The organism is Streptomyces sp. NPDC057002, from assembly GCF_042673825.1.
In the GTDB taxonomy this organism is placed as follows: Bacteria; Actinomycetota; Actinomycetes; order Streptomycetales; family Streptomycetaceae; genus Streptomyces.
The window spans coordinates 57,672-287,230 of record NZ_JBHURZ010000008.1; the positions used below are offsets into that span (position 1 = coordinate 57,672).

Sequence of the window (229,559 nt, forward strand, 5' to 3'; positions counted from 1 at the left end):
GTTCCCAAACTTCCTCCCCGGTATGAAAGGAGACTTTCCGCATGCACTGCTTGAAGGGACAGAGCTGATCCCTTGACACCCGACCCGTCGCCGACCCAGCATCGAAGCGCTTCGAAAGTGCCCCGCCGATCCATCGCAAGGGGATCCCCACGTGACCGCACACACGCCGCCCACGCCGCCGTTCCGCGATCCGCGCCTGCCGTTCGCGAAGCGGATCGACGACCTCCTGTCGCGGCTCACACGGGAGGAGAAGACCGCCTTCCCGCACCAGTTCGCGCCCGCCGTCGAGCGGCTCGGCATCGCCGCCTTCCGCACCGGCCAGGAGGCCCTGCACGGTGTGGCGTGGATGGGCCCGGCGACGGTGTTCCCGCAGGCGGTCGGCCTCGGCGCCACCTGGAACCCGGAGCTGGTGCGGCGGGTCGGCGACGCGGTGTCCAAGGAGGTCCGCGCGATGCGCGCCAAGGACGACCGGGTCGGGCTCAACGTCTGGGCCCCGACGGTCAACCTGCTGCGCCACCCCCTGTGGGGCCGCAACGAGGAGGGCTACTCGGAGGACCCGAAGCTCACCTCGGCGATCGCCACCGCCTACACGCACGGTCTGCGGGGCGACCACCCCACCTACTGGCGCACCGCGCCCGTGCTGAAGCACTGGCTCGCCCACAACAACGAGACGGACCGGTCGACGACATCGAGTTCGGTGCGCCCGCGCGTGCTGCGCGAGTACGACCTGCGGGCCTTCCGCGAGACCGTCGAGGCGGGTGCGGTGGCCGGGGTGATGCCCGCGTACAACCTGGTCAACGGCCGCCCCAACCACGTCTCCCCGTACCTGGCCGAGCACCTGCGGGCCTGGACCGACGAGGAGCTGCTGGTCTGCTCGGACGCGGGCGCGCCGAGCAACCTGGTCGACTCCGAGCACTACTTCGACACCCACGAGGAGGCCACCGCCGCCTCCCTCGTGGCGGGCGTCGACAGCTTCACCGACCACGGCACGGACTCCTCGCAGATGACCGGGCGGCTGCGCGGCGCCCTGGAGCGCGGTCTGCTGACCGAGGCCGACCTCGACACGGCCGTCCGCCGCCAGCTCTCGGTCCGCTTCCGCCTCGGCGAGTTCGACCCGGAGTACGACCCGCACGACGCGACCAGCGAGTTCGACTCCCCGGGGCATCGCGCCCTCGCCCAGGAGGCGGCCGAGCAGGCCGTCGTGCTGCTGAAGAACGACGGGGTGCTCCCGCTCGCCCCGGACAGTCGTATCGTCGTGGTCGGTCTGCTCGCCGACGAGTGCAAGCTCGACTGGTACAGCGGCACGCTCATTCACCGCTCCACCCCGCTGGAGGGCCTGTACGAGAGGTTCGGCGCGGAGCGGGTGGAGTTCGCGGAGGGTGTGGACCGGGTCCGGCTGAAGACCTCCGCGGGCGCGTTCCTGCACGTGCCGGCGGTGGCGGACGCCGCCGACGAGGTGCGCGGCGCCGAGGGAGCGCTCGACCCGGCGCTGCTCGCGGGCCGCACCGACCTGCCCGCGCTGACCACCGACGCGACCGGCACCGAACTGGCGCTGGCCGACTGGGGCGAGGGCGTGCTGACGCTGCGCGCGCCCGACGGCCGCTACCTCTCGGTCGCCGAGGACGGTCATGTCCGCGCCTCCGCCGACCAGCCGGGCGGCTGGGTCGTCCAGGAGACGTTCCGCCTGGAACCGCATGAGAAGGGGCACCTCCTGAAGCACCTGGGGTCGGGTCGCCACGTGTGTGTCTCCGCCGACGGCGTGAAGGTTGCCGCGGAAGATCCCGAGGTGTTCGAGCTGGTCTTCGCCGAGCGCGGCGAGGACGCGGTGGCGCGGGCCGCCGCGGAGGCCGACGTGGTCGTGGTGGTCGCGGGCAACGACCCGCACATCAACGGCCGCGAGACGGAGGACCGTACGACCCTGCGTCTGCCGGAGCACCAGGAACGGCTGCTGCGGGCCGCCCGCGCGGCGAACCCGGCGACCGTGCTGGCGCTGGTCTCCGCCTACCCGTACGCCGTCGACCCCGCCTCCCTCCCGGCCGTGCTGTGGACGGCACACGGCGGCCAGGCGGCCGGCACCGCCCTGGCCCGCGTCCTGGCCGGCGACGTCTCCCCCGCAGGCCGCTTGCCGCAGACCTGGTACGCCGACGACGCCGATCTGCCCGGCCTCCTCGACTACGACGTGATCGGCGCCCGCCAGACGTATCTGTACTTCGAGGGCACGCCCCTGTTCCCGTTCGGACACGGCCTGTCGTACACGTCGTTCGCCTACGACGGCCTGACGACGCGGGTCGAGGAGGGCGCGCTGCACGTCTCGTTCAGGGTCACGAACACCGGTGACGTCACGGCCGACGAGGTCGCCCAGCTCTACACGCGCGCCGTCGACCCGTCCGTGCCGCGTCCGCGCCGCGAGCTGCTGGACCACCGTCGCGTCGCTCTCGCCCCCGGCGCCACGGCGGAGCTGAGCTTCGAGGTTCCGCTGACCGCCTTCGCGTTCTGGGACGTCGCCCAGGACCGGTGGCGCGTGGAGCCGGGCGCGTACGAGCTGCTGGCCGGGGCCTCCAGCGAGGACGTCCGGCTGCGGACGACCGTCACGCTGGACGGCGAGCCCACCCTGCCGCGCACGGTCCTGGCGGGCGGTCTGGCCGCGGCCGGTTTCGACGAGCAGAGCGGCATCGAGATCGTCGACCGTACGAAGGTGTCGGGTGACGCGGTGACGCCGGTGGACGGGGCCACGGGTGAACTGCTCTACCGCGACTGCGACTTCGGCCGCGGCATCACCGAGGTGACGGTGGAGGTGGCAGGCGAGGGCACGGTCGAGGTGTCCCTCGGCGGCGGCCCGGCCCTCGCGGCGCTGTCGACCGCCGGACCGACATCGGGCCCCTACGACTACGTCTCGCTCGGCGCGTCCGTCGCCGCCGCGGGCGTGCACGACGTCCGTCTCAGGCTGCGCGGCCCGTTGCGGCTCGCGCACGTCGGCTTCTCCGGTTGAGGGTCCGGAGCAGGCCGGCACACAGAAGGGGCCCGGCACCGGAAGGCATCGGTGCCGGGCCTCTTCGCCAAGCCTATATGAAAATGGTTCCCATGAGCTAGAGGTCGATTCCGGTCAGGACCAGCACGCGCTCGTAGGTGTAGTCCTCCATGGCGAACCGCACGCCCTCGCGGCCCACGCCGGACTGCTTGACGCCGCCGTACGGCATCTGGTCGGCGCGGTAGGACGGCACGTCGCCGACGACGACACCGCCGACCTCCAGGGCCCGGTGGGCACGGAAGGCCGTCTGGAGGTCGTGTGTGAAGACGCCCGCCTGGAGGCCGTACTTGGAGTCGTTGACGGCGGCGAAGGCCTCGGCCTCGCCGTTCACCTTCTGCACGGTGAGGACCGGCCCGAAGACCTCCTCGCAGGAGATCGTGACATCGGCCGGTACGTCGGCCAGGACGGTCGGCGCGTAGGAGGCCCCGTCCCGCTTGCCGCCGGTGAGCAGCGCGGCACCGGCGTCCACGGCTTCCTGGACCCACGTCTCGACGCGCTGGGCGGCGTCCTCGCTGACCAGCGGGCCGACGTCGGTCGCGTCGTCGCCCGGGTCACCGGTGACCTGGGCCTCGACGGCGGCGACGACGCGCGGCAGCAGCCGGTCGTAGACCGAGGCGTCGGCGATGACCCGCTGGACGGAGATGCAGGACTGGCCGCCCTGGTAGTTGGAGAAGGTGGCGATGCGCTGCGCCGCCCGGTCCAGGTCCTCGTCGCTCGCCCAGTCGGCGAGGACGACGGCCGCGCCGTTGCCGCCCAGCTCCAGGGTGCAGTGCTTGCGCGGCACCGAGTCCATGATCGCGTAGCCGACCTTCTCGGAGCCGGTGAAGGAGATGACGGGCAGGCGCTCGTCCTGCACCAGGGCCGGCATCTTGTCGTTGGCGACGGGCAGGACGCTCCAGGAGCCGGCCGGCAGCTCGGTCTCGGCCAGCAGCTCGCCGATGATCAGGCCGGACAGCGGGGTGGCCGGGGCCGGCTTCAGGATGATCGGCGCGCCGGCGGCGATGGCCGGGGCGATCTTGTGGGCGCAGAGGTTGAGCGGGAAGTTGAAGGGCGCGATGCCGAGCACGACGCCCTTCGGGAAGCGGCGGGTGAGGGCGAGCCGGCCCTGGCCGCCCAGGTCGGTGTCGAGGCGCTGGGCCTCGCCGCCGTTGAAGCGCCGGGCCTCCTCGGCGGCGAACCGGAAGACGGACACGGCCCGTCCGACCTCGCCGCGCGCCCACTTCAGCGGCTTGCCGTTCTCGGCGGAGATCAGCTGCGCGATCTCCTCGGTGCGCTCGACGAGGCGCTTGCTGACGTGGTCGAGGGCGGCGGCCCGCACATGGGCCGGGGTGGCGGCGAACTCGTCCCGCACGGCGTACGCGGCGGCCACGGCCTCTTCGACCTGCGCGTCCGTCGGCACGCTCACCCGGCCGACGAGCCGCCCGTCCCACGGGGAGCTGACGTCGAAGGTGTCCTCGCCGGTGGCCTGGCGGCCGGCGAGCCAGAAGGCGTGGGTGGCTGCCACATTGTTCTTCGGCATAGCGGGGTTCCGGCCCTTCGGCGTCGGGGGTGGTCCAGTGCTGCGGGTTCCCACGGTAGGGGCGGAATGGCCGAGAGGCGTTTGTCCGGGGTGTAGCAGTACCGGACGCGAACACTACGGTTTGGCGGACGGGGCCGGTTCCGTGGTCGTCGCCTTGAGGGCCAGCCAGAGCTCCATCCGCGCGTCCGGGTCGTCCAGGGAGCGGCCGAGGATCTCCTCGACGCGGCGCATGCGGTAGCGCAGGGTGTGCCGGTGGACGCCGAGGTCGGCCGCCGCCGCGTCCCACTGGCCGTGCCGGGAGAGCCAGGCGCGCAGGGAGGCGACGAGGTCGCCGCGGCCCGTGGCGTCGTGCTCGTACAGCGGCCGCAGCATCCCGTCGGCGAAGGCCCGCACCGCGTCGTCCGCCAGCAGCGGCAGCACGGATCCGGCCGCCATCTGCTCGTGCTCCACCAGGACGCGTCCCCGCCGCCGCGCCACCGACAGGGCCTGCTCGGCCTGCTTGTACGCGGAGGAGGCGGCGATGGGCCCGGCCGGTGCCGACAGGCCCACGACCAGCTCGGCCTCCTCGCCGCCCGGCGCCTTCTCGCGTGTGCCGGCCCGGGCCGTCTCCAAGGCGGCCGCGTACTCCCCGCAGGCCGCGGCGGCTGCGCCGCGGTCCGCGGCCAGCACCACCAGCCGCTCCCCCTCGGGCACCACCAGGACGGCCTCGCCGGCCCGGGCCGCGGCGGACTCCATGACGTCGGCCAGGGCCGCGAGGGGGTCGCCGCCGGTGTCGGCGGCGGCGAGCGCGGCGGCGGACGGCCGCTCCACGGCCGGGGCGCCCGCCCGAGCCTCGGCACGGGCCAGCGCGGCCGACGCCGACACCGGCACCCGCTCCGCGACCAGCATCCGGAACGGCGCGTCCAGCAGCCCGCCGTACAGGCTCCCGGCGACCGTTCGCGCATGGTCCGGCTCCCCGGCCAGCAGCATGCGCAGCACCGCCGCGCCGACCCGCTGTTCGGCTGCCTGGAGGGACCGGGAGCGTTCCGTGGTCAGGGTCAGCAGCGCTATGGCCGAGTGGACGGCGTAGCGCTCGGCGGTGCCGAGGGCGGCGGCCGTGCCGACCGCCAGGGCCGCGCGAGGGCGGCGGCCCGTGCCGATGGTGTGGAGCTCGACCCGGTCCTCGTTCTCCGGCCCGCCGACCACCGAGGAGGCGGGCGCCGGCCGCTCCCGCAGCCGCTCGACGTCTCCGGTGAGCCGGGCGGCCCGCCGTCCGGCCCACTCCGGTGCCGTGGCGACGACGGCGCCCGAGGCGTCGTACAGCGCCGCCCACCCGTCGACCTGCGAGGCCAGCGCGGACAGCAGCCCCTCCGGCCCGCCGGTCTGGGCCTGCCGGGTCAGCTCGCGCTGGGCGGCGAACCCGGCCGTGACGGCCCGGTACTGGTCGGCGGCGATCGCGGCGGACACGGCCTTGCTGATGGCGAGGAAGGGGGTGCGGCGCGGCACCTCCAGCAGCGGCAGGCCCTCTTCCCCGGCCGCGTCGACGAGCGCCTTGGGCGTCTCCTCGTAGTTGACCCCTATGGCGAAGCCGAGCCCGACCACTCCGGCCCCGGCCAGCCGCCGCACATAACGGCGCATGGCCTCCGGGTCCTCGGCGTCCAGCTTGAGCGCGGTCATCAGCAGCAGTTCCCCGCCCTCCATGTAGGGCACGGGGTCGGCCAGCTCGCTGACATGTGCCCAGCGCACCGGCACGTCGAGGCGGTCTTCGCCCGCCCGCACGGTCAGTTTCAGCGCGGAGTGATGGACGAGCGAGGCGAGCGTCGGGGGCATGAGGCCTTCAGGTCTGCGTCAGGGCTGTGTGATCTTTGTGCTCTTTTGGCCGTCGCGTATGAACGACCTGTGACGATTCTGCCTCACCGTACGGTCCCCGCGTACCGCACCAGCCCGTAGAGGTCAGCCCCGAAGATCCACCAGCAGCGGCGGCGCGTGCTCGCCCTTCACATCGGTCAGCGACAGCACCGCGTGCCCCGCCGGTACGCCGTGCGCCAGCTCGGACGCGGACCAGCGCTCCCGCTCGACCTGCCGCACGGTCACCGCCCGCGCGGTCGGCGCCTTGCCGGTGATCACCCGGCGCAGCATGTGCACGGCCTTGCCCGCCGGGGTCTCGGCGATGATCTGCCGGTCGGTCACGTCCCGGGCCTCGGTCCACTCCTTGCCCCACACCTCGGCGAAGTCCTGCCCGTCCCAGGGCGTGACCCCCGACAGCGCCATCCGGCAGCCGGTGGCCCCGAGCAGTGGTCCGCGCAGCGGACGGGCCACGTCGTCCAGCGTCCGCAGGGTGAGCACGACTCCGGCGTTGCCGGACCGCAGCCGCTGGATGCCGCGCACGCCCTCCGGCGTCACCACGCCGGTCGCGTCGTCCAGCACCAGACAGGCGAACAGCGACCGGTCCTCGCGCACCGCGACGCTCGCCGAGAACTGTGCGAGCACCAGCCGCGCCAGCATCCGGGACGCGTCGGCGTGCCCGCGCTCGGGCAGATCGATCCGCACCCGCACGGGGTGGTCGAGGGCCTTGAGGGTGAAGGGCCGGGTGGCCCCGGACGTGTCGAAGAACGAGGCGAAGGCGGGACGGTCCAGCAGCGCGACCCGGTCCGCGAGCACCCCGCCGACGTCTCCCGGCTGCCCCATCTGCCGCTCCCGGGCGTCCAGCTCCCGCAGCAGCGACTCCTGCCCGGCGTCCTGCAGCCCCTGCCGCAGCGCGGCGAACGGCCCGGGCGCCCCGTCCAGGAGCTGCCGCAGCTCCGGTACGGAGGGGAAACGCCCGTGTACGGCCCGGAACGGTCCGAGGAGCTGGGCGAGGACGGTCGTGGAGCGCCGGGTGTCACTGCCCGGGTGCGGATCGGCGAGGTCCCCGACGAGCGCCTCGGCGAGCACGGCGGCGGCCTCGTCCGGGTCGGCGGTCCCGCCGTACAGGTCGAGGTCGTACTCGGAGTCCTGGTTCCCGATCCGCACGACGACGTCGTACGCGTCGGCCGGCCCGAGCCCCGCGCCCGCCCCTCCGACCACGACCACGGCGGCCCGTCCGGCCAGCGCGTGCAGACACAGCGACTCGGCGAGCGGCCGGACGACGGTTCCGGTCTTGCCGGACCCGGCGGGGCCGACGGCCACGAGCGAGGTGCCGAGCAGATCGGGCCCCAGACCGAGCCCCGCGCCCCGGTAGGCGTACGGGTTACGGCTGTCGTCGACGGTGGTTCCCAGCCGCACCTGGCCGGTGACGAGGTCGTGCCGGGCGAGGCGCGCCGGCAGGTCGCGCTCTCCGGAGGGGTGGAGGCAGGCGGTGGCGCCGTCCCGCAGGACGGTGGAGGTGAAGGTGGCGAGGCTGTGACGTCCGGTGCGCACGCCCTGCCAGGCACGGAGGATCCGGGCGTGGTCGACGTCCTTCATGAGCCCGGAGCGGGCCTCGGCGGCGAGCCGCTCGGCCGCGTCGACGGCTCCGGCGGCGCGGAGCTCGTTCCACTGGGCCGGGTCGTCCTGGGGGTCCCGATGCGCCGTCTGGGGCTCCGGCCGGCGGAAGCGCGGCACGACGAAGCGGCGCCACACCTCGCCCCAGCGGCCCAGCCGGGCCACCCCGACCATGATCGCCAGGGCGACGAGCAGCTCGTATCCCTGGTACACGATGAACGTGCCGGTCTCGCCGAGATCGCTGTCGCCGCCGCGCCAGGCATCGGGAATGATCAGGTCGAACGGCACCCACCACCAGTTGCCGAGGTACCCGTTCTGCAGCAGCGACCAGATCAGCCATCCCACGAGGAAGGCGATCAGCGCCCCGCTCAGCAACTGCCGGGTGGGGATCTCCTCGGGCTCCTCCGCGGGCCGCGGTCGGTGCCCGAACCGCCAGACGCCGGGCGCCGCGTCGGGCCGGGGCGTGCGCAGCCACGTCACGAAGGACGAGCCGTCGGGCACCGGCGGCGCCCCGGGCGCCCGCGTGGGCCGGGGCGGCACGGCCGGCCCGTCCGGGGGCGCGCTCCGGCCGCCCGGTGGCTCGCCGGGGCCGTTCGGTGGCGCCGAGGGCACCTCCGGCGCCCCCGCCGGACGCGGTACGGGGCTCGCATGTGTACCCCGCGCCTCCTGCGTCCCGTCGCTGTCCATCGCCCTTTCCCCCTGACCAGCCGCTCCGTCCACCATCAGCGAGCCAATCTAACGCCCTCCCCTGGGGAGTTCACCGCTTACACGGCCGGGTCGTGGGCAGCAGCCCACCAGAGCGCCATGTCCACCCCGGACAAGCCGCCCCGCCGACAACGCCCACATGGAGCATGCCCACCCCCCTTTCCCGGCCCTAGCCTGCGAGAAAAGAAGCCAAGCGTCCGCAGAAACCCCTTCGCACCACCCAGGAGCCCCGCATGACCTCACTTCCGCAGGAGCGCCGCGTCGTCACCGCCATCCCCGGACCGAAGTCGCAGGAGCTGCAGGCCCGCCGCACCGCCGCGGTCGCGCAGGGCGTGGGCTCCGTACTGCCCGTGTTCACGGCGCGCGCGGGCGGCGGGATCATCGAGGACGTCGACGGCAACCGGCTCATCGACTTCGGCTCGGGCATCGCCGTGACGTCCGTCGGCGCCTCCGCCGAGGCCGTCGTCCGCCGGGCCTCCGCCCAGCTGGCCGACTTCACCCACACCTGTTTCATGGTCACGCCGTACGAGGGGTACGTCGAGGTCGCCGAGGCGCTCGCCGAGCTGACCCCGGGTGACCACGCCAAGAAGAGCGCTCTGTTCAACTCCGGCGCCGAGGCCGTCGAGAACGCCGTCAAGATCGCGCGTGCGCACACCAAGCGGCAGGCCGTGGTGGTGTTCGACCACGGGTACCACGGCCGGACCAACCTGACGATGGCGCTGACCTCGAAGAACATGCCGTACAAGCACGGCTTCGGGCCGTTCGCGCCCGAGGTCTACCGGGTGCCGGTGGCGTACGGCTACCGCTGGCCCACCGGCGCGGAGAACGCGGGCCCGGAGGCCGCCGCGCAGGCCATCGACCAGATCAGCAAGCAGGTCGGCGCCGAGAACGTGGCCGCCGTCATCATCGAGCCGGTGCTCGGCGAGGGCGGTTTCATCGAGCCGGCCAAGGGCTTCCTGCCGGCGATCCGCCAGTTCGCCTCGGACAACGGCATCGTCTTCGTCGCCGACGAGATCCAGTCCGGCTTCTGCCGCACGGGTCAGTGGTTCGCGTGCGAGGACGAGGGCATCGTCCCCGACCTGATCACGACCGCCAAGGGCATCGCCGGTGGTCTCCCGCTGGCCGCCGTGACCGGTCGCGCCGAGATCATGGACGCCGCGCACGCGGGCGGCCTGGGCGGCACCTACGGCGGCAACCCGGTCGCGTGCGCCGGTGCGCTCGGCTCCATCGAGACGATGAAGGAGCTCGACCTCAACACCCGGGCGAAGCACATCGAGGCGGTCATGAAGGCCCGCCTGACCTCGATGGCCGAGAAGTTCGACATCATCGGCGACATCCGCGGGCGCGGCGCCATGATCGCCATCGAGCTGGTCAAGGACCGCGCCACCAAGGAGCCGAACCCGGAGGCGACCGCCGCGCTCGCCAAGGCCTGCCACGCGGAGGGCCTGCTGGTCCTGACCTGTGGCACCTACGGCAACGTGCTCCGCTTCCTGCCCCCGCTGGTGATCGGCGAGGACCTGCTGAACGAGGGCCTCGACATCATCGAGCAGGCCTTCGCCCGTAGCTGACACGGCAGTTACGCATCTGAGCCGCCGTCGGGGCAGGTGAGCCGTCATGGTTCCGCTCTCGGGGGCTGCGAGCGGCAGAGCGTGTGAAGAAGGTGTGCGAGGTGGATGACAGGCGGCCCTGTGGCCTGTCCTCCGCCCAGCCCCTGTCGTAGGTTCTACCCAGATGAGAGATACACCCCCGCCCACAGGGGACTGTGGGTGACATCAGGCCGGGGCCTCCCCAGCTTCGACCTGGTCGTGCCCTCGCGCACATAACCGGAGCCTGAGGCTCTGGATCTCCTCACCGATCGGACAGTCGCCCGCCCCAAACCCCCCGGGGCGCGCGACGTTCCGGTCCGGACGGCCGCCTCGGAACTCCCCCCCTGTTCCGGGGCGGCCGACCTCCCTCTTCTTCTCTCTCCTTTTCGCCGCGTCTCGCGAGCCGGATCAGCTGTCATCGGCCTCCCGTGCGACCCGCTCCAGCCGGCGTCGGTGGTTCTCCCACCAGTCCTGATCGCCTTCGGTCATGTTGTCGGTGCTCTTCATCAGCCCGACGCTGCCGTCGATGAGTTCGCGCACGATGTCGGCGTGCCCGGCGTGCCGCTGTGTGTCGGCGATCACCCGGACCAGGATGTGGTGCAGCGTCACCTCCCGGCGCTCCTCGGGCCACCACGGGACGTGTCCGGTCGCCTCCAGTGCCAGCGTCTCGATCGTGCGGTTCGAGTGCTCCCAGGCGGTGCGATAGAGCCCGGTGATCTGCTCACGTGACTCGTCCGCGGCGGCCCACATGTCCGCGTTGGGTTCGGCGTCCTGCGTGTACCACCAGGGCGGGGGCGGTTCCTCGACGAAGTACGGCCGCCCGAAGGTGTCGCCGAAATAGCCCAGCTCCACTCCGGCGACGTGCTTGACCAGGCCCAGCAGGTTGGTTCCCGTCGGCGTGAGCGGGCGGCGGACGTCGTACTCGGAGAGCCCTTCGAGCTTCCAGAGCAGGGCTTCGCGGGCGTCCTGGAGGTAGCGGAGCAGGTCGGCTTTCGGGTCGGGTTCGGTCATGCCGGGAGTCTGGCACCCGGCACTGACAATCAGCCGGGCAGAGCGGGCTCCGGGCGGTGGATGCCACGCGGCCGGTAGCCCAGGGCGTCGGCGACCCCGGCGACATCCGCGAGCAGCCAGATGATCGCGAGCCACATCTCCGTGCCCTGGAGGCCGGGGTCGCGGCCCGGGCCGGTGCCGTCGGGGGCCGGGCCGAAGGCGAAGCCCCGGCCGGGATGCCAGCGGCGCAGGGCGGCGGTGAGCTGGGTCGCCGCCCAGGAGCGGGCCTCCTCACAGCGGTGGGTGGTCTGCCGGGCGCAGAGCCACAGGGGGTGGATCACGTCCAGGACGTTGCAGGCGTTCTCGCGGCCGGGGGCGAAGTGGCGGGGGTCGCGGGCGTGGTCGAGGACCGTGTCGATCACGCGCTCGGCGTACGGCACGGGCAGGCCGAACTGGGCGAAGGAGCCGCGGGTGAGCCGGTAGTAGCCGTTGACCATCTGGAGGTGTCCGTCCCGCGGCGTGGGCGAACCCCACATGCCGGTACGGCGGTCGACCCGGGTGTGCAGCCGGCCGAACAGCGCCTCCAGCGCCCCGGGCGCGGCCGCTTCCGCACCGAGGCGCAGATTCCAGTACGCGGCGGTGGCCCAGGAGTCGACCCACGCACCGGCGTGCCAGGCACGGTCGTCCCAGGGCAGTTGGGCCAGGTGGGTGACCAGCCGGTCGGCGGTGGTGCGGCGGACCGCGTGGACGGGGTGGGCGAAGGAACTGCCGAGCAGGTCGAGCGCGTACCCCACGCACAGCACGTGATAGGCCGCAGCCCCGTCGTCCGGCACTCCGGCCGGGCCGGGAACCGGCGGTGGTGCGCCGTACTCGGGTATGAGGCCGGTGGCCGGGTCCTGGAGGTCGCGCAGCAGTGCCACGTGCTCGGCGGCGGACAGCCGGGGCGGCGCCTCCCCGAGGAGGAGGTCGGCGATCTCGACGGCGTCGCAGTGCGCCCGCACGGTGGGCTCGGTGCCGGGCCGGTCGACGTACCGGCCGGTGGCCGGTTGCCGGCAGCGGTCCAGCACATCGACGGCCTGTGCACGGGCGGCCCCGGCGAACGCCGAGAGCGCCTCGACGAGGGCGGGGGTGTCGGCGGGGCGGGGCGCGGTACCGGCCGGTGCCGTACTCGCCCCCGCCCCGCTGCCGGGCCCCGATTCGCGCGGATCGCGGCGATCGCGGATGCGGCGGGCCGGGTTGCCGGCCGCCATCGTCCAGGCGGGCAGGTCCTTGGTGACGACCGCGCCCGCGCCGATGACGCAGTGGTCGCCGATGGTGACGCCGTCCAGGACGACCACGTGCGAGCCGATCCACACGTCGTCGCCGATCGTGATCCCGCGGCTGGTGACCGGCTGCCGGTGGACCGGCAGGCCGGGCTCGGTCCCGTGGTTGAAGCCGAGCAGCGAGCTGTGGGCACCGACGCGGACCCCGTCCCCGAGGGTGACGGTGCCGCGCACCACGGTGAAGGGGTTGACCGTGCAGTCGGCGCCGGTGCGTATGTCGCCGGTGACATACGCGTGGGCCGCGATGTAGGAGCGGTCGCCCAGGTCCAGGTGGTCCGGGTACACGGCGGCCGTCTCCGCGACGAAACAGCCCTCACCCAGCCGCACCGCCCCGGCCCCCGCGAGGAGCCGTTTCCGGCGCTGTTCCTGTGCCGCGCGCTGCGCCTGAGACGCCTGCTCGGGGTAGAGCCACGGGCAGTGGTCGAAGAGGCCTTCGTCGCTCTCCGGCTGGTTCACGTGCTCCTCCACTGGGGTCGCGCGGGCGGACAGGGGACAGCGGTTGGACAGGGGGTATCCGTGCCCGTGCCAAGCTGTGTCCCATGCCGATCTCCGGGAACCAGGTTCGCGACGAGCCCACCGCGACATACTCGCGCTTCGTGGCCCTCCTGCTCAGCCTCCCGGCCCTGCTCTTCGTCCTGATCACCTGGCAGGTCGTCGCCGACGGCCCGCTCATCCGCCTCGACGAGCGCGCCAGCCGCGAACTCGTCCACCCGGACCGCTACTCCGAGCTCCTCGCCGACCTCGGCAACGTCCAGGTCGCCGTCCCGGTCCTCACCGTCGCCCTCGGGTACGTCGCCGTACGGACCCGCCGTACGCGACGCTGGTGGCTGCCGGTCGCCGCCGCGGCCCTCCTGATGGCGCTGGTCCCGGCGCTGATCATCCCGCTCAAGGACCTCACGGACCGCCCGGGCACCCCGGCCGTCCCGCCGGGCACCGGCTACTACCCCTCCGGTCACACGGCCACGGCCGCCATCGCCTACGGCTGCGCCACCCTGCTCCTGCTCCCCCGGCTCCGCACGCCCCTCGCCCGCGGCGCCCTGGTCACCGTCTGCGTCGCCCTCGTACTCGGCGCGAGCTACGGCCTGGTCCGCCGTGGCTACCACTGGCCACTGGACGTGGCGGCCAGCTGGTGTCTGTGCGCGGTGCTGCTCGCTTCGCTGTGGCTGTTCCTGAGGCGGGGGACGGCCGAGCGGCCTCGGTGAGTCCCGGCCACCCGCCCTAGTCGTCCCTCTCCGTGGCCAGCCGCGCCGCCGCCTCGTGCATCGCCAGTTCCAGCAGCGTCGGGTCCGTCAGCATGCCCGAGCCGTCCGGTGGAATCAGCCAGCGGACGCCGCCGGGTGAGGAACGGCCCGGGTACGGCACGACGATCCAGGTGCCGGCGCCCGCCGTCCTGATGCCCGTGCCGAGCCAGCGTGCCGCGGTGCCCGGCGGCACGAAGAACCCGATGCGCTCGTCGCCGAAGTCGACGAGCACGGGCCCCGGCCGGTCGAGCACGCGAGTGAGCACGTCGAGCGTGGCGTAGCCGAGGTCGGCGGGCAGGATCAGCACGTCCCAGACGCCGCCGGCCGGCAGCAGCGCGACCCCGAGCGGGTTGCGCTCCCACTCCCAGCGGCAGGCCTCGGGGTCGGGTGCGGCGGATGCGAGCCACTCGACCGCCGTCTTCGCACCGGTCATGAGGAAGACCCCCTGTTCTCTCGTGAAGCTCGTGATCTCGCGAACGCGGCGCGTCCCGAGGGCGTCACAAGGGAGAAGGGGGTCTCCGTACGGTCATTACGCGGGTTTCGGCTCCTCGTTGGAGTGAACCGGCTCACACCCGCTCGGTCAGCTGTCGAAGCCCAGCCCCAGCCGGTCCATCGTGCGCAGCCACAGGTTGCGGCGGCCGGCGTGGGCGTCCGCGCGGGCCAGGGACCACTTGGTCAGGGCGATGCCCGTCCAGGCGAAGGGCTCCGGGGGGAACGGCAGGGGCTTCTTGCGGACCATTTCCAGTTCCGTGCGTTCCGTCGGCTCACCGGACAGCAGGTCCAGCATCACCTCGGCGCCGAAGCGGGTGGAGCCGACGCCCAGCCCCGTGTAGCCCGCCGCGTAGGCGACCTTCTTCTGGTGGGCGGTGCCGAAGAACGCCGAGAAGCGGGAGCAGGTGTCGATCGCGCCGCCCCAGGCGTGGCTGAAGCGGACGCCCTCCAGCTGCGGGAAGCAGGTGAAGAAGTGCCCGGCGAGCTTGGCGTAGGTCTCCGGGCGGTCGTCGTACTCGGCGCGGACGCGGCCGCCGTAGGGGTAGATCGCGTCGTAGCCGCCCCACAGGATCCGGTTGTCGGCGGAGAGGCGGAAGTAGTGGAACTGGTTGGCGCTGTCGCCGAGTCCCTGGCGGTTCTTCCAGCCGATCGACGCCAGCTGGCCCTCGGTGAGGGGCTCGGTCATCAGGGCGTAGTCGTAGACCGGGACGGTGTACGAGCGGACGCGTCTGACCAGGTTGGGGAAGATGTTCGTGCCGAGGGCGACCTGACGGGCGCGGATCCGGCCGTAGGGGGTGCGTACGGCCATGCCGGGGCCGTAGGGCTTCAGGGTCAGCGCCGGGGTGTGCTCGTGGACGCGGACGCCGAGCCGGAGGCACGCCTGCTTGAGGCCCCAGGCGAGCTTCGCCGGGTGCAGCATGGCCACGCCCCTGCGGTCCCACAGGCCCGCCTGGAAGGTGGGTGAGTCCACCTGCTCCCGTACGGCCTCCGCCTCCAGGAACTCGACGCCCTCGGCGAGGCCCCGGCGGGACGTCTCCTCGTGCCAGTCGCGCAGTTCGGCCGCCTGGTACGGCTCGGTGGCGACGTCGATCTCGCCGGTGCGTTCGAAGTCGCAGTCGATGGAGTGCCGGGAGACGGCCTCCTCGATCGCGTCGAGGTTGCGGATGCCGAGCTCCTGGAGCCTGTGGATCTCGTCGGGCCAGCGGGCGAGGCCGTTGGGCAGGCCGTGGGTGAGGGAGGCGGCGCAGAAGCCGCCGTTGCGGCCGGAGGCGGCCCAGCCCACCTCGCGGCCCTCCACCAGCACCACGTCACGTGCCGGGTCGCGTTCCTTGGCGATCAGCGCCGTCCACAGTCCGCTGTAGCCGCCGCCGACGACCAGCAGGTCGCAGGTCTCGGAGGTGGTGAGAGCGGGTTCCGGACGGGGCCGGCCGGGGTCGTCCAGCCAGTACGGGACCGGCTGGACGTCGGAAAGCGAATGAGTCCACTGATTCATGGCGCTCGGGGCCATGATTTCAACTCCCTACGGTTATACCTTTATGCCTTTTGCCTGTTGCGGCGGTTACCGGCGACCATGGAAGCCAGAACGAACAGTACGGCGACGACGAACATGGCCGTGCCGATGACATTGATCTGAACGGGCGTTCCGCGCTGCGCCGATCCCCAGACGAACATGGGGAAGGTGACGGTCGAGCCGGCGTTGAAATTGGTGATGATGAAGTCGTCGAAGGAGAGGGCGAAGGCGAGCAGGGCGCCCGCCGCGATTCCCGGGGCGGCTATCGGCAGGGTGACCCGCACAAAGGTCTGGATCGGGCCCGCGTACAGGTCCCGTGCCGCCTCCTCCAGCTTCGGGTCCATCGACATCACGCGCGCCTTGACGGCCGTGACCACGAAACTCAGGCAGAACATGATGTGCGCGATGAGGATCGTCCAGAAGCCCAGCTGGGCGCCCATGTTGAGGAACAGGGTGAGCAGCGAGGCGGCCATGACGACCTCGGGCATCGCCATCGGCAGGAAGATCAGCGAGTTCACGGCGGAGCGGGCCCGGAACCGGTAGCGGACCAGCGCGAAGGCGATCAGGGTGCCGAGGAGGGTGGCACCGAGCGTCGCCCAGACGGCGATCTGGAGGCTGAGCGACAGTGAGCCGCACAGGTCGGAGACCCCGCACGGGTCCTTCCAGGCGTCCAGGGAGAACCGCTGCCATTCGTAGTTGAAGCGCCCCTTCGGTTTGTTGAAGGAGAACACCGTCACGATGATGTTCGGCAGCAGGAGATAGCCGAGTGTCAGCAGTCCCGCGATGACGACGAGATTTCTCTTGAGCCAGTTGACGAAGGGCATTTAGACCAGATCCTCCGTCCCGGACCTGCGGATGTAGAGGGTGACCATGAGCAGAATCGCGGCCATGAGAATGAAGGAGAGTGCGGCGGCCGTCGGATAGTCCAGCACTCTCAGGAACTGCGTCTGGATGACGTTCCCGACCATGCGGGTGTCCGTGGAGCCGAGGAGGTCGGCGTTGACGTAGTCGCCGGTCGCCGGGATGAAGGTGAGCAGCGTGCCGGAGACGACTCCCGGCATCGACAGCGGGAACGTGACCTTGCGGAAGGTCGTCAGGGGCCGGGCGTACAGATCGCCCGCGGCCTCGTGCAGCCGGCCGTCGATGCGCTCCAGCGAGGTGTAGAGCGGCAGGATCATGAAGGGCAGGAAGTTGTACGTCAGACCGCAGACCACGGCGAGCGGCGTGGCCAGGACGCGGTCGCCGGCGGTCCAGCCGAGCCAGTTGGTGACGTCCAGGACGTGCAGCGTGTCCAGCGCGCCGACCAGCGGGCCGCCGTCCGCGAGGATCGTCTTCCAGGCCAGGGTGCGGATCAGGAAGCTGGTGAAGAACGGCGCGATCACCAGGATCATGATCAGGTTCCGCCAGCGGCCCGCGCGGAAGGCGATCAGATACGCGAGCGGGTAGCCGAGCAGCAGGCACAGGATCGTGGCGGTGCCCGCGTAGAGCACCGACCGGACGAACTGCGGCCAGTACGCGGACAGCGCGTCCCAGTACGTGGCGAAGTGCCAGGTGACCTTGTAGCCCTCCTCCAGGGAGCCCGTCTGCACGGACGTGGAGGCCTGGTAGATCATCGGCAGCGCGAAGAAGACCAGCAGCCAGAGGATGCCGGGCAGCAGCAGCCAGTACGGCGTCCAGCGGCCTCTGCGCTTCGGGGGCTTCGGCTGGGGTGCTTCCGGTGCGAGGGGCGGTGGCGCCTCGGTGAGTGTGGACATCAGGCCGCCTCTTCCACTCCGGCGTCGGCGTCCTGCTCCGCGTCCAGGCCGAAGGTGTGGGCCGGGTTCCAGTGCAGGACGACCTCGGCGCCGGGCACCAGGCGGGGGTCGCGGTCGATGTTCTGGGCGTAGACCTCGAACTCGGAACAGACCGGGCTGTCGACGACGTACTGCGTCGAGACGCCGATGAAGCTGGAGTCGGCGATCCGGCCCGTGATGCGGTTGCGGCCCTCCGGTATCTCGCCGGCGTCGTCCGCGTGGGTGAGGGATATCTTCTCCGGGCGGACCCCGACCAGGACCTTGCCGCCGGTCGTCGTGGGCGCGCCGCACCGCGACTCGGGCAGGACGAGCTTGCCGCCGCCCGCCTTCAGCACGATCTCCTCACCGCTCCTGGAGTCGACCTCGGCCTCGATGAAGTTCGAGGTGCCGAGGAAGTTGGCGACGAACGTGGTGCGCGGGTTCTCGTAGAGGTCGGTGGGGGCGCCCAGTTGCTCGACGCGGCCCGCGTTCATCACGGCGACCGTGTCGGCCATGGTCATGGCCTCCTCCTGGTCGTGCGTGACGTGGACGAAGGTGATGCCGACCTCGGTCTGGATGCGCTTGAGCTCCAGCTGCATCTGGCGGCGCAGCTTGAGGTCGAGGGCGCCGAGCGGCTCGTCGAGCAGGAGCACCTTGGGGTGGTTGATCAGCGCGCGGGCCACGGCGACGCGCTGCTGCTGGCCGCCGGAGAGCTGGTGCGGCTTCTTGCGGGCCTGCTCGCCGAGCTGCACGAGGTCGAGCATCTCCCCGACCTGCTTCTTCACCGACTTGATGCCGCGCCGGCGCAGACCGAAGGCGACGTTCTCGAAGATGTCGAGGTGCGGGAAGAGGGCGTACGACTGGAAGACCGTGTTCACCGGCCGCTTGTACGGCGGGAGGGCCGTCACGTCCTGGTCGCCCAGCGACACGGTCCCGGAGGAAGGTTCCTCCAGGCCCGCGATCATGCGCAGGGTGGTGGTCTTGCCGCAGCCGGACGCGCCGAGCAGGGCGAAGAAGGAGCCCTGCGGCACGGTCAGGTCGAGCGGGTGCACGGCGGTGAAGGCACCGTAGGTCTTGCCGATGCCCTTGAGGCGGACGTCGCCCGTGGCGTCTGTCTTGTTCGTCATGGTGGTCACGCCCCCGTCAGCTTCGCGAACTTCGCTTCGAACTCGGTCTCTTCCTTCGAGCTCAGCGAGCGGAAGGCGTGGGACTTCGCGGCCATGGCCTTGTCGGGGATGATCAGCGGGTTGTTCGCCGCGTCCTTGTCGATCTTCTCCAGCTCGGCCTTCACCCCGTCTACGGGGCACACATAGTTGATGTACGCGGCGAGTTCGGCGGCCGGCTTCGGCTCGTAGTAGAAGTCGATGAGCCGCTCGGCGTTCGTCTTGTGACGCGCCTTGTTGGGGATCAGCAGGTTGTCGGTCGACGTCATGTACCCGCTGTCCGGGACGAGGAAGTCGATGTCCGGGCTGTCCGCCTTGAGCTGGACGATGTCACCGGCCCAGGCGACGCAGGCCGCGAAGTCGCCGCTGGTCAGGTCCGAGGTGTAGTCGTTGCCGGTGAAGCGGCGGATCTGCCCCTTGTCGACGGCCTTCTGGAGCCGGGCGATGGCCGCGTCGTAGTCGTCGGCGGTGAAGTCCGCCGGGTCCTTGCCCATGTCGAGCAGCGTCATGCCGACGCTGTCGCGCATCTCCGACAAGAAGCCCACACGCCCCTTGAGCTTGGGGTTGTCGAGCAGGTCGGAGAGCGACTTCACCTCGACGCCGTCGAGGGCCTTCTTGTTGTACGCGATGACGGTGGAGATGCCCTGCCAGACGTACGAGTAGGCGCGGCCCGGGTCCCAGTCGGGGCTGCGGAACTGGGGCGACAGGTTGGCGTAGGCGTGCGGCAGGTTGCTCGGGTCGAGCTTCTGCGCCCAGCCCAGGCGGATGAGCCGTCCGGCCAGCCAGTCGGTGAGGACGATCAGGTCGCGGCCGGTGTCCTGGCCCGCGGCGAGCTGCGGCTTGATCTTGCCGAAGAACTCGTTGTTGTCGTTGATGTCCTCGGTGTACTTGACCTTGATGCCGGTGCGCTTGGTGAACTGCTCCAGCGTCGGGTGGCGCTTGCCGCTGTCGTCGACGTCCATGTACTCGGTCCAGTTGGAGAAGGCGACCGTCTTCTCCTTGGCCGAGTGGTCCTCCGCCGATACGCCGCCCTGCGACGTGCCTGCCGCCGGGATGCCGCAGGCGCTCAGCGTCCCGAGTCCGCCGGCCGCGAGCGCCCCGCCCGCGGAGGCGCGCAACAGCGACCGCCGGGTGAGGGCGGCCCTGCCGTTCCTGAAACTGCGCCGTATCGCGGCCACCTGGGCCGGGGAGAGGCGGTCGGGCTCGTACTGCTCCATGCGCGTGGTGCCCTTTCGGAGGGTGGACGGCCGGTGGTCAAGCGGCCCGATTGCGGCTATCGGTCCCCGAAGACGGTGCGGTGCCAGTCCTTCGCGGCGACCGCGGTGTTGTCGAACATGACGTGCTTGATCTGGGTGTACTCCTCGAACGAGTACGCGGACATGTCCTTGCCGTAGCCGGAGGACTTGTGGCCGCCGTGCGGCATCTCGCTGATGATCGGGATGTGGTCGTTGACCCACACACAGCCCGCTTTGATCTCGCGCGTGGCACGGTTCGCCCGGTACACGTCCCGGCTCCAGGCGGAGGCCGCCAGCCCGTACGGCGTGTCGTTGGCGAGCGCGATGCCCTCGTCGTCGGTGTCGAAGGGCAGCACGACCAGCACCGGCCCGAAGATCTCCGACTGGACGACCTCGCTGTCCTGGGCGGCGTCGGCGATGAGGGTGGGCCGGTAGTAGGCGCCCTTGGCCAGCTCGCCCTCAGGTGCCTCTCCGCCGGTCACCACGCGCGCGTAGGCACGCGCCCGGTCGACGAAACCGGCGACCCGGTCCCGCTGGACGTGCGAGATCAGCGGCCCGAGGTCGGTGCCGGCGGCGAAGGGATCGCCGAGCCGGACGCTCTCCATGAGCGCGGCGGTCCGCTCCACGAACGCCTCGTACAGCGGCCGCTGCACATACGCGCGCGTGGCGGCCGTGCAGTCCTGCCCGGTGTTGATGAGCGCACCCGCGACCGCGCCGTGGGCGGCGGCCTCCGGGTCGGCGTCGTCGAAGACCACGAAGGGCGCCTTGCCGCCGAGCTCCAGGTGGAGGCGCTTGACGGTGGCGGTGGCGATCTCCGCGACGCGCTTGCCGACGGCGGTGGAGCCGGTGAAGGAGGTCATGGCCACGTCGGGGTGGCCGACGAGATGCTCACCGGCCTCCCTGCCGGTGCCCGTGACGATGTTGATCACACCGTCCGGGATCCCCGCGTCCGTCGCCGCCTGGGCGAAGAGCAGCGAGGTCAGCGGGGTGAGCTCGGCGGGCTTCAGGACGATGGTGTTGCCCGCCGCGATCGCCGGGAGGACCTTCCAGGCGGCCATCTGCAGGGGGTAGTTCCAGGGCGCGATCGACCCGACCACGCCGATGGGCTCACGCCGGACGTACGACGTGTGGTCGCCGGAGTACTCACCGGCGGACTGCCCCTGGAGATGCCGTGCGGCACCGGCGAAGAAGGCGGTGTTGTCGATGGTCCCCGGGACGTCGAACTCGCGGGACAGCTTCAGCGGCTTGCCGCACTGCAGCGACTCGGCGCGGGCGAAGTCCTCGGCCCGGTCGGCCAGGACGGCGGCGAACCGGTGCAGGGCGTCGGAACGCTCGCCGGGCGTGGCCCCCGCCCAGCCGGGGAAGGCCTCGCGGGCGGCGGCGACGGCCCGGTCGACGTCGGCCGTCCCGGCCAGTTCGTAGCGGAGGACCTCCTCGCCCGACGCCGGGTCGACGACCGCGTGGGTACGGCCGGAGGTTCCCCTGGTCAGGCGGCCCGCGATGAACTGAGCACCCTCCTCGAAGCGCTCTGCGGCCGGAAATCGGTCCGGGGTGGCGTTGCCCGGGTTGTGCATGTGGCTCTCCTCCGTGTCCCCTGGTGGGGCCGGCGTGGCTCAGGCTCGATTTGAGTGCCGATCCTGGCAGAGCAATGACGCACCAACAAGGGATTCCGTTGTTGATTTTTGGTTACGCGACGGAATCTGTCGACCAGGTGTCGAGTCCACCGCGAAAAGGCAGGACGGTGTGTCAGTGGTGCGTGCCAGACTCGGGTGCATGGAGAAGATCACGGGGGCGGCCTTTTCCCGGGAGGCCCTGATCAGGGCGTCCCGGGAAGGGGCGAGGATCAAGTATCTGCACTTCTGGGGGCACCGGCCACGGCCGGACGGCCGGATCGGACCGAGCTGTCTGAGCCAGTGGTGGCCTGCGCCTTTCACGGTGGCCGGCGTGGAGTACGCGACGGCCGAGCACTGGATGATGGCGGGCAAGGCCCGGCTGTTCGAGGACGCGGCCGCGGAGCGTGCCGTGCTGGCCGCCGGGCATCCCGCCGAGGCGAAGAAGGCCGGGCGGCTGGTGCGCGGTTTCGACGAGGCGATATGGGAGCGGGAGCGGTTCCGGATCGTCGTGGACGGCAGCGTCCACAAGTTCGCCGCGCATCCCGGGCTGCGGGAGTTCCTGCTGAACACGGGCGAGAGGGTGCTGGTCGAGGCCAGCCCCGTGGACCGGGTGTGGGGCATCGGGCTGGCCGCGGACGACGAGGCGGCGTCGGATCCGGAGCGGTGGCGGGGGCCGAACCTGCTGGGGTTCGCGCTGATGGCTGCGCGGGAGCGGCTGCGCGGGTCTTGAGCGAGGTCATCGCCGAGGACATCACTGAGGGCATGAGCCAGTGCATGCCCGAGGCTATGACTGAAGGCATGAGTGAGGGGCCGGCCCATGAGACCGGCCCCCTCTGAGCGGCGGCTTCAGCTCGCCGCGCCGAGCCCGCCCATGATGCTGGCGAAGAGCAGGAACCCCAGCAGCGGCAGGATCACGGTCGCGATGATGCCGCAGACCAGGCCGGCGGTCGCCGCGCCCTTGTTGGTGGCCTCACCGCGGGTTGCCCTGCCTCGGCCGATGGCGCCGAAGATGATGCCCAGGATGCCCAGGATCACGCCGAAGAACCACAGGAAGAAGGTCAGGCTGCACACCACGCCGATGATGCCCAGCACCAGTCCGGTGGTTCCCATGCCGTTGCTCGGCTGCGCGGGCATCGCGTAGCCGGGCGCCTGCGGGTAGCCGACGGGCGGCGCGGCCGGGTAGCCGGGGCTGCCCTGGGGGTAGCCGTAGCCCGGGCCGGACTGCTGCGGATAGCCGTAGCCGGGGGCCGGCTGCTGCGGGGGCTGCGGCGGCTGGGACGGCGGACCGAACCCACCGGGGGTGGGGTTGGTGTTGGACATGGACAGTCTCCCCTCGTTGTCAGACCAAGGCATCGTAGTGGCCAAGTCCGCCGAGGAGGACGGGTGTTTCAGTGGTGGGACGGGGCGGTGGCCACGGGGCCGCGGGCGCCGTAGTACGGGTCGTCGTCGGACGAGGTGTCGCTGTTGATCGCGGCCGTGATGCCGACGGCGATCAGGACGATCACCGTGATGCCGAGGATGATCCCGATGATGCCCATGATCAGACCCGCCTGGGCCTGGCCGTGGTTGGTGGCGACTCCCGCCTCGGCGCGCTTGCGGCCCTTGATGCCGAAGACGACGGCGAGGATGCCGGTGACGAGGGAGACCACGCCGTACAGGCAGAACAGCGTGCAGGAGACGATGCCGAGCACCATCGCCGCGATGCCCATGCCGTTCTGGGGGGCCATCGGCATGCCGGGCCAGCCGTAGCCGCCGCTTTGGGGGTAACCGGAGCCCGCCTGGGGGTAGCCGGGGTAGCCGTAGCCGCCGGGCGCCGCCGGCGGGGGCGGGACCGTGGGGCCGGAGCCGGTGCTGTCGTACTGGGGCGTGCCGGTGGGCGGGGTGAAGGCGGCGTTGGGCATGGAGGTGACCGTGGCCTGGTCGTGCACGGAGGGCGGCCCCGCGGTGGGCGGCTGGTCCTTCTCGAGTGACGGCCGGTTCTCCGGGGGCGCCCACGGGTCGTGGCCGCCTCCGCCGGGTTGCGTCGCGTCCGACATGTTGTATCCCCCCTGGGTCGATCGTGCCGTCATGCTACGGGGCCGTCTGCTTCGCGCCACAGTGCGGGTGCGTTGGGGCTGGTCGCGCAGTTCCCCGCGCCCCTAAAGGGCGCGCTGCAGCCACGGCATACGATGAATCCTGAGTCACCGATCAGCCGATCACCCGCGCCCCGCCCGCCCCGCGCCGGCAGGGGCGCCGTTCCGGGGAGGAACTCTTGACCCAGCACCTCGTAGACCCCCACGCCCCGCGCGACCTCGCGGCGTTCATCGCGGAACTGCCCAAGGCCGAACTGCATGTGCATCACGTGGGCTCCGCCTCCCCCCGGATCGTGTCCGAGCTGGCCGCCCGGCATCCCGACTCCAAGGTGCCGGCCGATCCCGCCGCCCTGGTCGACTACTTCACCTTCACCGACTTCGCCCACTTCATCGAGGTGTATCTGTCGGTCGTCGATCTGATCCGCACCCCGGAGGACGTCCGGCTGCTCACCTACGAGGTGGCCCGTGACCTGGCCCGGCAGCAGGTGCGGTACGCCGAGCTGACGATCACGCCGTTCTCCTCGACCCGGCGCGGCATCGACGAGCGTGCGTTCATGGACGCGATCGAGGACGCCCGCAAGGCCGCCGAGGCCGAGTTCGGGACCGTGCTGCGCTGGTGCTTCGACATCCCGGGCGAGGCCGGTCTGGAGGCCGCCGAGGAGACGACCCGGCTCGCCATCGACGACCGGCTGCGCCCGGAGGGCCTGGTCTCCTTCGGCCTGGGCGGGCCCGAAGTCGGCGTGCCGCGTCCGCAGTTCAAGCCGTACTTCGACCGGGCCATCGCGGCCGGGCTGCACTCCGTACCGCACGCGGGCGAGACCACCGGCCCGGAGACGGTGTGGGACGCCCTCACGCATCTGCGGGCCGAGCGCATCGGCCACGGCACCAGCTCCGCGCAGGACCCGAAGCTCCTCGCGCACCTCGCCGAGCACCGGATCGCGCTGGAGGTGTGCCCGACCTCCAACATAGCCACGCGCGCGGTCCGCACCCTGGACGAGCACCCGATAAAGGAGTTCGTCGACGCCGGGGTCGTCGTCACGATCAACTCCGACGACCCCCCAATGTTCGGCACCGACCTCGACAACGAGTACGCGGTGGCCGCCCGGCTGCTCGGCCTCGACGAGCGGGGCCTGGCCGAGCTGGCGAAGAACGCCGTCGAGGTGTCCTTCCTGGACTCGGCCGGCAAGGCCCGGATCAAGGGCGAGATCGACACGTACACCGCGGGGTGGCTCGACCGGTGACGTCCGTTCCCCTCGCCGTCGGCCACCGCGGCGACCCCTACCGGCACCGCGAGAACACCGTCGCCTCGCTGTGTTCCGCGCTGCGACGAGGCGCGGACGCGGTGGAGATCGACGTACGCCTGACCCGGGACGGCGTGCCGGTGCTGCTGCACGACGACACGCTGAAGCGGCTCTGGGAGCACGAGCGGCCGGTGCGCGCGCTGTCCTGGGAGGAGGTGCGCGGGCTGACCGGCGGCGGGGTGCCGTCCCTCGCGGAGGCGCTGGCCGCGACCGACGGGCACCGGGTGATGATCGACCTGCCCGGCTCGCCCGGTGTGCGGTCGGTGCGCCGGGTCATGGACGCCGTACGGGAGGCCGGGGCGGCGGACCGCGTGTACTACTGCGCGGGCGCCGACGCCATGCTCGCCGTGCGCGCGGCGGACCAGGACGCGGAGATCGCCCTCACCTGGACGACCCTGGCCCCGCCCCGGCCGGTCCTGCTGGAGGCGGTCCGACCGCGCTGGCTCAACTACCGTTTCTCCCTGGTGGACCGGCCCCTCGCCGAGCGGGTGCGCCGCGACGGGTATCTGCTGTCCGTGTGGACGCCCGACACCCGCCGCTCCATGCGACGGCTCCTGGACGCCGGGGTGGACTCGATCACGACCAACCGCGTCGACGTACTGTGCGCTACACGCGCGAGCGCTGCGGCACCGCCGCCGGATCGGCCGGGGTCGAGCGGGTGACGTACTGCGGCACCGGCGCGCTGTCCGTGCCGGTGTCGCGGACGAGGCCGTAGCGGATGGCGCCCCGGTCGGGACCCGCGTTGATGTCTTCCTCCACGGCCTGCCGGTTCGACGGGAAGACGGTCAGGCCGTAGTCGCAGCCCCGTTCGTTCTGGGTGAGGGTGACGGTGCCGTCGACGTAGAAGTACTCGTTCTGCCACATCTGCTGGGTGCCTGAGGGCAGTTCGGCGTATCCGATGGCGGGCCCGCCCATGCCGGTGGCGTAGCCGTTCGGGGCGCCGGGCAGCGGATCGTCCATCCGGCGCCAGCCGCCGGACGCCACGTGGAAGAGCTTGCCCTTCAGGCCGGTCCAGGAGGGCATGACCAGCGCGCCGGGCCGGGACTTGGGCGAGATCTGCCAGCGGACCAGGACATAGCCCCGGCCGCTCAGCGTCACGCTGTCGCCCCGGTGCTGCATGACGGCCTTCGGACCACCGGTGCTGGTGATGCCGGGCTCGGGTCGGCGCGGCAGGGCGGCGGGCCGGGCGTTCGGGTCGGGGGCGCGGTCGACGGCGTCGACGACCGTGCCGTAGAGGTCGGCCTTCTTCGTCGGCGAGGGCTTCGGGGCGGGCGGTGCGGAGGACGGCGGCGGCTCGGGTCCGGAGGTGGTGGCCGTCGCCGTGGGGGTGACCGCGGCCGGGGGCGGCGGGGTGTCCGGCGGCTGGGTGACGACGTAGGCGCCGCCCGCGACGATGGTCGCGCCGGCGGTCATCGCGACGGCCGGCTTGGTGAGGGCGCCGAGCAGTTTCGCCGACCAGCCGACCGAGCCGGCGGCCACGGCCGTCTTGCCTCCGAAGGCGAGCGACAGGGTGAACCCGACGGGCAGCGGGACGAGCGCGATGCCGACCAGGAGGCGTTCCGCCGGTACGACGGACTCGCAGGTGTCGCCGCAGTAGCCGCAGCCGCGGATGTGCCGGGCCAGCCGTTTGCGCCACACCGAGTCCGGCCGGCCGTTCCAGCGGCCGGTCAGCTCGCGCAGGTCGGCGCAGGCGCCGTCCAGGGCACGGACGATGCCGCGCGAGGTCTCCAGGCGCTCCTTCATCCGCTGGACGCGCACGGCGGCGTGCTGCCGGGTGATGCCGACGGCTGCGGCCAGTTCGCGCCGGGTCAGTTCGCCCGCGACCTCCAGCCACCACAGCGACAGGAGTTGCCGGTCCTCGTCGTCGAGCCAGCGCGCCGCCTCGGCGACCTCGCGCCGCTGGCCCTCCAACTGGAGCCGCAGCACGGTCAGTTCGGCGAAGTCGGAGGACTCCGTCTCCTCCAGCCGGTCCGGGGTCCTGCGGCGCGCGCGGTCCCGTATCTGCCGCATGGCGATGGCCACCAGCCAGGACCGGAAGCTGTCCGGGTCGCGCAGGGAGCCGAGGTTGCCGACCGCGCGCAGCATGGTCTCCTGGACGACGTCGTCGACGTCGGCGTGGCCGTTCAGGGCCCGGCCCACGATGTTGTAGACCAGCGGCAGCCAGCCGGCGACCAGCTCGTCCAGCGCCCGCCGGTCGCCGTCCTGCGCCGCCGTGACGGTGGCGCGCCAGTGCTGACTGTCCACGGTGGCCTCTCGACGCCTGGGATCGCTGATGTCCGGATCGCTGATGTCCGGATCACTGATGTTCCGCACGCACCCTCTCAGGCGCTCCCGGGGTCCTCGCTATGTCGGGGATCACAAGGTGGAGACGGCGTGAAGCGCCGGCGATAACACTTTTTTCAGTTCCCGTTCAGCGCCCGCCCCAGCTCGCCCCGCCGCCGTATGCCCAACTTCTTGTAGGTGCTGGTCAGATGGGTCTCCACGGTGCGCCGGGCGAGGTGGAGGAGACCGGCGATCTCGGCGTTCGTCCGGCCGCCGGCCGCCAGCCGGGCGATGCGCAGCTCGCTTCCGGTGAGGGCGCCGGAGCCGGTGCGGGCGGTGGCGGCCCGGCGGGCCCCGCCTTCGCGCAGGGCCTTCTCCGCCAGGGTCCGCAGCCGCACCGCGCCCAGACGTTCGGCGCGCTCCGCGGCGCTCCGCAGACAGTCCCGGGCGCGGGCGCGTTCGCCGGCGGCGGTCAGCTGCCGGCCCTGTGTGAGGAGCGCGGCCACCAGCTCCCTCTCCGTGGCGGCCGGCGCGTCCGCGAGGAGGGCCACGGCCTCCTCGGCCAGGCGCAGGCCCCGGCGGCCGCCGGTGACCGTGCCGAGCACCCTGAGGGCGCGGCCGACGATGCGGGGCGTGCCCCACACCCGGGCCAGGCGCAACTCCTCCTCGGCCAGGGCGAGCGCCTCCTGGGGGCTGCCGAGGGCCAGCCGGCATTCGGCGGCGGCGGAGCGCCACGGGGTGACGACCGGGCTGACCACGTCCCGGGCGGTCTGGCGGCGGCCGCACTCCAGGAAGTCGTGCAGGGCCCCGGCCGTGTCGCCCGCGTCGGCGCGCTGCACGCCCCGCGCGTACAGGAAGCGGTTCAGCTCCCAGTTGTCGGGCGCCTCGCGCAGGTCGAAGCCGTCCGCGAGCCGCCGGGCCTCGGCGGTGCGGCCGGTCTCCACGAGTGCGATCAGGGTGGTGGCGTGCACGTTGGAGGGGCCCTGGCCGTGGGTGGGGGGCTCGGCGGGCAGCAGGGTGTACTCGCCGCGCGCGGCGGCGATGTCGGCCCGCGTGTTGAGCAGCGCCGCGTGCATGGGGTGCAGCAGGTCGGGGCGCTGTCCGGCCAGGCCTCGGTCCACCAGGCGGTCGGCCTCGTCGAGTTCGTCGGCCCACTGGGCGACGGCGGCGGACGTGCCCAGCAGGAAGGGCTCGGTGAGCGGGTGGGCCGGCTCGGCGAGCAGCGCGCGCACCTGGCGCATCGCGTCGCCCGCCGAGGCCAGTGCGGCACTGGCGGCGTACCGGACGAGCAGCGCCCGGGTCGCCGGGCCCACGAGTTCCGGTGAGCGCTCGGCGGTCTCGGACAGGCGGCGGTACACATCGCTGCGGACCGTCTGGTCCTGGTCGGACAGCAGGGCGGACGCGGTCTGGAGGGCGCTGCCCAGGTCGGGGTGTCCGGTGAGCTGGCCGTCCACCGTGCGCAGTACCTCCACGGCGGCGCGGGCCCGGCCGCGTCCGGCCAGCGCGGTGCCGAGGGCCACGGCGGCCCGCACCCGGTCCTGCGGTGTGCCGTGCAGCCCCAGTGCCTCGGTGAGCCGGGGGATGCCGGCCGAGGAGTCCCGGCCCGCGCACTCCAGGGAGCCCAGCTCGGTCAGCACCCGCTGCCGGTGGTCGTCGGGCAGCGGCTCCCGCAGGGCTCTGCGCAGGAACGCGACGGCGTCGTCGGAGCGGCCGTCGCGCAGCGCGAGGGAGGCGGCGTCCCGCAGCACGGCCGGGGCCCACGGGGCGTCCACGGGGCCGCACCGCAGCAGGTGCCGTGCCACCGCCTCGGTGGGGGCCCCGCGTTGCAGCAGCGCCTCGGCGGCGGTCCGCTGCACCGCGTGCCGCCGGGCCGCGGGGACGCCGGAGAGTACGGCGTCCCTCAGCAGCGGATGGGCGTAGCGGGGCAGGCCGTCCGGGCCGGGGCGCAGCGGGCCGAGCCCGGTCATCGCGGTGAGCCAGCCCGCCACCCGGGCCGGATCGGCACCGGCCAGCTCCCCGAGCAGACCGGCCGCATCTTCGCCCCCGCCCGCTCCCCCCTCCGCCCGTTCCCATCCCTCCTCGAGCACGGCGAGAGCCCGGGCCACCTCCGCCGTGCCGTTCCCGGCGCTGTCCAGCCACCACTGCACGGCGGCCACGTAGGAGCCCTGGTACAGGGCGGCGGAGGTCTCGGGAAGGGCGGGGTACGGGAGCGGGGCGTCGGCCGTGTACCCGCCGGAGGCGCCGAGGTCGTCCAGGAGGGCCCTCAGCAGCAGGGGGCTGCCCGCACCGGCCCGGACGCAGCTGTCGACCCAGGACGTGGGGGCGTCCGGGTGCTCCGCGCGCACCAGGCCGGTCGCCGAGTCCGGGGTGAGCGGGGACAGGGTGTGGGTGTCGACGAGGGCGGGCGAGAGGGTGTGGGTGAAGCCCGGGGCAGGCGGATCGATGTCGTACTGGCTGCGCTCGGTGACGGCAAGCAGGATCGGCAGAGGTAATCGGTCCACGTGCCGGGCGGCCTCCACCAGCCAGCGGTACGAGGGGCCGTCCGCGAGGTGGACGTCGTCCACGGCGAGCAGCAGCGGGGACTCGCCGGCGTACGAGCGCAGCGCGTGCCGGAGCAGGGCGGCCTGCTCGCGTTCGTCGCCGGCCGGGTCGGTCCGCTCCGAGCCCGGTACGGGTCCGAGGAGCTGGAGCACGGCGGCGAAGGGCGCGGCCGCCCAGTCCGGGGAGCAGCGGGCGCGCAGCACCCGCACGCCCTGTGCGGCGGCGGCCTCGGCGGCCGCCTCCAGGACACTGGTCCGGCCGGTGCCGGTGGCTCCGCGCAGCAGCACGAGGCCGCCCGTCCCGGACCGGGCGCGTGCCAGGCCGGCCGCCAGCAGGGCGGCGGCTTCCCGGTGTTCGGCCGGCTGCGTACGCCGCGACTGCTCGAGCTGAGGATCGGGCATTCCTGCCTCCCTGGTCGGACGTGGCGTCTTCCCCCGTCGAGGACGGCCTGCGCCCGGGGCGGGTGCCGTGACAAGTGCCACGGCGGCGAGTTCCGGCCCCGGCGGAACCGGACGGGCCGTCACCTGACGGCTGCCGTGCGGCCGTCTGCGATCTCCTTCTCGGTGCGGGGGCCGATCTCGTGGTCGGCGCGGGGCCGATCTCGTGGTGCGTCTCGTGGTGATCCACGATTGCGACCGGACCGTCCGCCCCAGAAGGGTGAGGAGTGCACATCCGCCACCGACTCCACAGAGGTGGCGCGTACGTGGACATAGGGGAAACGGTTGCTCAGCTCATCGCGGACCACACGCCCCGGCACGGCCGATTCCGCGTCCCGGATCCCCGTGGCGGTGCACGCCACGGACCCGATCACGCGCGAGGGGGCGCTCAGCCAGCTGCGGCGGTTCCCGGAGATCGACCTGCGGGAGGAGACCGAGTCCGGCCCCGGCACGGTGGCCCTGCTCATCGACGACGTCCTCGACGACACGGGCCTGACCCGGCTGCGCCGGCTGGTGCGCAGCGAGGGCGCGCGGGCGGTGCTCGTGGTGTCCGCGCTGCGGGAGGCGGAGCTGCTCGACGTGATCGAGTGCGGGGTCGGTGCCATCGTGTGGCGCCGGGAGGCCACCGCGACCCGGCTGGTGCAGGCCGTGCTCGCGGCCGCCCGCGGGGACGGCGACCTGCCCGCCGATCTGCTCGGCCGGCTGTTCAACCAGGTGGGCACCCTGCATCGCAGCGCCGCAGGCCGTACCGGCGCTCCGGCCTCGGGGATGACACCCCGTGAGGTGGACGTACTGCGGCTGGTGTCCGAGGGACTCGACACCGGTGAGATCGCCAGCAAGCTGTCCTACTCCGAACGCACCGTCAAGAACGTGATGCACGGGCTGACCACCCGACTGCACCTGCGTAACCGGGCACACGCCGTGGCCCATGCCCTGCGGGAAGGCTACATCTGACCGAACGGGCATCCGAAGTCGCCCCCACGGGCAGCGCTTTCTGCCCCGCCGCCGTCCCCGGCGACCCTGCGGGCCGTGGCGGGGCGGAGGGCAGGATCGGATACGGCGGCGCAGAGCACGGCAGTGTGGGAACGGGAGCACATCGGTGATCCACGAGGTGGACGAGGTTCTCAAGAACCTGCTCAGCGGCGGCGCACTGGCCGGTTCCGGCATCGACGTCGCCCTCGACGCGCCGACCCGTGACTGGGCCGCCCGCCGCAACGCGCCCACGATCAACGCCTATCTGTACGACATCCGGGAGGACGTCGCCCGCCGGCAGCGGGGCCATGTCCCGATCCACGACGACCGGGACTTCGTCGTCAAGCACCGGCAGCCGCCCCGCTGGTTCCGGCTGTCGTACCTGGTGACGGCGTGGACGAAGCAGCCCCAGGACGAACACCGGCTGCTGTCCGCGGTGCTGGCCACGCTGATCCCGCGCGAGCTGATCGCCGCCTCCGAACTTCCGGGTTCCCTCGGCGCGTTGGGCATGACGATCCCGATGTCCGTGGCCGGCACCCAGACCGAGTCGCGTTCCCTCGCGGAGATCTGGTCCGCGCTCGGCGGCGAACTCAAGCCGTCCCTCGACCTCGTGATCACCGCTCCCTTCCCGGCCTACCCCGAGTACGACGCGGGTCCGCCCGTCACCGAGGGCGTGGCGGTCCGGGTCCGCACCGTGGACGACACGCAGCCGCGGTCGGAGGAACGCGCGCACAGCGCACGGCAGGTGGCGGCGGCCGAAGAGGCCCGGGAGGCCCGCAGAACGGCGCGCCGGGGCCGGGGGCCGGACCGCACGCCATGACCACGCGGACGTCCGATACCGACACCCCCGCCACCGCGCTCCGCTCCCGCCTCGCCGAGCTGCGGGACCGGGTCGCCCTGCTGGTGGAGCACCGGTCCGCCGGCGACCCCACGGCAGGTGACCCACTGCGCGGCCTGTACCTGTCGGAGGAGGCCGTACGGCATCTGCTGCGCCCGGCCGAGCCGTCGCCGCTCACCGGCCCCGGCGGGCAGCCCGGACCCGACGCAGGCCTCGACCGTCTGGCCGACCTCTCCGCCCGGCTCCGCCTGACCGAGCTCGACACCGCGCTGCTCCTCATTGCCCTCGCCCCCGACCTGGACCGCGCCTTCGAGCCGCTGTACGGCTACCTCAACGACGACGTCAGCCGCCGGCGGGCCACCGTCGCGCTCGCCCTGGACCTGTGCGGGATCCCCGTCCACCTGGCCGAGGGACGGTCCCGGCTGCATCCCACGGCCCCGCTGTCCGCGCTCGGACTGCTCACCGTGGAGGACCCCGAACGCCCCTTCCTCAGCCGTGCGCTCCGCGTACCGGACCGCCTCGTCTCCCACCTCCTCGGCGACGACACCCCTGACGCGTCACTCGCGGGGCATCTGCAGACACTGCCCGCACCGGAGGACGGTACGTACCTCCCCGCCCCGGACGACGAGGCCGCCCGGATCGCCCACCGGCTGGCCGCCCTGCTGGCCTCCGGCCCTCCGGTCACCGTGTATCTGCGCGAGCGCCGCGAGGGCGACGGGCTTCCCTGTGTCGTCGCCGCCCTGCGCGCCGCGGGCATCGCGGCGGTGCGTTTCACGGGGCCCGAGGACCGTGTCCCGGAGCTGCTGCGGGAGGCCCGGCTGAGTGACCGTGCGGTCGTCGTCACGGGGCTGCCGGAGCAACCGGCGGCGTTGTTCCGGGAGTTGGCCGCGGCGGTCGACGTCCCGGTGCTGGTGACCGGGTCCCGCCCGTACGACCCCCAGTGGTGCGACCAGGATCCCCTCGTCCTGGAGGCACCCGCAGAGCGCGCGGGCGCGGTGGACGCCTGGTCGGCCGCCCTCGGCGGGGAACCCGGCTTCGACCTGGCCGCCACCGTCGCCCCGTATCACCTCGCCGGTGACCACATCACCCGGGCTGCCCGTGCGGCCCGGGGCCTCGCCGAGTTCGACGGGACCCCGCTCTCCCCCGCCCATCTGCGCCTCGCCGCCCGGCAGCAGTCCGCCTCCGGGCTGGAGCGGCATGCCCGCCGGATCCGGCCCGACGTGGACTGGCGGGACCTCGTGCTGCCCGACGGTCCCCTGACCCAGCTGCGGGAACTCGCCCTGCGCGCCCGCCACCGCGACCGGGTGCTCGGCGACTGGCGGCTCAGCGCGGGCGGCGGCCGGGGCCGGGGCGTCCTCGGCCTGTTCGCGGGCGAGTCCGGCACCGGCAAGACACTCTCCGCGGAGGTCGTCGCGGCCGACCTCGGACTCGACCTCTACGTCGTCCAGCTGTCGTCCATCGTCGACAAGTACGTCGGCGAGACCGAGAAGAACCTGGAACGCATCTTCACCGAGGCCGACCGCACGGACGCGGTGCTCCTCTTCGACGAGGCCGACGCCGTCTTCGGCAAGCGGTCCGAGGTGAAGGACGCGCACGACCGGTACGCCAACCTGGAGAGCGCCTACCTGCTCCAGAGGCTGGAGTCCTTCGACGGCATCGCCCTGCTCACCACCAACCTGCGCGCCAACATCGACGAGGCGTTCACCCGGCGCCTGGACCTGATCGTCGACTTCCCGTTCCCGGACGCCGGGCAGCGCGTCGCGCTGTGGCGGCACAGCCTGTCGCACGTGCCCTGCGCGGACGGCATCGCACTCGACGCGGTGGCCTCCGGCTTCGAGCTGGCGGGCGGCTCCATCCGCAGCGCGGTGGTGACCGCCGCGTACCTGGCCGCGGGGCGCGGGGACAACGTCACGGCGGACGACCTCCTGGAGGGCGCCCGCCGTGAGTACCGCAAGGCCGGCCGCCTGGTGCCGGGGGAAGGCACCTGGTAGCGGCCTCGCGCTCAGTCCTCCGACGGCTTGACGATTTCCCATTCCTGGTCGTCGGTGTTGGAGCAGTCGAAGAGGGTCAGGTTGGTGCCGTCGACGCCGGTGCTGTAACCGGCCACGTCCAGGCACTTGTTGTTGCTGGCGAAGTTACGGATCCAGTAGGCGCCGCTCGGCTGCTTGTCGATCCACCACAGCTGGTTGTCGCGGGTCGTGCCGTCACAGGTGTACTTGGTGATCGGGGACCGCACGGCAGCCGCCCCGTAGTAGGGCAGGTCCACGCAGAGCTGCTCCTTGACGTTGCGGATCAGGAAGAGCGCGTGGCCTCCCGGCCCCTTGTCCGGTTCCGTCACCTCGAGGTTCCACCGCTGGGTGCCCTGCGGGGACTCGTTGCACGTGTACTGATGCGGGCGGCCGTCGTCCTTACCGGTGCCCGGAAGGCCGACGCACATCTTGGTGGTGGTGTTGCGCAGCAGGATGTTCTCCGCCGGCACCACGGGCTTGGGGGGCTTCTTGGTCTGCTTGGGCGCGCCTCCGCCTCCTCCGCCGCCCTGGCCGTCGCCGCCCTCCGGCTTCTGCGGGGTGGGCGACGGGGGCGGCGCCGAGGTCAAGGACGGGGTGGGGGTCGGGGACGGCTCGAGGGTGCTGCCGGCGGCGGCCGGCGACGCGTCGGCCTTGGTGATGACCGGGGGCTTGTAGGCGAGCCACAGCATGAGGAAGGTGAACGCGAGGGCGAACAGGATCCCGAAGAGGGTCGCCAGCCAGCCCGGCAGGAATCCGCGCTGCACGAACGTCCCCTCCACGGGCATCGCCGTGGCGCCGGACCGCTGCACGGCCAGGGTGTACGGCCGCTGCTCCTTCGACCCGAACCAGATGATGTTCTTGGGCTTCAGCGTGGTCTTGACGAACGCCGCCCGGCCCGGCTCGATCTGCACATTGGCCGGGTGGATGTCGTACGACAGCTCGTCGCCGTTGTCGCTGCCGCTCAGGGACGCGGTCAGCTTGGTGTTGCCCACGTTGTCGACGGCGAGCCGGGGCCGCCCCCGGAACCGCCCCTTGACCGTGGGCGGCACCAGCTCCGCCCGCACCTCGGTGAACGGCGTGATGGTCAGGTTGCCCTCGGGGACGGTCGTCGCCTCGGGATGCTCGGTCGGCGTGATCCGCACCGCGTACGGGTTCGGGCCCGCCGTGGCGTCGGGCGTACGCGGTGGCGCGAACGTCAGCTCCACCGTGCCGGTCGTGCCCGGGTAGAGGCGCAGGGACGCCGGCTCGACCGTCGTCCAGGGGGCGACGGGGCCGACCGGTTCGAAGCGGTACTCGTCGACGACGTCACCGGTGTTGCGCAGGCGCAGGCGCACGCGCGTGCTGCTGCCCGGGTCGACGGTCGCGGAGGCGGGTTCCAGAGATGTCCACAGGCTCACGTAGCGACGCTAGCCGGGGTGTCCACGGCGCGTCAGGAAGCTAAAGGGCACGATGGGATGGCCGAACGGGCCACGCTGCGGGCCCTCAGGTCCCGGGCACCGGTGCGCCGGCCGCCGTCAGGACGAGCCGGGCGCGGGAGCCGGCGTGGGGCGCCTCCGGAACTGCCCTTGCGGGCAACCGGATTGCCCCCGCTTCGGCACCGGAGGCCGTTCCCGCACGGGTCCGGCGCGCGCGAGGGTGAGGGCTGTTCGTGTCTCGTACCCCGAGGAGAGCAGAGCATGCCGTCCTACCTGTCGCCCGGCGTCTACGTCGAGGAGGTGGCCAGCGGCTCGCGCCCGATCGAGGGGGTGGGGACGTCGGTGGCGGCCTTCGTCGGACTCGCGCCGACCGGACCGCTGAACGAGCCGACACTGGTCACCAACTGGACGCAGTACGTGGCCGCCTTCGGTGAGTTCACCGACGGGTACTACCTCGCGCACTCCGTCTACGGCTTCTTCAACAACGGCGGTTCCGCCGCCTACGTCGTCCGCGTGGGAGGCTCCTCCGAGGGCGCTCCCGCCGAGGCCGGCCAGGGCCCCGCCGCCGTCACCGGCCGTTCCGCCAGCACCCCGGCCGCGCTGCCCGCGGGCGAGCCGAAGCAGCTCGGCACCTTCGCCGTCACCGCCGTGGCGCAGGGCGATCTGAGCGTCGAGGTCGCGGACCCCGAGGGCGAGGGCCCCGCCGAGCGGTTCAAGCTGATCGTCAAGGACGGCGACAAGCCGGTCGAGACGTTCGACGTGACCGCCAAGAAGGGCGGCCGCAACTACGTCGTCACGCAGGTCAAGGAGCGCTCCAAGCTCATCACCGTCACCGAGGCCGCGCCGGCCGCGCAGCTGGCCCGCCCGGACAACCAGACGGTGGCCCTCGCGGCCCCGGCGCCCGCGCCCGCCGCCCCCGCCGCACCCACCGGGAACGCGGACGCCTCGCATCCGGGCCCGGCCCAGTACCTCGGCGACTCCGCCGACCGCACCGGCTTCGGCGGTCTGGAGGCCGTGGACGAGGTCTCCATGGTGGCCGTCCCCGACCTGATGGCCGCCTACCAGCGCGGCGCGATCGACCTGGAGGCCGTCAAGGCGGTCCAGCTCGGGCTGATCGCGCACTGCGAGCTGATGGGCGACCGGGTCGCCGTGATCGACCCGCCGCCGGGCATGAACGCCCGCCAGATCCGGGTCTGGCGCCAGGAGACCGCCGGCTACGACTCCAAGTACGCCGCCCTGTACTACCCCTGGATCAAGACCTTCGACCCGGCCACCGGCCACTCCCGGCTGGTGCCGCCGAGCGGCCATGTCGCCGGCATCTGGGCCCGCAACGACTCCGAGCGCGGCGTCCACAAGGCCCCCGCCAACGAGGTCGTCCGCGGCGCCGTCGACCTGGAACTGCAGATCACCCGCGGCGAGCAGGACCTGCTCAACCCGATCGGCGTCAACTGCATCCGCGCCTTCCCCGGCCGCGGCATCCGCGTCTGGGGCGCCCGCACCCTCTCCTCCGACCCGGCCTGGCGCTACCTCAACATCCGCCGGTACTTCAACTACCTGGAGGAGTCGATCCTGATCGGCACCCAGTGGGTGGTGTTCGAGCCGAACGACCACAATCTGTGGGCGCGGATCCGGCGCAACATCTCGGCGTTCCTGGTCAACGAGTGGCGCGACGGCGCCCTGTTCGGCCAGCGCCCCGAAGAGGCGTACTACGTGAAGTGCGACGAGGAGACCAACCCGCCGGAGTCGGTCGACGTCGGCCGGGTGGTCTGCGAGATCGGCATCGCCCCGGTGAAGCCCGCCGAGTTCGTGATCTTCAGGCTGGCCCAGTTCTCCAGCGGCGGCGGGGAGCTGGAGGAGTAGCCCCGGCCGCACACCCGCCATCCACCAAGACCCCCTAGAAGGACTGCGAACAGCACATGAGCCTTTCGCCGGGTGACTCCCTCACCTCACACAATTTCGGGCTGCAGATCGACGGCGTCATGGTCGAGTACCTCGCCGAGGTCAGCGGCCTGTCCATGGAGCAGGACGTCATCACGTACCAGCAGAACACCCAGAACGGCCAGAACAAGGTCGTGAACCTGCCGGGCGTGAAGAAGAACGGGACCTGCACGGTCGTCCGCGGTATGACCCAGTCGGCCGCGTTCACCGAGTGGATCAACCAGTCGATCACCGGCCAGATGAGCACGGCCCGCAAGAACGCGTCCATCATCATGATGGATTACCAGAGCAACCCGGTGAAGCGCTACAACATGCGCAACGCGTGGTGCAGCAAGATCGACACGAGCACCGTGAAGGCCGGCGAGGCGTCGGCGCTCACCGAGACCGTGACCATCGTGTTCGAAGAACTGGACATCGAGTAATGCGGCGTACGGCCGCCAGGGCCGGCGGCGCGGTCATGCACGCGGGCGCCGACGCGGCGGGGCCGGCGGGGCCGGGGCCGACGCAGGCCCCGCCCGCCGCTCCGGTCCCGGAGCAGGCCGCGCCGCAGCAACAGTACGAACTGCGCACCGAGTTCCCCTTCCAGCTGCCGCGCGGGTACGTCGACGAGTCGGGCACCGTCCACCGCGACGGTGTGATGCGCCTGTCGACGGCCCGGGACGAACTCGTGCCGCTGCGGGACGTACGGGTGCAGGAGAACCCGGCGTTCCTGTCGGTGGTGCTGCTGGGCCGGGTGATCACCCGGCTCGGCACGCTGCCGAATGTGCACGACGGGACCGTGGAGAACATGTTCGCCTCGGACCTCGCCTTCCTCCAGGACTTCTACCGCCAGATCAACGCGGAGGGCCACACCCGCGCGGCCGTGGAGTGCCCGCACTGCGCGGAGCCCTTCGAGGTGGAACTCGGCGGGAGCCGCCTGGGGGAATCGTGACGTACGCGACCGACCGGCTGCACGAGGAGATCGCGTACGTCGCCTACCACTTCCACTGGAGCATGGACGAGATCCTGGACCTGGAACACCGCGACCGCCGCCGCTACACGGCCGAGATCGCGTCCCTGGTCACGCGGGCCGGGGCGGAGGACTGAGGCATGGGGTTCCTGGACCGGTTGCGGGGACGGCGGGGCGGCGGGCTTGAGGGTGGCGACGGGGTCGCTGCCGCTGAGGCGGTACCGGTGGGCGGTGTTGCCGCGAGTACGGGTGCGGGTGCCGGTACGGACACCAGTGGGGCGGCCTCCGGTACGAGTGCGGGTGCCGGTACGGGTGCGGGTGCCGGTACGGGTGCGGGTGCCGGTACGAGTGCGGGTGCCGGTACGAGTGCGGGTGCCGGTACGAGTGCGGGTGCCGGTACGGGTGCCGGTCCCGTGGTGAGCGCCGCCTGGTCGAGGCTGCCGGCGATCCAGCGGGCCCTGGCCTCCGGGCGGGAGGCCGGGGTCGCGGACGCGGGGTTCGGCGGGCGCCTGCCGACGTGGCAGAACCCGTCCTTCGCGGGCACGGCGTCGCCCGCGGTCCTCAACGGGCAGTCGCGCACACTGCTCGGCGACCTCTCGCACCCGACGTCGGGCCGACCGGTATTCGGCCTCGAACGCCCCACGGGAACCCTGCCGTTGACCGGCCCGGAGCCGGTGGTACAGCGGACACCTGCGGTGCCGTTGCGGGAGATTCCGGCGAGGGCGGTTGGGTCGAACGGGGCCCGGGCTGGTGCCGGGGTCAGTGCTGATGCTGGTGCTGGTACCGGTCCCGCCAGGTCAGGGGGTGCTGTTGGAGTTTCGGGGGGCTCGGGGGTGCCTTCGGGGTCGGAGGGCTCCGGGGGTTCGACGGTTTCCGGGGGCTCAAGGATTCTCAGGGCCTCTGGGACTCCCGGGGCTTTGAAGGGCGCCGGGGGTCTGAAGGTTCACCGGACTTCGAAGCCTCCCGAGGCCTCGAAGAGTGCCGGAGACTCGACGGCTCCCGGGGCACTGGAGGGTGCTGCCGGAGGCTCGAAGGTTCCCGGGGCCATGGAGGGTGCCGGAAGCTCGAAGGCTCCCGGAGCCTCGGGTACTCCCGGGGCTTTGAAGGGTGCCCGGGGCTCGGAGGTTCCCGGAGCCTCGGGGATTCCCGGGGCGTCGAAGGCCGGCGAGGCCTCCGAGGCTCCTGGGTCGTCGAAGGGTGCCCGGGGCTCGGAAGCTCCCGGCGCATCGGGAACTCCCGCAGCCTCGAAGAGTGCCGGGAACTCGAAGGCTCCCCGGGCTTGGAGGATTCCCGGGGCATCGAAGGCCGGCGAGGCCTCCGGGGCTCCTGGGACGTCGAAGGGTGCCCGGGGCTCGGAAGCTCCCGGCGCATCGGGAACTCCCGCAGCCTCGAAGAATGCCGGAAACCCGAAGACTCCCCAGACTTCGAGGATTCCCGAGGCATCCAAGGCCGACGAGGCCTCCGGGGCTCCTGGGACATCGAAGAGTGCCGGAGGCTCAGAGGCTCCCGGCGCATCGGGAACTCCCGCAGCCTCAAACCGTGCCGGGGCTTCGAAAGCTGGCGAGGGCTCGAAGACTGCCCGGACCTCGGGACTCCCCGAGGCGTCGCAGGGTGCCGGAGCCTCGAAGGCTCCCCAGACTTCGAGGATTCCCGGGGCATCGAAGGCCGGCGAGGCCTCCGGGGCTCCTGGGACGTCGAAGGGTGCCCGGGGCTCGGAAGCTCCCGGCGCATCGGGAACTCCCGCAGCCTCAAACCGTGCCGGGGCTTCGAAAGCTGCCGAGGGCTCGAAGACTGCCCGGACCTCGGGACTCCCCGAGGCGTCGCAGGGTGCCGGAGCCTCGAAGGCTCCCCAGACTTCGAGGATTCCCGGGGCATCCAAGGCTGGCGAGGCCTCCGGGGCTCCTGGGACATCGAAGAGTGCCGGAGGCTCGGAGGCTCCCGGCGCATCGGGAACTCCCGCAGCCTCAAACCGTGCCGGGGCTTCGAAAGCTGCCGAAGGCTCGAAGACTCCCCCGGCCTCGGGGCTTCCCGAGGCGTCGCAGGGTGCCGGAGCCTCGAAGAGTGTCGGGGCCTCAGACGCCCCTGGGGGCCCGGAGCGTGCCGGCGTCGGGGCGGAAGCCCGCATGACCCCCGGGCCCGCCGCGAGTGCGGAGGCCGGCGGAGTCGCAAGGGCTGCCGGTGGGCACGCACTCGTGGTCCAGCGGCTGGGTAGAGGCAGCGGCTCCGCACCTTCGGGTGGCGGGTCGCGGCCGGCCCCGGCAGTCGCACGTGCTGCGACCGCCCGTTCGACCACTCCCGTCACTTCGGCTGCCCAGGCAGTTCCGGTGGTGTCTCCGATACCGCCGCCCGTCAGGGAGGAGCTCGCCGCACCGCTCCCCGTTCCCGGCCTCCACGTGACACCCGTTCCGGCAAGCCGGCCTTCCCGGCCCGACTCCTTGACGAGGACGCAGGCGGGAGCGGCACCAGTACAGCGACGGACGCTCCCGGCAACGCGGCGAACGCCGGGAGTTGACGCACCCCCGCCCCGCCGAGCAGCCCCGGCCCCTGTGCAGCGCGCGGTCACCGGCCACGGCAACGCCCCGGACACCACCGAACGAGGCCACGCTCTCCCCTCGGGCCCGGCCCCCACGAGCCGTACGACGAACAGCCCGGCTGCGGAGACAGTACTCACGCCGCCGAAGGGGTCCGTGCCCCGGCCGGGTGCGGTGACGCCGCCGTCAGGACCGGCCGGGGCGCAAGGGCCCACCCTGTCCACCCCGTCCACCCAGTCCACCCAGTCCGGCAGTACGGACACTCCGTCGACGCCGGGCAAGTCCCCACACCCACACCCGCACCCACACAGCACGACCGACGCCGCAGCCGCACCGATCCGGTCCGTCCAACGCCAACAGACCACCCCCACCCGGCCGCAGCCGTCATCCACCAGCCCGGGCACCGGACCGGCGCACAACGCCGCCACGACGTCACCCACCGGCAACACCGCACCGGCACCCCTCCGGGACAGCCACCCGAAACCCACCAGCGGCCCCACACCACCGTCAGGCCATCCCTCCCCAACGGTCCAACGCCAGCAGGCCACCACCCCTGCCCGACCGCCCCACCCCCAGCCCGGCAACGGCGCCACACCACCCACCCTCAACTCCGCACCGACACCCGACCAGGCCACCACGCCCACATCGCCATCGCCGGGCACCCCCACCCCAGCCCGCCCACCTGCCGACACGCCTACCCCGGCACCCACCGGCATCGCGCCCGCACCCCGCACTGCCAAAGCACCCGTCGCTCCACCGTCAGTGCGCACCGTTCAGCGAGCGGCACTCCCTCCCACCACCTCCTCGACCGGCCGCCGCACGGCAACCGACCCCGCACAGCCCGCCGCCCCACGTCACACCCACCCCCACATCCCCCACCTCGGCCTCGGCGCACCGATCACCCCACAGCCCACCGCCTCACCCCAGCAGCCGGCCCCGGCCCCACTCCCCACCACGCCCCGCCACTCCCCCCTGGGCGCTCCCATGAGCCCAGCACCGACGCCCCCGACCACCAACACCCCCACCTCCCCCCTCCCCGTAGTCCAACGCTTCTGGAAGAAGCCGAAGACCACCACCAAGAACGCCCCGAAGAACACCACCGGCGCCCTCGCGGCAGCCGCGGCCGCCACCATCGCCGACACCCTCACCGCCCAGACCGCACCACCCCCGTACACACCCCCCTCACCACACCAAAGCCCCAACCCTCCACCCCCGTACTCGGAATCCGCACCCGCACCCGCATCCACATCCGCGTCCGCGAACCAACCACCCCCGCCCGCCTACACAGAGATCCCGAACGGCGGCTTCGACCCCCGTGAGCTCACCGACTTCCAGCTCGACGAACTGGTCCACCGCCTCATCGGCCGCATCACCCGGCTGATCCGCACGGAACTCCGCATGGACCGCGAGCGGATCGGCAGACTCCGCGACCCCCGCCACTGATACAGAAAGGCCCTCGATGTCCCGCCAGGACCCGGGCTCCACCATCTGGTTCACCCTCAGCATCGACGGTGAGAGCCTCGGCTACTTCAACGGATGCGAAGGGCTGTCGTCCCAGGTGGAGGTCGAGCAGCGCCAGGAGGGCGGCAACAACGGGTTCGTCTGGCAGCTGCCCACCCGTGTCACCTTCTCCACCATCCGGCTGACCCGCCCCCTCACCCCGGACACCACGAAAGTGGCCAAGTGGATCTCGTCCGTGCAGACCGGGATCAAGCGGCCCACCGCCCAGATCGCGGCGCTGCGCGCGGACGGTTCGGAGGTGGCCCGCTGGGGGCTGATCGACGTACTGCCGGTGAGCTGGAGCGGTCCCAGCCTGGACCCCGCCAACCCGGCCGTGGCGACCGAGGTCCTGGAGATCGCCCACCACGGGTTCACGGACTGAAGGGGCGGCACAGAGACATGGCACGAGCCAGCAGCAAGGGCGCCGGAAAGAGCCTCGTAAGGGCAACGCTCGCGATCCACGAACCTCCCGTCGGCAAGAGCACCACGCCCGGCGGGATCATCAAGACCTTCGGCTTCGACTTCAATCCATCGCAGCTGTCCCTGACCCGCCGCGCCCAGTGGAAGTCGACGCCCGCGCAGATCGAACGGGACGGCTCCCTGCCGGAGTTCATGGGCGCCGAGGCGCGGGAGATGAGCGTGGAGATCTTCCTCGACTCCTCCGCCAAGCCGACCGGCAACACCGTGCTGAAGAAGGTGGAGTCGCTGCTCGCCTGCTGCGAGGTGACCAACGCCAGCATCGCCGCGAAGCAGCCGTCGCCGCCCTGGGTGGTGTTCCAGTGGGGGTCGTTCTCCACCGCCCGGTTCACGGCGTATGTGAGCTCGGTGGAGGCGACGTACTCCCTCTTCGGCACGACGGGCGTGCCCATCCGCGCCACCTGCCGGCTCCAGCTGCACGAGATCCCCAGCAAGACCAAGAGGCAGAACCCGACGTCGGGCGCGCTCACCGCGCAGCGCGTGCACCGGGTCGTGGCGGGCGACTCGCTGCAGTCGCTGGCCTGGCGGGAGTACGGCAACGCCGCCGCCTGGCGCTCGATCGCCGAGGCCAACGGCATCGACGACCCGTCCCGGCTGCCGGCCGGTGCGGAACTGGTGCTGCCCGCCGCCGAGGAGGTACGTCCGTAATGGTGCAGTCCGCGTTCTCCAACGTCGTCGAGGTGAAGCTCGGGGGCGCCAAGCTGCCGCCCGACTTCGCCCGGGCGCTGGTCGACAGCTACGTCGACCAGGGCGCCGGGGTGCCCGCCGCGTTCCGGCTCACGTTCCGGGACCCGTACCGGATCCTCCTGCGCGATCTGAAGGTCACCTTCGGCACGCCGGTGGTCATCACGCCGGTGTCCGACGGCCAGGGCGCCGCCGACCCGCTGCTGACCGGCGAGGTCACGGGTCTTGAGGCCGACTACGACGGCACCGGCACCTTCACCGTGATCCGCGGCTACGACCTGGGGCACCGTCTGCTGCGGCGCCGCCGGGTGGCCGCCTACCGCAACCAGAGCGCGTCGGACATCGCGCGCAAGCTCGCCGCGCAGGGCGGGGTGCCCATGGGGCGGGTGCAGTCGACGAAGACGGTGTACGAATTCATCAGCCAGTCGAACGTCACCGACTGGGACTTCCTCGCGCGGCTCGCCGACGAGAACGAGATGGTGATGTCCGTCGACGCGGACGGCAAGTTCCAGTTCGTGAAGCCGAAGCCGTCGTCCGGGGCGCCCTCGCCGAAGACCGACGGCGACCGGAGCCCGTTCGTGCTCCAGGCCGGGCACGACATCCTGCGGCTGCGGTCCGCCGTCACCGCCGCCGACCAGATCGGCAAGGTCGAGGCGCGGGGCTGGGACGTCACGACGAAGAAGAAGCTGACGGCGACCGCGCCCGCCACCGACAACCCGGGCATCGGCATCGGCACGACGCCCGGCGCGGCGGCCGGCAAGTTCAAGCCGGCCAAACTGGTCGAGACGGGCACGCCGTACGACCGGCAGAACGAGGTGAAGTTCGCCGCCGACGCCCTCGCCGACGACCTCACCTCCTCGTTCGCCGAGATGGAGGTCGTCGCGCGCGGAAATCCCAAGCTGCGCCCGGGAGTTCCGGTCACGCTCTCGGACGTCGGGCAGCCCTTCGAGGGCAAGTACACGGCCACGTCCGTACGTCATGTCTTCGGCGACGGCAGGCACTACGAGGCGTGGGTGACGGTCAGCGGGCGGCAGTGGCGTTCGCTGTACGGGCTCGCCTCCGGCGGCGCCGAGAGCGCGCCGCGGCTGCCGAGCGTGGCCAACGCCCTGGTCACCGATGTGAACGACCCGCTCAAGCAGGGGCGGGTCCGGTTGCAGTTCCCCTGGCTGGACGACAGCTATGTCAGCGACTGGACGCGAACCGTGCAGTGGGGCGGCCTCGGCGGCGGCGGCATCTTCCCGCTGGACGTCAACGACGAGGTGCTCGTCGGGTTCGACCGGGGAGCCCTCGACCATCCCTTCGTCATCGGCGGGCTCTACAACGGCAAGGACAAGCCGACGCCCGTGAACGACGTGCCGCTGCACGACACCGTGCGCAAGAAGGCGAGCCGGCACACCGTCTCGGACCGGGACGGCAACCGGCTGGACCTGCTCAGCCAGAAGACCGGTCTGCGCAAGCAGGGTGTCCGGCTGGCCTCCGGCGACAAGCAGCTGGTCATCAACCTGGACCGGACGAAGACCGAGATCATCGTGGACAGCAAGGGTTCGGTCACCATCAAGGGCAGCCGGTCCGTGTCGGTGGAGGCCGGCGCCGACCTCCTGCTGAGCGCCCGGCGCAGCCTGACCCTCAAGAGCGGCGGGCCGCTCACCATCCAGGGCGGCGGAGTGGTCAACATGCGGGCCGCCGGAGCGATCAGCGTGAACGCGCTGGGCGCCCTGAACCTGGACGCGAAGGGCGTCGCGAACCTCACCGGCGTCGGCACCGTGCAGATCAACTCGCTCGCCAACACGACGATCAAGTCCCCGACCACCCTCATCGGTTCGAAGGTGTTCGGCGTCACCACCATTCCCGTGCCGATGCCGATCCCATGACCGATTCCGGAAAAGGCCGCCGGAAAAGACGTTCTCCAAAAGACAGGGTGTGGTTCTGATGGCCGAGCAGTTCGTCGGCTCCGGCTGGTCGTTCCCGCTGCGCATCGGGCCGACCGGCGGGATCGCCCTGGTCAGCGGGGAGCGGGAGATCGAGGAGGCGATCCGGCTGGTCCTGTCGACCGCTCCGGGCGAGCGGCCGATGCGGCCGGACTTCGGCTGCGCGATCCACGACCTGGTGTTCGCGCCGGTCAACGAGCAGACGGCGGGCCGTATCCAGCACGAGGTGTACGCCAGCCTGGACCGCTGGGAGCCGCGCATCGAGGTCGACGACGTCGAGGTCTCCGCCGGCACCGACCAGAGCGTCCTCTACATCGACGTCCGGTACTCGATCCGCGGCACCAACAACCCGCGCAGCCTGGTCTTCCCCTTCTACGTCATTCCGTCCCACGACGAGCCCGACGCCCCCGAAAGCGACCGCTGATGGCACTGCCCTCCCCCAACCTCGACGACCGCCGCTTCCAGCAGTTCGTCGACGACGCCAAGCGCTACATCCAGCAGCGCGCCCCGGAGTGGACGGACCACAACGTCTCCGACCCCGGCGTCACCCTCGTCGAGACGGTCGCCCACATGGCCGACCAGATCGTCTACCGGCTCAACCGGGTGCCGGAGAAGAACCACTTGGCGTTCCTGGACCTGGTCGGGATCACCCTGTTCCCGCCGTCCGCGGCCCGCACCGAGGTGAGTTTCTGGCTGTCGGCTCCGCAGGAGGAGGCGGTGTGGGTGCCGGTGGGGACGGAGGTCGCCACGCTGCGCACCGAGAGCGAGGAGGCGGTGGTCTTCGCCACCGAGCGCGAACTGACGGTGGTGCCCTGCGCGTTGCGTCATCTGCTGGTGCAGCACCGGGGTGAGCCGATGGCCGACCGGACCTCCGACCTCGCCGAGGAGGACAAGGACCTGCTGTGCTTCGCCGAGTCGCCCGGCCCCGGAGACGCCGTGCTGTTCGGCCTGACCGCCGCGGTCCCGCACTGCGCGGTCGCCCTGGACCTGGACAGCCGGGTGGACGGCGTCGGCGTGGACCCGCGCCAGCCGCCGCTGGTGTGGGAGGCGTGGACCGCGGACGGCTGGCAGCCCTGTGAGGTCGACCGGGACGGCACGGGCGGCCTGAACCGGCCCGGCGAGGTGGTCCTGCACATCCCCGGCGGGCATGTGCTGTCCCGCAACGCCGGCCAGGAGGCCGGCTGGCTGCGCTGCCGGGTCACCGAACCCCGGCCGAACCAGCCCTTCTACACCACCTCGCCCACCGTGCGGGCCGCCGAGGCCTTCACGATCGGCGGCACGACCGCCGCCGTGCACGCCGAGACGGTGTACGACGAGGCGCTCGGCGAGTCCACCGGGCTGCCGGGGCAGCGGCTGCGCCTGGTGCACGCGCCCGTGGTCGGCGACGACCCGCCGGTGCTGCTGCAGACCGCGGAGCACGACGGCTGGACGGACTGGCGGGTCGTCCCGAACTTCGCGGGCTCCGGGCCGTACGACCGGCACATCACCCTCGACGCCACGACCGGCGAGATCGCCTTCGGCCCGGCCGTGCGCGAACCCGACGGGTCCCTGCGGCAGTACGGGATGGTCGCCCCCAAGGGAGCACCCGTCCGGGCCCGCCGCTACCGCACGGGCGGCGGCCGCGCGGGCAATGTCGCGCGCGGTGCCGTACAGGTCCTGCGCACCTCCATCCCGTACGTCTCCGAGGTCGTCAACCGCGAGGCCGCGCGCGGCGGTGTGGACGGGGAGACGGTGGAGGAGGCGAAAATCCGGGCCCCGATCACCCTGCGCGCCCAGGAGCGTGCCGTGACGCTGCGCGACTACGAGGAGCTGGCCCGCCGCGCCGCCCCGGAGACGGCTCGCATCACCTGCCTGGAGGGCGAGGAGGGCGAGCACGGGGCCTACGCGGTACGGGTGCTGGTCGTGCCGCAGGCCGTGCCCGACCCCGGCGGCCGGCTGCGCTTCGAACAACTCGTGCCCGGTGACGCGCTGCTGGACCGCATCACCCGGCATCTGGACGAACGGCGCCTGATCGGGACCCGGTTGGCGGTGGGCCCGCCGTACTACCAGGGCGTCACCGTGGTGGCCACGGTGCATGCGTTCCGGGGTGTCGACACCGACCGGGTGCGCCGGGAGGCGCACGACGCCCTCTACCGGCACCTCGATCCGCTGACCGGCGGCACGGACGGCACCGGCTGGCCGTTCGGGCGGCCGGTCCAGGCCGGGGAGGTGTTCGCGGTGCTGCAACGCGTACCGGGGGTGGAGCTGGTCGACGAGGTGGTCCTGCACCCCGCGGACCCGCTCACCGGCAAGCGCGGCGAGCCGACGAACCGGATCGATCTGTCCGCGCCGTCGCTGGTGTTCTCGTTCGACCACCGCGTCCGGGTGATCGGAGACGGTTCGTGAAGGGGGATCTGATGGGGGGCGGCGTATGAGGGGCTCGATCGACGGCCTCGGGTCCTCCGCGCCGATCGGCACGATGCTGCCGGCCGTCTTCGCCGACGACGACCTGGCCCAGCGGTTCGTCGCCGGGCTCGACGACGTGATCGCCCCGATCCTGAGCGTGCTGGACTGTCTCGACACCTACTTCCGCCCGTCCCTCACCCCGCTGGACTTCACCCAGTGGCTGGGGAGCTGGGTGGGCGCGGAGACCGCGGGCGACGAACCCGAGGCCCGTCTGCGGGCGGCCGTGGCCGCCGCCGCGTATCTGCACCGCATCCGCGGCACCCGCCGCGGGCTGTCGGAGGCGGTCCGGCTCGCGTTCGGTGTGGAGCCCGAGATCACCGAGAGCGGTGGCGCCGCGTGGAACGCCCGGCCGCTCGGCCCGTTCCCCGGGGCGCCCCGCCCCCGTCTGCACGTCCATCTACGACTTCCCGCCCCGACCCCCGCGGACCGCTACCGCCTGGAGACCCTCGTGTCCGCCGCCCGCCCCGCTCATATGCCGTACACGGTCCAGGTGACCGCCGGTGCCCCCGCCGAAAGGACCCGGGAGACATGACAACCCCCCAGAACTGCGCCGACTGCGGCACCCGCGCGGAGCCGGGCCAGTCCTTCTGCGACGCCTGCGGGGCGGTACTGAGCTGGACGGACCGCCCGGCAGGCAGCACCGGCCCCCGCGCCGGGGCGTCCGGGCCGCCCGCTCCGGGCCGGGCCGCTGAGCGTTCCGGCCCCTCCCGGACCTCGGAGAGTGCCGGCGAGCCCGGGTCCACCGGGCCGGCCAGGGCGTCCGAGCCCGCCGGAGGCTCCGGGACCACCGGACCCGCCGGAGGTTCCAGGGCTTCGGCGCCCGCCGGGCACGCGAGGCCCGACGGTGAGCCGGGCGGTGCCTCCTCCCCCTCGCCCGAGCCCGGCTGGGACGCCTTCGCCCGGCCGGACGGCGGTACGGGCCTGGCCCGCACACCCCGCGAGCGGCTCGGCACCGGCACGGCGACGCACCAGGGCGCCACCCGCACCGCCGCCACGACCCCCCGCGCATCCGACCCTGCCCCCGACGAGGGCGCGGCCTCCTCCCGGCACGGCGACCACCCCGGTACACCCGGCACCACCGTGCCGAGCCCCGGCACCCACGCCCGCCCCGACACCACAGCCACCACCCCGCCCCCGGACGAAACCGCCCCCACCGAACCCATCCCCCCGGCCACCCGGACCCCGCACCACCCCGCCGACGCCGACACCGGCTCCGGCCCCGACACGCACGGCATGACCGACCGCGCCCGCCGCCTCCTCATCCCGGTCGGCGAACCCGAACCCCAGCCCGACCCGCACCCCTACGTCGCCCCGGTCCTGCCCGGCCGCCCCGAACCGCAGCGCCCGCAGGCCGTACGCGCCCCCGGTCAGGAACACGGCATGGACGGCGGCGCCCCCTGCCCGTGGTGTGCCACCCGCAACCGGCCCGAGCGGCACTTCTGCGCCCGGTGCGCGATGCCCATGGCCGGCGACGGCCCGGCCGGCCCGATCCGGCTCCCCTGGTGGCGACGGCTCGGTCCCTTCGGCAGCCAGGAGGCACCGTGGGCGGGCGACCGCCCCCGGCTGCGCCGTGCCTTCGACCGGGTCCTGTCCTGGCTGGGCATCGTGATCGTGCTGTCCCTGCTGGTCGTTCTGGTGATCAACATCCCCCAGGGCATCCAGGCCACCCGCGACCACTTCACCAAGCGCGCCGAGGTGTCCCCGGACCGCTACGCCGCGTCCCGCTACTTCCCGGGCCACAAGCCGGACCTGGCCTTCGACAAGCTCAACGACACCTGGTGGGGCCCGGGCGTCTCCGAGTCGGGCAAGGGCCAGTGGGTGGAGGCCCGTTTCGACCGGCCGACCCGGCTCCTGGACCTGATCATCACGCCGGGCGTCTCCATCCGCCCCGACAAGCTCCGTGAGTCGGCGCTCCCGCATCGTCTGGAGGCCACGATCACGGGGGCCGACGGCAAGAAGACGACACGTCAGATCACCCTCGACCAGGGCGCGGGCCCCCAGCGGCGCGCCTTCCGCGTGGGCGAGGTCACCGCCGTCCGCTTCACCATCGAGTCCGCCCACGGCATATCGGCGAAGAAGCAGGTCGCCATCGCGGAGATCGAGTTCTTCGGCCCGTCGAGCGCGAACAGCGCCTGAGCGCGCGGCGGCCCCGGACGGAAAGCAACCGTCCGGGGCCGTCGAGCCTTACCGGGTGACTACGCGTCCAGCGACGTCATCACGTGCTTGATCCGCGTGTAGTCGTCGAAGCCGTACGACGAGAGGTCCTTGCCGTAGCCGGACTTCTTGAAGCCGCCGTGCGGCATCTCGGCGACCAGCGGGATGTGGGTGTTGATCCACACACAGCCGAAGTCGAGCTTCTTGGACATGCGCATCGCGCGGCCGTGGTCCTTGGTCCACACGGAGGAGGCCAGCGCGTACTCGACGCCGTTGGCCCACGTCACGGCCTGCTCCTCGTCGGAGAAGGACTGGACGGTGATGACCGGGCCGAAGACCTCGTTCTGGATGATCTCGTCGTCCTGCTTCAGGCCCGAGACGACGGTCGGCGCGTAGAAGTAGCCCCTGTCGCCGACCCGCTTGCCGCCGGCCTCCACGCGCGCGTGCGCCGGCAGCCGGTCGATGAAGCCCTCGACCTGCTTGAGCTGGTTGGGGTTGTTGAGCGGGCCGAACAGCACGTCCTCGTCGTCCGGCTGCCCCGTCTTCGTCTCGGACGCGGCCTTCGCCAGCGCGGAGACGAACTCGTCGTGGATGGACTCGTGGACGAGCACGCGCGTGGCGGCCGTACAGTCCTGGCCCGCGTTGAAGTAGCCCGCGACCGAGATGTCCTCGACGGCCTTGGCGATGTCGGTGTCCTCGAAGACCACGACGGGCGCCTTGCCGCCCAGCTCCAGATGGACGCGCTTGACGTCCTTGGAGGCGGACTCGGCGACCTGGATGCCGGCGCGCACCGAGCCGGTGATGGAGGCCATCGCCGGGGTGTCGTGCTCGACCATCATGCGGCCGGTGTCACGGTCGCCGCAGATCACGTTGAAGACGCCCTTGGGGACGACCGAGCCGATGATCTCGGCCATGAGGGCCGTCGAGGCCGGGGTGGTGTCCGACGGCTTCAGGACGACGGTGTTGCCCGCCGCGAGCGCCGGGGCGAACTTCCACACGGCCATCATCATCGGGTAGTTCCACGGCGCGACCTGCGCGCAGACGCCGACCGGCTCACGGCGGACGATGGAGGTCAGGCCCTCCATGTACTCGCCGGCCGAGCGGCCCTCCAGCATCCGCGCCGCACCCGCGAAGAAGCGGATCTGGTCGACCATCGGCGGGATCTCCTCGGAGCGGGTCAGCCCGATGGGCTTGCCCGTGTTCTCCACCTCGGCCGCGATCAGTTCCTCGGCGCGCTCCTCGAAGGCGTCCGCGATCTTCAGCAGTGCCTTCTGACGCTCGGCGGGCGTGGTGTCGCGCCAGCCGGGAAAGGCCTCGGCGGCCGCCGCCATCGCGGCGTCCACGTCCGCCTGCCCGGACAGCGGAGCGGTCGCGTACGCCTCACCCGTCGCGGGATTGACCACCTCGGTGGTCCGTCCGTCGGCGGCGTCCCGGAACTCACCGGCGATGTAATTGCGTAGCTTGCGCAGCCGTCGAAGCTCGGTGCTCACTGCCGACCCTCCAGTTCGGATGTCCAGTACTTGAGACACCCACCCTAGTCGCCAGGTCCACGTTTTCAACACCCCCACTCCCTTGATTCGTGCGGAATCCGCAGGCTTCGGCAATCAAAACAACGGATTTCATCGATCACGCCTTGCGGAAGTGACGAGACCTCGTGCACAGTGAGCTCGTGGCCAGTCGAAGCGCAGACCAGAAGGGGCCGCGGGAACTCCGCGAGTCCTCCCGCGAGTCCAGGAACGGCAGCGCGCCCCAGCTGGACGCCGTCTCCCTCGCCATCATCGAACAGCTCCAGGAGGACGGCCGCCGGCCGTACGCCGCCATCGGCAAGGCCGTCGGCCTCTCCGAGGCGGCCGTGCGCCAGCGCGTCCAGAAGCTGCTCGACCAGGGCGTGATGCAGATCGTCGCCGTCACGGACCCGCTCACCGTGGGCTTCCGCAGACAGGCGATGGTCGGCGTCAACGTCGAGGGCGACGTGGAGTCGGTGGCGGACGCGCTGACGGCCATGCCCGAATGCGAGTACGTGGTGATGACCGCGGGCTCCTTCGACCTGATGGTGGAGATCGTCTGCGAGGACGACGACCACCTCCTCGAGGTCATCAACAAACGCATACGGGCCGTGCCCGGTGTGCGCTCGACGGAGAGCTTCGTCTACCTGAAGCTCAAGAAGCAGACCTACATGTGGGGAACCCGATAATCGTGAGGACCCGATAGCCGTGAGCAAGGACCTCTCCCAGTCCGCGTACGACCACCTGTGGATGCACTTCACGCGCATGTCGTCGTACGAGAAGGCCCCCGTACCCACGATCGTCCGTGGCGAGGGCACCTACATCTACGACGACCAGGGCAAGCGCTACCTGGACGGCCTCGCCGGCCTGTTCGTGGTGCAGGCAGGGCACGGCCGTGTCGAGCTCGCCGAGACCGCCTTCAAGCAGGCGCAGGAGCTGGCGTTCTTCCCGGTGTGGTCCTACGCCCACCCCAAGGCCGTCGAGCTGGCCGAGCGCCTCGCGCACCACGCCCCGGGCGACCTGAACAAGGTCTTCTTCACCACCGGCGGCGGCGAGGCCGTCGAGACCGCCTGGAAGCTGGCCAAGCAGTACTTCAAGCTGACCGGCAAGCCCACCAAGCACAAGGTCATCTCCCGCGCGGTCGCCTACCACGGCACCCCGCAGGGCGCACTGTCCATCACCGGCCTGCCGGCTCTGAAGGCCCCGTTCGAGCCGCTGGTCCCGGGCGCGCACAAGGTCCCGAACACCAACATCTACCGCGCCCCGCTCTTCGGCGACGACCCGGAGGCCTTCGGCCGCTGGGCCGCGGACCAGATCGAGCAGCAGATCCTCTTCGAGGGCCCGGACACGGTCGCCGCGGTCTTCCTGGAGCCGGTGCAGAACGCGGGCGGCTGCTTCCCGCCCCCGCCCGGCTACTTCCAGCGCGTCCGCGAGATCTGCGACCGGCACGACGTACTGCTCGTGTCCGACGAGGTCATCTGCGCCTTCGGCCGGCTGGGCACGATCTTCGCCTGCGACAAGTTCGACTACGTCCCGGACATGATCACCTGCGCCAAGGGCATGACCTCGGGCTACTCCCCGATCGGCGCCTGCATCATCTCGGACCGCCTGGCCGAGCCGTTCTACAAGGGCGACAACACCTTCCTGCACGGGTACACCTTCGGCGGCCACCCGGTCTCCGCGGCCGTGGGCCTCGCCAACCTCGACCTCTTCGAGCGCGAGAACCTCACCCAGCACGTCCTCGACAACGAGGGCGCGTTCCGCTCCACCCTGGAGAAGCTCCACGACCTGCCGATCGTCGGCGACGTCCGCGGCAACGGCTTCTTCTACGGCATCGAGCTGGTCAAGGACAAGAACACCAAGGAGTCCTTCAACGACGAGGAGACGGAGCGCGTCCTGTACGGCTTCCTCTCCAAGGCGCTGTACGACAACGGCCTGTACTGCCGTGCCGACGACCGCGGCGACCCGGTCGTCCAGCTCGCCCCGCCGCTGATCTCCGACCAGTCGACGTTCGACGAGATCGAGCAGATCCTGCGGGCCACCCTCTCGGAGGCCTGGACGAAGCTCTGACCGTCATCGCTCCGATCGTCTGACCGGACGATCAACGCCAGCCCCGGAGCCGCCCGTTCGAGTGAGAAACGGCGGCCCGGGGCCGCGTGCTGTCCGGCGTCCCGCCGCCTTCTGCCTAGCGTGCCCAGTGACTGATCGGCCCCGCCTTCGTTCCCCCGCACGGGGGATGGCACGGGAACTACGGATCTGAACCGAGGTGTACGCCCATGGAGGCCCCGCCGGACAACGACGTGCTCTGGGCACGCGCCCTGCACTTCCAGCACCACGACGGCTCACCCGCGCTCTGCGGCGTCTCCCTCGGCGTCCGGGAGAGCGAGATCCTCGCCGTCAGCGGCCCGCGCGGCAGCGGCAAGACGACCCTGCTGCGGTGCCTGTCCGGCCTGGCGCCCGTGCGGCGCGGCGAGGTCTGGTTCAACAGCGTGCCCGTGCACACCATGGGCGCCCTCACCCGCGAGCGGCTGCGCCGCGACCGCTTCGGCTGGATCGACCCGGTCCCCTCGCTGGTCCCGGAACTCAACGCCTGGGAGAACGCCGCCCTGCCGCTGATGCTGCGCGGCACCAGCCGGCGCCGCGCCAAGCGGGCGGCCCTGGAATGGCTGGAGCGGCTGGACATCGGCGACGGCGCCCGCAAGCGCCCGCACCAGCTGAAGCAGGCCGAGCGCCAGCGGGTGTGCATCGCCCGCGCCCTCGCCCCGGCGCCCTCGGTCCTGTTCGCCGACGAGCCGACGGCGCCCCTGCACCGCGCCGACCGCGCCCACGCGCTGCGCACCCTCACCACGGCGGCCCGCTCGCACGGGATCACGGTCGTCCTGGCCACCCACGACCCGGACACCGCGGCCCTCGCCGACCGCACGGTCTTCCTGCTGGACGGGCGGCGCGTGCAGACGGTGCACCTGCCTCCGGTCGCGGAGACCACCGAGCCGGAAGGCCGGGCGGCGTGCTCGCTCTCCGTCTGACCCGCGCCGCCAACCCCGCCGTCCAGCTGCGCCGCCTGCTGGTCGCGGCGGCCTCGGCGGGCACGGGTTTCCTGCTGCTCTGCGCCCTGGGCTACGCGCTGGGCCACCCCGGCGACCCCGGCACCGCCCTGCTGCGCCTGGCCTGGTGCGCGGCGCCCCTCGCCGCCACGGTGTACTTCGCCCTGGCGGTGGCCCGCACCGATCCCGGCACCAAGCCCCGCCCCGGCCTCTCCGCGATCGGCCTCGGCCCGCTGCGCCTGATGGCCGTCGCGGCGACGACGACCGCCCTGTCCTGCGTCCTGGGCTCGATGCTGGCCCTGCTGTTCTTCCTGCATCTGCGGGGCGACCTTACGGGCCTGCCCTTCGACGGCGCGGCCGCCGAGGCCCTCGCCGCGGACCGGCCGCTGCCGCTGCCGGGGGCCCTGACGCTGCTGGCGCTCGTGCCCGCGGGCGCGTCCCTCGCGGTGGTGCTGGCGCTGCGGCCCAGGGAGCAGCGGGCGGCCGCGGCGGCCAGGGTGGTGTACGGCCGCTTCGGCGCGTACCGGCGCGTGGGCACCCTCGAGACCTTCGGGGCGTACGGCCGTTTCGGCCGGCAGATCACCCGGCCCGGGGACGCTCCCGCCGGGCAGCAGAGCGGGCCCCCGCCGGCGCGGACCGGCGAACCGGCATCGGCGGTGACCGTCACGGACACCGGGAGCGCGGTCGGCACGCTCGAGGACCCCGCTCAGCAGTCCGCCCGGCACACCGCGGCACCGGACACCGCCGACGCCCCCACGGCCTCCGAGGCGGCGCTGCCGGACGCCGTCACGGCCGACGGCGTCCCCACCGCCGCCCCTTCCGGCCTCCCCTGGGGCATCACCGTCCTGGCCGCGGGGCTCGCCGTGGAGACCTACGCGAGCCGTACCGCCCCCAAGGCGCCCGACCTCACCTTCTCCGGCGCCTCCCCCGGCGTCATGGCGGGCTGGATCCTGGCCACCGTCGGACTGGCCCTGGTCGGTCCCGGTCTGACCCACCTGTGCGGCCGGCTGCTCCAGTCGGCCCGCCCCGGCGCCCTGCGGCTGCTGGCCGGCCGCATCCTCATGACCGAGGCCACCCGCATCGGCCGCCCCCTGGGCGTTGTCTGCGCGGTGCTGTCGGCCACCTACGCGATGACGCTGCTGCACGCCCCGGACGGACTGTCGCTCGGTCCGCTCACCCTCCTCGGCGTGCTCCTCGTGACCGGCTGCACCGTGGCGACGCTCCTCACGGCCGCCGTCGAGGCCCGGCAGGCCCGCGCCGACACCACCTCCGCGCTGCTGCGGCTGGGCGCCCCGGCGACCATGCTGCGCAGTGCCGCGGCCCTGCGCGCGGGGGCGCTGCTCGCCCTGTTCGCCCCGCTCACCCTGACGGTCGCGGAGCTGGCGGCGCTGCCGCTGGCGCGCTGAGAGCCCGTCTGAGAACTCGTACGAAGAAAATCTCCGGACCGCGATGAGTTCCGCGCGGACCCCCGGTCTATCCCCGCGTAACGACACGGACTTGATAGCACCCCCCCGATGGGAGAGACCGCACATGTACCAGCAGATGATCTTCGTGAACCTGTGTGTCAGCGACGTCGCCGCCTCGAAGAAGTTCTTCTCGGAGCTCGGCTACACGATCAACGAGCAGTTCAGTGACGACACCACCGCCTCGGTCGTGATCAGCGAGACCATCGTCGTGATGGTGCACAACGGGGAGAAGTACTCCCAGTTCACGAAGAAGAAGATCGCCGACTCGAAGACCACCAGCGAGGTGCTGATCGCGCTGAGCTCGGAGAGCCGCGAGAAGGTCGACGAGCTCGTGGAGAAGGCGGTCGCGGCCGGCGGCTCCGTCTCCGGCGAGACCCAGGACCACGGTTTCATGTACGGCCGCGCCTTCGACGACCCGGACGGCCACACCTTCGAGGTCGTGTGGATGGACCCGGCGGCCGTCCAGGGCTGAGACCCGCTGTGCCAGCATGGGCGGGTGCAGACGATGCCCGCCCATGCGGCCCACCATGACGACCGTGAGATCGAGACGCTCGAGGAGTTCGACGCGACCGTCTCGGCGCGCGGCACACTCGCCGGTCACCGCGTCCAGGCCGTCGACCTGACGGACCGTACGCGCGAACTGCTCACCACGGACACCGCGGGCGCGATATTCCTCGGCTGCGCGATGCGCGAGGACGCTGCCGCGAAGATACGCGGCGACGGCGCCCTGGTCTTCCCGCCCGTCCCGGATCTGCCCTTCGATCCCTACCGCGGCCTGGTCTACTCGCCGGACGAGCTCTTCGCCTCCCTGCCGGACGGCTACGAGGCCACGCCCGACGCCCGTGCCTACGCCTGGTTCCAGCGCACGAAGGCCGACGGCGACATCTACGCGTCCATGCTGCGCGCGGTCCACGACGACTCCGTCTCGGACGCGCTCGACGAACTCCTGTCCGGCGCCCGGGTGGTGGGCGTGATGGGCGGCCACGCGATGGCCCGGGGCACCGACGAGTACGCGGGGGCGGCGCGGCTCGGCCGCGAACTGGCCCGCGCCGGTTTCACGGTCGCCACCGGCGGCGGCCCCGGCGCCATGGAGGCGGCCAACCTCGGCGCGTACGCCGCCCCGTTCGACGACGAGATGCTCACCGAGTCGCTCGAACTGCTCGGCAAGGCACCGCGCTTCACCCCGTCGATCACCCAGTGGGCGGCGGCCGCCTTCGAGATACGCACCCGCTGGCCGCAGGGCGGACGTTCCGTCGGCATCCCGACCTGGTTCTACGGCCATGAGCCGCCGAACGCCTTCGCCTCGCACATCGCCAAGTACTTCGCCAACGCCACCCGCGAGGACGGCCTGCTGGCCCGGTCCACCGCGGGTGTGGTGTTCCTGCCGGGCGCCGCCGGCACCGTACAGGAGATCTTCGACAACGCGACGCCGAACTACTATGAGTCGCGTGGCGAGCCGACGCCCATGGTGCTCGTGAACCGCGCGCACTGGACGGAGAAGCTGCCGACGTGGCCGCTGCTCCAGTCGCTGGCCAGGGGGCGTTCGATGGAGGCGCGGATCGCGCTGGTCGAGCGGATCGAGGAGGCGCCGGAGGCGTTGAAACGTCTCGGCGGTTAATAAGCAGGCAAAGCAAGTGCTTGCAAGCGGCATATGCGTTGACACTACTTATGCGGCGCTTATAAACCTGTGAGTCTCCCGGTAGTGCTGATGTCCCGTCACCACTGCCTCAGCCCCCCGCATTACGCATCCTGTAAAGGACAAACGTGGCAGTTCTGTCCGTATCCCGCCGCGCACGTGCCGTGCGCATCCTCGGTGTCGTCTCGGCTTCGGCCGCGCTCGCGCTCGGTGCCTCCGGCAACGCGCTCGCCTGCAACATCAACGAGTTCTCCGCCGAGGCGAAGTGTGACGGCGACAAGGGCGTCATCACCGTCACCGACGTGGACCCCGCCGGCATCAAGGCGACGGTCACCGTGTACCTGCAGAACAACGGCGCCGACGCCAAGAAGGTCGGCGAGCAGGAGGTCAAGGGCTCGCGCGAAGGCACCACCATCACCTTCGCCGAGAACTGGAAGCCCAACGCGGAGTACCGCATCCACGTGAAGGCCACTCCGTACGTCGACGAGGACATCAAGCCGAACCTCGTCACCCCGGCCACCGCCTGCAAGAAGGAGGAGGAGCCGCCGCCGGCGACTCCCCCGGCCACGCCGACCCCGTCGGCCTCCCCCTCGAAGCCCGCCGAGGAGACCGGCACCCCGGCTCCGACGCCGTCCGAGAGCGAGAGCACCACGCCGGCGGGCAACGCGCCCGGCCCGGCCGGTGACTCCAACCTCGCCGAGACCGGCGCCGACTCCAACACCGGCATCATCGCCGGGATCGCGGCGGCCCTGGTCGTCGTCGGTGGTGGCGCGGTGTTCTTCGGCATGCGCCGTCGTGGGGCGAACAGCGACAGCTGACGCCTGCGCGCACTCTGATGTGGCCCGTCCCGTGACACGGGGCGGGCCACGTCCGTCTCACCCGAACGTCGCCCGTTCCAGCCAGAACTCCAGCAACTCCCGCTCCCCCAGCACCTCCAGTTCCGGAGCGTCCAGCGGCAGCCGCCGGTAGAACGCGAGCAGGACGGAGGTCAGCGGCCCGCGCAGGGCGACCGTGGCCTTCTCATGGCCCCGGCGCCAGGTGACACCGTCCTCGGTGAGCGCGATGAGCCACTCGGCGTTCACCTCGGGCCCGGTGTCGGTGGCGTGCAGGTGGATACTGCGGCCCGGGCCGCGCAGTTCCCTCGCCGCGATGTCGTCCGGGTCCGTCCGCTGCACGTACTCCACGATCTGCAGCCACTCGTCGATCGCGTCGGCGGCGATGTCGGGCGCGACCTCGTAGGGCAGTCCGGCGGCGAGCGTGGCGTCCGCTCGGTGCACGGTGACCTCGTGCGCCATCCGGCGGGCCCAGAACCCGGCGTTGAGGATCCCCGCCCAGCCCCACACCTTCGCGTCCGGCCCGGCCTCCCGCAGCGCGGCGACGACCTGCTGGCCCGCCTCCCCCAGCCACGCGTCCAGCGCGGGGGCGTCACCCCCAGCCTCGGGCCCTTCGACGCCCGGCACCTCCTCCTCGGGCACCTCCTCCCGCGCCCGGGTCCGCACCATGAGCTCCACCCAGCGCAGGGCGCCGCCCGTGTGCCGGACCAGCTCCTCCAGCGACCAGTCGGGGCAGGTCGGCACGGTGGCGGACAGCTCGGCGCCCGAGGTCACGACCGACCTCAACAAGCCGACCTGGTGGGCGATTTCGTCGCAGTAGCGGTCGTGCGCGAGGAGTGTCATGACCCGCACCCTAGGGCGACCAGGATCAGTCGAGCACGACGATTTCGGCCGCGTCGAACTCCACTCCGGCCTCGTCCCCGACCTCCGGCGCCGCCCGCAGCGCGCACGCCGCCTCCAGGTGCGGGGCGTCCTCCGGCTGGAGGCGGACGGCGACATGGGTGCCCTTGAAGGTGCGGGCGGTCACCGTGCAGCGCAAGCCCGCGTGGGCGGGCACCAGGCGCACGCCGGCGGGACGCACCAGGAGGGTCCGGGTGCCCTGCGGGGCGCCCTCCGGCACCGGCACCTTGCCCCACGGTGTGTCCGCGGCCTCCGCACCCACCGTCGCCTCGACGACGTTCTCGAAGCCGAGGAAGCGGGCCACGAACGCGTCGGCCGGCCGCTGCCAGACCTGAAGCGGCGTACCGGACTGGGCGATCCGTCCGTCCCGCATCACCACGACCCGGTCGGCCAGTGCGAAGGCCTCCCCCTGGTCGTGCGTCACGGCGAGGACGGTCGTGCCCAACCGGCCGAACAACTCCCGCAGTTCGACGACCAGGCGTTCCCTCAGCGACCGGTCGAGCTGGCCCAGCGGCTCGTCCAGCATCAGCAGCCGGGGGCTCGGCGCCAGGGCCCGGGCCAGCGCCACTCGCTGCTGTTCCCCACCGGACAGCGCGGCGACGGCCCGGCGAGCCGCGCCGGGCAGCCCGACGAGGTCGAGCAACTCCCGCACCTGATCGGCCTGCTGCCGCTTGGACGCCCCGTGCATGCGCAGCCCGAAGGCGACGTTGCCGCCCACGTCCCGCTGCGGGAACAGCTGGTGGTCCTGGAACATCAGCCCGACCCCGCGCCGGTGCGCGGGCACGCCGGCCTGGTCGCGCCCGTCGAGCGCCACCCGCCCGGAGTCGAGCGGCTGGAGCCCGGCCACGGCCCGCAGCAGGGTCGACTTACCGCTGCCGCTGGGCCCGAGCACGCACACGATCTCATGCTCGGCGACCTCCAGATCGACGGCGTCCAGCACGGCCCGCCCGCCGAAACGGACCGTCGCGCCCTCCAGCGCCAGCAGCATCAGAACTCCCCTGTCCGGTCGGCGGTCCTGAGCCTCTCCAGCACCAGCAGGGCCACCGCGCACACCACCATCAGAATCGTCGAAAGGGCCATCGCCTGGCCGTAGTTGAGCTCCCCGGGCCGCCCCAGCAGCCGCGCCACGGCCACCGGCAGCGTCGGACTGTCGGGCCGCGCGATGAACACCGTCGCCCCGAACTCCCCGAGCGACACCGCGAAGGCGAACCCGGCGGCGATCAGCAGCGCCCGCCGCACCATCGGCAGGTCCACCTCCCGCCACACCCGCCAGGGCGAGGCCCCCAGCACCGAGGCCGCCTCGCGCAGCCGTACGTCCACCGCCCGCAGCACGGGCAGCATGGTCCGCACGACGAACGGCACCCCGACCAGCGCCTGCGCGAGCGGCACCAGGATCCACGAGGACCTCAGATCCAGCGGCGGCTCGTCGAGGGCGATCAGGAACCCGAAACCGACGGTCACCGCGGAGACCCCGAGCGGCAGCATCAGCAGCGCGTCGAAGCCGCGCACGAACCGCCCGGCGTCCCTGCGGGTGAGCGCGACGGCGGCGAGGCCGCCGATCACCACGGCGATGACGGTGGCGGCGACGGCGTACTCCAGGGAGTTGCCGATCGCCTCGATCGGCGGCACCAGGAACACCCCGCCGTCGGCCCTGGTCAGCGCGCGGTAGTAGCCGAAGCCGGGCGCGTCCAGGGACCGCTGGACCAGCACCGCGAGCGGCAGCAGAAGCAGCACGACGATCGTCAGCAGCACCCCGCCCAGCAGCGCCCACTGCCCGGCGCCGCGCGGCCGGCGCGCGGTCACCGACGCGTCCACCAGCCGCAGCGCGGTCTCCCGCCGCCGTACGGTCCAGGCGTGCAGGGCGAGGATGGCGCCCACGGCGACGAACTGGATCAGCGTCAGCACGGCCGCCGTGGACAGGTCGAAGATCTCCGACGTCTGCCGGTAGATCTCCACCTCCAGGGTCGAGAAGGTGGGCCCGCCGAGGATCTGGACGACACCGAAGGAGGTGAAGGTGAACAGGAAGACCATGAGCGCTGCGGCGGCCACCGCGGGCCCCAGCGCCGGCAGCGTGACCTGCCGCCAGGCCCTCCAGGGTGACGCCCCGAGCATCCGCGCGGCCTCCTCCTGCCGCGGGTCCAGCTGCGCCCAGAGCCCGCCGACGGTCCGTACGACGACCGCGTAGTTGAAGAAGACGTGCGCGAGCAGGATCGCCCACACAGTGGTGTCGAGCCGTACGCCCCACAGCTCGTCGAGCAGCCCGCCCCGCCCGACCAGCGCCAGGAACGCCGTACCGACGACGACCGTCGGCAGCACGAACGGGACGGTCACGGCCGCCCGCAGCACCTGCTTGCCCCGGAAGTCGAAGCGCGCGAAGACATACGCGCCGGGGAGTGCGATCAGCAGGGTGAGCGCGGTGGAGACCAGCGCCTGCCAGGTGGTGAACCACAGGACGTGCCGGACGTCGGACTGCGCCAGCACCTCCCCGATCCGCCCGAGCCGCCAGGCCCCGTCGACCTTCAGGCCACGCGCGACGATCGCGGCGACGGGGTAGGCGAAGAACGCGGCGAAGAACGCGACGGGCAGGGCGATGAGCCCGAACCGCGCCGCGCTCCCGCGCCGGTCCTTGCGGACGGCTACTTCAGTACGAGTGAGGTCCACGACTTGACCCACTGGTCACGGTTGTCGGCGATCTTCGCCGGGTCCATGGTCTCGGGATCCTCGGCCTGCGGCCCGAACTTCACGAACTCCGGCGGCACCTGGGCGCCCTCGCGCACCGGGTACACGAACATGTTGAGCGGCATGTCCTCCTGGAACCGCTGGGAGACCAGGAAGTCGAGGAACGCCTTGCCCCCCTCGCTGTTCTTCGCGTTGCTCAGCAGCCCGGCGTACTCGACCTGCCGGAAGCAGGTGCCCTGCGCGACCCCGGTCGGTGCCGTGCTCGGCTTGGGGTCGGCGTAGACGACCTCGACGGGCGGCGAGGAGGCGTACGACACGACGAGCGGCCGGTCGCCCTTGGCCTTCTTGCCGCCGGCCGAGCCGGAGAACTCCTCGTTGTAGGCCTGCTCCCAGCCGTCGACGACCTTCACGCCATTGGCCTTGAGCTTCTTCCAGTAGCCCTCCCAGCCCCCGTCGCCGTACTTCGCGGCGGTACCGAGCAGGAACCCGAGGCCGGGCGAGGAAGCGGAGGCGTTCTCGGTCACGAGCAGGTTCTTGTACTGGGGCTTGACCAGGTCGTCGAAGCTCTTCGGCGGCTCCAGCTCGTGGTCGGCGAAGTACTTCTTGTCGTAGTTGACGCAGATGTCGCCGGTGTCGACGGGCGTGACCCGGTGCTTGCCCTGGTCGGCGCGGTACTCGGCCTTGATCCGGTCGGATCCCTTCGCCTCGTACGGCTGGAACAGCCCATTGTCGAGCGCCCGCGAGAGCAGCGTGTTGTCGACGCCGAAGAAGACGTCGCCCTGCGGGTTGTCCTTGGTCAGGATCGCCTTGTTCACGGCCTGCCCGGCGTCGCCGTCCTCCAGGACGTTGACCTTGTAGCCGGACTGCTTCTCGAAGGCGGCGATGACGCCCTTGGACGCGGCCCACGAATCATGGCTGACGAGGGTCACGGTCTCGGAGTCGCCGGACCCCTGGCCGCCGCCGGAGGACCCGCACGCGGCGAGCGTGCCGGCCATACCGAGCCCGACGACCACAGCCGTCAGCCGCTTTCTCTTGATGCTCACTGGATTCCTCCTGGATGACCAGGAGAAGACGCGGCCCCGCCCGGGAACTCAGGGGTCCCGGGCAGGGCGCAACAGCTCGAGTGATGACCGATCTCCCTACCCAGAATGACCTGGGCCAGGTTCGGAGGGTCTGCGGCCGTGTGCCGCACTCTCAGCGCTGTGGCGCTCCCCTGTCGGAATATGAAGGTGTATGTACGACGGTCAGACTACCGTTCGGTGGCCGCGAGCTGACCACACGCCCCGTCGATCTCCTGTCCACGGGTGTCCCGGACCGTCACCGGCACACCATGGGCGGCGATGGCCTCCACGAACGCCTTCTCGTCCTCGGGCCGCGAGGCGGTCCACTTCGACCCCGGCGTCGGGTTCAGCGGAATGAGATTGACATGCACGGGCTTGCCCTTGAGCAGCCGCCCGAGCCGGTCGCCCCGCCAGGCCTGGTCGTTGATGTCCCGGATCAGCGCGTACTCGATGGACAGCCGCCGCCCGGACTTGGCGCTGTACTCGAACCCGGCGTCCAGGACCTCCCGGACCTTCCACCGCGTGTTCACGGGGACGAGGGTGTCGCGCAGCTCGTCGTCGGGCGCGTGCAGCGAGATGGCGAGCCGGCACTTGAAGCCCTCGTCGGCGAACCGGTGGATCGCCGGCACGAGACCGACCGTCGAGACGGTGATCCCGCGCTGCGAGAGCCCCACCCCGTCGGGCTCGGGGTCGGTGAGCCGCCGGATGGACCCGATGACCCGGTTGTAGTTCGCGAGCGGCTCGCCCATGCCCATGAACACGATGTTGCTGAGCCGCGCGGGACCGCCGGGAACCTCCCCGTCCCGCAGCGCCCGCATGCCGTCGACGATCTGATGCACGATCTCGGCGGTGGACAGATTCCGGTCCAGGCCCGCCTGCCCGGTCGCGCAGAACGGGCAGTTCATCCCGCACCCCGCCTGCGAGCTGATGCACATGGTCACCCGGTCCGGGTAGCGCATCAGCACGGACTCGACGAGCGTCCCGTCGAACAGCCGCCACAGCGTCTTGCGCGTGGTGCCCTGGTCGGTCGACAGATGCCGCACGACGCTCATCAGCTCGGGCAGCAACGCCTCCCGCAGCTTCCCCCGGGCACCGGCCGGAATGTCGGTCCACTGCTCCGGCTCGTGCGCGTACCGCGCGAAGTAGTGCTGCGAGAGCTGCTTGGCACGAAACGGCTTCTCCCCGACAGCCGCAACGGCCTCCTTGCGCTCGGCAGGAGTGAGATCAGCGAGATGCCGCGGCGGCTTCTTGGCTCCGCGGGGGGCGACGAAAGTGAGTTCTCCGGGCTTAGGCATGGCTCAACCAGTGTCGCAGATCGTCAGCGGTGGCCCGTGCCCCGCCCGCGACACCCGGAGAGAGGCGTTCTAGTCGCCCGTGTGCTCCAGCCGGTTCTTGAGGAGTTGCTCGTTGCGCGGGAGTTCCTTGCGGACCTGGGGGCGGACGACGAGCGGTACGAGGACCTTGCCGACGCCGTGGCCCTCGATGTCGATGTCGATCGTCACGTGGGAGCGCTGTCCCTCGTCGAACGACTCGACCTCGCCGTGCACCCGTGGCCGGACGGGTCCGTCGACGCCGCGCATGCCCCAGCTGTGCGGTGGGTCGTACTCCGTGACCTCCATGGTCATCGGCATCACACGGCGGCCGATGTGCCGGGTGACCCGGACCCGGGAGCCGATGCCGAAGGGCCCCTCGTCGAGGCGTTCCGCGGACACGGCGCTCAGCTGCCACTCCGGCATGCGCGGGGTGTCCATGACGTAGTCGTAGACCTCCTCGGGACGTCGGTCCACATCGATGGTCTGTCGAATGATGGCCATGATGACCCCCTTTGCGATGTACACCTGAATCGTCCCACTCGGCGCCCCTCGGTGCCTCCCCGGAACGACAGCGAGCTCCCGCCCACAAGGACGGGAGCTCGCTGGACGAGGTCCGCTCAGCCGGATCCGACGAAGAGCACGAGCAGCAGCCACACCACCGGAGCCGTGGGCAGCAGCGAATCCAGCCGGTCCATGATGCCGCCGTGACCGGGCAGCAGCGTGCCCATGTCCTTGATGCCGAGGTCCCGCTTGATCATGGACTCGCCGAGGTCGCCGAGCGTGGCGGTGACCGCGACCGCGAGGCCGAGCACCAGGCCCTGCCACCAGGCACCGTCGTCGATGAGGAACTCCATGCACAGCGCCCCCGCGACCATGGCGAAGGAGACCGCGCCGAGCAGGCCCTCGCGGGTCTTGCCGGGGCTGATGCGCGGGGCGAGCTTGTTCCGGCCGAAGCGCCAGCCGACGGCGTAGGCACCGGTGTCGCTGACGACCGTGAGCAGCAGGAAGGTGAGCACCCGCTGCGGCCCGTCGTCGGCGGTCAGCATCATCGCGACGAAGGTCGCCAGGAACGGCACGTAGAACGCCGCGAAGACGCCCGCCGTGACGTCCCTGAGGTAGCCCTCGGGCGGTTCCGTCATGCGCCAGACGAGCACGGCCAGCGTCGTGAGCGCCATGGCGACCCAGGCGCCCTCGGCGCCCCGGACGTACCCGGAGACGACCATCGCGGCACCGCCGAGCGCGAGCGGAACGAGCGGCGCCCGGATGCCCTTGCGTTCGTCCAGCCGCTTGGTCAGCTCCCAGAGGCCCACCACGACGGCGACCGCGACGACACCGACGAACACGGCCTTGACGACGAACAGCGACGCGACGATCACCGCGCCGAGCCCGACCCCGACCCCTATCGCGGCACTCAGGTCGCGGCCCGCGCTCTTCTTCGGCGGCTTGGGTGCCGGCTGCGAGGCGTCGGGCATGGGTTCCGGATTCGTCTCGTTTCGGACCGGGGGGCCGCTCAGCCGAGCAGCCCTCCGGCCGTCATCCTGGTTTTCGCCGTGGTCGGCTACGTCAGGCACGATGGGCATGGGGCGAGTCTGAGGCGCTTCATACGCATCGTATGCGGGACCCGCCGGAGCGGCTCCCTGGACGTGCCCATGGCCAGGGCTCTGGACGTGGCCCGGGCTCTGGACGTGCCCATGGCCATGCCCTTGGTCGGTGGGCCCCCAGTACCCGGCCTGTGGCGGCGCCCCCCAGGAAGAGTCGTTCATCAGACCTCGAGCAGCTCCGCTTCCTTGTGCTTCAGGAGCTCGTCCACCTGCGTGACGTACTTCGCGGTGGTGTCGTCGAGCTCCTTCTCCGCACGGCGGCCCTCGTCCTCGCCGACCTCGCCGTCCTTGATCAGCTTGTCGATGGCTTCCTTGGCCTTGCGGCGCACGGAGCGAATGGAGATCTTCGCGTCCTCGCCCTTGCCCTTGGCGACCTTGATGTACTCGCGGCGGCGCTCCTCGGTCAGCTCGGGGAACACCACTCGGATGATGTTGCCGTCGTTGCTCGGGTTGACGCCCAGGTCGGAGTCACGGATCGCCTGCTCGATGTTGCGCAGGGCCGTCTTGTCGAATGGGGTCACTACCGCCATGCGCGGCTCCGGCACGGAGAACGAAGCCAGCTGGTTGATCGGCGTCGGCGCGCCGTAGTAGTCGGCCACGATCTTGTTGAACATCGCCGGGTGCGCACGGCCGGTGCGGATCGCGGCGAAGTCCTCCTTGGCGACCACGACGGCCTTCTCCATCTTCTCCTCGGCCTCGAGGAGGGTCTCTTCGATCACCACTTGCTCCTGCGTGTCTTGAGTAGGCCCGGCTGCGGTTCCATGTGGGGCGGCGGCCGGCTGCGTCGCGTCTTCTTCCTGCACGGTTCCCGACCGGCAGGACATTGTCCATCCCCCGGCCCGGCTCCGTCCCGTCCGTCCCCCGGACGGGGTGGTGCGGGTCGGTCCTCAGTCCCGGCCGGCCGCTTCCCCGACGAGCGTGCCGATCTTCTCACCCTTGACTGCGCGCCCGATGTTGCCCTCCGCCAGCAGCTCGAAGACCACGATCGGGAGCTTGTTGTCGCGGCACAGCGTGACGGCCGTGGCGTCGGCGACCTTCAGGTCGCGCGTGATGACCTCGCCGTAGCCGAGGTGGTCGAACTTGACCGCGTCCGGGTTGGTCTTCGGGTCGGAGTCGTAGACCCCGTCCACGCCGTTCTTGCCCATCAGCAGCGCCTCGGCGTCGATCTCCAGAGCGCGCTGTGCGGCGGTGGTGTCGGTGGAGAAGTACGGCATGCCCATACCGGCGCCGAAGATCACCACACGGCCCTTCTCCAGGTGCCGTACGGCGCGCAGCGGGATGTACGGCTCGGCGACCTGCCCCATGGTGATCGCGGTCTGCACACGGCAGTCCACGCCCACCTTCTCCAGGAAGTCCTGGAGGGCCAGGCAGTTCATGACGGTGCCGAGCATGCCCATGTAGTCGGAGCGGGCCCGGTCCATGCCGCGCTGCTGGAGTTCGGCACCGCGGAAGAAGTTGCCGCCGCCGATGACGACCGCGACCTGCGCGCCGTCACGCACGACGGCCGCGATCTCGCGGGCGATCTTGTGCACCACGTCGGGGTCGACGCCCAGGCCCCCGCCACCGGAGAAGGCCTCTCCGGACAGCTTCAGCAGAAACCGGCCGCGCACTTTGCCGTCGTCGCTCTTCTGGGGCTTGGTGGTCATGGGGGATTCCGCCTCTTTCACGTGTTGCACATACCAAGAAGGCCATTGCCGGTGGGGCGTGTTTCGCATCCCATACGGCAATGGCCTCCTTGTCAGATCTGCTGTCGTCCGCCACCCATGTGACGGCGTACACGGACGACTGCTGCCGACCTTATCGGGGTCGGGCGTCGATCGCGTACGGACTCAGATGCCGACCTTGATGCGCGAGAAGCGCTTCAGGGTGACACCGGCCTCGTCCAGGACCTTCTGGACTGACTTCTTGTTGTCCAGCGCGTAGGGCTGGCCGAGCAGCGTGGCGTCCTTGAAGAAGCCGTTGAGGCGACCCTCGACGATCTTCGGCAGGGCGGCCTCGGGCTTGCCCTCGGCGCGGGTGGTCTCCTCGGCGACGCGGCGCTCGGACTCGACGACCTCGGCCGGCACGTCCTCCTTGGAGAGGTACTTCGGCGCGAAGGCGGCGATGTGCTGGGCGACGCCCTTGGCGATCTCGGCGTTCGGCTTGTCCAGCTCGACGAGAACACCGATCTGCGGGGGCAGGTCGGGCATCGTGCGGTGCATGTACGCCGTCACGTAGCCGTCACCGAACTGCGCGAAGCGGTCCAAGACGATCTTCTCGCCCAGGTTGGCGTTGGCCTCGTCCACGAACGCCTGGACGGTCTTGCCGGCCTCGATCTCGGAGGCGAGCAGGGCCTCGAGGTCGGCCGGGGAGGTCTTGGCGACGTGCTGGGCGATGGTGGTGGCCGCGGCCTGGAACTTGTCACCCTTGGCGACGAAGTCCGTCTCGCACTTCAGCTCGACGATGACACCGGAGGAGTTGTCGTCGGCGATGATCGAGACCACGGCACCGTTCTCGGCGGAACGGCCCTCGCGCTTGGCGACGCCCTTCTGGCCCTTGATGCGGAGCGCCTCGACGGCCTTCTCGACGTTGCCCTCGGCCTCGTCCAGCGCCTTCTTGCAGTCCATCATGCCGGCGCCCGTGAGCTCACGGAGCTTCTTGACGTCGGCGGCGGTGTAGTTCGCCATGAGTCTGTGAATCTTTCTCGAAGTCTGGAAGATCGAAGATCTGCGGATACGCCCCCCATGGAGCCGGAGGGCGCTGTCCTTCCGCTGACCTACGGGTGAACGGCGGGAGCGGACTTCACCGCGCCCGAGGGCGCTTGGGATGGAGTGCCGCTCCCGCCGTCACCTCGGACTGACGGGTCAGGCCTGCTCGGCCTCGGCGGCCTTCTCGCCCTCGGCCGGCTTCTCGGCCTCGGCGGCGGGGGCAGCCTCGGCGGCCGGAGCGGCGTCGGCGGCCGGAGCAGCCTCAGCCTCGGCGGCCGGAGCGGCCTCAGCCTCGGCGGCCGGAGCAGCCTCAGCGGCGGGGGCAGCCTCGTCGGCCTTCTTCTCGCCCTCGAGCAGGTCGCGCTCCCACTCGGCCAGCGGCTCGCCCGCGGCCTTCTCGCCCTTGTCGCCGGTGGCGACGCCGGAGCGGGCGATGAGGCCCTCGGCGACGGCGTCGGCGATGACGCGGGTGAGCAGGGTGACGGAGCGGATCGCGTCGTCGTTGCCCGGGATCTTGTAGTCGACCTCGTCGGGGTCGCAGTTGGTGTCGAGGATCGCGACGACCGGAATGTTCAGCTTCCGGGCCTCACCAACGGCGATGTGCTCCTTCTTGGTGTCCACGATCCAGACGGCGCTGGGCACCTTCTGCATCTCGCGGATACCACCGAGGGTCTTCTCCAGCTTGGCCTTCTCGCGCGAGAGCACGAGAAGCTCCTTCTTGGTCAGACCGGACGCGGCGACGTCCTCGAAGTCGATCTGCTCGAGCTCCTTGAGGCGCTGCAGACGCTTGTAGACGGTCGAGAAGTTGGTGAGCATGCCGCCCAGCCAGCGCTGGTTGACGAAGGGCATGCCGACGCGGGTGGCCTGCTCGGCGATGGCCTCCTGCGCCTGCTTCTTCGTACCGACGAACATGACCGTGCCGCCGTGGGCGACGGTCTCCTTGACGAACTCGAAGGCGCGGTCGATGTACGACAGCGACTGGAGCAGGTCGATGATGTAGATGCCGTTGCGCTCCGTGAAGATGAAGCGCTTCATCTTCGGGTTCCAACGACGGGTCTGGTGACCGAAGTGGACGCCGCTCTCCAGCAGCTCCCGCATCGTGACGACGGCCATGGCCGTATCTCCTTGAATTTCTCGGTTGTGCCGCGGATGCCGGACGGCTTCCGCGCCTGACGCCCACTGCGCGCCGTTCCACGAGGGACCGAGGGGCGCTGATACAGCCCGTTGCCGGGGTGCGTATCGGGGCGTGCGAAGTCGACCCGGTGACCCGGGTCGCCACCAGAAGTGTACGGGACCCGCGGGGTACCGGGTGACGCCGTTGTCCACAACCGAACAACGGTCCACAGCCACGCACGGTGACCGGCGGTGGTACGGGACTCTCTGCGCATGCGAGCGAAGCGATGTGTGCGTGTGTGTACGCGGCTGATCCTGCTGCTGGTTCTGACGACGGCCGTCCTGCTGTCCCCGCCGCCGCGGCTGTTCGCGGCGGCGCCCGCCCCGGACCCCACCGTCCCGGCGGTGGGACGCGCGTGGCCCGTCGGGTTACGCCCGCAGGTCCTCCGCGGCTGGGAACCCCCGGCGACGACGTACGGCCGGGGACACCGGGGCGTGGACCTGGCGGCAGCACCCGGAACGACCGTACGGGCGGTGGCCGGGGGCCGGGTGTCCTTCGCGGGCCGGGTGGCCGGCAAGGGGGTCGTCTCGGTGGAACTCACAGGGACCGGCGAACCACCCTTGCGCACGACACACGAACCGGTGACGGCGACGGTGGAGGAGGGCCAGGAGGTGGAACCGGGCGAGGTGATCGGCACGGTGGAGTCGGCGGGCTCGCACTGCACGGCGACGTGCGTGCACTGGGGCCTGCGCAGAGGCGAGACGTATCTGAACCCGCTGTCGCTCCTGCCCCCATGGCTCCTGCACAGGGGCCCGTCGAGGCTGTTGCCGGTGTACTGAGCCGCTGAGCCTGCGGGCAGTCGTGCCGCTGGGGCGGCACGGGTGGGCGCAGGCGGCACCCCGCTGCGCCGGGCTGCACACCCACCCGACCTCAGCCCTCACGCACCTCAGCCCCGCACACCCCGCAACGCCATGGAGACAGCCGCATCCGTGATCGCCCCGGGCTCCTCCGCGGCCCCCAGCTCGATCCTCCGAACGGCCGCGTCCACAACTCCCTGCAACAGCATCGCCGCCAGCCGAGGCTGCGCATGCCCCATCTCGGCCAGCGCCTCGACGATCATCGCGACCAGCCCACCGTGCGCCGCACGGATCTTCTCCCGGGCCCCCGCATCGAGCTCGCTCGCGGAGATCGCGACCACGGCCCGGTGCCGCCGGTCCCCGACCAGCTCCAGCTGCCGGCGCACATACGCCTCGACCTTGGCCTCGGGCGTCTCCGCCCGCTCCATCGCCGCCGACACGTCCGCCGCCCAGACGGGGAAGTCGACCTCGCACAGCTCCTCGACCACGGCCGCCCGTGACCGGAAGTACTCGTAGACGGACGATCGCGCGAGGCCCGTCCGCTCGGCGAGGGCCGGGAAGGTCAGCGCCTCCGTACCGCCCTCGGACAACAAGGAACGAGCCGCGTCCAGCAGGGCGGCTCGCTGCATCGACCGGTGCTCGGCCACGGAGGCCGCTCGAATCCTTGGCACGTCAACACTCTACGGACGCGTCGCGCCCGACGGGAGTGGCTCACCTCAACCCATCGACATCCGCCCAGGTCAGCGGCCGAAGCTCGCCAGTTTCGCTCTGAGCTGCAGCACGGACTTGGTGTGGATCTGGCTGACCCGGCTCTCGGTCACGCCCAGCACATTCCCGATCTCCGCCAGGGTGAGCCCCTCGTAGTAGTACAGCGTGACCACGGTCTTCTCCCGCTCGGGCAGCGTGTTGATCGCCCGCGCCAGGAACCTCCGCAGCTCCCGGTCCTCGGCGACCTCCACGGGGTTGTCGGCGGCGGTGTCCTCCAGCGTGTCCATCACGCTCAGGCCGTCACCGCCCTCTCCCCCACCGTGCAGCAGCTCCTCCAGGGCCACCACGTTGGCCAGCGACAACTGGCTGAACACCGCGTGGAGTTCCTCCACCGCGATGCCCAGCTCGCCGGCCACCTCGCCCTCCGTCGGAGTCCGCCGCAGCCGCGCCTCCAGGGTGGCGTAGGCCCGCTCCACGTTGCGTGCCTTCTGCCGCACCGAGCGGGGGATCCAGTCGAGCGCCCGCAGCTCGTCGATCATCGCGCCCCGGATCCGGGTGATCGCGTACGTCTCGAACTTGATCTCCCGGTCGATGTCGAACTTCTCGATCGCGTCGATCAGCCCGAACACCCCGGACGAGACGAAGTCCGCCTGCTCCACGTTGGACGGCAGGCCCACGCTGACGCGTCCCGCGACGTACTTCACGAGCGGCGAGTAGTGCAGGATCAGCTGCTCCCGCAGCCGCTCGTCCCCCGTCGCCTTGTACGACCGCCACAGCTCGTCGAGCGTCGAGGGAGCGGGCGGCCGTACGCTGCCACCGTCACGGGCGGCTGGGGGGATCGCCGCCCGGTCGGACCCGGAGGTGTGCTGGGGCATTCGTCGCCTTGTGCCGTTCTGCTGCGGAGTGGTGCTGCCGGGGTGAGCTGTCTGTCTGATGTCGAGTTGCCTGTCCGTGTCGGGATCCTCGTGAGCGTAGCGTGACTGCGGTGTCGCGGTGTGCGAAGAACGGAGGCCAAGGCGGACGCGGATACGTTCCCGAGGTGTCCCGGCGGAGCACCGCGGTCGCTCAGCGTGATCACCGGAGGCGCCCAACTGGGCGCATTTCCAAGGGGTGTCGAGGTTCCCCCGGACGGCCGAACACGTGCGGTCAGCATGGTCCGGGACCGCCGCGGACCGACATCACCGCCTGGCGTGTCAACTTCCAGCCATCGCCGTGTCGTTCGACGTAACCGAGTGCCCGCAGTTCGTACAGTCTCGCGATCGCGTCCTCCTGTGTGGTCTGCGCGCGGCGCGCGATCTCTTCCGGCCGGGCCGCCCGGCCCCCCGGCAGGCCGTCGAGCACCTGCCGGGCGGCGGGTTCGAGCAGATCCCGGGGCAGGACGGGGCCGCGCCGGTCCGGAGCCAGTTGTCCGATGTCGCCGACCAGCTCGACGACGTCCGCGGCGTCGGTGACCAGGGCCGCCTCGCCGCGCAGCAGTTCGTGCACTCCGGCGGAGAGTCCGCTGGTGGCCGGGCCCGGTACTCCCATCGTGTGACGGCCGAGGCGCTGTGCCGCCCGTGCCGTGACCAGGGAGCCGCTGCGGTGGGCGGCTTCCACGACCACGGTGCCGCGGGTCAGCGCCGCGATCACCCGGTTGCGCAGGATGAAGCGGCTCGGTGTCGGGTGATCGCCGGGCGGCAACTCGCCGATGACCAGGCCCTGTTCGGCGATTCGGCCGATGAGCTGGGTGTGTCCGCGCGGATAGGGGCGGTCGACGCCGCAGGCGAGGACGGCGACGGTGGCGCCGCCCGCGCCGAGGGCGCCGCGGTGGGCAGCGCCGTCGACTCCGTAGGCGCCGCCGGACACCACGACCCAGCCCTGCTCGGCGAGGCCGGCGGCGAGGGTGGCCGCCATGTGCGCCCCGTACTCGGTGCAGGCCCGGGCGCCGACGACGGCCACGGACTTCAGCGCCCACATCCGCAGACCGGCCCGCCCCCGCACCCACAGCCCGAGGGGCCGGGCATCCCCGAGATCGTCGAGCTGTCCCGGCCACTCCGGGTGCCCGGGGCACACGAACCGCACCCCGGACTTCCGGGCGACGGCGAGGTCCTCACGGGGCCGTGCCGTGTCGGCTCTGGCCAGCAGCCCCTGCCACCGCTTGCCGCTGACCCCGGGCAGGATCTGCCCGCCCTCCGCCAGCCTCCGAACCACCTCCCCGACCCCGAACTCCCGCACCCACCGCCCACCGACCTCGTCCCCGGGCTCGAGGACCCGGGTGAGGAACACCCGGGCGAGCAGTTCGTCGTCCGGTTCGCCGACGACGCTCACGTCAGCGCTCCGATGGCCATCGGGACGCCACGCGGCACACCGGTGCGCAGCTGGAGCGCGAGGGCGACGTCCGTCGCGTCGGGCCGGTCGTGGCCGACGAGATCGGCGACGGTCCAGGCCACCCGCAGGACGCGGTCCAGTCCGCGGGCGGTCAGGACACCCCGCTCCAGGTTCCGCTCGGCCTCGTCCATCGCGCCTGGCACCGCGTACCAGCGGCTGCGCAGCTCGCGGCCGGGTACCTCGCTGTTGGTGCGCCAGGGGGTACCGGCGAGGCGCTCCGTGGCCCGTTCCCGGGCCGCCCGTACCCGGTCGGCAACCGTCGCCGTGGACTCGCCCCGCGCGCCGATGGCGGTCAGCTCGGTGCGGGTGACGCGGTCCACCTCGACGCGCAGGTCGACCCGGTCGAGCAGCGGTCCGGAGAGCCTCGCCTGGTAGCGGCGGATCGCCGAGGGCGGGCATTCGCACAGGTCGTCACGCTGCGAGAACCGGCCGCACGGGCAGGGGTTGGCCGCGAGCACCATGAGGAACTTCGCCGGGAACCGCACGACTCCCGCGCTGCGCGCGATCACGACATGCCCCGCCTCCAGCGGCTGGCGCAGGGCGTCCAGGGCCTGGCTGTTGAACTCGGGGGTCTCGTCCAGGAAGAGGACCCCCCGATGGGACATCGACACCGCGCCGGGCCGCGCGATGCCCGGGCCACCGCCGACGAGTGCCTGCATCGTGGCCGAGTGATGCGGGGCGCAGTAGGGGGCGACGTCGATCAACGGCTTGCCCGGGGGCAGCAGGCCCGCCACCGAGTGCACCGCTGTGACCTCCAGCGACTCCTGTCGGCCGAGCAGGGGCAGGATGGTCGGCAGCCGCTCCGCGAGCATCGTCTTGCCCGCGCCGGGAGGCCCTTCGAGGAACAGGTGGTGCCCGCCCGCCGCGGCCACCTCCACCGCCGTGCGCGCCGAGGTCTGCCCGACGACGTCCGCGAGGTCGTGGCCGTGGTCGTGCTGGGCCGCTCCGACGCTGTGCATGCCCGTGGCCGCGCCCGTACCGGGCACACGCAGGCCGGCGAGGAGCGGGTCCGGGCGTCCCTGTTCGTCCGGCTCCTCGTCGGGCACGGGTTCGTCGGCCAGGATGGCGATCAGCTGCCGCAGGCTCCGGACGCCCAGCACCGACAGCCCGGGCACCAGGGACGCCTCGGCGGCGGCGCACTCCGGCACCACCACCTGCTCATACCCCGCGTCCGCCGCCGCCAGCACCGCCGGCAGCACCCCGCGGACCGGCCGGACCCGCCCGTCAAGCCCCAGTTCCCCGATCATCACGATGTCGGCGAGGACCCGGGGGTCGATGCGCTCCGCCGCGCCGAGGACCGCCGCGGCGACGGCCAGGTCGAAGCCGCTGCCGGACTTCGGGACGGAGGCCGGGCTCAGGCCCACCGTGAGTTTCTTCTGCGGCCAGGCCACGCCCGAGTTGACGACCGCGGCACGCACCCGGTCCTTGCTCTCCGTCAGGCTCTTGTCCGGCAGCCCCACCAGCGTGAACGCCGCGACACCCGGTTCGAGATCGGCCTGGACCTCGACGACCACACCCTCGACGCCCACCAGCGCCACCGAACACGTACGGGCGAATCCCATCAGGCCACCCCCCGCACATGCTCGACCACGGCCGCGCCGCGGTACGGCAGCAGCACGCCGACCACGTCGATGCGGACCCCGCCCGGCGGTGCGCCCCCGTGGCTCTGGATCCACCGCTCGGCGAGATCCCGCAGCCGCTCCGCCTTCTGCGGGGTCACGGCCGCCATCGGATGCTCGAAGGGACCCTCCCTGCGGGTCTTCACCTCGCAGACGACCAGGACGTCACCGTCCCTGGCCACGATGTCGATCTCACCCGTCCGGCCGGAGCGCCAGTTGCGCTCCACGACCGTCAGACCGGCCTCGGCCAGCCGCCGCGCGGCCAGGCTCTCGCCGTACTTGCCCATGGCGCTGCGCGCTCGATGTGCGTTCATGTCGGCACCACCTCCGGCGCCAACGATCACGCACCCGCCTCCACGAAGTGGATCTTGGTGGACGGCTCAGCGGTTGTGGAAAACTTCCTCACCCACCTGGGTGAACGTCACCGAACGTCACCCACTCGGCAGCTCGAGGTCGCTCTTGTTCAGCTCCTCGATGTTCACGTCCTTGAACGTGAGAACCCGAACCTGCTTCACGAACCGCGCCGGCCGGTACATGTCCCACACCCAGGCATCCGCCATGGACACCTCGAAGAACACCTCACCCTGGACCGAGTGCACCTGCATCTCGTAGTCGTTGGTCAGGTAGAAACGCCGCTCGGTCTCGATCACGTATTTGAACAGACCGACGACATCGCGGTACTCCCGGTAGAGCTTCAGCTCCATCTCGGTCTCGTACTTCTCGAGGTCCTCGGCGCTCATGGCATGTTCCCCTTCAGCCGTGCGATCCCACCATTGTGCGCCAGTCCTGTGAGCCTCTAGACGATTTCCGGGTCAAGGATCACGGGCCTGGCCGGGGGACCTTCGTCGAGCAGCGTACGCAGCAGCCCGGCGAGTCTGGTCGGATACACCGTCTCATGTGCCCGGGTCAGTTCCGGACACGTCCACCAGCGCGCTCCGGCGACACTGCGCCGCTCCAGCTCGGTCAGTCCGGCGGCGGCGATCTCCGTACGGTCCGTACGAGCCAGGTAGTACCACTCGTCCTGGTCCCAGCGGCGGCCCGCGAACGGGAACGAGCACTTCCGCCGCCACAGCACCGGGCCGAGCTCGACCTCGGTGATGCCCGTCTCCTCGGCGAGTTCCCGCAGGGCGGCCTGTTCACGGGTCTCGTCGCCCTCCACTCCGCCGCCGGGGGTGAACCACCAGTCGTCGGCCGGATCGTCCGGCTCGTGCCCGTGCAGCAGCAGGATGCGGTCCTGCGGGTCGAGCAGCACCACCCGGGCGACCTTGCGCAGCCCGCCCTCGTAGGAGTCCTGGCCCGCCCCCACGGCCTCAGCGGACACCCGCGGGCTCCGCACTGCCCCGCCGGGTACGGGCAGCTCCCGCGCGCTTGGCGATCGGGCCGTAGGCGCCCCCGCCCAGGACGAGCACGGCGCCGGCGATCACCGCGGCGGTTAGGGTCCGCAGCGGTCCGGGCGAGGAGAGGCCGCCGAGCGCCTCGAAGCCGGTCGGGCGCTCCAGCATGCCCTTCATGGGGTACACGACGGAGTCGACGCGGGCGTCGACGGCGGAGCGCGCCACCGTGCCACTGGCGGCGTCGGTCAGATGGGCGGTGGAGTCCACGGAGCTGCCGCGCTCGTCGCCGAGCAGGAACAGCCGCCCCTTGGGGACGGTCACGGTCGGGAAGTTGCTGATCTCGGCCGGCGAGCCCTTGGGCAGGTAGGGCTCGTCGATCTCCTTGCCGTTGACCTCGAGCCTGCCGTCCTGACAGCAGGAGACCGTGTCGCCGCCGATGGCGACCACGCGCTTGACCATCGGCGCGTTGGCCCAGGTCGCGTCCTTGAAGACGACGACATCGCCGCGGCGCACCTGATCGCCGTCGACACGCTGCGCGAGGATCCGGTCGCCCGCGTCGATCGTCGGCGTCATCGAACTGGTCGGCACGGTGTACGGCCGGTAGACCACCGCTCCCCAGGCGAACCCCCCGAGGAAAAGCACGAGGCCCAGCGCGACGGCCAGCCCGGACAACCGCTGTCCGGTCCGGCTGCCCACCGGGCCCGTACCTGTGCCACCGCTACGCGGGGCCGTGTGCGTCATGCTCTCGCCACCCATGGGTCCGCACCCTACCCGGGGGTACCAGCCGGGGTCAGCCCGCCGTCGGAATCATCGCTTCCGGCGCCACCACAGCACCACGGGCACCGCACCGGCGAGCGCCAGCCCTTGCGGCGCCACGGTCCAGCCGGCCGCGGCCGGCTGGGCGTTCAGACCGGACTGGTCGAAGGTGTCCGGCACCGGCAGGTTGTCCCAGCGGTTGATCGGCCAGGCGATGACGACGGCCCGTCCGACGACCTCCTTCACCGGGACCATGCCCTTGTGCCGGTCCGCCTGGTTGTAGCGGGAGTCCCGGGAGTTCTGCCGGTGGTCGCCCATGACCCAGATGGAGCCCTCGGGGACCTTCACCTTGAACTGGCCGCCCTGGTCGTCGACGCTGCACGGCGTGTTGCCCGGGTAGACGTAGGACCGCTCGTCCAGTGCCTTGCCGTTGACCGTCAGCGGGCCCGTGCCCTTGCACTCGATCGTGTCGCCGCCGACGCCGACGACCCGCTTGATGAGGTCCTTCTCCTCCGCGGACGGCATGAGGCCGATCCAGCTGAGGAACGTCTGCAGGGCGTTCGGATCCGTGGTCGGCTCGCCCGCCAGCCAGTTGTCGGGGTCGTGGAAGACGACGACCTCGCCGCGCTCGGGCTCGGAGCCGAACCAGGGGGTGAGCTTGTCGACCAGGACGCGGTCGCCCTGCTGGAGCGTGTTCTGCATCGAGTCGGACGGGATGGAGAACGCCTGCACCAGGAAGGTCTTGATCAGCAGCGCCAGCACCAGCGCGATGCCGATCAGGATGGGCAGCTCCTTCCAGAAGGAGCGTGCCTTCTTCGGCGTCCGGTTCGTACCGCCCGGCCCTTGGCCATCCGTTGTGCTGTGCGTGCCTGTCACCCTGTCGTCCTCGGCTGCCCCGGAGTCATTCCCGGAGGTCACGGCGCTGTCCGCGGCCGGGACGGCGGATTCCGCGGGGCGTCCGCGATGCTCCTCGCCGTCGTGTCCGGACCGTGCGCCGACCGCCACATCCCCCACGCCAACTCCTCACTCTGTGCCGCCGCCTGCCCCATACACGGCGCAGGCCCACCACTCCCATAACGAGCGGGAGTTCCGCAGGGGTCGGGAGCTGGATCGTTCCGTTCGAATCGTCGGAGGCAACCCTATGCGACAGCGGGGCGGCAGCGGTCGACCCGGTGGCCGAGTCGGACACGGAGGCGTAGGTATTCGGTTCCTCCAGCATGTTCCAGTGACCGAAGGGCCAGGCGATGACCATGGCGCGGCCCACGACCTCGTCCTCCGAGACCGTGCCCCCGTAGTCGGTGTCCTGGTGGGCGCGGGAGTCCGCGGAGTTGTTCCGGTGGTCGCCCATCACCCAGTACCGCCCCTGGGGGACCGTGATCTCGAACGGCGTGTCGGACGGGGCGTTGCCGGGGTACAGGTAGTCCTCGTTCAGCGGGATGCCGTTGACGGTCACGCGCCCTTGGGTGTCGCAGCACTTGACCTTGTCGCCGCCGACACCGACGACCCGCTTGATGAGGTCCTTCTCGTCCTCGGACGGCAGCAGGCCGATGAAGGTGAGCCCTTCCTTGACCTGCTTGATGACGACGGGGTCTTCCTTCGGCGTGGCGGTCTGGTCGTCCTGGAGCCAGCCGCCGGGGTCCTTGAAGACGACGACGTCCCCGCGCTGCGGCTCGGAGCCGAACCACGGGGTGAGCTTGTCGACCAGGACGCGGTCGCCGATCTGGATCGTCTGCTCCATGGAGCCCGACGGGATGACGAAGGCCTGGACGAGGAACGTCTTCAGCACGAGGGCTATGAGGACGGCGACGCCGACGAGGAGCGGTATCTCCTTGACGGCACCGCGCCTGCGGCGCCGCTTGACCTTGCGCTGGAGCTTGCGCCGCTCGGCGCGGGTACGTCCGCCGGACGGGCTGGCGGCGCGCCGGGCGCCGGTGGGCAGCAGGTTTTCCGCGGCGCTCGTGGCGACACCGCGCGGCTTGCCGCGGTTACCCATGGGCGCCCGCCCTACCGGCGGCGGGAGCGGGCACGCGCGCGTAGGCGTCCGGGCGCTGCAGCCGGGTGGCGTGGCCGAAGGGCCAGACGATCCAGTCGGCGCGGCCGATCACTTCGCCGACCGGGACCATGCCGCCGCCCGGGGAGCCGAGGTGGTCGCGGGAGTCGCTGGAGTCGCCGCGGTGGTCGCCGAGCACGAACAGGGCGCCGTCGGGCACCACGACGTCGAAGGGAACCGCGGAGGGGCTGTCCCCGGGGTACAGGAAGCCCGACTCGTCGACCGGCCGGCCGTTCACCTGGATCCTCCCCTTCTTGTCGCAGCAGACCACGCGGTCCGCCCCCACACCGACAACGCGCTTGATGTAGTCCGCGTGCCCGAAGTACCCCGTCCCGTCGAACACGACGATGTCTCCCCGCTGCGGCTGGGCACCGAAACGGTACGCCAACTTATTTACGAGAACCCGGTCCCCGATCCTCAATCCCCGCTCCATGGATCCGCTGGGGATCTGGAACGGCCGCAGCACGAACGTACTGAGCAGCAGCGAGAAAATCAGGCAGGCCAACAAGGTCAGAGTGATCCGGCCGCCCGGAACCCATGCACTGACACGCGACACCAACGCGAAACGCGACCGTTCCTCCGGCCCTCCTGGATCCGAGGTCTCCTCGGAGTCGGAAGGGCGGGAGGAGCGGTCGCGCTCCGTCTGCTGTGCTTCGGTGTCCATCGGAGCCAGATGTTATCCGGCCCCGACGTGAACCCCGGAGAGCGCTCAGTTCTCGCGCTTCTCCTTGATCTTCGCGGCCTTGCCGCGCAGCTCGCGCAGGTAGTACAGCTTGGCGCGGCGGACGTCACCCTTGGTGACGAGCTCGATCTTCTCGACGATCGGGGTGTGCACCGGGAAGGTGCGCTCGACGCCGACGGAGAAGGAGACCTTGCGGACCGTGAAGGTCTCGCGCACGCCGGAACCCTGGCGGCGGATCACAACGCCCTTGAACTGCTGCACACGGGAGCGGTTGCCCTCGATGACGCGGACGTGAACGTTGACGGTGTCACCCGGGCGGAAGGCGGGGACATCGCTGCGCAGCGACGCGGAGTCGACGGTGTCGAGCAGGTGAGACATTTCGTCTGCTTTCCTCGCTGATGCCACAGGTCATCAACGGAATCTAGGTGTTTCGGATCAGGGCTGTACGCGTCGGAACGGGCGTCATCTCCCCCTGTGGCAGGGGCGCACGCCGGACGGACGCACAACAGCGACCTATTGTTCCATGCCCTCGGTCCTGCGCCAAAATCGGCCGTACGGCTCCCCCGCGGGGTCCGGTGACCAGCCCAGGATGGACAGCATCTCGCGGTCCTTCTTGTCGAAGGCCTTGGGATCGCACCGCTCGATGAGGTCGGGCCGGTGGGCGGTCGTACGCTTCAGCGCCTCGTCCCGGCGCCAGCGCGCGATCTTGCCGTGGTGACCGCTGAGCAGCACCTCGGGGATGTCCCGGCCGCGCCACTCGGGCGGCTTGGTGTAGACGGGCCCCTCCAGCAGGTTCGCCATGGCACCGGGTGCGAAGGAGTCGTCCCGGTGGGACTCGGCGTTGCCCAGGACGCCCGGCAGCAGCCGCGCCACGGCCTCCGTGACGACCAGGACGGCCGCCTCGCCACCGGCGAGGACGTAGTCGCCGATTGACACCTCGTACACCGGCATCCGGGTCGCGTACTCGTCGACGACCCGCCGGTCGATGCCCTCGTAGCGGGCCGGCGTGAAGATCAGCCAGGGGCGCTCGGAGAGCTGGACGGCGAGTTCCTGGGTGAAGGGGCGCCCGCTGGGCGTGGGCACGATGAGGGCGGGCTCGCGGGAGCCGGTCTCGTAGCCGTCGGCCAGCACGGTGTCGAGCGCGTCCCCCCAGGGGTCGGTCTTCATCACCATGCCCGGGCCGCCGCCGTAGGGCGTGTCGTCGACGGTGTTGTGACGGTCGTAGGTCCAGGAACGCAGGTCGTGCACATGGACGTCGAGCCGGCCACGCGCGCGTGCCTTGCCGACGAGGGAGACGTTCAGCGGTTCCAGGTACTCGGGGAAGATCGTGACGACGTCGAGGCGCATTACGACTCGTCCCGGCTGGACGCGATCTCGGCGCGGTCGTCGATCAGGCCCGGCGGCGGGGTGATGACGGCCTTCTGCTCCTCGAGGTCGATCTCGGCGACGATCTCCTCGACGAAGGGGATCAGCACCTCGCTGCCGTCGGGGCGCTCCACGATGAACAGGTCCTGGGAGGGCAGGTGCGAGATCTCCGTGATCCGGCCGACCTCCGTACCGTCCGCGGTGACCACGTCGAGGTCGATGAGCTGGTGGTCGTAGTACTCGTCCTCGCCCTCGGGCAGTTCCTCCGGGTCGATCTCGGCGATCAGGAGGGTGTTGCGCAGGGCCTCGGCGCCGGTGCGGTCGCTGACGCCCTCGAAGCGCAGGAGGAGGCGGCCGCTGTGGACGCGGCCCGTCTCGATGGTGAGCGGTCCCGTGGTGGCGGGATCGGTGGCGAGTACGGCGCCGGGCGCGAGCCTGAGCTCCGGCTCGTCGGTACGGACCTCGACGGTGACCTCGCCCTTGATGCCATGGGCACGGCCGATCCGTGCGACTACCAGCTGCACGTGTCCAACTCTCCTGTCATACGACTGCGGGCCGGGGACGGCCCTCAGGCCCTCCCCGGCCCGAGCCGGTTGCGATAAGCGTCAGCGGACGTGGTCCACGTCGACGAGGTCGACGCGGACACCGCGACCGCCGATGGCGCCCACGACGGTACGCAGGGCGCGTGCGGTGCGGCCGTTGCGGCCGATCACCTTGCCGAGGTCGTCCGGGTGCACCCGGACCTCGAGCACTTGCCCGCGGCGCAGGTTGCGCGAGGCGACCTGCACATCGTCAGGGTTGTCGACGATGCCCTTCACGAGGTGCTCGAGAGCCTCCTCGAGCATGCTCAGGCCTCGGTCGACGCGGACTCGGCGGCCGCCTCGTCCTTCTTCTCAGCCTTCTTCTTCTGGGTGATCGCCTCACCCTTGCCCTCGTCGTCGCCACCGAGGGCCTCGAACGACGGGCGGGCCGACTTCTCGGCGGCCTGCAGCAGCGGAGCCGGGGCGGGCTCGCCCTTGTACTTCTGCCAGTCGCCGGTCTTCTTGAGGATGGCGAGCACGGGCTCGGTCGGCTGCGCGCCGACACCCAGCCAGTACGCCACACGCTCGGCGTCGACCTCGATCACCGACGGGTTGTACGTCGGGTGGTACTTGCCGATCTCCTCGATGGCCCGGCCGTCACGGCGGGTACGGGAGTCGGCGACGACGATGCGGTAGTGAGGCGAACGGATCTTGCCCAGACGCTTCAGCTTGATCTTGACTGCCACGGGAGTGGATTCTCCTGGATTTGACGTGGTTGGGCACGGCGAGAAGGCCGCGTGGGGTTGCGGTACCCGAGTGCCCGATGGACGCGTCAGCCGGAGGAGAGAGGGGTCCTGTGCGACTGTCGAGTACAGCTAGCCATTGTGCCACACCCCGCCGGGCGGCTTTGCCGGGGGTGCGCCGCTGCCCGGGCATGCCGGGCCGGCACCCGGCGCGGAGGTGAGGTACGTCGGGTGCACACCCCGGCAGCGCGTCTGGACCGGCAGCCACGAGATGCCGGTGCCGACGTCAGCCCGCCACCGCTCCCACGACGTCCGGGATACGGAACGGCTTGCCGCAGCCGCCGCAGACGATCGGCGCCTGGGCGAGTACGGACGGCACCACGCGTACGTTGCGACCGCAGTCGCAGACCGCCTTGACGCGTACGCCGCCGCCGGAGGAGCCATGGCGTGCGGCCGGGCCCCGGAAGGTGCGGGAGGTGTCGGAGGAGGTCGCGGCCGTGTGGGCCTTCAGGGCGCGCTGGAGGCGTTCCATCGTCGGGCGGTAGCGGCGCTTCGCCTCGGGGGTGAGCGTGACCAGGGAGAAACCGCTGCTGGGATGCGGTTCCTCGGGGTGGTCCAGGCCCAGCTCCTCGGCGATCGCGAGGAATCTGCGGTTGTGGTAGCGGCCGGCACGGGAGGTGTCGCGGACGCCGCGCGAGGCGGCGATGCCATGGACTGCCTCATGGAGCAGTCGCTCGAAGGAGAGCTCGTGACCGCACGCGGACGACGACTCCCCGATCAGGGACTCTGGCGCGGCAAGGTCGGGCAACTCGGGGTGGTACCGCTGAATATCGGCCCACGCCTGTGCCAGCTCTGCGGCGAGAACAGGTGGTGTCTGTGTCGTGCTCACGTAATGACAACGAGCCGGGGTGCCACAGTGTTCCGATTCCGGGCCATCCCAAATAATTTGCACGTACCCGTCAGTTGCCTCTGATGCGTCCTGACGAGGGCGCGTGCGCTGATCTGTGGAGAAGCCTCGCAGCTCACCACAAGGTGGTGCGTAGTTCCGCGTACGCACCGGCGCGTAGATCAGGTCCACGCGCCGGGGAGGCAGGGGTTCGCGCGTACGCAAGAGGCGTTTCGGCCGCCTTGCGTCCCGCTCAGTAAGCGCGTGCGACGACGGCGACGTTACCGGGTGCGTCGTCGGCGTCCGGCACCGCCCCGTCCTCGGTGACCAGACACCGTACGGTCGCCGCGTGATCGGCGAGCTTGGACTCGCCCTCCTCGCCGAGTACGGCCCAGGGGATGCGCGCCCAGCCGCCGGCGGTCGCCGCCTCTACGGCCTCCTCGAACGTGGAGACCTCGGTCGTACGGGACTCGCGGCGCTCGCGGGACTGCTTCAGCAGCAGGGCCTGGTCCTCCTCCAGGATCTTGGGCAGCAGCGACACCAGGGAGTCCAGGGAGACCGGCTCCTTGCCTCCCGGGATGCGGCGCGCCAGCATCGCCGTGCCGTTCTCCAGGTCACGCGGGCCGACCTCGATGCGCACCGGGACGCCCTTGAGCTCCCAGTCGACGGCGCGGCGGCCGAAGGGGGTGTCGGTGCGGTCGTCGACCTGGACGCGGACACCCGCCGCCTTCAGCCGGTCACCGAGCTCGCGGACCTTGGCCAGAACCGCGTCGTCGCCCTTGATCGCGAGCACCACGGCCTGGATCTGCGCGAGCCGCGGCGGGACGCGCAGGCCGTTGTCGTCGCCGTGCATCATCACCAGGGCACCGATCATGCGGGTGGTGGAACCCCAGGAGGTCTGCCAGACCAGCTCCTGCCGGCCGTCCTTGGACAGGTACCGGGTGTTGAAGGCCTTCGCGAAGTTCTGGCCCAGTTCATGGCTCGTGGCCATCTGGAGGGCCTTGCCGTCGCCCATCATGCCTTCGAGCGTGAGGGTGTTGACGGCGCCGGCGAACCGCTCCTTGACGGTCTTGCGGCCCGGGACGACGTCCATCGCGAGCACGTTCACCATGAAGTCCTCGTAGACCCGCCGGTGAATGTGGGCGGCGAAATCGCGCGCCTCCTCGTACGTGGCGTGCGCGGTGTGGCCCTCCTGCCAGAGGAACTCGGACGTGCGCAGGAACAGGCGGGGCCTGAGCTCCCAGCGCACGACGTTCGCCCACTGGTTGATGAGCAGCGGCAGGTCGCGGTAGCTCTGCACCCACTTCGAGAAGGAGGCGTTGATGATCATCTCGGAGGTGGGCCGGACCACGGCGGGCTCTTCGAGTTCCTTGCCGCCGCCGTGGGTGACCACGGCCAGTTCGGGCGCGAAGCCCTCGACGTGGTCCGCCTCCCTGGTCAGGTACGACTCGGGGATCAGCAGCGGGAAGTACGCGTTCTGGGTGCCCGTCTCCTTGATGCGGGCGTCCATCTCGGACTGCATCCGCTCCCACAACCCGTACCCGTACGGTCGGATGACCATGGTGCCGCGCACCGGACCGTTGTCGGCGAGTTCCGCCTTGGTGATCAAGTCCTGGTACCAGCGCGGGAAATCGTCCGCCTGGGAGGTGAGAACGGGTGCCTTGGCCATGGCGAGATCGTACGGGCCCAAGTTGCCGGAATGTGAAATCTCGCCATAGGCACATGACAACTCACATGCCCGGGCGCATTCCACTGGACGACAGGTCGAGGGGGGAGTTTCCTGGCATACGGGGGTAGTGCGAGCGCACTGTCACGGGGGCCATGGAATCGGGCAAGAGGCAACTCTCGGCGGATTGGGGCGCTTACTTATGACACCTACGCTCGTGCGGCAGCACCTGCCTCACGCGGGGGCCGTACCCCGCGTGGACCTGCGTGCACGCGCGCGTGACTGGTCCGAGATCCAGGAGCGGATGCTCGTTCCGCTCTACGAGGCCGTACACGAGCGACTGGACGTGGGTCCCGCCACGCGGCTGCTCGGCCTCGGCTGCGGTTCCGGGCTCGCCCTGCTGATGGCCGCCGCCCGGGGAGCGGCGGTCACCGGTGTCGACTCCTCCCCCGAAAGAATGACCTTCGCGCGGGAGCGGCTGCGGCCCGAGACGTGGGGCACGCGCGCGCGTGCGGAGGCCCGGCTGGTCGAGGGCTCGCCCCGGGACGCGGCGGTGCCGGGTGCTCCCGCGTACACCCTGGTGACCGCTTTCGAACCGATCGGGTGCCTGGCGGGCGACTCGGAGGGGATGAGCGGGCTGCTCGCCGATGCGACGCCGCTCGCCGAGCGCGGTGCGGCCGTGGTGCTGGCCGGCTGGGGCCCGCCGGAGCGGTGCGCCACGACGTCCGTGCTGCGGGTGGCCACGAAGCTGGCGGAGCCGCTGCGCAACACCGGCAGCTGGCGTCCCGCCCTCCGCGACGACCTGGAGGACGTCGCCCAGCGGGCAGGGCTCAAACCGGACGGGTCCGGGCGGGTGGCGTGCCCCTTCGGCTACGCGGACGTGGACAGCGCGGTACGCGGGCTCAAGTCGACAGGGCTGTTCGACGCGGCGATGACCGCGACCGACCAGGTGCAGGTCGACAAGGAGCTGACCGAGGCACTGCATCCCCACCAGCGACAGGACGGGACCGTGTGGATGCCCAATGTTTTCCGGTATCTGATCGCTCGGGTCCCATAAAGATCGGACTTTGTCCGGTGCAGGTGTGAATGGCGTGAAGAAAGCATGGTGCGGTGCTTCTGCCGCCATCAAGTGGATCATGACCGCTTAATCTGATCCACCACTCGGGGGATCTACACATCTGCATACAGGAGCTGCTTTGCCGCACCACAAGACCGCGCTGCGTCTCGTCGCGCCCGTCGCCGTCCTCGCTCTGACGCTCACCGCCTGCGGTGGCGGCGACGACAACGCCGACGCGAAGAGCCCGGCCACCGAGAAGGCCAAGGTCTACCCTTCGCCGGAGCCGACGTCCGGCGGCGAGATGGAGAGCGGCGAGAGCGCCACGGGCACGGTCGAGGAGGACCCGGGCAAGGTCACCTACGAGATCCTGGCGCAGAAGGTTGACGTGGGCACCGAGGCCGAGGCCGCCAAGGCCGTCTCGGAGCCGGACAAGGTCAAGGGCAAGGTGCTGGCCACCGCGTACCTGAAGTACACGCACAAGAGCGGCCCCGCCCTCACCGACGGTTCCGACGTGCACGACAGCACCACGGTCTCCGCCGACGGGCAGCGCGGCACCGTCCTCATCGGCGCCTCCGAGGACGCCGCCGGCTGCGAGGACCCGTACGACGTCGACAGCTGGAAGCAGGGCGAGAGCCACGTCTTCTGCGAGACCTACGTGATCCCGGCCGATGCCAAGAGCATCGAGGTCAACTGGTCCGAGGAGGACGGCGAGCCCTACGTCTGGAAGTTCCCCAGCGCCTGACCCGCGGCCCGCTGACAGAGCACTGAGGGCGCCCCCTTCGGAAAGAAAGGGGGCGCCCTCGGTGTCGTGCGAAATGGGGTCGTCAGCCCATGAACTTCTTGAACTCGTCGGGGAGTTCGAAGTCCTTGGCGCCCTGCTGCGGCAGTCCGAAGGCGCTGCCGCCCTCGGCGGCGGCCCGGCGGGCGGCCTCCTCCTGCTCCTGCTGCTTGCGCTTCATCGGGTTGCCGGAGCGCTGCTTGCCCTTGGCCTGCTTCTGCTTCTTCTTCGTCCGGCCGGGGCCGCCGCCCATGCCCGGCATGCCGGGCATCCCGGGCATGCCGCCGCCCTGGGCCATGCGGGACATCATCTTGCGGGCCTCGAAGAACCGCTCGACCAGGTTCTTCACCGCGCTGACGTCGACACCGGAACCACGCGCGATACGGGCACGGCGCGAGCCGTTGATGATCGTCGGCTCCTGGCGCTCGGCCGGGGTCATCGACTTGATGATGGCGGCCGTACGGTCGACGTCCCGCTCGTCCAGGTTCTGGATCTGGTCCTTCATCTGGCCCATGCCCGGGAGCATGCCGAGCAGCTTGGAGATGGAGCCCATCTTCCTGACCTGCTCCATCTGGGCCAGGAAGTCGTCCAGGGTGAAGTCCTGGCCCTTCTTGGACGCCAGCTTGGAGGCCATTTTCTCGGCCTCTTCCTGGCTGAACGTCTTCTCCGCCTGCTCGATCAGGGTGAGCAGGTCACCCATGTCGAGGATGCGGGAGGCCATCCGGTCAGGGTGGAAGGCGTCGAAGTCGTCGAGCTTCTCGCCGTTCGACGCGAACATGATCGGCTTGCCGGTGATCTGCCGGATCGACAGGGCCGCACCACCACGGGCGTCACCGTCGAGCTTGGAGAGGACCACACCGTCGAAGCCGACGCCGTCGCGGAAGGCCTCGGCGGTGTTGACCGCGTCCTGGCCGATCATCGCGTCGACGACGAACAGGATCTCGTCGGGGCTGACCGCGTCCCTGATGTCAGCGGCCTGCTGCATCATCTCCTGGTCGATGCCGAGGCGGCCGGCGGTGTCCACGATCACGATGTCGTGGACCTTGGACTTGGCGTGCTCGACGGAGTCCTTGGCGACCTTGACCGGGTCGCCGACGCCGTTGCCCGGCTCCGGCGCGTAGATGCCGACGCCCGCGCGCTCGGCGACGACGCTGAGCTGGTTCACGGCGTTCGGGCGCTGGAGGTCACAGGCGACCAGCAGCGGCGAGTGGCCCTGCTCCTTCAGCCAGCGGCCGAGCTTGCCCGCGAGGGTGGTCTTACCGGCACCCTGCAGACCCGCCAGCATGATCACGGTGGGCGGCTGCTTGGCGAAGCGCAGGCGCCGGGTCTCGCCTCCGAGGATGGTGACGAGTTCCTCGTTGACGATCTTGAGGACCTGCTGGGCGGGGTTCAGCGCCTTGCTGACCTCGGCACCGAGGGCGCGCTCCTTGACGTTCTTGATGAACGTCCGGACGACCGGCAGCGCCACGTCCGCCTCGAGGAGCGCGATCCGGATGTCCCGGGCCGTGGCGTCGATGTCCGCTTCGCTGAGACGCCCCTTGCCGCGCAGGTTCTTGAAGGTCGCTGAGAGGCGATCGGAAAGAGTATCGAACACGGCGCTCGCGGTCCTCAGGGTTGGTGGCTACAGGGAATCGCCCTCCAGGGTATCCCGGCGTGACAAGTCGCCGGGTCGGCCTCACCCACGCAGAGTCTCCTCCAGCTTCCGAGCCACCGACACCGCCTCGTCCCCGGGCAGGGGCGCGCCCTCCGGGCCGGTCACGTAGAAGGCGTCCACGGCGTTGGCGCCGAGCGTCGAGACATGCGCGCTGCGCACCCGTACGCTCGCGTCCTCCAGGGCGCGGCCGATGCGGAACAGCAGGCCCGGGGCGTCCTGGGAGCGTACCTCGATCACCGTGGCCAGCCGGGAGGCGGCCGGGTGGACGGAGACCCGGGGCGGCGGGGCGATCACGCCCCGGCGGCGCGGATAGGCCGCGTCCCGTTCGGCGAGGCGGCCGGCGATGTCCAGGGAGCCGTCCAGGGCACGGACGAGGTCAGCGCGCAGCCGGGCGGCCTGCGGCAGCGAGCCGTACTCGGCGGCGACCCGCCAGTCCAGCAGCAGCACGGAGCCGTCGACGCCGTCCGGGAGGGTCAGGGAGCGCAGTTCCGCCGTGCGCACGGTCAGCCGGTGCATGGCGAGGACACCGGCCACGGCGGGCAGAACGCCCGGCTGGTCGGGGACGGCGATGAGAAGTTCCACACCCAGCGGCTCGGGGTCGCCGGACGGCTCCTGCCCGGCGGGCGGCTCGGTCTGTGCCCGCAGGGCGAGGACCGGACTGCCGGTCGCGGCCGCCTCGAGGGCGAGCCGCTCCTGCTCGGCCGTCGGCGCGCCCTCCTCGGGGTCGTCCGGGGCGTCCCCGGCGAGCACCGCCGAGACCCGCTTGACGAGGTCGGCGACGAGCGAGCCGCGCCAGGACGACCAGGCGGCCGGTCCGGTGGCCAGGGCATCGGCCTCGGTGAGCGCGTGCAGCAGTTCCAGGGTGCCCTGGGAGCCGACGGCCTCGGCGACGGAGCGCACGGTGGCCGGGTCCTCCAGGTCACGCCGGGTGGCCGTCTCGACCAGGAGCAGATGGTGCCGTACGAGGGTGGCGACGACCGTCACGTCGTGGCGGTCGAAGCCGATGCGGGCGGCCACGTCCTTGGCGATGATCTCGCCGGCCACCGAGTGGTCGCCGGGCCAGCCCTTGCCGATGTCGTGCAGCAGCGCGGCGACCAGCAGCAGGTCGGGGCGGCTGACCCGGCGGGTGAACTCGGAGGCCTGTACGGCGGTCTCGATGAGGTGCCGGTCGACGGTCCACAGGTGCACGGCGTTGCGCTGCGGGCGACAGCGCACCCGCTCCCAGTCGGGCAGCAGCCGGGTGATCAGCCCCTCGGCCTCCAGCGCCTCCCAGACCTCGACGGTCGGGCGGCCGGAGCCGAGCAGGGTCACGAGCTGTTCGCGTGCCTCGGCGGGCCAGGGCGTGGGAACCGGGCGCCCGGCGGCGGCCATGCGCCGTACGGCGTGCAGGGAGAGCGGGAGTCCGGCCTGCGCGGCGGCCGCAGCGGCGCGCAGCGGCAGCACCGGGTCGCGCTCGGGGCGTGCGGCACGGGCGAGCACCACCTCGCCGTCCTGCTCCACCACCCCCTCGGCCAGCGGAGACCGCTCCGCCACGGGCTTCCCACCGCCCAGCATGGCGCGCAGCCGGGGCCGCACGGCGCGTGACCGCAGCACGCGCCCCACCTCGCGCCAGGTGACATCACTGGCGTACGAGACGAGCCGTGCCGCCTCGTACACCTGCCGCAGCAGCGTGTCGGCGTCGAGCAGGCCGAGCTCGGCGGCCACCTGATCCTGCTCCTGGAGGGCGAGCCGGTCGGTCGCACGCCCGGTGGCCAGGTGCAGGGCGTCCCGGACATCGAGGAGCCGGCGCCGGGCGTCGGCGAGGCCCTCGCGCGGGGCGTCGGCGAGCCAGGAGGCGGCGACGGCGCGCAGGGCGGTGGCGTCGCGCAGCCCGCCCCGGGCCTCCTTCAGATCGGGTTCCAGCAGGTACTGCAGCTCGCCTTGGCGCTCGGCGCGCTCGGCGCACAGTTCCTGGAGTTCGGGGAGGCGTTTCGGCGCCTGGTTGCGCCAGTCGGCCAGCACGGCCGTGCGCAGTCCGGCGGTGAGGCCCAGGTCGCCGGCGATGTGCCGGGCGTCCAGGAGGCCGAGCTGCACCTTGAGGTCCTCGCCGGCCGTCTTGCGTGCCTCGGCGGGCGTGCGGACGGAGTGGTCGAGGTCAAGGCCCAGGTCCCACACGGGGTACCAGAGCCGGTCGGCGAGGGCGGCGACCGCCTTGGTGTCGCTGCCGTCGTGCAGCAGGAGCAGGTCGAGGTCGCTGCGCGGGGACAGCTCGCCGCGTCCGTAGCCGCCGACGGCGACCAGGGAGGCCCCGCGCAGTCCCTCCGCGCCCGCGGCGAACAGGCCGGTGAGCCAGTCGTCCGTCAGTTCGGCCAGGGCCGCACGGCGCGGCGGCCCGGACCGCGTCTCCTCGGTGAGGAGACGCAGCCGGGCCGCCGCGTAGCCGCTGGGTCCCGAGTCCTCTGCTTCTTTGTGCACGTCCGTACCCGTCACCCAGCGACTCCTGTTCTGTTCGCCTGCCTCAGAGCGCGTCGGGGCCGCGCTCGCCGGTCCGGACCCGTACGGCCGTCTCGACCGGGATGGACCAGACCTTGCCGTCACCGATCTTGCCGGTGCGGGCGGCCTTGACCACGACATCGATCAGCTGCTCGGCGTCGTCGTCCTCGACCAGGACCTCGATGCGGATCTTGGGGACCAGGTCGACGGTGTACTCGGCACCGCGGTAGACCTCGGTGTGGCCCCGCTGACGACCGTAGCCGCTGGCCTCGGTGACCGTCAGACCGTGTACTCCGAAGGCCTGCAGGGCTTCCTTGATCTCGTCGAGCCGGTGCGGCTTCACGACGGCGGTGATGAGCTTCATGCGTCCACCTTCTTGCTCGCGGCTGCGGCGACCGGGGCCGTGACGGCCGTCTTGGCGGAACCGCCACCGGCGCCGCTGAAGTCGTATGCGGTCTCGGCGTGCTCGGCCTGGTCGATGCCGGCGACTTCCTCGTCCTCGGAGACCCGCATACCGATGGTCTTGTGGAGGACGAAGGCGAGGATCGCGGAGACGATCAGGGAGTAGGCGAGCACACCGCCGACACCGGCGAGCTGCTTCCACAGCTGGTCGAACTTGTGGTCGCCGTACAGCACGCCCGTGGCGTCGGACTGGCCCTTACCGCTGGCGAAGAAGCCGATCAGGATGGAGCCGACCACACCACCGACGAGGTGGACACCCACGACGTCGAGCGAGTCGTCGTAGCCGAACTTGTACTTCAGGCCCACCGCCATGGCGCACAGGACACCGGCGATGGCACCGACGGCGATCGCGCCCATCGGAGTGACCGCACCACCGGCGGGGGTGATGGCGACCAGACCCGCGACCGCGCCGGAGGCGGCGCCCAGCGTGGTGAACGCGCCGTGGCGGATCTTCTCGTAGGCGAGCCAGGCCAGCATGGCGGCGGCGGTGGCGACCTGCGTGTTGACGAACATCAGGGAGCCGACGCCGTCGTCGTTGCCGAGCCACGAGCCGGCGTTGAAGCCGAACCAGCCGAACCACAGCAGACCGGCGCCGAGCATGACCAGCGGGAGGCTGTGCGGACGCATCGGGTCCCTCTTGAACCCGGAGCGCTTGCCGATGACGAGGATCACGCCGAGCGCCGCGGCACCCGCGTTGATGTGGACCGCCGTACCACCGGCGAAGTCGATCACGCCCATGTCGAAGGCCCAGCCGCCCTCACCCCAGACCCAGTGGGCGACGGGGAAGTAGACGATCGTGGCCCACAGCGCGATGAACAGCGCCCAGGCGGAGAACTTCACGCGGTCCGCGAGAGCACCGCTGATCAGGGCGGGCGTGATGATCGCGAACATCAGCTGGAAGACCATGAAGGCCAGGAGCGGGATGTTGTACGTGCCCCACAGCTCGCCCTTGTCGACCCCGGTGAGGCCGACCCAGTCCGAGTTCCAGCCGATGAGGCTCCCGGAGTCGGTGCCGAACGCCATGGAGAAGCCGTACAGCACCCACAGGATGGTGACGATCCCGAGGCTGATGAAACTCATCATCAGCATGTTCAGGGTGCTCTTGACGCGGACCATGCCTCCGTAGAAGAAGGCCAGACCCGGGGTCATGAGCATCACCAGGGCGGAACAGATGAGCATGAACCCTGTGTTGGCGGCAGACAGCTTGGGTGCCTCTGCGGCAAGGGTGATGGCTGGTGCCATCGGCGTCTCCTCGTCGTTGGTACGGCCCCGTGCGGGCGAAGCCTCGAGCGGATCGAGGGGTGGGCCGGTTATGCGCCACGACATTGGCGCAGCGCGGTTTCGGTGGAAGCCCCTCGTTGTTTCGCGGCCGTGACGAAGGCGCGTTCTGTGTTACGCGTCGATGAACTGCCGGATTGCGGTCGCGCCGATCGTTATCGTGGCGCAACCTTCGGTCCCCGCTGTCCTCAGGACACAGGCCGGCCGCGGCCGGCCTTCCGATGACCTGGCATGGGGGAGCCGAGTCGGGCAGTTCGGGAGGGCCGGCCGCGGCCGGGGTTCAGGGGTCTCGGAGGGTGGCGGTCAGACCGCCTCCGCGGTCTCGGGCAGCTCGGCGGCGAGCCGCTCGGTGAGGTCGACCACCTCGCCGAGGTCGCCGAAGTCCCGGGCGGCCGTGTCGACCGTCTTTCGGATACGAGTGTTGACCCGCTCGGAGCGGACCTTCTTGGCGACCTGCATGGCCTGGGTGGCGAAGACCGTGCTCTGCTCGGCCTCGCGCTGGAGGAGGTGCACGGTGGCCATGCCGATCAGGTTGAGCGCGTACGACCGCTGGTGCTCGCCGTCCTCGGCGAACAGCTGCACGGCCCGCTCCATCAGGGGCTCGGCCAGCGAGGCGTAGGTCGGGCTGCGGCCGGCGACATAGGCCAGGTCGCGGTACGAGTGGGAGTTCTCGCCGTACAGCTCGGCCTCGGAGAAGAAGCGGATCCAGTCGGGGTCCGGCTCGTCCCACTCGCCGGCGTCGGCGAAGGTGTCCTCGGCCATCCGGACCGCCCGCTTGCACTTGCCGGGCTGTCCCATGTTGGCGTAGGCGCGGGCCTCCATCGCATACAGCATCGACTGGGTGCGCGGGCTCGCGCAGTCGCGGCTGCCGTACTGCGCGAGATGGATCAGCTCCAGCGCGTCGTCGGGCCGTCCGAGGTGGATCATCTGCCGGCTCATGCTGGACAGCACATAGGAGCCGAGGGGCCGGTCACCGGCCTCCTTCGCGGCGTGCAGCGCGAGGACGAAGTACTTCTGCGCGGTCGGCTGCAGCCCGATGTCGTACGACATCCAGCCGGCCAGCTCGGCGAGTTCGGCGGCGACCTTGAACAGCCGCCGGGTGGTGGCCTCGGGCTGGGGCTCCTGGAGCAGGTCCGTCACCTCGTGCAGCTGGCCGACGACCGCCTTACGGCGCAGGCCGCCGCCGCACTGGGCGTCCCACTGCCGGAACATCACGGTCGTGGACTCCAGGAGGTCCAGCTCCGGCTTGGAGAGCCGGCCCCGGGCGCGCCCGGCGGAGCCGGGCTCGGGCTCCGGCCGCTGGGCCGGGGGCGAGGGGACGAGCCAGCGCTGCATGGGCTCGATGAGGGCCGGGCCCGCAGACAGAGCCAGCGAGCTCCCGAGGAAGCCGCGCCGCGCCAGCATCAGGTCGCTGCGCGAGAACTCGCTGAGCAGGGCCACGGTCTGCGGGCCCGTCCAGGGCAGGTCGACGCCGGTCGCGGACGGTGACTGGCGCGCGGTGCGCAGCCCCAGGTCCTCGGCGGAGACGACGACACCGAAACGCTCCGAGAACAGCTCGGACAGGATCCTGGGGATCGGCTCGCGGGGGTTCTCGCCGTCGAGCCAGCGGCGGACGCGCGAGGTGTCCGTGGAGATGTGGTTGGCGCCCAGCTGGCGTGCCCGGCGGTTGACCTGGCGGGCGAGCTCGCCCTTGGACCAGCCGCTGCGCACGAACCAGGAGGTGAGCAGCTCGTTCGGGCGCTTGTCAGCATGCGTCGCGTTCGTTCCGCTTCCGCCGTTGCCGCTCACTGGAACGCCCCCATCCCTGAGACCACTTGTCGCCGAGTGCGCCAAGCCCTATCAGCATGCCGCTTCGTACGGCCGTCCGTCCGGTCCTTGTCACCCATCGAACGGAATACCGACTTGCCTCCGGCATACCCACGAGCGCATGTGCCCCCAGGACTCGTGCACACAAAGTAATCCTACGATCACCCGTCCAGCCACGGCTCACACGGAAACGCCACCATTCGCCACCCCTTCGAATGAACTCACGCACGCCTCCTCGCGATTCACTTGACACAGCACAACCAGGAGCGGGTGCAGCGATGCACTGAGGGGCGCGTGTCGTCGAGCACACCACCCTTGACACTCCCGGGCGCTGAGTGAACGGACCGCCACTCGGGAAGGCGGAAACAGAGAGTCACGCAGAGCGACCGCTGCGTAACCACCGGTGCGTCGGACCCGTTGGAGGGGGCATGGGCTTCACGATCGGCATCAGCCGGGGCATGCGCGACATCCGGTCGGGCTCGCGCCGCCGCGGCCGCACGTCGGACGGCACGGCCGTGGCCGAGTACACCGGACTGTGGGGCTGGGACGTGGTGCCGGGCGCCCGGGCCTCGGCGGGCGCCTGCTCCTGCGGCCGCAGCGACTGCCCGGCGCCGGGCGCGCATCCGCTGGACTTCGCGCCGGTGATCCCCGCCGGGGCGACACTGGGCGACGTGACCGAGTCCTGGGGCGAGTTCCCCGGCGCCTCGGTGATGCTGCCGGTCGGCCGGGCGTTCGACGTCATCGAGGTGGCCGAACCCGCCGGCTGCCGTGCGCTGGCCCGGCTGGAGCGCATGGGGCTGCCCGTCGGCCCGGTCGCGGCGACCCCGGACGGCCGCGCCCACTTCTTCGTCGCCCCCGGCGCCGCCACCGATCTGCCCGGTCTGCTCTACCGCATGGGCTGGGACGACCCGGCCTCCCTCGACCTGCGCGGCCTCGGACCCGGTACGCACATCACGGCGCCGCCCTCCGACCGCGGCGGTCTCGGCCCGGTGCGCTGGCTGCGCTCCCCCGCCCTGGACTCGGCGTCCAGGGCACCGGAGGCCCGCCTGGTGCTGGGCACGCTGGCGTATGTGGCCCATAGGTCACGGGCCTGACCCCGGACACGGCGAAGCGCCCGACCCGACGTGTCTCGGGACGGGCGCTTCGCCGTGTCCATCCGGTTCTCCGGAGGTGCTCCACTCGGCTGGTCCGGAGCTCACTCCCCGATAAGGGCGTCAACGAACGCCTCCGGCTCGAACGGCGCCAGATCGTCCGCGCCCTCGCCGAGCCCGACGAGCTTGACCGGAACGCCCAGCTCGCGCTGGACCGCGACCACGATGCCGCCCTTGGCCGTGCCGTCCAGCTTGGTGAGCACGATGCCGGTGATGTCGACGACCTCGGCGAAGACCCGCGCCTGGACCAGGCCGTTCTGGCCGGTGGTGGCGTCGAGCACGAGCAGCACCTCGTCGACCGGAGCGTGCTTCTCCACGACCCGCTTGACCTTGCCGAGCTCGTCCATGAGGCCGGTCTTGGTGTGCAGGCGGCCGGCGGTGTCGATGAGCACGACGTTCGCGCCCATCTCCTTGCCCTCCTTGACCGCGTCGAAGGCGACGGAGGCCGGGTCGCCCTCCTCCGGTCCGCGCACGGTGTGGGCGCCGACGCGCTCACCCCAGGTCTGGAGCTGGTCGGCGGCGGCGGCCCGGAAGGTGTCGGCGGCGCCCAGGACCACGCTCTGGCCGTCCGCGACCAGGACGCGGGCCAGCTTGCCCGTGGTGGTGGTCTTGCCGGTGCCGTTGACCCCTACGACCAGCACGATGCCCGGCTTGCGGTCCTCCGGCTCGGTCTTGACCACGCGGTCCATGTCGCGGCCGACCAGCGTGAGCAGTTCCTCGCGCAGCAGGGTGCGCAGTTCGACGGGGGTGCGGGTGCCGAGCACCTTGACCCGCTCGCGCAGGCGCTCGACCAGTTCCTGGGTGGGCTGCACGCCGACATCGGCGGTGAGCAGCGTGTCCTCGATCTCCTCCCAGGTGTCCTCGTCGAGGTGCTCGCGCGACAGCAGCGTGAGCAGCCCCTGACCGAGGGCGTTCTGCGAGCGGGAGAGACGGGCCCGTAGCCGGACCAGGCGACCCGCAGTGGGCTCCGGGATCTCGATCTCCGGAGCTTCGACGGGCGGCTCCTCGACGGTGACGGGAGCCGATCCGTCCGGAAGATCCACCTCCTCTATCGTGCGCCGCGGTTCCTCCCGCGGCGTCTCGGCCTCGTCGCCGACATGCGGCTCGGCCGGTGGGGCGGTGATGTCGGGCGCTGCGGGCGGGGGCGGGGGCAGCTTCTTCTTGCGCCGGCTGCCGACGATGAGCCCGCCGAGCGCGCCGAGCACGACCACGGCGATGACTACAGCAAGGATGACGATGTCCATAACGCGTCCAGTATCAGCCATGGGCCCCCGGGTCACCCCGCTCGCGCCGCCCTGCGGGGCCGAGGGCCGCCGGATCTCCACACCCCTGGATGTCTGACGCCCCGTCAGCTAACGTCCCCCCGGACACCCGCCCGGTGAAGGGAGCCGTCCCCATGCCCGTCACGGTCGCACGCTTCAACCTCGTCGCTCCCGGGGCCGGACCCGCGGAGCTCGGCGCCCGCTACCGGGCGGCCCTGGAGATGGCCTCGTACGCCGACGACCGGGGCGTCACGACGGTGCAGACGGAGGAGCACCACGGAGCCGACAACAACTGGCTGCCGTCGCCGTTCGCCTTCGCGGGGGCGGTCTTCGGCGCGACCCGGCGTGTCGCGGTCACCGTCTCGGCGATCATCGGCCCGCTGCACGACCCGCTGCGGCTGGCCGAGGAGATCGCCGTACTGGACCTGCTGAGCGGGGGCCGGCTGGTGACGGTCGCGGGGATCGGGTACCGGCCCGAGGAGTACGACCTGTTCGGCGTGGACTTCGCCCGGCGCGGCCGGCTCCAGGACGAGCTGCTGGAGACGCTGCTGAAGGCGTGGACGGGCGAGCCCTTCGCCTACCGGGGCCGCACGGTCCGCATCACCCCGCGCCCGTACACCGACCCGCACCCGCTGCTCCTGGTCGGCGGCTCCTCCAAGGCCGCCGCCCGCCGGGCCGCCCGGCTCGGCCTGCCCTTCTTCCCCAGCGCGCATCTGCCGGAGCTGGAGGCGTACTACAAGGACCGGCTCGCCGAGTACGGCACCGAGGGCTGGGTCATGATGCCCGCGGCCGAGACACCGCTGCTGCACGTGGCCGACGACCCGGACCGTGCCTGGGCGGAGTACGGAGAGCACTTCCTGCACGAGGCGCGGACCTACGCCTCCTGGCAGTCGGGCGGGGTGCGCTCGGCGGTGAAGTCGACCGCGACGACCGTCGGGGAACTGCGCGCCGAGGGCGTGTACCGCATCCTCACGCCCGAGGCGTGCGCGGAGCTGGGCCTGGACTCCTATGTACTGCATCCGCTGGCGGGCGGAATGCCGGTGGAGGAGGGGTGGCGGAGCCTGCAGCTCTTCTGCGAGCGGGTGCTGCCGGGGCTGACGGCCTGACGCCCCCGCCGGACGGTGTGGGGCTCCGAGATGGTGCGCTCAGTGGCTGCCTTCCGGTCCTGGGCGGGAGCAACCTGCTCGTCGAAGTGGACGAGGTGCCCGGCTTCCTGCGGGGGGGGTGGCGCTGCCGCGGGGGACCTCGATCCGATCGCTGCCACAACCGAACGGCGGCGCGGCATCACGGAGCGCCGGGACCGGCTCGGGTCACGGCTGCGGAACACCGAGGCGACCGCCCTGCGCCCCGGGCAGCTGCGCCGGCGTCCTGATCCAGTGAGACGACAGACCGCCGCCCCGGCTCGGGCAGTGGCCGAACCGGGGCGGCGGCGGGTTACGGGGAGAGGGGCAGCGGGGACTTTGGCCCTTCTCCCCGAGTGCGGGGCGGGCTCAGCCCATCTCCTCCAGGGCCTTGCCCTTCGTCTCGCTGACGAACTTCAGGATGAAGGGGATGGAGAGCGCGGCGAAGGCCGTGTAGATCACGTACGTCATGGAGAGGTTCCACTCGGCCAGCGACGGGAAGCTCGCGGTGATGGCCCAGTTGGCGATCCACTGCGCGGCGGCGGCCACGCCCAGGGCGGCGGCGCGGATCCGGTTGGGGAACATCTCGCCGAGCATGACCCAGACGACCACACCCCAGGACAGGGCGAAGAAGAGGACGAAGACATGCGCGGCGATCAGGGCGATCCAGCCCTGCGCGGCCGGCAGCGTGCCGTCGACCAGGGGGTGCGAGAACGCCCAGGCCTCCAGCGCCAGGCCGACGACCATGCCGACCGAGCCGATGATCGCGAGCGGCTTGCGGCCGATGCGGTCGACGAAGATCATCGCGATCACGGTGCCGACGATGTTGATGATCGACGTGGTGAAGGAGTAGAAGAACGAGTCCGCCGGGTCGACGCCGACCGACTGCCACAGCGTCGAGGAGTAGTAGAACGCGACGTTGATGCCGACGAACTGCTGGAAGACCGACAGGCCGATACCGATCCAGACGATCGGCTTGAAGAAGAAGCTTCCGCCGAGCAGGTCCTTGAAGCTGGACTTGTGCTCGCTGGTCATGGCGTGCTCGATCTCGGCGACGCGGGCGTCCAGGTCGATGTCCTTGCCCTCGACCTGGGTGAGGATCTCCCGGGCGCGCTCGTGCTTGCCGACGGAGATGAGGAAGCGCGGGGACTCGGGGATCCGGAAGGAGAGCAGGCCGTACAGGACGGCCGGGACGACCATGACGCCGAGCATGACCTGCCAGGCCTCCAGGCCCATCAGCTCGCCGCGCTGGTCACCGTCGGCGGCGTTCAGCAGACCCCAGTTGACCAGCTGCGACACGGCGATGCCGATGACGATCGCGGCCTGCTGGAAGGAGCCGAGCCGGCCGCGGTAGGCGGGCGGGGCGACCTCGGCGATGTACGCCGGGCCGATCACGGAGGCCATGCCGATGGCGAAGCCGCCGACGACGCGCCAGAAGGCGAGGTCCCACAGGGCGAAGGGGAGCGCGGAGCCGACGGCGCTGACCGTGAAGAGGACCGCGGCGATCTGCATGCACCGGATACGGCCGATGCGGTCGGCTATCCGGCCGGCGGTCGCGGCGCCGATGGCGCAGCCGATGAGCGCGACGGCGATGACCTGTGCGAGGGCTGCGGAGCCGATGTCGTAGCGGCCGCGGATGGCCTCGACGGCTCCGTTGATCACGGAACTGTCGTAGCCGAAGAGGAAACCGCCCATCGCGGCCGCCGCCGCGATGAAGATGACGTGCCCGAGATGTTCGGGGTGAGCCGTCCTGGCTCCGGACTTGGGTGCCTGCGCTGTGCTGGTCACGTGTACTCCTCAGGCCACCGGCAACGCTGCCGGAGGGGATCAGCCCTTCGAGGTCCACCTGAAGGTACCTGAAGGTAAAAGGAACGTTGCCGAGACTATGCCTTCAAGTTTCGAAGTCAATAGGTCGGGAGACGTGAATCTGCGACAGGAGTGTGGCGAGGATGTGTTCAAGAATTGAAGCCACTGAGCGTCGCAGGTGAGACCGGTGTAGACCGCATCCATCTAGCGAAGGCGCTGGCTGATGACCTTCGACACACCGTCGCCCTGCATGGAGACGCCGTACAGCGCGTCGGCGACCTCCATCGTGCGCTTCTGATGGGTGATCACGATCAGCTGCGAGGCCTCCTGCAGCTCCTGCATGATCCGGATGAGCCGCTGGAGGTTGGTGTCGTCGAGGGCGGCCTCGACCTCGTCCATGACGTAGAACGGGCTGGGCCGCGCCTTGAAGATCGACACGAGCAGCGCCACGGCGGTCAGCGACCGCTCCCCGCCCGAGAGCAGCGACAGCCGCTTGACCTTCTTGCCCGGCGGCCGGGCCTCGACGTCCACGCCCGTGGTGAGCATGTTGTCGGGGTCGGTCAGGATCAGCCGCCCGTCGCCGCCCGGGAACAGGCGCGAGAACACGCCTTCGAACTCCCGGGCCGTGTCCCGGTAGGCCTCGGTGAAGACCTGCTCGACCCGCTCGTCGACCTCCTTCACCACCTGGAGGAGGTCCGCCCGCGTCTTCTTCAGGTCCTCCAGCTGCTCGCTGAGGAACTGGTGGCGTTCCTCCAGTGCCGCGAACTCCTCGAGGGCGAGCGGGTTCACCTTGCCGAGCTGCTGGTAGGCACGCTCGGCCGACTTCAGTCGCTTCTCCTGCTCGGACCGGAGATACGGCTTCGGCCGGTTACGCGGGTGCTCCGGGTCCTCCGGCAGCTCCTCGCCCTCGGCGGGGGGCGAGGGCGGCACGAGCTGGTGCGGTCCGTACTCCGCCACCAGTCCGGCCGGTTCGACACCCAGCTCCTCCAGCGCCTTGGTCTCCAGCTGCTCGATCCGCAGCCGCTTCTCGGCGCCGAGTACCTCGCCTCGGTGGACCGAATCCGTCAACTTGTCGAGTTCGGCCTTGAGATCGCGTCCCTCGGTCCGGGCGCGGGCGAGTTCCTGCTCGCGGCGGGCCTTGGCGGCCTCGGCGGCGGTGCGCTCCTCGTCGGCCCGGGCCAGGGAGACCTCGACGTGCGCGAGCAGCTGCCGTGCGCCCGTGCCGACGGCCTCGGCGACGGCGGCCTCGTGACGCAGCCGGGCCCGCCGCTGCTCCGCACGCGCGCGTGCCTCGCGTTCCGCGCGGGCGGCCCGGTCCAGCGAGTCGGCCCGTCCGGCCAGGCCCTTGACCCGTTCCTCGTGTGTACGGGCCTGGAGGCGGGCCTCCATCTCAGTCTGGCGGGCGTTGGCACCGTCGGCGGCGAGCCGGTCCCGTACGGAGGTGTCGGGCTCCTCCTCGATCGGCATCTCCTCGGCGACGGCGAGTCGCTCGGCGAGCTCCTCGACCTCGGCGAGGGCCTTGTCGAGGGCTTCCTGCGCCCGGGCGGCGGCGGCCGTGGACCGCTCGGCCTCCCCCGCCGCGCCCCGGGCCTGCCCGGCGAGCCGGCCGAGCTGCTGGGCGACGGAGGACTTCTCCCGGTCGGCGGCCCGGCGGCGCTCCCCCACGTCCTCGACGAGCGCGGCGCACTCCTTGCGCCGTTCGACGGCCTCGTGCTGGGCCTCGGTCAGCTCCTCGCAGCGCACCGCCAGCTCTTCCAGCTCTGCGGCGGCCTCGTCGACGGAGGCCTGTACTTCGAGGAGGCTGGGGGCGCCGGCGGACCCGCCGTGGGCGAAGTGCGCGCCGAGGAGGTCGCCTTCGGCGGTGACGGCGGTGAGGTCGGGGTGGGTGTAGACGAGGTCTTCGGCGTCTTCGAGGGTGTCGACTACGACGATTCCTCGCAGGAGGCGGCGTACGGCGGGCATCAGCTCGGCGGGGCCCCGGACCAGGTCGGCAGCGAAGTCCCGTCGTTCGTCCGCGGGCTCGTCGGGGCTGGTCGCGCAGTTCCCCGCGCCCCCGGGGGCGGTAGCTCCTGCCAAGAGCAGAGTGGCCCTGCCTCCGTCCTGTTTGCGGAGGAGTCTGATGGCGTCGGCCGCTGATGCCGGGGTCGTGACCGCGATGGCGTCCGCAGCCGCTCCGAAGGCAGCCGCGAGGGCGACCTCGTGTCCGGGGGTCACCGTCAGGAGTTCCGCTGCCGGACCGAGCAGGCCGGAGAGGCGGTCCTTCGCCGCGAGCAGTATTCCGGTGCCGTCCTTGCGGCGCAGGCCAAGCGCCAGGGCCTCGTGGCGGGCCTGGGTCGCGGCGCGCTTCCGTTCCGCCGCCGTGGCCGCCTCGCGGGCTGCCGTCAGGGCGGCCTCGGCGTCGGCGAGCCGCTGCTTCGCGGCCTCGTGCTGTTCGGCGAGTTCGACGTCGCCCGCGTCGAGGCCGTCGACCTCGGCCTTGAGGGCCTCGTACTCCTCCTGGGCGGCGACCGCCCGCTCCTGGGCCTCGTCGCGGGCGGCGGCCAGGCGTTCGATCTCGGCCTGGGCGGAGGACGCGCGCGAGCGGGCCGCGTTGACCTGGCCGCTGAGCCGGGCCAGTCCCTCGCGGCGGTCGGCGATGGCACGGGCGGCGTCCTTCAGGCGCCGTTCCTCCTGGGTGAGCGCGCGCTCCAGCTCGGCGCGGTGGGAGACCGTGTCCTCCAGGGCGCGTTCGGCCGCCTCCAGGGCCGCCTCCAGCTCTGCCTCCTGCTCGCGGATACGGGCGGCCTCACGCTCCATGTCCTCGGGGTCGCGGCCACGCCGTTCCTCGGGGGGCGCGGAGGTGGCGCTCTTCACGCGGGCGTCGGCCAGCGAGATCGTGCCGCGCACCCGCTCGGCGAGCTGGGAGAGCTCGTACCAGGTCTGCTGGGCGCGCTGGAGGCGCGGTGTGAGCTGCCGTACCTCGTCCTCCAGGAGTGCCTCGCGCTGGAGGGCCTTCTTCAGCTCCTGCTCGGCGCCTTCCTTGCGCTCCTTCAGCGCGGCCTCGTCGGCGACCTCGGCGTTGAGGGCTTCCTTCAGCCGTACGAGGTCGTCGGCCAGCAGCCGCAGGCGGGCGTCGCGCAGGTCGGCCTGGATGACGGCGGCCCTGCGGGCGACGGCGGCCTGGCGGCCGAGGGGCTTGAGCTGACGCCGGAGTTCGTCGGTGAGGTCCTGCACGCGCGCGAGGTTGGCCTGCATGGCGTCCAGCTTGCGCAGCGCCTTTTCCTTGCGCTTGCGGTGCTTGAGGACGCCGGCGGCCTCCTCGATGAAGGCCCGACGGCCCATGGGATCGGCGTGCAGCACGGAGTCGAGCTGGCCCTGTCCGACGATGACGTGCATCTCGCGGCCGATGCCGGAGTCGGAGAGGAGTTCCTGGATGTCGAGGAGGCGGCAGGTGTCGCCGTTGATCTGGTACTCGCTGCCGCCGTTGCGGAACATGATCCGCGTGATGGTGACCTCGGCGTACTCGATGGGCAGGGCCCCGTCGGAGTTGTCGATGGTCAGGGACACCTCGGCGCGGCCCAGCGGGGGGCGGCCGGTGGTGCCGGCGAAGATGACGTCTTCCATCTTGCCGCCGCGCAGCGATTTGGCGCCCTGCTCGCCCATGACCCAGCTGAGCGCGTCCACGACGTTGGACTTGCCCGAGCCGTTCGGTCCTACGACGCACGTGATCCCCGGTTCGAACCGGAGTGTGGTCGCCGAGGCGAACGACTTGAACCCGCGGAGGGTCAGGGCCTTGAGGTGCACGCCGCCGGACTCTACCGCCCGGGTTCGTCTCACTCCATGAACCCACGGTTTCGCCGCTGAACGCGCAGGGCACACCACACGTTAAAGACGGTGAAAGGATGCGGGGGAAAGAAAGAAGGGACGCCGATGGCGTCCCTTGCACTTCTGACAACTTAGCGGTTATGACGGGCGGCCCAACCACTGCTGTGCTGTTGTGGAGCGGTGCAGTGATCAGGTGAGCGCAGGCTCCGCCTGGTGTGCGTCAACGCTCTCCATGATCCTGTCGTGAGAAGCGGCAGCCGTCAGCGCCTCGTTCTCAGCCTGGATCCGTCCGAGCTCGGATTCCAGGTCCTGGACGCGCTGCTGGAGCCGTCGCATCTCGGCGAGGAGTCGAGGGTCGGAGCCGCCGACGTAACCGAGAAGCGCCTTTGCCATGATGGATGGTCCTCCACAATGCGTGACCGACCGATGCGGTGTGGGTCGTGAGGGATTCGCACCCGCGATGCTTGGCAGGGCCTGGAGTTGTACCGCCGTTCAGCCATGCCAAACAGCTAAGGTGCGCGGGGCTTTCAGCGTCTCACCAAAAAGTTTGACGGTCAACACGATCACGCCCCGTATTGGGGGCCGACCGGGCGCGCGCGGCCTGATACGGCGGCACTGCGGCTTCTGCGGGGCCCTCGGGGCGTGGCGATCATCCTTGCGTGCGGAGCCTGCCAAGGCAAGCGATTCTTGGCAATCACCAGCCGGTTTCCGTCCGGGGCGGCCCTCGGCGGCCTGTTCGCGGGCGCCTCTGAGGGCCGCCCGCCGGTGTGGGATCAGCGGATGGCGAAGCCGTCGTAACCGCCGCGAGGTGTGTCCCAGATCTCGGTGACACCGTCGACACGGCCGGGCGTGTCGTCACCCTCGAGCCACTCCAGCAAGCCTTCACAGCCTTCTCGCGCGCCCTCCGCGACCACTTGGACGCGGCCGTCGCCCAAATTGAGAGCAAAACCACTCAGGCCGCCGATCTCCAAGGCCTTGGCCCGCGTGAACCAGCGGAAACCCACACCTTGGACGCGTCCGCGCACCCAGGCGACCAGTCGCACATCCTCGCTCATGACTGCAACCTAACCGCCCAAACTCCCTCGGGCGCACTTCCTTCACTTGCGCCATGCGGTACCGTCCCCACCCAACGAATCTCATATGAAACTCACACCATCGAGTGAGTTTGGTGTTGATCTCGAGGACGAGTCGACCGCCAGGACGAGGAAGGCCAGAACATGGGACGCCACCGTCGCTCCGACGCCGGCCGCGCCGACACGGGCAGCGCCACGGGGATCATGCAGGCCGACGGCACCGCGGAGGGCCACGATCCGCTGTACGGCGGGGAAGACGCCCCGACCATGGGCATCGCGCCCTATCTGAACCCGGAGGCGTACGCCGACACCTACGCGCGGAGCGAGGCCTACCTGTTCGAGACGGAGGCCCCCGCGGCGGGTGACGGGTACACCATTCCCCGCCAGCGGACCGCCGAGACGGCCGTCTTCGCGAGCGACGGCTTCACCCCCGAGAGCGGCCCCCGGCGGGCGGGCTCGCACCGCCGCCGGAAGAAGGCCGCACGGCCGATGCGCACGGGCCTGCTCGGCGTGTCCGCCGCGGTCGCCATAGGCACCGTCGCGGTGGCCACGGGCGCGGTCCCCGGCCTCGAGAACTACAAGCTCGGCGGCGACGGCGGCGCCGACAAGGTGCAGGCCGCGGACACGCCGACCAACACCCCGACCGAGCAGGGCGGCACCTCCGGCAGCGCCGACGACCGGGGCGGCACGCCCACGAGCCGGGACGCCGAGCGCTCCCTGTCGCCGTCGCCGTCCGCCTCGACGTCGTCGGCCGCGCCGACGAAGACGCCCGAGAAGCCGGAGAGGACGCAGGAGAAGACGCCGGAGAAGAAGAAGCCGGCGGCGACCCCCAGCAAGAAGCCGGAGAGCACGCCCTCGCGCACGGCCACGAAGGCGCCCGAGAAGCCCAGCGCCCCCGCCGCCCTCTCCGAGGAGTCCGCCGCCGCGGCCCAGGTGCTCAAGCTGGTGAACGAGGAGCGGGCCAAGGTGGGCTGCAGCGCGCTCGCCGCGAACAGCGCGCTGACCGATCTGGCGCAGAGCTACAGCGAGGACATGCGCGCCCGGGGCTTCTTCGACCACACCGACCCCGACGGCAAGACGCCGTGGGACCGGGCCGAGAAGGCCGGGATATCCAACCTCGGCGGGGAGAACATAGCCCGCGGCCAGGCGGACGCCGCGGCCGTGATGGATGCCTGGATGAACAGCCCCGGCCACCGCGCCAACATCCTGAACTGCGACTTCAAGACGCTGGGCGTCGGTGTCGAGCTCGGGTCGGGCGGCCCCTGGTGGACGCAGAACTTCGGCTACTAGACGCTCCTCGGTGCACTAAGGCGCGCTAACCAGAAGTTAGCGCAACCTGTTGGCGAGCGCTGTGCTGGCGTATTCTTGGGGGATGACCACCACCCAGGAGCTCACGGAGGGGCTGGACGATCTCCCGTACAGCGTGTTCGCCAAGGCCTGCCCTTCTCGTGGCACGCTCGAGCACGCCACGGGCCGCTGGGGCGGCCTCGCGCTGAGCGCTCTGTACGAGGGGTCGCTGCGCTTCAACGAGCTGCGCCGCCGGGTCGACGGTGTGAGCGAGAAGATGCTGTCCCAGACGCTGCACGCGCTGGAGCGCGACGGTCTGGTCCACCGCGAGGCCCAGCCGACCAACCCGCCCCGCGTGGACTACGAACTGACGCCGCTGGGACGCGGAGTGGCCGAGCGGCTGCTCGCCCTGATCCACTTCGTGGAGGGCAGCATGGACGACGTCCTGGCCGCGCGCGAGCGGTACGACTCCGCTAGGGCGTGATCCGAGGCGGCCGCTGGCACTTCGGGCAGTAGTAGCTCGACCGGTTCATCCAGGACCGCCGGCGCATCGGCGTGCCGCAGCGCCGGCAGGGCAGACCCTCGCGGCCGTACGCGTCGAGGGACCGGTCGAAGTAGCCCGACTCGCCGTTGACGTTGACGTAGAGGCTGTCGAAGCTGGTGCCGCCCACCGCGAGGGCGGAGTTCATCACGTCCCGTACATGGCCCAGGAGCAGCAGTGTGCGCGGACGGGTGAAGGTCGCGGTCGGGCGTTCGTAGTGGATACGGGCGCGCCACAGGGCCTCGTCCGCGTAGATGTTGCCGACGCCGCTGATCAGCGACTGGTCGAGCAGGGCCCGTTTGATCGTGGACCGCTTGCGGCGCAGCGCCCGGTGGAAGGCCTCCTCGTCGAAGAGCTCGTCGAGCGGGTCGCGGGCGATGTGCGCGATGACGTCGGGCAGGCCCTCGGGGGTGTTGTCGTGCAGCGACAGACCTCCGAAGGTGCGCTGGTCGACGAAGCGGAGCTCGGTGTCGAGGGCGTCCGTGAAGCGGGCGCGGATGCGCAGGTGCTTCTCGTCGGGAGCCGCGTGCGGCTGCACCAGCAGCTGGCCGCTCATGCCGAGGTGGGCCAGGATCGACTGGTCCGTGTCCTCCAGGGGCAGCCACAGGTACTTGCCCCGGCGGCTGGGCGTGCCGATGCGATGGCCCTTCAGCCGGTCCGCGAAGTCGGCGCCGCCCGCGAGGTGGCGGCGCACCGCGCGCGGGTGCAGCACCTCGACCTCGGCGACGGTCCGGTGGGCGACCCACCGCTCCAGGCCGCGCCGTACGACCTCGACCTCGGGCAACTCGGGCATGGGCTCCCCCGGTGTACGAGCCGAGCGCCCGCCCCCGGGCAGGGGCGGGCGCTCGGGTGCGCTGTTTCTGTTCGGTCAGGCGGATGCCGGCTCGGGGCCGGCGCTCTCGTCGGCGGCCTTCTGGGCGGCCGCCTCCTTGGCGCGCTCGTCCGCCGCGGCCCGGATGGACCTCCAGGCGGACTCGGCGGCCTGCTGCTCCGCCTCCTTCTTGCTGCGGCCGGTGCCGGTGCCGTACGAGACGCCTCCGACGCGGGCGGCAGCAGTGAAGGTCTTCTCGTGGTCGGGGCCGGTCTCCGTGACCAGGTACTCGGGCACACCGAGCCCCTCGGTCGCGGTGAGCTCCTGGAGACTGGTCTTCCAGTCCAGGCCGGCTCCGAGGTTCGAGGACTTCTCGATCAGGGGGTCGAACAGACGGTGCACGAGCTCCGCCGCGGACTCCAGTCCCTGGTCGAGATAGACCGCACCGATCACCGCTTCGAGGGTGTCGGCGAGGATGGACGCCTTGTCCCGGCCGCCCGTGCCCTCTTCACCGCGGCCGAGCCGGATGAAGGAGCCCAGTTCGAGCCCACGGCCCACCTCCGCCAGCGCACGCGAGTTGACCACCGCGGCCCGCAACTTGGCCAGCTGGCCTTCGGGCAGGTCGGGGTGGGTTCGGTACAGCGTGTCCGTGACCACGAGACCCAGGACGGAGTCCCCGAGGAACTCCAGGCGCTCGTTGGTCGGCAGACCGCCGTTCTCGTACGCGTAGGAACGGTGGGTCAGCGCACGCACCAGAAGGGCGGACTCGAGCTTGTACCCGAGCCGCCCTTCCAACAGCGTGTGGGACGAGGCCTGGTTGTCCGCAGAGTTTTTCTTCGGCGTGGACACAGTGCCTCTCACCAGCCGCTCAGACCTCGAGGACCTGGCGCTTGTTGTAGGTGCCGCAAGACGGGCACGCGATGTGCTGCTGCTTGGGCTCGTGGCAGCGCTCGCACGCAACCAGGGTGGGGACCGCAGCCTTCCACTGCGACCGGCGGTGGCGCGTGTTGCTGCGCGACATCTTCCGCTTCGGAACAGCCACGGCTACTTCTCCTGCTTCTCGTCGACGCCAGGTTCGGCGCCGCTCATCTCGTCCTTCTCGCCGTCCTTCATGGTGCCGGCGAGTCCCTGCAAAGCCGCCCAACGGATGTCGACGGCGTCGTGGTGGTGGTCCGGGTCGTCCGCCAGTCGCGCGCCGCACTCGGCACACAGACCAGGGCAGTCTTCCTGGCACACCGGCTGCATCGGCAGTGCGAGCACCACCGCATCACGCAGCACGGACTCGAGGTCGAACAGGCCGTCCTCGAGGAAGAGCCTGTCCTCGTCGTCCTCGGCGTCGTCGCCCGGTTCCGCGATCACGCGGCCCCGGTCGTCGGCGTCAGGGTACGAGAACATCTCCTGGAATTCCGCTTCGACGTCGAGCTGAAGCGGCTCCAGACACCTTACGCACTCCCCCTCGGCCCCGGCACGGGCGGTGCCTGTGACAAGCACCCCTTCCAAGACCGACTCCAGACGGAGTTCGAGCTCCACCGGGGCGCCTTCCGGCACTCCGATGACTCCCTTGATACCGAAATCCTTGGGAGCGTCGACCGTGCGGGTCAGGCGCTGCAGCGCACCGGGCCGCCGGCCCAGCTCGTGCGTGTCGAACACGAGGGGGTTGCGGTGGTCGAGGCGGGCGTTCAGAGCCATTCCTGCTTTCGATCTTGCGAGCTGAGAGGGTTGCCGCCCTTCGGTGTTCCGGGCAGCGTGGATCGCGGACGTACGCGCGACCGAAGAGCCAGGATACTGGACCTTTCGCTGTCGGCCCAATCCGGTGCTCAGCCGTTGCCGCGACCCTGCTCGTAGGCCCTCAATTGCTCGGCGCTGATCATGCCGGTGTCGAAGAGGCTGGTCTCGTCGAGGGCGTATCCCTGCTGGCCCTGGTGCCCCTGCTGGACCTGCTGGACCTGGTTCGGGTCGTAGGCGGCCTGCTGGGCGTCGTAGCCCTGGAAGGGGGCACCTCCCGCCGGAGCGTAGCCGGAGGTGGGGGCATAGGGATCGGCGTGCTGGTAGCCGTACGGGTCCTGCTGGGCGGCGTAGGCCTGCTGCTGGTAGCCGCCGTAGGGGTCGGGCTGCTGCGGGACGGGGGCACCGCCCGCCGGAGCGTAGCCGGAGGCGTAGGCCGGCTGCGGCTGTCCGTAGTCCTGCTGCTGCGCGGGCTGCCCGGCCGGGGGCTTCTGCTCCCCCAGGGCGGCCAGGTCGGCGAGGTAGTCGGCGTCGCTGGAGTGCTGGACCGTGCTGAGATCGTCGGCGAGGGCGCCGAGGTCGTCGCTGGCGATACGGCCGTGCAGCTTCTGCCGGCCTCGGCCGACGGCCTCCAGGGTCTTGGCGAGGACCGCCTCGAAGGAGCCGAGCTTGGCGTGGACGTACTCGTCGGCGGTACGGCGCAGGGTCTCCGGGTCGTGGCTGCGCTCGGGGGCGTCCTCGTCCTCGTAGCCCTGCTCGTCGACGCCGGGGCCGGTACCGAGGAGCTTCTCGCGGCCGCGGCCGACGGAGCCGAGGGTCTTGGTGAGGACGACCTCGAAGTTGGCGAGCTTGGAGTCGACGTAGTCGTCGGCCTCGGCGCGGACCTCCTCGGCCTCCTGGCGGGCCTCGGCGAGGATCCGGTCGGCCTCGGCCTGGGAACGGCGGGCGACCTCGGTGTCGGAGATCAGGGAGCCGCGCTCGGCGTGCGCCTGCCCGATGATGCGCTCGGCCTCCTGGCGGGCGTGCTCGACCATCTGCTCGCGGCCGCCGATCAGCTCCTGGGCCTGGGCGAGCGAGTCGGGCAGCGCCGCGCGCACCTCTTCCAGCAGCGAGAGCAGTTCGGCGCGGTTGACCACGCACGAGGCCGACATGGGCATGGACCGGGCGCCGGAGACCGCGGAGACGATCTCGTCGAGCTTCTTCTGCACGTCCACGGTGTGCTCGCCACTCTCTACGGATGCGTTGGAGACGGACGGGACGACTGTAGTCCCATCAGTCCTTGCGCAGGCGCTCGTTGAGGACCTCGAGGACCTCCGCCGGGACCAGGTGCGAGACGTCCCCGCCCCAGGTCGCGACCTCCTTGACCAGTGAGGACGACAGGAAGCTGTAGGTGGGGTTGGTGGGGATGAAGAGGGTCTCCACACCCGAGAGGCCGTTGTTCATCTGGGCCATCTGGAGCTCGTAGTCGAAGTCGCTGACCGCGCGCAGGCCCTTGACGATGGCGGGGATGTCGCGCTGCTTGCAGAAGTCGACGAGCAGGCCGTGGAAGGCCTCGACGCGGACGTTCCCGTACTCGGCGGTGACCCGGCGGATCAGGTCGATCCGCTCCTCGATCTCGAACAGGCCCTTCTTGGCCTGGTTGATCATCACCGCGACATAGACCTCGTCGTACAGCCTGGAGGCGCGGGAGATGATGTCGAGGTGTCCGTTGGTGATCGGGTCGAACGACCCGGGACAGACGGCGCGGCGCACTTGTGTTCCCTCGCTCTCCGGTCCGGTCATCGTGCGTCTTCGCACGTAGAGGCGGCGCGACCGTACCAAAACGTTCCCTCGCCGTAGCGACGGGCCCGGAGGGCTTCGAAACCCTCGGGCCACCGGAATTCACCGCCTCTGGTGCTGCGCTCCACGGTGACGAGGGCCTCCGGCGCGAGCCAGCCCCCTGAGCGGAGTGTGAGGAGAATCTCGCGAAGATCGTGATCTGTGACTCGGTACGGCGGGTCCAGGAAAACGAGGTCGTACCGCTCGGGCGGCGCCGGGGTCTGGATGATCTGTTCGGCTTTGCCCGACCTCACCTCGGCACCGGGGAGGCCGAGGTTCTTGACGTTCTCGCGGATCGTGCGGGCGGCTCTTGCGTCCGCCTCGACCAGGAGGGTGTGGGCGGCGCCGCGGGAGAGGGCCTCCAGCCCCACGGCACCTGAACCTGCGTACAGGTCCAGGACCCTCTCCCCCTCCAGGGGGCCGCCGAGGAGGGATTGCCAGGTGGAGAAGAGGCCTTCGCGTGCGCGGTCGGAGGTGGGGCGGGTGCCGGTGCCTGGGGGTACGGCCAGGCGACGTCCGCCGGCTGCGCCGGCGATCACGCGGGTCATCTTCGGTCCTTGGTTGTGGGCGGGTTCTGGTTCATTGTGGCTGGTCGCGCAGTTCCCCGCGCCCCTAGAGGGCGACAACCATCAGCCCTTTTCCAGGTACTGCTCCCTTTCCTCGTCCAGGAGGGCGTCCAGAGCCGTCCGTAGTGCGGGCAGGTGGGTCAGGTCCGGGTCGGCCGCCACCACCGCTGTCGCCTCCTGTCTGGCCTCCGCGATGATCTCCTCGTCTTCGATGACGGCGAGCATCCGGAGGCTGGTGCGGGCGCCCGACTGGGCCTGGCCGAGGACGTCGCCCTCGCGGCGTTGTTCCAGGTCGATGCGGGAGAGTTCGAAGCCGTCGAGGGTGGCGGCGACGGCGTTCAGGCGCTGGCGGGCCGCGCTCGCCTCGGGCATCTCGCTGACCAGGAGGCACAGGCCGGGCGCCGAGCCACGGCCGACGCGGCCGCGCAACTGGTGGAGCTGGGAGACGCCGAAGCGGTCGGCGTCCATGATCACCATGACGGTGGCGTTCGGGACGTTGACGCCGACCTCGATGACCGTCGTGGCGACCAGGACGTCGGTCTCCCCCGCGGCGAAGCGGCGCATGACCGCGTCCTTGTCGTCGGGCTGCATACGGCCGTGCAGGACCTCCACCTTGAGGCCGCTCAGCGGGCCCTTGGAGAGCTGGTCGGCCACATCCAGGACGGCGAGGGGCGGGCGCTTCTCGGCGGCGTCCTCCGGGGACTCGGGAGACTTCTTCCTGCCGGACTTCTTGGGGTCGTCCTCCTCGTCGCCGATGCGCGGGCAGACGACGTACGCCTGATGGCCGTTGCCCACTTCCTCGCGGACCCGTTCCCACGCCCGGGCCAGGAAGTGGGGTTTGTCGGCGGCCGGGACGACATGGCTGGCGATCGGCGAGCGGCCGGCCGGGAGCTGGTCGAGGACGGAGGTCTCCAGGTCGCCGAAGACCGTCATGGCCACCGTGCGCGGGATGGGCGTGGCGGTCATGACCAGGAGGTGCGGGGGCTGTTTGCCCTTGCCGCGCAGGGCGTCGCGCTGTTCGACGCCGAAGCGGTGCTGTTCGTCGACCACGACCAGGCCCAGGTCGTGGAAGCGCACCTTGTCCTCGATCAGCGCGTGCGTGCCGATGACGACGCCGGCCTCGCCGGTGGTGAGGTCGAGCAGGGCGTGACGGCGGGCGGCCGCGCCCATGGACCCGGTGAGCAGCACCACCTTGGTGGCCTGCTCGGCCCCGCCCAGCATGCCGCCCTCAGCCAGCTCGCCCATCATCTCGACGACGGACCTGTGGTGCTGCTGGGCGAGCACTTCGGTGGGCGCGAGCATGGCGGCCTGCCCGCCGGCGTCGACCACGGCGAGCATGGCGCGCAGGGCGACCATCGTGTTGTGGGTGACGGTGAAGTTGTCGGTGATGTAGGCATGGCTCGGGTGGGCAACACTGATGCACTGGACGGGCTTCCGTCCCACGTACTCGACCGCCCGGATGCCGCGCCGGAACGTGTGGTACTTCGGCCTTGCGCGCACGCGTTCGGCCTTGCGGGTGAGCCGGAACGGGGCGTACTCGTCCGGCAGGGCCACGGACACGTTGTACGCGGCCTTCTTCGGCAGTACCCGCGCCCGGCCGCCCAGAGACCGCACGAGCCAGGCAACGTCCTCCGCGAGTCGGCGCGAAGCCGAGCAGAAGGAGACGCTCAGGCCGTCGGCCTGGATGGTGCCGTCCGTGTCCAGAAGCCCTTGCAGCAGGGCGAGACGGTTCTTGACAGGCGTGTTCTTGAAGTCGTCCGGGACGAACTTGCCGTGGGATGTGACTCCCCAGAGGCCCCACTCCCGCAAGGCCTGGATCACGGGATTGCGCACGTCTCCCGCACGCCGCGCGAGCTGGATCGTGTAGTCACAGTGCGATCCCTTCACCGGTACCAGCCGGCATTCGGGGGTCATTGCCGTGGCCACCGCTTCGCGGATCTCGTCGTCGGTGGTGGAGAGGCGCAGATTGTGCCGGAACGAGCCGTCTCCCAGCAGCAGACCGAACAGGTACGGGTCGAGGGGCAGCCCGGAGTCGCCGCCGAGATCGACCGGCTTCGCCGCTGGGATGTACCACTTCGACGACCCGTTGGCCTTGAAAGTGTCGAGACGGATCTCCCGGGTCGTCATGACCTTGGGCGCTTGACCGCGGTGCCACCCGCAACTCGTACCGACGATCCAGAGGTGCTCGTCGTCGCACTCGACGGAACTCCCGTCGGACAGAACCAGGCGCCACACATCACGCTCTCCCTGCGGGAAGACGCCGTCGATCAGCGCGATGTCCCCGTCCGGCACCACCACCTCGTCGCCCACCCGTAGGTCTTCCATGGCAGAGAAGCCCGTGGGTGTGAGCACCAGCGCGTCGAGCGGTTGGGCCTTTCCCGAACCGACCTCCCCCTGGAGCAGCCGGTGCATCGGATGGTCGGTGGCCAGGTCGTCGAAGATCTCCCTGGAGACGCGCTGCTGGCCGTCGGTGAGAGTGAAGGGGAGGCGGGCGTCGAAGGAGGCGAGAAGGCCTTCGGGGGTGGGCCTGCGGGGAACCGCCGGGAGTTGGGCGTCCGCGTGGCGGCGGCGGGCCAGGGCGACCTGGAGGACGAAGGCCTCGTCCCACTTGAGGCGGGCGCGGGCGTCCTCGATGTCCGCCTTGGTGTGCGGGCGGTGGATCTTCAGCAGGGCTTCGGGGAGGGGGACCAGGCCGCGGCCCTGGCGCAGGGAGTCCGGCAGCGGGTCGACGGCCTCCTGGGCCGTGGGCAGGACCGTCTGGAGCGCCTTGCCGATCTTCCAGGACTCCAGCTTGGCGGTGGCGGGGTAGATCGGGATCAGTGCGCCGGCCCAGGTCTCGACGGACTCTTCGGGGTCGTCGGGGTTGCCGCGCAGCAATTCGTAGGCCGGGTGGGCGAGTTGGAGGCGGCGGTTGAAGACGGAGACCTTGCCCGCGAACATCGCGCGTGTGCCCGGCAGGAGTTCCTTGTGGGGCTTGTGAACGCCGTTGCCGAAGAAGACCAGTTGGAGGCGGCCGCTGCCGTCCGTGATGGTGACCTCCAGGCGCTGGCCCTTGCCGCGCGGGGCCTTGGCGGAGGCGAAGGTGTGCAGGCGGGCGTCGGCGACCTGGGCGACCACCGTGACGTGCTCGTCCATGGGGAGCTCGGCGAGGTGGGTGAGCTGGCCGCGCTCCTCGTATCTGCGCGGGTAGTGGTGGAGGAGGTCTCCGACGGTGAGCAGGCCGAGGTGCTCGGCCATCACCTTCGCGGTGGCGGGGCCGAGCACCGACTTCAGCGGTTGTTGCAGCGGTTCTTCCAGTGCGGGCACGAGATCCATTGCACACCACACCACTGACATTGCCGTAGAGGCCGCGGCGGACGTTGCCGTATACGTCCCGGAAATCCCTGGTCAGACGGCTGGTTCGGGCCTTAGGATGGCGCGCTCCCGGCCCTTCTTCGCGGTCACCGCCCCACCGGGACCGCCCGACCCCGCGCCGTCGCGAGTCCCCCCATCGGCGCCGTGATGATGGATTCCGAGACCTCACAGGCTTTCCAGGCACCCCGTTCGCCCCAGTCACCTCATACGTTCCAGGTCGACCTGCGTGGTCTGGTGGACCTGCTCTCCCACCATCTCTACTCCAGTCCCAAGGTGTATCTGCGCGAGCTGCTGCAGAACGCGGTGGACGCCATCACCGCCAGACGCGCGGTTGAGCCCGACGCCCCGGCCCGGGTGCGGTTGACCGCGCGGGACGGCACCCTGCGGGTGGAGGACACCGGCGTAGGGCTCACCGAGGCGGACGTGCACAGCCTGCTCGCCACGATCGGGCGCAGTTCCAAGCGGGCCGAGGGTCTTCAGGAGGCCCGCTCCGACTTCCTCGGGCAGTTCGGCATCGGACTGCTGGCCTGTTTCGTCGTGGCCGAGCGGATCCGGGTGGTCAGCCGCAGCGCCCGTACGCCCGGGGCGCCGCCCGTGGAGTGGACGGCCCGGGACGACGGTTCGTACACCGTGCGGACGCTGCCGGACGCCGAGCGGCCCGAACCCGGCACGACCGTGCATCTGGTGGCCCGGGCGGGGGCCGCGGAGTGGCTCACGCCCGAGCGGGTCGCGGCCCTGGCAAAGGACTTCGGATCGCTGCTGCCGTACGACGTCAGGGTGGGCGACGAGGCCGTCACCGACCTGCCGGCGCCCTGGGACCGTTCGTATCCGAGCCCGGCCACCCGCCGTGTCGCCCTCGCCCGGCACTGCCACGACCTGTTCGGCTTCACCCCGTTGGACACGATCGACCTGGCCGTGCCGCTGGCCGGCATCCGCGGGGTGGCGTATGTGCTGCCGTCGGCGGTCAGCCCGGCCCAGCGCGCCGGGCATCGCGTGCATCTCAAGGGCATGCTGCTCACCGAGCGGGCCGAGCAGCTGCTGCCCGACTGGGCGTTCTTCGTGCGCTGCGTGCTCGACACGGACAGCCTGCGGCCGACGGCCTCGCGCGAGTCGCTGTACGAGGACGAGACGCTGGCCGCCGTACGGGAGGCGCTGGGCGAGCGGATCCGCGGGTGGCTGACGGGCCTGGCGGCCGGTGATCCGGAACGGCTGGCCGCGTTCCTTTCGGTGCACCACCTGGGTGTGAAGTCGCTGGCCCGGCACGACCGCGAGATGCTGCGCACGATGCTGCCGTGGCTGCCCTTCGAGACGACCGACGGGCGGCTGTCCCTGGAGGAGTTCGCGCAGCGGCACCCGGTGGTGCACTTCACGCGGACCGTCGAGGAGTACCGGCAGGTCGCGCCGATCGCGTCCGCGCAGGGCATCGGCGTGATCAACGGCGGTTACACGTACGACAGCGAGCTGGTGGAGGCCTTGCCGTCGGTGCGGCCGGGGACCGTGGTCGCCGAGCTGGACGCGGACACGGTGACCGCCCATCTGGACGACGTCGACCCGGCCGAGGAGCTGGCCCTCTCGGACTTCCTGGCGGCGGCGCGGGCCCGGCTCGACCGGCTGGGCTGCGATGTGGTGCTGCGGGCCTTCCACCCGCTCTCGGTGCCCGCGCTGCACCTCGACGACCGGGACGCCCGGCACGAACAGGCCCGGGCCGACGCCGAGGCGCAGGCCGACGACCTGTGGGCGGGCATCCTCGGCTCCCTGCGCGGCAGTGCTCCACGCGCGCGCCTGGTGCTCAACCACCTCAATCCGCTGGTCCGGCGGATCAGCGCGCTGCACGACCCGGAGCTGATCGGCACGGCGACGGAGTCGCTGTACGGTCAGGCGTTGCTGATGGCGCAGCGGCCGCTCAGGCCCGCCGACTCGGCGCTGCTCAACCGCGCGTTCATCGGTCTCCTGGAGTGGGCCACGCACAGCGAGGACGGTCAGGCATGAGTGAGATCACCGACTTCGACGCACTGCGCCGGGCGATGGCGGAGAACTCCGACGAGCCGGAGGGGCCCGCCCGCAACGCGCGCGCGGAGGAGCTGCTGACGGCGGCCGAGAAGCTGAACATCCCGCTCGCCGTGATCGAGGCCCTCGGGCACCAGCTGAAGGTCTACAACTACAGCTCCGAGAAGGGGAAGATGTTCGTCCCCTTCGCTCGTCTGCTGCGCCTGTGGGACGAACACCCCGAGGACTTCGACGAGTACGAGACCCACTCGCTGCACTGGGTCTTCAAGTGGGTGTCGTCCGGCATGCTCGACCAGCCGCACATCCCGCTCGCGTCGATCGAGAAGTGGCTCGGCGAGATGGAACACCGCTACCGGCTCGCCGGGCACTCCGAGCGGGCCGTGCGCAGCGCCGAGCACAGCGTGGCCGCCCATGTCGGGGACATCGCGCGGGCCGAGCGGGCGTACGCCGCGTGGCTGGCGGCCGACCGGGACAGCATGGCCGACTGCCACGCGTGCGAGCTGCACGGGCAGGGCTGGTGGCAGGCGGAACAGGGCCGGGACGCGGAGGCCCTGGAGCTGTGGCGGCCGGTGCTGGAGGGCGAGTACGCCTGCGCCCACGAGCCGCACACGGCCCTCGCCTCCTCCCTGGTGCCGCTGCTGCGGCTGGGCCGCCCGGACGAGGCACGCGCGCACCATCTGCGGGGCTTCCGGCTCGTACGGCCCATGGAGAGCATGCGGGGCGCGTACGCGGAGCACGTGGAGTTCTGCGCGCTGACCGGCAACGAGGCGCGCGGTCTCGAGCTGCTCGCGGAGCGGCCCGCGTACTTCACGGACGACGGGCAGCCGCAGAGCAAGCTGGACTTCATGAGCGTGGTGGCCCTGCTCATGGACCGCCTGACCGGACTGGGACTGGGCGACCGGCAGGTGCCTGGCCCGGCCGGCCGGGAGTGGACCGCCCGGGAACTGGCCACGCACGCGCGTGCGGAGGCCCTCGCCCTGGCGGCGCGCTTCGACGAGCGCAACGGCACGGCCCACGTCAGTGAGCGGGCACGCGCGCGTATGGCGCGGCAACCCCTGGTGGAGCGGCTGCCGCTGGGGGTGCGGTCGGTGCGGACGGTCCCTCCGCCCGCTCCCCCGGCCGTGCCGGCCGCTGTCACCGGGCAGCCCGGTCTGCCCGCCCTGCTGGCCGAGGCACGGCGGCTGTCGGACACCCTGCGGCCGGGCGCCGTGGAGGCGTGGGCGGCGGTCGCCGGGGCCGCGGCGGACGACGAGCTGGACCCGCGCGACCGGGCCGAGATCGCGGACCACGAGGCCATGGGCCTCGGCCCCGGGGGTGCCGCGCTCTTCGAGCGGGCCGCCGGGCTGTACGCGGAGGCGGGCGATCCGGGCGAGGCCCTGGCGGCACGCGCGCGTGCGGCGTACGTACGCGCTCTCGGGGGCGAGGTGGCAGACGCGGTCACAGCCGTGGCCGGCCCGTACGACGAGATCCTCGCGCTGCACGCCGCCGGCGGCACGGGCCTGCGGCAGACGGCGTCCGTCCTGATGGGCCGGGCCCGGATCCTGATGCGCCGGGCGCACGCGGCCGAGGGTCCCGGGACGGAGGCGGTGCTCGCCGAGGCCGAAGCCGCCGTCCGCGAGGTCCTGGCGCTCGTCGACGGGCGGACCGGGGAGGACGTACGGCTGGCCGCGCGGGCCGCCGAGGCGCAGGTGATGCTCGGCGAGCTGGCGGGACTGGCCGGGGATCTGAGGTCGGCCGCGGAGCTGTTCGCGCGGGGCGCGGCGGCGTTCGTCGCGGCGGGGCTGCCCTGGTTCGCGGTGGAGTACGAGGCCCGGCTGGCCTCCCTGGCGCACCACCTCGACGACATGGCGGAGGCGGAACGGGCGCTGCGGGCGGCCCTGGAGCACGGCGGGCCGCAGCTGGAGGCGCCCGGCCGGGCGCAGCTGCACCTCCAGCTCGCCGAGGTGGTCGGCGGCCGGGGCGAGGCCGTGGAGGCCGCGGAGCACGCCCTGCAGGCCGCGCACTGGGCCGATGAGGCGGGCGAGAGCGCGACGCTGGGTGCCTGGGCACGGCAGCAGCTCGGCGGGTTCCTGCTGCGGCAGGAGCGGTGGGCCGAGGCGGCCGAGGTGCTGGAGTCGGCGCTGCCCGATCTGACCGCCGAGACTCACGGCGACGGGGCGGTCGTGCAGACGCAGTGGTGGCTCGGCGACTGCCTGAGCGAACTCGGCGAGCACCGCGCGGCGGCCGAACGGCGCCTGCAAGCGGCCGAGATCGCCCGGCACTGGCCCGAGCAGGGCGACCACGCCACCCTCGCCCATCTGGCCGGTGAGTCGCTCGGGCAGGCCGGGCTGGCCGCCGAGGCGGACCGGGCCTACACGCGCGCGGGTGACCTGTGGCGCGAACTCGGCAACACCCACGGGCTGGTCCGCTCCCTGCGCGCCCGCGCCTGGCTGGCGTTGCACGAGCGGGACGGGCAGGAGGAGGCACGCGGCCTGATGGCGGGCGCTGTGCGGGATTGCGAGGCGGCGCGGGACACGGCCGCCGACGAGGAGTCCCGGCTCCGGCTCACGGCCGAACTCGGACACACCCACCGGCAGTTCGGCGACCTGCTGGCCCGCTCCGTCTCCGAGGAGGTCGAAGACGCCTCGACCCGGGCCGTGCTGGAGGAGGCCCTGTCCCAAGTGGTCCGGTCGGCAGAGGTGTTCGCCTCGCTCGGGGACGGCGCCCTGCACAGCCGCACCGGTGCCGAGCTGGCCGCGGGCTGGCTGGAGGCCGACCTGGGCCGCTCGGCCGAGGCCGGGGCACGCGCGCGTGCGGTGCTGGCGGCGTACGAGGGGCACGGCGGCTCCGACGGCACGGGAGCCGTCGAGGACCAGGAGGTGCGGGCCCGGCGGGCGGAGGCCGGGCACATGCTCCAGGCCGTGGCGGAGCGGCAGGGCTGAGGTCCGGTCCTACTCCACGCCGATGAGGAGCAGGGCCCCTTGCCGTCCGCCCCGGTACACGACCGTGTCGACGGCGAGATACCCCTCGCGGACCCGGCCCTCCAACTGCTCGGCGATCGCCTCGGGGGCGTCGTCGCCGAGCACCAGGGTGACCATCTCGCCCCCGGCCGCGAGCATCCGGTCCAGGACGGTCCCGGCGGTGGCCGCGACGTCCGTGCCGATCACGGCCACGTCGCCGTCGATCAGGCCGAGGACGTCGCCGGCCTGGCAGATGCCGGCCATCGTCCAGGACTGGCGCTCGGCGACGGTGACCTCGGCGTAGCGGGTCGCGCCGGCCGCCGAGGTCATCGACACCACGTCCTCGTCGAAACGGCGCTCCGGCTCGTGCACGGCCAGTGCCGCGATGCCCTGGACCGCCGAGCGGGTCGGGATGAGGGCCACGCGGATGCCCTCAGTACGGGCCTGCTCGGCCGCCGCCGCGGCGGTGTGACGCAGTTCGGCATCGTTGGGCAGCAGCACGACCTCGCGCGCGTGGGCCCGCCGTACGGCCTGCACGAGCTCGCCGCTCGCGGGCGGCTCCCCGGGGCGTGCGAGCACGGTGGTCGCGCCGGCCTCGGTGTACAGCCCGGCCAGGCCCTCGCCGGGCACGACGGCCACGACGGCGCGCTGGGCGCGCTCCCGGGGCGGCCGCTCGGCGCCGGTGGTGTGCACATCGCCGGCGCCGAAGTGCGTGATGCGGATCCGGTAGGGCCGCCCCGCCTCGATGCCGGCCTCGACGGCGGCGCCCGCGTCGTCGACATGGACATGGACGTTCCACAGCCCGTCACCGCCGACCACGACGAGGGAGTCCCCGAGGGCGTCGAGCCGCTCCCGCAATCGCGCCACGGCCGCGTCCTCGGCCTCCAGGAGGTAGATCACCTCGAAGGCGGGCCCGTCCCGGCCCGGAACGGCGGCACTGTCGGCGCACTCGTGGAGATCCTCGTCCGGGCCGGGGTGCGCCCCGACCGGGCCCTCGGCCACCTCTTCCCCGGACGCCCTGGCCCCTGGCACGCTCGCCGCACCAGCCGCACCAGCCGCACCAGCCGCACCACCGGCACCCGAAGCCGCGGCCGCAGCCACATCCTCAGCCGCGCCCTCCACCCCCGCACGCACCCGCACCGCACCCGCCGCCATCGCCCGCGGCGTCTCCCCCGTGAACGTCTCCACCAGCGCCCCGAGCACCGCCACCAGCCCTCGCCCACCGGCGTCGACCACCCCGGCGCGTTCCAGGACGGGCAGCTGGCCGGGGGTCGCGGCGAGGGCCGTGCGCGCTCCCTCGTAGGCCGCCCGGGCCACCTTCCCGCAGTCGCCCTCGGCACCGTCCGCGGCGTCGGCGGCGGCCGAGGCGACCGTGAGGACGGTGCCCTCGACGGGGTGGGCCACGGCCTGGCGGGCGGAGTCGGCCGCGTGCCGCAGGGCGAGCCGCAGGTTCTGGCCGTCGGCGTGGGCGGCCTCGTCGTGGGCCAGCACCTGGGCCATGCCGCGCAGCAGCTGGGCAAGGATGGTCCCGGAGTTCCCGCGGGCACCGATGAGCGCCCCGTGCGCCATCGCCCGGGCGGCATCGGCGAAGGTCGGCCCCTCCGGACCCGCCCCCGCCGCATGGCCCGCGAACACCGCCTCGACTGCCGCGACCGCGGACTCCACGGTCAGATACAGGTTCGTGCCGGTGTCCCCGTCCGCCACGGGGTAGACGTTGATCGCGTCGATCTCCTCACGCGCCCGCCCCAGCGTCTCGAGAGCGAGACCACACCAGGTGCGCACCGCGAGAGCATCGAAGAATGTCTGCGGCACCTGCGCCACTGCGCCTCCCTCAGCTGCTGGACGTGGCACGCAGCGTAGTCTCCGGGGCGGTCCGGACCGGAAGCGGGCCGGAGCCGGACCCCGAGCCACCATGGTAGTTTCGTTGCACTGGGGCAGTCGTTGTATGCTGCTCCGGTTGCCCGATCTCATCGGGCCGTTCCCCTGGCAACGCCACTCAGATCCTCGATCCTGATCCCGGCATGCCGGGATTATCCGTAAGTGCATCTGAAGTCTTTGGAGTGACCCGTGGCTGCCAACTGCGACGTCTGCGGCAAGGGGCCGGGCTTCGGCAACAACATCTCGCACTCGCACCGCCGTACGTCCCGCCGCTGGAACCCGAACATCCAGCGTGTGCGTACCGTGGTGGGCGGGACGCCGAAGCGCGTGAACGCTTGCACCTCGTGCATCAAGGCCGGCAAGGTCTCGCGCTGACGCTCAGCTAGCGCGCAACCACTGCTGGTTCGCTTACAGAGCCGGTCCACCTCAGGTGGACCGGCTCTTCGGCGTGTCCGGATATCCGGGAAAGGCCGGACGAGGAAAGGCCGGACGCTCAGGACCCGGCCCGGAACCGCCAGCCGTGATCGACCGGCCCGATGCCCCCGCCGAGCGCGAAGCCGGCCGCGACGGCCCCCGTGACGTACTCCTTGGCCGCCGTCACCGCCTCCGGCACCGACCGCCCCTTCGCCAGCTGTGAGGCGATCGCGGAGGCCAGGGTGCAGCCCGTGCCGTGCGTGTGCCGGTTGTCATGGCGCGGCGCCCGCAGCCAGTGCTCCTCGGAGCCGTCGGTGAGCAGATCGACGGCGTCCCCGGGCAGATGCCCGCCCTTGATCAGCACCCAGCGCGGCCCGTACCCGAGCACGGCGGCCGCGGCCTCACGCAACTGCTCCTCCGACTCGACCCGCACCCCGGTCAGCTGGGCCACCTCGTCGAGGTTAGGGGTGGCGACCGTCGCCACCGGCAGCAGCTTCGTACGGACGGAGTCCAGCGCCGAGGCGGCGAGCAGGGAGTCGCCGTGCTTCGAGACGCCCACCGGGTCGACGACCGCCGGGGCGTCCGTCCCCGCGAGCAACCCGGCCACCGCCTCCACGAGTTCCGCGGAGGCCAGCATCCCGGTCTTGACCGCCTGGACGCCGATGTCGTCGACGACACTGCGGTACTGGGCCCGCACGGCCTCCACGGGCAGCTCCCAAGCCCCCTGCACGCCGAGGGAGTTCTGCGCCGTCACCGCCGTGACGACGCTCATGCCGTGCACGCCGAGCGCGAGCATCGTCTTCAGGTCGGCCTGGATGCCCGCGCCTCCGCCGGAGTCGGAGCCTGCCACGGTGAGGACGTTGGGGATCATGACTCTATGTCTCCGAAGTGGTCCCAGCCGCCCTTGCTGGTCCACGGCGCCCCGTCGACCGTGACCTGGGGCAGCGCCGAGGGGTTGAGGACCTCGCCGATGACCTTCCAGCGGGCGGGCAGCTTCACGTCCGACGGGAACGTCGCCACGATCGCGTGGTCCTCTCCCCCGGTCAGCACCCACTGCATGGGGTCGACGCCGACGGCCTGCCCGATGTCGTTCATCTGGGTCGGGATGTCGATCGCCCCGGAGCGGATGTCGATCCGCACCTTGCTGGCCTCGGCGATGTGCCCGAGATCGGCGATCAGCCCGTCGCTCACATCGCACATCGCGGTCGCCCCGAGCCCGGCGGCGGCCGGACCCGCGTGATACGGCGGCTCGGGGCGCCGATGGGCCTCCACGAACGCGCGCGGCGAGCGGAACCCCCGCGACAGCACCGCGTACCCGGCCGCCGACCACCCGAGCCAGCCGGTCACCGCGACGAGGTCGCCGGGCTGCGCGCCCGCCCGCGTCACCGGCTCCTGGTTGCGCAGATCGCCGAGCGCCGTGATCGACACCATGATCGAGTCCCCGCGTACGACGTCACCGCCGACCACGGCGGCGCCCGCCACCTGGCACTCGTCGCGCAGGCCGTCCATCAGCTCGCTCGGCCATGTCACCGGCAGGTCGGCCGGGACGACCAGACCGAGCAGCAGCGCGGTCGGTACGGCGCCCATGGCGGCGATGTCGGCGAGGTTCTGCGCGGCCGCCTTGCGGCCCACGTCGTAGGCCGTCGACCAGTCCCGGCGGAAGTGCCGGCCCTCCACCAGGATGTCCGTACTGGCCACGACCCGGCGGTCGGGCGCGGCCACCACGGCGGCGTCGTCGCCGGGGCCGACCCGGACCGCCGGGGTGGTGGTCAGACGGGAGGTGAGCTCCCTGATGAGCCCGAACTCACCGAGCTCACCAACAGTGCCCTTCATTGCCCTTTCTCCCCTTCTGTCCCTGTCCATGCCCGGTAGCGAGGCATCTCGGGCCTCGCTACGGTCGAAGTGACCGTCAAGTTCTGCCGGACCCGGGCCCCGGCGCGCAAGACCCGGTCCCCACGGGTCTCCCCGTGGTGAGCGGCGACGCGATACCGTGGCGTTCCTTTTCCCCACATGATCCTCGTGGCCGCCCTGGAGGTTCCGTGGTACAGGCGTACATCCTGATCCAGACGGAGGTCGGCAAGGCGTCGACCGTCGCCGAGACGATCAGCAAGATCCCTGGGGTCGTCCAGGCCGAGGACGTGACAGGACCGTACGACGTCATCGTGCGGGCCCAGGCCGACACCGTCGACGATCTCGGTCGTCTGGTGGTCGCCAGGGTCCAGCAGGTGGACGGCATCACCCGCACCCTGACCTGCCCGGTCGTCCATATCTAGCCCCCGTCTACCCTGTGCCGGTGAACTCTTTCCGTCACCGGCACCGTTCTGTCTTCCGCATGGTCCGCCTGCCCGCTCTCGCGCTGTTGATCACTGTCGCGGGCTGCTCCTCAGCAGACGACAGCGCGTCGGCGGCGGTTCCCAGTCCGGGCGCCAAGGCCGTGGAACTGTGCCGGAACCTGGACAAGGTACTGCCCGCGAAGGTGGACGGTGAGCGCCGCGAGGATCCCGAGCCCGCGTCGGCGCTGACGGCGGGCTGGGGCAGCCCGGCGATCATACTGCGCTGCGGTGTTCCGCAGCCGCCCAAGATGATCGATCCGAAGGTGGCGGACGGACGTGATCCGGACGCGGTCGCCGGGGGTGTGAACGGGGTGGACTGGCTGATGGAGGAGCGGGACGACGGGGGGCACGTCTTCACCACCGCCAACCGGGAGGCGTACGTGGAAGTGCGCGTGCCCGAGGGGCCGGACAGCTCCGGGGTGCTGATCGATCTGGCTGCCGCTGTGAAAAAGGCGATCCCCGAGGGGATCGCCTCCTGACACCTCCCGCGACGCGCGGTCGATTCAGCGCAGGCCCGTCGAACGGCCAAGTGCCGCCTGCACCAGGCGGTCCACCAGCTCCGGGTAGGACACCCCGCTCGCCTGCCACATCTGCGGGTACATCGAGATGGGCGTGAAGCCGGGCATCGTGTTGATCTCGTTGATCACGAACTCGCCGTCCTCGGTGAGGAAGAAGTCCGCGCGGACCAGGCCCTCACAGGACGCCGCCTCGAAGGCGTCGACCGCCAGGCGCTGGACCTCGGCCGTCTCCTCCGGCGTCAGCGGCGCGGGCACGATCCCCGGCGTCGAGTCGATGTACTTGGCCTCGAAGTCGTAGTACGCGTGGGCCTCGGGAGTGGGGATCTCCGCGGGGGCGGAGGCGCGGGGGCCGTCCTCGAACTCCAGGACGCCGCACTCGATCTCGCGGCCGCGCAGCGCGGCCTCCACGAGGATCTTCGGGTCGTGCCGCTGGGCCTCGGCGATCGCCTCGTCGAGTCCGGAGAGGTCGTCGACCTTGGTGATGCCGATCGACGAACCGGCGCGGGCGGGCTTCACGAACAGCGGCCAGCCGTGCTCGCCGGCGAAGTCCACGATCTTCTTGCGGGCGGCGGTCTCGTCCCTCTCCCACTCGCGCGGGCGGACCACCACGTACGGGCCCACCTTGAGCCCGAAGGAGGTGAACACCCGCTTCATGTACTCCTTGTCCTGGCCGACGGCCGAGGCGAGCACACCCGAACCCACGTACGGGACTCCGGAGAGCTCCAGGAGGCCCTGGAGGGTGCCGTCCTCGCCGTACGGGCCGTGCAGCACCGGGAAGACCACGTCGACCTCGCCGAGCGCCTTGGGAACCGATCCCGGCTCGCTGTAGACGACTTCGCGGTTGGCCGGGTCGACCGGGAGGATCACTCCGCCCTCGTCCGACTCGGCGAGCGCGTCGACACTCGGCGGGCGCCGGTCGACGATCGCCATCCGCTCCGGTTCGTCCGCCGTGAGCGCCCAACGGCCGTCCTGGGTGATGCCGATCGGCAGGACGTCGTACTTGGTCCGGTCGATGGCCTTGAGGACGGCGCCGGCGGTGACCACGGAGATCCCGTGTTCGGAGCTGCGCCCGCCGAACACGACGGCCACACGCGGCTTGCGAGGCGGCTGCTCTGGGCTCTGGGGGAGGTTCTCGGTGCTCATATCGGGTTGAGAGTACCCGTTGGTAGGGCCCGGAGACAGCGCCCCCGACGTCGCGTCGCTCAGCGTCGTTCGGGCTTCGCGCTGCGCGACATCAGCTCCTTGAGGGCCACCACCGGAGGCTTGCCCTCGTGCACGATTTCGACGACCGTCTCGGTGATCGGCATGTCGACTCCGTGCCGGCGGGCCAGATCCAGCACCGACTCGCAGGACTTGACGCCCTCGGCGGTCTGCTTGGTGACCGCGATGGTCTCCTGCAGGGTCATGCCCTTGCCGAGGTTGGTGCCGAAGGTGTGGTTGCGGGACAGCGGCGAGGAACAGGTGGCCACCAGGTCGCCCAGGCCCGCGAGTCCGGAGAAGGTCAGCGGGTCGGCGCCCAGGGCCATGCCGAGCCGGGTCGTCTCGGCGAGACCGCGGGTGATGAGCGAGCCCTTGGCGTTGTCGCCGAGGCCCATGCCGTCCGCGATGCCGACGGCCAGCCCGATGACGTTCTTCACCGCGCCGCCGAGTTCACAGCCGACGACGTCGGTGTTGGTGTACGGGCGGAAGTACGGCGTGTGGCAGGCGGCCTGGAGCCGCTGCGCGACGGCCTCGTCGGTGCAGGCGACCACGGCGGCGGCCGGCATCCGCGCGGCGATCTCCCGGGCCAGGTTGGGTCCGGTGACCACGGCGATGCGGTCCGGGCCGACCTTGGCGACATCGTCGATGACCTCGCTCATCCGCATCGCGGAGCCGAGTTCGACGCCCTTCATCAGCGACACAAGGACCGTGTGCGGGGCGAGCAGCGGGCTCCACTCGGCGAGGTTGCCGCGCAGGGTCTGCGAGGGGACCGAGAGGACCGTGAAGTCGGCGTCCGCGGCGGCTTCCGCAGGATCCGTGGTGGCCCGTACGTTCTCCGGCAGCGCGACGCCCGGGAAGTAGTCGGGATTGGTCCGGGTGGAGTTGATCGCCTCCACGACCTCCGGGCGGCGCCCCCACAGGGTGACCTCGCACCCCGCGTCGGCGAGCACCATGCCGAACGCCGTACCCCACGAACCGGCGCTCAGCACCGCCGCCTTGACCGGCTTGCTCACTTGCCCAGCCCCTCTTCCTGCGCCGACTGCACCGACTGCACCGATTCCTGCCCGCCCCGCTGTGTCTGCGCCTGGGTGCGGCGCCGCTGCTCGATCCGCTCCCGGCGCGGGTCGTAGGGCGTGGCGGGTGCCTTCTCCCCGCGGATCTCCTCCAGCTGACAGGTCACGGCGGCCATGATGACCTCGGTGGCCTCCTTCAGGAGATCCGCGGTCATCTCCTGGTCGTAGAACCGCGCGAGGTCCACGGGCGGCCCGGCCAGCACGCGGTGCGTCTTGCGCGGCAGGAGGTGCGGCTTCTTCGCGTACGGCGGCAGCAGCTCGTTGCAGCCCCACTGGGCGACGGGAATCACCGGGCATTTGGTCTCCAGGGCGACGCGCGCCGCCCCGGTCTTGCCGGTCATGGGCCAGCCTTCCGGGTCGCGGGTGAGCGTGCCCTCGGGATAGAAGGCGACGCATTCACCGCGGTTCACGGCGTCGATCGCGGCCCGGAATGCGCTGAGCGCGTCCGTGCTCTCGCGGTAGACGGGGATCTGCCCGGTGCCCCGCATCGCGGCTCCGACGAATCCGCTCTTGAAAAGGCCGCTCTTCGCGAGGAATCGCGGGACGCGCCCGGTGTTGTACTGAAAGTGCGCGTAAGCGAAGGGATCAATGTGCGAATTGTGGTTCACCGCGGTGATAAATCCACCATCAACCGGAATGTGCTCGATTCCGCGCCAGTCCCGCCTGAGCAGAACCACCAGCGGCGGTTTGCAGATCACCGCAGCGAAGCGGTACCAGAAGCCGATTCTGCGGCGGGGCACGCGGACACCTTCCTCTAGGGCCTGAAGCGGGGGCCACCGGGGGGCCGCACAAGTGTCGCCCCAGGCCGCCGGTCTGTCGAGAACACCGTACGCCCCGACCCGCCCGCCGCCCGATGCCCCGGGTGACAATGACCGCGACAAGAGAGGGACGGAACACCTGTGCAGTGGACGTTGGTCGTACCCCTGAAACCCCTGGCCCAGGCCAAGAGCAGGCTTGCGGACACCGCGGACGACGGGCTGCGGCCGGGCCTGGCGCTCGCCTTCGCCCAGGACACCGTGACGGCCGCGCTGGCCTGTCCCGCGGTACGGGATGTGGCAGTCGTCACGGACGACGCCCGGGCGGGCCGTGAGCTGGCCGTACTCGGCGCCGCGATCATCCCCGACGAGCCGGGAAGCGGCCTCAACGCCGCTCTCGCACACGGGGCGGGGATCATACGGTCCACTCGCCCCGGAAGTCCGGTGGCCGCACTCAACGCCGATCTTCCGGCACTGCGCCCACCGGAATTGACTCGGGTACTCGACGCGGCCTCTGAATTCCCGCGCGCATTTCTCCCGGACGCGGCCGCAATCGGAACGACCTTGCTGGCCGCCGCCCCGGGCCGTGAATTGCTCCCGGCCTTCGGCACCGATTCCCGGGCCCGGCACCGCGCGTCCGGTGCCGTGGAACTGGGCCTCGCCGACGTGGATTCCGTACGCCAGGACGTGGACACCGGCGACGACCTGCGCAACGCGCTGGCCCTGGGGGTGGGTCCTCATACGGCCGCGGCCGCCGCGCGGTTGCTGATCCCCGGGCAGTAGGCTGCGGACATGCAGGCGACCGCTTATACGTACGACCCCGAAAGCCGCAGCGGGCAGGTGCTCCTGGACGACGGCACCCCGGTGCCCTTCGACGCGCCGGCGTTCGACGCGGGGGGTCTCAGGCTGCTGCGCCCGGGACAGCGCGTGCGTATCGAGGTGGAAGGCGCGAAGGACGACCTCAGGATCACTCTGGTGACACTGCAGACCCTCTGACCTCTGCTTGAACACGCCGCGGGCCGGACTCCATGCGGGAGTCCGGCCCGTCGCGTGAGTACCCGGCGCCCTTACTTCTTGCGGGCGGTGGTCTTCTTGGCGGTGGTCTTGCGCGCCGTCGACTTCTTGGCGGGCGCCTTCTTGGCCGTGGCCTTCTTCGCCGGGGCCTTCTTGGCGGTGGTCTTCTTCGCGGCGGTGCTCTTGGCGGTCGCCGTGGTCTTCTTGGCGGGCGCCTTCTTCGCCGTCGTCTTCTTCGCGGCCGCCGTCTTCGTGGTCGCCTTCTTCGCCGTCGTCTTCTTGGCGGCGGTCTTCTTGGCGGCGGCCTTCTTCGCGGTCGCCTTCTTCGCGGCGGCCTTCTTGACCGTCGCGCCGGCACCGCTGGTCAGGCTGCCCTTCGGCGCCTTCTTGACCGAGACCTCGCCACCACGCGGCAGCTTCTTCGAGCCGCTGACCAGGTCCTTGAAGCCCTGACCCGCGCGGAAGCGCGGAACGGAGGTCTTCTTGACCCGAACCCGCTCGCCGGTCTGGGGGTTACGGGCGTACCGAGCCGGACGGTCGACCTTCTCGAACGAACCGAAGCCGGTGACGGAAACCCGCTCACCCGAGACGACCGCGCGGACGATGGCGTCCAGTACGTGGTCGACAGCATCGGCGGCCTGCTGACGGCCGCCCATCTTGTCGGCAATCGCTTCTACGAGCTGCGCCTTGTTCACGTCTTCCCCTTCGGAGACATCGCCAGAACGAAAGTGTTCAAGCTTTTTCGCACGTTAGGCAGATATATACCGCAAATCAAACACGAAACGGGCTTCTCACCCTTGTGCCGCAACGAACTCGACGGTGTCGTCCGGTTTCAGCGTTCCTCGTCGGGGAGTCGCCCCTCGTCGAGGTCCACGGTGAACCGTTCCAGCCGCCTTGCCGCGTCGGCGAGATCGTGCTTGGCCGCGGCCGTAATGACCAGCAGCTTCCGGGTCAGCGCCATCCGTACGCCCTCCGGGACTTGCAGTGCGCGCACTTTTGCGTGCGCTTCCTTGAGTTGGCCCGCGACTGCCGCATAGAGCTCGAGTTGGCCGTCGTGTTCCATGCACAGATTGTGCCATCTGGGGCGAGTTGTCGCCTGCGCAGGGGACAACTGCCGCCGCAAACGGCCTTCCGGGCACGCGCGGAAGTCGCGGCTGTACACCTCGATTACCCCGGCAACCCCCGGCATAACGTGGGAAGTTGAGCGGCGCCCTCCGGACGGACAGGGCCGTTCGGGTGCAGACACGGCTGTACCCCCGATCGGGCTGATCGGGGGTACAGAGGGGGTGTTGCGGTGGCCGAAAGTCGCCTTGTTCAGAGGCGGCGGATCGTGCTCCGGATCAGAGCTGGATCGTCTGCGGCTTGAAGGCGGGACGCTTCGCCTCGTACGCGGCGATGTCCTCCTCGTTCTGGAGGGTGATCGAGATGTCGTCGAGGCCGTTCAGCAGCCGCCAGCGGGAGTTCTCGTCCAGCTCGAAGGAGGCGGTGATGCCCTCGGCGCGCACCTCGCGGGCCACCAGGTCGACGGTGATCTCGGCCTGCGGGTCCTTCTCCGCGAGCTCCCACAGCGCGTCCACGATCTTCTGCTCCAGAACGACCGTGAGCAGGCCGTTCTTGAGCGAGTTGCCACGGAAGATATCGGCGAAGCGGGAGGAGATCACGGCCTTGAAGCCGTAGTTCTGCAGTGCCCAGACGGCGTGCTCACGGGAGGAGCCGGTGCCGAAGTCGGGGCCGGCGACCAGGACGGTCGCGCCCTGCCGCTCGGGCTGGTTGAGCACGAACGACTCGTCCTTGCGCCAGGCCTCGAACAGCCCGTCCTCGAACCCGTCGCGCGTGACCTTCTTGAGCCAGTGGGCGGGGATGATCTGGTCGGTGTCGACGTTGCTGCGGCGCAGCGGGACGGCCCGGCCGGTGTGGGTGGTGAAGGCTTCCATGACTGATCAGACTCCAGCGGGCGTACGGGTGTCGGCGGACAGGTCGGCCGGGGAGGCCAGGTGGCCCAGGACGGCGGTCGCGGCCGCGACCTGCGGCGACACCAGGTGCGTACGGCCGCCCTTGCCCTGCCGGCCCTCGAAGTTGCGGTTGGAGGTGGACGCGGAGCGCTCACCCGGGGCCAGCTGGTCGGGGTTCATGCCCAGACACATCGAGCAGCCCGCGTGCCGCCATTCGGCGCCGGCGTCCTTGAAGACGACGTCCAGACCCTCGGAAACGGCCTGCAGACCGACCCGCGCGGAGCCAGGGACGACCAGCATCCGTACGCCGTCGGCGACTTTGCGGTCCTTCACGATCTCGGCCGCGGCACGCAGGTCCTCGATGCGGCCGTTGGTGCAGGAGCCTACGAAGACGGTGTCCACCTTGATGGAGCGCAGCGGCTGCCCCGCCTCCAACCCCATGTACTCCAGGGCCTTTTCGGCGGCGAAGCGCTCCGATGCGTCTTCGTACGAAGCAGGGTCGGGGACGGACGCCGAAAGGGGTGCGCCCTGGCCGGGGTTGGTGCCCCAGGTGACGAACGGCGCCAGCTCGGTGGCGTCGATGACGACCTCGGCGTCGAACTCGGCGTCCTCGTCCGTCCTGAGCGTCTTCCAGTACTCGACGGCCGCGTCCCAGTCGGCGCCCTCGGGGGCGTGCGGACGGCCCTGGAGGTACGCGAAGGTGGTCTCGTCCGGGGCGATCATGCCCGCGCGGGCACCGGCCTCGATCGACATGTTGCAGATGGTCATGCGGGCCTCCATCGAGAGCTGCTCGATGGCCTCGCCGCGGTACTCCAGCACGTAGCCCTGGCCGCCGCCGGTGCCGATCTGCGCGATGATCGCCAGGATCAGGTCCTTGGCGGTGACACCGTCGGGCAGTTCCCCGTTGACCGTGATCGCCATGGTCTTCGGGCGGGACATCGGCAGCGTCTGGGTGGCCAGCACGTGCTCCACCTGGGAGGTGCCGATGCCGAACGCCAGGGCGCCGAAGGCACCGTGCGTGGAGGTGTGCGAGTCACCGCAGACGACGGTGGTGCCGGGCTGGGTCAGCCCAAGCTGCGGGCCGACGACGTGCACGACGCCCTGCTCGACGTCGCCCAGCGGGTGCAGGCGCACGCCGAAGTCGGCGGCGTTCTTGCGCAGCGTCTCCAGCTGGATCCGGGAGACCGGGTCGGCGATGGGCTTGTCGATGTCGAGGGTGGGGGTGTTGTGGTCCTCGGTGGCGATGGTGAGGTCGAGGCGCCGCACCTTGCGGCCGCTCTTGCGGAGGCCGTCGAAGGCCTGCGGGCTGGTCACCTCGTGCAGCAGGTGCAGATCGATGAAGAGAAGGTCGGGCTCGCCCTCGGCGCGCCGGACGACATGGTCGTCCCAGACTTTCTCCGCGAGTGTCCTACCCATCGCTGTTCCCTCCGGCCGACGACGATCCGCCGGCCCAACTAGAGATCTTGAGGAGGCGGGCCCGCGCCCCTGGATTCCGGGCATCCGCCGCCAGGCCCGTACGTCACGGGCCGTTGTGACTTCGTGTCTTCAAGAGTGGCGGGTTCCACGGAAAATTGAACTTGCGTTTCACAGAGTGAGACGCGAGTATCGTTTCATGGACAACAGTAGCGGCGTCGGCGTTCTGGACAAGGCGGCCCTCGTCCTGAGCGCTCTGGAGTCCGGTCCGGCCACCCTCGCGGGCCTGGTCGGTGCCACCGGACTGGCACGACCCACGGCCCACCGCCTGGCCGTGGCCCTGGAACACCACCGCATGGTGGCGCGCGACATGCAGGGCCGTTTCATTCTCGGCCCCCGCCTGGCAGAACTCGCCGCGGCCGCGGGTGAGGACCGTCTCCTCGCCACCGCCGGCCCGGTGCTCACCCACGTCCGTGACATCACGGGCGAGAGCGCGCAGCTCTACCGCCGCCAAGGCGACATGCGGATCTGCGTCGCGGCGGCGGAGCGTCTGTCCGGTCTCCGGGACACGGTCCCGGTCGGCTCGACGCTCACGATGAAGGCCGGCTCCTCGGCACAGATCCTGCTGGCCTGGGAGGAGCCGGAGCGGCTGCACCGCGGCCTGCAGGGCGCCCGCTTCACGGCGACGGCCCTGTCGGGTGTACGGCGCCGGGGCTGGGCCCAGTCGATCGGCGAGCGCGAGCCGGGTGTCGCGTCCGTCTCCGCGCCGGTGCGGGGGCCGTCGAACCGTGTGGTGGCGGCCGTGTCGGTGTCCGGGCCGATCGAGCGCCTGACGCGTCACCCGGGGCGGATGCATGCGCAGGCTGTGATCGATGCGGCGGGGCGCCTCTCCGAGGCGCTGCGACGCACTGGCTGAACCGACGGGGTGCTCTCGGGGAAGGTCGGCCTCAACGCCGCGGCAGGCTTTCCCCGACTCAGCGCCATGACAGGGGCGGATTCATCGTCGAGTGCGGGCCGTCAGTGGTTGCTCGCGCGGTTCCCCGCGCCCCTGGGACATACACAGAAGGCCCCTCACCGAGGTGAGGGGCCTTCGTAGTGCGTACCCCCGACCGGATTCGAACCGGCGCTACCGCCTTGAGAGGGCGGCGTGCTAGGCCGCTACACAACGGGGGCGTGGAGCCTGCGTTTCCGCAGGTCCGAGCTGGTCTACCTGGACTCGAACCAAGACTAACTGAACCAGAATCAGCCGTGCTGCCAATTACACCATAGACCAATGTGGTTTAGACCAGTCAGTACCCCCGACCGGATTCGAACCGGCGCTACCGCCTTGAGAGGGCGGCGTGCTAGGCCGCTACACAACGGGGGCCCTAGCAGTTCCGAGATGATCGTCGATCCTTCGGAACCCTGTACCCCCGACCGGATTCGAACCGGCGCTACCGCCTTGAGAGGGCGGCGTGCTAGGCCGCTACACAACGGGGGCCTTGCAGATGAGCTCTGCGAGCTGGCCTACCTGGACTCGAACCAAGACTAACTGAACCAGAATCAGTCGTGCTGCCAATTACACCATAGGCCACTGGAACGCAAGCCCCTGAGGGGGTTCTTGTTCTAGTAATGCGCCTGGGGTTCCTGCCTTCCGGCCCGCTCCCCGCGGCGCAGGAAGAACATTACCTGAAGGTGGACGGGGCTCCAAAACGACTATCCGTGCCGAGCAGAGAGGGCAGTTCGGCGAGGGAGGCGATGCGGTGCGGACCGACGGGCGGCTCGATCGTGGCGTACATGCCGCCGCGGTCGATCCACACCGACAGCAGCCCGGCGTCGGCGGCGCCCCGCCCGTCGATCTCCGGGTGGTCACCGACGTAGGCGACCTGGTGGGGCGGCAGATCGAGGGCCGTGCAGGCGGCGAGGAACGCGCCGGCCTCGGGCTTGGAGACGCCGAGCTCGGCGGCGCACAGGATGCTCTCGAAGCGGTCGTGGACGCCGAGGACGCGCAGCTTGTGATCCTGGACGTGGATGCTGGAGTTGGAGAGCACGGCGTGCCGGTGGCTGGCGGCGAGGGCGTCGAGGACGGGCAGGACGTCCGGGAAGAGGGTCCAGACCTCCTCGTAGTGGGCGCGGTAGCGCCGGAACCACGCGTCGGCCTCGGCGTCGGTCAGCTCCCGGCCCAGGAACACCCGTACGCGGTCGCGCCGCTGGGCCTCGAAGGTGGCCTCCCCCGCCGCGAAGCGCGCCCATTGCAGATCGGTGATCTCCCGCCAGCGGGCGAGGGCCTGGTCGACGGTGTCGTAGTCGTCGAGCAGGCCCTCGGTCGTCAGGTGGGCGCTCATGCCGAGGCGGTCGGCGCTGGTGTAGTCGAAGAGGGTGTCGTCGACGTCCCAGACCACGGCTTGGATGCTCATGGTGCGACCGTACCCACCGCGCCCCGCGCTCAGCCCAGGGTCATGGTGCCGGAGAGCGTGAGGTCCGGCCCCTGGCCGTCGCGGGGGCGGGCGCTGAGCTTCCAGGTGTAGCCGCCGGACGGGGCCCCGGCGCCGGTGTCGGTGGTGCCGTCCCAGGCGGGGCGTACGGCTGCTCCGGTAGAGGCGCCGGTCAGGGTGCGGACGACGGTGCCGGCGGCCGTGGTCAGGGTCAGGGTCCAGGTGGACGGCTTGTTCAGCTGCCAGACCGGTGACCAGGGGAACGATCTGCCGATCACGGACGGCGAGTAGACCTGGGCCTCCGTCTGCGCGAGCGGTGAGGTGGGGACGCCGCTGGGGACGATCGACACCTCGCCGTAGGTGCCGTTGAGGTAGGCGATGTGGCCGCCGAAGCGGTCGACGGCCCAGCGGCCGTTGCTGCCGCCGGTGTTCTGGTCGGCGGTCGGCAGCTTCACCAGGGTGCGGGTAGTGGCCGTACCCGTGTGGAAGTCGGTGAGCAGCAGGTCGTGGGTGGTGCGGTTCTCGCGGAGCAGGAAGCCGTCGGCGAGGCGGGCCGGGCCGATGTCGGCCGGGACCGTGATCTTGCGGTTGGTGGCCCGGTCGTAGACGCCCGCCGAGGTGCCGCAGGACCAGTACAGCCAGGTGTTGACGGCCTGGATGTCGGTGGGGGTGCAGGGGGCGCCGGTGGCGATGGTGGTGGTCGTGCCGGTCTTGAGGTTGCGGCCGGTGACCGCGCCCTGGGTGCTGCCCGGGGTCCACAGGGTCTGCCCCCAGACCGCTGCGGCGGTGCGGTCGCGGGTGAGGGTGGTCTCGCCGCCGGTCGCGCCGCGCGGGAAGTCGACCACCCGCTGCTTGCCGGAGGCGCCGTTGTAGAGCACGTAGCGGCCGGTGCTGCCGCCGATCCGGCCGCCGGAGTCGCCGTCCGTGGGCTCGCTGAGCGTGGTGGTGGTGTCGAGGCCGACGTTGAGGACGGATTCCTGGCCCGTCCCGTCGGTCCACAGCTGGCCGACCCGGCCGTCGCCCAGGGCCTCCAGCTGGGGGCAGGCGGCGTCGCCGGAGAGGCAGGTGGGGGCGGCCAGGGCCGGGCTGCGGCGGGTCTGCTCACCGGTGGGACGGCCGTCGGAGGCCAGCTGGAAGCCGCTGTAGCGGAGCGAGGCGCCCGGTGTCGCGCCGTAGAGGAACAACTCGCCACCGGCGACGGCCAGTCCCTGTACTCCGGTCGCGGCGGCGGGGACCCGGGCCACCTTGGTGGTGGTGAGGCCGCCGCTGCCGGTGAGGGTGATCCGGTGGATGTCCCAGTCGAGGCTGGAGGGGCCCGCGGTGGCCAGTGCTCCGCCGTCCAGGGTCGGGCCGATTCCGCCGAAGGACGAGGTGAGCACGGTGCTCGAGGCGCCCGTGACGAGGGAACGGGCGGTCAGCGCGGCCTCGGTGCCGCCCAGGACGAACATCGGGTTGCCGAGCAGGAGTTGGTCGCCGACGACGGCTTCGAGCTGGGCGTCGGTCCTGGTGAGGGCGGTGGGCTCGGTGCCGGGTTCGGCGTCCACCCGGATCGCCTTCCAGTCGGCGACCAGCCAGCGGTCGTTGAAGGCGAGCTGCGGGGTCGCCTCGGCGCTGGTCACGTACGTGCGGAAGGCGCCGTCGGAGAGGTCGGCCAGGCCCACGGACGTCTTGCCGTCCAGCACGTAGACGATCGCGAGACGGCCGACCGAGCCGCCGGTGCGGTAGAGGACGGGCCGGGCGCCGGCCGGGAAGCCGGTGACCGGGGTGTCCGTGGTGGCGCCGCCGGCGGCGGCGCGCAGGACGTGCAGGGCGCCGGTGCCGTCCATGGTCAGCACGCTCCAGCCCGCGGCGGCCCGGTAGGCGTGGCCGGAGGGGATCGTGACGGTGGCGGTGATGCCTGTGGAGCGGTGCCTCTGGGTGACGGCCTGGCCGTCGCGGGTGTTCACGACGTCGGTGCCGCTGGCCAGGTCGTCCGGGCCGGCGTGGGCAGGGGGGACCGCGTCGGGGTAGTCCACCGTGGTGACCGAGGTGGTTCCCGGCCGGTACTGGAAGCCGGACGCGCCGGCCCACGGGTAGTCGACGGTCACGCGCTTCTCGGTGACGAGCCGCACCGTGCCCACCGGCGCGTCGGCGGCGGGTGCCGCCTGCGCGGGTGCGGCCGGCAGCACGGTGCAGGACAGGGCCACCACCCCGCCGACGGCCGCGTGGACAAGTCTTCGTGAACGGCTCATGTTCCCTCCCCCGGTACCAGGGCGCACACGCGCACCGTGTGCACAGGGGGCATCCAACGTCTCCGCAGGGGACGGGAGTTGGCCGGAAGGGTGAACTCCGGGTGACGGCTGGGCGGACACGACGAGGGCGGCGTCCGCAGCGGACGCCGCCCTCGTGGTGGGTGGGTGCGTTACGCGGCCAGCTTCGCCAGCGCCGCGTCGATCCGGGCGAGGGTCCGCTCCTTGCCCAGGACCTCCAGGGACTCGAACAGCGGCAGGCCGACCGTGCGCCCGGTGACGGCGACACGGACGGGGGCCTGGGCCTTGCCGAGCTTGAGGCCGTGTGCCTCACCGGCGGCCAGGACGGCCTCCTTCAGCGACTCGGCGGAGGTCCAGTCGGCGGCCTCCAGCTTCTCGCGGGCGGTGCGCAGGAGGGCGTCCGAGCCTTCCTTCATGGCCTTGGTCCAGCTGGCCTCGTCCTCGACCGGCTCCGCCAGGAACAGGAAGTCGACGTTGTCGGTGATCTCGGAGAGCACCTTGAGGCGGGTCTGCGCGTGCGGAGCGATGGCCTGCCACTTCGCCTCGTCGAAGGCCTCCGGGGCCCAGGGGGCGAACGGGGCCTGGAGCCAGGGGCGGCAGCGCTCGGTGAAGTCCTTCACATCCAGCAGACGGATGTGGTCGCTGTTGATGGCCTCGCACTTCTTCAGGTCGAAGCGGGCCGGGTTGGGGTTCACGTCGGAGATCTCGAACGCCGCGGTCATCTCGTCGATCGAGAAGACGTCCTGGTCGGCCGAGAGGGACCAGCCGAGCAGGGAGAGGTAGTTGAGCAGGCCCTCGGGGAGGAAGCCGCGCTCCCGGTAGAGGTTGAGGGACGACTGGGGGTCGCGCTTGGAGAGCTTCTTGTTGCCCTCGCCCATGACGTAGGGCAGGTGGCCGAAGGAGGGGATCTCCTTGGCGATGCCCAGCTCCGCCAGCGCCTTGTACAGGGCGATCTGGCGCGGGGTGGAGGAGAGCAGGTCCTCGCCGCGCAGGACGTGGGTGATCTCCATCAGGGCGTCGTCGACCGGGTTGACCAGCGTGTAGAGCGGGGCGCCGTTGGCGCGGACGATGCCGTAGTCCGGGACGTTCTCCGGGGTGAAGGTCAGCTCGCCGCGGACCAGGTCGGTGAAGGTGATCGTCTCGTCGGGCATCCGGAAGCGGACGATCGGCTCCCGGCCCTGGGCCTGGTACTCCTCGACCTGGGCGTCGGTCAGCTCGCGGCAGTGGCCGTCGTAGCCGGAGGGCTTGCCGGCGGCGCGGGCGGCCTCGCGGCGGGTGTCCAGCTCGTCCTGAGAGCAGTAGCAGCGGTAGGCGTGGCCGGCGTCGAGCAGCTTCCGCGCGACGTCCTTGTACAGGTCCATGCGCTGCGACTGGCGGTACGGCGCGTGCGGGCCGCCGATCTCGGGGCCCTCGTCCCAGTCGAAGCCCAGCCAGCGCATCGAGTCGAGCAGCTGGGTGTACGACTCCTCGGAGTCGCGGGCCGCGTCGGTGTCCTCGATGCGGAAGACCAGAGTGCCCTGGTGGTGCTTGGCGAACGCCCAGTTGAACAGGGCGGTGCGCACCAGGCCCACGTGGGGGTTACCGGTGGGCGAGGGACAGAAACGGACGCGTACGGGAGTGCCGGGTGCGCTAGCCACGCTTGACAACCTTGTTGGTGAGAGTGCCGATGCCTTCGATGGTGACGGCGACCTCGTCGCCGACGTTCAGGGGGCCGACCCCAGCCGGGGTGCCCGTGAGGATCACGTCGCCGGGGAGCAGCGTCATGGCCTCGGAGATGTTGACGATCAGGTCCTCGATGGGGTGGATCATCTCGCTCGTACGGCCCAGCTGGCGCTGCTGGCCGTTGACCGTGAGCTGGATGGTGAGGTCGGCCGGGTCCAGGTCCGTCTCCACCCAGGGGCCCAGCGGGCAGGAGGAGTCGAAGCCCTTGGCCCGGGCCCACTGCTTCTCGCGCCGCTGGACGTCGCGGGCCGTGATGTCGTTGGCGCAGGTGTAGCCGAAGATCACGTCCCGGACGCGCTCGCGCGGGACCTCGCGGCACATCCGGCCGATGACGACGGCCAGCTCTGCCTCGTGGTGCAGCTCCTCGGAGAAGGAGGGGTACTGGATGTCGTCGCCGGGGCCGATCACCGAGGTGGAGGGCTTGAAGAAGGCGAAGGGGGCGTCGGGGACCTCGTTGCCGAGTTCCCTGGCGTGCTCGGCGTAGTTGCGGCCGAAGGCCACGACCTTGTTGGGGAGCACCGGGGGCAGCAGCCTGACCTTGCTCACCGGCACCTTCGTACCGGAGAGTTCGAAGTCCGCGAACGGGATGCCCTTGATGATGTCCAGGACGAGCTCGTCCTGCTTTTCGCCCTCGATGGCGCCGAAGGCGACGTTCCCGTCGATGGAGAATCTGGCGATGCGCACGGGATGCTTGGCCCCTTGACTGAAGCGGCTGGAGTCTGACGCTCCAGGCTAACGCGGGCGGGTGTCCGCTCCGTGCTCATGATGAAGGGCGCCCCCCGCTGTCGGAGGGCGCCCTCGATGTTCGTGTCCCGCCGCCTTGAGCAGTCGGCGGCCGGTGCGCGTACTACCTGGTGTCACACCGCGGCCGCGGCGGCCGCGACGGGGACCTCGGTGAGGATGGTGCGCTTGGGGTTGGCGGTCTGTGCGGGGAGATCGACGCTGTGCTCCGGCTGCTCCGGCGTCTGCAGTTCGTCGGCGTCGTCCAAGTGCGCCAGCGTCGTGCGTCGCGGGTTGGCGATCTTGTGGAACATCGTCGTCGTCTTCACTGTTTACCTGACCCTGTCCTGTGACGGCGCCGCGCGGGTCCTTGGACCTCGCGCCGGGCGCGGGTTGTCGGTTTTGCCATCTCTGTAAAGCGTCAGGCTAAACATGGGATTCCCGGCCCAATCACGGAGGGGCCATGATCAGCATGTGAGTTTCCTCACGAATCAGAGTCCGAATCGGTCAATCCGGACTCATGCCCCACCCCCACGAAACGGACATTAACCCCCTGAAGCCATCATTCCGCTCCTGATCATGGCGACTGGGACACCCCTCATGGCCCTGCGACTCGCGGGCTTACGTCCGAAATGGACGAACTCACTTTCTACGTCCGGTGATCCGGCCCTCACGTGGTGTCACCTATGTCACGGCCTGGCCTACGGGCCTTGTTGGAGATCCTGTGCTGTGCTGGAATCTCACGGACCGCCGCAGGATCGAGCCGGCGCACAGGGGGCGCACAGACGCGCCGAGTGGCGGCGAGAAGGGGGAGCCAGCGCCGGTCACTCACGACCACCACGGGGGCGTACTCAGGGCGTCCCCAGAACGCCGACACCGTGCCCCGCCGCTGACACGACGGGGTGCCTGGTCCAGAGGTTGCGACGCTAGTGCAGGGACGTTTCAAGAGGGATGGCAGCGCTTCGGCGGAGCCGGAGCCGCACGGCGGGACTGGCGCCATGAAGGGCGGCCCCGCGCCCCAGCACGCCCAGAACCCGGGCTCGGCCGGCGACGGCGGTGAGCACTCCGGGCGATCCGGTCCATCGGCCCCCTCGGGGGCCTCGAATCCGTCCCCGCCGCTGAAGCCGCCGACGGGCCCCACCGGCCCCGGCCCGCGAATAGCCCTGCGCAACTGGCGGATCTCCACCCGACTGGTCTCGCTGCTCGCCCTCCCCGTGGTCGCGGCCACCTCGCTGGGTGCGCTGCGTATCAACCAGTCCATGGACGACATCCAGCAGCTCGACAACATGAAGCTGCTGACGGACATGACCAAGCAGGCCACCGAGCTGTCGGCCGCGCTCCAGGAGGAGCGCGACCAGTCGGCCGGCCCGCTCGCGCACGGCGGCAAGGCGACCGACTTCACGGTCAAGGGTCTTCGCGAGAAGACCGACCGGGCGATGAAGAACTTCCTCGACAGTTCCGAGGAGATCGACAGCGCCAGCAAGGAAGGCAACCTCAAGGGCGTCCGCGAGTACCTCATCCAGCTCGCCGGCGAGCTGGGCGACCTGGCGCAGATCCGCAAGAGCGCCTACGCCTCCGAGGGCAACTCCACGCAGACGATCGAGGCGTACCACCGTCTGATCGAGAACCTGGTCGACCTCTCCCAGGACATGGCCGAGGCGACCAGCAACCCGGACATGATCCAGCGCACCCGGGCACTGGCGGCCTTCTCCTCCGCCAAGGAGTACTCCTCCATCCAGCGCGCGGCCCTCGCCGCGGCACTGCCCGCGAGCAACACCACGACCGGCAAGCTCTCGCCGAACGACCGGCTCTACGCCGAGTCGTCCCTGGAGAGCCAGAAGTCCGAGATCCGAAGCTTCAAGAGCATCTACGGCGAGGACGCCGCCGCCGAGCTGCTGAAGCCGATCGAGGACGGCGGCAACTCCACGATCAAGGCCACCGACACCTACGCGGGCCGTGCCCTGGTCTCCGCGAGCGGTCTCGCCCAGCAGGACAAGCGGTCCTACCGCGACTGGCTGGACGACAGCTCCACCAAGATCCAGCAGATGAAGAACATCGAGCACACCCTGCTCGAGGAGATGGAACAGAAGGCCCGCGAGCTGCGCAGCGCCACGGAGCGCGACGCGATCATCTCCGGTGCGCTGATCCTGATCGTGCTCGGTGTGTCGCTGGTCGGCGCCTTCGTCGTGGCCCGCTCCATGATCCGCTCGCTGCGCCGCCTGGAGGAGACCGCGACCAAGGTCGCCTCCGACCGGCTGCCCGAGCTGGTCAAGCAGCTGTCCGAGTCCGACCCGCAGGACGTCGACACGTCCGTGGAGTCGGTCGGTGTGCACTCCCGGGACGAGATCGGCCGGGTGGCCGCGGCCTTCGACGACGTGCACCGCGAGGCGGTCCGCCTCGCCGCCGAGCAGGCCCTGCTGCGGGGCAACGTCAACGCGATGTTCACCAACCTCTCGCGCCGCTCCCAGGGTCTGATCCAGCGCCAGCTCTCGCTGATCTCCGAGCTGGAGTCCCGCGAGGCCGACCCAGACCAGCTGTCCTCGCTGTTCAAGCTCGACCACCTCGCGACGCGCATGCGCCGTAACGGTGAGAACCTCCTCGTCCTCGCGGGTGAGGAGCCCGGCCGCCGCTGGACCCGCCCGGTCCCGCTGGTCGACGTGCTCCGCGCCGCCGCGTCCGAGGTGGAGCAGTACGAGCGCATCGAGCTGGCCGCCGTGCCGACCACCGAAGTGGCCGGCCGGGTCGTCAACGACCTCGTGCACCTGCTCGCCGAGCTGCTGGAGAACGCGACCTCGTTCTCCTCGCCGCAGACCAAGGTCAAGGTCACCGGTCACGCGCTGCCCGACGGCCGTGTGCTGATCGAGATCCACGACACCGGTATCGGTCTGTCGCCGGAGGACCTGGCCGCGATCAACGAGCGGCTCGCCTCTCCCCCGACGGTGGACGTCTCCGTCTCCCGCCGCATGGGTCTGTTCGTGGTCGGCCGTCTGTCGCAGCGGCACGGCATCCGCATCCAGCTGCGCCCGTCCGACTCCGGTGGTACGACCGCGCTGGTCATGCTGCCCGTCGATGTCGCCCAGGGCGGCAGGAAGCCCCAGCCCAAGCAGCCCGGCCAGCCGCCGCTCGGCGGTGGCGGTCCGGCCGCCGCGCAGGCCGCCGCCGGTGTGGCCGCGGCCCGGCGTGGCGCCGGTGCCGGCCAGGGCGGCGGCGCGCTCGGGGCGGGTCCCTCCGGTGGCGGTGCCTTCGGTGCCGCCGCGTCCGGCGCGGGCCGGCTCGGTCCTGGCCAGAGCCCGCGGGCCGCGCTGCCCGGGCGGGACGCGGACGGCGGCCGTCCGGGAGCGCCGGGCGGAGCGCGCGGGCCCCAGGGTCCCGAGAAGTCCCCGTCGTTGTTCGATCAGGGTGCTCCCTCCGCGCCCCCGCAGGGCCGTCCGGCTCCGGCCGGTGCCGGCTTCGGGCAGGCCCCGGGTGCCCCGCAGGGCATGCAGGCCGCGGGTACGAACGGGCCGCAGGGCCAGGACGCCTTCGGCGGCCGAGGCGCGCAGCGCCCGGGCGGCAACGCCGAGCAGGGCCAGGGCCGTCGGCCGCAGCTGCCGCCGCGCGATGGTCCGCGGGCCGAGCTGCCCGGTGGCGACCCGCAGCCGCGCGTACCGAGCTGGAGCGACGAGAACGCCCAGCCGCCGGTGCCGCGTGCCTCGCTGGACGCCCCGCGCGGTCACGAGGAGCCGGACGTCTCCCGTACGTCCCAGATGCCGCGGATCGACGACCGGCATGGCCCGGGCGCGACGGCGGAAATCCCGGCCGTGCCGCGTGACGGCGACCGGCAGGGCCCCGGCTCGCCCGCCGACTTCGGCATGGGCGGCCCCCAGCACTCGGACCAGTTCGCCACCGGCACGAACGGATCGCACGACCCGGGCCAGTTCGTCCGCCCGGACGTCTTCGGCTCCCCGGCCGGCCGCCGCGACCCGTCGTCCACGACGGGCCAGTACCCGGCACCGCAGGCCCCGCAGTCGTACGACAACGGCTCCACGGGCCAGTTCCCGGCACCCCGCCAGGACAACAGCGGCAGCCAGTACCCCGTGCCGCGCCAGGACAACGGGCCGACCGGCCAGTACCCGGCGCAGCGCCAGGACAACGGCTCCACCGGCCAGTACCCGGCACCCCGCCAGGACGGCGGCTCCGGCCGGCCCACCCTTCCGGGTCCGGCCACACCGGCCGACCCCGGTGGCACGGGCCAGTTCGAGCGGCCGCAGGTCAACGGCGGCCGGGGCGGGTCCGACTTCGGCGCACCGCGGCCGCCCGCCCCGCAGGCCCGGCCCGCCCGGCAGGAGCCCGAGGCCCTGCCGCCGGCGTCCGGTCCGGGCGACGGTCGTACGCCGCTGTACGACACACTCGAGACCAACTGGTTCCACGGCCAACACGGCCAGCAGGAGCAGCAGCCGCAGAACAACGGCTCGGCTCCGTCCCCTCAGCAACCGCAGGGACCCACCGGTCCGCAGCGGTCGTCCGCACCCGCCGGCTGGCGCAGTTCACCCAACGACGATCTCGGCCGCCAGGCCGAGCGCGTCCGCCAGCCCGCCGCGGGCGGTGTCACCACCTCCGGCCTGCCGCGCCGTGTGCCCCGGGCGAACCTCGTCGCGGGCACGGCTCAGCAGCAACCGGCGCAGCAGAGTGGTCCGCAGATCTCCCGGGCGCCCGATGACGTCCGGGGCCGGCTGACCAATCTCCGTCGCGGTATCGCACAGGGTCGTCAGGCCGGGTCCACCCAGACCGGCAGCTTCCCTCGACCCTCTCACCAGCAGGAGCGTTAGTTGAGTCCGATGAGCCAGGCGGCACAGAACCTCAACTGGTTGATCACCAACTTCGTGGACAACACCCCCGGGGTGTCCCACACCGTCGTCGTGTCCGCCGACGGTCTCCTCCTGGCGATGTCGGAGGGCTTCCCGCGTGACCGCGCGGACCAGCTCGCGGCCGTCGCCTCGGGCCTGACGTCCCTGACGGCAGGCGCCTCCCGGATCTTCGAGGGCGGCGACGTCGCGCAGACGGTCGTGGAGATGGAGCGCGGATTCCTGTTCCTGATGTCCGTCTCGGACGGCTCGTCGCTGGCCGTCCTGGCACACCCCGATTGCGACATCGGCCTCGTCGGCTACGAGATGGCGCTCCTGGTCGACCGCGCGGGCGCGGTCCTCACCCCCGACCTGCGAGCTGAGCTCCAAGGCAGTCTGCTCCACTGAACGGCCCGGCACCACCCGTCTCACCACATCACCGTCCGGCCGCCACACACCCCACACAGGCCCCGTCAGACGGCTCGACTGACCGACTTGCTGTCCCGCCCGGAGGACCCATGACCCCGCCCCCCGCCTCTCATGATCCGTACGCGGAGCCGTACGAGGACGAGGGCGACCAGCCGCTGGTACGGCCTTACGCCATGACCGGCGGCCGGACGCGGCCGCGCTACCAGCTGGCCATCGAGGCTCTGATCAGCACGACCGCGGACCCCGCGGCGCTCATGGGGCTGCTGCCGGAGCACCAGCGCATCTGCCACCTGTGCCGTGAGGTGAAGTCGGTCGCCGAGGTCTCGGCGCTGCTCAACATGCCGCTGGGTGTGGCCAGGATCCTCGTCGCGGACCTCGCGGAGGCCGGTCTCGTCGCGATCCACCAGCCGGGCGGCGACGACGCCACCGGTGCACCGGACGTGACACTGCTCGAAAGGGTGCTCAGTGGACTTCGCAAGCTCTGACGCGGGTCGTTCCACCACGTCCGCGAAGATCGTGGTGGCAGGCGGCTTCGGCGTGGGCAAGACCACGTTCGTCGGCGCCGTCTCGGAGATCAACCCGCTGCGCACGGAGGCCGTCATGACCTCCGCCAGCGCGGGGATCGACGACCTGACCCACACCGGGGACAAGACCACCACCACGGTGGCCATGGACTTCGGCCGTATCACCCTGGACCAGGACCTGATCCTGTACCTGTTCGGTACACCGGGCCAGGACCGCTTCTGGTTCATGTGGGACGACCTGGTGCGCGGCGCCATCGGCGCGGTGGTCCTGGTGGACACGCGCCGGCTGGCCGACTGCTTCCCGGCCGTCGACTACTTCGAGAACAGCGGCCTGCCCTTCGTCGTGGCGCTGAACGGCTTCGACGGCCAGCAGCCCTACCAGCCCGAGGAGGTGCGCGAGGCGTTGCAGATCGGGCCGGACACCCCGATCATCACGACGGACGCCCGCCACCGGGCCGATGCGAAGAGTGCCCTGATCACGCTGGTCGAGCACGCTTTGATGGCACGGCTGAGGTAGCACCCAATTCGAGAGCGCCATACGGAAGTTGTCGTAGATACACCGGAGCCGACTGTGTCCTTTGACACGGTCGGCCAAGGTGTTCATAACGTTTCGGCAGAGGAATCGGGTGGTACGGCCACGCGTCGCGCACATCCGGTCTCGCTGCGCGCACAATCGCCCCGCCTTTTGGCGGGGCTCGTTCTTTATGACCGTTTTATCTGGGGCTTACATCACTCGGAATCCCTGCCTCGGACTGTTTGGAAGAGCGCAGGTCGTCGTGCTGGAATGCCTGAACTGCCCAATAGTCAATGACGCACTCGTCCGTCGATGGCGTGTTGGGCGCTGAGACACTGCGGCACAACGTTGGTGCCGACCGCCGAGAGGTTGTTGGTCGAGTGAGGCGAAGCAAGAACAGTCCCGAGCCGTCGGCCCGGGGCAACTTCACCCCGCCGCCGCGCACAGCGGCGCCCGCCCCCGTGCCCGGTTCGGAGCCGACGGCCACGCCTGCCGAGAGCAGCGGCCGTCTCTCCCCGCGCAACTGGCGCGTGGCGACCAGGCTCAACGCGATCCTGCTCATACCCGTGCTGGTCGGCCTCGTCATGGGCGGCTTCCAGGTGAAGAGCTCGATCGACACCTGGCAGGAGGCCGAGGACGCGGAGAACACCGCGCGCCTGGTGCGCGCCTCCCTGCTGTACGCCAACGCCCTCTACAACGAGCGCGACACCTCGGCGGCGCCCCTGCTGAAGGGCAGCGCCCAGACCGCCCAGGACAAGGCGACGGTCACCCAGGTCCGCAAGGCCACGGACGAGGCGGCCGACGCCTTCGACACCGCGGCCCAGAGCATGCCGGCGAAGCCCGGCCTCGAGCGCCGTCTGAAGCTGTTCCGCGAGGCGGAGCCGAAGCTGCAGACCCTGCGCCAGGTCGCGTACACCTCCAAGCTCAAGGGTGTGCAGACCGAGGAGGGCTACGTCGAGGTCGCCCACCCGCTGACGGAGTTCGCCAACGAGCTCGGCCTGGGCACCGGCAACATCACCAGCTACGGCCGGACCGTGTACGCCATCGAGCTCACCAAGGCGGCCCTGTCGCTGCAGCGCTCGATCGGCATGCACATCCTGGTCAAGCCGGGCCCGGACGACGGCAACCTGGCCAGCCAGCGCATCGCCCTGTCCTCGTACGCCTACCTCGAGCGCATCGCCGTCGAGGAGTACATCGGCGGTGGTACCGAGCAGGACGCGGCCAAGCTCAAGACGGCCGAGGCGAAGCTGAAGACCGACGGCGCCGCGATGGCCCGGGAGGCCAAGGCCAAGAACCCGGACTACGTCCCCCCGCCGTCCAACCCGACGACGATGGTCTCGGCCGTCGCGACGCTCCCGAGCACCGACCCGAGCGCCCGCGCCGCCCTCGCCGAGAAGGGCGTCACCGCCGAGAACTGGTGGGCGGTCAACACGCTCAAGTTCAACGCGTACGAGAAGATCGAGGCGGACATGGCCGACAAGGCCGTGAGTGAAGCCTCGGACATCGCCGACGGCGCCCAGCAGGACGCCTACATCACCGGTGCCGCCGTCGTGGTCGCCCTGCTCCTGGCCTTCATCCTGGCCGGCGCGGTGGCCCGCCAGATGAGCCGCTCGATGCGCCAGCTGCGCAACGCCGCCTTCGGCATCGCCGAGCAGCGTCTGCCGATGCTGGTCGACCAGCTCTCGCGCACCGACCCCGGCCGCGTCGACACCCGGGTCCAGGCCATCCCGATCACCACCACCGACGAGATCGGCGAAGTCGCCCGCGCCTTCGACCAGGTCCACCGCGAGGCCGTCCGGCTCGCCGCCGAGCAGGCCCTGCTGCGGGGCAACATCAACGCGATCTTCACCAACCTGTCGCGCCGCAACCAGTCGCTGATCGAGGGCCAGCTGACCCTGATCACCGACCTGGAGAACAACGAGGCCGACCCGGACCAGCTGGAGAACCTCTTCCGGCTGGACCACCTCGCGACCCGTATGCGCCGCAACGGCGAGAACCTGCTGGTCCTCGCCGGCGAGGAGCCCGGCCGCCGCTGGGACCAGCCGGTGCCGCTGGTCGACGTGCTGCGCGCCGCCTCCTCCGAGGTGGAGCAGTACGAGCGCATCGAGCTGTCCGGCGTCCCGGAGGCCGAGATCCACGGCCGTGCCGTGACCGACCTCGTGCACCTGCTCGCCGAGCTGCTGGAGAACGCCACGACGTTCTCCTCCCCGCAGACCAAGGTTCGCGTGACCGCCACCCGTCTCCCCGACGGTCGGGTCATGATCGAGATCCACGACAAGGGCATCGGCCTCACCGCCGAGGACTTCGCGGACATCAACCACAAGCTGGCCAACCCGCCGACGGTGGACGCCGCGATCTCGCAGCGCATGGGCCTCTTCGTGGTCGGCCGGCTGTCCGACCGGCACGGCATCCGCGTCCAGCTGCGCCCCTCGGGCGAGCAGGCGGGTACGACCTCGCTGGTCATGCTGCCCGACGCGATCACCCACGGTGGTGGCGGCGAGCAGCACGTGGACCGCGACGAGTTCACCGTCTCGCAGATCATCCCCGAGCAGAACTTCGGCGGCGAGAACTTCAACCAGCAGCCCATGCGCACGGCCGCTGAGCTCGGCTTCGACGACAGCCGCTACTCCGAGGTCCCCGACGACATACGTGAGCTGGACCCCGTCGGCCGCTCCCTGATGCGCGAGGAGCGCAGGGCGGCCCTGGAGGCCCAGTCGCACGACCAGCCCGCCCTGCCCGGGCGGAACCAGCAGGACCCCGACGAGGGGCATGCGTACCCCGAGGACTTCAACGGGCAGCAGGGCTACGACACCGGCCAGGCCTACGACACGGGCCAGACCGGCTACCCCCAGCAGCAGCCCTCCGCGTACGACCGTCAGGCGACGTACGAGGACCAGCAGGCGCAGTACGAGGAGCAGCGGCACACGGCGTACGAGGAGCCGCAGCGCCCTGCGTACGACGAGCAGTACTACGCGCCGAACGGCGGCATGCCGCAGAACGACACCTTCTCGCCGAACGGCGGCTACCCGGACCCCTCCTATGCGGAGCCGGCCCAGCAGGAGCCCTCGGCGCCGGGTGCGGGCGGGCCCGGCGGCTTCGCCGCCTTCGAGCAGCGTCGTCACCAGGACGACTGGCCGCAGCAGGACGGCTACCAGAACGGCTACCCGAGCCAGTACCCTTCTCAGGCCCAGGAAACGGAATCTGCGCAGGCCGCTGACGCAAGTGAGCAGGACCGCGTAGGCTTCGACCGTCCGGGACCGGCCCACTCCGCCGCCCACTCGATGACCGACGCGGGACTTCCCCGCCGCGGATCCACTGCGAGCGGTGCGAACGGCACGGGCGGCGCGCGGCACGCGAGCCAGGAGCCTCCGGCTTCCACCCCGGAGAGCACCGGCGACAGCGACTGGCGCTCGGCGAACGACGAGCGGTGGCAGCAGGCTTCGCAGCTCCGGAAGCCCAGGGCCGGCGGGGTCACCTCCTCCGGTCTGCCGAGGCGGGTACCCAAGGCCAACCTGATCGAGGGTGCCGCCGAGAGCACCCCCCAGGGAGGCCCCCAGGTCTCCCGCGCCCCGGAGGACGTCCGGGGCAGGCTGAGCAACCTGCGCCGCGGCGTGGAACGCGGACGCAACGCAGGCAGTGAAACGAACGGCCAGGGCTTCGGTCCTGACAGCACCTACAACCAGGAGCGTTAGTGTGAGCCCGATGAGCCAGGCGGCACAGAACCTGAACTGGTTGATCACCAACTTCGTGGACAACACCCCGGGGGTGTCCCACACGGTGGTGGTCTCCGCCGACGGACTCCTTCTGGCGATGTCCGAAGGCTTTCCCCGCGACCGCGCCGACCAGCTCGCGGCCGTCGCTTCCGGTCTGACGTCACTGACGGCGGGCGCATCCCGGATCTTCGAGGGAGGCGCTGTGAACCAGACGGTTGTGGAGATGGAGCGGGGATTCCTGTTCATCATGTCCGTATCCGACGGCTCCTCCCTCGCGGTTCTCGCACATCCCGAGGCGGACATCGGTCTCATCGGGTACGAGATGGCACTGCTGGTCGACCGAGCCGGTACGGTCCTGACACCGGACCTTCGTGCGGAGCTCCAGGGGAGCCTGCTCAACTAACGGACGGACGGTGCGTTTTGGCGTCCCGTGGCCGTAAAGTTTCGGGACGCGGCTCCACAGCGATGGGTGCCAGGCACAGTCGGAGGAGGAGAAAGTGGCAACACCCCCAGGCGGTTCGTCTTCGGGCAACTGGTCGTACGGCCCTGCCCAGGGCCAGAACGACGGTGGCCAGAACCCGAACCGTTACAACTTCCCCTCCACACCGAGCCACCGGCAGCCGTACGCGCCGCAGGGCCCCGGCCCGTCGCCGTACGACCAGCCACCGGCCCCGCGTATCCAGCCTGTGCAGCCGCAGCGCCGCACCCCCGAGCCGGCGCCCGCCGGCGCGTCGAACAACCCGCTGGTGCGTCCGTACGCCATGACCGGCGGCCGGACCCGCCCGCGCTACCAGCTCGCCATCGAGGCGCTGGTGCACACCACTGCGCAGCCGCACCAGATGCAGGGCCAGTTGCCCGAGCATCAGCGGATCTGCAACCTCTGCCGGGAAATCAAGTCGGTCGCCGAGATCTCGGCGCTCCTCACGATCCCTCTCGGCGTGGCCAGGATCCTCGTCGCCGACTTGGCGGAGGCGGGACTGGTCGCCATCCATCAGCCCGGCGGCGACGAGAACGCCGGCGGCCAGCCAGACGTGACACTGCTCGAAAGGGTGCTCAGTGGACTTCGCAAGCTCTAGCGGCGGTCCTTCCCGCTCCACCACCTCAGCGAAGATCGTGGTGGCGGGTGGCTTCGGCGTGGGCAAGACCACGTTCGTCGGGGCCGTCTCGGAGATCAACCCGCTGCGTACCGAGGCCGTCATGACGTCAGCTTCGGCCGGCATCGACGACCTCACCCACACCGGGGACAAGACGACCACCACGGTCGCCATGGACTTCGGCCGTATCACCCTGGACCAGGACCTGATCCTGTACCTCTTCGGTACGCCCGGTCAGGACCGCTTCTGGTTCATGTGGGACGACCTGGTGCGGGGTGCCATCGGCGCGATCGTGCTGGTGGACACGCGGCGTCTGGCCGACTGCTTCCCGGCCGTCGACTACTTCGAGAACTCGGGTCTGCCGTTCGTGATCGCGCTGAACGGGTTCGACGGGCAGCAGCCGTACAACCCGGACGAGGTGCGGGAGGCTCTGCAGATCGGGCCGGACACGCCGATCATCACGACGGATGCGCGGCATCGGGCCGATGCGAAGTCTGCGTTGATCACGCTGGTTGAGCACGCGCTCATGGCACGGCTTCGGTAGTCAGTAGCTGTGGGACAGCCCCTGGCGGCCTCTGGGTTGCCGGGGGCTGTTGCGTTGCCGGGTGCGGGTTGTGGGGGGCTTGTCGCGCAGTTCCCCGCGCCCCCAAGCCGAAGAGGCCCCTCCGGAATCGGAGGGGCCTCTTCGGCTTGTCTCAGCGCCAGCTGTGCGGGGCTCGGAAGCCCGGCTCGCGTTCCAGGCGGCGCCAGCCGGCCTTGACGCGGCCGCGGTGCGTCGGGGTCGGGTCGGTGGGGCGGGCGGCGGCGCGGGCCAGGAGGATCGCCGTGATGGCGGCGACTTCCTCGGGCTCGGCGTGGCCCTTCTCGACGCGGATGTCAGGGGTGTCCATGGGTGTCAGTCTCCGTGAGAGAGATGTCCGCGGGGTTACTGCGGAGGGTTGCCGTGCTTGCGGGAAGGCAGGTCGGCGTGCTTGGTCTGGAGCATCGCGAGGGACTTGATCAGTACCTCGCGGGTCTCGGCGGGGTCGATCACGTCGTCGACCAGGCCGCGCTCCGCCGCGTAGTACGGGTGCATCAGCTCGGACTTGTACTCCTTGACCATGCGGGCCCGCATGGCCTCGGGGTCCTCGGCCTCGGCGATCTGGCGGCGGAAGATGACGTTGGCCGCACCCTCCGCGCCCATGACGGCGATCTCGTTCGTCGGCCAGGCGTAAGTGAGGTCCGCACCGATGGACTGGCTGTCCATGACGATGTACGCACCTCCGTAGGCCTTGCGCAGGATCAGCGAGATCCTCGGCACGGTCGCGTTGCAGTAGGCGTAGAGCAGCTTCGCGCCGTGGCGGATGATCCCACCGTGCTCCTGGTCGACGCCGGGCAGGAACCCGGGTACGTCCAGAAGAGTGATGATCGGGATGTTGAAGGCGTCGCACATCTGGACGAAGCGGGCCGCCTTCTCGGAGGCCTCGATGTCCAGGACACCGGCGAGCGCCTGGGGCTGGTTGGCGACGATGCCGACGACCTGGCCGTCCATCCGGCCCAGCGCGCAGATGATGTTCCGCGCCCAGCGCTCGTGGACCTCCAGGTAGTCGCCGTCGTCGACGATCTCCTCGATGACCTTGGCCATGTCGTACGGCCGGTTGCCGTCCGCAGGGACCAGGTCCAGCAGGACGTCCGAGCGACGGTCCACCGCGTCCGTGGCCTCCGCGCGGGGCGGGTTCTCACGGTTGTTCTGCGGGAGCAGGGAGAGGAGGTAGCGGACCTCGGCGATGCAGGTCTCTTCGTCGTCGTAGGCGAAGTGGCAGACGCCGCTGGTCTCGGCGTGGACGTCGGCGCCGCCCAGGCCGTTCTGGGTGATCTCCTCGCCGGTGACCGCCTTGACGACGTCCGGGCCGGTGATGAACATCTGCGAGGTCTCGCGGACCATGAACACGAAGTCCGTCAGGGCGGGGCTGTAGGCCGCGCCGCCCGCGCACGGGCCGAGCATCACCGAGATCTGCGGGATCACGCCCGACGCCTTGGTGTTGCGCTGGAAGATGCCGCCGTAGCCGGCGAGGGCGGAGACGCCCTCCTGGATACGGGCGCCGGCGCCGTCGTTCAGCGAGACCAGCGGAGCCCCGGCCGCGATGGCCATGTCCATGATCTTGTGGATCTTGGTGGCGTGGGCCTCGCCCAGCGCGCCGCCGAAGACCCGGAAGTCATGGGCGTAGACGAAGACCGTCCGGCCCTCCACCGTCCCCCAGCCGGTGATCACACCGTCGGTGTACGGCTTCTTGGCCTCCAGGCCGAAGCCCGTGGCCCGGTGCCGGCGGAGCTGCTCGACCTCGCGGAAGGAATCCGGGTCGAGGAGCAGCTCGATGCGCTCCCGCGCGGTCAGCTTGCCCTTGGCGTGCTGCGCCTTGGTCGCCTTCTCGCTCGGTCCGGCCACCGCCTGCGCACGGATCTCGTGCAGTTCGGCCACGCGTCCGCGCGCGTCGGTCGGCTCACCCGGCGCCTCATCCAAAACGGTCATGTAGTGACCTTACGAAGCCGACCCAGGAAAGCGGGCCGTCGACTCCTCACAGTCTCCGGCGTGTTTTCCTGGTACCCCTGAACAGAACCATGGCGGAGTGCAGCCAATCCGACTGCTCAGAGGGTGTGCGGCTTGTAGGGGTCACACAAAGACCTCAACCGAGAGTCACCTCACATCGGTGCATCGCGCATACCTCCCCCGGGGTGACGCGCAGTCTCAGTCGAGGGCCGGTCGAGAGCACCTCGACGCTCTCGTCCGCGCGGACGACCCGGCGGACCGGGCGGTCCCAGGTGATCTCCAGCGGCTTGCCCGTGCGGGGCGGCTCGCTCGCACAGAGGGTAGCGGTACGGCCCCGGCGGACGGTCAGCACGCTCGCGCCGGCGGAAGCGGTGAGCGGGCCCGCCGTGCCGGCCTGCCAAAAGGTCGCGGCCGTGCAGCCGAGGGAGGGCACGGTGACCGCCTGGCAGGTCGTGTCGTTGGCGAGGACCGACAGCCAGTGGCGGTCGGCGGCGCGGCGTGCGACCGCGCGGCGGGACGCCCCGGGCATGAGGACGTAGGCGTATGTGGCGTCCTCGGGGTCGGTGCCGTGGTCGAGCCAGAGGGTCTGCCAGCTGCGGGTGCGCCGTTCCGGGGTGCTGCCGGTGTTGATGTCGGCCCAGGCGCCGGTGCGGTCCTCGCGCAGCGCCTTGGGCTCGCCGTCGAGCAGGACCCAGCCGCCGTGGTTCTCCAGGTGGGCCCAGTTCCGGTCCTTGTTCCGGCCCTGGACGAAGGCCTGGGTGCCGGAGTGCGGCTCGCCGAGGTTGCGGTTGTCGACGATCGTCTCCACCGGGACGCCGTCGGCGCAGCTGATCCCGGCGCCGAGGCAGATCACCGCGTCCGCGACGCAGAACCAGGACTTGCGGGCCTGGAGGGTGGAGCCGAGGCCCTTGAGGTGCTGGCCCAGCGCGGCGTACGTGCCGTCGGTGGTGCCGCCGACCCAGCGCGCGTCCGGGCGGGCGGTGCCCCACTCGCCGCCCTCGCGGTCGGCCAGGCGTTTGGTGGAGACGGTGGTGCCGGGCAGGCGGTACCAGTCCACCGTCGGCCAGAAGCAGTCCGTGTACTGGTCGCTCGTGCCGGCCCACCAGCTGACCGTCCCCGCGCCGGTGTGCCAGCCGCGTGGGTTCTCGCCGTTGCCGCACTCGTAGTGGGCGATGCGGTCGCTGGCCATGGCGATGTTCACGGTGAAGCCGGGGCGGCGGTGGACGGCACGGTCCATGGCGGCGAAGAGGTGGTGTCCGGTGGGTTCGGGTGCGGCCGGGGCGGGCGAGGCGGCGATGGCGTGCAGCCGGGCCAGGTCGGCCACGCCGAACTGGGGTGCCGTCAGGATCGGGGTGACCGTGTCCCGTTCGATCCAGCCCTTGACGCGGGCGTGCCAGCGGTCGCGTTCGGCGGGGCTCGCGGCGGCCGCGAGGAGGGCGATGGCCGCGATGAGCTGCTGTCCGTGGAAGTGGTCGCTCCGCATGACCTTGCGGTCGTCGGTGGTGAGGTAACCGCGGCTGATGGCCCGGCCGTTGACGCTGTCCATGACCAGTCCGTCGTGGATGAGCGGGGCGTAGGCCTGCTCGACGCTGTCGAGGATGATCTGCCGGTTCGGGTCGGTGACCGCCCAGTCGGATCCGGCGAGCAGGGCGAAGAGCCGGCCGAGGCCGTCGAGCATGACCTGTCCGTAGGTGCCCGAGTAGGCGACCCAGGTGTGCTGGACGAAGGAGCCGTCGGCGTAGAGGCCGTCGCCCCGGGTGACGTACGGGAAGACCGGGGAGAGCGCGTCACGGGCGAGGGCGATCTTGGCCGGGTCGCGGCCGAGGATGCCGCGCAGGGCGACGGAGCGGCACAGGTCGACGCGGTTGGCGCCGGTGGAGGTGCCGGTGTAGTCGCCGAGGGCCGAGTCGGGGACGAAGTGGTCTACCGCCGCGCATACGGCCCGGACGCGGGGGTCGCCCAGCTCGTCGTGGAGGGCGGCTGTGATGTCGGTGAGCAGGCGGGGGCTGCCGATCTGCCATTCCCACCAGTTGCCGTAGCGGGTGGTTGCGGCGTTGTAGACGGTCTCGGAGAGGTGGTCGAGGCCGCGCAGGATGTCGGCGAGGAGATCCGGGTCGGCGGTCGAGCCGGTGCCCTGCTGGGCGTAGGCCTGGGTCATGGTCCACAGGCGGCCGTAGCTGAGGGTGATGCCGGCCGGCGGGTCGAAGGGGTGCCCGGGCCAGAGTGAGTTCGCCGCCGGGGCCATGGTGGCGCGCAGGCGGCGGGCGAGTTCACCGGTCTCGGCGAGCCGGGAGGCGTACGGCTCCGCGGCCGGGTCGTAGCCGTCGCCGAGGGCGATACCGAGCCAGCGCCGGCGGAGGGTTTCGTACGGATCCTCGGCTTCGGGAGCATCCGTACCGTGGGGCGCGGGCGTCGCGCCCCCGGTCGCCGCCAGCGCCGCGGCCGCGCGCAGCAGGGCCCGGCGGCTGGGGTCCAACAGGGTGGCGGCGGCCTTGGCCGTACGGCGGGGGAAGACGCGACGCTGGGGAGTCATGCCCATGCCCTACCACGGGGAGACGGTCACCTGAACGGAGGATCCGGCCGGAGTGACCGGGATGGGGGAACGCGGGGATGCGGCGCGTGCCGGCTCCGGTCAGTCGAAGCGGTTCAGTATGCGGCGGTACAGCCCCGGGGGCAGGGCCCTGAGGCGGCTCCGGAGGGTTCGCCAGGCGGGGGCGTGCGCCTCGTCGCGGTCCTGGCGTACGGATTCGAAGATCTCGCGGGCGACGGAGCCGGGCGAGACGGGACGGGGGGTGGTGCGGTCGTGGGGGCCGCCCCGGCGGGTGGAGCCGGCGCGGCCGGGCACGACGAAGGTCACGCCCACGCCCGTGCCTCGCAGTTCCCGGCGCAGTGCCTCCGCGAAAGCGGCGAGGCCCGCCTTGGCGGCGGAGTGCACCGCTTCCTCCCTTACGCCCGCGCGGCCGGCGACCGAGCCGAGCAGCACCACCCGGCCCCGGCCGGCCGTGATCATGGACGGCAGCACCTCGCGCACGAGGTGGAGCGTGGCGTTGAGGTCCAGGGCCAGCACCCGGTCGATGTCGGTGTGCGGCATGGCGGCGAACGGGCCCGTCCAGCCGATGCCCGCCCCGGCGACCAGGACGTCGATCCGGCCGGTCGCGTGCAGCGCGGACTGGGCCAGCAGGCGCGGGCCGTCCGGGGCGGCGAGGTCGGCGGGCAGTACGAGGGCCGAGGTGCCGGACGCCGTCCGCTCCAGGCAACGCCGGTCGCGTCCGTTGAGGAGCAGTTGCCAGCCGTCCATGGCGAATCGCCGTGCCGTCGCCGCCCCGACGCCCGAGGAGGCGCCGGTGACCAGGACCACGCGCTGGTCCAGACGCCGCGCCGGTCCGTGCTCGCGCACTCTCGACGAGGCCGAGGGGCCGCGTGGGGCGGGGCCCGGTGGGTCGTAGGCCGAGCCGGAGCCGGTGAGTGTCATCGGTCGGTCTCCCTGCGCTGTACGTCCGCCGTGGTCTCGTCTGTCTCCATGCGGGGCCCTGCGGGTCCCTTCACACGGAACCTCCTCTGTCCAGGACACCGCCATCCCGGTGCACCGCGCCAGCGCTGGAGCCCTCTCCCGGGCCCGGTCCACCCGGTCCGACGTGCCCGTTTCCGTAGGCGGTCCACGGGCCGGGCCCGTCCGCGACGGCCGTGGCAGGACCACCCCTGCGGGCCGCGCGGTGCCGCCAGGCGGCGGTATCGCGACACAACCCCCGATGATGTTGAACATTGAACCGGAATAGGTCTACGGTGGGCCGCGTTGATGTAGTTCAAGATTCAACATCAAGAGACGTCATCACATCACTCGCAGGAGGCCCACCCATGAGCATCTTCAGCAGCAAGGACACCGAGGCCGCCACCGCCACGTCCGGCGCCGTGCGACCGGAGCTGGCCGCCCTGACCGGCGACTACACGATCGACCCCGCGCACTCGACGATCGGCTTCGTCGCCCGCCACGCGATGGTCACCAACGTCAAGGGCGGCTTCCAGGACTTCACGGGCACGCTCCGCCTCGACGGCACCGACCCCTCGCGGTCCTCGGCCTCCCTCGACGTCGTGATGGACAGCATCGAGACGGGCAACGCCGACCGGGACGGCCACCTCAAGAGCGCGGACTTCTTCAAGGCGGAGGAGTTCCCGACCATGACGTTCCGCTCCACCAAGGCGGAGTCCCTCGGCGGGGACGACTACCGCATCACCGGCGACCTGACGATCCTCGGCACGACCCGCCCCCTCGCCATCGACCTGGAGTTCAACGGCGCCGCGAAGGACCCCTTCGGCAACGAGCGCGTCGGCTTCGAGGGCAAGGCGGAGATCCTGCGCTCGGAGTGGGGCCTGACGTGGAACGCCGCACTGGAGACCGGCGGTGTGCTCGTCTCCGACAAGATCAAGCTGAACTTCGACATCTCGGCGATCAGGAACGCCTGAACCTCCTGAACCTCTCCGGCCACGCCGTACGGGACGACTCCGTGCGGCGTGGCCGAATCGGGCCTCTTGTGCGAGGACTCGCGGCGTTCTCATAATCCAGCAGCAGAATTTTGACCGGTCCATGCCAGCACATGGACGTTTTTTTGGCCCTGCTGCTGACATGCGCTCGTCAAACGGATGCTTCGGTTGCACATCTCCCCAGGTCAACCCCCCACGGAAGGCATCACGTTGAAGAGACTTCTCACGGCCCTCAAGAGATGCGCGGTCGTCGGCGCGGCCGCGCTCGCGATCGCCAGCCTTCAGCCCGTCACCTCGGCGCAGGCCGCGCCGTCGCCCGTCGTCGGCGGGACGCGGGCCGCGCAGGGCGAGTTCCCGTTCATGGTCAGGCTGTCCATGGGCTGCGGCGGCGCGCTCTACACCCAGCAGATCGTGCTCACGGCCGCGCACTGCGTGGGCAGTTCCGGCAACAACACGAGCATCACCGCCACCGCGGGGGTGGTCGACCTGCAGTCCACGAGCGGCCGGGTCCAGGTCCGCTCCACCAAGGTGCTCCGAGCGCCCGGCTACAACGGCACCGGCAAGGACTGGGCGCTCATCAAGCTCGCCCAGCCGATCAATCTGCCGACCCTGAAGATCGCCACGACCTCGCAGTACAACACCGGTGACTTCACCGTCGCCGGCTGGGGCGCGAACCGTGAGGGCGGCTCCCAGCAGCGCTACCTCCTGAAGGCGACCGTGCCGTTCGTCAGCGACGCCGCGTGCAAGGCCTACGGCGGTCTGTACAGCGGCCTCGTCGCGAACGAGGAGATCTGCGCCGGCTTCGACGCGGGCGGCGTCGACACCTGCCAGGGCGACTCCGGCGGCCCGATGTTCCGCAAGGACAACGCCGGCGCCTGGATCCAGGTCGGCATCGTCAGCTGGGGCGAGGGCTGCGCCCGGCCCGAGGCCCCCGGCGTCTACACGGAGGTCTCCACATTCGCCTCCGCCATAGCCTCGGCGGCGTCCACCCTCTGACCCGCCCTCGGCAACAGAACCTCGCGGGTCCGGTGCGGTTGGGCACCGGGCCCGTGGCGCGGCGGGCCCTCCGGGCCGGGGTCGGCACGTCCGGTGGCGGGCCCGGGCCCGTGCGGTGTTGCACCCGACCGAACCGGCCGCCCTGAGCGGGGCCCGCGCCCGGACGGTGGAGTGACCGCCGTCGGGGGTCAGCACCTCCAGTGGCGGGCCCAGGCCCGGGCGGTGAGTTACACCCGACCGAGTCGCACGCCCGGAGCGGGGCCCGCGCCCGAACGGTGGAGTGACCGCCGTCGGGGGTCAGCACCTCCAGTGGCGGGCCCAGGCCCGGGCGGTGAGTTACACCCGACCGAGTCGCACGCCCGGCGGCGGGCCCGCGCCCGAACGGTGGAGTGACCGCCGGTCTACCCGGCCCGTCCGACCCCGCCCGAACGATGGGCGACCTCCCTTCGACACAGTCCGTCCAACACCGAGCCCGCGCCCGTGCAGTGGCGACCTCGGTTCACCCGGCCCGTCCGGCGGCGGGCCCGCACCCTGGCGATAGAGCGCCCCCGGTCAATCCGGCCCAGCCGTCGGCCGGCCCGCGCCCGGGGCGATGCGGCGACTCCCGTCACGTCGACCCGCCCAGCACCGAGTCCGCGCCCATGCGGTGAGGCCCCGTCACCACCCGGCCCGTCCGACACCCTCTCCGCCCGAAAAATGGGGCGCCCTCCTGTCGACACAGCCGCCCAGCACCGAACCCCCGGCCCGAAAAATGGGGCACCCCCCGGGGCCTGGTCACCCGTCGGCTCGGCCAATCCAACACCGAGCTCCGCCCGTGCAGTGAGGCGACTCCCGCCGAGCCAACCCCTTCGGCACCTGGCCCGCGCCCATGAAGCGAGCTCTCCGGTCAGGACGGCCGGCGCCCGGCGAGCAGCAGAGCGACTCCCGGGCTCAACGGTCCCGCTCCCCCGCCTCCAGCTTCGTGATCGTCGCAGTCACCCGTGCCGCCCGGGTCTGTGGTGTCCGGGCTCGGAGGATGGTGAGCATCGTGAGGTAGCGGTCGGTTCGGCCGAGTTTTTCGAAGGCCGCTGCGGCACGGGGGCTCAGGGCCAGGGCTGACGCGAGGTCTTCCGGGACCTCGGCCTCCTGCTGGGACGCGTAGGCGGCGGTCCATCGGCCGTCCGCCTGCGCGGACTCCACCTCCTCGCGTCCGCCGGGGCGCATCCGGCCCGCGGCGGTCAGTTCCTCCACCCGCCGGACGTTGACCATGGACCAGAGGCTGCCGGGGCGTCGCGGGGTGATCCTCTGGAGGTAGTACGACTCGTCGAGGCGCTTGCGCTGCCCGGTGATCCAGCCGTGGCAGAGCGCCACGTCGTTGACGTCGGCGGCGCTGACGGAGGGGATGCCCGAACTCTTCTTGGCGACCTTGGCCCAGAGGCCGGGATACGGGGCGGGGTGGGCCGTCAGCCAGGAGTCCAGGTCGGCCACGGTGGCGAAGGTGAGCGGGTCCGTGCCGTCGGAGGTGGTCATGGCACCACCGTAGGGACCGAGTAGGACAGATTCCGTCCGCTATACGAGCAGTGCGCGTGCCTGTTCGCGGGCGTCGGCGATGGCGTCCGGGAAGATGTTCAGGCCGTGGGCGACGAGCGCGCCCTCGTGCAGGAGCATCAACGCCCGGGCCAGACCGGCCGGTTCGTCCGGGGCGATGTCCGCGGCGAGGCGGCCGAACAGGGCGAGCATCCACTGCTTCTGGCCGGTGATGATCGGGTGGGCCGGGTGGCCGGGGTCGCTGATCTCCGCGTGGGCGTTGACCATGCTGCACCCCTTGGGACTGCTGTCCCGCGCCCATGCGCGTGAGGCGTCGAAGATCACCAGGACGCGCTCCCGCGGGTCGGGCCCGGCCGCGTCCAGGCGCTCGCCGAGAAAGGCCCGCCAGCGCTCGTCGCGGTCGGCGAGGTACTCCACGACGATCTGCTCCTTGGAGCCGAACCGGTCGTAGAGGGTCTTCTTCGTCACCCCGGCCTCCGCCGCGATGAGGTCGACCCCGACGGCATGGATGCCGCGCTCGTAGAACAGCCGCGCGGCGGCCTGAAGGGCGCGGCGCGCGGCCGGCGTCAGCGTGATCCGGCGGGGGGCTTCGGAGGCGGTGGTACCCATGGCATCCGAGTATACCGATCTGTATAGTCGAGAGCGAACGGGTAAACCGATCTGTCTAGTGGTGGTCATGCCGTGAACATCCTGCTCTCCTTCGCCTTCGTCCTGTGCTGGAGCTCCGGGTTCATCGGAGCCAAGCTGGGTGCGGGCAGCGCGTCCGCGCTCACGGTCCTGATGTGGCGGTTCCTGCCGCTGGCCGTCGTCCTCCTCGCCGTCGCCGTCCTCACGCGGTCGACCTGGCGGGGGCTCACCGCCCGGGACGTGACCCGGCAGGCCGTGGTCGGCGTGCTGTCGCAGAGCGGCTATCTGCTGAGCGTCTACTACGCCATCCAGCTCGGCGTCTCCAGCGGCACCACGGCCCTGATCGACGGCATCCAGCCCCTCGTCGCCGGAGCCCTCGCGGGACCGCTGCTCGGGAGCCACGTCTCGGGCCGGCAGTGGATCGGCCTCGGCCTGGGGCTGAGCGGTGTCGCCGTGGTCACCCTGGCCGACGCCGCCGCCGGGACCGACGTGGCCTGGTGGGCGTACGCCATTCCGCTGCTCGGCATGCTGTCCCTGGTCGCGGCGACGTTCCTGGAGAGCCGCTCCCGCTCGCGGGTCGCCCCCTCGGTGTCGCTGACCGTCCACTGCGCCACCAGCGCCGTCCTCTTCACCGCCCTGGCCCTGGGCGCCGGAGCCGCGGCGCCGCCGGCCGAGGGTGCGTTCTGGGTGGCGGTCGCCTGGCTCGTGGGCCTGTCCACGTTCGGCGGATACGGGCTGTACTGGCTCATCCTGAAGCGCTCCGGCGTCACCGAGGTCAACACCCTGATGTTCCTCATGGCCCCGGTCACGGCCGTCTGGGGCGCGCTCATGTTCGGCGAGCCGTTCGGCGTCCAGACCGCCCTCGGACTGGCCGTCTGCCTCGCGGCCGTCGTCGTCGTCCACCGCGGTGGAGGCCGGGGGAACGGCGCTTTGACCGCCGCCCGGGGAGAGCGGCGGGAAAACCGGTGGACCCGGTCCTCCGAAGCCGCCTAACGTGCCTGTCGTGTCCAGCCCCGAGGCGTCCAGAGTGCGGCCACCGGCTCTCCGGTGGCTGCTTGTGATGCCGGGCCGCTGAGGCCCCTTCTTCGCTCCGCCGCCGGATCGCCGACCGACGTGTCGTGTTCGTCGTCGACTTCCGGGTGCGGAGTTTCCTCATGCCGTTCGCTCTTCTTCTGCTGGGCCTTGCCGTGTTCGCGCAGGGAACGTCCGAGTTCATGCTGTCCGGGCTGGTGCCGGACATCGCGCGGGATCTGGGGGTGTCCGTTCCCCAGGCGGGCGCGCTGACCTCCGCCTTCGCGGCGGGGATGGTCGTAGGGGCGCCGCTCGTGGCGGGTCTCGCGCGGCGCTGGTCGCGGCGGGGTGCGCTGTCGGCGTTCCTCGTCGTCTTTCTCGCCGTCCATGTCGTCGGTGCTCTCACCGGCAGTTTCGAGGTGCTGCTCGCCACGCGGGTCGTGGGGGCGCTCGCCAGCGCCGGGTTCCTCGCCGTCGCCCTCGTGGCAGCCGTGGACATGGTCCCGGCGGACGCGAAGGGCCGGGCGACGTCCACGCTGCTGGGCGGGGTGACGCTGGCGTGTGTGGCCGGGGTCCCTGCCGGGGCCGTGCTGGGCGGGCTGTGGGGCTGGCGTACGGCGTTCTGGGCCGTGGCGCTGGTGTCGCTGCCGGCCCTGGTGGCGGTGGCGTGGTCCGTGCCGGGCGGGACGGCCGAGGGTGCGCCGCCCGCGCTGCGCGGTGAGCTGCGGTCGCTGGGCAGCCCTCGGCTGATCGTCACCCTGCTGCTGGGCGCCCTCGTGAACGGGGCGACGTTCTGCACCTTCACTTATCTCGCGCCGCTGGTCACCGAGGTGACGGGGCTGGGCAGCGCATGGGTGCCCGGGGTGCTCGCGCTGTTCGGGGCCGGGTCGTTCGTGGGGGTGACCGCCGCGGGGCGCATCGCCGACCGGCGTCCCGTGCCGGTCCTCGCCGGCGGAGGCGCCGCGGTCGGCGTGGGCTGGTGCCTGCTGGCCCTCGGGGCCGGGCACCCGGTCCTGGCCCTCGGGCTCGTCTTCGTCCAGGGGGCGCTGTCGTTCGGCGTCGGCTCCACGCTGATCGCCCAGGTGCTGTACGCGGCGCCGGGCGCGCCCACGCTGGCCGGGGGTTTCGCCACGGCCGCGTTCAACGTGGGCGCCGCGCTGGGCCCTTGGGCCGGTGGCGCGGCGATCGGCGCCGGATTCGGGTACCGGTCGCCGGTGTGGGTGAGCGCGGGGCTGGTCGCGTTCGCGGGCGTCGTGGCCGGGGTGATGCGGTGGCGGCGAGGGCGTCTCACCGGCGGCCAGGAGCCGCTGCGGCGTTGAGCTCAGGCGGCGGGGCGAGGCGCTACGGCGTCGCCGGGTTCAGAATCCGCCCCCGAAGTCCCCTCCACCGCCGAAGCCTCCACCACCGAAGTCCCCTCCCCCGAAGCCGCCGCCGAAGTCGCCGGAGTCGAAGTTGGCGCCGGAGACGTCACCGCCCTCGTACCCGCCGAAGTCGCCGTAGCCGGAGCCGTAGTCGGCCGCGTAGGCGGGGGCGGCCATCATGCTGCCGAGCATGGTGCCGACGAGGAGGCCGGGCAGGATGCCGCCGGCGAAGTAGCCGCCGGCCCAGGGGCCGTACGCCGGGCCGGCCTCCCAGTACGGGCGGCGGCCGTAGTCGGTGTCGACCTCGCGGATCACCGGGTCGCGGCCCTCGGCGAGCCGGGCCTGGTCGGCCGCGCAGACGGGGACGTCGCGCACGGTGCCGCCCGAGGGCGTCCAGCTCGCGTCGGCGACCGAGGGGCCGTGGCGCGGGTCGAAGAAGCAGGGCGGGCGGCGTTCCGGCAGCCGGTCGCCCTCGCGCCGGGCCGCGAGTCGGGCCAGGGAGAAACGGCCGTCCTCCACGGTCTGGGTGACGGGCCGGACGTCCTCCGGTTTCGCCGCGGCCGCCATCAGGGACTTCGCCTGCTCGTAGGAGTCCAGGGCACGCTCGTAGTCGGCGCGCATCGCGTCGTCGGCGCCGGGTTCCCCGGGATGGAAGTCGAGACGGTCGAGTTCCTCGCCGAAGGCGGTGATGTCCTCGTCGACCACCACCCGCAGCTTCTCCAGGGCGGCCCGCTGCTCCTCCTCGTGGCGGCGCCGGTTGCGCCGGACCACCGCGTAGGTGCCCACTCCGCCGGCCGCGACCAGGGCACCGAACGTGATCAGGCCGCCGACCGGTACGTCGGTGCCCGAGCCGTCGCTCCAGCTGCTCGGCGCCGTACCGCCCACGCTGCGCAGGGCATCGTCGACGAAGTCGTTCAGCTGGGCCTTGGTGTCGCCCGCGTCCCGCACGGCCGTGACCAGGTTGGACACCGCCTGGCGGCTCATCACCGCGCTGTCCGCACGGGCGTCGAACTCATCTCCGAGGCGGATGCCGTACAGGCCGGTCACGCCGGTCTCGGTGCGGAGGTTCCGGAAGAGGTCCTGCGTGGAGACATCGGCCGGGAGCACAGCCACGAAGACGGGCTTGTCCGCGTCCTTGATCTTGTCGGCGAGCGCCTCGGCGTCCGAGGCGGCCAGCTGGTCGGAGGCGGCCGGATCGACGTAGACGGGGTTCTCGCGCAGTTCCTCGGCGACCTTCGAGAGGTCGGTGGCCGCGTGCGCGCCCGGCGCACCGGCCATCAGCGCCACCAGTACGGCGGCGACCGGCACGATCAGCAGACGTACGAGGGTACGCACCAGCGCGGCCTTCATATGTTCGAAACTACCTGAATCTGCACAGAAAGGGATATCGGTAGGAGCGGGGATTTCGGGACGCCACTGCGCCTACGATGCCTCTGGCTCACTGCCGTGGGCCGTGCCGGGCCCGGCGGGTCCACCGGTCGTAGCGGAAAGGGCGGGATCAGGGGCATGTTCGGAAGACGCAGGACCGCGGACATGACAGTGTCCGCACTCGCCGAGCTGGACCGTTCGCGTGCGCGGGCGGACCTGTTGTGGGAGTTGTTCCGGCATGCCGAGGCGGAGGTGACGACGGCGATCGGCTGGTACCTGGCGCGGCGCCGGGGGCCGTCGCGCTGGTCGCGGTCGCTGCGGGCGCTGGCCGCGCTGCTGGGCATCGTCGGCACGCTGACTCCGCTGGTGCACGCGGCCGCCCCTACCGCCTTGCAGCCCGAGTGGGGTTTCGTGTTCCTGGCCGGCGGGGCGGGCTGTGTCCTCTTCGACCGGATCTTCGGGTTCTCGGCGTCCTGGACGCGCTACATCCGCACGCAGCAGGCGCTCCAGCAGATCCTCAAGAGGGCGCAGGCCGATTGGGCGCAGGCGTATCTGCGGGCCACCGACTCCCCCAGCGACAAGGAGCAGGCCGCGCTGCTCGGGGTGATCGAGCGGCTGCGGACGGACGCGCAGCGGATCATCGAGGACGAGGGGTCGGCCTGGGTCGGCTACCTGGCCGACGGGGTCGAGGAACTGACCCGCGCCACGGTCCACGCGCCCGGTCAGCGATCCAACGGGGCGGGGCTGTTCCGGCTGGACCGGGCGGCGGGGCGTGATCGGGGCGGGGACGCGCATGCGGTGCCGCGTCCCCGGGATACGGCGATGTGACCCACCTCGGCTTTCGGGTGCTCTGCGTGAGTGCCGGTGCCGGGTGGGTCCGCAGTCCGCGTTTCGAGGTGCTCGGCGTTGTCGCTGAGGCCGGGTGGGTCCGCAGCCCGGCGTAGCGGGGTGCCGCTGCGCCCACCCGTGCCGCCCCTGGCGGCACGCATGCCCGCAGCCAGGACGGTTACTCCGCCGGAGCAACCCCCGCCCGCAGCAAGCCGTACGTGTACGCGTCCTCCAGGGACTGCCAGCTCGCCGCGATGACGTTCTCGGCGACGCCCACCGTGGACCACTCGCCCGCGCCGTCGGACGTGGAGATCAGGACGCGGGTGGTGGACTGGGTGCCGTGCTTGCCTTCGAGGATGCGGACCTTGTAGTCGACGAGCTCGAGCTTGGCGAGCTGCGGGTAGATCTTCTCCAGGCCGACGCGCAGGGCGCGGTCGAGGGCGTTGACCGGGCCGTTGCCCTCGGCGGTGGCGACGATGCGCTCGCCCTTGGCCCACAGCTTGACCGTGGCCTCGTTGGCGTGGGACCCGTCGGGCCGGTCCTCGACGATGGCGCGCCAGGACTCGACCTCGAAGTAGCGCAGCGGCTTGCCCTGGACCTCGGTGCGCAGCAGGAGTTCGAAGCTCGCGTCGGCCGCCTCGTACGTGTAGCCCTGGAGTTCGCGTTCCTTCACCCGCTCGACGACCCGGCCGACCAGCTCCCGGTCGCCGCCGAGGTCGATGCCGAGTTCCTTGCCCTTGAGCTCGATGGACGCGCGGCCCGCCATGTCGGAGACCAGCATCCGCATGGTGTTGCCGACCAGCTCGGGGTCGATGTGCTGGTACAGGTCCGGGTCGACCTTGATGGCCGAGGCGTGCAGCCCGGCCTTGTGGGCGAAGGCGGAGAGGCCGACGTAGGGCTGGTGCGTGGAGGGGGTGAGGTTGACGACCTCGGCGATCGCGTGCGAGATACGGGTCATCTCGCGCAGGTGGCCCTCGGGCAGGACCTTCTTGCCGTACTTCAGTTCCAGCGCCGCGACGACCGGGAAGAGGTTCGCGTTGCCCACGCGCTCGCCGTAGCCGTTGGCCGTGCACTGCACATGGGTCGCACCCGCGTCGACGGCGGCCAGCGTGTTCGCCACCGCGCAGCCCGTGTCGTCCTGCGCGTGGATGCCGAGCCGGGCGCCCGTGTCGGCCAGGACCGTGGAGACGACCGCCTGGATCTGCGCCGGGAGCATGCCGCCGTTGGTGTCGCAGAGGATCACCACGTCCGCGCCCGCCTCCGACGCCGTACGGACCACGGCCTTCGCGTACTCCGGGTTCGCCCGGTAGCCGTCGAAGAAGTGCTCGCAGTCGACGAAGACCCGGCGGCCCTGCTCCTTCAGGAACGACACCGTGTCGCGGATCATCTCCAGGTTCTCGTCCAGGGTGGTGCGCAGGGCGAGCTCGACATGGCGGTCGTGGGACTTCGCGACGAGCGTGATCACCTCGGCGCCCGACTCCAGCAGCGCCTTGACCTGCGGATCCTCCGCCGCCTTGGCTCCCGCGCGCCGGGTCGCGCCGAACGCGACGAGCTGGGCGTGCCGGAACTCGATCTCCTGCTGGGCGCGGGCGAAGAACTCGGTGTCCCGGGGGTTGGCACCCGGCCAGCCGCCCTCGATGAAGCCCACGCCGAAGTCGTCCAGGTGCCGTGCGATGGCCAGCTTGTCGGCGACGGTGAGGTTGATGCCCTCCCGCTGGGCGCCGTCGCGCAGGGTGGTGTCGAAGACGTGGAAGGAATCGTCGAGCTCGCTGGTTGCGGTCATGGTCTCAAGGCTCCTGAGGATTGGATCTCGGTCGTACCGGAATGACCGGCTCCACCGCCCCCACATACTCCCTCGCGCTCTCGCTCCTGGCTTCGGGTGGGCCAGAAAAGCGAAAAACCTCTCGCGGGTGCGAGAGGTCTGCGCGCGGGTCGAGGACGACGGTGTCCGCCCGTACCTGGTCGTACGTGGCGGTCACTGCGGACCGGCGCGCCTGCTGCCAATAATCATGGCGAACGAGAGCACGGGGGCAGTCTGGCACAGCCCCCGTGCCTCGCTCACGGTTGTCTCAGGATGCGGTCGGTCACCTGATACGGCGCACGAAGACGTGCGAGGTGTCGTACGTGTCGCCGGGCACCAGGTCGGGCGAGGAGCTGCTGAAGGCGGCCGTGCGGCCGTTCCGGTCGATCACCGGCGCGGACACGCTCTGGTCGTTCGGGCCGCCCTCGGCGTCCGGGCTGGCCAGGACCGTGCGCCCGGTGCGCAGGTCACGGACGTAGGCGCGCGTCGTACGGTCCGGGTCGCCCGGGTCGGCCGAGACGAAGGCGAGGTACCGGCTGTCGGTGCCGAGCCGCGGAAACGCGGTGAAGGCGGCCGGGTCGGCGGCGTCGATCCGGCGCAGGTCCCCGGTCTTGAGGTCGCGGACGAAGACGTTGTGCCCCTTGTTGGTGTCGCCCGGGGTCAGCTGCGAGTCGAGCGAGTTGAAGACCGCGTACCGGCCGTCGGCGCTGATCTGCGGGAACTCGGTCTGCCCGTCGGACTTCAGGCCCTCCGGCGCCAGGTCGGCGTGGAACAGCTTCCCGCTCGGCACATCACGGACCCAGGCGTCGCTCCAGTCGCCCGAGGAGGGGTGCGGGACGAAGAACTGGTAGCCGACGCGGCTGCCGTCGGCGCTGATGGACGGGTTGGTGGCGGCGGTCTTCCGGTCGGTCGCGGCGGGCACCTGGCTGATGCGGACGGCCTCGCCGCTGGTGCGGTCGACGCGGTAGACGCGCCCCCGGACGTCGTCGCCCTGCGTGAACTCCGATCGCTGGGCGACGAAGGCGACGTAGCGGCCGTCGGCGCTGATGGCGGGCTGCCTGCCGGTGTCGTAGCCGGTGTCGACGTCGTCCGCGATGCGCTGGAGGGTGCCGGTCTTCAGGTCCCTGACCCAGATGTGGCTGCGGCCGTCGCTCGTGGCGGCGAAGGCCAGGTACCGGCCGTTGCCGCTCAGGGCGACGTCGTCGACGGATCCGTTCACGCCGTCGCCGGCCGGCCGGGTCGTGCCGGTCTCGAGGTCGCGCACGAAGGCGTCGGCGAGGCCGTCCGTGTCACCGGCGACGAGGTTGCCGGCGCGGGAGACGAAGGCCAGATGGCGTCCGTCGGCGCTCAGGCTCGGCCCGCCGGAGGAGGCGTCGCCGTCGCTGCCGTCCGGGGCGACGCTCGCCTTCTCGGTCCGCGGCACCGGCGCCGGCGCGGCGGTCGCGGGCAGCGCGGCGGCGGTGCCGACCGTGACGGCCAGGGCCACTCCGAGCGCGACGGACGTGGCCCTCCTGATGCTGGTCATGTGCTGTTTCCCCCTGTGGTCCCGCATCCCCGTGCCCCCGTGGCCCCGTGGACGCTTCTCCCCCGGCCCCGCGCCGAGGGCTCCACCAGAGCCAACATCACCACCGGTCAGGGGGTCAATCCGCCGAATTGAGTACAACGCGGGCGGGCGTTCAGGTGTCCGCGAGGAGGCTGTCCTCGAGGAACTCCCGCACGTGCTGGAGGACTTGTGCCCGGTCGGTGCCGCGCAGGCCGATGGCCACGTGGATGGCGAAGCCGTCCAGCAGCGACCGCAGGCGGGCGGCGAAGCGGTCGGGATCGACGCGGCGGAACTCACCCCGCGAGATGCCCTCGGCGAGCAGGGCGACCAGATCGCGGTGCCAGACGCCCTCGATGGCGGCCTGCCGGTCGCGGGCGACTGCGTCGACGGCAGCGGTCTGCGAGCGGTTCCAGACCTCCAGCCACAGCGTCCAGTGCGGGTCGCGGTGACCGTCGGGGACGTAGAGGTCGACGTAGGCGTCGAGGCGTTCGCGGGCGGTGGCGGAACGCGTCAGCAGCCGTCCGCGCTCGGCGCCCAGCCGCCCCTCGCTCCACTCCAGGGTGCGCAGCAGCAGTTCGTCCTTGGAGCCGAAGTAGTAGAGCAGGTGGCCGCTGCTCATCCCGACCTCGCGGCCGAGCGCCGCCATGGTGAGCTTCTCCAGACCGCGCTCGGCGATCATCTCCATGGCGGCGGCGAGCACGTCCTCGCGGGGCGGCGCCTGCCTGCGCCCACCGGCCATCTGCGGCTCCCGGGTTCTAGATCTTCGGCTGCTGCTGTGTGATGCAGTGGATGCCTCCACCACCAGCGAAGATCGTACGGGCGTCCACCAGTGTCACGGTCCGCTCGGGGAAGAGCCGGCGGAAGATGCCGGCCGCGAGTTCGTCGCGGGGGTCGTCGAAGCCGCACAGGACCACACCGCCGTTGCAGAGGTAGTGGTTGATGTAGGAGTAGTCGGCCCAGTGGCCATCGGCCTCCAGGACGGTCGGTGCGGGGACCTCCACGACCTCCAGGCGGCGGCCGCGTGCGTCCGTCCGGGACTTCAGCAGGCCGATGACCTCCTTGGTCACCTCGTGGTCGGGGTGTGCGGGGTCGGGCTGGGAGTGCGCCACGACGACTCCGGGGCGGGCGAAGGCCGCGACGATGTCGACGTGGCCGAGGGTGCCGAAACCGTGGGGCGGGTAGTCGCCGGTCAGTCCGCGCGGCAGCCAGATCGCCTTCCGGGTGCCGAGCTGGGCGTGGATCTCCTCCTCGACCTGCTCCCGCGGCCAGTCCGGGTTGCGCTCCGGCCCGAGCTGGACCGTCTCCGTCAGCAGGACGGTGCCCTCGCCGTCCACATGGATCGCCCCGCCCTCGTTGACGAGCCGCGAGGCGTACGTCCGTGCCCCGGCGAGGTCCGCGACATGCGCGGCGATCTTCGCGTCGTGCTCCCAGCGGGCCCACTCCTGGGCGCCCCAGCCGTTGAACGTCCAGTCGACGGCGGCCAGTCCGCCCCTCCCGTCGGTCAGGAAGGTCGGGCCGATGTCACGCATCCAGGCGTCGTCGAGGTCCCGTTCGACCGTCTCGATGCCGTCGCCGAGCAGGGTGCGGGCCTCGGCCGACTGCCCGGGGCCGCACATCACGGTCACCGGCTCGAAGCGGCGGACCGCACGGGCTACGGACGCCCAGGCGATCCGCGCGGCCGCGAGGTCGTCGGGGGCGTCGAAGGTCGGGTTGGGGCCCGGCCAGGCCATCCAGGTGCGCTCGTGCGGGGCCCACTCGGCGGGCATGCGGAAGCCGTCGGCGGCTGCGGACATCGGTGATCCTTAGAGGAAGTAGAGGCGGTTGAGGGAGACGGACTCGGCCGGCTCGGAGCGCAGCGGCTCGCCGTCGAGGGTGACCAGACCGGTGCGCTGGTCGACGTCGACCGCTCCGGTACGGGAGTTGCGGCGCAGGTCGGCAGGCCCGATCCCGCGTGTGCCGCGCACGGCTACCCTGCGGCGGCGGGTCGGCATCGCGTCATGCCCCTGGTCCACGGCGGCCTGCGCCACGAACGCCACCGAGATGTCGGCCGGTGTCGCTCCGTGCGCGCCGAACTGCGGCCCCAGCACCAGGGGTTCGCAGGTGTCGGTCGCCGCGTTCGGGTCGCCTGTCACGCCGTACGCCGGGAAGCCGGACTTCAGCACCAGCTGCGGCTTGGCGCCGAAGTACTCCGGGCGCCACAGCACGATGTCGGCGAGCTTGCCGACCTCCAGCGACCCCACCTCGTGCGCCAGGCCGTGGGCGAGGGCCGGGTTGATGGTGAGCTTGGCCATGTAGCGCAGGACGCGTTCGTTGTCGTGGTCCTCCGGGGCGCCGAACTCGGACTTCATCTTCCCGGCCATGGCGAAGGTACGGCGGACCGTCTCGCCCGCGCGTCCCATGCCCTGCGCGTCCGACGAGGTGATGCCGATCGCGCCCAGGTCGTGCAGGACGTCCTCGGCGCCCATGGTGCCGGCGCGGATGCGGTCGCGGGCCATGGCGGCGTCACCGGGCAGGTCGGTCTTGAGGTCGTGGACGGAGACGATCATCCCGTAGTGCTCGGCGACGGCGTCCCGGCCGAAGGGCAGGGTCGGGTTGGTGGAGGAGCCGATGACGTTCGGCACGCCCGCCATCTTCAGGACGTTGGGGACGTGCCCGCCGCCGCAGCCCTCGATGTGGAAGGCGTGGATGGTCCGGCCCTCCAGCACCTTGAGGGTGTCCTCGACGGAGAGGCACTCGTTCAACCCGTCGCTGTGCAGGGCGACTTGGACGTCGTGCTCCTCGGCGACGCGCAGGGCGGTGTCCAGGGCGCGGGTGTGGGCGCCCATGTCCTCGTGCACCTTGAAACCGGAGGCACCGCCCTCGGCCAGGGCCTCCTCCAGCGGGGCCGCGTGGGACGACGAACCCCGGCCCAGGAAGCCGATGTTGACCGGCCAGGCGTCGAACGCGTTGAACGCGTGCCGCAGCGCCCAGGGCGAGTTGACGCCGACGCCCCACACGGGCCCGAACTCCTGCCCGATGATCGTGGTCACGCCGGCGGCGAGCGAGGCCTCCATGACGCGCGGCGACAGCAGGTGGACGTGGGTGTCGACGGACCCGGCCGTGGCGATGAGGCCCTCGCCGGAGACGATCGACGTGCCGGTGCCGACGACGACGTCGACCCCGTCGAGGGTGTTGGGGTTCCCGGCCCGGCCGATCGAGCAGATCCGGCCCTCGCGGATGCCGATGGACACCTTCCGGATGCCCTGGACGGCGTCGATCACGACGACGTTGCTGACGACGACGTCACAGGTCTCCCGGACGGCGGCGGCCTTGAGATGCAGCCCGTCGCGGGCGGTCTTGCCGAATCCGGCGAGGAATTCGTCGCCGTAGCGCTGGGAGTCGGACTCGACCTCGACGGTGAGGCCGGAGTCGCCCAGCCGGATCCGGTCGCCGGCACGCGGGCCGTGGGTGGCGGCGTACTCGTACGGGGTGAGGCGGCGGGCCTCGGCAGGGTGTACTCCTGGGCGGCTCATCGCTCGGCCTCCTGATCAGCTGTGTCCGGTACGCCGAGATAGCCGCAGGCGGCGGCGCGGCGCAGTGCCTCCTCGCGGGCGCCGGGCACGTCCAGGGCTCCGTCGACCAGACCGGCGAACCCGATCGCGATCCGGTCGCCCCCCATGGGCACCAGCCCGACCTCGACGCTCTCCCCCGGCCCGAACCGCACGGTCGACCCGGCCGGCACGGCGAGTCGCATCCCGTAGGCCCGCTCCCGTGCGAAGTCGAGCCGCGGGTTCGCCTCGAAGAAGTGGAAGTGGGAGGTGACGGAGACGGGCACGGTCGCGGTGTTGGTGACCGTCAGCCGCTCGGCCGGTCCGGGCTCGGCGTGCTCGGGTCCCGGCAGCAGCGCGCCCGGGGCGGCCGGCCCCGATCCGCCGCCGATGGGGCCGGAGACGACCGCGAGCCGTGAGCCGTCGTCGAAGACCGCCTCGACGTGCACCTCGGTGACGACGTCGGCCACCCCGGGCAGCACGTCGTCGGGCCCGAGCACGGACCGTGCGGCCTCGACGGCCTCGGCGAGCCGCTTGCCGTCCCGAGCGGCCTCGCACACCGTGTCGGCGATGAGCGCGGTCGCCTCGGGGACGTTGAGCCTCAGCCCCCTGGCCCTGCGGGCGCGGGCGAGCTCGGCGGCGCCGAAGAGCAGCAGCCGGTCGCGTTCGGTCGGGGTCAGCCGCATGTCACTCCCTCCATTTAGAGCATCACTCTAAACATTAAATTCCCTTGGCCGAAAGGTTGACGGTGAGGCGACGCACACATCACATTGAACGTCGCTCTAACCAAGGGAGACCAGCATGCCGATCGAACAGCGCGGAGTCGACACCATCCCCGAGGAGGAGCGCACCAGCGGGCCGCGCGACCTCGTGTCGATCCTGCTCGGCTCCAACCTCTGCCTGGGCGTGATCGTCTTCGGCTGGCTGCCGCCGTCCTTCGGGCTGGACTGGTGGGGCTCGGTCAGCGCGGTCCTCGCGGGCACGGTGGCGGGCGTGGTGTTCACGGCTCCGCTGGCACTGGTCTCGCTGCGCACGGGCACCAATTTGTCGACCTCCTCCGGCGCCCAGTTCGGGGTGCGCGGCCGGCTGGTCGGCTCGGTGGTCGGGCTGCTGCTGGCCCTCGGCTACACCGCGCTGACCGTGTGGATCGGCGGGGACGTGATGGTGGGCGTGCTCGGCCGGCTGGCCGGACTGCCGCAGGGCGGGACGTCGTACGCGGTCGTCTACGGCCTGCTCGCCGCGGCGACCGTCGCGGGCGCGGTCTACGGCTACCGGGTGCTGCTCGCGATGTCCCGGGTGCTGGCGTTCGCCATGACGGCCCTGCTGGCGCTCGGCGTGGCTGCCTACGCCCCCGGCTTCACCACCGCGGCGCTGCCGGAGGCCGGCGGCTATCTGCTGGGCGGGTTCTGGCCGACCTGGCTGCTCGCGGCCGTGGCGGCCGGACTGTCCGGGCCGATCGCGTTCATCACGCTGCTCGGCGACTACACCCGCTACATCTCCCCGGCCCGCCACTCCTCACGCCGGGTGCTGCACGCGACCTGGCTGGGGCTGATGCTGGGCCTGCTGGTGCCGCAGTTGTTCGGCACCTTCACGGCGTACGCGGCCGGGGCGGCCCTCGACTACGCGGGCCCGCTGGTCTCCGCCGCCCCGGCCTGGTACCTCGTCCCGCTCCTCCTCGCGGCCTCCGCCGGCTCGGTCGGCAACGCGGGCCTGATGCTGTACTCGATGGGCCTCGACCTGGACGCGATCCTGCCGCGCGCCTCCCGCGCCACGGCCACGTACACGGTCGCCGTCGTGGCCACGGCCTGTGTCTTCGCCGGGCACTACTACTCGACCGCGCAGAACGCGATGACGTCCTTCGTGCTGCTGCTGACGGCGATCGGCACGCCCTGGGCGGTCATCACCCTCATCGGCTTCGCCCGCTGCGGCGGGGTGTACGACGCGGAGGCCCTCCAGGTGTTCAACCGCCGCGCCCGAGGCGGCGTCTACTGGTACCGCGCCGGCTGGAACGTCCCGGCGACACTCTCCTGGGCCGCCGGAGCGACCGTCGGCGTCCTCGCGGTGTCCCTCCCGTCGTACGAGGGCCCGCTGCTGTCACTGACCGGCGGGGTGGACTGCAGCTTCGTGCTGTCGGGTCTGGTGGGCGGGGTGGCGTACGCGCTGTCGGCCCCGGGTTCCGTGCGTCTGGAACCCGGGGTCGGTGAGGGAAGTCGTGCTTCCAGCCCAACCGCTTCGGGTGGTGGGTGGGCATAGGCCGGGGGTCCGGGGGCGGAGCCCCCGGGGGCCAGGGCCACTCAGCCCAGCGGGTGCATCCAACCGTGCGTGTCGGGAGCCGTACCCCGCTGGATGTCCAGCAGCGCCTGGCGGAGCCGGAGCGTGACCTCCCCCGGCTCTCCCCCACTCTGCTTCCACTCCACCCCGGCCCGCTTCACCGTACCGACCGGCGTGATCACAGCGGCCGTACCGCAGGCGAACACCTCGGTGAGCGACCCGTTCTCCGAGTCCCGCTGCCACTGCTCGACGGACACCCGCCCTTCCTCGGCCTCGTACCCGAGGTCACGGGCGACGGCGAGCAGCGAGTCACGGGTGACGCCCTCCAGGATCGACCCGGTCAACGACGGCGTGACGATCCTGTCTCCGTACACGAAGTACAGGTTCATCCCGCCCAGCTCCTCGACCCACGTGTGCTCGACGGCGTCGAGGTAGCAGACCTGGTCGCACCCCTTCGTCGCGGCCTCGGCCTGAGCGAGCAGGGACGCCGCGTAGTTGCCGCCGGTCTTCGCGTCGCCCATACCGCCGGGGACGGCACGGACGCGGTCCTCGGAGACCCAGATGGAGACCGGCTTCACGCCGCCCGGGAAGTACGCGCCGGCCGGGGAGGCGATCACCAGGAACAGGTACTCGTTGGCCGGCTTCACACCCAGCCCGACCTCGGTCGCGATCATGAACGGACGGAGGTACAGGGACTCCTCGCCACCGTGCGCCGGGACCCACGCCTTGTCCTGCCTCACCAGCGCGTCGCACGCCTCGATGAACGTCTCGACCGGCAGCTCGGGCATCGCGAGCCGGCGCGCGGACCGCTGGAAGCGCTCGGCGTTCTTCTCCGGGCGGAACGTGGCGACCGAGCCGTCGGGGCGACGGTAGGCCTTCAGGCCCTCGAAGATCTCCTGCGCGTAGTGCAGCACCGTGGTGGCGGGGTCGAGGGAGATCGGCGCGTACGGCACGAGCTGTCCGTCGTGCCAGCCGCGGCCTTCCGTCCACTTGATCGTCACCATGTGGTCGGTGAAGTGGCGGCCGAACCCGGGGTTGGCCAGGATCGCCTCGCGTTCTGCGGCGGAGAGCGGGTTGGCGGAGGGCTTGAGCTCGATCGTGGGCGTCGTCATGGGTTGATGTCCTTCACCGGTTGTAGTGACGGGCCGCGCTCGGTACTGCTCTGAATGTGACCAGTGCTAGGACGTCCGAGCATTCCCTCATTCCGCGGCCTCGCGTTCGATTATCGCCCGTGGGCGGCGGAGGAAGGAACGGGGTGTTGCGACCCGGTGGTCGATGGTGGCACCCGGCGGGGAACATGCGAAAGCCGCCGGGTGCGGATGCGACCCGGCGGCTTCGTGAAAAGCAGCGGCGGGTCAGCCCGCTACTCGTACGGCGAGCGCGTCGCCGATCTCCGTGGTGGAGCGGGCGGGCTTGCCCTTCCGCTCGGAAAGGTCGGCGGCGACCGCCTCGTCGATACGGTCGGCCTCGGCCTCGTGGCCGAGGTGGCGCAGGAGCAGGGCGACGGACAGCACCGTGGCGGTCGGGTCGGCCTTGCCCTGGCCTGCGATGTCCGGGGCCGAGCCGTGCACGGGCTCGAACATGGACGGGAAGTCTCCGGACGGGTTGATGTTGCCGGAGGCCGCCACGCCGATGCCGCCGGAGACGGCCGCGGCGAGGTCGGTGACGATGTCGCCGAAGAGGTTGTCCGTGACGATGACGTCGAAGCGCTCGGGCTGCGTGACGAGGTAGATCGTCGCCGCGTCCACGTGCATGTACTCGGTGGTGACCTCGGGGAACTCCTCGGCCACCTTGTTGAAGATGTTCGTCCACAGGTGACCCGCGAAGGTCAGCACGTTGTTCTTGTGGATCAGCGCCAGCTTCTTGCGCGGGCGGGCCTGGGCACGGGCGAAGGCGTCGCGGACCACGCGCTCGACACCGAAGGCCGTGTTCACCGAGACCTCGGTGGCGACCTCGTGCTCGGTGCCCTTGCGGATCGTGCCGCCGTTGCCGGTGTACGGGCCCTCGGTGCCCTCGCGGACCACGACGAAGTCGATCTCCGGCTCGCCGGCCAGCGGGGTGGCGACACCCGGGAGCAGCTTCGACGGACGCAGGTTGACGTGGTGGTCGAAGGCGAAGCGGAGCTTGAGCAGGAAGCCGCGCTCCAGGACGCCGGACGGCACGCTCGGGTCGCCGATCGCGCCGAGGAGGATGGCGTCGTGCTTCTTCAGGGCGTCGAGGTCGGCGTCGGTGAGGGTCTCACCGGTGGCGTGGTAGCGCCGGGCGCCGAAGTCGTACTCCTTGGTCTCCAGCTTCACATCCTGCGGAAGGACGGCGGAGAGGACCTTCAGCCCTTCGGTCACGACCTCCTGGCCGATTCCGTCACCGGGGATCACTGCGAGATTGATGCTGCGAGACATGCGGGCACCCTACTCCTCGTCCCATGGGATGACACGCAGTGTCCGCGATACGGACACGTCGCCCCTCGTTCACCCGTATGTCAGACCGGTGTTGGGCCTTGCTGGGAAATTGACCCTCATGGAGACTCCCGACTTCGGCATTCCCAGGCGGCTCGCGGACCGGATGAGCATGGCGGAACAGCACGAGTATCTGCGGACGCGCCTGTCGCGGCGGCGCACGCTGGTGACGGCCGGCGCGGTGGCGAGCGGGCTGCTGACCGGCTGTTCGGGCTCCGGCTCCGGCTCCGGGGGCGCCACGGCGACCAGGGACCCGTCGCCGAGCACGTCGAAGGCGCCCGGCTCCTTCATCACCCCGTTCGGCCGCCATCTCGCCTTCGGCGCCGACCCGAAGACCCAGATGCGGATCTCCTGGCAGGTGCCGCTCGCGGTGAAGAAGCCGTACCTCCGGGTCGGCCCGCGCCCCGACGACCTCGGCCGCAAGGTGGAGGCGGAGCTGCGCGATCTGCGCACCCCGGAGCTGAAGGGCGTACGCGCGGCGGTCGAGCAGTACTACCTGCACGCGGCGCTGGACGGCCTGCGCCCGGACACGACGTACTACTACGGCGTCGGCCACGAGGGCTTCGACCCCGCGTCCCCCGGGCACCGCTCGACCATCGCGTCCTTCCGCACGGCACCCGCGAGGCCGCCGGAGCGGTTCGTGTTCACCGCGTTCGGCGACCAGGGCGTCGGCGAGGAGGCGGCCCTCAACGACCGTCTGCTGCTGCGCCAGAGCCCCGCCTTCCATCTGCACGCCGGCGACATCTGCTACGCCGACCCGACCGGCAAGGGCAAGGAGTCGGACGTCTTCGACGCCGGGCAGTGGGACCGGTTCCTCAAGCAGACCGAGCCAGTCGCCAAGTCGGTGCCGTGGATGGTGACGACCGGCAACCACGACATGGAGGCCTGGTACTCGCCGGACGGCTACGGCGGACAGCTCGCCCGCTTCTCCCTGCCGGACAGCGGTTTCGACGCGCGTACGGCACCGGGCGTGTACGCCTTCACCTACGGCAATGTCGGCGTGGTCGCGCTGGACGCGAACGACGTGTCGTACGAGATCCCCGCCAACTTCGGCTACACGGAGGGGAGGCAGACGAGGTGGCTGGAGAAGAAGCTCGGCGAGCTGCGGGCCGCGAAGGACGTCGACTTCATCGTCGTCTACTTCCACCACTGCGCGTACTCGACGTCCACGCACGCCTCCGACGGCGGGGTGCGCGCCGAGTGGCTGCCGCTGTTCGCCCAGCACGAGGTGGACCTGGTGATCAACGGGCACAACCACGTCTACGAGCGGACCGACGCGATCAAGAACGGCGAGGTGGGCAGGCCGGTGCCGGTCGGCGGGACGACGGATCCCAGGCGGGACGGGATCGTGTACGTCACCGCGGGCGGCGGCGGCAAGGAGCTGTACGGCTTCCCTGACGGCGTGAAGGAGAGCTACGAGGGAAACACCGCCGACCATGACGCGGTCGCCACGTTCCGGTGGACCAAGTCCCAGGACACGAAGGCTGAGTCGGTGGAATGGTCGCGGGTGCGCTACCGCGGGTTCTCGTTCCTCTCCGTGGAGGCGGAGAGCGGCGCCGCGCCGAAGCTGAAGGTGTCGGCGCTGGCGTCGAGCGGGGAGCGGATCGACCACTTCGAGGTGCGGCGCGGGGCGTGAGGCCCCGCACCGCGCCCCGTCGGGCGGCTCCCGGTCGGGGGGCGGCTCAGTGGCCGGTGGATCCGCCGTTGTCCCTGCGGTCGAGGGCGCGCTGGAGCGCGGCGGCGGCGTTCTTGCGGTCGGACTCGCTCGTACGGGAAGCGTGACGGACTCGGCGGCGGACGGTCGTCTCGGCCATGGGAAATCGACTCCTTCGACAGCACGGAGTGCAAGGGAGGGTTACGAGACGCCGGGTGGGGCGGGGAGCGGTGCCGCAGGGGTTGCCTGCACGGGGCCCGGCTCACGACCGCCATTCGCTTGGTCGAGCGAGACGTTCGGCTCCTACAAAACTAAGGGAGGCCGGAGCGTCTGTCTCCACAATTACTCGGACTTCCTACTATCTGAGACGGTGGACTGGGTCACACCGCGCTGAGCTGCGGTGATCCCTAGAGCACATCGCCGTCGCGCCAGTCGAAGAGCAGTGCGTGCGCGGGGTCGAGCGCACCGGCGAGGGCCGGCCGGACATACGTGCTGTCCTCTTCGTCCGGCAGGCGGACGACGCCCTCCGCCGGGCTGAGGGCGTGCACCTCACCGCGCCACAGCCGCCAGCCGCGGGAGGTGTAGAGCCGGGCGCCGTCCGCACTGGCGGACAGGGCGCCGAGGTCGTAGGCACGCTCGACGACGCGTTCCAGCTCGCCCATGACCTGCCCGCCGAGGCCGCCGCGGCGGGCGTCGGAGCGGACGGCGACGTTCTCGACGTACCCGGCGCGCAGCCACCGTCCGCGGTGCCGCACCCGGCGCATCACGACCGCCCCGTGCGCGGCGAGCCCGGAGTCGTCGTGCACGAGGGCGTGCATGCCGCCGAGGCCGTGGTCCCAGTCCTCGTCGCCGAAGTCGCCGTCGAAGGCGGCGTCCAGAAGGGCCCGTACGGCGTCGAGGTCGGCGGGGGCGAGGTCGGCGGTGTGGGCGGTGCGTACGCGGATGGTCATCCGCCCAGTATGTGAAGGGGCCGGGCGCTTCTCGACCGGTTTACGCACCGCCCGGAAGACGCCGACGGGCCGGGTCCTGGGGACCCGGCCCGTCGGTTCCGCGGGGCCTCAGCCCATGTGCGGGTAGGTGTAGTCGGTCGGCGGGACCAGCGTCTCCTTGATGGCGCGGGTCAGGGTCCAGCGCATCAGGTTCTGCGGGGCGCCGGCCTTGTCGTTGGTGCCGGAGGCACGGCCGCCGCCGAAGGGCTGCTGGCCGACCACGGCACCGGTCGACTTGTCGTTGATGTAGAAGTTGCCGGCCGCGTAGCGGAGTTTGTCGGCCGTGTAGGCCGCCGCCGCACGGTCGTTCGCGATGACCGAGCCGGTCAGGGCATAGTCGGAGACGGACTCCATCTGGGTCAGCATCTCGTCGTACTTGTCGTCCTCGTAGACGTGCACGGCGATGATCGGGCCGAAGTACTCGGTGCGGAAGACCTCGTTCTCCGGGTCATTGCACTCGATGACGGTCGGGCGGACGAAATAGCCCTCGGAGTCGTCGTAGGTGCCGCCCGCGACGATCGTGCAGGAGGCGTCCTCCTTGGCGCGGTCGATGGCGGCCTTGTTCTTGGCGAAGGCACGCTCGTCGATGACGGCGCCGATGAAGTTCGACAGGTCGGTGACATCGCCCATCTTGATGCCGTCGACCTCGGCGGCGAGCTCCTCCTTGAAACCGGAGTTCCAGATCGAGGCCGGGATGTACGCCCGGGAGGTGGCGCTGCACTTCTGGCCCTGGAACTCGAAGGCACCCCGGGTGAACGCCGTCTTCAGGATCGCCGGGTCGGCCGACGGGTGGGCGACGAGGAAGTCCTTGCCGCCGGTCTCGCCGACCAGCCGCGGGTAGGTGCGGTACTTCTCGATGTTGTTGCCGACCGTCTTCCACAGGTACTGGAAGGTGGGGGTCGAGCCGGTGAAGTGGATGCCGGCGAGGTCGCGGTGCTCCAGGGCGACCTTGGAGACCTCGATGCCGTCGCCGGTGACGAGGTTGATGACGCCCTTGGGCAGACCGGCCTCCTCCAGGAGCTGCATGAGCAGCACGGCGGCGTGGGTCTGCGTCGGGGACGGCTTCCAGACGACGACGTTGCCCATCAGGGCGGGGGCCGTCGGAAGGTTGCCCGCGATGGCGGTGAAGTTGAAGGGCGTCACCGCGTAGACGAAGCCCTCCAGCGGGCGGTGGTCCAGACGGTTCCACACGCCCGTGGAGTTCGCCGGAGGCTGCTCGGCGAGCAGATTGCGGGCGTAGGAGACGTTGAAGCGCCAGAAGTCGATCAGTTCACAGGGCGTGTCGATCTCGGCCTGCTGGGCGGTCTTGGACTGGCCGAGCATGGTGGAGGCGGCGAGCGTCTCGCGCCAGGGTCCTGACAGCAGCTCGGCGGCGCGCAGGATGATCGCCGCGCGGTCGTCGAAGGACAGGGCACGCCAGGCGGGCGCGGCGGCCAGGGCCGCGTCGATGGCGTCCTGGGCGTCCGCTTGCGTGGCGTTGCGGTACGTGCCCAGCACGGCCTGGTGGTTGTGCGGCTGGACGACCTGGAAGGCCTCGCCGCCGCCCATCCGCTTCTCGCCGCCGATGGTGCAGGGCAGGTCGACGGGGTTGTCGGCCAGCTCCTTCAGCCTGGCCTCGAGCCGGGCACGCTCGGGCGAGCCGGGGGCGTAGCCGTGCACCGGCTCGTTGACGGGGGTGGGGACCTGGGTCACAGCGTCCATGTTTTCCCTAACTCCTTACTGAGCGGTGTGGCGGTCAGCCCTTGGTGAGCATCGATCGTGCGAAGAACCGCAGGTTGGCCGGTTTCTCGGCGAGCCGGCGCATGAAGTAGCCGTACCAGTCGGTGCCGTAGGCGGTGTAGACGCGCATGCGGTGGCCCTCGGCGGCGAGGCGCGACTGCTCGTCGCCGCGGATGCCGTAGAGCATCTGGAACTCGTACTCGTCCAGCTTGCGCCCGGCGCGGTGGGCCAGCTCCTGGCCGATCGCGATCAGGCGCGGGTCATGGGACCCGATCATCGGGTACCCCGTCCCTTCCATCAACGTACCGAGAATCCGTACGTAGGCCCGATCGATCTCGTGCCTGTCCTGGTACGCGACCGAGGCGGGCTCCTTGTACGCGCCCTTGACCAGGCGTACCCGGCTGCCGTTCGCGGCGAGGCGGCGGGCGTCGGCCTCGGTGCGGAAGAGGTAGGCCTGGATGACGCAGCCGGTCTGAGGGAAGTCCTTCCGCAGCTCTTCGTGGATGGCGAACATCGAGTCGAGCGTGGTGTGGTCCTCTGCGTCCAGAGTGACCGTGGTGCCGATCTCGGCGGCGGCCTCGACGACCGGGCGGACGTTCTTCAGGGCCAGCTCGTGGCCGTCTTCCAGCGCTTGCCCGAACATCGACAGCTTCACCGACATCTCGGCGCGGGTGCCGAGCTCCAGCGGCTTGAGGCGGTCGATCAGCTCCAGGTAGGCGTCCCGGGCGGCGGCGGCCTGCGCGGGATTGGTGATGTCCTCGCCGACGACGTCCATCGTCAGCTCGAGACCCCGGTCGGCGAGGTCCCGGACCACCGGGACGATGTCGTCGACGCCTTCGCCCGGGATGAAGCGGTCGACGACCTGCTTGGTCACCGGGGCCGCCGAGATCAGGCGTCGCATCCGGTCGCTGCGAGACGCGGCGAGAATCACGGGACCCAGCACGGGGCACCTCCAAGCACAACCAACGGATAGCCGGACCCGGGCGGATGACGCTTCGGGTACGGCGCGGAGAACCACCGTGAAACCTAAGGATCCCTTCGATCGTCGGCCATCGACAGCTGTCACGCATTCGTGCCGCAGATCTCAGACAGATGTATGAAGGGTCGTGGGTGGTGGGGGACAATGCCCGCATGACGTCGGAACACCGGGGCGACTACGAGGAGCTGGTCGACGAGATCTCGGAGCTGCTCGGCGCGCCCGCCACGCTGGAGAACCGGGACTTCGAGCTGATCACCTTCGGGGCCTACGACAGCGAGGGCGACCTCGATCCGTCGGCCCTGGATCCGGTGCGCACCCGTTCGATCCTCACCCGCCGTTCGACCGCGGCCGTCCGGGCCTGGTTCGAGGGCTTCGGCATCACGCGTGCGACCGGCCCCGTGCGTATCCCGCCGACGCCGGAGGCGGGGGTCAACCGGGGGCGGATCTGTCTCCCGGTCCGCCACCGGGGCGTGGTCCACGGCTATGTCTGGCTCCTGGACGACGATCCCGGCCCGAGCGAACGCCGGCTCTCCGCCGCCATGGAGGTCACGACCCGGATCGGGGCGCTGCTCGCGGACGAGGCCCAGCACGGTGCCGACCTGAGCCGTGAGCTGCGAGCCGTCCTCACCGCGGAACGCGACTGGCAGCGGGAGATGGCCATAGCGGAGCTCCGCACCGCCCTCGGCTCCCGCGCCGACGGTCTGCACACGGTGATCTGCGTGGCCCCCTGGCCGTCGGCCGACCCCGACGACGCCCCCTCGGTCCGTACGATGCCGGGCGCGACAGCCCTGTGCACGCTGCCGTGGGGGGCGTCGGCCCAGTGCGTGGCCCTGCTGATCCGTCTGCGCTCGACGGACGTACTGACTCCGGCGACGACAGCAGCGGCACGGCTGCTGGAGCGGGTGGGCGGCAGCGCCTCCTCCGCAGGGTCCGGGTCCGGGTCCGGGTCCCGTCAAGCAGGTACCTCCGCCCGCGGACCTGCCGGCCCCGCCGCCGGCCTCGCCACCCCCCGCTCCGGCCTCGCGGAGCTGGGCACCGCCTGGTGGGAAGCGTCCGCCGCGGCGAGGGCGGCGCTGGCCGAGGCCCGGCTGGGACCGGTCGCACAGTGGGCGGAGATCGGGCCGTTCCGGCTGCTCACCGCGCTGCCGCCGGACCTGGCCCACGACCCGGCCGTGCACGCCCTGCTCTTCCCGGTGCACCGGGAACTCGCCCGTACCGCCGAGATCTACCTCGACTGCGCCGGCCAGGCCGCCCGAGCCGCCGCCGAGCTGGGCATCCACCGTCAGACCCTGTACTACCGCCTCTCCCGCATCGAGAAGCTGACCGGCCTGGACCTGGACGACGGCGAGGACCGGCTGCTGCTGCACATGGCGTTGAAGGGGGCCCGGCTCGCGCACGATCGGGTCATCGGGCCTTTTGGGTGAGACCCATCGCCCGAAGGGGCGATCTTCAGGACGGCGCCGTGCCGTCGGGCGCCGCGCGCGGTCACGGATCTCCCGGTGTGCCATCGGCTGGGAGGAGTTCACGTGCGGAACCGACGCGCCTGGTCTGCGAAGCGAACGGCGGCCGCGGGACTGGCTTGCGGGGTGCTCGCACTCGCGCTGCCGGGCGCCCACGCGAGTGCCGGGTCCGGCCGTACCGCGGGAGCGGCGTACGGGGCCGAGCAAGGCGAGCGGAGCGCATCGACGGTCATCGAGTGGATGCGCACGGCCGATGCCACCATCGAGGCCGAGGCCCGCCCGGTACCGCCCGAGTCGTTCATCTGGGAGGCGTATGTCTCCACCGCCGTCTACAACGCCGTCGTCGGTATCGAGGGGCGCTTCACCCCGTACAAGTGGGACGGACGGGCACCTCGTACGGCCTCGTCCGCGGCGGCTGCCGCCTCGGCGGCACACCGGGTACTGCGCCACTCCTTCCCCGGGGCCGCGCCCCGGCTGGACACCGCCCTGACCGGCACCCTCGCGAAGATCCCCGACGGCGAGGCCGAGGACCAGGGCGTCGCGTTCGGGAAGCTCGCCGCCGACCACATCATCGACCTCCGGCGCGATGACGGCCGCGGCGCGTCCGTGCCGTTTCCCGCACGTCCGCGCCCCGGCGTCTGGCGCCCCACCCCGCCCGGTCACGAGCCCTTCCGCAATGCCTGGATCGGCAGATTGCGGCCGCTGCTGCTGGACTCCCCGCACCAGTTCCGCCCCGGGCCGCCGCCGGCGCTCCGCTCCGCCCGGTACGCGAAGGACCTCAGCGAACTGGCGGCCTACGGAGGCCGGACCGGCTCGCACCGGACCCCCGAACAAACGGACACCGCGCGGTATTTCACCAACCTGGACCTGCAAGGGGCTCTGGGCGACCACGCCACCCGGCACGGGTTCGACATCGCCGAGACCGCACGCCTGTACGCGGCAGCCAACACCTCCCAGGTGGACGCCGTCGTCGCCGCCTGGGACGCCAAACTCCACTACGGCACCTGGCGGCCCGTCACCGCCATCCGGGAGGCGGACACCGACGGCAACCCGGCGACCCGGGCGGACCGGCACTGGGAACCTCTGCTCGTCACCCCGGCACATCCCGACTACCTCAGCGGCCACGCCACCATGGGCGGCGCGCTGATGCGCATGCTGACCGGGATCCTCGGCACCTCCCGGGTCGACCTGCACATCCGGTCGACCACCACCGGTACGTCCCGCCACTACCGCTACGCCCACGAGTACGAGCGGGACGTCGTCGACGCCCGGGTCTGGGGCGGGATCCACACCCGCACGGCGGACGAGGTGGGCAACGCCACGGGTCGCGAACTCGCGGCCTGGGCACTGCTGAAGTACTTCCGTCCGGCTCCCTGACCTCTCGCCTTCTGAAAACGATTGTCATCATGCTACGGTCGTGGCACCTTCAACTTTTGACCATGCCTTGACCGAGGTGTCCCGTGCGCGTCCCCGCTCGTCTCGCCCCCCTCACCGTCCTCACCGCCGCCTCCGTCCTGCTCACCGGCTGCTTCACCGGCACCCAGCAGGCCACGGACGACTCCGGGCCCGGGGGCAAACGCATACGCGTCGCCATGCTCCAGCCACCCCGCTCCGGCCTCTCCCCGCTCTCCGACGACGCGTTCAAGCTGTCGCGCTGGTCGACCGCCGAGACACTCGTGAAGCTGGACGCGGAGGGCGACGCCCGGCCCGCGCTCGCCACCGAGTGGCGGCAGTCCGGGAAGAGCTGGACCTTCACCCTCCGCCAGGGCGTCACCTTCCACGACGGCACGAAACTCACCCCCGAGGCCGTCGTCCAGGCCCTCACCAAGGCCGCCACCGCCTCCCCCAAGCCCCGCATCCTCGACGGCGTGGACCTCACCGCGAAGGCGGACGGCGACAAGGTCACCGTCACCACCGCCACCGAGGACCCCCTGGTCCCGCAGCGGCTCAGCTCCCCGCAGCTGGCGATCCTGGCGGCGAAGGCCTACCGGGGGAAGACGGTCGACCCCGTCGGCGCCGGCACCGGGCCCTTCGAGCTGACGAAGGTCGACGGCACCTCCTCCGCCACCCTCGACCGCTACGACGGCTACTGGGGCGGGAAGGCCGAATCCCCCGGCATCGACGTGAAGTTCGTCCCGGACGGCACCGCCCGCGCGGCGGCGCTGCGCAGCGGTGAGGCGGACATCGTCGAGGCGATCCCCGTCTCGCAGGCCGCCGTCCTCGACCAGGACCTGGTCACCGAGGTCCCGATGCCGCGCACCAACACCCTTTACCTCAACACGGAGCAGGGCGCCTTCGAGGATCCCGCGATCCGGGCGGCGGCCCGGGAGGCGATCGACGCCGAGTCGATCGTGAAGGGCGTGTACGAGGGCCGCGCCGATGTCGCCGAGGGCCTGCTCGGGCCCGCCCTGCCCTGGGCCGCCGGGCTGCGTACGCCGGTCGAGCGCGCCAAGCCCGGTGACCCGTCCGGCGAGACCGTCACCATCGGCACGTACACCGACCGCTCCGAGATGCCCGAGGTCGCCGCCGCGCTGCAACAGCAGCTCCAGAGGGCCGGGTTCAAGGTGAAGCTGGACGTGCGCGAGTACGCGAACATCGAGTCCGACGCGCTCGCGGGCCGCTTCGACGCGTTCGTCCTCTCCCGCGCCACCGTCCTCGACTCCGGCGACCCGGCCGCGTACCTCTACAGCGACTTCGCCTCCAAGGGCACCTTCAACCTCTCGCACTTCGCGGACCCCGAGGTCGACAAGGCGCTGAAGAAGGCCACCGACACCCGGGTCGGCGATGCCCGCCGCAAGGCGGTCGTCGAGGCCGAGGCCGCCGTCCTGGCCGCGGACGCGGCCGTTCCGATGCTCCACGAGCGGGTGATCCAGGGCGATGCCGCCGGGGTCGTGAACGCCGCGCACGACCCGCGCGAGCGGGAACTCGTGACCGCGGACACCTACGTCAAGTGAGGTCCCTCGCGAAGCACACGGCCGGACTGACCCGCTGCCTCGGCCTCCTCGCCGTCCTGGCCGTCGTCGGCCTGCTGCCCTGGCTCTCCCGCCGCGACCCGGCGCTCACGGTGCTGCGCGCCCGGTCGGCCGAGCAGGAGGCGACCGAGGAGGCCCTGGCCGCGATCCGCCGGGACCTCGGCCTGGACGCCGGCCCGCTGTCGCTGCTCGGACGGTGGGCCGCCGACCTGCTCCACGGCGACTTCGGCACCTCGTGGGTGTCGGGGCACGACGTCCTGCCCTCCGTGGCCGCCGGGCTCCAGGTGTCGCTGGGGCTGATGGGCGCGGCGCTCGGCGTGGCGTTGCTGCTGGCCGCCGCGCTGGTGACGCCGGTGCTGGTGCGCGGGCGCGGCTCGGCCGGGGCGTTCGCCGCGATGCTGGCCGCCGTACCCGAGTTTCTGCTGGCCACCGTGGTGCTGCTGGTGTTCGGGGTGTGGCTCGGATGGCTGCCGACGTCCGGCTGGCAGAGCGCCGAGTATCTGGTGCTGCCCGCGCTCGCCCTCGGTGTCCCGGCGGGCGGGCTGCTCGGGCGGCTGGTGGCGGACGCGCTGCCCGCCGTGCTCGACGAGCGGTGGGCGGAGCTGTGGCGGGGCGCCGGGGTGAGCCGGGCGCGGATCGCGGGGGCGGCGCTGCGGCGCGTTCTGCCGCCGCTGGTCCCGCAGTTCGGGATGGTCACCGTGGGCCTGACGGGCGGCGCGGTGGCCGTGGAGACGGTGTTCGCGGTGCCGGGCATCGGCCGTACGGCCCTCGGCGCGGCCCGGTCGCAGGACCTGCCGCTGCTCCAGGGCTCGGTCCTCGCACTGCTGCTGCTCGGGCTGGTCGCGGGCGCGTTGGCGGCGGGCGTACGGCGCCGGCTGCTGGGGCCCGCGCTGCGGGACGCCGGGCTGACGCTGCCGCCGGCCCGCCCGGTCCGCGCGCACCCGGCGGTCCCGGTGGCACTGGCCGCCGTCCTGCTGCTCACCATCGGCTGGGGCCTGCTGCGTGACCCGTACGCCGTGGACACCACCGTCCGGCTCGCCGCGCCCTCCTGGTCGCATCCGTTCGGCACCGACGGTCTCGGCCGCGATGTGCTCGCCCGGCTCGGTCACGGGGCCGCATCGACGGTCGGCACGGCGGCGGCGGTCTGTCTGCTGGGCCTGCTGATCGCGCTCGTGCTGGGCTTCGCGCCGGGGGTCGCGGCGGGCGCTTCGGACATCGCCAACGCGCTGCCCCCGGTGATCGTCGGCATCCTGGTCGCGGCGGCCGTCGGGCCGGGCACCGGCGGGGCGGCCCTGGCGGTCGCGCTGATCTCCTGGCCGGCCCTGTCCGCGCACGCGGCGGCCCTGGTGCAGGAGGTGCGGGCGTCGGCGTTCCTCACCGCCCAACGGGCCATCGGGGCGAGCCCGTTCTGGATCCTCACCCGGCATGTCCTGCCGTCCGTGGCCGCCCCGGTCGCCCGCCATGCCCTGCTGCGGCTGCCGGGCATCGCCCTGGCCCTGGCCTCCCTCGGTTTCCTCGGCCTGGGCGCCCAGCCGCCCGCCCCCGAGTGGGGCCTGCTGCTGGAGGAGTCCCGGGCCTATGTGGAACGCGCCCCGTGGGCGGCCCTCGCCCCGGCGGCGGCCCTGGCCCTGCTGGCGGGCCTCGCGGTGTCGGGCGCGGCACTCACCCAGGGCCGGAGCGTACGGCGAGCCAGGCCGGTTCCGGTCAAGGCCGAGAAGAAGGAGGCCCCCGTTGGAGTCTGAGCCACTGCTGTCGGTGCGCGAGCTGCGGATCGCCTTCGACGGGGTCGAGGCCGTGCGCGGCCTGTCCTTCGACGTGCTGCCGCGTGAAGTCCTGGCGATCGTCGGCGAGTCGGGGGCGGGCAAGTCCCTCACGGCCCGCGCGCTCCTCGGCATGCCGCCGCGCGGCGCGACCACCGGCGGGACGATCACCCCGGACCTCTCGGCCCACCGCGGCCGCCGTATCTCCCTCGTTCCGCAGGACGCCCTGTCCGCCCTCTCCCCCGTGCACCCGGTCGGCGACCAACTCGCCGCCGCCGTACGGTCGGTGGCCGGGCTCTCCCGCAAGGAGGCCCGGGCCCGGGCGGTCGCCGCCCTGGACCGCGTCGGCATCCCGGACGCGGCCCGCAGGGCGCGGGCGTATCCGCACGAGTACTCCGGCGGCATGCGGCAGCGCGCCGTGATCGCCATGGCCACGATCAACGAACCCGACCTCGTGGTCGCCGACGAGCCCACCACCGCCCTCGACGAGGAGCGCCGCGACCAGGTGCTGCGGCTGCTCGCCGAGCAGCGGGAGGCGGTCGGCGCCGCGCTGGTCCTGGTGACCCACGACATGGACGCCGTGGCGGGCCACGCGGACCGGATGCTGGTCATGTACGCCGGGCGTCTCACCGAACTCGGCCCCGCGGACGAGGTGCTGGCCCGCCCCCGCGCCCCCTACACGGCGGGCCTGCTGGCGTCCCTGCCGCAGCACGCTCCCCCGGGCCGCCGGCTCCCCGCCCTGCGCGGCACCCCGCCCGCCCCGGGCACGCTCCCGCCGGGCTGCGCCTTCGCCCCTCGCTGCCCGCTCGCGGCGGACCCCTGCCACACGGCGGAACCGGAGCCCCGGCAGGCGGCCGGACGCCTGGTCGCCTGCCATCGCTGGGAAGAACTCCCCCACCCCGCCACGGAGTTGTTCATGAAGGAGGGACAGCCGGCATGACCGATCCCCTGCTCGACGTCCGCGACCTGGTCGTCCGCTATGGCCCGGTCACCGCCGTGGACGGCGTCTCCTTCTCCCTGGCCGCCGGCGAGACCCTCGCCCTGAACGGCCCGTCCGGCTGCGGCAAGTCCTCCACGGCCCTGGCGGTGCTCCAGCTGCGCCGCCCGGAGAGCGGGGAAGTCCGTTTCGAGGGACGGGAGTTGACGTCCCTCCCGGAACGCGAACTGCGTCCGCTGCGCCCCCGCATGCAGCCCGTCTTCCAGGACCCGTACGGCTCGCTGAGCCCCCGCCACCGCATCCGGGACGCCATCGCCGAACCGCTGAAGGTCCAGGGCCGCTGGCACCCCGCCGACGGGCCCGCCCGCGTGGACACACTCCTCGACCGGGTCGGCCTCGACCCCGCGTACGGCGACCGGCGGCCGCACGAACTCTCCGGCGGCCAGTGCCAGCGCGCCGGCATCGCCCGCGCCCTGGCCTGCGACCCACGCCTGCTGGTCCTGGACGAGCCGGTGTCCTCGCTCGACCCGTCGGTGCGGGCCGGCATGCTGAACCTGCTCGCCGACCTCCAGGACGACCTGGGCCTCGGCTACTTGTTCATCTGCCACGACCGGGCGGTCGTACGGCACTTCGCGGACCGGATGATCGAGATGCGCGGGGGACGCCTCACGGTCACTTCGGGATAGCTCCCTCGATCACCTGGCGGAGCCCCTCGGCGAGCTGCCCGGCCTCGGGCGCACTCTTCGGGTCGAAGGTCCACTGCGCCATGAGGCCCATCATCAGGGTCAGATAGAAGTAGCCGAGAGTGTCCACCCGCTCCTCGGGGACGTCCTCCTCGCGCCCGCCGTGGAAGAGCGTGACGATGCCGCGCGCGCCTTCCCGCTGGGCCCGAGCGAGATGCTCCCGCACCTCCGGCAGCTGGTCCCCCATGGCCACGATCTCCATGCTGAGCCGCCACATCGAACCAGGGTCCCGCATGGTTCCGATGATGTTCGCCCACACCTCCGTGAACCGCTCCAGCGACCCCGGCTCCCCGCCCAGCTCGCCCCCGCCCTCGAAGGCGCCGGACATCCCCTCCACCATCCCGACGTACGCCTGCGCCAGCAGCGCGTCCTTCGAACCGTAGTGGTAGCCGATCGACGCCAGGTTGGTCCCCGACTCCTTGACGATGTCGCGCGCGGTCGTGCGCAGGAAGCCCTTCGCCAGCAGGCAGCGCTGGGCGCCTTCGAGCAGATCCTCACGGTGTCCCATGGCACGTCACCCTACCCCGGAGTCCATACACGCGTCCCATACGCACGTATTAAACAAGCGTACTAGACAAGCGTTTAAGACGCCCGTACAGTCCAGCCCATGACAACGAACCCCACCCCTCCGGCCCGTGCCGGCCGCCGCGAATGGACAGCCCTCGGCGTGCTGATGCTGCCGCTGCTCCTGGTCTCGATGGACGTCTCCGTCCTGTACTTCGCGATCCCCGCGATCAGCGCCGACCTGGAGCCGAGCGCCACCCAACAGCTGTGGATCTTCGACAGCTACGGCTTCGTCCTGGCCGGCCTGCTGATGACGATGGGCTCCCTGGGCGACCGCATCGGCCGCCGCAGGCTCCTGCTGTTCGGCGCCGCCGCCTTCGGTACGGCCTCCCTGGTGGCGGCCTACGCGAACAGCGCAGAGACCCTGATCGCCGCCCGCGCGGTCCTCGGCATCGGCGGCGCGACACTGATGCCGTCGACGATGGCGCTGGTGCGCACGATGTTCACGGACCCCTCGCAGCGCACCAAGGCGATCGGTCTGTGGTCGGGTGTGATGACGGCCGGCATCGCCCTCGGCTCGGTGATGAGCGGCGTGCTCGTCGAGCACTTCTGGTGGGGCTCGGTCTTCCTGGTCAATCTGCCCGCGATGGCGCTGCTCCTGGCCCTGGGGCCCTTCCTGCTGCCCGAGTCCAGGAACCCCCACCCCGGCCGCTTCGACCTGCTGAGCGTTCCCCTGTCGATGGCGGCGGTGCTCCCCGTGATCTACGGCCTGAAGGAGCTCGCGTCGCAGGGCTGGGACGTGCGGTACGCGATGTCGGTCACCGCCGGCCTGCTCTTCGCCGCGCTCTTCGTCTACCGCCAGCGCACGGCGGTGTCCCCGCTGATCTCACCGGAACTGTTCCGGACCCCCGGCTTCAGCCCGGCCGTCGTCCTCAACCTCGTCGCCGCCTTCGGCATGATGGGCTCGGCGTACTTCACGACCCAGTACATCCAGTCGGTCCTGGACAAGAGTCCCCTGGAGGCGGCGCTGTGGAGCCTGCTGCCGTCGGTGCCCATCGGGCTGGCGGCCGTGGCCGGCGCACAGCTGGTGCGGCGGGGCGTTCCCCGCGCCCATGTCGTCGCCGGAGGCTTCGCGGTCACCGCGTGCGGCTACGTACTGCTGGCCCTGGCCGGCACGGACTCGCTCTGGCTGCTGCTGGCCGCGTGCGCCGTCCTGGCCTGCGGCGTCGTCACCGCCATGTCCCAGGTGGCCGACCTGGCCCTGAGCTCCGCCCCGGTGGAGAAGGCGGGCGCGGCGTCGTCCCTGCTGGAGACGGGCACGGAGTTCGGCGGCGCGCTGAGCATGGCCTTCCTGGGGTCCATCGGTGCGGCCGTCTACCGCCACGAGATCCCGGCCTCGGCGCCCGCCCCGGCCCGCGAGACCCTGGGCGGCGCCCTGGCCGTCGCCGAGCAGCTGCCGGGGCGCGCGGGAGACGCCCTGGCGACGGCTGCACGCGAGGCCTTCACCAGCGGTATGCACGCGGCGGCGATCACGGGCGCGGTGCTGCTGGCCGGAGCGGCGGCTGCTGCCACGGTGCTCCTGCGGCGGGTCCCCGAACAGGAAAACGCCGGACGGGCTGATCAACTCAGCCCGTCCGGCGTCTGAGGGAAGGTCAGACCAGGTTCACGGAACGCGCGGAGGTCGCACCGATCTCCGCCGCCACCTCGGCCAGCACCCCGGAGGTCACCGTGTCGTCCACGGTCAGCACCGCCAGCGCCTCGCCGCCGGCCACGGCCCGCGACACCTGCATACCGGCGATGTTGATGCCCGCCTCGCCGAGGATGCGGCCCACCGTGCCGACGACACCCGGACGGTCCTCGTACCGCAGCACGACCATGTGCTCGGCGAGAGCGAGGTCGACGTCGTACTCCCCGACCGCGACGATCTTCTGGAGGTGCTTGGGGCCGGCCAGCGTGCCGGAGACCGACACCTCCTCGCCGTCGGCGAGGGTGCCGCGCACGGTGACGACATTGCGGTGCTCGGACGCCTCGGAGCTGGTGGTCAGGCGCACCTCGACACCGCGCTCCTGCGCGAACAGCGGGGCGTTCACATAGGACACCGTCTCGTCGACGACGTCCTCGAAGACACCCTTGAGGGCGGACAGCTCCAGCACCTTCACATCGTGCTGGGTGATCTCGCCGTAGACCTCGACGTCGAGGCGGACCGCGACCTCACCGGCGAGCGCGGTGAAGATCCGGCCGAGACGCTCGGCGAGCGGCAGGCCCGGCTTGACGTCCTCGGCGATGACACCGCCCTGGACGTTGACCGCGTCCGGCACGAGCTCACCGGCGAGGGCCAGACGCACCGAGCGGGCGACGGCGATACCGGCCTTCTCCTGCGCCTCGTCGGTGGAGGCACCGAGGTGCGGGGTGGCGACGACCTGGTCGAACTCGAAGAGCGGGGAGTCGGTGCACGGCTCCTTGGCGTACACGTCGAGACCGGCACCGGCGACCCGGCCCTCCTTGAGGGCGGAGTACAACGCCTCCTCGTCGACGATCCCGCCGCGCGCGGCGTTGACGATGCGCACGCTCGGCTTGACCTTGCGCAGCGCCTCGTCGCCGATCAGACCGAGGGTCTCGGGCGTCTTGGGGAGGTGGACGGTGATGAAGTCGGAGACCTCGAGCAGCTCGTCCAGCGACAGCACCTTGACGCCCATCTGCGCGGCGCGGGCCGGCTGCACATAGGGGTCGTAGGCGACGACCTTCATGCCGAAGGCGGACATGCGCTGGGCGACGAGGGCGCCGATGCGGCCGAGGCCGACGACACCGAGGGTCTTCTCGGCCAGCTCGACGCCGGTGTACTTGCTGCGCTTCCACTCGCTGTTCTTCAGCGCGGCGTTGGCCTGCGGGATGTTGCGGGCGGTGGCGAGCAGCAGACCGCAGGCCAGCTCGGCGGCGGTCACGATGTTCGAGGTGGGGGCGTTGACGACCATCACGCCGGCCTTGGTGGCGGCGGAGACGTCCACGTTGTCCAGGCCGACGCCGGCTCGTGCGACGACCTTGAGCTTGTTCGCGGCTGCGATCGCCTCGGCGTCGACCTTGGTGGCCGAGCGGATCAGGATCGCGTCGACATCGGCGATGGCCGGGAGCAGCTCGGCTCGGTCCGCTCCGTTGCACTGGCGGATCTCGAAGTCCGGGCCAAGCGCGTCGACGGTCGCGGGCGACAGCTCTTCAGCAATGAGTACGACGGGTTTCGAGCTCACGTGAGTCCTCACAAATCCAGTGCTGCGGACGGCCGTCCCGACGGCCGCAGGCGGTGGAGGGGCTAGTCGCGTGGAAGACGCACGACGCTGTGAGCCTGACGCGTATATATGCAGCAGTGTAGTGGTGGTGCGGAGGGCGCCTCACGCCTGAGCGGAAGGATCACCCGGACGAGAAAGGGGCCGGCCGCGGCAGCGGTGCCACAGCCGGCCCCAGGGGCTCACGCCTCCTCGTCGACCCAGCTCATGAGCTTGCGCAGCTCCTTGCCGGTGGTCTCCAGCAGGTGCTCGGAGTCCTGGGTCTTGTACTCGTTGTACTTCTTCAGACCGCCGTGGTACTCGTCCATCCACTGCTGGGCGAAGGTGCCGTCCTGGATCTCGGCGAGGACCTTCTTCATCTCGGCCTTGGTGGCGTCCGTGATGATGCGCGGGCCGGTGACGTAGTCGCCCCACTCGGCGGTCTCGGAGATCGACCAGCGCATCTTCTCCAGGCCGCCCTCGTACATGAGGTCCACGATCAGCTTCAGCTCGTGCAGGCACTCGAAGTAGGCGATCTCCGGCTGGTAGCCGGCCTCGGTCAGGGTCTCGAAGCCCGCCTTGACCAGCGCGGCCGTACCACCGCAGAGCACGGCCTGCTCGCCGAAGAGGTCGGTCTCGGTCTCCTCGGTGAAGGTCGTCTTGATGACGCCGGCACGGGTGCCGCCGATGCCCTTGGCGTACGACAGGGCCAGCGCGAAGGCGTCGCCCGTGGCGTCCTGCTCGACGGCGGCGATGCAGGGAACGCCGCGGCCCTCCTCGTACTGGCGGCGGACCAGGTGGCCCGGGCCCTTGGGGGCGACCATGCAGACGTCGACGCCGGCCGGGGGCTTGATGAAGCCGAAGCGGATGTTCAGGCCGTGGCCGAAGAACAGCGCGTCGCCGTCCTTCAGGTTGTCCTTGATGTGGTCCTCGTAGACCTGGGCCTGGATCGGGTCCGGGACGAGGATCATGATGACGTCGGCCTCGGCGGCGGCCTCCGACGGGCTCACCACGCGCAGGCCCTGCTCCTCGGCCTTGGCCTTGGACTTGGAGCCCTCGTGCAGACCGACGCGGACGTCGACACCCGAGTCACGGAGCGACAGCGCGTGGGCGTGGCCCTGGCTGCCGTACCCGATGACCGCGACCTTGCGGCCCTGGATGATGGACAGGTCGGCGTCGGCGTCGTAGAACAGCTCGGCCACTTTGGGTTCTCTCCTCGGGAGTGCAGGTGTTGCGTCCCACCGTATGACGGGGGGCGGAAGGGAAGTCTGAGGGTCTCGGAATACGGGCGGCCGACGGCGCGCCGACCGCCCGATTCAGGTCTTAAGCCGACCGGTCCAGGGCACGCAGCGACCGGTCCGTGATGGAGCGGGCGCCACGGCCGATCGCGATCGTGCCGGACTGGACCAGCTCCTTGATGCCGTACGGCTCCAGCATCTTGAGCATGGCGGACAGCTTCTCGCCGGACCCGGTGGCCTCGATGGTGACGGCCTCCGGGGAGACGTCGACGGTCTTGGCGCGGAACAGCTGGACGATCTCGACGATCTGGGAGCGCGTCTCGTTGTCGGCGCGCACCTTCACCAGGACGAGTTCGCGCTGCACCGCCTGCGAGGGCTCCAGCTCGACGATCTTGAGCACGTTGACGAGCTTGTTGAGCTGCTTGGTCACCTGCTCCAGCGGCAGGTCCTCCACCCCCACGACGATGGTGATGCGGGAGATGTCGGGGTGCTCGGTGACACCGACGGCGAGCGAGTCGATGTTGAAGCCGCGGCGGGAGAACAGGGCGGCGATCCGGGCGAGGATGCCGGGCGTGTTCTCCACCAGGACGGAGAGCGTGTGCTTGGACATGATCTGGCTTCCTTTACGGCTCTCAGTCGTCTTCGTTGTCGCCGAAGTCGGGGCGGACGTCCCGGGCGGCCATGATCTCGTCGTTGGAGGTGCCGGCGGCGACCATCGGCCAGACCATCGCGTCCTCGTGGACGATGAAGTCGATGACGACCGGGCGGTCGTTGATCGAGTTCGCCTCCTCGATGACCTTGTCGAGGTCGTCCGGGGACTCGCAGCGGATGGCGTAGCAGCCCATGGCCTCCGACAGCTTGACGAAGTCGGGGACGCGGGTGCCGCGGGCGTCCGGGTTGACGTCTTCCGGGCCGGAGTGCAGGACGGTGTTGGAGTACCGCTGGTTGTAGAAGAGGGTCTGCCACTGGCGGACCATCCCGAGGGCGCCGTTGTTGATGACGGCGACCTTGATCGGGATGTTGTTCAGGGCGCAGGTGGTGAGCTCCTGGTTGGTCATCTGGAAGCAGCCGTCGCCGTCGATGGCCCAGACGGCCCGCTCGGGTGCGCCGGCCTTGGCGCCCATGGCGGCCGGGACGGCGTAGCCCATGGTTCCGGCGCCGCCGGAGTTCAGCCAGGTGCCCGGCTTGTCGTACTCGATGAAGTGGGCGGCCCACATCTGGTGCTGGCCGACGCCCGCCGCGAAGATCGTGCCCTCGGGTGCGAGCTGTCCGATGCGCTGGATGACCTGCTGCGGGGAGAGCGAGCCGTCGTCGGGCTGGTCGTAGCCGAGCGGGTAGGTGTCGCGCCAGCGGCTCAGGTCCTTCCACCAGGCGCTGTAATCGCCCTGGTGGCCTTCGCTGTGCTCCTTCTGGACGGCCTGGATCAGGTCGGCGATGACCTCGCGGGCGTCCCCGACGATCGGCACGTCGGCGGCGCGGTTCTTGCCGATCTCGGCCGGGTCGATGTCCGCGTGGACGATCTTGGCGAAGGGGGCGAAGCTGTCCAGCTTGCCGGTGACGCGGTCGTCGAAGCGGGCGCCGAGGGCGACGATCAGATCGGCCTTCTGCAGACCGGTGACGGCGGCCACGGAGCCGTGCATGCCGGGCATGCCCAGGTGCTGCTGGTGGTCGTCGGGGAACGCGCCGAGCGCCATCAGGGTGGTGGTGACGGGCGCGCCGGTGAGCTCGGCGAGGACCTTCAGCTCGGCGGTGGCCTTGGCCTTGAGCACGCCGCCGCCGACGTACAGCACGGGCCGCTTCGCCTGGGTGATCAGCTTGGCGGCCTCGCGGATCTGCTTGGCGTGCGGCTTGGTCACCGGGCGGTAGCCGGGCAGGTCCATGGCGGGCGGCCAGGAGAAGGTGGTCTTCGCCTGGAGGGCGTCCTTGGCGATGTCGACCAGGACCGGGCCGGGGCGGCCGGTGGAGGCGATGTGGAAGGCCTGCGCGATGATCTGCGGGATGTCCTCGGCCTTGGTGACGAGGAAGTTGTGCTTGGTGATCGGCATGGTGATGCCGACGATGTCCGCCTCCTGGAAGGCGTCCGTGCCGATCGCCTTGGACGCCACCTGGCCGGTGATCGCGACCAGCGGCACGGAGTCCATGTGCGCGTCGGCGATCGGGGTGACCAGGTTGGTCGCGCCGGGGCCTGAGGTGGCCATGCAGACGCCGACCTTGCCGGTGGCCTGCGCGTAGCCGGTGGCGGCGTGGCCGGCGCCCTGCTCGTGCCGGACCAGGACGTGGCGCACCCTGGTGGAGTCCATCAGCGGGTCGTAGGCGGGGAGGATCGCCCCGCCGGGAATGCCGAATACCGTGTCGGCGCCGACCTCCTCGAGAGAGCGGATGAGGGACTGCGCGCCCGTCACCTGCTCGGGGGCGGAGTGTCCTCCGGATCGGGGCCGGGGCTGCGGGTGATGGGCCCCGGTGGCCTGCTCGGTCATCGGCATTCTCTTCTCAGATGCTGAGGGTTTTTTGCGAGGTTTGTGCGGTTTTCGTCTGCTGCACGTAAGGCGCCTGTGCAACAAAAAACCCCTCGTGCCATAAGGCAAGCGAGGGGAGCGCGCCGGGTGGAGTCGCTGAGCGGTCGAGGCTCAGCGTCAGCCGACGCGCTTTCCAAGTACGAGAATTCGGGTGCGCATGGCACAGACCCTCCCCCCGGCGCACACTCACTGTCAAGTGGGTGGGACGGGAGTCTCATTATGTGAGCGTAGGGCCGTAACGCCTCCGATGACGGCGGACACTCCCGAGCTGTACACCCGCGGGGCACCGCCCGCGAACGCCGGCTCGGCAGGTCCGTTCGGCACCGGATAGTGACCGCCGGCCAGGGCCCGGCGCAGCCGGTACTCGTCGAGCGGTCCGGAGAACGCCATGCCCTGCCCGTGCGTGCAGCCCATCGCGCGCAGGGCGACGACCTGCTCGGGCAGGTCCACCCCATCGGCCACGGACTTCAGCCCGAGATCGGTGGCGATGCGCAGCAGGCCGCTGGTGATCTTGTACAGCCGGGCGGACTCGACGACACCTTCGACCAGAGCGCGGTCGAGTTTCAGGATGTCGACGGGGAGCCGCCTGAGGGCCGTGATCGCCGCGCAGTCGCTGCCGAACCCGTCGAGGGCGATCCGGACGCCGACCCGCCGCAGGGCGCCGAGACGCCGCTCCAGCTCGTCCGGCGAGACCGTCGGGCCGGCGTCGGACAGCTCGATGATCAGCGACCCGGACGGCAGCCCGTGCCGTGTGAGCAGTGCCTCGATCGAGCCGAGCGGCATCGACCGGTCCAGCAGCCGGCGGGCGCTCATCCGGACGACGACCGGCACGGACAGCCCGGTCGCCAGCCGCTCGGCGGCCTGCTCGACGGCCTCCTCGATCATCCACCGGCCCAGCTCGGCGGTCTTGTCGCTGTCCTCGGCCACGCGCAGGAACTCCGCCGGGGTGAAGAGCACCCCCTGCGAGGAGCGCCAGCGCGCCTGCGCGGACACCGACGTGATCCGGCCGTCCTCCAGACAGACCACCGGCTGGTGCAGCAGGGCGAACTCGCCGTCGTGCAGTGCGGCCCGCAGGCGCGTGGCCAGCTCCGCCTTGCGGACGACGTCCTGCTGCATCTGGGGCTTGTACAGCTCGACGCGGCCCTTGCCGCCGGCCTTGGCCCGGTACATGGCCAGGTCCGCGTTGCGCAGCAGCTCGCCCGCGCCGAGGCCCGCTTCCGCGAAGGCCACGCCGATGGAGGCGTTGACACGGACATCGTTGCCGTCGATGAGGTACGGCTGGGACAGCGTCGTCCTGAGGCGGTCGGCGAGTTCCACTATGTGCCGTTCCCGGGCGGCCCGGTCGCGGGTGTTGTCCCCGACGATCAGGGCCGCGAACTCGTCGCCGCCCAGCCGGGAGGCGGTGTCGCCCTGCCGGACGGAGTCCTGGAGTCTGCGGGCGGCCTGGACGAACAGCTCGTCCCCCGCCTGGTGCCCGATCGTGTCGTTGACGGCCTTGAAGCCGTCGAGGTCGATGAACAGCACGGCCGTGTTCCGCAGGGCCAGGCCCCGGTCGGAGGCCCGGCGGCCCGAGAGCGCGTGCTGGACGCGCTTGGTGAACAGGGCGCGGTTGGGCAGGTCTGTGAGCGGGTCGTGCTCGGCGTTGTGCTGCAACTGGGCTTGGAGCCGGACCCTTTCGGTCACGTCCCTGCTGTTGAAGATGAGGCCGCCGTGATGGCGGTTGACGGTCGACTCGACGTTGAGCCAGCCTCCGTCGCCCGAGCGGAAGCGGCACTCGATGCGCGTAGTGGCTTCCTCGACCGGGTTGGCGGCGAGGAACCTGCGCGCTTCGTGCACGACGCAGCCCAGGTCCTCCGGGTGGATGAGATTGGCCAGTTCCGTACCGACCAGATCCTCCGCCGAGCGGCCGTACACACCGGCGGCGGCCGGGGAGACGTACCGGAGGACACCGCTGGGCGCGGCGATCATGATCACGTCGCTGGAGCCCTGCACCAGGGAGCGGAAGTGGTTCTCCTTCTGCGCCAGTTCCTGGGTGAGGGTGATGTTGTCGAGCAGCATGATGCCCTGACGCACGACGAGCGCGAGCACGACCGTGCCACCGGTCAGCAGGACCACGCGGTCGACGCTGCGGCCGTTGAGGACGTTGTAGAGGATCCCCAGTGTGCACACGGCGGCCGCGAGATACGGCGTGAGGGCGGCGAGGGAGCCGGAGATGGGCCGGGCGGCCGGATACCGGCCGAGCTCGCCTCCGGGCGTGGGCGGCTGGTGGTGCGGGCCGCTGCGCTGCCCGGGCACATGCTCGTGCACCACCCGCGTGTGCCCCGCCGTGCTCTGCCGGTCCGGGCCGTACCGGTCGGTGTCCGGCGTGCGGGGCGCGGCCCACGGGGCGTACGCGAGGAGCAGGGAGCCGGCGAACCAGCCCGCGTCGAGCAGCTGGCCGGAGCGGTAGTCGTGATGCATCAGCGGCGAGGTGAACAGGGCGTCGCACATCACGGTCAGCGCGAGCGCGCCGATGGCGGTGTTGACCGCCGAGCGGTTCACCGCGGACCGCCTGAAGTGCAGCGCGAGGACCATGCTGACCAGCGCGATGTCGAGCAACGGGTAGGCCAGCGACAGCGCGGTGTGCGCCACGCCCGGCCCTTCCGACTTCGCGGCCTGGGCGAGGGCGAGGCTCCACGCCAGGGTGAGCAGCGAGCCGCCGATCAGCCAGGCGTCCAGCCCGAGGCAGACCCAGCCGGCCTTGGACACCGGCCGCTTGGCGAGCACGAGCAGCCCGACGATCGCGGGCGGCGCGAAGCACAGGAAGAACAGGTCGGCGTAGCTGGGGCTGGGCACCGGCAGTCCCAGGACCACCTCGTACCACCCCCAGACCAGGTTGCCGAGGGCCGCCATGGCCGAGGAGAGGCCGAACAGCAGCCAGGCGGGTCGAAAGCGGGTGCCGCGGTTGCGGGCGTAGAGGAAGCACGAGACGGAGGCGGTGGCCGCCGCGGCGCTCAGCCCGAAGTCGCCCATGACGAGGGCCACTTGGTACGAGCCCCAGCCGAGCGCGGAACCGATGGCGTAGCCCGCGCAGACCAGGGCGAGGACGAGTTGGAGGGCCAGGCCCGGCCGATGGGCGTGGGCCGGCGTGCGAGGCAGCAGCACCCCCGGTGACGAAGGCTGTGCCCGCAGCGCTCCGTCCAGCATCGGGGTCGGCGGCGCGCTCACCGGACCCTCCCGGTCCGTACCGCTCGATGGTGATCACTGTGATGGGTGTGGTGGCCGCCGTGATCGGCGCGCGGACCGCGTCTGAACGCGGCCGTCCGCCAGGGTCGCCGCCGGCCGCCCCGTCCCGTCGGATCGCTCGTCCATAGGCCGTGCATCGCCTGTCGCCCCCCTCACAGTCCGAAAGGTCCGTCCCCGGCGCCGAAAGTCCCCCGGCGCTGCCCCTGTCGGGACGATACACCAGTCTCGTCACTCAGGGACATAGGTTCTCTACGCTCCGTGACGATCAACAGATATATGAGTACCCACCGCACCCGAAGGATTGCGGACGGTACCCGAGGTCGGTTCAGCCTGTTGATGCACCCGTCGTAAGGATCACGTTGCGGAGCGGCTCCCGGTTCACATAACGGTTCAACTGGTCCACCAGGAGCCGCTTGGCGCGCGGAAGGAACGCGGAGGTGGGTCCGCCGACGTGGGGGCTGATGAGTACCCCCGGCGCACGCCACAAGCGGTGTTCGCGCGGCAGGGGCTCGGGGTCGGTGACGTCGAGGGCTGCGGTGATGCGGCCGGTCTCCACCTCGGCGAGCAGGGCCTTGGTGTCGACGACGGGGCCGCGGGCCACGTTGACCAGGAGCGCGCCGTCCTTCATCCGGGACAGGAAGTCGGCCCCGGCGAGGCCCCGGGTGGTTTCGGTGAGCGGCGTGGCCAGGATGACGATGTCCGCTTCCGGGAGCAGGGAGGCGAGTTCGGTGAGCGGATGCACCGGACCGCGCGCCGTGGTGCGCTCGGAGCGCGCGACGCGCGCCACCCGCGCTACCTCGAACGGAACGAGCCGGTCCTCGATGGCCGCGCCGATCGAGCCGTATCCCACGATGAGGACGTTCTTGTCGGCGAGCGCCGGCCGGAACCCGGCGAGCCACTCCCCCCGGTCCTGCGCGCGGACGAAGTCGGGGATCCCGCGCAGCGAGGCCAGGATCAGCGCGAGGGTGAGCTCTCCGGTGCTGGCCTCGTGCACCCCGCGCGCGTTGCACAGCCGCACGCCCGGACGCAGGTGCCGCAGCCCGGGCTGCACGTGGTCGATCCCGGCCGAGAGGGTCTGCACGACCTGGACGTGGCTCATCTCCGGCATCGGGCGCACGCACAGCGGGCTGGGCTTCATGTAGGGGACGACGTAGAAGGCGCAGTCCGCCGGGTCCGCGGGGAACTCGTCCCCGCCGTTCCAGTAGCGGTAGCCGGGACCCTCGGGGAGCCCCTCGATCTCGTCCGGCGGGATGGGCAGCCACACGTCAGCAGTCATGCTCTGGAGGCTATGTCAGGAGCGTGCGACGGCAGAGGTTAGGTTGGGGTGGCCGGAACAGGGAGGGTCACGACCAGGTGGAGCGCAGGACGATCGGCGCGGCGGCGCTCGCGGTGGGGGCCGTCGGACTCGGGTGCATGCCGATGAGCTGGGCCTACAGCACGTCTCGGCAGCGTGGTGACGAGTCGCTCAGGGCGGTGCACCGAGCCCTCGACCTGGGCGCGTCCCTGCTGGACACGGCCGACATGTACGGCCCCTTCACCAACGAACTGCTGGTGGGGCGGGCGTTGAAGGAGCGCCGGTCCGACGCGTTCGTGTCGACCAAGGTCGGTCTGCTCGTGGGCGACCAGCACATCGTCGCCAACGGCCGCCCGGGCTATGTGAAACGTGCCTGCGACGCCTCGCTGCGGCGCCTCCAGACGGACGTCATAGACCTCTACCAGCTGCACCGGGCCGATCCGGAGGTGCCCGTCGAGGAGACGTGGGGCGCGATGGCGGAGCTCGTCCAGGCCGGGAAGGTGCGGGCGTTGGGCCTGTGCGCGGTCGGCGCGCGGGCCGGCCGTCGCGGCGGGGCCCGGCTGCACGACGCGACGATACGGCAGCTGGAGCGGGTGCAGCAGGTCTTCCCGGTGAGCGCGGTGGAGGCGGAGCTGTCGGTGTGGTCGCCCGAGGCACTGGAGACCCTGCTGCCGTGGTGTGAGACGCGGGGCGTCGGCTTCCTCGCCGCGATGCCGCTCGGCAACGGCTATCTGACCGGCAGGCTGCGGACCGGGGCGGGGTTCGAGGCGGACGACCTGCGCGCCCGGCACCCCCGTTTCACGGGCGAGATGATGGCCGCGAACCAGCCGATCGTCGCGGGCCTGCGCCGCGTGGCCCGCCGCCATGGCGAGCACGTCACCCCCGCCCAGGTCGCCCTGGCCTGGATACTCGCCCAGGGCCCGCACGTGGTCCCGGTCCCGGGCACGAAGCAGGAGCGCTGGGTCACCGAGAACGCGGCCGCGACGACCTTGCGCCTGACGCCGGACAATCTGCGGGAAGTGGCGGAGCTGCCCCGGGCCCAGGGGTCGTGGGACTGAGCCGGATCCGGCCCCCGGGGGCTACGGCACAAACCCGCCCAGGCCCCCTGTTCTCGGTTCGGCATTCGGCGATCGGGAACTTGTGAGGCGCGAGCGGTGTATGACAAGGAGAACCCGCCGCGTCGAAGGGACCATGATCGTGCAACGTCGAGCCGTCCCGGCCGTGTTGGCCGCCGCAGCGCTCCTGCTGGCGGCCGGCTGCTCCTCCGACGGCGGAGGATCGTCCGGCTCGGACGAGGGCGCCTCCCCCGGCCGTAGGACACCGCAGTCCTCCGCGCCGCCGGGGAAGGCCGGCGAGGAGACACCCCCCGCCAAGGGCTCGGTCGAGGTGGTGCGCACCGTCGCCGAGGGCCTGGACTCCCCCTGGGGCCTCGCCCCCCTGCCGGGCGGCGGCCTGCTCGTCTCCTCCCGGGACGACGGGACGATCGTCCGGGTCGACGAGAAGACCGGGAAGAAGACCGAGCTGGGCGAGGTGCCGGGCGTCTCGGCCGCCGGCGAGGGCGGCCTGCTGGGCATCGCCCTGTCACCCGACTACGCCTCGGACCACATGGTCTACGCGTACTTCACCTCGGCCTCGGACAACCGGATCGTCCGGATGCTGTACGACGAGAAGAAGCCCTCCGGCGAGCAGCTGGGCGCTCCCGACACGGTCTTCAAGGGCATACCCAAGGGCTTCATCCACAACGGCGGCCGGATCGAGTTCGGCCCGGACAAGATGCTCTACGCCGGCACCGGCGAGAGCGGCGACACCGGCCTCTCCCAGGACAAGGACTCCGTGGGCGGCAAGATCCTGCGTCTGACCCCGGAGGGCGAGCCGGCGCCGGGCAACCCGTTCTCCGGCTCGCCGGTGTACTCGTACGGCCACCGCAATGTGCAGGGCCTCGCCTGGGACACCAAGCAGCGGCTCTTCGCCTCGGAGTTCGGCCAGGACACCTGGGACGAGCTCAACGCGATCAAGCCGGGCGACAACTACGGCTGGCCGGAGGCGGAGGGCAGGTCGGGCGACGGGGACTTCCACAACCCGATCGACCAGTGGACCACGGCCGAGGCGTCCCCCAGCGGCATCGCCTACGCCGAGGGGTCGGTCTGGATGGCGGGCCTGCGCGGCAAGCGGCTGTGGCGCGTCCCGCTGAACGGCACGGAGGCCTCGGCCGAGCCGCAGGCCTTCCTGGACGGCGAGTACGGCCGACTGCGCACGGTGGTCCCGGCGGGCGGCGACCGGTTGTGGCTCGTGACCAGCAACACGGACGGCCGGGGCAGCCCGAAGGACGGGGACGACCGGATCCTGGAGCTGCGGGTGAAGTAGCCCCCCCCCCGCTCACTCCTCGGTGTTCTCCGGCTCCCGCGGCGGGCGTACGACGACCTTCCCGGACGACAGGTCTATCGGGCCGCGTCCGGGATCGCCGTCCCCGGTGTCCTCGCGGGTCAGTTCCAGGCGGTTCTGCTCGTCACGGGTGTGCTTGCGGCCGGGCGAGAACAGTTCCTCGAACACGTTGAACACGGATCCTCCCTGAACCGCGACACCCCCGACGTCCCTTACAGCGTATGCCTCAGCCCGCCGGACCGGGCAGGACCGATTCCGCCGGAAACAGCCCCAGCCGGTGCGCCACCGCCGCCGCCTCGCCGCGCCCGGAGACGCCGAGCTTCGCCAGGATGTTGGAGACGTGGACGCTCGCGGTCTTCGGGGAGATGAACAGCTCCTCGGCTATCCGGCGGTTGGTGTGGCCGACGGCGACCAGGCGCAGCACGTCCCTCTCCCGGCTGGTGAGGCCGAGGGCCTGGGCGGGGTCGGCGGAGGCTGGGGCCGGTTCCGAGACGGGCGTGAGCGGGAGGCGGGCGCGCTGGGCGAGCGCGGCGGCGGACTCGGCCAGGGGGCCGGCGGCGAGGTGCCGGGCGACGGCAAGGGCGAGGCGCAGCAGCTCCGTGGCGCGGTCGCGCTCGTCCTCGCCGCCGACCGCCAGCAGGGACTCGGCCAGGCGGTACCGGACGCGCGCGAGGTCGTAGGGCCGCTCCAGGGGTTCGAAGGCGGTGACCACCCGCGACCAGGTCTCGGGGGTGCCCCGGCCCTCGGCGCGCTGGAGTTCGGCGCGGACCCACTGCTCGTGGGCGAGCCAGACGGGGGCGTTGGTGGTGAGGCGCTTGGCGGCGCCGAAGATGCCGTCCAGGGCCTCCGCGCGGCCGCCCCGGGCCGCGGGCAGGGCCCGGGCGTCGGCCTCCGCGGTGGCCGCTTCGAGCAGGAGCGGCCAGGCGTAGCGCTGGGTGCCGGGCGGGAAGCCGGACTCCAGGGTGCGGGCCAGTTCGGCGCGGGCGTCGGGCAGGCGGCCCTCGGCGACGGCGAGGGCGATGGTGAGGCAGGAGACCGGGAGGTCGTGCTGCGGCATGGGGTCGAGCGGGCCGTAGGCTGCGCGGCCCTCGGCGAGGTGGCGGGCGGCCTCGGGGAGCCGGCCGCGGGCGAGCGCGAGGAACGCCAGGCTGTTGGCGCCGGAACCGTGCGGCCCGGCCGTCTGCCCGCGCCGCTGGGCATTGCCGGCGGCTTCGACGGCATCGTCCCAGCGGCCCAGCGAGATGAGCGACTCCGCGAGGTTGCTCCAGATCCAGGCCTCGGCGACCCGCAGGCCCATCGCCCCGGTCAGCCGCAGGCCCTCGCGCAGGATGTCGACGGACTCCTCGGAACGGCCGACGCCTTCGAGGACGGAGGGCAGGTTCACATGGCTGCGGCCCACGATCGACGCCAGGCTCCGGGCGACCACCTCGTCCCTGACCTCGTACATGTGCGTGAGCCCGGCCTCGATCTGCCCGGCGTCGACCATGAGGCCGCCGAGGGTGAGCCGGGCGTTGGCCTCGATGTCCTCGGCGCTCACCATGCGGGCGTACTCGACGGCCCGCTCGGCGGCCGTCAGGGCCTCCGGGCCGGGCTCGTGGAGCATCGACCAGTGGGCGGCCGTGGCGAACACCTCGGCGTGCACCTCGGACGGCGGCAGGCCCCGGACCAGCTCCTGCGCGGTGGCGAGCTCCTGTCGGCCGTCGCCGCGGGCGAGGCTCTGCACCAGCCGGGAGCGCTGGATCCAGAACCAGGCGGCGCGCAGGGGGTCGTCCTCGTCGTCCAGCTGGCGCAGCGCACGCTTGGTGATCTTCAGGGCGCGTTCGCGCTCCCCGCAGAGCCGTCCGGCCACGGCGGCCTCGGCCAGCAGGTCCAGGTGGCGCAGCGGGGTGGTGGACGGGTCGCAGCCGCAGGGAGGGTAGACCTCGGCGTAGTCGACGGGGCGCAGGGTGCGGCGTACGGCGTCGGGGGCCGCGTCCCACAGTTCCATGGCCCGTTCCAGCAGCCGCAGTTGCTCGGCGTAGGCGTGGCGGTGGCGGGCCTCGACGGCGGCGTCGAGGACGGCGGGCAGGGCCTTGGCGGGATCGTGGGCGTGGTACCAGTAGCTGGCCAGGCGGGCCGGGCGCTGGTCGGCCGGGACGAGGGTCGGGTCGGTCTCCAGGGCTTCGGCGTAGCGGCGGTTGAGGCGGGAGCGTTCGCCGGGGAGCAGGTCGTCGCTGACGGCCTCGCGGACCAGGGAGTGGCGGAAGCGGTAGCCGTCGCCGCCCGGCGCGGGGGCGAGGATGCTGGCGTTCACGGCGGCCCGCAGCGCCTCGATGAGGTCGTCCTCGGCGAGCCGGGCGACGGCGGCCAGCAGCCGGTACTCGACGGTGGAGCCGCCCTCGGCGACGATCCGGGCGACCTGCTGGGCGGACTCCGGCAGCCCTTCCACGCGGACGAGCAGCAGGTCGCGCAGGGAGTCGGTCAGGCCCGTGCGGCAGCCCTCGTGGCCGGCGACGGCGAGTTCCTCTACGAAGAAGGCGTTGCCGTCGGAGCGTTCGAAGATCGCGTCGATCCGGTCCGGGTCGGGCTCGGTGGCGAGGATGCCTGCGACCTGGCGGCACACCTCCTCGCGGCTGAAGCGGGCGAGTTCGACGCGGCGGACGGTGCGGAGCCGGTCGAGTTCGGCGAGCAGGGGCCTGAGCGGGTGGCGGCGGTGGATGTCGTCGGAGCGGTAGGTGGCGAGAACGACGAGGCGGCCGGTGCGCAGGGTGCGGAAGAGATAGGCGAGCAGGTGGCGGGTGGAGGCGTCGGCCCAGTGCAGGTCCTCCAGGGCGAGGACGACCGTGTGATCGGCGGCGACGCGCTCCAGCAGGCGTGCGGTGAGTTCGAAGAGGCGGGCCATGCCGTCCTCGTCGTGCCGCCCGGTGCCCGACTCGCCCAGCTCGGGCAGCAGCCGGGCCAGCTCCTCCTCCTGTCCGGCGGCCGCGGCGGCCAGCTCGCCGGGGAGTTCGCGGCGCAGGGCGCGCAGTGCGGTGGAGAACGGCGCGAAGGGCAGTCCGTCGGCGCCGATCTCCACACAGCCGCCCAGTGCGACGACCGCCCCCCGGCTGCGGGCGGCGGCGGCGAACTCCTCGACCAGGCGGGTCTTGCCGACTCCGGCCTCCCCGCCGATGAGCAGGGCCTGCGGCTCGCCCTCGCGGGAGCGGGCGAGCGCGTCGTGCAGCGTGCCCAACTCCCCGGCACGGCCGACGAACACGGGACTGAAGGACCTGGTCTCCACGGCCCCGAGCATCGCATGCGCGTCCGACAGCGCGGCACCGGTTTTCCCGCGGACGGCCGGAGCCGCCCCGCCGTTCACGCGGCCCGGGCGGACCTGGTCCGGCGGAAGCCCCGGGTATGGCTTTCGTGCTCGGGGGAGTTCTCGGCCGCTTGACGGCGGGCGGCGCGGCGGGCCCGGGTGGCCTCGCGGACCAGGCGTTCATGGTCGGCCCGGCGGATGAGTTCGGCGGTGCGCAGCTGCTGGAGCTCGTACTCGTACATGGTGTGTCCTTGGTGAGAGGCCGGTCACGGAGTGTTTCTCCGTGATGGCTCCACTCTCGTCTCCCAGGCGGGTCGGCCACATCGGGAGAGTTCCGCATCTTCGGCGTCGGTAGGGGCCTTAGACACGGCTGAGGGGCCCCAGGGGCTCCGTAAGGTGCTTACGGAACTCCTAAGACCCCTCAGGACCTGCGGTGACTCAGCCTGCGGACGGCAGTCCGAGCAGGATGCCGGTGTACTTGAGGACGGCCAGGAACAGGCCGATGACACCGAGCGCGACGCCGGCCCAGGCGACGGACTTGATCCAGGGGGCCTGGATCCTGCCGGGCGTGCCGAACGCGGGCCGGGCCAGCGTCACGACGCCGACGACCAGCGCGATCGCGGCGAACAGGCCGCCCCACAGGGCGGTGGCCTGCCAGGCGTCGCCGTAGACCGCCTGGATCTGCTGGGCCACGCCCGCCCCCTGTGCGGTCTCCAGCTGACCGACCAGGTTCTGGCGCGCGGCGGCGATCGTGCCGACCCAGCTGCCGGTGAGCGAGACGACGCCCAGCGCGGCGGAGACCACGGCGGCGGCACCCTGGCCGATGCCGGAGGGGGCCTCCTCCTTGGTCTCGACGACCTCTGTCTCGACGACCTCGGCCTCGGCCGGGGCCTCCTCGGTCCGGGTCGCCTCGTCGGACTCGGTGGTGTCCACCGCCTTCTCGGTCGTGGCCTCGGTGGCCTTGGTCTCGTCCACTGCGTTCGTTGCCATGTCTCGCACCGTAAAGTCGCTGTCTGAGAAGTCTCTTAATGATCGTTGTGAGCGGCACGCGCGCGTGCGGCCCGCCACTCGGGCGCCAGCACCGACCAGACTTCGAGATCGTGCCGTACGCCACGATAGGGGTGCGCCTCGCGTCGCACACCGTCGCGGGTCATGCCGAGCCGCTGTGCCACGTTCAGACTCGCCCGGTTTCCGGAAGCGGCGACCCACTCGATCCGGTGAATGCCGCGCTCCTCGACCGCCCAGTCGATGAGGACGCGCATGGCCCGGGTGACCAGGCCGCGTCCCGTCCCGGCGGGCTCCAGCCAGCAGCCGACCTCGCAGTTGCCGGTCGCCGCGTCGAAGTTCAGGAACAGCACGCCGCCCACGAGCTTGCCCTCCAGCCACAGGCCGTGCAGCGAGCGGGTGTCGGCCGCGCGCATGTCGGCGTACCGCTGGAGCATGGCCCGCGCGGACTCCACGTCCGTCTCCTGCGACCCGAAGCTGATGAACTGCCCGATGAAGTCCCTGCCCCGCTCCAGGTGCGCGAAGAACTCTTCGGCGTGCCAGGGCTCGAGGGGCCTCAGCTCGGCGTCGTCACCCAGGGATATCGCGTACATCCCGCTGCCGCTCCTCCTCCGCCAGGACGTCCGCCACCTCGGCGTCCGTCGCGGCGGCCAGCCTCTCATGGGCGGCCCGGGCCTCGGGCGGTTCGATACTGATCCTCGGCAGGCGCTTGTCGAGCCAGCGGGGCAGCCACCAGTTGGCGCCGCCGAGCATGTGCATCAGGGCGGGGACGAGGAGCGTCCGCAGGACGAAGGCGTCCAGGGCGACGGCGGCGGCCAGGGCGATGCCGAACATGGCGATCACGCGGTCGCCGCTGAGGACGAAGGCCAGGAAGACGGAGATCATGATGACCGCCGCCGAGTTGATCACCCGGCTGGTCTCGGCGAGGCCGACGCGCACGGCTCGCCGGTTGTCGCCGGTCTCCAGCCACTCCTCGTACATCCGGCTGACCAGGAACACCTGGTAGTCCATGGAGAGGCCGAAGAGCACCGACACCATGATCACCGGCAGGAAGGGCTCGATGGGGCCCGCGCTGCCGAGGCCGAGCAGTTCGCTGCCCCAGCCCCACTGGAACATCGCGACCACCACCCCGAAGGCGGAGGCCACGGCGGCGACGTTCATCGCGGCGGCCTTCAGCGGGATGCCGACGGACCGGAAGGCGAGCAGGAGCAGCAGACAGCCCAGGCCGATGACGACTCCGACGAAGACGGGCAGCTTGGAGACGATGACGTCGGCGAAGTCGTCGTAGCCGGCCGTCATGCCGCCGACCTGCACGTCGAGCGAGGTGCCCGTCTCGGCACGCGGCAGCACCTCGTCGCGCAGCCGGTCGACGAGGTCGCTGGTCTGCTTCGACTGCGGCGAGGACTCCGGTACGACGGTCAGGTACGCGGTGTGACCGCCGGAGTCGAAGGTCACCGGGGTGACCGAGGCGACGCCGTCGGTGGCGCGGAGGGTGCCGTCGAGGTTGTCCAGGGCGAGCTTGTCGTCGGCTCCGTCGACGTTCGTGACGAGGGTGAGCGGACCGTTCACGCCGGGGCCGAACCCGTCGGCGAGCAGGTCGTAGGCCTGGCGGGTGGTGGCCGCCTTGGGGTCGTTGCCCTGGTCAGAGGTGCCCAGGTGTAGGGAGAAGGTGGGCAGCGCGAGGACGGCCATGACGACCAGGGCGACCGCGCCGAGGACCTTGGGGTGGCGCTCCACGAACGCCGACCAGCGGGCGGCGAAGCCGGTGGGCAGTTCCGGTTCGGGCCCGTGCTCCGCCAGGCGGCGGCGTTCACGGCGGCTGAGCGCGCGGGTGCCGATGAAGGACAGCAGGGCGGGCAGCAGGGTCACGGAGGCCGCGACGGTGAGGACCACGGTCAGGCTGGCCGCGATGGCGACGCCGTTGAGGAAGCTGAGCCGCAGGATCAGCATGCCGAGCAGGGCGATGCAAACGGTGGCACCCGCGAAGACCACCGCCCGTCCCGTGGTGGCGACGGCGTTCGTGGCCGCCTCGGTGACCGAAAGCCCGCGTTTCAGCCCGCGCCGGTGGCGCGTCACGATGAACAGCGCGTAGTCGATGCCGACGCCGAGCCCGATCAGCATGCCGAGCATGGGGGCGAAGTCGGCGACGGTCATGGCGTGCCCGAGCAGCACGATCCCCGCGTAGGCGGTGCCCACGCCGACCAGTGCGGTGGCGATGGGCAGCAGGGAGGCGGCGAGCGAGCCGAAGGCGAGGAACAGCACGACCGCGGCGACGACCACGCCGACGATCTCGGCGATGTGCCCGCCGGAGGACTGGGTGAGCGCGACGGCGCTGCCGCCCAGCTCCACCTGGAGCCCGTCGGTCTCCGCGCTCTTCGCGGTGTCGACGACGGCCTTGGCCTCGCCCTGGTCGATGTCCTCGGCCCGGTCGTCGAAGGTGATCGTGGCGTACGCCGTACGGGCGTCCTCGCTGACGCGGCCCGTGCCCGGCCCGTCGTAGGGGCTGGTCACGGAGGCCACGCCGGGCAGGTTCTCGACCCGGTCCAGGGTGCGGGTCATGGTCTGCTCGACGTCGGCGGCGCGGACGGTGCCGGACGTGGTGTGCCAGACGACGGTGTCGCTGTCGCCGCCGAGCTGCGGGAAGCCCTCGTGCAGCAGCTGGGTGGCGCGGCCCGACTCGGTGCCGGGGACCTGGTAGTCGTTCGAGTACGCGGAGCCTGCGACGGCGGCGCCCGCGGCCACCCCCGCGCAGGCGAGGAGCCAGAGCAGAACGGTGACCAGACGGCGTTGGACACACCAGCGTGCTAGGGCTGCCACGAAACGTGCTCCCAGGGTGACTTTTTGTGGATCTTTGACCGGGAGCAGTCGTCCATGACCTGAACATCCAGCAAAGAACGCATGAGCAATGCGGAGCCACTCTTACAGGCGCACGAGATCGTTTGTCGCTTTCGTGGGCTTATTCACAACGGCCGGGCTCAGTCGAACTGGTCCCCCAGCGCCATCACCATCGTCCCCGCGATCAGCAGCCACAGCGCCCGCCGGGTGCGTCCCCGGGAGCCCAGTACGGCGGCGCCGGCGCACACGAGCGCGCCGCAGGCGTACGCCGCCGGGACGAGCGCCGGGGCGGGGCGGGTGAGGCGGAGCAGCGCCGCGGACAGGCCCGCGAGGGTCAGCAGGGCACCGGTCCCGGCGGCGGTCCAGCGGGCCCGCCGGGCGTCCTCGTCATCGTCATCGTCATCGTCATCGTCATCGTCATCGTCATCGTCATCGTCATCGTCATCCGGATCGTCGTCGTCCGGATCGTCCGCGTCGTCGTCCGGCTCGTCGTCCGGCTCCTCGTCCTGGTCGGCTTCCTGAACGGGGGCCGCCTCCGAGTCCGCTATCTCTGCGTCGGTGTCGGAATCAGCGCGTCCACTCATGGCCGAGACGGTAGCGCGTCGTGAAGGAAAACCGGGTGCGGGGTCGTGCGGCCCCCTGTTAGCGTCCGCCGGTCCGAGGAAACGCCCGCGGCAGCCCGCCGCCCGGCCGAAGCAGGTGCATTGTTTGACGGTCCGACCGAGCTCCTACGCATCCCCTTTTCTCCTCAAGGACTCAAGGAGCCCGTTCACCGATGTCGGACATCACTTCCCGGACCCCGAACGACCCCCTCTCTGACCGCACCGGCCACCCCCGCTACCCGCGCAGCAACCGCTACGACGCCCGCTGGACCATCGACAACCAGATGGGCCCGCACGCGCTCTGGCTGCTGGAGTGGCTGGCCCCGGCCCTGGGGCTCGACACCCTGAGCCCCGGCTCGCGCGTGCTCGACCTGGGCTGCGGACGCGCCATGACGTCGATCTTCCTCGCCAAGGAGTACGACGTGTCGGTCACCGCCGCCGACCTGTGGGTCAAGCCGGGCGAGAACGCCCCGCGCATCGCCGAGGCGGGCGTGGCCGACCGTGTCCTGCCCGTGCTCGCCGAGGCGCACGACCTGCCGTTCGGCGAGGGCAGCTTCGACTCGATCGTCTCCGTCGACGCCTACCAGTACTTCGGCACGAACGACCTGTACCTGCCCGAGCTGACGAGGCTGCTGAAGCCCGGCGGGCGGATCGGTGTCGTCGTACCGGCGCTGCGCGAGGAGATCGACGGCGTCGAGCCGCCGGAGCACCTCAAGCCGTTCTGGGAGCCCGGATTCTGGTGCTTCCACACGGCCGCCTGGTGGCGTCGCCACTGGACCCGCAGCGGGGCCGTGGAGGTCGAGACGGCCGACTGGCTCGAGGACGGCTGGCGCGACTGGCTGCGCTGGTGCGAGGTCGTCGCCGACGAGCACACGGACGAGTGGCACATCCGGATGGCCGGCCAGTGCGCCGAGATGCTGCGTCTCGACCAGGGCGGCACGCTCGGCTTCGTCCGGGTCGTGGGGCGCCGCCTGTAGAGCACATGAGCACATGAGCAGGGGGGATGCACCGGGTCCGGTGCATCCCCCCTGTCGGGTCCGCGGGCGTCAGCCCTCGCTGACGCCCAGCTTCTCCAGGATCAGCTCCTTGACGCGTGCCGCGTCGGCCTGGCCCCGGGTCGCCTTCATCACCGCGCCGACCAGGGCGCCGGCCGCGGCCACCTTGCCACCGCGGATCTTGTCCGCGACGCCCGGGTTGCCGGCGATGGCCTCGTCGACGGCCGTGCCCAGCGCGCCCTCGTCGGAGACGACCTTCAGACCGCGCTTGTCGACGACCTCGTCCGGGGTGCCTTCGCCCGCGAGGACGCCCTCGATGACCTGCCGGGCCAGCTTGTCGTTCAGGTCGCCCTTGGTGACCAGCTCGGTGACCCGGGCGACCTGCTCCGGCGTGATCGCCAGCTCGTCGAGCGCCTTGCCCGACTCGTTGGCGCTGCGGGCCAGCTCGCCCATCCACCACTTGCGGGCGGAGGCGGCGTCGGCCCCGGCCTCGATGGTGGCGACGATGGGCTCCAGCGCACCGGCGTTGAGGATCGCCTGCATGTCGACGGCCGAGACGCCCCACTCCTCACGGAGCCGGCTGCGGCGGACCAGCGGCAGCTCGGGCAGCGCGGCCCGCAGCTCCTCGACCCACTCGCGCGATGGGGCCACCGGCACGAGGTCGGGCTCCGGGAAGTACCGGTAGTCCTCGGCCTCCTCCTTCACGCGGCCCGAGGTCGTCGACCCCGTGTCCTCGTGGAAGTGCCGGGTCTCCTGGATGATCGTGCCGCCGGAGGAGAGCACGGCCGCGTGCCGCTGGATCTCGAAGCGGGCCGCACGCTCCACGGACCGCAGCGAGTTGACGTTCTTCGTCTCGGAACGCGTGCCGAACTTCTCGCGACCGTGCGGGCGCAGCGACAGGTTCACGTCGCAGCGCATCTGGCCCATCTCCATACGGGCCTCGGAGACGCCGAGCGCCTTGATGAGCTCGCGCAGCTCACGGACGTACGCCCGCGCGACCTCGGGAGCACGCTCGCCCGCACCCTCGATCGGCTTGGTGACGATCTCGATGAGCGGGATGCCGGCACGGTTGTAGTCGAGGAGCGAGTGCGAGGCGCCGTGGATACGGCCCGTCGCACCGCCGACGTGCGTCGACTTGCCGGTGTCCTCCTCCATGTGGGCGCGCTCGATGTCCACGCGGAAGGTCTCGCCGTCCTCCAGCTGTACGTCGAGGTAGCCGTTGAAGGCGATCGGCTCGTCGTACTGGGAGGTCTGGAAGTTCTTCGGCATGTCCGGATAGAAGTAGTTCTTCCGGGCGAAGCGGCACCACTCGGCGATCTCGCAGTTCAGCGCGAGGCCGATCTTGATGGCGGACTCGACGCCGGTCGCGTTGACGACCGGGAGCGCGCCGGGCAGGCCCAGGCAGACCGGGCAGGTCTGCGCGTTGGCGTCCTGGCCGAGCGCGGTCGAACAGCCGCAGAACATCTTGGTCTTGGTGCCGAGTTCGACATGGACCTCGAGGCCCATGACGGGGTCGTACGACGCGAGTGCTTCCTCGTACGACGCCAGGTCGGTCGTGGTGGTCACGGTGAAACTTCCCTCTCAGCCCAGCAGGACGTCGTCGTCGCCCAGCCGCTTCAGCTCGCGGTAGAGGATGGCGAGGCCGGTGACGATGGCGACGGCGGACACGGTGGCGTCGATCAGGACCAGCGTGTCCTGCTCGGCGCGGGCCTTCTTCAGCCGCTTGGCGACGCCGAACGCGCCGAACGCGGTCCCGGCCATGGACAGGTACGTGCCGGACTTGGACTTCTTGAAGCCCTTGGCCTTGGTCAGTGCACTCACAGCGACGGAGCCTCCTCGATCAGCGGATGGCCCCACTTTTCCACGAAGGCGGCCTCGACGGCGGCTCCCACCTTGTAAAGGCGGTCGTCCTTCATGACCGGGGCGATGATCTGCAGGCCGACCGGGAGGTTGTCCTCCGGGGCGAGACCGCACGGCAGCGACATGGCCGCGTTGCCCGCCAGGTTGGTCGGGATGGTGCACAGGTCGGCGAGGTACATCGCCATCGGGTCGTCGGCGCGCTCGCCGATCGCGAAGGCGGTGGTCGGGGTCGTCGGCGAGACGATGACGTCGACCTGCTCGAACGCCTTGTCGAAGTCCCGCTTGATCAGCGTGCGGACCTTCTGGGCGCTGCCGTAGTAGGCGTCGTAGTAGCCGCTCGACAGGGCGTAGGTGCCGAGCATGATGCGGCGCTTCACCTCGGGGCCGAAGCCCGCCTCACGGGTGAGGGAGGTGACCTCCTCGGCGGAGTGCGAGCCGTCGTCGCCGGTCCGCCGGCCGTAGCGCAGGCCGTCGAAGCGGGCGAGGTTGGAGGAGCACTCGGAGGGCGCGATCAGGTAGTACGCCGACAGCGCGAGGTCGAAGGACGGGCAGTCCAGCTCGACGATGTCGGCGCCCAGCTCCTTCAGCAGCGCGACGGACTCGTCGAACCGCTGGATGACGCCGGCCTGGTAGCCCTCGCCGCGGAACTGCTTGACGACGCCGACGCGCATGCCCTCGACGCTGCCGTTGCGGGCGGCCTCGACGACCGCCGGGACGGGCTCGTCGATGGACGTCGAGTCGAGCGGGTCGTGCCCGGCGATGACCTCGTGCAGCAGGGCCGCGTCCAGGACCGTGCGGGCGCAGGGGCCGCCCTGGTCCAGGGAGGACGAGAAGGCGACCATGCCGTAGCGCGACACCGCGCCGTAGGTCGGCTTCACGCCGACCGTGCCGGTGACGGAGGCGGGCTGGCGGATGGAGCCGCCGGTGTCGGTGCCGATGGCGAGCGGGGCCTGGAAGGAGGCGAGCGCAGCGGACGAACCGCCGCCGGAGCCGCCGGGGATCTTGGTGAGGTCCCAGGGGTTGCCGGTCGGGCCGTACGCGCTGTTCTCGGTGGAGGACCCCATGGCGAACTCGTCCATGTTGGTCTTGCCGAGGATGACGACGTCGGCGGCCTTCAGGCGCTTGGTGAGCGTCGCGTCGTACGGCGGGATCCAGCCCTCGAGGATCTTCGAACCGACGGTGGTCGGGATCCCCTCGGTGGTGAAGATGTCCTTGAGCGCCAGGGGAACGCCGGCCAGCGGACCGAGCTTCTCCCCCTTGGAGCGCTTCTCGTCGACGGCACGGGCCTGGGCGAGGGCGCCCTCGCGGTCGACGTGCAGGAAGGCGTGCACCTTCTCGTCGACGGCCTCGATGCGGGCGAGGTGGGCCTCGGTGACCTGGACGGCCGTGAGCTCGCCGGAGGCGATCTTCGCGGCGGTCTCGGCGGCCGTGAGCTTGATGATGTCCGTCATGACTTCTTAGTCCTCCCCCAGGATCTGCGGCACCTTGAAACGCTGCTGCTCCTGGGCCGGGGCGCCGGAGAGCGCCTGCTCGGGGGTGAGCGACGGACGGACCTCGTCCGCCCGCATGACGTTCGTCAGCGGGAGCGGGTGCGAGGTCGGCGGTACGTCTTGGTCGGCGACCTCGCTGACGCGGGCGACCGCGCCGATGATGTCGTCCAGCTGTCCCGCGAAGTGGTCGAGCTCTTCGGGCTTCAGCTCCAGACGCGCCAGCCGGGCGAGGTGGGCGACCTCCTCGCGCGTGATGCCAGGCATGCAGCGATCCTCTGGGGTGAGTGAATGTTGGTTTGGCCTAATCCTATGGGGCCGGAGGCCATGCCCGTGAAACGGTTGGCGGGCCTTCGCGCCCCGGCTCCGCCGGAGCGCTTCAGGATCCGGTGACTAGCCGACCCGGCCCGAGTCGTCCGCCGTCGCCGCCGGGAGGGCGGCGCGGGGCCGCTGCCAGCCGCGGGAACCCCGGGCGCGGAGCCAGGCCGTGGTCTCGTCGGGGGGCATCGCGGCGGCGACCAGCCAGCCCTGGACGGCGTCGCAGCCGAGGTCGCGCAGGCGCTCCCAGGTCTCGTCGTCCTCGACGCCCTCGGCGACGACGAGCAGGCCGAGGGAGTGCGCGAGGTCGACCGTGCAGCGCACGATCTCGGCGTCCTCGGTGTCGACCGCGAGCCGGGCCACGAACGAGCGGTCGATCTTCAGTTCGCTGACCGGGAGCCGGCGCAGGTGCACGAGCGAGGAGTACCCCGTGCCGAAGTCGTCCAGGGACATCTTGACGCCGTGCCCGGTCAGGGCGTTGAGGGTGTCGGCGGCGCGCTGCGGGTCCTCCAGGAGGACGTGTTCCGTTATCTCCAGTTGGAGCGCTCCCGCGGGGACGCCGTGCCGGGCCAGCCGGGCGGCGACGGAGCCGGCGAAGCCGGGGGTGTGGACATCACGCGGGGAGACGTTCACCGCGACGGGTACGAACAGGTCCTGGGACCGCCAGCGCGCGACCTGGCCGAGCGCGGCCTCCAGGACGTATTCGGTGAGGTGGGGCATGAGGCCCGAGGACTCGGCGATCGCTATGAACTCGTCCGGCGGCACCTTGCCCCGCTCCGGGTGCACCCAGCGGACCAGGGCCTCCAGGCCCACGACCTGTCCGTCGAAGCGGACCTTCGGCTGGTAGTGCAGATGCACTTCATTGGCTTCGAGGGCGCGGCGCAGATCGCCCAGCAGGCCGAGCCGGTCGGGGGTGTTCGAGTCGCGCTTGGACTCGTAGACCTCCACGCCCGTACGGTCCCGCTTCGCCTGGTACATCGCCACGTCCGCCCGCCGCAGCAGCCCTTCGGCGTCCAGGGCGTGGTCGGGGAAGACGGCGACTCCGGCGCTGGCCTCCAGGACGAGGGTGAGGCCGTCGAGGTCGAGGGGGGAGCTGAGCGCGGTGACCAGGCCCCGGGCGACCCGGGTCGCGGAGGTCGTGGAGTCGGCTACCGGCAGTAAGACGGCGAATTCGTCTCCGCCGAGCCGGGCGGCCTCCGCTCCGCGCGGCAGCGCCACCCGCAGCCGGTCGGCGATCTGCAGCAGCAGCCGGTCTCCGGCGAGATGACCCAGCGTGTCGTTGACCGACCGGAACCGGTCGAGGTCGATCAGCATCAGGGCGGCGCGGGCGTCGATCCGCTCGGCGTCGTCCAGTGCGGTCCAGATGCGCTCCAGCAGCCACTGCCGGTTGGGCAGCCCGGTCAGCGGGTCGCGCAGCTGCTCCTCGGCCCGGGCCCGGGCTATCCAGAGGGTGGAGTCCAGGGCGATGAGGGGGATGGAGAACAGGGGCAGCAGGATCGGCTTGGCCACGGCCACCACGCAGACCAGCGGCGCGATTCCCAGCAGCGCGACCGCGACCAGGCCTTGTCTGACCAGGGCGGTACGGGCGACGGTGGGCAGCCCTGGGCGCGGGGCGTGCAGATACCAGAGCAGGACGCGGGTGACCATGAGGTAGGCGGCGGCGACCAGGGCCACCTGGGGTGCGGTGGTGAGCGTCCAGGCGGCGGGCTGCGCGGGCGACTCGACGGACGGCACGGTTCCGAACGCGGCGAGCACCAGAGCGCCGGCGCCGATGCCGAGGAGGTCGACCGAGCCGTGCAGCACGCCCTGGCGCCAGCGGTTGCGGCGGGCGACGCCGACCAGCACGACGACCGTGAGGCTGACCATGCCGGCCGGTACCCAGCCGTAGAGCAGCAGCACGGCGAGGGTGAGGGCGGCGCCCGAGCCGGTGCCGCCCCACCAGCGGGAGCGGCCGAGCATGACGAGGTGGCCGACGATGATGCCGGTCAGCACGGCCAGCGCCCAGCCCGGCGTGCCGGACGGGAACAGCGCGTGGCCGCCGGTGAAGGCGCGGTAGAAGCCGGCGCCCAGGACGAACCCGGCCGCCGCGACGACCGCGGCGGGCAGCGCGGGCCAGGAGTGGTGCCGTTCGCCGTCCGTGTCCTCGCCGGTCAGCCCGGGGGTGTGCTCGGTGGCCGGCTGCGCGGCGCCACGGCCGTCCGCCGCGGCGCGCCGCCCGACGGCCCGCCCGTCCGCGGTGTACTGTCCGACGGCGCGCATCTCCGCACCCGGACGCACCGCCGGCCGTCCGACCCCGCGGACCGCACGCCATGCGACCGCCATGCGGCGCAGGCGCAGCCGTGCGCCCGGCACGGCGCTCTCGGTCGGTTCCATTCCCGTCCCTCTCACAGCCGGCGGTGCCCACGCCCCGCGGCCCGGTGCCCGACAACCCTTGGGCGGCCCGCGTTGGAAAACCCTTCCCCGCGCTCTGTGCGAGCACGAAGATGCCCCGACCGCAGCTGGGCACGGCAGGCGCACATCTCAACAGTAGGCCGCAGAAGGCTTCCACGGGCAGCGGTCGCGGACGGTTGCCCGAATGCGCCCCGGCCACCCGTATGCATCTGATATGCGCTGAACGGGTGGCCTTCAACCGCTACTCCTCGGCCGAAAGCGCGACTTCGGCCGCCGCGTCCGGCCCCTGCTCCAGCAGGACGCCGAAACCCTCCTCGTTCAGGACCGGCACCTTCAGCTGCATCGCCTTGTCGTATTTCGATCCGGGGCTGTCACCCACAACGACGAATGACGTCTTCTTCGAAACCGAGCCGGTCACCTTCGCTCCGCGGCTCTGCAGCGCCTCCTTGGCGCCGTCCCGTGTGAAGTGTTCGAGGGTGCCGGTGACGACGACGGTGAGCCCTTCGAGCGGGCGCGGCCCCTCGTCCTCGCCGGTGCTCTCCTCCTCCATGCGGACGCCGGCGGCCTTCCACTTACGGATGATTTCGCGGTGCCAGTCCTCGGCGAACCACTGCTTGAGGGAGGCGGCGATGGTCGGACCGACGCCCTCGGTGACCGCCAGTTCCTCCTCCGAGGCCTGGTCGATGCGCTCGATCGAGCGGAATTCCCTGGCCAGTGCCTCGGCCGCGACGGGTCCGACGTGACGGATCGACAGGCTGGTGAGGATACGGGCGAGCGGCCGCTGCTTCGCCGCCGCGATGTTCTCCAGCATGGCGAGCGCGTTCTTGCGGGGGTTGCCCTCCTGGTTCGCGAAGATCGTGGCGACCTTCTCCTCGCCGGTCTTCGGGTCGCGCTTGGGCAGGCCGCTGTCCGAGTCGAGGACGTACGCCTTGATGGGGAGCAGCCGGTCGATGGTGAGGTCGAACAGGTCGCCCTCGTCGACCAGCGGCGGGTCCTTCGGCTCCAGCGGCGCGGTGAGGGCCGCCGCCGCCACATAGCCGAAGTGCTCGATGTCCAGCGCCTTGCGGCCCGCGAGATAGAACAGCCGCTCGCGCAACTGGGCCGGGCAGGTGCGGGCGTTCGGGCAGCGCAGGTCGACGTCGCCCTCCTTCATCGGCCGCAGCGCCGTACCGCACTCGGGGCACTCGCTCGGCATCACGAACTCGCGCTCGCTGCCGTCGCGCAGGTCGGCGACCGGCCCGAGGATCTCGGGGATGACGTCACCGGCCTTGCGCAGCACCACGGTGTCGCCGATGAGGACGCCCTTGGCCTTGACCACGTCCTGGTTGTGCAGCGTGGCGAACTCGACCTCGGAGCCCGCGACCGTGACCGGCTCGACCTGCGCGTACGGCGTGACCCGGCCCGTGCGGCCCACTCCGACGCGGATGTTGACGAGCTTGGTGTTGACCTCCTCCGGCGCGTACTTGTACGCGATGGCCCAGCGCGGCGCGCGCGAGGTGGAGCCGAGGCGGCCCTGGAGCGGGATCTGGTCGAGCTTGACGACGACGCCGTCGATCTCCCACTCCACGGAGTGGCGGTTCTCGCCGAAGTACGCGATGAACTCCCGGATGCCGTCCAGTCCGTCGACCACCCGGTTGTGGCCGGAAACGGGCAGGCCCCAGGTCTTCAGCAGGTCGTAGGCCTGGGAGAGGCGGGTCAGATTGGTGAAGCCCTCCAGGGCGCCGATGCCGTGGACCACCATGTGCAGGGGGCGGGTGGCGGTGACGCGCGGGTCCTTCTGGCGCAGTGAACCGGCCGCCGCGTTGCGCGGGTTGGCGAAGGGCTTGTCGCCTGCCCCGACCAGCCGGGCGTTGAGCTCCTGGAACTTCTCCATCGGGAAGTAGACCTCGCCGCGGATCTCCACGAGGTCGGGAACGGAGTCGCCCTTGAGGCGCTCGGGGATCTCGGCGATCGTCCGGACGTTCGGGGTGATGTCCTCGCCGGTACGGCCGTCGCCGCGGGTCGCCGCGCGGGTGAGGCGGCCGTGCTCGTAGGTGAGGTTCACGGCGAGGCCGTCGACCTTCAGCTCGCACAGGAAGTGGTAGTCCTGCTCGCCCAGTTCCCTGGCGATACGGTCCGTCCAGGCGGCCATCTCCTCGTCGTTGAACGTGTTGTCGAGGGAGAGCATGCGCTGGCGGTGCTCGACCGCCGTGAACTCCGTCTCGTACGCCCCGGACACCTTCTGGGTCGGCGAGTCCGGGGTGCGCAGCTCCGGATGCTCCTCCTCCAGCGCCTCCAGGGAACGCAGCAGCCGGTCGAACTCCGCGTCGCTGACGACCGGAGCGTCCTTCACGTAGTACCGGAAGCGGTGCTCCTCGATCTGCTCAGCGAGGCGCGCGTGCTTCTCCCGTGCCTCGGCGGGCACCGTCGTCGTCTCCGCTTGCTTGTCCCCGGCCACCGTGTCGTCCTCCCGTTACTCTGGGTTGTCCGCGAGAGATCTCGCCGCCCGGACGCAGTGGGCGAGAGCCGTGCGCGCGTACCCCGGGGAGGCCCCCGCGAGTCCGCACGCCGGGGTGACTGTGACCGCCTCCGCGAGAAGCCCCGGTGACAGCCCCAGCCTGCGCCACAGCGTCCTGACACCCATGACGCTACCGGCAGGGTCTGACAATGGGCCCTCCGCGCCCGGGACGACACCGGTGAAGAGCCGGGTGCCGGCCTCCACCGCCTCGCCGATCGAGTCGTCGTCACGCTCGGTGAGCAGGGAGAAGTCGAAGGAGACGGCCGCCGCGCCCGCCCGGCGGAGCAGGGCGAACGGGACGTCCGGTGCGCAGGAGTGGACGACGACCGGGCCGTCGGCGTGCACCCCGACGGCGTCGCGGAGCGTGGCCTCGACGATCTGGCGGTCGACGGCCCGGTGGGTGCGGTAGCCGCTGGCGCTCTTCACCTGGCCGCGCAGGACGGCGGTGAGGGACGGCTCGTCGAGCTGGAGGACGACGTGTGCGCCGGGGATCCGTCGCCGCACCTCGTCGAGATGCAGACGCAAGCCCTCGGCGAGGGAGGCGGCGAGGTCGCGGCAGGCTCCGGGGTCGGAGAGGGCGGCCTCGCCGTTGCGCAGCTCCAGGTTGGCGGCGAGGGTCCAGGGCCCGACGGCCTGGACCTTCAGCGGCCCTTCGTACTCCTGTGTGAACTCCTCCAGCGCGTCGAGGTCCTCGCCGAGCCAGGAGCGGGCCCGTTTGGTGTCCCGCCCGGGCCGGTCCCCGAGGCGCCAGCCGCTGGGCTCCACGCGCGCGTACAGCTCGACGAGCAGTCCGGCGGTCCGGCCGATCATGTCCGCTCCCGGTCCCCGGGCGGGCAGTTCGGGCAGGTAGGGGAAATCCTCGAAGGTTCCGGTGACGGTCTTGGCGGCTTCTCGGGCGTCGCCTTCCGGCATGGACCCCACACCGGTGGCGGCGCCGAACCTGAACTGGCTGTTTTCGCTCACCGGAGAAGCCTACGCAGCGGCTCCGCCGGGGTCAGTTCCCGGGCCGCACCGTCAGGTCGTTGACCTCGGCGTCCCTCGGCAGGTCCAGGGCCGTCAGGATCGTCGTGGCCACGGACTCCGGGTCGATCCACCTGGCGGCGTCGTACTCCTTGCCCTCCTGCTGGTGCACCTTGGCCTGCATGGGGCTGGCCGTGCGGCCGGGGTAGACCGAGGTGACGCGGACGCCGTTGCCGTGCTCCTCGTGCCGCAGGGAGTCGGCGAGGGCCTTCAGGCCGTGCTTGGAGGCGGCGTACGCGGACCAGCCGGCGTGGGCGTTGAGGCCGGCGCCGGAGTTGACGAACACCACGTGGCCGCGGGCGACGCGCAGCTGGGGCAGGAAGTGGCGGGTCAGCTCGGCGGGGGCGACGAGGTTGACGTTGAGCTGGTGGCGCCAGGTCTTCGGGGTGAGGTCGCCGACCGGGCCGAGGTCGACGACCCCGGCGATGTGCAGCAGGGAGTCCACGCGGTCGGGCAGCGACTGGTGGGAGAAGGCCCAGGAGAGCTTGTCGGGGTCGGCCAGGTCGCCGACGAGGGTCCGCGCCCCCGGGAACTCGGCCGCCAGCTCCTTCGCCCGGCCCGCGTCGCGCGCGTGCAGCACGAGCTCGTCCCCGCGCGCGTGCAGACGGCGGGCCACGGCCGCGCCGATGCCGGAGCCCGCTCCGGTGATCACATGAGTAGCCATGCCCGCCATGCTCGCATCAGCGTCAGGGGCCTCGGTCACTCGATGCCGCGGCTCTCCTCCAGGTAGGCCAGGGCGCCCACCGGCTCCTCCGCGAAGAACACCAGATCGGTGAGCGGGCGGGGGAGGAAGCCCTCGTCCTCCATGCGGCGGAACTGCTGCTTCAGACCGTCGTAGAAGCCCGCGGTGTTGAGCAGCACGACCGGCTTGTCGGTGTGGCCGTGCTTCTTCAGTTCCAGGATCTCGGTCGCCTCGTCGAGGGTGCCCGTGCCGCCCACCATGATGACCACGGCGTCGGCCTTCTCCAGGAGGAGCTTCTTGCGCTCGGCGAGGTCCTCGGCGACGACCATCTCGTCGACGCCCGGGCGGGCCTTCGCCGAGAGGAATTTCACGGAGACGCCGGTGAGCCGGCCGCCCGCCTCCTGCACCCCGTCGGCGACCACCTTCATGAGGCCGACGTCGGAGCCGCCCCACACGAGGGTGTGTCCGCCCTTGCCCAGCAGGGTGGCGAACTCCCGTGCGGGCCGGGTGTAGCGCTCGTCGAGGTCGGCGGCGGAAAGGAAGACACAGATGTTCATGAGCCCACCGTACGGGCACGGTCGGGCGCCGTGGTGACCCGCATTTTGGACTGCCGGTGCGGGAGTTCCTCCCAGTCGTCCATGAACCGGGCGTTCAGGCCGTGCTTCGCGGCGAGTTCGGTCAGCGTCCGGGTCCGGTAGTAGAAGTCCTCGTGGAGCACCTGGTGCTCCTCGCCCTCGGTGCGGTCGAACGTGAAGTCGAAGAAGCCGCCGGGCGCGAGGATCCGGCCGACGTGGGCGAAGCACTCCTCTATGACGTGCGGCGGCGAGTGCGAGAAGACGCTGTGCGCGTGCACGACGTCGAAGTGCGCGTCGGGCAGGAAGGCGAAGGTGAGGTCGTCGGCGAGCGCCAGGTAGGGCATTTTGGACTGGAGGCCCTCGGACACGAGGGTGTCCTGGGCGGCGAGCAGGATGTGCGGCGAGATGTCGATGCCGTAGTAGTGGCCGGCCTCGAGGTGGTCGATGAACAGGCGTCCGGCGCGCAGATTGCCGCAGCCGATCTCCAGCATCCGGTGCTGCGGCTGGAGGCCGTGCCCCACCAGGTAGTCGAACTGCATGCGCCCGATGCGCGTCCACGCCTCGCGGGAGGGGTTGTGCCCGACCGCCGCCTCCGCGCTGCGGGCCGCGTCGGAGGCCATGACGGCGCGGTAGTAGGAGATGTGGTCGCGGTACCGCAGCCGCAGCCAGGCGTCCCGCGCCGCGCGCCGGGCGTGCGCCGGTACCCGCCCCGGGTGGCGCAGGGCGTACCTGACCTGGTGGGCCAGGGTGCTGCGGTTTCCGGCCGGTTCGGCTGCTCGCATGGGGGCCTCCTGCGGCGAGGGAAGAACTCCGCTACAGCGTGCGCTGTATCGAAGGACTCGGCTACCCAAGGAGGGCGATCGTGACCAGAGGGCATCGCATCACCGTCGAACCGAGCGGGCGGCACGTGCGCGTGGTGCACGGCGGACAGATCCTGGCGGAGAGTGACCGGTCGCTGGTCCTGCGCGAGACGGGCTGTCCCGAGCGGTTCTACATCCCGGCCGAGGACGTGCGCCTGGACCTGCTCGCACCGTCCGGCACCCGGACACACTGCCCCTTCAAGGGCGACGCCTCCTACTGGTCGCTGCCGGACGCGGCGGACCTCGTGTGGGCGTATCCGGACCCCAAGCCGGACGTCGCGGAGATCAAGGACCACCTGTGCTTCTACGAGGTGGAAGTGATGTGATCGGCTGACGCACGGCCCGCCTCACCGATGAACACCCTGCCGTGCGGCAGTCTGCATGAGCATGGACAAGAAGATCCTTTCGCGCGACGGCACCCGCATCGCCTACGAGGGCACCGGACAGGGCCCCGCGGTCGTCCTGGTGAGCGGCGCGATGTCGACGGGCGGCACCCTGGCGCCGCTGGCTGTGTCGCTCTCGGAGCGTTTCCAGGCCGTCGTGTACGACCGGCGGGGCCGCGGTGCCAGCGGGGACACCGCGCCGTACGCCGTGGAGCGTGAGCTCGAGGACCTGGCGGCGGTGATCGAGGCGGTGGGCGGCGAGGCGCTCCTGTACGGCATCTCGTCGGGCGGGGCGCTGGCCCTGGAGGCGGCGGCCAGCGGACTGCCGGTGCGCCGCGTCGCGGTGTACGAGACGCCGTTCGCGATGTCCGAGGAGGGCGCCGAGGAGCGCGCGGAGTACACCGTCCGGCTGACGGAGGCGCTCGGCGAGGGACGGCGCGGGGACGCGGTCGAGCTGTTCCTGCGGCTGGCCGGTCTGGCCGAGGGGATGATCCAGGGCGCCCGCCAGTCCCCCATGTGGGCCGGCATGGAGTCGATCGCCGCGAGCCTCGCCTACGACGACGCCGTCATGCGCGACGGCCGGGTCCCCCGCGACCGGCTGGCCGCGGTGGGCGTCCCCGTCCTGGCGGTCGCGGGCGACGCGAGCCCCGGCTGGCTGCGTGAGGCGGCCCGGGCGATCGCGGACTCGGTGCCCACGGGCGCGTACCGCACGCTCCAGGGCCAGACGCACATGGTCGAGCCGAATGTGCTGGCGCCGGTGCTGACGGACTTCTTCCTGCAGGGCTGACGGGCCCGCGTCAGGCCACGCCCGCCGGCGCCCGGGTCGTCGAGGCGATCGTCGCCGAGCCCACCACACGCGTGCCGTCGTACAGCACGATCGCCTGGCCGGGGGCGACGCCGCGGACCGGCTCGGTGAAGGTGACCTCCAGGGAGCCGTCGACGAGTTCGGCACGCACCTCGGTCTCGCCGCCGTGGGCGCGGAGCTGGGCCGTGTAGGTGCCGGGGCCGGTGGGGGCGGCACCGCACCAGCGCGGCTTGATCGCGGTCAGGGCGCTGACGTCCAGCGCGGCGGCCGGGCCGACCGTGACCGTGTTGTCCACCGGGGAGATGTCGAGGACGTAGCGGGGCTTGCCGTCGGGGGCCGGGGTGCCGATGCGCAGGCCCTTGCGCTGGCCGATGGTGAAGCCGTAGGCGCCCTCGTGCGTGCCGATCCGTGTGCCGGACTCGTCGACGATGTCGCCCTCGGACCTGCCGAGCCGGTCCGCCAGGAAGCCCTGGGTGTCGCCGTCGGCGATGAAGCAGATGTCGTGCGAGTCGGGCTTCTTGGCCACCGCCAGGTCCCGGCGCTCGGCCTCCGCGCGGATCTCGTCCTTCGTGGTGACCGTGTCGCCGAGCGGGAAGAGCGCGTGGGCGAGCTGCCTGTCGTCCAGCACGCCCAGGACGTACGACTGGTCCTTGGCCATGTCGGAGGCGCGGTGCAGCTCACGGGTGCCGTCGGCGAGTGTGACGACCTTGGCGTAGTGGCCGGTGCACACCGCGTCGAAGCCCAGCGCGAGCGCCTTGTCGAGGAGGGCGGCGAACTTGATCTTCTCGTTGCAGCGCAGGCAGGGGTTGGGGGTGCGGCCGGCCTCGTACTCGGCGACGAAGTCCTCGACCACGTCCTCGCGGAAACGGTCGGCGAGGTCCCACACGTAGAACGGGATGCCGATGACGTCCGCGGCGCGGCGGGCGTCGCGCGAGTCCTCGATGGTGCAGCAGCCGCGCGCGCCCGTCCGGAAGGATTGGGGGTTCGCGGAGAGCGCGAGGTGGACGCCGGTCACATCGTGGCCGGCCTCGGCCGCGCGGGCGGCGGCGACGGCGGAGTCGACTCCGCCGGACATGGCGGCCAGGACGCGGAGGGGACGGGAGCGCTGCGGGGTTTCAGTCATAGCCCTTCCAGGGTACGGGGGCGCGGGAACCAGGGCTCACGAGTATCCGTTGACGATCACATGGGACAGCGGAAGGCTTCGAAGGACGGCGACCGGAAGGTCGGGCGTCGCGCGCTGCTGATCGGCGGGGCGGCGGCAGCGGCGGGCACGGCCGTGCTGGCCAGGGACGAGCTCGCGCGCCTGTGGTGGCGGACTCCCGGCGTCGAGAAGCCGCGCAAGGACGGCGAGGTGGACTTCGCGGGCGCGCGCTGGGTGGCGGCGTCGGAGGCGAACTGGCGCCGGGCGGACCGCCCCGACGACTTCGGCATAGACATGGTGATCGTCCATGTCACACAGGGCAGCTTCGACAGCGCGGTGAAGGCTTTCCAGGACCCGGGCCACAAGGCGGCCACGCACTACATCGTCCGCCAGGACGGGCACGTCGCGCAGATGATCCGCGAGCTGGACGTGGCGTACCACGCGGGCAACCGCGACTACAACGAACGCAGTGTCGGCATCGAGCACGAGGGCTTCGTGGACCGCCCGCAGGACCTCACGGAAGAGATGTACGAAGCTTCCGCCCGCCTCACGGCCCGCATCTGCGCGCGCTACGACATACCCGTCGACCGCGAGCACATCATCGGCCACGTGGAGGTCCCGGGCACGGACCACACGGACCCGGGGCCGCACTGGGACTGGGACAAGTACATGCGCCTGGTGAAGCGGGCGCGTACGGCTCCGGCCTGACCGGCCGGCCCCGGCGCGCTACGTCAGCCCCGCCGCGCTACGTCAGCCCCGCCGCCCGTGCCCGTTCCACCGCCGGGCCGATGGCCTTCGCGAGAGCCTTGATGTCGGACTCGGTGGAGGTGTGGCCCAGGGAGAAGCGGAGGGTGCCGCGGGCGAGGTCGGGGTCGGTGCCGGTGGCGAGGAGGACGTGGCTGGGCTGGGCGACGCCGGCGGTGCAGGCGGAGCCCGTGGAGCATTCGATGCCCTGGGCGTCGAGCAGGAGCAGCAGGGAGTCGCCCTCGCAGCCGGGGAAGGTGAAGTGCGCGTTGGCGGGGAGGCGGCCCTCCGGTGCGGGGTCGCCGCCGAGGATCGCGTCCGGCACGGCCGAGCGGACGGCGGTGACCAGGGCGTCGCGCAGGGCGCCGACCTCGCGGGCGAACCACTCGCGCTGCTCGGCGGCCAGCCGCCCGGCGACCGCGAAGGAGGCGATGGCGGGTACGTCGAGGGTGCCGGAGCGCACATGGCGTTCCTGGCCGCCGCCGTGCAGGACCGGTACGGGGGCGTGCTCACGGCCGAGCAGCAGTGCGCCGATGCCGTAGGGGCCGCCGATCTTGTGGCCGGACACCGTCATCGCGGCAAGGCCCGAGGCGGCGAAGTCCACGGGGATCTGGCCGAAGGCCTGGACGGCGTCCGAGTGCAGGGGGACACCGAACTCCGCTGCCACGTCGGCGAGTTCCCGGATCGGCAGGATCGTCCCGATCTCGTTGTTCGCCCACATGACGGTGGCGAGGGCCACGTCGTCGGGGTCGCGGGCGATCGCCTCGCGCAGGGCGTCCGGGTGGACGCGGCCGTGGGCGTCGACGGGCAGGTACTCGATGGTGGCGCCCTCGTGTTCGCCGAGCCAGTGGACGGCGTCGAGGACGGCGTGGTGCTCGACGGGGCTGGCGAGGACGCGGGTGCGGGCCGGGTCGGCGTCGCGGCGTGACCAGTACAGGCCCTTGACGGCGAGGTTGTCGGCCTCCGTGCCGCCCGAGGTGAAGACGACCTCGCTGGGGCGGGCGCCGAGGGCTTCGGCGAGGGTCTCGCGGGCCTCCTCGACGGTACGGCGGGCCTGCCTGCCGGATGCGTGGAGGGAGGAGGCGTTGCCGGTGGCACCCAGGTGCGCGGTGAGCGCCTCTGCCGCCTCCGGGAGCATCGGGGT

At 71.4% G+C, this 229,559-nt stretch carries 196 protein-coding genes, 5 tRNA genes and 1 riboswitch (1 of these 202 only partly in view); of the genes, 71 read left to right on the top strand and 130 right to left on the bottom strand.

Features of this window, described 5'->3' with window-relative positions; genetic code table 11:
• Positions 1 to 151 precede the first annotated feature (151 nt).
• A complete protein-coding gene (locus ACFT32_RS33480) occupies positions 152 to 2,989 on the top strand; it encodes a glycoside hydrolase family 3 C-terminal domain-containing protein (RefSeq protein WP_382496777.1) in 2,838 nt (945 codons plus the stop codon).
• Positions 2,990 to 3,086: 97 nt separating this feature from the next.
• On the opposite strand, the gene ACFT32_RS33485 is transcribed toward ACFT32_RS33480, so the two are convergent.
• The 3 genes from ACFT32_RS33485 to ACFT32_RS33495 form a co-directional block, all read right to left on the bottom strand.
• Complete coding sequence (locus ACFT32_RS33485) at positions 3,087 to 4,532, bottom strand: aldehyde dehydrogenase family protein (protein WP_382497405.1); 1,446 nt, start codon at positions 4,530 to 4,532, stop codon at positions 3,087 to 3,089.
• Between the two features lie 129 nt (positions 4,533 to 4,661).
• Complete coding sequence (locus tag ACFT32_RS33490) at positions 4,662 to 6,356, bottom strand: PucR family transcriptional regulator (RefSeq protein WP_382496779.1); 1,695 nt, start codon at positions 6,354 to 6,356, stop codon at positions 4,662 to 4,664.
• 123 nt (positions 6,357 to 6,479) lie between these two features.
• A complete protein-coding gene (locus ACFT32_RS33495; RefSeq protein ID WP_382496780.1) occupies positions 6,480 to 8,675 on the bottom strand; it encodes an ATP-binding protein in 2,196 nt (731 codons plus the stop codon).
• 251 nt (positions 8,676 to 8,926) lie between these two features.
• Between ACFT32_RS33495 and gabT the strand changes: the two genes are divergently transcribed.
• Positions 8,927 to 10,261, top strand: coding sequence for a 4-aminobutyrate--2-oxoglutarate transaminase (gene gabT / locus ACFT32_RS33500; RefSeq protein ID WP_382496782.1), 1,335 nt, complete (start codon positions 8,927 to 8,929; stop codon positions 10,259 to 10,261).
• Positions 10,262 to 10,687: 426 nt separating this feature from the next.
• Here gabT and ACFT32_RS33505 read toward each other — a convergent pair whose 3' ends face one another.
• Both ACFT32_RS33505 and ACFT32_RS33510 read right to left on the bottom strand, forming a co-directional pair.
• A complete protein-coding gene (locus ACFT32_RS33505; protein WP_382496784.1) occupies positions 10,688 to 11,290 on the bottom strand; it encodes a DinB family protein in 603 nt (200 codons plus the stop codon).
• Positions 11,291 to 11,319: 29 nt separating this feature from the next.
• Positions 11,320 to 13,047, bottom strand: coding sequence for an acyltransferase (locus tag ACFT32_RS33510; protein ID WP_382496786.1), 1,728 nt, complete (start codon positions 13,045 to 13,047; stop codon positions 11,320 to 11,322).
• Positions 13,048 to 13,130: 83 nt separating this feature from the next.
• On the opposite strand from ACFT32_RS33510, the gene ACFT32_RS33515 reads away from it, so the two are divergent.
• The gene (locus ACFT32_RS33515) at positions 13,131 to 13,793 is read left to right on the top strand and encodes a phosphatase PAP2 family protein (protein WP_382496787.1); all 663 of its coding nucleotides are present in this window, start codon (positions 13,131 to 13,133) and stop codon (positions 13,791 to 13,793) included.
• Between the two features lie 16 nt (positions 13,794 to 13,809).
• On the opposite strand, the gene ACFT32_RS33520 is transcribed toward ACFT32_RS33515, so the two are convergent.
• From ACFT32_RS33520 to ACFT32_RS33550, 7 genes are all read right to left on the bottom strand, one after another.
• Complete coding sequence (locus tag ACFT32_RS33520) at positions 13,810 to 14,265, bottom strand: hypothetical protein (protein ID WP_382496789.1); 456 nt, start codon at positions 14,263 to 14,265, stop codon at positions 13,810 to 13,812.
• Between the two features lie 147 nt (positions 14,266 to 14,412).
• Entirely contained in the window at positions 14,413 to 15,831 is a 1,419-nt protein-coding gene (locus ACFT32_RS33525) for an NAD(P)/FAD-dependent oxidoreductase (RefSeq protein ID WP_382496791.1), read from the bottom strand.
• 26 nt (positions 15,832 to 15,857) lie between these two features.
• Complete coding sequence (locus ACFT32_RS33530; RefSeq protein WP_382496793.1) at positions 15,858 to 16,658, bottom strand: ABC transporter permease; 801 nt, start codon at positions 16,656 to 16,658, stop codon at positions 15,858 to 15,860.
• Complete coding sequence (locus ACFT32_RS33535) at positions 16,659 to 17,588, bottom strand: ABC transporter permease (protein ID WP_382496795.1); 930 nt, start codon at positions 17,586 to 17,588, stop codon at positions 16,659 to 16,661. It abuts the gene before it with no gap.
• Positions 17,588 to 18,733 carry an ABC transporter ATP-binding protein gene (locus tag ACFT32_RS33540; RefSeq protein ID WP_382496796.1) on the bottom strand — a complete coding sequence of 382 codons (1,146 nt, stop codon included), beginning with the start codon at positions 18,731 to 18,733 and terminating at the stop codon, positions 17,588 to 17,590. Before ACFT32_RS33540 ends, ACFT32_RS33535 begins: the two co-directional genes overlap by 1 nt.
• A gap of 5 nt (positions 18,734 to 18,738) precedes the next feature.
• Entirely contained in the window at positions 18,739 to 19,986 is a 1,248-nt protein-coding gene (locus ACFT32_RS33545) for a spermidine/putrescine ABC transporter substrate-binding protein (protein ID WP_382496798.1), read from the bottom strand.
• 56 nt (positions 19,987 to 20,042) lie between these two features.
• Positions 20,043 to 21,578 (bottom strand): gamma-aminobutyraldehyde dehydrogenase, encoded by a 1,536-nt coding sequence (locus ACFT32_RS33550; protein WP_382496801.1) that lies wholly within the window; start codon positions 21,576 to 21,578, stop codon positions 20,043 to 20,045.
• A 199-nt stretch (positions 21,579 to 21,777) separates the two neighbouring features.
• Between ACFT32_RS33550 and ACFT32_RS33555 the strand changes: the two genes are divergently transcribed.
• A complete protein-coding gene (locus ACFT32_RS33555; RefSeq protein WP_382496804.1) occupies positions 21,778 to 22,347 on the top strand; it encodes an NADAR family protein in 570 nt (189 codons plus the stop codon).
• 116 nt (positions 22,348 to 22,463) lie between these two features.
• Here the strand turns inward: ACFT32_RS33555 and ACFT32_RS33560 are convergent, their stop codons facing one another.
• Both ACFT32_RS33560 and ACFT32_RS33565 read right to left on the bottom strand, forming a co-directional pair.
• Positions 22,464 to 22,937: a DUF4190 domain-containing protein gene (locus ACFT32_RS33560; protein ID WP_382496806.1), complete on the bottom strand. Its 474-nt coding sequence runs from the start codon at positions 22,935 to 22,937 to the stop codon at positions 22,464 to 22,466.
• Between the two features lie 68 nt (positions 22,938 to 23,005).
• Positions 23,006 to 23,653, bottom strand: coding sequence for a DUF4190 domain-containing protein (locus tag ACFT32_RS33565; RefSeq protein ID WP_382496807.1), 648 nt, complete (start codon positions 23,651 to 23,653; stop codon positions 23,006 to 23,008).
• 158 nt (positions 23,654 to 23,811) lie between these two features.
• On the opposite strand from ACFT32_RS33565, the gene ACFT32_RS33570 reads away from it, so the two are divergent.
• Together ACFT32_RS33570 and ACFT32_RS33575 are read left to right on the top strand one after the other, a co-directional pair.
• A complete protein-coding gene (locus ACFT32_RS33570) occupies positions 23,812 to 24,930 on the top strand; it encodes an adenosine deaminase (RefSeq protein WP_382497407.1) in 1,119 nt (372 codons plus the stop codon).
• Entirely contained in the window at positions 24,927 to 25,652 is a 726-nt protein-coding gene (locus ACFT32_RS33575) for a glycerophosphodiester phosphodiesterase (RefSeq protein WP_382496810.1), read from the top strand. The genes ACFT32_RS33570 and ACFT32_RS33575 overlap by 4 nt, the downstream gene beginning before the upstream one ends.
• Here the strand turns inward: ACFT32_RS33575 and ACFT32_RS33580 are convergent.
• Both ACFT32_RS33580 and ACFT32_RS33585 read right to left on the bottom strand, forming a co-directional pair.
• Positions 25,597 to 27,234: an RNA polymerase sigma factor gene (locus tag ACFT32_RS33580; RefSeq protein ID WP_382497409.1), complete on the bottom strand. Its 1,638-nt coding sequence runs from the start codon at positions 27,232 to 27,234 to the stop codon at positions 25,597 to 25,599. The two genes, ACFT32_RS33575 and ACFT32_RS33580, sit on opposite strands and share 56 nt — an antisense overlap.
• Before the next feature lie 155 nt (positions 27,235 to 27,389).
• On the bottom strand, positions 27,390 to 30,194 hold the full coding sequence (locus ACFT32_RS33585; protein WP_382496812.1) for an AAA family ATPase: 2,805 nt from the start codon (positions 30,192 to 30,194) through the stop codon (positions 27,390 to 27,392).
• A 321-nt stretch (positions 30,195 to 30,515) separates the two neighbouring features.
• On the opposite strand from ACFT32_RS33585, the gene ACFT32_RS33590 reads away from it, so the two are divergent.
• The 3 genes from ACFT32_RS33590 to ACFT32_RS33600 all read left to right on the top strand — a co-directional run bounded on the left by ACFT32_RS33590 (position 30,516) and on the right by ACFT32_RS33600 (position 34,031).
• Positions 30,516 to 31,184 (top strand): LuxR C-terminal-related transcriptional regulator, encoded by a 669-nt coding sequence (locus ACFT32_RS33590; protein WP_382496815.1) that lies wholly within the window; start codon positions 30,516 to 30,518, stop codon positions 31,182 to 31,184.
• A gap of 145 nt (positions 31,185 to 31,329) precedes the next feature.
• On the top strand, positions 31,330 to 32,022 hold the full coding sequence (locus tag ACFT32_RS33595; RefSeq protein WP_382496818.1) for a DUF4255 domain-containing protein: 693 nt from the start codon (positions 31,330 to 31,332) through the stop codon (positions 32,020 to 32,022).
• Complete coding sequence (locus tag ACFT32_RS33600) at positions 32,019 to 34,031, top strand: ATP-binding protein (protein ID WP_382496820.1); 2,013 nt, start codon at positions 32,019 to 32,021, stop codon at positions 34,029 to 34,031. The genes ACFT32_RS33595 and ACFT32_RS33600 overlap by 4 nt, the downstream gene beginning before the upstream one ends.
• Positions 34,032 to 34,042: 11 nt before the next feature.
• On the opposite strand, the gene ACFT32_RS33605 is transcribed toward ACFT32_RS33600, so the two are convergent.
• The gene (locus tag ACFT32_RS33605) at positions 34,043 to 35,446 is read right to left on the bottom strand and encodes an RICIN domain-containing protein (protein WP_382496823.1); all 1,404 of its coding nucleotides are present in this window, start codon (positions 35,444 to 35,446) and stop codon (positions 34,043 to 34,045) included.
• A 279-nt stretch (positions 35,447 to 35,725) separates the two neighbouring features.
• On the opposite strand from ACFT32_RS33605, the gene ACFT32_RS33610 reads away from it, so the two are divergent.
• The 12 genes from ACFT32_RS33610 (at position 35,726) to ACFT32_RS33665 (ending at position 50,052) form a co-directional block, all read left to right on the top strand.
• Entirely contained in the window at positions 35,726 to 37,324 is a 1,599-nt protein-coding gene (locus ACFT32_RS33610) for a phage tail sheath subtilisin-like domain-containing protein (protein ID WP_382496826.1), read from the top strand.
• A gap of 56 nt (positions 37,325 to 37,380) precedes the next feature.
• Positions 37,381 to 37,824, top strand: coding sequence for a phage tail protein (locus ACFT32_RS33615; protein WP_189728071.1), 444 nt, complete (start codon positions 37,381 to 37,383; stop codon positions 37,822 to 37,824).
• Positions 37,824 to 38,333 carry a hypothetical protein gene (locus tag ACFT32_RS33620; protein ID WP_382496828.1) on the top strand — a complete coding sequence of 170 codons (510 nt, stop codon included), beginning with the start codon at positions 37,824 to 37,826 and terminating at the stop codon, positions 38,331 to 38,333. The genes ACFT32_RS33615 and ACFT32_RS33620 overlap by 1 nt, the downstream gene beginning before the upstream one ends.
• Positions 38,330 to 38,488, top strand: coding sequence for a DUF6760 family protein (locus ACFT32_RS33625; protein WP_382496829.1), 159 nt, complete (start codon positions 38,330 to 38,332; stop codon positions 38,486 to 38,488). The genes ACFT32_RS33620 and ACFT32_RS33625 overlap by 4 nt, the downstream gene beginning before the upstream one ends.
• A 3,378-nt stretch (positions 38,489 to 41,866) precedes the next feature.
• Positions 41,867 to 42,325 carry an extensin gene (locus ACFT32_RS33630; protein WP_382496831.1) on the top strand — a complete coding sequence of 153 codons (459 nt, stop codon included), beginning with the start codon at positions 41,867 to 41,869 and terminating at the stop codon, positions 42,323 to 42,325.
• Positions 42,326 to 42,341: 16 nt separating this feature from the next.
• Entirely contained in the window at positions 42,342 to 42,764 is a 423-nt protein-coding gene (locus ACFT32_RS33635) for a phage tail protein (RefSeq protein ID WP_382496833.1), read from the top strand.
• Positions 42,765 to 42,781: 17 nt separating this feature from the next.
• Complete coding sequence (locus ACFT32_RS33640) at positions 42,782 to 43,507, top strand: LysM peptidoglycan-binding domain-containing protein (protein WP_382496836.1); 726 nt, start codon at positions 42,782 to 42,784, stop codon at positions 43,505 to 43,507.
• A complete protein-coding gene (locus ACFT32_RS33645; RefSeq protein ID WP_382496838.1) occupies positions 43,507 to 45,414 on the top strand; it encodes a VgrG-related protein in 1,908 nt (635 codons plus the stop codon). The genes ACFT32_RS33640 and ACFT32_RS33645 overlap by 1 nt, the downstream gene beginning before the upstream one ends.
• Before the next feature lie 58 nt (positions 45,415 to 45,472).
• Positions 45,473 to 45,895: a GPW/gp25 family protein gene (locus tag ACFT32_RS33650; RefSeq protein ID WP_189728055.1), complete on the top strand. Its 423-nt coding sequence runs from the start codon at positions 45,473 to 45,475 to the stop codon at positions 45,893 to 45,895.
• A complete protein-coding gene (locus ACFT32_RS33655; protein WP_382496840.1) occupies positions 45,895 to 47,856 on the top strand; it encodes a putative baseplate assembly protein in 1,962 nt (653 codons plus the stop codon). Before ACFT32_RS33650 ends, ACFT32_RS33655 begins: the two co-directional genes overlap by 1 nt.
• 25 nt (positions 47,857 to 47,881) lie before the next feature.
• On the top strand, positions 47,882 to 48,448 hold the full coding sequence (locus ACFT32_RS33660; RefSeq protein ID WP_382496843.1) for a phage tail protein: 567 nt from the start codon (positions 47,882 to 47,884) through the stop codon (positions 48,446 to 48,448).
• Positions 48,445 to 50,052 carry an NADase-type glycan-binding domain-containing protein gene (locus tag ACFT32_RS33665; RefSeq protein ID WP_382496845.1) on the top strand — a complete coding sequence of 536 codons (1,608 nt, stop codon included), beginning with the start codon at positions 48,445 to 48,447 and terminating at the stop codon, positions 50,050 to 50,052. The genes ACFT32_RS33660 and ACFT32_RS33665 overlap by 4 nt, the downstream gene beginning before the upstream one ends.
• A 59-nt stretch (positions 50,053 to 50,111) precedes the next feature.
• Here ACFT32_RS33665 and ACFT32_RS33670 read toward each other — a convergent pair whose 3' ends face one another.
• Positions 50,112 to 51,560 carry a gamma-aminobutyraldehyde dehydrogenase gene (locus ACFT32_RS33670; RefSeq protein WP_382496847.1) on the bottom strand — a complete coding sequence of 483 codons (1,449 nt, stop codon included), beginning with the start codon at positions 51,558 to 51,560 and terminating at the stop codon, positions 50,112 to 50,114.
• 164 nt (positions 51,561 to 51,724) lie between these two features.
• On the opposite strand from ACFT32_RS33670, the gene ACFT32_RS33675 reads away from it, so the two are divergent.
• The 7 genes from ACFT32_RS33675 to ACFT32_RS33705 all read left to right on the top strand — a co-directional run bounded on the left by ACFT32_RS33675 (position 51,725) and on the right by ACFT32_RS33705 (position 58,539).
• Positions 51,725 to 52,264 carry an Lrp/AsnC family transcriptional regulator gene (locus ACFT32_RS33675; RefSeq protein WP_382496849.1) on the top strand — a complete coding sequence of 180 codons (540 nt, stop codon included), beginning with the start codon at positions 51,725 to 51,727 and terminating at the stop codon, positions 52,262 to 52,264.
• Positions 52,265 to 52,277: 13 nt separating this feature from the next.
• Positions 52,278 to 53,645, top strand: coding sequence for an aspartate aminotransferase family protein (locus ACFT32_RS33680; RefSeq protein ID WP_382497411.1), 1,368 nt, complete (start codon positions 52,278 to 52,280; stop codon positions 53,643 to 53,645).
• A gap of 206 nt (positions 53,646 to 53,851) precedes the next feature.
• On the top strand, positions 53,852 to 54,601 hold the full coding sequence (locus tag ACFT32_RS33685; protein ID WP_189728044.1) for an ABC transporter ATP-binding protein: 750 nt from the start codon (positions 53,852 to 53,854) through the stop codon (positions 54,599 to 54,601).
• Positions 54,583 to 56,025: a hypothetical protein gene (locus tag ACFT32_RS33690; protein ID WP_382496851.1), complete on the top strand. Its 1,443-nt coding sequence runs from the start codon at positions 54,583 to 54,585 to the stop codon at positions 56,023 to 56,025. Before ACFT32_RS33685 ends, ACFT32_RS33690 begins: the two co-directional genes overlap by 19 nt.
• Positions 56,026 to 56,149: 124 nt before the next feature.
• Positions 56,150 to 56,557 carry a VOC family protein gene (locus tag ACFT32_RS33695; RefSeq protein WP_382496853.1) on the top strand — a complete coding sequence of 136 codons (408 nt, stop codon included), beginning with the start codon at positions 56,150 to 56,152 and terminating at the stop codon, positions 56,555 to 56,557.
• Positions 56,558 to 56,581: 24 nt separating this feature from the next.
• Complete coding sequence (locus tag ACFT32_RS33700) at positions 56,582 to 57,703, top strand: LOG family protein (RefSeq protein ID WP_382496855.1); 1,122 nt, start codon at positions 56,582 to 56,584, stop codon at positions 57,701 to 57,703.
• 146 nt (positions 57,704 to 57,849) lie between these two features.
• On the top strand, positions 57,850 to 58,539 hold the full coding sequence (locus ACFT32_RS33705; RefSeq protein WP_382496857.1) for an LAETG motif-containing sortase-dependent surface protein: 690 nt from the start codon (positions 57,850 to 57,852) through the stop codon (positions 58,537 to 58,539).
• Between the two features lie 57 nt (positions 58,540 to 58,596).
• On the opposite strand, the gene ACFT32_RS33710 is transcribed toward ACFT32_RS33705, so the two are convergent.
• The 11 genes from ACFT32_RS33710 to rpsB form a co-directional block, all read right to left on the bottom strand.
• The gene (locus tag ACFT32_RS33710; RefSeq protein ID WP_382496859.1) at positions 58,597 to 59,397 is read right to left on the bottom strand and encodes a maleylpyruvate isomerase family mycothiol-dependent enzyme; all 801 of its coding nucleotides are present in this window, start codon (positions 59,395 to 59,397) and stop codon (positions 58,597 to 58,599) included.
• 25 nt (positions 59,398 to 59,422) lie between these two features.
• Complete coding sequence (locus ACFT32_RS33715; protein ID WP_382496861.1) at positions 59,423 to 60,442, bottom strand: ABC transporter ATP-binding protein; 1,020 nt, start codon at positions 60,440 to 60,442, stop codon at positions 59,423 to 59,425.
• On the bottom strand, positions 60,442 to 62,115 hold the full coding sequence (locus ACFT32_RS33720; RefSeq protein WP_382496862.1) for an ABC transporter permease: 1,674 nt from the start codon (positions 62,113 to 62,115) through the stop codon (positions 60,442 to 60,444). Before ACFT32_RS33720 ends, ACFT32_RS33715 begins: the two co-directional genes overlap by 1 nt.
• The gene (locus tag ACFT32_RS33725) at positions 62,091 to 63,128 is read right to left on the bottom strand and encodes a thiamine ABC transporter substrate binding subunit (protein ID WP_382497413.1); all 1,038 of its coding nucleotides are present in this window, start codon (positions 63,126 to 63,128) and stop codon (positions 62,091 to 62,093) included. Before ACFT32_RS33725 ends, ACFT32_RS33720 begins: the two co-directional genes overlap by 25 nt.
• A gap of 123 nt (positions 63,129 to 63,251) precedes the next feature.
• Positions 63,252 to 63,358, bottom strand: a riboswitch (TPP riboswitch).
• Positions 63,359 to 63,382: 24 nt separating this feature from the next.
• Positions 63,383 to 64,489 (bottom strand): 23S rRNA (adenine(2503)-C(2))-methyltransferase RlmN, encoded by a 1,107-nt coding sequence (rlmN, locus tag ACFT32_RS33730; protein ID WP_382496865.1) that lies wholly within the window; start codon positions 64,487 to 64,489, stop codon positions 63,383 to 63,385.
• A 69-nt stretch (positions 64,490 to 64,558) separates the two neighbouring features.
• On the bottom strand, positions 64,559 to 65,008 hold the full coding sequence (locus ACFT32_RS33735; RefSeq protein ID WP_382496867.1) for an SRPBCC family protein: 450 nt from the start codon (positions 65,006 to 65,008) through the stop codon (positions 64,559 to 64,561).
• A gap of 116 nt (positions 65,009 to 65,124) precedes the next feature.
• A complete protein-coding gene (locus ACFT32_RS33740; protein ID WP_382496869.1) occupies positions 65,125 to 66,270 on the bottom strand; it encodes a phosphatidate cytidylyltransferase in 1,146 nt (381 codons plus the stop codon).
• Positions 66,270 to 66,827, bottom strand: a complete 558-nt coding sequence (gene frr / locus ACFT32_RS33745) for a ribosome recycling factor (RefSeq protein WP_382496871.1) — start codon at positions 66,825 to 66,827, stop codon at positions 66,270 to 66,272. The genes ACFT32_RS33740 and frr overlap by 1 nt, the downstream gene beginning before the upstream one ends.
• A gap of 168 nt (positions 66,828 to 66,995) precedes the next feature.
• Complete coding sequence (gene pyrH / locus ACFT32_RS33750) at positions 66,996 to 67,754, bottom strand: UMP kinase (RefSeq protein WP_382496874.1); 759 nt, start codon at positions 67,752 to 67,754, stop codon at positions 66,996 to 66,998.
• A 183-nt stretch (positions 67,755 to 67,937) separates the two neighbouring features.
• Positions 67,938 to 68,774: a translation elongation factor Ts gene (gene tsf / locus ACFT32_RS33755; RefSeq protein ID WP_382496876.1), complete on the bottom strand. Its 837-nt coding sequence runs from the start codon at positions 68,772 to 68,774 to the stop codon at positions 67,938 to 67,940.
• Between the two features lie 177 nt (positions 68,775 to 68,951).
• Positions 68,952 to 69,908 (bottom strand): 30S ribosomal protein S2, encoded by a 957-nt coding sequence (gene rpsB / locus ACFT32_RS33760; protein WP_382496877.1) that lies wholly within the window; start codon positions 69,906 to 69,908, stop codon positions 68,952 to 68,954.
• A 273-nt stretch (positions 69,909 to 70,181) separates the two neighbouring features.
• On the opposite strand from rpsB, the gene ACFT32_RS33765 reads away from it, so the two are divergent.
• Positions 70,182 to 70,748, top strand: coding sequence for a murein hydrolase activator EnvC family protein (locus tag ACFT32_RS33765; protein WP_382496879.1), 567 nt, complete (start codon positions 70,182 to 70,184; stop codon positions 70,746 to 70,748).
• A 107-nt stretch (positions 70,749 to 70,855) separates the two neighbouring features.
• Here the strand turns inward: ACFT32_RS33765 and ACFT32_RS33770 are convergent, their stop codons facing one another.
• The 18 genes from ACFT32_RS33770 to proS form a co-directional block, all read right to left on the bottom strand.
• Positions 70,856 to 71,413 (bottom strand): TetR/AcrR family transcriptional regulator, encoded by a 558-nt coding sequence (locus ACFT32_RS33770; protein WP_382497415.1) that lies wholly within the window; start codon positions 71,411 to 71,413, stop codon positions 70,856 to 70,858.
• Positions 71,414 to 71,506: 93 nt separating this feature from the next.
• A complete protein-coding gene (whiG, locus tag ACFT32_RS33775; protein WP_184598498.1) occupies positions 71,507 to 72,349 on the bottom strand; it encodes an RNA polymerase sigma factor WhiG in 843 nt (280 codons plus the stop codon).
• A 271-nt stretch (positions 72,350 to 72,620) separates the two neighbouring features.
• The gene (gene dprA / locus ACFT32_RS33780; protein ID WP_382496881.1) at positions 72,621 to 73,781 is read right to left on the bottom strand and encodes a DNA-processing protein DprA; all 1,161 of its coding nucleotides are present in this window, start codon (positions 73,779 to 73,781) and stop codon (positions 72,621 to 72,623) included.
• On the bottom strand, positions 73,778 to 75,403 hold the full coding sequence (locus ACFT32_RS33785) for a YifB family Mg chelatase-like AAA ATPase (protein WP_382496883.1): 1,626 nt from the start codon (positions 75,401 to 75,403) through the stop codon (positions 73,778 to 73,780). The genes dprA and ACFT32_RS33785 overlap by 4 nt, the downstream gene beginning before the upstream one ends.
• Positions 75,403 to 75,804 carry a YraN family protein gene (locus ACFT32_RS33790; protein WP_382496884.1) on the bottom strand — a complete coding sequence of 134 codons (402 nt, stop codon included), beginning with the start codon at positions 75,802 to 75,804 and terminating at the stop codon, positions 75,403 to 75,405. The genes ACFT32_RS33785 and ACFT32_RS33790 overlap by 1 nt, the downstream gene beginning before the upstream one ends.
• 87 nt (positions 75,805 to 75,891) lie before the next feature.
• The gene (locus tag ACFT32_RS33795; RefSeq protein WP_003993268.1) at positions 75,892 to 76,200 is read right to left on the bottom strand and encodes a DUF2469 domain-containing protein; all 309 of its coding nucleotides are present in this window, start codon (positions 76,198 to 76,200) and stop codon (positions 75,892 to 75,894) included.
• A 56-nt stretch (positions 76,201 to 76,256) separates the two neighbouring features.
• Positions 76,257 to 76,781 carry an NUDIX hydrolase gene (locus ACFT32_RS33800; RefSeq protein WP_382496886.1) on the bottom strand — a complete coding sequence of 175 codons (525 nt, stop codon included), beginning with the start codon at positions 76,779 to 76,781 and terminating at the stop codon, positions 76,257 to 76,259.
• Positions 76,771 to 77,550 carry a signal peptidase I gene (gene lepB / locus ACFT32_RS33805; protein WP_382496888.1) on the bottom strand — a complete coding sequence of 260 codons (780 nt, stop codon included), beginning with the start codon at positions 77,548 to 77,550 and terminating at the stop codon, positions 76,771 to 76,773. Before lepB (ACFT32_RS33805) ends, ACFT32_RS33800 begins: the two co-directional genes overlap by 11 nt.
• Before the next feature lie 51 nt (positions 77,551 to 77,601).
• Positions 77,602 to 78,564 carry a signal peptidase I gene (lepB, locus tag ACFT32_RS33810; protein ID WP_382496890.1) on the bottom strand — a complete coding sequence of 321 codons (963 nt, stop codon included), beginning with the start codon at positions 78,562 to 78,564 and terminating at the stop codon, positions 77,602 to 77,604.
• Positions 78,452 to 79,543, bottom strand: a complete 1,092-nt coding sequence (lepB, locus tag ACFT32_RS33815) for a signal peptidase I (protein ID WP_382496892.1) — start codon at positions 79,541 to 79,543, stop codon at positions 78,452 to 78,454. The genes lepB (ACFT32_RS33810) and lepB (ACFT32_RS33815) overlap by 113 nt, the downstream gene beginning before the upstream one ends.
• Positions 79,536 to 80,264, bottom strand: a complete 729-nt coding sequence (lepB, locus tag ACFT32_RS33820) for a signal peptidase I (protein WP_382496895.1) — start codon at positions 80,262 to 80,264, stop codon at positions 79,536 to 79,538. The genes lepB (ACFT32_RS33815) and lepB (ACFT32_RS33820) overlap by 8 nt, the downstream gene beginning before the upstream one ends.
• Positions 80,265 to 80,309: 45 nt before the next feature.
• Positions 80,310 to 80,660 (bottom strand): 50S ribosomal protein L19, encoded by a 351-nt coding sequence (rplS, locus tag ACFT32_RS33825; protein ID WP_030852073.1) that lies wholly within the window; start codon positions 80,658 to 80,660, stop codon positions 80,310 to 80,312.
• Between the two features lie 135 nt (positions 80,661 to 80,795).
• Positions 80,796 to 81,629, bottom strand: coding sequence for a tRNA (guanosine(37)-N1)-methyltransferase TrmD (trmD, locus tag ACFT32_RS33830; protein ID WP_382496897.1), 834 nt, complete (start codon positions 81,627 to 81,629; stop codon positions 80,796 to 80,798).
• Complete coding sequence (gene rimM / locus ACFT32_RS33835; protein WP_382496900.1) at positions 81,629 to 82,171, bottom strand: ribosome maturation factor RimM; 543 nt, start codon at positions 82,169 to 82,171, stop codon at positions 81,629 to 81,631. The genes trmD and rimM overlap by 1 nt, the downstream gene beginning before the upstream one ends.
• An 81-nt stretch (positions 82,172 to 82,252) precedes the next feature.
• Positions 82,253 to 82,492 carry an RNA-binding protein gene (locus ACFT32_RS33840; RefSeq protein WP_115744409.1) on the bottom strand — a complete coding sequence of 80 codons (240 nt, stop codon included), beginning with the start codon at positions 82,490 to 82,492 and terminating at the stop codon, positions 82,253 to 82,255.
• Between the two features lie 2 nt (positions 82,493 to 82,494).
• Complete coding sequence (gene rpsP / locus ACFT32_RS33845; protein ID WP_382496902.1) at positions 82,495 to 82,914, bottom strand: 30S ribosomal protein S16; 420 nt, start codon at positions 82,912 to 82,914, stop codon at positions 82,495 to 82,497.
• A 283-nt stretch (positions 82,915 to 83,197) separates the two neighbouring features.
• Positions 83,198 to 83,800, bottom strand: coding sequence for a hypothetical protein (locus ACFT32_RS33850; RefSeq protein ID WP_086560051.1), 603 nt, complete (start codon positions 83,798 to 83,800; stop codon positions 83,198 to 83,200).
• 250 nt (positions 83,801 to 84,050) lie between these two features.
• Positions 84,051 to 85,466: a proline--tRNA ligase gene (gene proS, locus ACFT32_RS33855; protein ID WP_382496906.1), complete on the bottom strand. Its 1,416-nt coding sequence runs from the start codon at positions 85,464 to 85,466 to the stop codon at positions 84,051 to 84,053.
• A 199-nt stretch (positions 85,467 to 85,665) separates the two neighbouring features.
• Here proS and ACFT32_RS33860 point away from each other — a divergent pair, with 199 nt between their 5' ends.
• A complete protein-coding gene (locus ACFT32_RS33860; protein ID WP_382496908.1) occupies positions 85,666 to 86,520 on the top strand; it encodes a methyltransferase domain-containing protein in 855 nt (284 codons plus the stop codon).
• A gap of 139 nt (positions 86,521 to 86,659) precedes the next feature.
• Positions 86,660 to 87,262, top strand: coding sequence for a hypothetical protein (locus ACFT32_RS33865; RefSeq protein WP_382496909.1), 603 nt, complete (start codon positions 86,660 to 86,662; stop codon positions 87,260 to 87,262).
• 82 nt (positions 87,263 to 87,344) lie between these two features.
• Here the strand turns inward: ACFT32_RS33865 and ffh are convergent, their stop codons facing one another.
• From ffh to ACFT32_RS33890, 5 genes are all read right to left on the bottom strand, one after another.
• A complete protein-coding gene (gene ffh / locus ACFT32_RS33870) occupies positions 87,345 to 88,892 on the bottom strand; it encodes a signal recognition particle protein (protein ID WP_382496911.1) in 1,548 nt (515 codons plus the stop codon).
• Between the two features lie 81 nt (positions 88,893 to 88,973).
• Positions 88,974 to 91,421: a [protein-PII] uridylyltransferase gene (locus tag ACFT32_RS33875; RefSeq protein ID WP_382496912.1), complete on the bottom strand. Its 2,448-nt coding sequence runs from the start codon at positions 91,419 to 91,421 to the stop codon at positions 88,974 to 88,976.
• A 28-nt stretch (positions 91,422 to 91,449) separates the two neighbouring features.
• On the bottom strand, positions 91,450 to 91,788 hold the full coding sequence (locus ACFT32_RS33880) for a P-II family nitrogen regulator (protein ID WP_030231663.1): 339 nt from the start codon (positions 91,786 to 91,788) through the stop codon (positions 91,450 to 91,452).
• Entirely contained in the window at positions 91,785 to 93,128 is a 1,344-nt protein-coding gene (locus ACFT32_RS33885) for an ammonium transporter (protein WP_382496915.1), read from the bottom strand. The genes ACFT32_RS33880 and ACFT32_RS33885 overlap by 4 nt, the downstream gene beginning before the upstream one ends.
• A gap of 339 nt (positions 93,129 to 93,467) precedes the next feature.
• Positions 93,468 to 94,952, bottom strand: coding sequence for a hypothetical protein (locus ACFT32_RS33890; protein WP_382496917.1), 1,485 nt, complete (start codon positions 94,950 to 94,952; stop codon positions 93,468 to 93,470).
• 446 nt (positions 94,953 to 95,398) lie between these two features.
• Between ACFT32_RS33890 and ACFT32_RS33895 the strand changes: the two genes are divergently transcribed.
• Positions 95,399 to 96,064 (top strand): bifunctional DNA primase/polymerase, encoded by a 666-nt coding sequence (locus ACFT32_RS33895; RefSeq protein WP_382496920.1) that lies wholly within the window; start codon positions 95,399 to 95,401, stop codon positions 96,062 to 96,064.
• Between the two features lie 101 nt (positions 96,065 to 96,165).
• Here the strand turns inward: ACFT32_RS33895 and ftsY are convergent, their stop codons facing one another.
• On the bottom strand, positions 96,166 to 97,365 hold the full coding sequence (ftsY, locus tag ACFT32_RS33900) for a signal recognition particle-docking protein FtsY (protein ID WP_382496923.1): 1,200 nt from the start codon (positions 97,363 to 97,365) through the stop codon (positions 96,166 to 96,168).
• Between the two features lie 152 nt (positions 97,366 to 97,517).
• Here ftsY and ACFT32_RS33905 point away from each other — a divergent pair, with 152 nt between their 5' ends.
• Positions 97,518 to 98,489, top strand: coding sequence for an LLM class flavin-dependent oxidoreductase (locus tag ACFT32_RS33905; RefSeq protein ID WP_382496926.1), 972 nt, complete (start codon positions 97,518 to 97,520; stop codon positions 98,487 to 98,489).
• Between the two features lie 384 nt (positions 98,490 to 98,873).
• Here the strand turns inward: ACFT32_RS33905 and ACFT32_RS33910 are convergent, their stop codons facing one another.
• The 4 genes from ACFT32_RS33910 to ACFT32_RS33925 form a co-directional block, all read right to left on the bottom strand.
• A complete protein-coding gene (locus ACFT32_RS33910; RefSeq protein ID WP_382496928.1) occupies positions 98,874 to 100,292 on the bottom strand; it encodes a sugar porter family MFS transporter in 1,419 nt (472 codons plus the stop codon).
• A gap of 222 nt (positions 100,293 to 100,514) precedes the next feature.
• A complete protein-coding gene (gene smc / locus ACFT32_RS33915; RefSeq protein ID WP_382496930.1) occupies positions 100,515 to 104,093 on the bottom strand; it encodes a chromosome segregation protein SMC in 3,579 nt (1,192 codons plus the stop codon).
• A 210-nt stretch (positions 104,094 to 104,303) separates the two neighbouring features.
• Complete coding sequence (locus ACFT32_RS33920; RefSeq protein WP_030852030.1) at positions 104,304 to 104,507, bottom strand: hypothetical protein; 204 nt, start codon at positions 104,505 to 104,507, stop codon at positions 104,304 to 104,306.
• A 380-nt stretch (positions 104,508 to 104,887) separates the two neighbouring features.
• Complete coding sequence (locus tag ACFT32_RS33925) at positions 104,888 to 105,169, bottom strand: acylphosphatase (RefSeq protein WP_189727968.1); 282 nt, start codon at positions 105,167 to 105,169, stop codon at positions 104,888 to 104,890.
• A gap of 162 nt (positions 105,170 to 105,331) precedes the next feature.
• Here ACFT32_RS33925 and ACFT32_RS33930 point away from each other — a divergent pair, with 162 nt between their 5' ends.
• Positions 105,332 to 106,477, top strand: a complete 1,146-nt coding sequence (locus tag ACFT32_RS33930) for a CAP domain-containing protein (RefSeq protein ID WP_382496933.1) — start codon at positions 105,332 to 105,334, stop codon at positions 106,475 to 106,477.
• 82 nt (positions 106,478 to 106,559) lie between these two features.
• Positions 106,560 to 106,958, top strand: coding sequence for a winged helix-turn-helix transcriptional regulator (locus ACFT32_RS33935; protein WP_382496935.1), 399 nt, complete (start codon positions 106,560 to 106,562; stop codon positions 106,956 to 106,958).
• Here ACFT32_RS33935 and mutM read toward each other — a convergent pair.
• The 8 genes from mutM to ACFT32_RS33975 all read right to left on the bottom strand — a co-directional run bounded on the left by mutM (position 106,948) and on the right by ACFT32_RS33975 (position 115,250).
• Positions 106,948 to 107,808, bottom strand: a complete 861-nt coding sequence (gene mutM, locus ACFT32_RS33940) for a bifunctional DNA-formamidopyrimidine glycosylase/DNA-(apurinic or apyrimidinic site) lyase (RefSeq protein WP_382496938.1) — start codon at positions 107,806 to 107,808, stop codon at positions 106,948 to 106,950. The genes ACFT32_RS33935 and mutM overlap by 11 nt on opposite strands.
• A 75-nt stretch (positions 107,809 to 107,883) precedes the next feature.
• Complete coding sequence (gene rnc / locus ACFT32_RS33945) at positions 107,884 to 108,675, bottom strand: ribonuclease III (RefSeq protein ID WP_382497416.1); 792 nt, start codon at positions 108,673 to 108,675, stop codon at positions 107,884 to 107,886.
• Positions 108,676 to 108,694: 19 nt separating this feature from the next.
• The gene (gene rpmF / locus ACFT32_RS33950; protein ID WP_003951102.1) at positions 108,695 to 108,868 is read right to left on the bottom strand and encodes a 50S ribosomal protein L32; all 174 of its coding nucleotides are present in this window, start codon (positions 108,866 to 108,868) and stop codon (positions 108,695 to 108,697) included.
• Between the two features lie 2 nt (positions 108,869 to 108,870).
• Positions 108,871 to 109,515: a YceD family protein gene (locus tag ACFT32_RS33955; RefSeq protein ID WP_382496940.1), complete on the bottom strand. Its 645-nt coding sequence runs from the start codon at positions 109,513 to 109,515 to the stop codon at positions 108,871 to 108,873.
• 128 nt (positions 109,516 to 109,643) lie between these two features.
• Positions 109,644 to 110,765 (bottom strand): DivIVA domain-containing protein, encoded by a 1,122-nt coding sequence (locus ACFT32_RS33960; protein ID WP_382496942.1) that lies wholly within the window; start codon positions 110,763 to 110,765, stop codon positions 109,644 to 109,646.
• A gap of 58 nt (positions 110,766 to 110,823) precedes the next feature.
• Entirely contained in the window at positions 110,824 to 111,303 is a 480-nt protein-coding gene (gene coaD / locus ACFT32_RS33965) for a pantetheine-phosphate adenylyltransferase (RefSeq protein WP_053668759.1), read from the bottom strand.
• A 26-nt stretch (positions 111,304 to 111,329) separates the two neighbouring features.
• Positions 111,330 to 111,917, bottom strand: a complete 588-nt coding sequence (rsmD, locus tag ACFT32_RS33970) for a 16S rRNA (guanine(966)-N(2))-methyltransferase RsmD (protein ID WP_382496945.1) — start codon at positions 111,915 to 111,917, stop codon at positions 111,330 to 111,332.
• Between the two features lie 81 nt (positions 111,918 to 111,998).
• The gene (locus ACFT32_RS33975) at positions 111,999 to 115,250 is read right to left on the bottom strand and encodes a helicase-related protein (protein WP_382496947.1); all 3,252 of its coding nucleotides are present in this window, start codon (positions 115,248 to 115,250) and stop codon (positions 111,999 to 112,001) included.
• Between the two features lie 189 nt (positions 115,251 to 115,439).
• Here ACFT32_RS33975 and ACFT32_RS33980 point away from each other — a divergent pair, with 189 nt between their 5' ends.
• Together ACFT32_RS33980 and ACFT32_RS33985 are read left to right on the top strand one after the other, a co-directional pair.
• A complete protein-coding gene (locus ACFT32_RS33980; protein ID WP_382497418.1) occupies positions 115,440 to 117,278 on the top strand; it encodes an HSP90 family protein in 1,839 nt (612 codons plus the stop codon).
• Positions 117,275 to 120,217: a tetratricopeptide repeat protein gene (locus tag ACFT32_RS33985; RefSeq protein ID WP_382496949.1), complete on the top strand. Its 2,943-nt coding sequence runs from the start codon at positions 117,275 to 117,277 to the stop codon at positions 120,215 to 120,217. The genes ACFT32_RS33980 and ACFT32_RS33985 overlap by 4 nt, the downstream gene beginning before the upstream one ends.
• Before the next feature lie 9 nt (positions 120,218 to 120,226).
• On the opposite strand, the gene ACFT32_RS33990 is transcribed toward ACFT32_RS33985, so the two are convergent.
• Positions 120,227 to 122,056 (bottom strand): DAK2 domain-containing protein, encoded by a 1,830-nt coding sequence (locus ACFT32_RS33990; protein WP_382496952.1) that lies wholly within the window; start codon positions 122,054 to 122,056, stop codon positions 120,227 to 120,229.
• A gap of 246 nt (positions 122,057 to 122,302) precedes the next feature.
• On the opposite strand from ACFT32_RS33990, the gene rpmB reads away from it, so the two are divergent.
• A complete protein-coding gene (gene rpmB / locus ACFT32_RS33995; RefSeq protein WP_003993230.1) occupies positions 122,303 to 122,488 on the top strand; it encodes a 50S ribosomal protein L28 in 186 nt (61 codons plus the stop codon).
• A gap of 118 nt (positions 122,489 to 122,606) precedes the next feature.
• Here the strand turns inward: rpmB and thiD are convergent, their stop codons facing one another.
• Complete coding sequence (gene thiD, locus ACFT32_RS34000) at positions 122,607 to 123,398, bottom strand: bifunctional hydroxymethylpyrimidine kinase/phosphomethylpyrimidine kinase (protein ID WP_382496955.1); 792 nt, start codon at positions 123,396 to 123,398, stop codon at positions 122,607 to 122,609.
• On the bottom strand, positions 123,395 to 124,360 hold the full coding sequence (locus tag ACFT32_RS34005; RefSeq protein WP_382496958.1) for a thiamine-phosphate kinase: 966 nt from the start codon (positions 124,358 to 124,360) through the stop codon (positions 123,395 to 123,397). Before ACFT32_RS34005 ends, thiD begins: the two co-directional genes overlap by 4 nt.
• 206 nt (positions 124,361 to 124,566) lie before the next feature.
• Here ACFT32_RS34005 and ACFT32_RS34010 point away from each other — a divergent pair, with 206 nt between their 5' ends.
• Positions 124,567 to 124,800, top strand: a complete 234-nt coding sequence (locus ACFT32_RS34010) for an Lrp/AsnC family transcriptional regulator (protein WP_193481916.1) — start codon at positions 124,567 to 124,569, stop codon at positions 124,798 to 124,800.
• 20 nt (positions 124,801 to 124,820) lie between these two features.
• On the top strand, positions 124,821 to 125,339 hold the full coding sequence (locus ACFT32_RS34015; RefSeq protein WP_382496960.1) for a DUF3515 domain-containing protein: 519 nt from the start codon (positions 124,821 to 124,823) through the stop codon (positions 125,337 to 125,339).
• A 24-nt stretch (positions 125,340 to 125,363) separates the two neighbouring features.
• Here ACFT32_RS34015 and ACFT32_RS34020 read toward each other — a convergent pair whose 3' ends face one another.
• From ACFT32_RS34020 to ACFT32_RS34030, 3 genes are read right to left on the bottom strand one after another with little or no spacing between them, the layout of a single operon-like run.
• Positions 125,364 to 126,521 (bottom strand): D-alanine--D-alanine ligase family protein, encoded by a 1,158-nt coding sequence (locus tag ACFT32_RS34020; protein WP_382496963.1) that lies wholly within the window; start codon positions 126,519 to 126,521, stop codon positions 125,364 to 125,366.
• 59 nt (positions 126,522 to 126,580) lie between these two features.
• Complete coding sequence (locus ACFT32_RS34025) at positions 126,581 to 127,591, bottom strand: NAD(P)H-dependent glycerol-3-phosphate dehydrogenase (RefSeq protein WP_382496966.1); 1,011 nt, start codon at positions 127,589 to 127,591, stop codon at positions 126,581 to 126,583.
• Entirely contained in the window at positions 127,588 to 128,391 is an 804-nt protein-coding gene (locus tag ACFT32_RS34030; protein ID WP_382496969.1) for a lysophospholipid acyltransferase family protein, read from the bottom strand. Before ACFT32_RS34030 ends, ACFT32_RS34025 begins: the two co-directional genes overlap by 4 nt.
• A gap of 159 nt (positions 128,392 to 128,550) precedes the next feature.
• Between ACFT32_RS34030 and cofC the strand changes: the two genes are divergently transcribed.
• Together cofC and ACFT32_RS34040 are read left to right on the top strand one after the other, a co-directional pair.
• Complete coding sequence (gene cofC, locus ACFT32_RS34035) at positions 128,551 to 129,189, top strand: 2-phospho-L-lactate guanylyltransferase (protein WP_382496971.1); 639 nt, start codon at positions 128,551 to 128,553, stop codon at positions 129,187 to 129,189.
• 9 nt (positions 129,190 to 129,198) lie between these two features.
• Positions 129,199 to 129,402, top strand: a complete 204-nt coding sequence (locus tag ACFT32_RS34040) for a hypothetical protein (protein ID WP_184598572.1) — start codon at positions 129,199 to 129,201, stop codon at positions 129,400 to 129,402.
• Between the two features lie 71 nt (positions 129,403 to 129,473).
• Here the strand turns inward: ACFT32_RS34040 and ACFT32_RS34045 are convergent, their stop codons facing one another.
• The 4 genes from ACFT32_RS34045 to leuC all read right to left on the bottom strand — a co-directional run bounded on the left by ACFT32_RS34045 (position 129,474) and on the right by leuC (position 132,788).
• Positions 129,474 to 130,115, bottom strand: coding sequence for an HU family DNA-binding protein (locus ACFT32_RS34045; RefSeq protein ID WP_382496975.1), 642 nt, complete (start codon positions 130,113 to 130,115; stop codon positions 129,474 to 129,476).
• Between the two features lie 137 nt (positions 130,116 to 130,252).
• Positions 130,253 to 130,483, bottom strand: coding sequence for a hypothetical protein (locus ACFT32_RS34050; RefSeq protein WP_382496977.1), 231 nt, complete (start codon positions 130,481 to 130,483; stop codon positions 130,253 to 130,255).
• 277 nt (positions 130,484 to 130,760) lie between these two features.
• Positions 130,761 to 131,354: a 3-isopropylmalate dehydratase small subunit gene (gene leuD, locus ACFT32_RS34055; protein WP_382496979.1), complete on the bottom strand. Its 594-nt coding sequence runs from the start codon at positions 131,352 to 131,354 to the stop codon at positions 130,761 to 130,763.
• 6 nt (positions 131,355 to 131,360) lie between these two features.
• Entirely contained in the window at positions 131,361 to 132,788 is a 1,428-nt protein-coding gene (gene leuC / locus ACFT32_RS34060; protein WP_382496981.1) for a 3-isopropylmalate dehydratase large subunit, read from the bottom strand.
• Positions 132,789 to 132,984: 196 nt separating this feature from the next.
• On the opposite strand from leuC, the gene ndgR reads away from it, so the two are divergent.
• Complete coding sequence (ndgR, locus tag ACFT32_RS34065) at positions 132,985 to 133,701, top strand: IclR family transcriptional regulator NdgR (protein WP_184598579.1); 717 nt, start codon at positions 132,985 to 132,987, stop codon at positions 133,699 to 133,701.
• A 184-nt stretch (positions 133,702 to 133,885) separates the two neighbouring features.
• Here ndgR and ACFT32_RS34070 read toward each other — a convergent pair.
• The 10 genes from ACFT32_RS34070 to ACFT32_RS34115 all read right to left on the bottom strand — a co-directional run bounded on the left by ACFT32_RS34070 (position 133,886) and on the right by ACFT32_RS34115 (position 140,219).
• Positions 133,886 to 133,958: transfer RNA gene (locus ACFT32_RS34070), tRNA-Glu, on the bottom strand.
• 28 nt (positions 133,959 to 133,986) lie between these two features.
• Positions 133,987 to 134,058: transfer RNA gene (locus ACFT32_RS34075), tRNA-Gln, on the bottom strand.
• A gap of 20 nt (positions 134,059 to 134,078) precedes the next feature.
• Positions 134,079 to 134,151: transfer RNA gene (locus ACFT32_RS34080), tRNA-Glu, on the bottom strand.
• Between the two features lie 41 nt (positions 134,152 to 134,192).
• A tRNA-Glu gene (locus tag ACFT32_RS34085) sits at positions 134,193 to 134,265 on the bottom strand.
• A 21-nt stretch (positions 134,266 to 134,286) separates the two neighbouring features.
• Positions 134,287 to 134,358: transfer RNA gene (locus ACFT32_RS34090), tRNA-Gln, on the bottom strand.
• A gap of 91 nt (positions 134,359 to 134,449) precedes the next feature.
• Positions 134,450 to 135,181, bottom strand: a complete 732-nt coding sequence (locus ACFT32_RS34095; protein WP_382496983.1) for an HAD family hydrolase — start codon at positions 135,179 to 135,181, stop codon at positions 134,450 to 134,452.
• Between the two features lie 29 nt (positions 135,182 to 135,210).
• Positions 135,211 to 137,430: a FlgD immunoglobulin-like domain containing protein gene (locus ACFT32_RS34100; protein WP_382496985.1), complete on the bottom strand. Its 2,220-nt coding sequence runs from the start codon at positions 137,428 to 137,430 to the stop codon at positions 135,211 to 135,213.
• A gap of 170 nt (positions 137,431 to 137,600) precedes the next feature.
• Positions 137,601 to 139,085 carry a glutamate--tRNA ligase gene (gene gltX / locus ACFT32_RS34105; RefSeq protein WP_382496987.1) on the bottom strand — a complete coding sequence of 495 codons (1,485 nt, stop codon included), beginning with the start codon at positions 139,083 to 139,085 and terminating at the stop codon, positions 137,601 to 137,603.
• Entirely contained in the window at positions 139,078 to 139,854 is a 777-nt protein-coding gene (locus ACFT32_RS34110) for a fumarylacetoacetate hydrolase family protein (protein WP_382496989.1), read from the bottom strand. Before ACFT32_RS34110 ends, gltX begins: the two co-directional genes overlap by 8 nt.
• A gap of 173 nt (positions 139,855 to 140,027) precedes the next feature.
• Positions 140,028 to 140,219, bottom strand: coding sequence for a hypothetical protein (locus tag ACFT32_RS34115; protein ID WP_382496991.1), 192 nt, complete (start codon positions 140,217 to 140,219; stop codon positions 140,028 to 140,030).
• Positions 140,220 to 140,819: 600 nt separating this feature from the next.
• Between ACFT32_RS34115 and ACFT32_RS34120 the strand changes: the two genes are divergently transcribed.
• The 8 genes from ACFT32_RS34120 (at position 140,820) to ACFT32_RS34155 (ending at position 151,531) form a co-directional block, all read left to right on the top strand.
• Positions 140,820 to 144,698: a nitrate- and nitrite sensing domain-containing protein gene (locus ACFT32_RS34120; protein ID WP_382496993.1), complete on the top strand. Its 3,879-nt coding sequence runs from the start codon at positions 140,820 to 140,822 to the stop codon at positions 144,696 to 144,698.
• Positions 144,699 to 144,707: 9 nt separating this feature from the next.
• A complete protein-coding gene (locus ACFT32_RS34125) occupies positions 144,708 to 145,121 on the top strand; it encodes a roadblock/LC7 domain-containing protein (protein WP_030667329.1) in 414 nt (137 codons plus the stop codon).
• Between the two features lie 110 nt (positions 145,122 to 145,231).
• On the top strand, positions 145,232 to 145,627 hold the full coding sequence (locus tag ACFT32_RS34130) for a DUF742 domain-containing protein (RefSeq protein WP_053668780.1): 396 nt from the start codon (positions 145,232 to 145,234) through the stop codon (positions 145,625 to 145,627).
• The gene (locus tag ACFT32_RS34135) at positions 145,608 to 146,183 is read left to right on the top strand and encodes an ATP/GTP-binding protein (protein WP_104781463.1); all 576 of its coding nucleotides are present in this window, start codon (positions 145,608 to 145,610) and stop codon (positions 146,181 to 146,183) included. The genes ACFT32_RS34130 and ACFT32_RS34135 overlap by 20 nt, the downstream gene beginning before the upstream one ends.
• A 377-nt stretch (positions 146,184 to 146,560) precedes the next feature.
• Entirely contained in the window at positions 146,561 to 149,872 is a 3,312-nt protein-coding gene (locus tag ACFT32_RS34140) for a nitrate- and nitrite sensing domain-containing protein (RefSeq protein WP_382496995.1), read from the top strand.
• Positions 149,873 to 149,882: 10 nt separating this feature from the next.
• Entirely contained in the window at positions 149,883 to 150,296 is a 414-nt protein-coding gene (locus tag ACFT32_RS34145; RefSeq protein ID WP_003993185.1) for a roadblock/LC7 domain-containing protein, read from the top strand.
• Positions 150,297 to 150,390: 94 nt separating this feature from the next.
• Positions 150,391 to 150,969, top strand: coding sequence for a DUF742 domain-containing protein (locus ACFT32_RS34150; RefSeq protein ID WP_193481902.1), 579 nt, complete (start codon positions 150,391 to 150,393; stop codon positions 150,967 to 150,969).
• Positions 150,950 to 151,531 carry an ATP/GTP-binding protein gene (locus ACFT32_RS34155; protein WP_009314218.1) on the top strand — a complete coding sequence of 194 codons (582 nt, stop codon included), beginning with the start codon at positions 150,950 to 150,952 and terminating at the stop codon, positions 151,529 to 151,531. The genes ACFT32_RS34150 and ACFT32_RS34155 overlap by 20 nt, the downstream gene beginning before the upstream one ends.
• 151 nt (positions 151,532 to 151,682) lie before the next feature.
• On the opposite strand, the gene ACFT32_RS34160 is transcribed toward ACFT32_RS34155, so the two are convergent.
• The 4 genes from ACFT32_RS34160 to ACFT32_RS34175 all read right to left on the bottom strand — a co-directional run bounded on the left by ACFT32_RS34160 (position 151,683) and on the right by ACFT32_RS34175 (position 156,986).
• Positions 151,683 to 151,877, bottom strand: coding sequence for an acyl-CoA carboxylase subunit epsilon (locus tag ACFT32_RS34160; RefSeq protein WP_020271460.1), 195 nt, complete (start codon positions 151,875 to 151,877; stop codon positions 151,683 to 151,685).
• Positions 151,878 to 151,912: 35 nt separating this feature from the next.
• Positions 151,913 to 153,496 carry an acyl-CoA carboxylase subunit beta gene (locus ACFT32_RS34165; RefSeq protein WP_382496998.1) on the bottom strand — a complete coding sequence of 528 codons (1,584 nt, stop codon included), beginning with the start codon at positions 153,494 to 153,496 and terminating at the stop codon, positions 151,913 to 151,915.
• Between the two features lie 154 nt (positions 153,497 to 153,650).
• Complete coding sequence (locus tag ACFT32_RS34170; protein ID WP_382497000.1) at positions 153,651 to 156,047, bottom strand: polysaccharide lyase 8 family protein; 2,397 nt, start codon at positions 156,045 to 156,047, stop codon at positions 153,651 to 153,653.
• A 99-nt stretch (positions 156,048 to 156,146) separates the two neighbouring features.
• On the bottom strand, positions 156,147 to 156,986 hold the full coding sequence (locus tag ACFT32_RS34175) for an SDR family NAD(P)-dependent oxidoreductase (protein WP_382497002.1): 840 nt from the start codon (positions 156,984 to 156,986) through the stop codon (positions 156,147 to 156,149).
• A gap of 383 nt (positions 156,987 to 157,369) precedes the next feature.
• Between ACFT32_RS34175 and ACFT32_RS34180 the strand changes: the two genes are divergently transcribed.
• Together ACFT32_RS34180 and ACFT32_RS34185 are read left to right on the top strand one after the other, a co-directional pair.
• Positions 157,370 to 157,975: a YceI family protein gene (locus tag ACFT32_RS34180; RefSeq protein ID WP_382497004.1), complete on the top strand. Its 606-nt coding sequence runs from the start codon at positions 157,370 to 157,372 to the stop codon at positions 157,973 to 157,975.
• A 228-nt stretch (positions 157,976 to 158,203) separates the two neighbouring features.
• Positions 158,204 to 158,989, top strand: a complete 786-nt coding sequence (locus ACFT32_RS34185) for a S1 family peptidase (RefSeq protein ID WP_382497006.1) — start codon at positions 158,204 to 158,206, stop codon at positions 158,987 to 158,989.
• Between the two features lie 930 nt (positions 158,990 to 159,919).
• On the opposite strand, the gene ACFT32_RS34190 is transcribed toward ACFT32_RS34185, so the two are convergent.
• Positions 159,920 to 160,498 (bottom strand): YdeI family protein, encoded by a 579-nt coding sequence (locus ACFT32_RS34190; protein ID WP_382497007.1) that lies wholly within the window; start codon positions 160,496 to 160,498, stop codon positions 159,920 to 159,922.
• Positions 160,499 to 160,537: 39 nt separating this feature from the next.
• On the bottom strand, positions 160,538 to 161,125 hold the full coding sequence (locus ACFT32_RS34195) for a TetR/AcrR family transcriptional regulator (RefSeq protein ID WP_382497009.1): 588 nt from the start codon (positions 161,123 to 161,125) through the stop codon (positions 160,538 to 160,540).
• 72 nt (positions 161,126 to 161,197) lie between these two features.
• On the opposite strand from ACFT32_RS34195, the gene ACFT32_RS34200 reads away from it, so the two are divergent.
• Together ACFT32_RS34200 and ACFT32_RS34205 are read left to right on the top strand one after the other, a co-directional pair.
• Complete coding sequence (locus tag ACFT32_RS34200; RefSeq protein WP_382497011.1) at positions 161,198 to 162,136, top strand: DMT family transporter; 939 nt, start codon at positions 161,198 to 161,200, stop codon at positions 162,134 to 162,136.
• 161 nt (positions 162,137 to 162,297) lie between these two features.
• Positions 162,298 to 163,473 carry a Cmx/CmrA family chloramphenicol efflux MFS transporter gene (locus ACFT32_RS34205; RefSeq protein ID WP_382497013.1) on the top strand — a complete coding sequence of 392 codons (1,176 nt, stop codon included), beginning with the start codon at positions 162,298 to 162,300 and terminating at the stop codon, positions 163,471 to 163,473.
• A gap of 39 nt (positions 163,474 to 163,512) precedes the next feature.
• Here the strand turns inward: ACFT32_RS34205 and ACFT32_RS34210 are convergent, their stop codons facing one another.
• Positions 163,513 to 164,865, bottom strand: a complete 1,353-nt coding sequence (locus tag ACFT32_RS34210) for a hypothetical protein (protein WP_382497015.1) — start codon at positions 164,863 to 164,865, stop codon at positions 163,513 to 163,515.
• Between the two features lie 183 nt (positions 164,866 to 165,048).
• Here ACFT32_RS34210 and ACFT32_RS34215 point away from each other — a divergent pair, with 183 nt between their 5' ends.
• A complete protein-coding gene (locus tag ACFT32_RS34215) occupies positions 165,049 to 165,711 on the top strand; it encodes an SLATT domain-containing protein (RefSeq protein WP_382497017.1) in 663 nt (220 codons plus the stop codon).
• A gap of 178 nt (positions 165,712 to 165,889) precedes the next feature.
• On the opposite strand, the gene cimA is transcribed toward ACFT32_RS34215, so the two are convergent.
• The 6 genes from cimA to ureA form a co-directional block, all read right to left on the bottom strand.
• The gene (gene cimA / locus ACFT32_RS34220) at positions 165,890 to 167,494 is read right to left on the bottom strand and encodes a citramalate synthase (protein WP_382497018.1); all 1,605 of its coding nucleotides are present in this window, start codon (positions 167,492 to 167,494) and stop codon (positions 165,890 to 165,892) included.
• A gap of 301 nt (positions 167,495 to 167,795) precedes the next feature.
• Complete coding sequence (locus ACFT32_RS34225) at positions 167,796 to 169,037, bottom strand: TolB family protein (protein ID WP_382497020.1); 1,242 nt, start codon at positions 169,035 to 169,037, stop codon at positions 167,796 to 167,798.
• Between the two features lie 151 nt (positions 169,038 to 169,188).
• Entirely contained in the window at positions 169,189 to 169,794 is a 606-nt protein-coding gene (locus tag ACFT32_RS34230; protein ID WP_382497021.1) for a TetR/AcrR family transcriptional regulator, read from the bottom strand.
• A gap of 16 nt (positions 169,795 to 169,810) precedes the next feature.
• Complete coding sequence (locus ACFT32_RS34235; protein ID WP_382497023.1) at positions 169,811 to 170,848, bottom strand: agmatine/peptidylarginine deiminase; 1,038 nt, start codon at positions 170,846 to 170,848, stop codon at positions 169,811 to 169,813.
• Between the two features lie 9 nt (positions 170,849 to 170,857).
• Positions 170,858 to 172,567, bottom strand: a complete 1,710-nt coding sequence (locus tag ACFT32_RS34240; RefSeq protein WP_382497025.1) for an urease subunit alpha — start codon at positions 172,565 to 172,567, stop codon at positions 170,858 to 170,860.
• Positions 172,564 to 173,268: an urease subunit gamma gene (gene ureA, locus ACFT32_RS34245; protein ID WP_382497027.1), complete on the bottom strand. Its 705-nt coding sequence runs from the start codon at positions 173,266 to 173,268 to the stop codon at positions 172,564 to 172,566. Before ureA ends, ACFT32_RS34240 begins: the two co-directional genes overlap by 4 nt.
• Positions 173,269 to 173,383: 115 nt before the next feature.
• Here ureA and ACFT32_RS34250 point away from each other — a divergent pair, with 115 nt between their 5' ends.
• Positions 173,384 to 174,835, top strand: coding sequence for a cytosine permease (locus ACFT32_RS34250; protein WP_382497029.1), 1,452 nt, complete (start codon positions 173,384 to 173,386; stop codon positions 174,833 to 174,835).
• A gap of 41 nt (positions 174,836 to 174,876) precedes the next feature.
• Here ACFT32_RS34250 and ACFT32_RS34255 read toward each other — a convergent pair whose 3' ends face one another.
• Entirely contained in the window at positions 174,877 to 175,965 is a 1,089-nt protein-coding gene (locus ACFT32_RS34255; RefSeq protein ID WP_382497031.1) for a branched-chain amino acid aminotransferase, read from the bottom strand.
• 243 nt (positions 175,966 to 176,208) lie between these two features.
• Positions 176,209 to 177,252, bottom strand: coding sequence for a 3-isopropylmalate dehydrogenase (locus ACFT32_RS34260; protein WP_382497033.1), 1,044 nt, complete (start codon positions 177,250 to 177,252; stop codon positions 176,209 to 176,211).
• Between the two features lie 118 nt (positions 177,253 to 177,370).
• On the opposite strand from ACFT32_RS34260, the gene ACFT32_RS34265 reads away from it, so the two are divergent.
• Positions 177,371 to 178,945 (top strand): purple acid phosphatase family protein, encoded by a 1,575-nt coding sequence (locus ACFT32_RS34265; RefSeq protein WP_382497035.1) that lies wholly within the window; start codon positions 177,371 to 177,373, stop codon positions 178,943 to 178,945.
• Between the two features lie 46 nt (positions 178,946 to 178,991).
• Here the strand turns inward: ACFT32_RS34265 and ACFT32_RS34270 are convergent, their stop codons facing one another.
• From ACFT32_RS34270 to ACFT32_RS34285, 4 genes are all read right to left on the bottom strand, one after another.
• Positions 178,992 to 179,123, bottom strand: a complete 132-nt coding sequence (locus ACFT32_RS34270; RefSeq protein ID WP_095534071.1) for a hypothetical protein — start codon at positions 179,121 to 179,123, stop codon at positions 178,992 to 178,994.
• A 247-nt stretch (positions 179,124 to 179,370) separates the two neighbouring features.
• The gene (locus ACFT32_RS34275; RefSeq protein WP_382497037.1) at positions 179,371 to 179,913 is read right to left on the bottom strand and encodes a GNAT family N-acetyltransferase; all 543 of its coding nucleotides are present in this window, start codon (positions 179,911 to 179,913) and stop codon (positions 179,371 to 179,373) included.
• A gap of 108 nt (positions 179,914 to 180,021) precedes the next feature.
• Complete coding sequence (gene pruA / locus ACFT32_RS34280) at positions 180,022 to 181,653, bottom strand: L-glutamate gamma-semialdehyde dehydrogenase (RefSeq protein ID WP_382497039.1); 1,632 nt, start codon at positions 181,651 to 181,653, stop codon at positions 180,022 to 180,024.
• Positions 181,654 to 181,687: 34 nt separating this feature from the next.
• Positions 181,688 to 182,614 carry a proline dehydrogenase family protein gene (locus ACFT32_RS34285; protein ID WP_382497041.1) on the bottom strand — a complete coding sequence of 309 codons (927 nt, stop codon included), beginning with the start codon at positions 182,612 to 182,614 and terminating at the stop codon, positions 181,688 to 181,690.
• A gap of 188 nt (positions 182,615 to 182,802) precedes the next feature.
• On the opposite strand from ACFT32_RS34285, the gene ACFT32_RS34290 reads away from it, so the two are divergent.
• From ACFT32_RS34290 to ACFT32_RS34315, 6 genes are all read left to right on the top strand, one after another.
• Complete coding sequence (locus ACFT32_RS34290; RefSeq protein WP_382497043.1) at positions 182,803 to 184,074, top strand: PucR family transcriptional regulator; 1,272 nt, start codon at positions 182,803 to 182,805, stop codon at positions 184,072 to 184,074.
• A 102-nt stretch (positions 184,075 to 184,176) separates the two neighbouring features.
• Positions 184,177 to 185,487: a vanadium-dependent haloperoxidase gene (locus ACFT32_RS34295; RefSeq protein ID WP_382497045.1), complete on the top strand. Its 1,311-nt coding sequence runs from the start codon at positions 184,177 to 184,179 to the stop codon at positions 185,485 to 185,487.
• Between the two features lie 83 nt (positions 185,488 to 185,570).
• On the top strand, positions 185,571 to 187,064 hold the full coding sequence (locus ACFT32_RS34300) for an ABC transporter substrate-binding protein (RefSeq protein ID WP_382497047.1): 1,494 nt from the start codon (positions 185,571 to 185,573) through the stop codon (positions 187,062 to 187,064).
• On the top strand, positions 187,061 to 188,824 hold the full coding sequence (locus ACFT32_RS34305; protein WP_382497049.1) for an ABC transporter permease subunit: 1,764 nt from the start codon (positions 187,061 to 187,063) through the stop codon (positions 188,822 to 188,824). Before ACFT32_RS34300 ends, ACFT32_RS34305 begins: the two co-directional genes overlap by 4 nt.
• Complete coding sequence (locus ACFT32_RS34310; protein WP_382497051.1) at positions 188,814 to 189,782, top strand: ABC transporter ATP-binding protein; 969 nt, start codon at positions 188,814 to 188,816, stop codon at positions 189,780 to 189,782. Before ACFT32_RS34305 ends, ACFT32_RS34310 begins: the two co-directional genes overlap by 11 nt.
• The gene (locus ACFT32_RS34315; protein ID WP_382497053.1) at positions 189,779 to 190,465 is read left to right on the top strand and encodes an ATP-binding cassette domain-containing protein; all 687 of its coding nucleotides are present in this window, start codon (positions 189,779 to 189,781) and stop codon (positions 190,463 to 190,465) included. Before ACFT32_RS34310 ends, ACFT32_RS34315 begins: the two co-directional genes overlap by 4 nt.
• On the opposite strand, the gene ACFT32_RS34320 is transcribed toward ACFT32_RS34315, so the two are convergent.
• Complete coding sequence (locus ACFT32_RS34320) at positions 190,452 to 191,030, bottom strand: TetR/AcrR family transcriptional regulator (RefSeq protein ID WP_382497055.1); 579 nt, start codon at positions 191,028 to 191,030, stop codon at positions 190,452 to 190,454. The genes ACFT32_RS34315 and ACFT32_RS34320 overlap by 14 nt on opposite strands.
• Before the next feature lie 99 nt (positions 191,031 to 191,129).
• On the opposite strand from ACFT32_RS34320, the gene ACFT32_RS34325 reads away from it, so the two are divergent.
• The gene (locus ACFT32_RS34325) at positions 191,130 to 192,671 is read left to right on the top strand and encodes an MFS transporter (RefSeq protein ID WP_382497057.1); all 1,542 of its coding nucleotides are present in this window, start codon (positions 191,130 to 191,132) and stop codon (positions 192,669 to 192,671) included.
• 7 nt (positions 192,672 to 192,678) lie between these two features.
• On the opposite strand, the gene serA is transcribed toward ACFT32_RS34325, so the two are convergent.
• The 6 genes from serA to ACFT32_RS34355 form a co-directional block, all read right to left on the bottom strand.
• Complete coding sequence (gene serA, locus ACFT32_RS34330; RefSeq protein ID WP_382497058.1) at positions 192,679 to 194,268, bottom strand: phosphoglycerate dehydrogenase; 1,590 nt, start codon at positions 194,266 to 194,268, stop codon at positions 192,679 to 192,681.
• Positions 194,269 to 194,486: 218 nt separating this feature from the next.
• Positions 194,487 to 195,485 carry a ketol-acid reductoisomerase gene (gene ilvC / locus ACFT32_RS34335; RefSeq protein WP_382497060.1) on the bottom strand — a complete coding sequence of 333 codons (999 nt, stop codon included), beginning with the start codon at positions 195,483 to 195,485 and terminating at the stop codon, positions 194,487 to 194,489.
• 121 nt (positions 195,486 to 195,606) lie between these two features.
• A complete protein-coding gene (gene ilvN / locus ACFT32_RS34340; protein ID WP_010048631.1) occupies positions 195,607 to 196,131 on the bottom strand; it encodes an acetolactate synthase small subunit in 525 nt (174 codons plus the stop codon).
• Between the two features lie 22 nt (positions 196,132 to 196,153).
• Positions 196,154 to 198,004, bottom strand: a complete 1,851-nt coding sequence (locus ACFT32_RS34345; protein ID WP_382497063.1) for an acetolactate synthase large subunit — start codon at positions 198,002 to 198,004, stop codon at positions 196,154 to 196,156.
• Positions 198,005 to 198,229: 225 nt separating this feature from the next.
• Positions 198,230 to 201,244, bottom strand: coding sequence for a putative bifunctional diguanylate cyclase/phosphodiesterase (locus ACFT32_RS34350; RefSeq protein ID WP_382497065.1), 3,015 nt, complete (start codon positions 201,242 to 201,244; stop codon positions 198,230 to 198,232).
• A 343-nt stretch (positions 201,245 to 201,587) separates the two neighbouring features.
• A complete protein-coding gene (locus ACFT32_RS34355; protein WP_382497066.1) occupies positions 201,588 to 202,538 on the bottom strand; it encodes a 2-hydroxyacid dehydrogenase in 951 nt (316 codons plus the stop codon).
• A 77-nt stretch (positions 202,539 to 202,615) separates the two neighbouring features.
• Between ACFT32_RS34355 and ACFT32_RS34360 the strand changes: the two genes are divergently transcribed.
• Complete coding sequence (locus tag ACFT32_RS34360) at positions 202,616 to 203,614, top strand: aldo/keto reductase (protein ID WP_382497068.1); 999 nt, start codon at positions 202,616 to 202,618, stop codon at positions 203,612 to 203,614.
• A gap of 133 nt (positions 203,615 to 203,747) precedes the next feature.
• A complete protein-coding gene (locus tag ACFT32_RS34365; protein WP_382497070.1) occupies positions 203,748 to 204,920 on the top strand; it encodes a PQQ-dependent sugar dehydrogenase in 1,173 nt (390 codons plus the stop codon).
• A 12-nt stretch (positions 204,921 to 204,932) separates the two neighbouring features.
• Here ACFT32_RS34365 and ACFT32_RS34370 read toward each other — a convergent pair whose 3' ends face one another.
• The 7 genes from ACFT32_RS34370 to ACFT32_RS34400 all read right to left on the bottom strand — a co-directional run bounded on the left by ACFT32_RS34370 (position 204,933) and on the right by ACFT32_RS34400 (position 212,639).
• Positions 204,933 to 205,115 carry a DUF6191 domain-containing protein gene (locus tag ACFT32_RS34370; RefSeq protein WP_382497072.1) on the bottom strand — a complete coding sequence of 61 codons (183 nt, stop codon included), beginning with the start codon at positions 205,113 to 205,115 and terminating at the stop codon, positions 204,933 to 204,935.
• Positions 205,116 to 205,164: 49 nt separating this feature from the next.
• Positions 205,165 to 208,209 (bottom strand): AAA family ATPase, encoded by a 3,045-nt coding sequence (locus ACFT32_RS34375; RefSeq protein WP_382497420.1) that lies wholly within the window; start codon positions 208,207 to 208,209, stop codon positions 205,165 to 205,167.
• A gap of 62 nt (positions 208,210 to 208,271) precedes the next feature.
• Positions 208,272 to 208,457, bottom strand: a complete 186-nt coding sequence (locus ACFT32_RS34380) for a hypothetical protein (RefSeq protein WP_382497074.1) — start codon at positions 208,455 to 208,457, stop codon at positions 208,272 to 208,274.
• Positions 208,458 to 208,653: 196 nt separating this feature from the next.
• Entirely contained in the window at positions 208,654 to 209,205 is a 552-nt protein-coding gene (locus ACFT32_RS34385) for a hypothetical protein (RefSeq protein WP_382497076.1), read from the bottom strand.
• A 35-nt stretch (positions 209,206 to 209,240) separates the two neighbouring features.
• Complete coding sequence (locus ACFT32_RS34390) at positions 209,241 to 209,813, bottom strand: GNAT family N-acetyltransferase (protein ID WP_382497078.1); 573 nt, start codon at positions 209,811 to 209,813, stop codon at positions 209,241 to 209,243.
• On the bottom strand, positions 209,791 to 212,037 hold the full coding sequence (locus ACFT32_RS34395) for an MMPL family transporter (RefSeq protein WP_382497080.1): 2,247 nt from the start codon (positions 212,035 to 212,037) through the stop codon (positions 209,791 to 209,793). Before ACFT32_RS34395 ends, ACFT32_RS34390 begins: the two co-directional genes overlap by 23 nt.
• Positions 212,038 to 212,195: 158 nt before the next feature.
• Complete coding sequence (locus tag ACFT32_RS34400; protein ID WP_382497082.1) at positions 212,196 to 212,639, bottom strand: hypothetical protein; 444 nt, start codon at positions 212,637 to 212,639, stop codon at positions 212,196 to 212,198.
• Positions 212,640 to 212,830: 191 nt separating this feature from the next.
• Between ACFT32_RS34400 and ACFT32_RS34405 the strand changes: the two genes are divergently transcribed.
• On the top strand, positions 212,831 to 213,634 hold the full coding sequence (locus tag ACFT32_RS34405; protein ID WP_382497084.1) for a methyltransferase domain-containing protein: 804 nt from the start codon (positions 212,831 to 212,833) through the stop codon (positions 213,632 to 213,634).
• 69 nt (positions 213,635 to 213,703) lie between these two features.
• On the opposite strand, the gene gatB is transcribed toward ACFT32_RS34405, so the two are convergent.
• The 10 genes from gatB to ACFT32_RS34455 all read right to left on the bottom strand — a co-directional run bounded on the left by gatB (position 213,704) and on the right by ACFT32_RS34455 (position 225,264).
• Positions 213,704 to 215,218, bottom strand: a complete 1,515-nt coding sequence (gatB, locus tag ACFT32_RS34410; RefSeq protein ID WP_382497086.1) for an Asp-tRNA(Asn)/Glu-tRNA(Gln) amidotransferase subunit GatB — start codon at positions 215,216 to 215,218, stop codon at positions 213,704 to 213,706.
• 15 nt (positions 215,219 to 215,233) lie between these two features.
• Positions 215,234 to 215,473, bottom strand: a complete 240-nt coding sequence (locus tag ACFT32_RS34415) for a hypothetical protein (RefSeq protein ID WP_382497088.1) — start codon at positions 215,471 to 215,473, stop codon at positions 215,234 to 215,236.
• A complete protein-coding gene (gene gatA / locus ACFT32_RS34420; protein ID WP_382497090.1) occupies positions 215,470 to 216,963 on the bottom strand; it encodes an Asp-tRNA(Asn)/Glu-tRNA(Gln) amidotransferase subunit GatA in 1,494 nt (497 codons plus the stop codon). The genes ACFT32_RS34415 and gatA overlap by 4 nt, the downstream gene beginning before the upstream one ends.
• A 6-nt stretch (positions 216,964 to 216,969) precedes the next feature.
• Positions 216,970 to 217,266, bottom strand: coding sequence for an Asp-tRNA(Asn)/Glu-tRNA(Gln) amidotransferase subunit GatC (gene gatC, locus ACFT32_RS34425; RefSeq protein ID WP_018531282.1), 297 nt, complete (start codon positions 217,264 to 217,266; stop codon positions 216,970 to 216,972).
• Positions 217,267 to 217,392: 126 nt separating this feature from the next.
• Positions 217,393 to 219,690, bottom strand: a complete 2,298-nt coding sequence (locus tag ACFT32_RS34430; RefSeq protein WP_382497092.1) for a putative bifunctional diguanylate cyclase/phosphodiesterase — start codon at positions 219,688 to 219,690, stop codon at positions 217,393 to 217,395.
• 259 nt (positions 219,691 to 219,949) lie between these two features.
• Positions 219,950 to 222,145 carry an NAD-dependent DNA ligase LigA gene (gene ligA, locus ACFT32_RS34435; RefSeq protein ID WP_382497094.1) on the bottom strand — a complete coding sequence of 732 codons (2,196 nt, stop codon included), beginning with the start codon at positions 222,143 to 222,145 and terminating at the stop codon, positions 219,950 to 219,952.
• A gap of 15 nt (positions 222,146 to 222,160) precedes the next feature.
• Complete coding sequence (locus ACFT32_RS34440) at positions 222,161 to 223,168, bottom strand: methionine synthase (protein WP_382497096.1); 1,008 nt, start codon at positions 223,166 to 223,168, stop codon at positions 222,161 to 222,163.
• Positions 223,169 to 223,199: 31 nt separating this feature from the next.
• Positions 223,200 to 223,898 carry an SDR family oxidoreductase gene (locus tag ACFT32_RS34445; RefSeq protein ID WP_382497422.1) on the bottom strand — a complete coding sequence of 233 codons (699 nt, stop codon included), beginning with the start codon at positions 223,896 to 223,898 and terminating at the stop codon, positions 223,200 to 223,202.
• Positions 223,899 to 223,924: 26 nt separating this feature from the next.
• Positions 223,925 to 224,464 carry a TIGR00730 family Rossman fold protein gene (locus ACFT32_RS34450; protein WP_382497098.1) on the bottom strand — a complete coding sequence of 180 codons (540 nt, stop codon included), beginning with the start codon at positions 224,462 to 224,464 and terminating at the stop codon, positions 223,925 to 223,927.
• On the bottom strand, positions 224,461 to 225,264 hold the full coding sequence (locus ACFT32_RS34455) for a class I SAM-dependent methyltransferase (protein ID WP_382497100.1): 804 nt from the start codon (positions 225,262 to 225,264) through the stop codon (positions 224,461 to 224,463). Before ACFT32_RS34455 ends, ACFT32_RS34450 begins: the two co-directional genes overlap by 4 nt.
• Positions 225,265 to 225,344: 80 nt before the next feature.
• Between ACFT32_RS34455 and ACFT32_RS34460 the strand changes: the two genes are divergently transcribed.
• Positions 225,345 to 225,668, top strand: coding sequence for a DUF427 domain-containing protein (locus tag ACFT32_RS34460; protein ID WP_382497102.1), 324 nt, complete (start codon positions 225,345 to 225,347; stop codon positions 225,666 to 225,668).
• Between the two features lie 61 nt (positions 225,669 to 225,729).
• Positions 225,730 to 226,512, top strand: a complete 783-nt coding sequence (locus ACFT32_RS34465) for an alpha/beta fold hydrolase (RefSeq protein WP_382497104.1) — start codon at positions 225,730 to 225,732, stop codon at positions 226,510 to 226,512.
• A gap of 10 nt (positions 226,513 to 226,522) precedes the next feature.
• On the opposite strand, the gene mnmA is transcribed toward ACFT32_RS34465, so the two are convergent.
• Complete coding sequence (gene mnmA / locus ACFT32_RS34470) at positions 226,523 to 227,653, bottom strand: tRNA 2-thiouridine(34) synthase MnmA (protein ID WP_382497106.1); 1,131 nt, start codon at positions 227,651 to 227,653, stop codon at positions 226,523 to 226,525.
• Between the two features lie 60 nt (positions 227,654 to 227,713).
• Here mnmA and ACFT32_RS34475 point away from each other — a divergent pair, with 60 nt between their 5' ends.
• Positions 227,714 to 228,379 (top strand): N-acetylmuramoyl-L-alanine amidase, encoded by a 666-nt coding sequence (locus ACFT32_RS34475; protein ID WP_382497108.1) that lies wholly within the window; start codon positions 227,714 to 227,716, stop codon positions 228,377 to 228,379.
• 37 nt (positions 228,380 to 228,416) lie between these two features.
• Here ACFT32_RS34475 and ACFT32_RS34480 read toward each other — a convergent pair whose 3' ends face one another.
• A protein-coding gene (locus ACFT32_RS34480; RefSeq protein ID WP_382497110.1) for a cysteine desulfurase family protein crosses the window boundary here: on the bottom strand, positions 228,417 to 229,559 show its 3' portion. 27 nt of this gene lie beyond the right edge of the window; only the last 1,143 of its 1,170 coding nucleotides appear in the window; its start codon lies off the right edge, out of view; it ends in the stop codon at positions 228,417 to 228,419.

Excerpts from the sequence above, each read along its gene's own strand:
- ACFT32_RS33490 (WP_382496779.1), bottom strand. The coding sequence starts at position 6,356 with ATGCCCCCGACGCTCGCCTCGCTCGTCCATCACTCCGCGCTGAAACTG.
- ACFT32_RS33495 (WP_382496780.1), bottom strand. The coding sequence starts at position 8,675 with ATGGACAGCGACGGGACGCAGGAGGCGCGGGGTACACATGCGAGCCCC.
- gabT (WP_382496782.1), top strand. The coding sequence starts at position 8,927 with ATGACCTCACTTCCGCAGGAGCGCCGCGTCGTCACCGCCATCCCCGGA.
- ACFT32_RS33505 (WP_382496784.1), bottom strand. The coding sequence starts at position 11,290 with ATGACCGAACCCGACCCGAAAGCCGACCTGCTCCGCTACCTCCAGGAC.
- ACFT32_RS33515 (WP_382496787.1), top strand. The coding sequence starts at position 13,131 with ATGCCGATCTCCGGGAACCAGGTTCGCGACGAGCCCACCGCGACATAC.
- ACFT32_RS33520 (WP_382496789.1), bottom strand. The coding sequence starts at position 14,265 with ATGACCGGTGCGAAGACGGCGGTCGAGTGGCTCGCATCCGCCGCACCC.
- ACFT32_RS33525 (WP_382496791.1), bottom strand. The coding sequence starts at position 15,831 with ATGGCCCCGAGCGCCATGAATCAGTGGACTCATTCGCTTTCCGACGTC.
- ACFT32_RS33530 (WP_382496793.1), bottom strand. The coding sequence starts at position 16,658 with ATGCCCTTCGTCAACTGGCTCAAGAGAAATCTCGTCGTCATCGCGGGA.
- ACFT32_RS33535 (WP_382496795.1), bottom strand. The coding sequence starts at position 17,588 with ATGTCCACACTCACCGAGGCGCCACCGCCCCTCGCACCGGAAGCACCC.
- ACFT32_RS33540 (WP_382496796.1), bottom strand. The coding sequence starts at position 18,733 with ATGACGAACAAGACAGACGCCACGGGCGACGTCCGCCTCAAGGGCATC.
- ACFT32_RS33545 (WP_382496798.1), bottom strand. The coding sequence starts at position 19,986 with ATGGAGCAGTACGAGCCCGACCGCCTCTCCCCGGCCCAGGTGGCCGCG.
- ACFT32_RS33550 (WP_382496801.1), bottom strand. The coding sequence starts at position 21,578 with ATGCACAACCCGGGCAACGCCACCCCGGACCGATTTCCGGCCGCAGAG.
- ACFT32_RS33555 (WP_382496804.1), top strand. The coding sequence starts at position 21,778 with ATGGAGAAGATCACGGGGGCGGCCTTTTCCCGGGAGGCCCTGATCAGG.
- ACFT32_RS33560 (WP_382496806.1), bottom strand. The coding sequence starts at position 22,937 with ATGTCCAACACCAACCCCACCCCCGGTGGGTTCGGTCCGCCGTCCCAG.
- ACFT32_RS33565 (WP_382496807.1), bottom strand. The coding sequence starts at position 23,653 with ATGTCGGACGCGACGCAACCCGGCGGAGGCGGCCACGACCCGTGGGCG.
- ACFT32_RS33585 (WP_382496812.1), bottom strand. The coding sequence starts at position 30,194 with ATGCCCGATCCTCAGCTCGAGCAGTCGCGGCGTACGCAGCCGGCCGAA.
- ACFT32_RS33600 (WP_382496820.1), top strand. The coding sequence starts at position 32,019 with ATGACCACGCGGACGTCCGATACCGACACCCCCGCCACCGCGCTCCGC.
- ACFT32_RS33610 (WP_382496826.1), top strand. The coding sequence starts at position 35,726 with ATGCCGTCCTACCTGTCGCCCGGCGTCTACGTCGAGGAGGTGGCCAGC.
- ACFT32_RS33615 (WP_189728071.1), top strand. The coding sequence starts at position 37,381 with ATGAGCCTTTCGCCGGGTGACTCCCTCACCTCACACAATTTCGGGCTG.
- ACFT32_RS33620 (WP_382496828.1), top strand. The coding sequence starts at position 37,824 with ATGCGGCGTACGGCCGCCAGGGCCGGCGGCGCGGTCATGCACGCGGGC.
- ACFT32_RS33630 (WP_382496831.1), top strand. The coding sequence starts at position 41,867 with ATGAGCCCAGCACCGACGCCCCCGACCACCAACACCCCCACCTCCCCC.
- ACFT32_RS33635 (WP_382496833.1), top strand. The coding sequence starts at position 42,342 with ATGTCCCGCCAGGACCCGGGCTCCACCATCTGGTTCACCCTCAGCATC.
- ACFT32_RS33640 (WP_382496836.1), top strand. The coding sequence starts at position 42,782 with ATGGCACGAGCCAGCAGCAAGGGCGCCGGAAAGAGCCTCGTAAGGGCA.
- ACFT32_RS33645 (WP_382496838.1), top strand. The coding sequence starts at position 43,507 with ATGGTGCAGTCCGCGTTCTCCAACGTCGTCGAGGTGAAGCTCGGGGGC.
- ACFT32_RS33650 (WP_189728055.1), top strand. The coding sequence starts at position 45,473 with ATGGCCGAGCAGTTCGTCGGCTCCGGCTGGTCGTTCCCGCTGCGCATC.
- ACFT32_RS33655 (WP_382496840.1), top strand. The coding sequence starts at position 45,895 with ATGGCACTGCCCTCCCCCAACCTCGACGACCGCCGCTTCCAGCAGTTC.
- ACFT32_RS33660 (WP_382496843.1), top strand. The coding sequence starts at position 47,882 with ATGAGGGGCTCGATCGACGGCCTCGGGTCCTCCGCGCCGATCGGCACG.
- ACFT32_RS33665 (WP_382496845.1), top strand. The coding sequence starts at position 48,445 with ATGACAACCCCCCAGAACTGCGCCGACTGCGGCACCCGCGCGGAGCCG.
- ACFT32_RS33685 (WP_189728044.1), top strand. The coding sequence starts at position 53,852 with ATGGAGGCCCCGCCGGACAACGACGTGCTCTGGGCACGCGCCCTGCAC.
- ACFT32_RS33695 (WP_382496853.1), top strand. The coding sequence starts at position 56,150 with ATGTACCAGCAGATGATCTTCGTGAACCTGTGTGTCAGCGACGTCGCC.
- ACFT32_RS33710 (WP_382496859.1), bottom strand. The coding sequence starts at position 59,397 with ATGACACTCCTCGCGCACGACCGCTACTGCGACGAAATCGCCCACCAG.
- ACFT32_RS33715 (WP_382496861.1), bottom strand. The coding sequence starts at position 60,442 with ATGCTGCTGGCGCTGGAGGGCGCGACGGTCCGTTTCGGCGGGCGGGCC.
- ACFT32_RS33725 (WP_382497413.1), bottom strand. The coding sequence starts at position 63,128 with ATGGCCGGCACGCTCGCCGCGTGCGGGTCCTCCGGCGGCGGCCAGGGG.
- rlmN (WP_382496865.1), bottom strand. The coding sequence starts at position 64,489 with ATGCCTAAGCCCGGAGAACTCACTTTCGTCGCCCCCCGCGGAGCCAAG.
- ACFT32_RS33735 (WP_382496867.1), bottom strand. The coding sequence starts at position 65,008 with ATGGCCATCATTCGACAGACCATCGATGTGGACCGACGTCCCGAGGAG.
- ACFT32_RS33740 (WP_382496869.1), bottom strand. The coding sequence starts at position 66,270 with ATGAACGACTCTTCCTGGGGGGCGCCGCCACAGGCCGGGTACTGGGGG.
- pyrH (WP_382496874.1), bottom strand. The coding sequence starts at position 67,754 with ATGACCACCAAGCCCCAGAAGAGCGACGACGGCAAAGTGCGCGGCCGG.
- tsf (WP_382496876.1), bottom strand. The coding sequence starts at position 68,774 with ATGGCGAACTACACCGCCGCCGACGTCAAGAAGCTCCGTGAGCTCACG.
- rpsB (WP_382496877.1), bottom strand. The coding sequence starts at position 69,908 with ATGGCCGTCGTCACGATGCGGGAGCTGCTGGAGAGCGGCGTCCACTTC.
- ACFT32_RS33765 (WP_382496879.1), top strand. The coding sequence starts at position 70,182 with ATGCGAGCGAAGCGATGTGTGCGTGTGTGTACGCGGCTGATCCTGCTG.
- whiG (WP_184598498.1), bottom strand. The coding sequence starts at position 72,349 with ATGCCCCAGCACACCTCCGGGTCCGACCGGGCGGCGATCCCCCCAGCC.
- ACFT32_RS33785 (WP_382496883.1), bottom strand. The coding sequence starts at position 75,403 with ATGGGATTCGCCCGTACGTGTTCGGTGGCGCTGGTGGGCGTCGAGGGT.
- ACFT32_RS33795 (WP_003993268.1), bottom strand. The coding sequence starts at position 76,200 with ATGAGCGCCGAGGACCTCGAGAAGTACGAGACCGAGATGGAGCTGAAG.
- lepB (WP_382496888.1), bottom strand. The coding sequence starts at position 77,550 with ATGGGTGGCGAGAGCATGACGCACACGGCCCCGCGTAGCGGTGGCACA.
- lepB (WP_382496892.1), bottom strand. The coding sequence starts at position 79,543 with ATGGGTAACCGCGGCAAGCCGCGCGGTGTCGCCACGAGCGCCGCGGAA.
- lepB (WP_382496895.1), bottom strand. The coding sequence starts at position 80,264 with ATGGACACCGAAGCACAGCAGACGGAGCGCGACCGCTCCTCCCGCCCT.
- rplS (WP_030852073.1), bottom strand. The coding sequence starts at position 80,660 with ATGTCTCACCTGCTCGACACCGTCGACTCCGCGTCGCTGCGCAGCGAT.
- trmD (WP_382496897.1), bottom strand. The coding sequence starts at position 81,629 with ATGCGCCTCGACGTCGTCACGATCTTCCCCGAGTACCTGGAACCGCTG.
- ACFT32_RS33840 (WP_115744409.1), bottom strand. The coding sequence starts at position 82,492 with ATGCTCGAGGAGGCTCTCGAGCACCTCGTGAAGGGCATCGTCGACAAC.
- proS (WP_382496906.1), bottom strand. The coding sequence starts at position 85,466 with ATGGCCAAGGCACCCGTTCTCACCTCCCAGGCGGACGATTTCCCGCGC.
- ACFT32_RS33860 (WP_382496908.1), top strand. The coding sequence starts at position 85,666 with ATGACACCTACGCTCGTGCGGCAGCACCTGCCTCACGCGGGGGCCGTA.
- ACFT32_RS33880 (WP_030231663.1), bottom strand. The coding sequence starts at position 91,788 with ATGAAGCTCATCACCGCCGTCGTGAAGCCGCACCGGCTCGACGAGATC.
- ACFT32_RS33885 (WP_382496915.1), bottom strand. The coding sequence starts at position 93,128 with ATGGCACCAGCCATCACCCTTGCCGCAGAGGCACCCAAGCTGTCTGCC.
- ACFT32_RS33895 (WP_382496920.1), top strand. The coding sequence starts at position 95,399 with ATGGGCTTCACGATCGGCATCAGCCGGGGCATGCGCGACATCCGGTCG.
- ftsY (WP_382496923.1), bottom strand. The coding sequence starts at position 97,365 with ATGGACATCGTCATCCTTGCTGTAGTCATCGCCGTGGTCGTGCTCGGC.
- ACFT32_RS33905 (WP_382496926.1), top strand. The coding sequence starts at position 97,518 with ATGCCCGTCACGGTCGCACGCTTCAACCTCGTCGCTCCCGGGGCCGGA.
- ACFT32_RS33920 (WP_030852030.1), bottom strand. The coding sequence starts at position 104,507 with ATGGCAAAGGCGCTTCTCGGTTACGTCGGCGGCTCCGACCCTCGACTC.
- ACFT32_RS33925 (WP_189727968.1), bottom strand. The coding sequence starts at position 105,169 with ATGAGCGAGGATGTGCGACTGGTCGCCTGGGTGCGCGGACGCGTCCAA.
- ACFT32_RS33930 (WP_382496933.1), top strand. The coding sequence starts at position 105,332 with ATGGGACGCCACCGTCGCTCCGACGCCGGCCGCGCCGACACGGGCAGC.
- ACFT32_RS33935 (WP_382496935.1), top strand. The coding sequence starts at position 106,560 with ATGACCACCACCCAGGAGCTCACGGAGGGGCTGGACGATCTCCCGTAC.
- mutM (WP_382496938.1), bottom strand. The coding sequence starts at position 107,808 with ATGCCCGAGTTGCCCGAGGTCGAGGTCGTACGGCGCGGCCTGGAGCGG.
- ACFT32_RS33955 (WP_382496940.1), bottom strand. The coding sequence starts at position 109,515 with ATGGCTCTGAACGCCCGCCTCGACCACCGCAACCCCCTCGTGTTCGAC.
- rsmD (WP_382496945.1), bottom strand. The coding sequence starts at position 111,917 with ATGACCCGCGTGATCGCCGGCGCAGCCGGCGGACGTCGCCTGGCCGTA.
- ACFT32_RS33975 (WP_382496947.1), bottom strand. The coding sequence starts at position 115,250 with ATGGATCTCGTGCCCGCACTGGAAGAACCGCTGCAACAACCGCTGAAG.
- ACFT32_RS33980 (WP_382497418.1), top strand. The coding sequence starts at position 115,440 with ATGGATTCCGAGACCTCACAGGCTTTCCAGGCACCCCGTTCGCCCCAG.
- ACFT32_RS33985 (WP_382496949.1), top strand. The coding sequence starts at position 117,275 with ATGAGTGAGATCACCGACTTCGACGCACTGCGCCGGGCGATGGCGGAG.
- thiD (WP_382496955.1), bottom strand. The coding sequence starts at position 123,398 with ATGATCCCCAACGTCCTCACCGTGGCAGGCTCCGACTCCGGCGGAGGC.
- ACFT32_RS34005 (WP_382496958.1), bottom strand. The coding sequence starts at position 124,360 with ATGAAGGGCACTGTTGGTGAGCTCGGTGAGTTCGGGCTCATCAGGGAG.
- ACFT32_RS34020 (WP_382496963.1), bottom strand. The coding sequence starts at position 126,521 with ATGAGCACCGAGAACCTCCCCCAGAGCCCAGAGCAGCCGCCTCGCAAG.
- ACFT32_RS34040 (WP_184598572.1), top strand. The coding sequence starts at position 129,199 with ATGCAGGCGACCGCTTATACGTACGACCCCGAAAGCCGCAGCGGGCAG.
- ACFT32_RS34050 (WP_382496977.1), bottom strand. The coding sequence starts at position 130,483 with ATGGAACACGACGGCCAACTCGAGCTCTATGCGGCAGTCGCGGGCCAA.
- leuD (WP_382496979.1), bottom strand. The coding sequence starts at position 131,354 with ATGGAAGCCTTCACCACCCACACCGGCCGGGCCGTCCCGCTGCGCCGC.
- leuC (WP_382496981.1), bottom strand. The coding sequence starts at position 132,788 with ATGGGTAGGACACTCGCGGAGAAAGTCTGGGACGACCATGTCGTCCGG.
- ndgR (WP_184598579.1), top strand. The coding sequence starts at position 132,985 with ATGGACAACAGTAGCGGCGTCGGCGTTCTGGACAAGGCGGCCCTCGTC.
- ACFT32_RS34095 (WP_382496983.1), bottom strand. The coding sequence starts at position 135,181 with ATGAGCATCCAAGCCGTGGTCTGGGACGTCGACGACACCCTCTTCGAC.
- ACFT32_RS34100 (WP_382496985.1), bottom strand. The coding sequence starts at position 137,430 with ATGAGCCGTTCACGAAGACTTGTCCACGCGGCCGTCGGCGGGGTGGTG.
- ACFT32_RS34125 (WP_030667329.1), top strand. The coding sequence starts at position 144,708 with ATGAGCCAGGCGGCACAGAACCTCAACTGGTTGATCACCAACTTCGTG.
- ACFT32_RS34130 (WP_053668780.1), top strand. The coding sequence starts at position 145,232 with ATGACCCCGCCCCCCGCCTCTCATGATCCGTACGCGGAGCCGTACGAG.
- ACFT32_RS34145 (WP_003993185.1), top strand. The coding sequence starts at position 149,883 with ATGAGCCAGGCGGCACAGAACCTGAACTGGTTGATCACCAACTTCGTG.
- ACFT32_RS34160 (WP_020271460.1), bottom strand. The coding sequence starts at position 151,877 with ATGGACACCCCTGACATCCGCGTCGAGAAGGGCCACGCCGAGCCCGAG.
- ACFT32_RS34165 (WP_382496998.1), bottom strand. The coding sequence starts at position 153,496 with ATGACCGTTTTGGATGAGGCGCCGGGTGAGCCGACCGACGCGCGCGGA.
- ACFT32_RS34170 (WP_382497000.1), bottom strand. The coding sequence starts at position 156,047 with ATGACTCCCCAGCGTCGCGTCTTCCCCCGCCGTACGGCCAAGGCCGCC.
- ACFT32_RS34175 (WP_382497002.1), bottom strand. The coding sequence starts at position 156,986 with ATGACACTCACCGGCTCCGGCTCGGCCTACGACCCACCGGGCCCCGCC.
- ACFT32_RS34180 (WP_382497004.1), top strand. The coding sequence starts at position 157,370 with ATGAGCATCTTCAGCAGCAAGGACACCGAGGCCGCCACCGCCACGTCC.
- ACFT32_RS34190 (WP_382497007.1), bottom strand. The coding sequence starts at position 160,498 with ATGACCACCTCCGACGGCACGGACCCGCTCACCTTCGCCACCGTGGCC.
- ACFT32_RS34195 (WP_382497009.1), bottom strand. The coding sequence starts at position 161,125 with ATGGGTACCACCGCCTCCGAAGCCCCCCGCCGGATCACGCTGACGCCG.
- ACFT32_RS34205 (WP_382497013.1), top strand. The coding sequence starts at position 162,298 with ATGCCGTTCGCTCTTCTTCTGCTGGGCCTTGCCGTGTTCGCGCAGGGA.
- ACFT32_RS34210 (WP_382497015.1), bottom strand. The coding sequence starts at position 164,865 with ATGAAGGCCGCGCTGGTGCGTACCCTCGTACGTCTGCTGATCGTGCCG.
- ACFT32_RS34215 (WP_382497017.1), top strand. The coding sequence starts at position 165,049 with ATGACAGTGTCCGCACTCGCCGAGCTGGACCGTTCGCGTGCGCGGGCG.
- cimA (WP_382497018.1), bottom strand. The coding sequence starts at position 167,494 with ATGACCGCAACCAGCGAGCTCGACGATTCCTTCCACGTCTTCGACACC.
- ACFT32_RS34225 (WP_382497020.1), bottom strand. The coding sequence starts at position 169,037 with ATGACCAGCATCAGGAGGGCCACGTCCGTCGCGCTCGGAGTGGCCCTG.
- ACFT32_RS34230 (WP_382497021.1), bottom strand. The coding sequence starts at position 169,794 with ATGGCCGGTGGGCGCAGGCAGGCGCCGCCCCGCGAGGACGTGCTCGCC.
- ACFT32_RS34235 (WP_382497023.1), bottom strand. The coding sequence starts at position 170,848 with ATGTCCGCAGCCGCCGACGGCTTCCGCATGCCCGCCGAGTGGGCCCCG.
- ACFT32_RS34240 (WP_382497025.1), bottom strand. The coding sequence starts at position 172,567 with ATGAGCCGCCCAGGAGTACACCCTGCCGAGGCCCGCCGCCTCACCCCG.
- ureA (WP_382497027.1), bottom strand. The coding sequence starts at position 173,268 with ATGCGGCTGACCCCGACCGAACGCGACCGGCTGCTGCTCTTCGGCGCC.
- ACFT32_RS34250 (WP_382497029.1), top strand. The coding sequence starts at position 173,384 with ATGCCGATCGAACAGCGCGGAGTCGACACCATCCCCGAGGAGGAGCGC.
- ACFT32_RS34255 (WP_382497031.1), bottom strand. The coding sequence starts at position 175,965 with ATGACGACGCCCACGATCGAGCTCAAGCCCTCCGCCAACCCGCTCTCC.
- ACFT32_RS34260 (WP_382497033.1), bottom strand. The coding sequence starts at position 177,252 with ATGTCTCGCAGCATCAATCTCGCAGTGATCCCCGGTGACGGAATCGGC.
- ACFT32_RS34265 (WP_382497035.1), top strand. The coding sequence starts at position 177,371 with ATGGAGACTCCCGACTTCGGCATTCCCAGGCGGCTCGCGGACCGGATG.
- ACFT32_RS34270 (WP_095534071.1), bottom strand. The coding sequence starts at position 179,123 with ATGGCCGAGACGACCGTCCGCCGCCGAGTCCGTCACGCTTCCCGTACG.
- ACFT32_RS34275 (WP_382497037.1), bottom strand. The coding sequence starts at position 179,913 with ATGACCATCCGCGTACGCACCGCCCACACCGCCGACCTCGCCCCCGCC.
- pruA (WP_382497039.1), bottom strand. The coding sequence starts at position 181,653 with ATGGACGCTGTGACCCAGGTCCCCACCCCCGTCAACGAGCCGGTGCAC.
- ACFT32_RS34290 (WP_382497043.1), top strand. The coding sequence starts at position 182,803 with ATGACGTCGGAACACCGGGGCGACTACGAGGAGCTGGTCGACGAGATC.
- ACFT32_RS34315 (WP_382497053.1), top strand. The coding sequence starts at position 189,779 with ATGACCGATCCCCTGCTCGACGTCCGCGACCTGGTCGTCCGCTATGGC.
- ACFT32_RS34320 (WP_382497055.1), bottom strand. The coding sequence starts at position 191,030 with ATGGGACACCGTGAGGATCTGCTCGAAGGCGCCCAGCGCTGCCTGCTG.
- ACFT32_RS34325 (WP_382497057.1), top strand. The coding sequence starts at position 191,130 with ATGACAACGAACCCCACCCCTCCGGCCCGTGCCGGCCGCCGCGAATGG.
- ilvN (WP_010048631.1), bottom strand. The coding sequence starts at position 196,131 with ATGTCCAAGCACACGCTCTCCGTCCTGGTGGAGAACACGCCCGGCATC.
- ACFT32_RS34345 (WP_382497063.1), bottom strand. The coding sequence starts at position 198,004 with ATGCCGATGACCGAGCAGGCCACCGGGGCCCATCACCCGCAGCCCCGG.
- ACFT32_RS34355 (WP_382497066.1), bottom strand. The coding sequence starts at position 202,538 with ATGACTGCTGACGTGTGGCTGCCCATCCCGCCGGACGAGATCGAGGGG.
- ACFT32_RS34365 (WP_382497070.1), top strand. The coding sequence starts at position 203,748 with ATGATCGTGCAACGTCGAGCCGTCCCGGCCGTGTTGGCCGCCGCAGCG.
- ACFT32_RS34375 (WP_382497420.1), bottom strand. The coding sequence starts at position 208,209 with ATGCTCGGGGCCGTGGAGACCAGGTCCTTCAGTCCCGTGTTCGTCGGC.
- ACFT32_RS34380 (WP_382497074.1), bottom strand. The coding sequence starts at position 208,457 with ATGTACGAGTACGAGCTCCAGCAGCTGCGCACCGCCGAACTCATCCGC.
- ACFT32_RS34385 (WP_382497076.1), bottom strand. The coding sequence starts at position 209,205 with ATGGCAACGAACGCAGTGGACGAGACCAAGGCCACCGAGGCCACGACC.
- ACFT32_RS34390 (WP_382497078.1), bottom strand. The coding sequence starts at position 209,813 with ATGTACGCGATATCCCTGGGTGACGACGCCGAGCTGAGGCCCCTCGAG.
- ACFT32_RS34400 (WP_382497082.1), bottom strand. The coding sequence starts at position 212,639 with ATGAGTGGACGCGCTGATTCCGACACCGACGCAGAGATAGCGGACTCG.
- ACFT32_RS34405 (WP_382497084.1), top strand. The coding sequence starts at position 212,831 with ATGTCGGACATCACTTCCCGGACCCCGAACGACCCCCTCTCTGACCGC.
- gatA (WP_382497090.1), bottom strand. The coding sequence starts at position 216,963 with ATGACGGACATCATCAAGCTCACGGCCGCCGAGACCGCCGCGAAGATC.
- gatC (WP_018531282.1), bottom strand. The coding sequence starts at position 217,266 with ATGCCTGGCATCACGCGCGAGGAGGTCGCCCACCTCGCCCGGCTGGCG.
- ACFT32_RS34430 (WP_382497092.1), bottom strand. The coding sequence starts at position 219,690 with ATGGAACCGACCGAGAGCGCCGTGCCGGGCGCACGGCTGCGCCTGCGC.
- ACFT32_RS34445 (WP_382497422.1), bottom strand. The coding sequence starts at position 223,898 with ATGGCGGGCATGGCTACTCATGTGATCACCGGAGCGGGCTCCGGCATC.
- ACFT32_RS34450 (WP_382497098.1), bottom strand. The coding sequence starts at position 224,464 with ATGAACATCTGTGTCTTCCTTTCCGCCGCCGACCTCGACGAGCGCTAC.
- ACFT32_RS34455 (WP_382497100.1), bottom strand. The coding sequence starts at position 225,264 with ATGCGAGCAGCCGAACCGGCCGGAAACCGCAGCACCCTGGCCCACCAG.
- ACFT32_RS34465 (WP_382497104.1), top strand. The coding sequence starts at position 225,730 with ATGGACAAGAAGATCCTTTCGCGCGACGGCACCCGCATCGCCTACGAG.
- mnmA (WP_382497106.1), bottom strand. The coding sequence starts at position 227,653 with ATGACTGAAACCCCGCAGCGCTCCCGTCCCCTCCGCGTCCTGGCCGCC.
- ACFT32_RS34475 (WP_382497108.1), top strand. The coding sequence starts at position 227,714 with ATGGGACAGCGGAAGGCTTCGAAGGACGGCGACCGGAAGGTCGGGCGT.